This is a genomic window from Caulobacter sp. GW822-FHT07D08, assembly GCF_058798735.1.
In genome coordinates, this window is the sequence record NZ_JBXAKU010000001.1 from 110550 (window position 1) to 338680 (window position 228131).

The 228131-nt window shown below is 67.5% G+C and carries 197 protein-coding genes, 4 tRNA genes and 2 pseudogenes (1 of these 203 only partly in view); 119 read left to right on the top strand and 84 right to left on the bottom strand.

Annotation, left to right across the window (positions count from 1 at the left end):
- Positions 1 to 153 precede the first annotated feature (153 nt).
- The 4 genes from AC1RJ9_RS00510 to AC1RJ9_RS00525 all read left to right on the top strand — a co-directional run bounded on the left by AC1RJ9_RS00510 (position 154) and on the right by AC1RJ9_RS00525 (position 3488).
- Positions 154 to 1215, top strand: a complete 1062-nt coding sequence (locus AC1RJ9_RS00510; RefSeq protein WP_492835721.1) for a helix-turn-helix domain-containing protein — start codon at positions 154 to 156, stop codon at positions 1213 to 1215.
- A gap of 207 nt (positions 1216 to 1422) precedes the next feature.
- Complete coding sequence (gene ispG / locus AC1RJ9_RS00515; RefSeq protein ID WP_492835719.1) at positions 1423 to 2562, top strand: flavodoxin-dependent (E)-4-hydroxy-3-methylbut-2-enyl-diphosphate synthase; 1140 nt, start codon at positions 1423 to 1425, stop codon at positions 2560 to 2562.
- Positions 2563 to 2573: 11 nt separating this feature from the next.
- Complete coding sequence (locus tag AC1RJ9_RS00520) at positions 2574 to 2981, top strand: hypothetical protein (protein ID WP_492835717.1); 408 nt, start codon at positions 2574 to 2576, stop codon at positions 2979 to 2981.
- Between the two features lie 54 nt (positions 2982 to 3035).
- A complete protein-coding gene (locus AC1RJ9_RS00525) occupies positions 3036 to 3488 on the top strand; it encodes a MaoC family dehydratase (protein WP_492835715.1) in 453 nt (150 codons plus the stop codon).
- 70 nt (positions 3489 to 3558) lie between these two features.
- Here AC1RJ9_RS00525 and AC1RJ9_RS00530 read toward each other — a convergent pair whose 3' ends face one another.
- Both AC1RJ9_RS00530 and prfA read right to left on the bottom strand, forming a co-directional pair.
- The gene (locus AC1RJ9_RS00530) at positions 3559 to 4323 is read right to left on the bottom strand and encodes a pseudouridine synthase (protein WP_492835713.1); all 765 of its coding nucleotides are present in this window, start codon (positions 4321 to 4323) and stop codon (positions 3559 to 3561) included.
- Between the two features lie 58 nt (positions 4324 to 4381).
- Positions 4382 to 5452 (bottom strand): peptide chain release factor 1, encoded by a 1071-nt coding sequence (gene prfA, locus AC1RJ9_RS00535; protein ID WP_492835711.1) that lies wholly within the window; start codon positions 5450 to 5452, stop codon positions 4382 to 4384.
- A gap of 212 nt (positions 5453 to 5664) precedes the next feature.
- On the opposite strand from prfA, the gene AC1RJ9_RS00540 reads away from it, so the two are divergent.
- Positions 5665 to 6192: a DUF1993 domain-containing protein gene (locus AC1RJ9_RS00540; protein WP_492835709.1), complete on the top strand. Its 528-nt coding sequence runs from the start codon at positions 5665 to 5667 to the stop codon at positions 6190 to 6192.
- 38 nt (positions 6193 to 6230) lie between these two features.
- Here AC1RJ9_RS00540 and AC1RJ9_RS00545 read toward each other — a convergent pair whose 3' ends face one another.
- Positions 6231 to 6704, bottom strand: coding sequence for a molybdopterin-binding protein (locus AC1RJ9_RS00545; RefSeq protein WP_492835707.1), 474 nt, complete (start codon positions 6702 to 6704; stop codon positions 6231 to 6233).
- A 117-nt stretch (positions 6705 to 6821) separates the two neighbouring features.
- Positions 6822 to 7505 (bottom strand): LysE family translocator, encoded by a 684-nt coding sequence (locus AC1RJ9_RS00550; RefSeq protein WP_492835705.1) that lies wholly within the window; start codon positions 7503 to 7505, stop codon positions 6822 to 6824.
- Between the two features lie 123 nt (positions 7506 to 7628).
- Between AC1RJ9_RS00550 and AC1RJ9_RS00555 the strand changes: the two genes are divergently transcribed.
- Positions 7629 to 9005, top strand: a complete 1377-nt coding sequence (locus tag AC1RJ9_RS00555; RefSeq protein WP_492835703.1) for an aminotransferase-like domain-containing protein — start codon at positions 7629 to 7631, stop codon at positions 9003 to 9005.
- 151 nt (positions 9006 to 9156) lie between these two features.
- On the opposite strand, the gene AC1RJ9_RS00560 is transcribed toward AC1RJ9_RS00555, so the two are convergent.
- The 3 genes from AC1RJ9_RS00560 to AC1RJ9_RS00570 form a co-directional block, all read right to left on the bottom strand.
- The gene (locus tag AC1RJ9_RS00560; protein ID WP_492835701.1) at positions 9157 to 9927 is read right to left on the bottom strand and encodes a DUF3108 domain-containing protein; all 771 of its coding nucleotides are present in this window, start codon (positions 9925 to 9927) and stop codon (positions 9157 to 9159) included.
- Between the two features lie 89 nt (positions 9928 to 10016).
- A complete protein-coding gene (locus AC1RJ9_RS00565; protein WP_492835699.1) occupies positions 10017 to 10544 on the bottom strand; it encodes a GNAT family N-acetyltransferase in 528 nt (175 codons plus the stop codon).
- A gap of 37 nt (positions 10545 to 10581) precedes the next feature.
- Positions 10582 to 11796, bottom strand: coding sequence for a YihY/virulence factor BrkB family protein (locus tag AC1RJ9_RS00570; protein ID WP_492835697.1), 1215 nt, complete (start codon positions 11794 to 11796; stop codon positions 10582 to 10584).
- Positions 11797 to 11900: 104 nt separating this feature from the next.
- Here AC1RJ9_RS00570 and AC1RJ9_RS00575 point away from each other — a divergent pair, with 104 nt between their 5' ends.
- Positions 11901 to 12662, top strand: coding sequence for an MOSC domain-containing protein (locus tag AC1RJ9_RS00575; RefSeq protein ID WP_492835695.1), 762 nt, complete (start codon positions 11901 to 11903; stop codon positions 12660 to 12662).
- On the opposite strand, the gene AC1RJ9_RS00580 is transcribed toward AC1RJ9_RS00575, so the two are convergent.
- Together AC1RJ9_RS00580 and AC1RJ9_RS00585 are read right to left on the bottom strand one after the other, a co-directional pair.
- Positions 12663 to 12953: a type II toxin-antitoxin system RelE/ParE family toxin gene (locus AC1RJ9_RS00580; RefSeq protein ID WP_492835693.1), complete on the bottom strand. Its 291-nt coding sequence runs from the start codon at positions 12951 to 12953 to the stop codon at positions 12663 to 12665.
- Positions 12950 to 13219: a type II toxin-antitoxin system ParD family antitoxin gene (locus tag AC1RJ9_RS00585; RefSeq protein ID WP_492835691.1), complete on the bottom strand. Its 270-nt coding sequence runs from the start codon at positions 13217 to 13219 to the stop codon at positions 12950 to 12952. Before AC1RJ9_RS00585 ends, AC1RJ9_RS00580 begins: the two co-directional genes overlap by 4 nt.
- Positions 13220 to 13291: 72 nt before the next feature.
- On the opposite strand from AC1RJ9_RS00585, the gene prmC reads away from it, so the two are divergent.
- The 8 genes and pseudogenes from prmC to AC1RJ9_RS00625 all read left to right on the top strand — a co-directional run bounded on the left by prmC (position 13292) and on the right by AC1RJ9_RS00625 (position 21183).
- Positions 13292 to 14161 carry a peptide chain release factor N(5)-glutamine methyltransferase gene (gene prmC, locus AC1RJ9_RS00590; protein WP_492835689.1) on the top strand — a complete coding sequence of 290 codons (870 nt, stop codon included), beginning with the start codon at positions 13292 to 13294 and terminating at the stop codon, positions 14159 to 14161.
- Positions 14162 to 14234: 73 nt separating this feature from the next.
- Positions 14235 to 14424 (top strand): annotated as a pseudogene (locus AC1RJ9_RS00595) (hypothetical protein).
- Entirely contained in the window at positions 14421 to 15611 is a 1191-nt protein-coding gene (locus tag AC1RJ9_RS00600; RefSeq protein WP_492835687.1) for a DUF4167 domain-containing protein, read from the top strand. The pseudogene AC1RJ9_RS00595 and the gene AC1RJ9_RS00600 overlap by 4 nt, the downstream one beginning before the upstream one ends.
- A 216-nt stretch (positions 15612 to 15827) precedes the next feature.
- Positions 15828 to 16877, top strand: coding sequence for a sensor histidine kinase (locus AC1RJ9_RS00605; protein ID WP_492835685.1), 1050 nt, complete (start codon positions 15828 to 15830; stop codon positions 16875 to 16877).
- Positions 16878 to 16890: 13 nt separating this feature from the next.
- A complete protein-coding gene (locus AC1RJ9_RS00610; RefSeq protein WP_492836095.1) occupies positions 16891 to 17229 on the top strand; it encodes a response regulator in 339 nt (112 codons plus the stop codon).
- Positions 17230 to 17343: 114 nt separating this feature from the next.
- Positions 17344 to 18108: a M48 family metallopeptidase gene (locus AC1RJ9_RS00615; RefSeq protein WP_492836093.1), complete on the top strand. Its 765-nt coding sequence runs from the start codon at positions 17344 to 17346 to the stop codon at positions 18106 to 18108.
- A gap of 97 nt (positions 18109 to 18205) precedes the next feature.
- A complete protein-coding gene (clpB, locus tag AC1RJ9_RS00620) occupies positions 18206 to 20785 on the top strand; it encodes an ATP-dependent chaperone ClpB (protein ID WP_492835683.1) in 2580 nt (859 codons plus the stop codon).
- 65 nt (positions 20786 to 20850) lie between these two features.
- The gene (locus tag AC1RJ9_RS00625; protein ID WP_492835682.1) at positions 20851 to 21183 is read left to right on the top strand and encodes a hypothetical protein; all 333 of its coding nucleotides are present in this window, start codon (positions 20851 to 20853) and stop codon (positions 21181 to 21183) included.
- Positions 21184 to 21328: 145 nt separating this feature from the next.
- Here AC1RJ9_RS00625 and AC1RJ9_RS00630 read toward each other — a convergent pair whose 3' ends face one another.
- Positions 21329 to 21919, bottom strand: a complete 591-nt coding sequence (locus AC1RJ9_RS00630) for a TetR/AcrR family transcriptional regulator (protein WP_492835680.1) — start codon at positions 21917 to 21919, stop codon at positions 21329 to 21331.
- Between the two features lie 106 nt (positions 21920 to 22025).
- On the opposite strand from AC1RJ9_RS00630, the gene AC1RJ9_RS00635 reads away from it, so the two are divergent.
- Positions 22026 to 22994 carry an SDR family NAD(P)-dependent oxidoreductase gene (locus AC1RJ9_RS00635; RefSeq protein WP_492835678.1) on the top strand — a complete coding sequence of 323 codons (969 nt, stop codon included), beginning with the start codon at positions 22026 to 22028 and terminating at the stop codon, positions 22992 to 22994.
- A 47-nt stretch (positions 22995 to 23041) separates the two neighbouring features.
- Here the strand turns inward: AC1RJ9_RS00635 and AC1RJ9_RS00640 are convergent, their stop codons facing one another.
- Together AC1RJ9_RS00640 and bla are read right to left on the bottom strand one after the other, a co-directional pair.
- On the bottom strand, positions 23042 to 23407 hold the full coding sequence (locus AC1RJ9_RS00640; protein ID WP_492835676.1) for a hypothetical protein: 366 nt from the start codon (positions 23405 to 23407) through the stop codon (positions 23042 to 23044).
- A 291-nt stretch (positions 23408 to 23698) separates the two neighbouring features.
- The gene (gene bla / locus AC1RJ9_RS00645) at positions 23699 to 24589 is read right to left on the bottom strand and encodes a class A beta-lactamase (RefSeq protein WP_492835674.1); all 891 of its coding nucleotides are present in this window, start codon (positions 24587 to 24589) and stop codon (positions 23699 to 23701) included.
- 98 nt (positions 24590 to 24687) lie between these two features.
- Here bla and AC1RJ9_RS00650 point away from each other — a divergent pair, with 98 nt between their 5' ends.
- The gene (locus AC1RJ9_RS00650) at positions 24688 to 25557 is read left to right on the top strand and encodes a LysR family transcriptional regulator (protein WP_492835672.1); all 870 of its coding nucleotides are present in this window, start codon (positions 24688 to 24690) and stop codon (positions 25555 to 25557) included.
- Positions 25558 to 25756: 199 nt separating this feature from the next.
- Complete coding sequence (locus AC1RJ9_RS00655; protein ID WP_492835670.1) at positions 25757 to 26326, top strand: OmpA family protein; 570 nt, start codon at positions 25757 to 25759, stop codon at positions 26324 to 26326.
- Positions 26327 to 26547: 221 nt separating this feature from the next.
- On the opposite strand, the gene AC1RJ9_RS00660 is transcribed toward AC1RJ9_RS00655, so the two are convergent.
- Positions 26548 to 27348, bottom strand: coding sequence for an SDR family NAD(P)-dependent oxidoreductase (locus tag AC1RJ9_RS00660; RefSeq protein ID WP_492835668.1), 801 nt, complete (start codon positions 27346 to 27348; stop codon positions 26548 to 26550).
- Positions 27349 to 27450: 102 nt separating this feature from the next.
- Between AC1RJ9_RS00660 and AC1RJ9_RS00665 the strand changes: the two genes are divergently transcribed.
- Positions 27451 to 27951 carry a winged helix-turn-helix transcriptional regulator gene (locus tag AC1RJ9_RS00665; protein ID WP_492835666.1) on the top strand — a complete coding sequence of 167 codons (501 nt, stop codon included), beginning with the start codon at positions 27451 to 27453 and terminating at the stop codon, positions 27949 to 27951.
- Positions 27952 to 28022: 71 nt separating this feature from the next.
- Positions 28023 to 29402 carry a M20/M25/M40 family metallo-hydrolase gene (locus AC1RJ9_RS00670; protein ID WP_492835664.1) on the top strand — a complete coding sequence of 460 codons (1380 nt, stop codon included), beginning with the start codon at positions 28023 to 28025 and terminating at the stop codon, positions 29400 to 29402.
- Here the strand turns inward: AC1RJ9_RS00670 and AC1RJ9_RS00675 are convergent.
- Positions 29399 to 29668: a GNAT family N-acetyltransferase gene (locus tag AC1RJ9_RS00675; RefSeq protein WP_492835662.1), complete on the bottom strand. Its 270-nt coding sequence runs from the start codon at positions 29666 to 29668 to the stop codon at positions 29399 to 29401. The genes AC1RJ9_RS00670 and AC1RJ9_RS00675 overlap by 4 nt on opposite strands.
- A 66-nt stretch (positions 29669 to 29734) precedes the next feature.
- Entirely contained in the window at positions 29735 to 30922 is a 1188-nt protein-coding gene (locus AC1RJ9_RS00680) for an acetyl-CoA C-acyltransferase (protein ID WP_492835660.1), read from the bottom strand.
- A 234-nt stretch (positions 30923 to 31156) separates the two neighbouring features.
- Here AC1RJ9_RS00680 and AC1RJ9_RS00685 point away from each other — a divergent pair, with 234 nt between their 5' ends.
- The 3 genes from AC1RJ9_RS00685 to AC1RJ9_RS00695 all read left to right on the top strand — a co-directional run bounded on the left by AC1RJ9_RS00685 (position 31157) and on the right by AC1RJ9_RS00695 (position 32336).
- On the top strand, positions 31157 to 31657 hold the full coding sequence (locus tag AC1RJ9_RS00685; protein ID WP_492835658.1) for a winged helix-turn-helix transcriptional regulator: 501 nt from the start codon (positions 31157 to 31159) through the stop codon (positions 31655 to 31657).
- Positions 31654 to 31869, top strand: a complete 216-nt coding sequence (locus tag AC1RJ9_RS00690; RefSeq protein WP_492835656.1) for a hypothetical protein — start codon at positions 31654 to 31656, stop codon at positions 31867 to 31869. The genes AC1RJ9_RS00685 and AC1RJ9_RS00690 overlap by 4 nt, the downstream gene beginning before the upstream one ends.
- Before the next feature lie 155 nt (positions 31870 to 32024).
- A complete protein-coding gene (locus AC1RJ9_RS00695) occupies positions 32025 to 32336 on the top strand; it encodes a hypothetical protein (protein ID WP_099580748.1) in 312 nt (103 codons plus the stop codon).
- 132 nt (positions 32337 to 32468) lie between these two features.
- Here AC1RJ9_RS00695 and mnmA read toward each other — a convergent pair whose 3' ends face one another.
- The 3 genes from mnmA to flgK all read right to left on the bottom strand — a co-directional run bounded on the left by mnmA (position 32469) and on the right by flgK (position 36803).
- Positions 32469 to 33689 (bottom strand): tRNA 2-thiouridine(34) synthase MnmA, encoded by a 1221-nt coding sequence (gene mnmA, locus AC1RJ9_RS00700; RefSeq protein WP_492836091.1) that lies wholly within the window; start codon positions 33687 to 33689, stop codon positions 32469 to 32471.
- 66 nt (positions 33690 to 33755) lie between these two features.
- A complete protein-coding gene (locus AC1RJ9_RS00705; RefSeq protein ID WP_492835654.1) occupies positions 33756 to 34679 on the bottom strand; it encodes a flagellin in 924 nt (307 codons plus the stop codon).
- A gap of 3 nt (positions 34680 to 34682) precedes the next feature.
- On the bottom strand, positions 34683 to 36803 hold the full coding sequence (gene flgK / locus AC1RJ9_RS00710) for a flagellar hook-associated protein FlgK (protein WP_492835652.1): 2121 nt from the start codon (positions 36801 to 36803) through the stop codon (positions 34683 to 34685).
- A 509-nt stretch (positions 36804 to 37312) separates the two neighbouring features.
- On the opposite strand from flgK, the gene AC1RJ9_RS00715 reads away from it, so the two are divergent.
- The 10 genes from AC1RJ9_RS00715 (at position 37313) to flhA (ending at position 49978) form a co-directional block, all read left to right on the top strand.
- Positions 37313 to 39130 (top strand): flagellar hook-length control protein FliK, encoded by a 1818-nt coding sequence (locus AC1RJ9_RS00715; RefSeq protein WP_492835650.1) that lies wholly within the window; start codon positions 37313 to 37315, stop codon positions 39128 to 39130.
- Positions 39131 to 39144: 14 nt separating this feature from the next.
- Positions 39145 to 39897, top strand: a complete 753-nt coding sequence (locus AC1RJ9_RS00720; RefSeq protein ID WP_492835648.1) for a flagellar hook assembly protein FlgD — start codon at positions 39145 to 39147, stop codon at positions 39895 to 39897.
- A gap of 131 nt (positions 39898 to 40028) precedes the next feature.
- Complete coding sequence (flgE, locus tag AC1RJ9_RS00725) at positions 40029 to 41795, top strand: flagellar hook protein FlgE (protein ID WP_492835646.1); 1767 nt, start codon at positions 40029 to 40031, stop codon at positions 41793 to 41795.
- Between the two features lie 168 nt (positions 41796 to 41963).
- Entirely contained in the window at positions 41964 to 42245 is a 282-nt protein-coding gene (sciP, locus tag AC1RJ9_RS00730) for a CtrA inhibitor SciP (protein ID WP_047410412.1), read from the top strand.
- A 277-nt stretch (positions 42246 to 42522) separates the two neighbouring features.
- On the top strand, positions 42523 to 44178 hold the full coding sequence (gene fliF / locus AC1RJ9_RS00735) for a flagellar basal-body MS-ring/collar protein FliF (protein WP_492835644.1): 1656 nt from the start codon (positions 42523 to 42525) through the stop codon (positions 44176 to 44178).
- Complete coding sequence (gene fliG, locus AC1RJ9_RS00740) at positions 44178 to 45200, top strand: flagellar motor switch protein FliG (protein WP_492835642.1); 1023 nt, start codon at positions 44178 to 44180, stop codon at positions 45198 to 45200. Before fliF ends, fliG begins: the two co-directional genes overlap by 1 nt.
- A gap of 10 nt (positions 45201 to 45210) precedes the next feature.
- Complete coding sequence (locus tag AC1RJ9_RS00745; protein WP_492835640.1) at positions 45211 to 45849, top strand: FliH/SctL family protein; 639 nt, start codon at positions 45211 to 45213, stop codon at positions 45847 to 45849.
- 15 nt (positions 45850 to 45864) lie between these two features.
- On the top strand, positions 45865 to 46197 hold the full coding sequence (gene fliN, locus AC1RJ9_RS00750) for a flagellar motor switch protein FliN (RefSeq protein ID WP_492835638.1): 333 nt from the start codon (positions 45865 to 45867) through the stop codon (positions 46195 to 46197).
- 30 nt (positions 46198 to 46227) lie between these two features.
- Complete coding sequence (gene flbD / locus AC1RJ9_RS00755; RefSeq protein ID WP_492835636.1) at positions 46228 to 47595, top strand: sigma-54-dependent transcriptional regulator FlbD; 1368 nt, start codon at positions 46228 to 46230, stop codon at positions 47593 to 47595.
- Positions 47596 to 47872: 277 nt separating this feature from the next.
- Positions 47873 to 49978, top strand: a complete 2106-nt coding sequence (flhA, locus tag AC1RJ9_RS00760; RefSeq protein ID WP_492835634.1) for a flagellar biosynthesis protein FlhA — start codon at positions 47873 to 47875, stop codon at positions 49976 to 49978.
- Here the strand turns inward: flhA and AC1RJ9_RS00765 are convergent.
- A complete protein-coding gene (locus tag AC1RJ9_RS00765; RefSeq protein ID WP_492835632.1) occupies positions 49975 to 51294 on the bottom strand; it encodes an oxygenase MpaB family protein in 1320 nt (439 codons plus the stop codon). The genes flhA and AC1RJ9_RS00765 overlap by 4 nt on opposite strands.
- Positions 51295 to 51406: 112 nt before the next feature.
- Here AC1RJ9_RS00765 and AC1RJ9_RS00770 point away from each other — a divergent pair, with 112 nt between their 5' ends.
- The 3 genes from AC1RJ9_RS00770 (at position 51407) to AC1RJ9_RS00780 (ending at position 53129) form a co-directional block, all read left to right on the top strand.
- Complete coding sequence (locus AC1RJ9_RS00770; protein WP_492835630.1) at positions 51407 to 52027, top strand: TetR/AcrR family transcriptional regulator; 621 nt, start codon at positions 51407 to 51409, stop codon at positions 52025 to 52027.
- Between the two features lie 88 nt (positions 52028 to 52115).
- Positions 52116 to 52622: a hypothetical protein gene (locus tag AC1RJ9_RS00775; RefSeq protein ID WP_492835629.1), complete on the top strand. Its 507-nt coding sequence runs from the start codon at positions 52116 to 52118 to the stop codon at positions 52620 to 52622.
- Positions 52623 to 52724: 102 nt separating this feature from the next.
- Positions 52725 to 53129: a DUF4282 domain-containing protein gene (locus AC1RJ9_RS00780; RefSeq protein WP_492835627.1), complete on the top strand. Its 405-nt coding sequence runs from the start codon at positions 52725 to 52727 to the stop codon at positions 53127 to 53129.
- Positions 53130 to 53170: 41 nt separating this feature from the next.
- Here the strand turns inward: AC1RJ9_RS00780 and AC1RJ9_RS00785 are convergent, their stop codons facing one another.
- The 3 genes from AC1RJ9_RS00785 to AC1RJ9_RS00795 all read right to left on the bottom strand — a co-directional run bounded on the left by AC1RJ9_RS00785 (position 53171) and on the right by AC1RJ9_RS00795 (position 55002).
- On the bottom strand, positions 53171 to 53620 hold the full coding sequence (locus tag AC1RJ9_RS00785) for a MarR family winged helix-turn-helix transcriptional regulator (protein WP_492835625.1): 450 nt from the start codon (positions 53618 to 53620) through the stop codon (positions 53171 to 53173).
- An 11-nt stretch (positions 53621 to 53631) separates the two neighbouring features.
- Complete coding sequence (locus tag AC1RJ9_RS00790) at positions 53632 to 54048, bottom strand: organic hydroperoxide resistance protein (protein ID WP_047410442.1); 417 nt, start codon at positions 54046 to 54048, stop codon at positions 53632 to 53634.
- Positions 54049 to 54303: 255 nt separating this feature from the next.
- Positions 54304 to 55002 (bottom strand): DnaJ domain-containing protein, encoded by a 699-nt coding sequence (locus AC1RJ9_RS00795; protein ID WP_492835622.1) that lies wholly within the window; start codon positions 55000 to 55002, stop codon positions 54304 to 54306.
- Between the two features lie 118 nt (positions 55003 to 55120).
- Between AC1RJ9_RS00795 and pdxH the strand changes: the two genes are divergently transcribed.
- Positions 55121 to 55789, top strand: coding sequence for a pyridoxamine 5'-phosphate oxidase (gene pdxH, locus AC1RJ9_RS00800; RefSeq protein ID WP_492835620.1), 669 nt, complete (start codon positions 55121 to 55123; stop codon positions 55787 to 55789).
- 18 nt (positions 55790 to 55807) lie between these two features.
- Here pdxH and AC1RJ9_RS00805 read toward each other — a convergent pair whose 3' ends face one another.
- The gene (locus tag AC1RJ9_RS00805; RefSeq protein ID WP_492835618.1) at positions 55808 to 56428 is read right to left on the bottom strand and encodes a TetR/AcrR family transcriptional regulator; all 621 of its coding nucleotides are present in this window, start codon (positions 56426 to 56428) and stop codon (positions 55808 to 55810) included.
- A 144-nt stretch (positions 56429 to 56572) separates the two neighbouring features.
- Between AC1RJ9_RS00805 and AC1RJ9_RS00810 the strand changes: the two genes are divergently transcribed.
- The gene (locus AC1RJ9_RS00810) at positions 56573 to 58072 is read left to right on the top strand and encodes a bifunctional aminoglycoside phosphotransferase/ATP-binding protein (RefSeq protein WP_492835616.1); all 1500 of its coding nucleotides are present in this window, start codon (positions 56573 to 56575) and stop codon (positions 58070 to 58072) included.
- Positions 58073 to 58075: 3 nt separating this feature from the next.
- Here AC1RJ9_RS00810 and AC1RJ9_RS00815 read toward each other — a convergent pair whose 3' ends face one another.
- Positions 58076 to 59851 (bottom strand): ATP-binding protein, encoded by a 1776-nt coding sequence (locus AC1RJ9_RS00815; protein WP_492835614.1) that lies wholly within the window; start codon positions 59849 to 59851, stop codon positions 58076 to 58078.
- A gap of 188 nt (positions 59852 to 60039) precedes the next feature.
- Here AC1RJ9_RS00815 and AC1RJ9_RS00820 point away from each other — a divergent pair, with 188 nt between their 5' ends.
- Entirely contained in the window at positions 60040 to 63006 is a 2967-nt protein-coding gene (locus AC1RJ9_RS00820) for a long-chain-fatty-acid--CoA ligase (protein WP_492835612.1), read from the top strand.
- Positions 63007 to 63013: 7 nt separating this feature from the next.
- On the opposite strand, the gene AC1RJ9_RS00825 is transcribed toward AC1RJ9_RS00820, so the two are convergent.
- Positions 63014 to 63907 (bottom strand): MBL fold metallo-hydrolase, encoded by an 894-nt coding sequence (locus AC1RJ9_RS00825; protein WP_492835610.1) that lies wholly within the window; start codon positions 63905 to 63907, stop codon positions 63014 to 63016.
- Between the two features lie 74 nt (positions 63908 to 63981).
- Between AC1RJ9_RS00825 and AC1RJ9_RS00830 the strand changes: the two genes are divergently transcribed.
- Positions 63982 to 64128: a hypothetical protein gene (locus AC1RJ9_RS00830; RefSeq protein WP_492835608.1), complete on the top strand. Its 147-nt coding sequence runs from the start codon at positions 63982 to 63984 to the stop codon at positions 64126 to 64128.
- Positions 64129 to 64134: 6 nt separating this feature from the next.
- On the opposite strand, the gene AC1RJ9_RS00835 is transcribed toward AC1RJ9_RS00830, so the two are convergent.
- A complete protein-coding gene (locus AC1RJ9_RS00835) occupies positions 64135 to 64542 on the bottom strand; it encodes a TIGR01244 family sulfur transferase (RefSeq protein ID WP_492835606.1) in 408 nt (135 codons plus the stop codon).
- Positions 64543 to 65147: 605 nt separating this feature from the next.
- Between AC1RJ9_RS00835 and AC1RJ9_RS00840 the strand changes: the two genes are divergently transcribed.
- Positions 65148 to 68279, top strand: coding sequence for a TonB-dependent receptor (locus tag AC1RJ9_RS00840; protein ID WP_492835604.1), 3132 nt, complete (start codon positions 65148 to 65150; stop codon positions 68277 to 68279).
- Between the two features lie 325 nt (positions 68280 to 68604).
- On the opposite strand, the gene sppA is transcribed toward AC1RJ9_RS00840, so the two are convergent.
- On the bottom strand, positions 68605 to 70389 hold the full coding sequence (sppA, locus tag AC1RJ9_RS00845) for a signal peptide peptidase SppA (protein WP_492835602.1): 1785 nt from the start codon (positions 70387 to 70389) through the stop codon (positions 68605 to 68607).
- Positions 70390 to 70563: 174 nt separating this feature from the next.
- Positions 70564 to 70640 (bottom strand) — tRNA-Pro (locus AC1RJ9_RS00850).
- Between the two features lie 165 nt (positions 70641 to 70805).
- On the opposite strand from AC1RJ9_RS00850, the gene AC1RJ9_RS00855 reads away from it, so the two are divergent.
- Together AC1RJ9_RS00855 and AC1RJ9_RS00860 are read left to right on the top strand one after the other, a co-directional pair.
- Positions 70806 to 70879, top strand: a tRNA-Gln gene (locus tag AC1RJ9_RS00855).
- A gap of 589 nt (positions 70880 to 71468) precedes the next feature.
- On the top strand, positions 71469 to 71897 hold the full coding sequence (locus tag AC1RJ9_RS00860) for a Ros/MucR family transcriptional regulator (RefSeq protein WP_125156069.1): 429 nt from the start codon (positions 71469 to 71471) through the stop codon (positions 71895 to 71897).
- A gap of 75 nt (positions 71898 to 71972) precedes the next feature.
- On the opposite strand, the gene AC1RJ9_RS00865 is transcribed toward AC1RJ9_RS00860, so the two are convergent.
- The 3 genes from AC1RJ9_RS00865 to AC1RJ9_RS00875 form a co-directional block, all read right to left on the bottom strand.
- Complete coding sequence (locus tag AC1RJ9_RS00865) at positions 71973 to 73760, bottom strand: ATP-binding protein (protein ID WP_492835600.1); 1788 nt, start codon at positions 73758 to 73760, stop codon at positions 71973 to 71975.
- An 85-nt stretch (positions 73761 to 73845) separates the two neighbouring features.
- Complete coding sequence (locus AC1RJ9_RS00870; protein ID WP_492835598.1) at positions 73846 to 74397, bottom strand: GNAT family N-acetyltransferase; 552 nt, start codon at positions 74395 to 74397, stop codon at positions 73846 to 73848.
- Positions 74394 to 76583 (bottom strand): S9 family peptidase, encoded by a 2190-nt coding sequence (locus AC1RJ9_RS00875; protein ID WP_492835596.1) that lies wholly within the window; start codon positions 76581 to 76583, stop codon positions 74394 to 74396. The genes AC1RJ9_RS00870 and AC1RJ9_RS00875 overlap by 4 nt, the downstream gene beginning before the upstream one ends.
- A gap of 132 nt (positions 76584 to 76715) precedes the next feature.
- Between AC1RJ9_RS00875 and AC1RJ9_RS00880 the strand changes: the two genes are divergently transcribed.
- Both AC1RJ9_RS00880 and AC1RJ9_RS00885 read left to right on the top strand, forming a co-directional pair.
- Positions 76716 to 77564, top strand: a complete 849-nt coding sequence (locus AC1RJ9_RS00880; protein ID WP_492835594.1) for a trypsin-like serine peptidase — start codon at positions 76716 to 76718, stop codon at positions 77562 to 77564.
- 179 nt (positions 77565 to 77743) lie between these two features.
- A pseudogene (locus AC1RJ9_RS00885) lies at positions 77744 to 77940 on the top strand (CsbD family protein).
- A gap of 61 nt (positions 77941 to 78001) precedes the next feature.
- Here the strand turns inward: AC1RJ9_RS00885 and AC1RJ9_RS00890 are convergent.
- The 5 genes from AC1RJ9_RS00890 to AC1RJ9_RS00910 form a co-directional block, all read right to left on the bottom strand.
- Positions 78002 to 78478, bottom strand: a complete 477-nt coding sequence (locus AC1RJ9_RS00890; protein WP_492835592.1) for an OsmC family protein — start codon at positions 78476 to 78478, stop codon at positions 78002 to 78004.
- A 61-nt stretch (positions 78479 to 78539) separates the two neighbouring features.
- A complete protein-coding gene (locus tag AC1RJ9_RS00895; RefSeq protein ID WP_125156076.1) occupies positions 78540 to 78989 on the bottom strand; it encodes a MaoC family dehydratase in 450 nt (149 codons plus the stop codon).
- A gap of 211 nt (positions 78990 to 79200) precedes the next feature.
- Positions 79201 to 80532, bottom strand: a complete 1332-nt coding sequence (locus AC1RJ9_RS00900; RefSeq protein ID WP_492835590.1) for an Nramp family divalent metal transporter — start codon at positions 80530 to 80532, stop codon at positions 79201 to 79203.
- Between the two features lie 50 nt (positions 80533 to 80582).
- Positions 80583 to 81599: a nucleotidyltransferase family protein gene (locus tag AC1RJ9_RS00905; RefSeq protein ID WP_492835588.1), complete on the bottom strand. Its 1017-nt coding sequence runs from the start codon at positions 81597 to 81599 to the stop codon at positions 80583 to 80585.
- 50 nt (positions 81600 to 81649) lie between these two features.
- Positions 81650 to 83188, bottom strand: a complete 1539-nt coding sequence (locus AC1RJ9_RS00910; protein ID WP_492835586.1) for an acyl-CoA synthetase — start codon at positions 83186 to 83188, stop codon at positions 81650 to 81652.
- Positions 83189 to 83255: 67 nt separating this feature from the next.
- Here AC1RJ9_RS00910 and AC1RJ9_RS00915 point away from each other — a divergent pair, with 67 nt between their 5' ends.
- Both AC1RJ9_RS00915 and AC1RJ9_RS00920 read left to right on the top strand, forming a co-directional pair.
- Positions 83256 to 83564, top strand: coding sequence for a type II toxin-antitoxin system VapB family antitoxin (locus AC1RJ9_RS00915; protein WP_492835584.1), 309 nt, complete (start codon positions 83256 to 83258; stop codon positions 83562 to 83564).
- A complete protein-coding gene (locus AC1RJ9_RS00920; RefSeq protein ID WP_492835582.1) occupies positions 83561 to 83950 on the top strand; it encodes a type II toxin-antitoxin system VapC family toxin in 390 nt (129 codons plus the stop codon). Before AC1RJ9_RS00915 ends, AC1RJ9_RS00920 begins: the two co-directional genes overlap by 4 nt.
- Here AC1RJ9_RS00920 and AC1RJ9_RS00925 read toward each other — a convergent pair.
- Complete coding sequence (locus AC1RJ9_RS00925) at positions 83947 to 85614, bottom strand: GMC family oxidoreductase (protein ID WP_492835580.1); 1668 nt, start codon at positions 85612 to 85614, stop codon at positions 83947 to 83949. The genes AC1RJ9_RS00920 and AC1RJ9_RS00925 overlap by 4 nt on opposite strands.
- A gap of 178 nt (positions 85615 to 85792) precedes the next feature.
- Here AC1RJ9_RS00925 and AC1RJ9_RS00930 point away from each other — a divergent pair, with 178 nt between their 5' ends.
- The 5 genes from AC1RJ9_RS00930 (at position 85793) to mopJ (ending at position 90855) form a co-directional block, all read left to right on the top strand.
- Entirely contained in the window at positions 85793 to 87127 is a 1335-nt protein-coding gene (locus tag AC1RJ9_RS00930; protein ID WP_492835578.1) for a cytochrome P450, read from the top strand.
- A 210-nt stretch (positions 87128 to 87337) separates the two neighbouring features.
- Complete coding sequence (locus AC1RJ9_RS00935; RefSeq protein WP_492835576.1) at positions 87338 to 88222, top strand: crotonase/enoyl-CoA hydratase family protein; 885 nt, start codon at positions 87338 to 87340, stop codon at positions 88220 to 88222.
- Between the two features lie 70 nt (positions 88223 to 88292).
- On the top strand, positions 88293 to 89513 hold the full coding sequence (locus AC1RJ9_RS00940) for a DUF2336 domain-containing protein (RefSeq protein ID WP_492835574.1): 1221 nt from the start codon (positions 88293 to 88295) through the stop codon (positions 89511 to 89513).
- Between the two features lie 230 nt (positions 89514 to 89743).
- A complete protein-coding gene (locus AC1RJ9_RS00945) occupies positions 89744 to 90163 on the top strand; it encodes a Ros/MucR family transcriptional regulator (protein ID WP_492835572.1) in 420 nt (139 codons plus the stop codon).
- A 197-nt stretch (positions 90164 to 90360) separates the two neighbouring features.
- The gene (mopJ, locus tag AC1RJ9_RS00950; RefSeq protein WP_492836089.1) at positions 90361 to 90855 is read left to right on the top strand and encodes a motility/cell cycle regulatory protein MopJ; all 495 of its coding nucleotides are present in this window, start codon (positions 90361 to 90363) and stop codon (positions 90853 to 90855) included.
- Positions 90856 to 91051: 196 nt separating this feature from the next.
- Here the strand turns inward: mopJ and AC1RJ9_RS00955 are convergent, their stop codons facing one another.
- Genes AC1RJ9_RS00955 through AC1RJ9_RS00965 form a run of 3 tightly spaced genes read right to left on the bottom strand, consistent with a single transcriptional unit; the run spans position 91052 to position 93101 of the window.
- Entirely contained in the window at positions 91052 to 91963 is a 912-nt protein-coding gene (locus AC1RJ9_RS00955) for a ribokinase (RefSeq protein ID WP_492835570.1), read from the bottom strand.
- 26 nt (positions 91964 to 91989) lie between these two features.
- A complete protein-coding gene (fliP, locus tag AC1RJ9_RS00960) occupies positions 91990 to 92793 on the bottom strand; it encodes a flagellar type III secretion system pore protein FliP (RefSeq protein WP_492835568.1) in 804 nt (267 codons plus the stop codon).
- On the bottom strand, positions 92793 to 93101 hold the full coding sequence (locus AC1RJ9_RS00965; protein WP_492836087.1) for a FliO/MopB family protein: 309 nt from the start codon (positions 93099 to 93101) through the stop codon (positions 92793 to 92795). The genes fliP and AC1RJ9_RS00965 overlap by 1 nt, the downstream gene beginning before the upstream one ends.
- A 111-nt stretch (positions 93102 to 93212) precedes the next feature.
- Here AC1RJ9_RS00965 and flgB point away from each other — a divergent pair, with 111 nt between their 5' ends.
- Genes flgB through fliE form a run of 3 tightly spaced genes read left to right on the top strand, consistent with a single transcriptional unit; the run spans position 93213 to position 94410 of the window.
- A complete protein-coding gene (gene flgB, locus AC1RJ9_RS00970; RefSeq protein WP_492836085.1) occupies positions 93213 to 93656 on the top strand; it encodes a flagellar basal body rod protein FlgB in 444 nt (147 codons plus the stop codon).
- A gap of 11 nt (positions 93657 to 93667) precedes the next feature.
- On the top strand, positions 93668 to 94087 hold the full coding sequence (gene flgC / locus AC1RJ9_RS00975) for a flagellar basal body rod protein FlgC (protein WP_492835566.1): 420 nt from the start codon (positions 93668 to 93670) through the stop codon (positions 94085 to 94087).
- 11 nt (positions 94088 to 94098) lie between these two features.
- The gene (gene fliE, locus AC1RJ9_RS00980) at positions 94099 to 94410 is read left to right on the top strand and encodes a flagellar hook-basal body complex protein FliE (RefSeq protein WP_492835564.1); all 312 of its coding nucleotides are present in this window, start codon (positions 94099 to 94101) and stop codon (positions 94408 to 94410) included.
- Positions 94411 to 94447: 37 nt separating this feature from the next.
- Here fliE and AC1RJ9_RS00985 read toward each other — a convergent pair whose 3' ends face one another.
- Together AC1RJ9_RS00985 and AC1RJ9_RS00990 are read right to left on the bottom strand one after the other, a co-directional pair.
- The gene (locus AC1RJ9_RS00985) at positions 94448 to 95083 is read right to left on the bottom strand and encodes a hypothetical protein (RefSeq protein ID WP_492835562.1); all 636 of its coding nucleotides are present in this window, start codon (positions 95081 to 95083) and stop codon (positions 94448 to 94450) included.
- A 158-nt stretch (positions 95084 to 95241) separates the two neighbouring features.
- The gene (locus AC1RJ9_RS00990) at positions 95242 to 95412 is read right to left on the bottom strand and encodes a hypothetical protein (RefSeq protein WP_492835560.1); all 171 of its coding nucleotides are present in this window, start codon (positions 95410 to 95412) and stop codon (positions 95242 to 95244) included.
- A gap of 153 nt (positions 95413 to 95565) precedes the next feature.
- Here AC1RJ9_RS00990 and AC1RJ9_RS00995 point away from each other — a divergent pair, with 153 nt between their 5' ends.
- Entirely contained in the window at positions 95566 to 96327 is a 762-nt protein-coding gene (locus tag AC1RJ9_RS00995) for an ATP-binding cassette domain-containing protein (RefSeq protein ID WP_492835558.1), read from the top strand.
- Positions 96320 to 97867, top strand: a complete 1548-nt coding sequence (locus tag AC1RJ9_RS01000) for a glycine betaine ABC transporter substrate-binding protein (protein WP_492835556.1) — start codon at positions 96320 to 96322, stop codon at positions 97865 to 97867. The genes AC1RJ9_RS00995 and AC1RJ9_RS01000 overlap by 8 nt, the downstream gene beginning before the upstream one ends.
- On the opposite strand, the gene hutU is transcribed toward AC1RJ9_RS01000, so the two are convergent.
- From hutU to hutI, 4 genes are all read right to left on the bottom strand, one after another.
- Entirely contained in the window at positions 97864 to 99528 is a 1665-nt protein-coding gene (gene hutU, locus AC1RJ9_RS01005; RefSeq protein ID WP_492835554.1) for a urocanate hydratase, read from the bottom strand. The two genes, AC1RJ9_RS01000 and hutU, sit on opposite strands and share 4 nt — an antisense overlap.
- A 123-nt stretch (positions 99529 to 99651) precedes the next feature.
- Positions 99652 to 100467: an N-formylglutamate deformylase gene (hutG, locus tag AC1RJ9_RS01010; protein ID WP_492835552.1), complete on the bottom strand. Its 816-nt coding sequence runs from the start codon at positions 100465 to 100467 to the stop codon at positions 99652 to 99654.
- Positions 100468 to 100621: 154 nt separating this feature from the next.
- Positions 100622 to 102160, bottom strand: coding sequence for a histidine ammonia-lyase (hutH, locus tag AC1RJ9_RS01015; protein ID WP_492835550.1), 1539 nt, complete (start codon positions 102158 to 102160; stop codon positions 100622 to 100624).
- On the bottom strand, positions 102145 to 103350 hold the full coding sequence (gene hutI / locus AC1RJ9_RS01020; RefSeq protein ID WP_492835548.1) for an imidazolonepropionase: 1206 nt from the start codon (positions 103348 to 103350) through the stop codon (positions 102145 to 102147). The genes hutH and hutI overlap by 16 nt, the downstream gene beginning before the upstream one ends.
- Positions 103351 to 103435: 85 nt before the next feature.
- On the opposite strand from hutI, the gene AC1RJ9_RS01025 reads away from it, so the two are divergent.
- From AC1RJ9_RS01025 to AC1RJ9_RS01040, 4 genes are all read left to right on the top strand, one after another.
- Entirely contained in the window at positions 103436 to 104839 is a 1404-nt protein-coding gene (locus AC1RJ9_RS01025) for a formimidoylglutamate deiminase (protein ID WP_492835546.1), read from the top strand.
- On the top strand, positions 104836 to 105543 hold the full coding sequence (gene hutC / locus AC1RJ9_RS01030; RefSeq protein ID WP_492835544.1) for a histidine utilization transcriptional repressor HutC: 708 nt from the start codon (positions 104836 to 104838) through the stop codon (positions 105541 to 105543). Before AC1RJ9_RS01025 ends, hutC begins: the two co-directional genes overlap by 4 nt.
- Positions 105544 to 105585: 42 nt before the next feature.
- Positions 105586 to 106125 carry a DUF1993 domain-containing protein gene (locus AC1RJ9_RS01035; protein WP_492835542.1) on the top strand — a complete coding sequence of 180 codons (540 nt, stop codon included), beginning with the start codon at positions 105586 to 105588 and terminating at the stop codon, positions 106123 to 106125.
- Positions 106126 to 106242: 117 nt separating this feature from the next.
- Positions 106243 to 107352: a hypothetical protein gene (locus tag AC1RJ9_RS01040; RefSeq protein WP_492835540.1), complete on the top strand. Its 1110-nt coding sequence runs from the start codon at positions 106243 to 106245 to the stop codon at positions 107350 to 107352.
- A 10-nt stretch (positions 107353 to 107362) separates the two neighbouring features.
- Here AC1RJ9_RS01040 and AC1RJ9_RS01045 read toward each other — a convergent pair whose 3' ends face one another.
- The 4 genes from AC1RJ9_RS01045 to AC1RJ9_RS01060 all read right to left on the bottom strand — a co-directional run bounded on the left by AC1RJ9_RS01045 (position 107363) and on the right by AC1RJ9_RS01060 (position 112890).
- A complete protein-coding gene (locus AC1RJ9_RS01045; RefSeq protein WP_492835538.1) occupies positions 107363 to 107773 on the bottom strand; it encodes a GFA family protein in 411 nt (136 codons plus the stop codon).
- A complete protein-coding gene (locus AC1RJ9_RS01050) occupies positions 107770 to 108057 on the bottom strand; it encodes a hypothetical protein (RefSeq protein ID WP_492835536.1) in 288 nt (95 codons plus the stop codon). Before AC1RJ9_RS01050 ends, AC1RJ9_RS01045 begins: the two co-directional genes overlap by 4 nt.
- Positions 108058 to 108121: 64 nt before the next feature.
- Positions 108122 to 110041: a M61 family metallopeptidase gene (locus tag AC1RJ9_RS01055; protein ID WP_492835534.1), complete on the bottom strand. Its 1920-nt coding sequence runs from the start codon at positions 110039 to 110041 to the stop codon at positions 108122 to 108124.
- 59 nt (positions 110042 to 110100) lie between these two features.
- Positions 110101 to 112890 carry a TonB-dependent receptor plug domain-containing protein gene (locus AC1RJ9_RS01060; protein ID WP_492835532.1) on the bottom strand — a complete coding sequence of 930 codons (2790 nt, stop codon included), beginning with the start codon at positions 112888 to 112890 and terminating at the stop codon, positions 110101 to 110103.
- A gap of 304 nt (positions 112891 to 113194) precedes the next feature.
- On the opposite strand from AC1RJ9_RS01060, the gene AC1RJ9_RS01065 reads away from it, so the two are divergent.
- The 6 genes from AC1RJ9_RS01065 to AC1RJ9_RS01090 all read left to right on the top strand — a co-directional run bounded on the left by AC1RJ9_RS01065 (position 113195) and on the right by AC1RJ9_RS01090 (position 118230).
- Positions 113195 to 114178: a cyanophycinase gene (locus AC1RJ9_RS01065; protein WP_492835530.1), complete on the top strand. Its 984-nt coding sequence runs from the start codon at positions 113195 to 113197 to the stop codon at positions 114176 to 114178.
- A 30-nt stretch (positions 114179 to 114208) separates the two neighbouring features.
- Positions 114209 to 115243: an isoaspartyl peptidase/L-asparaginase family protein gene (locus AC1RJ9_RS01070; RefSeq protein WP_492835528.1), complete on the top strand. Its 1035-nt coding sequence runs from the start codon at positions 114209 to 114211 to the stop codon at positions 115241 to 115243.
- A 25-nt stretch (positions 115244 to 115268) separates the two neighbouring features.
- On the top strand, positions 115269 to 115718 hold the full coding sequence (locus AC1RJ9_RS01075) for an Lrp/AsnC family transcriptional regulator (protein ID WP_492835526.1): 450 nt from the start codon (positions 115269 to 115271) through the stop codon (positions 115716 to 115718).
- Positions 115719 to 115820: 102 nt separating this feature from the next.
- Positions 115821 to 116153, top strand: a complete 333-nt coding sequence (locus tag AC1RJ9_RS01080) for an Lrp/AsnC ligand binding domain-containing protein (RefSeq protein WP_492835524.1) — start codon at positions 115821 to 115823, stop codon at positions 116151 to 116153.
- Positions 116154 to 116218: 65 nt separating this feature from the next.
- Complete coding sequence (locus AC1RJ9_RS01085; RefSeq protein WP_492835521.1) at positions 116219 to 117244, top strand: N-acetyltransferase DgcN family protein; 1026 nt, start codon at positions 116219 to 116221, stop codon at positions 117242 to 117244.
- A complete protein-coding gene (locus tag AC1RJ9_RS01090; protein ID WP_492835519.1) occupies positions 117244 to 118230 on the top strand; it encodes a dipeptide epimerase in 987 nt (328 codons plus the stop codon). Before AC1RJ9_RS01085 ends, AC1RJ9_RS01090 begins: the two co-directional genes overlap by 1 nt.
- A 3-nt stretch (positions 118231 to 118233) precedes the next feature.
- On the opposite strand, the gene AC1RJ9_RS01095 is transcribed toward AC1RJ9_RS01090, so the two are convergent.
- Positions 118234 to 118743, bottom strand: a complete 510-nt coding sequence (locus AC1RJ9_RS01095) for an Lrp/AsnC family transcriptional regulator (protein ID WP_492835517.1) — start codon at positions 118741 to 118743, stop codon at positions 118234 to 118236.
- 164 nt (positions 118744 to 118907) lie between these two features.
- Between AC1RJ9_RS01095 and AC1RJ9_RS01100 the strand changes: the two genes are divergently transcribed.
- Entirely contained in the window at positions 118908 to 120446 is a 1539-nt protein-coding gene (locus tag AC1RJ9_RS01100; protein WP_492835515.1) for an N-acyl-D-amino-acid deacylase family protein, read from the top strand.
- Here AC1RJ9_RS01100 and AC1RJ9_RS01105 read toward each other — a convergent pair.
- Genes AC1RJ9_RS01105 through AC1RJ9_RS01120 form a run of 4 tightly spaced genes read right to left on the bottom strand, consistent with a single transcriptional unit; the run spans position 120443 to position 125521 of the window.
- Positions 120443 to 121459, bottom strand: a complete 1017-nt coding sequence (locus AC1RJ9_RS01105) for a 2-oxoadipate dioxygenase/decarboxylase family protein (RefSeq protein ID WP_492835513.1) — start codon at positions 121457 to 121459, stop codon at positions 120443 to 120445. The two genes, AC1RJ9_RS01100 and AC1RJ9_RS01105, sit on opposite strands and share 4 nt — an antisense overlap.
- A gap of 12 nt (positions 121460 to 121471) precedes the next feature.
- A complete protein-coding gene (amaB, locus tag AC1RJ9_RS01110; RefSeq protein WP_492835511.1) occupies positions 121472 to 122995 on the bottom strand; it encodes an L-piperidine-6-carboxylate dehydrogenase in 1524 nt (507 codons plus the stop codon).
- Positions 122992 to 124419, bottom strand: coding sequence for an FAD-binding oxidoreductase (locus AC1RJ9_RS01115; RefSeq protein WP_492835509.1), 1428 nt, complete (start codon positions 124417 to 124419; stop codon positions 122992 to 122994). Before AC1RJ9_RS01115 ends, amaB begins: the two co-directional genes overlap by 4 nt.
- A gap of 1 nt (position 124420) precedes the next feature.
- Positions 124421 to 125521, bottom strand: a complete 1101-nt coding sequence (locus AC1RJ9_RS01120) for a saccharopine dehydrogenase family protein (RefSeq protein WP_492835507.1) — start codon at positions 125519 to 125521, stop codon at positions 124421 to 124423.
- A 121-nt stretch (positions 125522 to 125642) separates the two neighbouring features.
- On the opposite strand from AC1RJ9_RS01120, the gene AC1RJ9_RS01125 reads away from it, so the two are divergent.
- The 8 genes from AC1RJ9_RS01125 to cobA all read left to right on the top strand — a co-directional run bounded on the left by AC1RJ9_RS01125 (position 125643) and on the right by cobA (position 135829).
- Entirely contained in the window at positions 125643 to 126074 is a 432-nt protein-coding gene (locus AC1RJ9_RS01125) for an Lrp/AsnC family transcriptional regulator (RefSeq protein ID WP_492835505.1), read from the top strand.
- Between the two features lie 312 nt (positions 126075 to 126386).
- The gene (locus AC1RJ9_RS01130) at positions 126387 to 126965 is read left to right on the top strand and encodes an ANTAR domain-containing response regulator (RefSeq protein ID WP_492835503.1); all 579 of its coding nucleotides are present in this window, start codon (positions 126387 to 126389) and stop codon (positions 126963 to 126965) included.
- Positions 126962 to 128068: an ABC transporter substrate-binding protein gene (locus AC1RJ9_RS01135; RefSeq protein WP_492835501.1), complete on the top strand. Its 1107-nt coding sequence runs from the start codon at positions 126962 to 126964 to the stop codon at positions 128066 to 128068. The genes AC1RJ9_RS01130 and AC1RJ9_RS01135 overlap by 4 nt, the downstream gene beginning before the upstream one ends.
- A gap of 243 nt (positions 128069 to 128311) precedes the next feature.
- Entirely contained in the window at positions 128312 to 129532 is a 1221-nt protein-coding gene (locus tag AC1RJ9_RS01140) for a nitrate/nitrite transporter (RefSeq protein ID WP_492835499.1), read from the top strand.
- 56 nt (positions 129533 to 129588) lie between these two features.
- A complete protein-coding gene (gene nirB, locus AC1RJ9_RS01145; RefSeq protein WP_492835497.1) occupies positions 129589 to 132045 on the top strand; it encodes a nitrite reductase large subunit NirB in 2457 nt (818 codons plus the stop codon).
- Positions 132042 to 132395 (top strand): nitrite reductase small subunit NirD, encoded by a 354-nt coding sequence (gene nirD, locus AC1RJ9_RS01150; protein ID WP_492835495.1) that lies wholly within the window; start codon positions 132042 to 132044, stop codon positions 132393 to 132395. Before nirB ends, nirD begins: the two co-directional genes overlap by 4 nt.
- Positions 132388 to 135072 carry a molybdopterin-dependent oxidoreductase gene (locus AC1RJ9_RS01155; RefSeq protein ID WP_492835493.1) on the top strand — a complete coding sequence of 895 codons (2685 nt, stop codon included), beginning with the start codon at positions 132388 to 132390 and terminating at the stop codon, positions 135070 to 135072. Before nirD ends, AC1RJ9_RS01155 begins: the two co-directional genes overlap by 8 nt.
- Complete coding sequence (gene cobA / locus AC1RJ9_RS01160; protein ID WP_492835491.1) at positions 135065 to 135829, top strand: uroporphyrinogen-III C-methyltransferase; 765 nt, start codon at positions 135065 to 135067, stop codon at positions 135827 to 135829. The genes AC1RJ9_RS01155 and cobA overlap by 8 nt, the downstream gene beginning before the upstream one ends.
- Before the next feature lie 128 nt (positions 135830 to 135957).
- On the opposite strand, the gene AC1RJ9_RS01165 is transcribed toward cobA, so the two are convergent.
- Positions 135958 to 136034: transfer RNA gene (locus tag AC1RJ9_RS01165), tRNA-Met, on the bottom strand.
- Positions 136035 to 136084: 50 nt separating this feature from the next.
- Entirely contained in the window at positions 136085 to 136561 is a 477-nt protein-coding gene (gene ybaK / locus AC1RJ9_RS01170) for a Cys-tRNA(Pro) deacylase (RefSeq protein ID WP_492835489.1), read from the bottom strand.
- Between the two features lie 63 nt (positions 136562 to 136624).
- On the opposite strand from ybaK, the gene AC1RJ9_RS01175 reads away from it, so the two are divergent.
- The 3 genes from AC1RJ9_RS01175 (at position 136625) to AC1RJ9_RS01185 (ending at position 140748) form a co-directional block, all read left to right on the top strand.
- The gene (locus AC1RJ9_RS01175; RefSeq protein ID WP_492835487.1) at positions 136625 to 138295 is read left to right on the top strand and encodes a copper resistance system multicopper oxidase; all 1671 of its coding nucleotides are present in this window, start codon (positions 136625 to 136627) and stop codon (positions 138293 to 138295) included.
- Complete coding sequence (locus tag AC1RJ9_RS01180) at positions 138292 to 139062, top strand: copper resistance protein B (RefSeq protein ID WP_492835485.1); 771 nt, start codon at positions 138292 to 138294, stop codon at positions 139060 to 139062. The genes AC1RJ9_RS01175 and AC1RJ9_RS01180 overlap by 4 nt, the downstream gene beginning before the upstream one ends.
- A gap of 93 nt (positions 139063 to 139155) precedes the next feature.
- Complete coding sequence (locus tag AC1RJ9_RS01185) at positions 139156 to 140748, top strand: fatty acid--CoA ligase (RefSeq protein ID WP_492835483.1); 1593 nt, start codon at positions 139156 to 139158, stop codon at positions 140746 to 140748.
- An 80-nt stretch (positions 140749 to 140828) separates the two neighbouring features.
- On the opposite strand, the gene AC1RJ9_RS01190 is transcribed toward AC1RJ9_RS01185, so the two are convergent.
- Both AC1RJ9_RS01190 and AC1RJ9_RS01195 read right to left on the bottom strand, forming a co-directional pair.
- Positions 140829 to 143111, bottom strand: coding sequence for a beta-glucosidase family protein (locus AC1RJ9_RS01190; RefSeq protein ID WP_492835481.1), 2283 nt, complete (start codon positions 143109 to 143111; stop codon positions 140829 to 140831).
- Between the two features lie 62 nt (positions 143112 to 143173).
- Positions 143174 to 144217, bottom strand: a complete 1044-nt coding sequence (locus tag AC1RJ9_RS01195) for a LacI family DNA-binding transcriptional regulator (RefSeq protein WP_492835479.1) — start codon at positions 144215 to 144217, stop codon at positions 143174 to 143176.
- A gap of 648 nt (positions 144218 to 144865) precedes the next feature.
- On the opposite strand from AC1RJ9_RS01195, the gene AC1RJ9_RS01200 reads away from it, so the two are divergent.
- From AC1RJ9_RS01200 to AC1RJ9_RS01210, 3 genes are all read left to right on the top strand, one after another.
- On the top strand, positions 144866 to 148012 hold the full coding sequence (locus AC1RJ9_RS01200) for a TonB-dependent receptor (protein WP_492835477.1): 3147 nt from the start codon (positions 144866 to 144868) through the stop codon (positions 148010 to 148012).
- A gap of 165 nt (positions 148013 to 148177) precedes the next feature.
- Positions 148178 to 149698, top strand: a complete 1521-nt coding sequence (locus AC1RJ9_RS01205) for a tryptophan halogenase family protein (RefSeq protein ID WP_492835475.1) — start codon at positions 148178 to 148180, stop codon at positions 149696 to 149698.
- Between the two features lie 10 nt (positions 149699 to 149708).
- Positions 149709 to 151274 carry a tryptophan halogenase family protein gene (locus AC1RJ9_RS01210; RefSeq protein WP_492835473.1) on the top strand — a complete coding sequence of 522 codons (1566 nt, stop codon included), beginning with the start codon at positions 149709 to 149711 and terminating at the stop codon, positions 151272 to 151274.
- Here AC1RJ9_RS01210 and AC1RJ9_RS01215 read toward each other — a convergent pair.
- Positions 151271 to 151888: a peptidylprolyl isomerase gene (locus AC1RJ9_RS01215; RefSeq protein ID WP_492835471.1), complete on the bottom strand. Its 618-nt coding sequence runs from the start codon at positions 151886 to 151888 to the stop codon at positions 151271 to 151273. The two genes, AC1RJ9_RS01210 and AC1RJ9_RS01215, sit on opposite strands and share 4 nt — an antisense overlap.
- Before the next feature lie 204 nt (positions 151889 to 152092).
- Here AC1RJ9_RS01215 and AC1RJ9_RS01220 point away from each other — a divergent pair, with 204 nt between their 5' ends.
- The 5 genes from AC1RJ9_RS01220 (at position 152093) to ggt (ending at position 160630) form a co-directional block, all read left to right on the top strand.
- Positions 152093 to 153757 carry an MFS transporter gene (locus AC1RJ9_RS01220; RefSeq protein ID WP_492835469.1) on the top strand — a complete coding sequence of 555 codons (1665 nt, stop codon included), beginning with the start codon at positions 152093 to 152095 and terminating at the stop codon, positions 153755 to 153757.
- Between the two features lie 89 nt (positions 153758 to 153846).
- On the top strand, positions 153847 to 154437 hold the full coding sequence (locus tag AC1RJ9_RS01225) for an RNA polymerase sigma factor (RefSeq protein ID WP_492835467.1): 591 nt from the start codon (positions 153847 to 153849) through the stop codon (positions 154435 to 154437).
- On the top strand, positions 154401 to 155426 hold the full coding sequence (locus AC1RJ9_RS01230) for a FecR family protein (protein ID WP_492835465.1): 1026 nt from the start codon (positions 154401 to 154403) through the stop codon (positions 155424 to 155426). Before AC1RJ9_RS01225 ends, AC1RJ9_RS01230 begins: the two co-directional genes overlap by 37 nt.
- Before the next feature lie 120 nt (positions 155427 to 155546).
- Positions 155547 to 158819 carry a TonB-dependent receptor gene (locus AC1RJ9_RS01235; RefSeq protein WP_492835463.1) on the top strand — a complete coding sequence of 1091 codons (3273 nt, stop codon included), beginning with the start codon at positions 155547 to 155549 and terminating at the stop codon, positions 158817 to 158819.
- Between the two features lie 50 nt (positions 158820 to 158869).
- A complete protein-coding gene (ggt, locus tag AC1RJ9_RS01240) occupies positions 158870 to 160630 on the top strand; it encodes a gamma-glutamyltransferase (RefSeq protein ID WP_492835461.1) in 1761 nt (586 codons plus the stop codon).
- A 331-nt stretch (positions 160631 to 160961) separates the two neighbouring features.
- Here the strand turns inward: ggt and AC1RJ9_RS01245 are convergent, their stop codons facing one another.
- The 3 genes from AC1RJ9_RS01245 to AC1RJ9_RS01255 form a co-directional block, all read right to left on the bottom strand.
- Positions 160962 to 163715, bottom strand: coding sequence for a M14 family metallopeptidase (locus tag AC1RJ9_RS01245; RefSeq protein WP_492835459.1), 2754 nt, complete (start codon positions 163713 to 163715; stop codon positions 160962 to 160964).
- A gap of 218 nt (positions 163716 to 163933) precedes the next feature.
- Entirely contained in the window at positions 163934 to 166780 is a 2847-nt protein-coding gene (locus AC1RJ9_RS01250) for a TonB-dependent receptor (protein WP_492835457.1), read from the bottom strand.
- A 449-nt stretch (positions 166781 to 167229) separates the two neighbouring features.
- Positions 167230 to 168405, bottom strand: a complete 1176-nt coding sequence (locus tag AC1RJ9_RS01255; RefSeq protein WP_492835455.1) for a glycoside hydrolase family 88/105 protein — start codon at positions 168403 to 168405, stop codon at positions 167230 to 167232.
- A 252-nt stretch (positions 168406 to 168657) separates the two neighbouring features.
- Here AC1RJ9_RS01255 and AC1RJ9_RS01260 point away from each other — a divergent pair, with 252 nt between their 5' ends.
- Entirely contained in the window at positions 168658 to 169944 is a 1287-nt protein-coding gene (locus AC1RJ9_RS01260) for an alginate lyase family protein (protein ID WP_492835453.1), read from the top strand.
- Positions 169945 to 169950: 6 nt separating this feature from the next.
- Here the strand turns inward: AC1RJ9_RS01260 and AC1RJ9_RS01265 are convergent, their stop codons facing one another.
- Positions 169951 to 170715 carry a FadR/GntR family transcriptional regulator gene (locus AC1RJ9_RS01265; RefSeq protein ID WP_492835451.1) on the bottom strand — a complete coding sequence of 255 codons (765 nt, stop codon included), beginning with the start codon at positions 170713 to 170715 and terminating at the stop codon, positions 169951 to 169953.
- A gap of 175 nt (positions 170716 to 170890) precedes the next feature.
- Between AC1RJ9_RS01265 and manD the strand changes: the two genes are divergently transcribed.
- The 6 genes from manD to AC1RJ9_RS01295 all read left to right on the top strand — a co-directional run bounded on the left by manD (position 170891) and on the right by AC1RJ9_RS01295 (position 177692).
- Entirely contained in the window at positions 170891 to 172102 is a 1212-nt protein-coding gene (gene manD, locus AC1RJ9_RS01270; protein WP_492835449.1) for a D-mannonate dehydratase ManD, read from the top strand.
- A gap of 609 nt (positions 172103 to 172711) precedes the next feature.
- Complete coding sequence (locus AC1RJ9_RS01275) at positions 172712 to 172963, top strand: hypothetical protein (protein WP_492835447.1); 252 nt, start codon at positions 172712 to 172714, stop codon at positions 172961 to 172963.
- A gap of 86 nt (positions 172964 to 173049) precedes the next feature.
- The gene (locus AC1RJ9_RS01280) at positions 173050 to 173574 is read left to right on the top strand and encodes a low affinity iron permease family protein (protein ID WP_492835445.1); all 525 of its coding nucleotides are present in this window, start codon (positions 173050 to 173052) and stop codon (positions 173572 to 173574) included.
- A 139-nt stretch (positions 173575 to 173713) separates the two neighbouring features.
- Positions 173714 to 174943 carry an MFS transporter gene (locus AC1RJ9_RS01285; RefSeq protein ID WP_492836083.1) on the top strand — a complete coding sequence of 410 codons (1230 nt, stop codon included), beginning with the start codon at positions 173714 to 173716 and terminating at the stop codon, positions 174941 to 174943.
- Complete coding sequence (locus AC1RJ9_RS01290) at positions 174940 to 176577, top strand: glycoside hydrolase family 43 protein (RefSeq protein ID WP_492835442.1); 1638 nt, start codon at positions 174940 to 174942, stop codon at positions 176575 to 176577. The genes AC1RJ9_RS01285 and AC1RJ9_RS01290 overlap by 4 nt, the downstream gene beginning before the upstream one ends.
- 227 nt (positions 176578 to 176804) lie before the next feature.
- Positions 176805 to 177692 (top strand): TauD/TfdA dioxygenase family protein, encoded by an 888-nt coding sequence (locus AC1RJ9_RS01295; protein WP_492835440.1) that lies wholly within the window; start codon positions 176805 to 176807, stop codon positions 177690 to 177692.
- Here AC1RJ9_RS01295 and AC1RJ9_RS01300 read toward each other — a convergent pair whose 3' ends face one another.
- Both AC1RJ9_RS01300 and AC1RJ9_RS01305 read right to left on the bottom strand, forming a co-directional pair.
- A complete protein-coding gene (locus tag AC1RJ9_RS01300; RefSeq protein ID WP_492835438.1) occupies positions 177693 to 178061 on the bottom strand; it encodes a response regulator in 369 nt (122 codons plus the stop codon).
- A 119-nt stretch (positions 178062 to 178180) separates the two neighbouring features.
- Positions 178181 to 178804: a response regulator transcription factor gene (locus AC1RJ9_RS01305; RefSeq protein ID WP_492835436.1), complete on the bottom strand. Its 624-nt coding sequence runs from the start codon at positions 178802 to 178804 to the stop codon at positions 178181 to 178183.
- A gap of 63 nt (positions 178805 to 178867) precedes the next feature.
- On the opposite strand from AC1RJ9_RS01305, the gene AC1RJ9_RS01310 reads away from it, so the two are divergent.
- Positions 178868 to 180475: a sensor histidine kinase gene (locus AC1RJ9_RS01310; RefSeq protein ID WP_492835434.1), complete on the top strand. Its 1608-nt coding sequence runs from the start codon at positions 178868 to 178870 to the stop codon at positions 180473 to 180475.
- Between the two features lie 272 nt (positions 180476 to 180747).
- Here AC1RJ9_RS01310 and AC1RJ9_RS01315 read toward each other — a convergent pair whose 3' ends face one another.
- The 3 genes from AC1RJ9_RS01315 to AC1RJ9_RS01325 all read right to left on the bottom strand — a co-directional run bounded on the left by AC1RJ9_RS01315 (position 180748) and on the right by AC1RJ9_RS01325 (position 186004).
- A complete protein-coding gene (locus AC1RJ9_RS01315; protein ID WP_492835432.1) occupies positions 180748 to 181326 on the bottom strand; it encodes a helix-turn-helix domain-containing protein in 579 nt (192 codons plus the stop codon).
- 160 nt (positions 181327 to 181486) lie between these two features.
- Positions 181487 to 183358 (bottom strand): glycoside hydrolase family 2 protein, encoded by a 1872-nt coding sequence (locus AC1RJ9_RS01320; protein WP_492835430.1) that lies wholly within the window; start codon positions 183356 to 183358, stop codon positions 181487 to 181489.
- 144 nt (positions 183359 to 183502) lie between these two features.
- Positions 183503 to 186004 (bottom strand): TonB-dependent receptor, encoded by a 2502-nt coding sequence (locus tag AC1RJ9_RS01325; protein WP_492835428.1) that lies wholly within the window; start codon positions 186002 to 186004, stop codon positions 183503 to 183505.
- A 368-nt stretch (positions 186005 to 186372) separates the two neighbouring features.
- Here AC1RJ9_RS01325 and AC1RJ9_RS01330 point away from each other — a divergent pair, with 368 nt between their 5' ends.
- On the top strand, positions 186373 to 187047 hold the full coding sequence (locus AC1RJ9_RS01330; protein ID WP_492835426.1) for a TetR/AcrR family transcriptional regulator: 675 nt from the start codon (positions 186373 to 186375) through the stop codon (positions 187045 to 187047).
- Here AC1RJ9_RS01330 and AC1RJ9_RS01335 read toward each other — a convergent pair.
- Together AC1RJ9_RS01335 and msrA are read right to left on the bottom strand one after the other, a co-directional pair.
- The gene (locus AC1RJ9_RS01335) at positions 187013 to 187363 is read right to left on the bottom strand and encodes an MmcQ/YjbR family DNA-binding protein (RefSeq protein WP_492835424.1); all 351 of its coding nucleotides are present in this window, start codon (positions 187361 to 187363) and stop codon (positions 187013 to 187015) included. The two genes, AC1RJ9_RS01330 and AC1RJ9_RS01335, sit on opposite strands and share 35 nt — an antisense overlap.
- Positions 187363 to 188016, bottom strand: coding sequence for a peptide-methionine (S)-S-oxide reductase MsrA (msrA, locus tag AC1RJ9_RS01340; RefSeq protein ID WP_492835422.1), 654 nt, complete (start codon positions 188014 to 188016; stop codon positions 187363 to 187365). Before msrA ends, AC1RJ9_RS01335 begins: the two co-directional genes overlap by 1 nt.
- Positions 188017 to 188169: 153 nt before the next feature.
- On the opposite strand from msrA, the gene AC1RJ9_RS01345 reads away from it, so the two are divergent.
- Together AC1RJ9_RS01345 and AC1RJ9_RS01350 are read left to right on the top strand one after the other, a co-directional pair.
- Positions 188170 to 188259, top strand: a tRNA-Ser gene (locus AC1RJ9_RS01345).
- A 338-nt stretch (positions 188260 to 188597) separates the two neighbouring features.
- Positions 188598 to 191435, top strand: a complete 2838-nt coding sequence (locus AC1RJ9_RS01350) for a class I SAM-dependent DNA methyltransferase (protein WP_492835420.1) — start codon at positions 188598 to 188600, stop codon at positions 191433 to 191435.
- Here AC1RJ9_RS01350 and AC1RJ9_RS01355 read toward each other — a convergent pair.
- Entirely contained in the window at positions 191432 to 192109 is a 678-nt protein-coding gene (locus tag AC1RJ9_RS01355) for a DUF6118 family protein (RefSeq protein ID WP_492835419.1), read from the bottom strand. The genes AC1RJ9_RS01350 and AC1RJ9_RS01355 overlap by 4 nt on opposite strands.
- Before the next feature lie 6 nt (positions 192110 to 192115).
- The gene (traA, locus tag AC1RJ9_RS01360) at positions 192116 to 194986 is read right to left on the bottom strand and encodes a Ti-type conjugative transfer relaxase TraA (protein WP_492835418.1); all 2871 of its coding nucleotides are present in this window, start codon (positions 194984 to 194986) and stop codon (positions 192116 to 192118) included.
- Between the two features lie 171 nt (positions 194987 to 195157).
- Between traA and AC1RJ9_RS01365 the strand changes: the two genes are divergently transcribed.
- Both AC1RJ9_RS01365 and AC1RJ9_RS01370 read left to right on the top strand, forming a co-directional pair.
- Positions 195158 to 195424: a conjugal transfer protein TraD gene (locus AC1RJ9_RS01365; protein WP_492835417.1), complete on the top strand. Its 267-nt coding sequence runs from the start codon at positions 195158 to 195160 to the stop codon at positions 195422 to 195424.
- 55 nt (positions 195425 to 195479) lie between these two features.
- The gene (locus AC1RJ9_RS01370) at positions 195480 to 195728 is read left to right on the top strand and encodes a conjugal transfer protein TraD (protein ID WP_492835416.1); all 249 of its coding nucleotides are present in this window, start codon (positions 195480 to 195482) and stop codon (positions 195726 to 195728) included.
- Between the two features lie 6 nt (positions 195729 to 195734).
- On the opposite strand, the gene AC1RJ9_RS01375 is transcribed toward AC1RJ9_RS01370, so the two are convergent.
- Entirely contained in the window at positions 195735 to 196163 is a 429-nt protein-coding gene (locus AC1RJ9_RS01375) for a helix-turn-helix domain-containing protein (protein WP_492835414.1), read from the bottom strand.
- A gap of 156 nt (positions 196164 to 196319) precedes the next feature.
- On the opposite strand from AC1RJ9_RS01375, the gene AC1RJ9_RS01380 reads away from it, so the two are divergent.
- A complete protein-coding gene (locus AC1RJ9_RS01380; protein ID WP_492835412.1) occupies positions 196320 to 196568 on the top strand; it encodes a DUF7662 domain-containing protein in 249 nt (82 codons plus the stop codon).
- A 289-nt stretch (positions 196569 to 196857) separates the two neighbouring features.
- On the opposite strand, the gene AC1RJ9_RS01385 is transcribed toward AC1RJ9_RS01380, so the two are convergent.
- The 4 genes from AC1RJ9_RS01385 to AC1RJ9_RS01400 all read right to left on the bottom strand — a co-directional run bounded on the left by AC1RJ9_RS01385 (position 196858) and on the right by AC1RJ9_RS01400 (position 198629).
- Complete coding sequence (locus AC1RJ9_RS01385; protein ID WP_492835410.1) at positions 196858 to 197352, bottom strand: hypothetical protein; 495 nt, start codon at positions 197350 to 197352, stop codon at positions 196858 to 196860.
- Complete coding sequence (locus tag AC1RJ9_RS01390; protein ID WP_492835408.1) at positions 197345 to 197683, bottom strand: sigma factor-like helix-turn-helix DNA-binding protein; 339 nt, start codon at positions 197681 to 197683, stop codon at positions 197345 to 197347. The genes AC1RJ9_RS01385 and AC1RJ9_RS01390 overlap by 8 nt, the downstream gene beginning before the upstream one ends.
- Positions 197683 to 198036, bottom strand: coding sequence for a HEPN domain-containing protein (locus AC1RJ9_RS01395; RefSeq protein WP_492835406.1), 354 nt, complete (start codon positions 198034 to 198036; stop codon positions 197683 to 197685). The genes AC1RJ9_RS01390 and AC1RJ9_RS01395 overlap by 1 nt, the downstream gene beginning before the upstream one ends.
- Positions 198037 to 198137: 101 nt before the next feature.
- Positions 198138 to 198629 (bottom strand): hypothetical protein, encoded by a 492-nt coding sequence (locus tag AC1RJ9_RS01400; protein ID WP_492835404.1) that lies wholly within the window; start codon positions 198627 to 198629, stop codon positions 198138 to 198140.
- Between the two features lie 544 nt (positions 198630 to 199173).
- On the opposite strand from AC1RJ9_RS01400, the gene AC1RJ9_RS01405 reads away from it, so the two are divergent.
- From AC1RJ9_RS01405 to AC1RJ9_RS01415, 3 genes are all read left to right on the top strand, one after another.
- A complete protein-coding gene (locus tag AC1RJ9_RS01405; RefSeq protein ID WP_492835402.1) occupies positions 199174 to 199374 on the top strand; it encodes a helix-turn-helix transcriptional regulator in 201 nt (66 codons plus the stop codon).
- Between the two features lie 118 nt (positions 199375 to 199492).
- Positions 199493 to 199939: a hypothetical protein gene (locus tag AC1RJ9_RS01410; RefSeq protein WP_492835400.1), complete on the top strand. Its 447-nt coding sequence runs from the start codon at positions 199493 to 199495 to the stop codon at positions 199937 to 199939.
- A complete protein-coding gene (locus tag AC1RJ9_RS01415; protein ID WP_492835398.1) occupies positions 199936 to 200769 on the top strand; it encodes a hypothetical protein in 834 nt (277 codons plus the stop codon). The genes AC1RJ9_RS01410 and AC1RJ9_RS01415 overlap by 4 nt, the downstream gene beginning before the upstream one ends.
- Positions 200770 to 201138: 369 nt before the next feature.
- Here AC1RJ9_RS01415 and AC1RJ9_RS01420 read toward each other — a convergent pair whose 3' ends face one another.
- On the bottom strand, positions 201139 to 202332 hold the full coding sequence (locus tag AC1RJ9_RS01420) for a tyrosine-type recombinase/integrase (protein WP_492835396.1): 1194 nt from the start codon (positions 202330 to 202332) through the stop codon (positions 201139 to 201141).
- 811 nt (positions 202333 to 203143) lie between these two features.
- On the opposite strand from AC1RJ9_RS01420, the gene AC1RJ9_RS01425 reads away from it, so the two are divergent.
- The 14 genes from AC1RJ9_RS01425 to gspN all read left to right on the top strand — a co-directional run bounded on the left by AC1RJ9_RS01425 (position 203144) and on the right by gspN (position 217928).
- On the top strand, positions 203144 to 204688 hold the full coding sequence (locus tag AC1RJ9_RS01425; protein WP_492835394.1) for a beta-helix domain-containing protein: 1545 nt from the start codon (positions 203144 to 203146) through the stop codon (positions 204686 to 204688).
- Between the two features lie 83 nt (positions 204689 to 204771).
- Complete coding sequence (locus AC1RJ9_RS01430; protein ID WP_492835392.1) at positions 204772 to 207408, top strand: TonB-dependent receptor domain-containing protein; 2637 nt, start codon at positions 204772 to 204774, stop codon at positions 207406 to 207408.
- A 232-nt stretch (positions 207409 to 207640) separates the two neighbouring features.
- Positions 207641 to 208015, top strand: a complete 375-nt coding sequence (locus tag AC1RJ9_RS01435) for a type II secretion system protein N (RefSeq protein WP_492835390.1) — start codon at positions 207641 to 207643, stop codon at positions 208013 to 208015.
- Positions 208012 to 210093: a type II secretion system secretin GspD gene (gene gspD / locus AC1RJ9_RS01440; protein WP_492835388.1), complete on the top strand. Its 2082-nt coding sequence runs from the start codon at positions 208012 to 208014 to the stop codon at positions 210091 to 210093. The genes AC1RJ9_RS01435 and gspD overlap by 4 nt, the downstream gene beginning before the upstream one ends.
- A complete protein-coding gene (gene gspE / locus AC1RJ9_RS01445; protein WP_492835386.1) occupies positions 210090 to 211562 on the top strand; it encodes a type II secretion system ATPase GspE in 1473 nt (490 codons plus the stop codon). Before gspD ends, gspE begins: the two co-directional genes overlap by 4 nt.
- Positions 211549 to 212760 carry a type II secretion system inner membrane protein GspF gene (gspF, locus tag AC1RJ9_RS01450; protein WP_492835384.1) on the top strand — a complete coding sequence of 404 codons (1212 nt, stop codon included), beginning with the start codon at positions 211549 to 211551 and terminating at the stop codon, positions 212758 to 212760. Before gspE ends, gspF begins: the two co-directional genes overlap by 14 nt.
- 11 nt (positions 212761 to 212771) lie before the next feature.
- Positions 212772 to 213224, top strand: a complete 453-nt coding sequence (gspG, locus tag AC1RJ9_RS01455) for a type II secretion system major pseudopilin GspG (RefSeq protein WP_492835382.1) — start codon at positions 212772 to 212774, stop codon at positions 213222 to 213224.
- Positions 213208 to 213699 (top strand): GspH/FimT family pseudopilin, encoded by a 492-nt coding sequence (locus tag AC1RJ9_RS01460; protein WP_492835380.1) that lies wholly within the window; start codon positions 213208 to 213210, stop codon positions 213697 to 213699. The genes gspG and AC1RJ9_RS01460 overlap by 17 nt, the downstream gene beginning before the upstream one ends.
- Positions 213668 to 214051 (top strand): type II secretion system minor pseudopilin GspI, encoded by a 384-nt coding sequence (gspI, locus tag AC1RJ9_RS01465; RefSeq protein ID WP_492835378.1) that lies wholly within the window; start codon positions 213668 to 213670, stop codon positions 214049 to 214051. The genes AC1RJ9_RS01460 and gspI overlap by 32 nt, the downstream gene beginning before the upstream one ends.
- On the top strand, positions 214048 to 214644 hold the full coding sequence (gene gspJ, locus AC1RJ9_RS01470) for a type II secretion system minor pseudopilin GspJ (RefSeq protein WP_492835376.1): 597 nt from the start codon (positions 214048 to 214050) through the stop codon (positions 214642 to 214644). The genes gspI and gspJ overlap by 4 nt, the downstream gene beginning before the upstream one ends.
- Entirely contained in the window at positions 214641 to 215615 is a 975-nt protein-coding gene (gene gspK, locus AC1RJ9_RS01475) for a type II secretion system minor pseudopilin GspK (protein WP_492835374.1), read from the top strand. The genes gspJ and gspK overlap by 4 nt, the downstream gene beginning before the upstream one ends.
- The gene (gspL, locus tag AC1RJ9_RS01480; RefSeq protein ID WP_492835372.1) at positions 215612 to 216697 is read left to right on the top strand and encodes a type II secretion system protein GspL; all 1086 of its coding nucleotides are present in this window, start codon (positions 215612 to 215614) and stop codon (positions 216695 to 216697) included. The genes gspK and gspL overlap by 4 nt, the downstream gene beginning before the upstream one ends.
- Positions 216694 to 217176 carry a type II secretion system protein M gene (locus AC1RJ9_RS01485; RefSeq protein ID WP_492835370.1) on the top strand — a complete coding sequence of 161 codons (483 nt, stop codon included), beginning with the start codon at positions 216694 to 216696 and terminating at the stop codon, positions 217174 to 217176. The genes gspL and AC1RJ9_RS01485 overlap by 4 nt, the downstream gene beginning before the upstream one ends.
- The gene (gene gspN / locus AC1RJ9_RS01490; RefSeq protein WP_492835368.1) at positions 217173 to 217928 is read left to right on the top strand and encodes a type II secretion system protein N; all 756 of its coding nucleotides are present in this window, start codon (positions 217173 to 217175) and stop codon (positions 217926 to 217928) included. The genes AC1RJ9_RS01485 and gspN overlap by 4 nt, the downstream gene beginning before the upstream one ends.
- On the opposite strand, the gene AC1RJ9_RS01495 is transcribed toward gspN, so the two are convergent.
- The 3 genes from AC1RJ9_RS01495 to mprF form a co-directional block, all read right to left on the bottom strand.
- Positions 217896 to 218657, bottom strand: a complete 762-nt coding sequence (locus AC1RJ9_RS01495) for a prepilin peptidase (protein ID WP_492881536.1) — start codon at positions 218655 to 218657, stop codon at positions 217896 to 217898. The two genes, gspN and AC1RJ9_RS01495, sit on opposite strands and share 33 nt — an antisense overlap.
- A gap of 357 nt (positions 218658 to 219014) precedes the next feature.
- Positions 219015 to 219578 (bottom strand): HdeD family acid-resistance protein, encoded by a 564-nt coding sequence (locus AC1RJ9_RS01500; RefSeq protein WP_492835364.1) that lies wholly within the window; start codon positions 219576 to 219578, stop codon positions 219015 to 219017.
- 200 nt (positions 219579 to 219778) lie between these two features.
- Positions 219779 to 222385: a bifunctional lysylphosphatidylglycerol flippase/synthetase MprF gene (mprF, locus tag AC1RJ9_RS01505; RefSeq protein WP_492835362.1), complete on the bottom strand. Its 2607-nt coding sequence runs from the start codon at positions 222383 to 222385 to the stop codon at positions 219779 to 219781.
- Between the two features lie 208 nt (positions 222386 to 222593).
- On the opposite strand from mprF, the gene AC1RJ9_RS01510 reads away from it, so the two are divergent.
- Positions 222594 to 224222: an ABC-F family ATP-binding cassette domain-containing protein gene (locus AC1RJ9_RS01510; RefSeq protein WP_492835360.1), complete on the top strand. Its 1629-nt coding sequence runs from the start codon at positions 222594 to 222596 to the stop codon at positions 224220 to 224222.
- 60 nt (positions 224223 to 224282) lie between these two features.
- Here the strand turns inward: AC1RJ9_RS01510 and AC1RJ9_RS01515 are convergent, their stop codons facing one another.
- Together AC1RJ9_RS01515 and AC1RJ9_RS01520 are read right to left on the bottom strand one after the other, a co-directional pair.
- Positions 224283 to 226073 (bottom strand): alkaline phosphatase D family protein, encoded by a 1791-nt coding sequence (locus tag AC1RJ9_RS01515; protein ID WP_492835358.1) that lies wholly within the window; start codon positions 226071 to 226073, stop codon positions 224283 to 224285.
- 62 nt (positions 226074 to 226135) lie between these two features.
- Positions 226136 to 228131 carry the 3' portion of a TonB-dependent receptor gene (locus tag AC1RJ9_RS01520; protein WP_492835356.1) on the bottom strand. Its footprint extends 215 nt past the window's final position, so only the last 1996 of its 2211 coding nucleotides appear in the window; its start codon lies beyond the right edge, outside the window; the stop codon is at positions 226136 to 226138.

The following is a 228131-nucleotide window of genomic DNA, read 5'->3' on the forward strand; positions in this document are numbered from 1 at the left end:
GCTTGGCCGTTAACCAAGCGTCACCGTTTAGTACATTGAATCCCGCTACTTAGTTTGATATCCACAAACAGTTGTTAAGAATTCCGTGAGATACGGAGTTGGGGGGCTCCGCGCTTTCGCGCGCGGCGCGATATTGGGGGCGTTTAGTCGGTCATGCCGCTGGATACGGGCAACGTGAGGCGTTTGCATCTCGTCACGGACGCTGATGTGGACGATACGCCGATCGCGGTCGCGCAACCTTCGCTGGACGAGGGGGCCGATATCGGCCTGGCCCTGAAGGCGGCCCGCGAGTTCCGCGGCCTGACCACCCAGGACGTCGCCGACGCCACCCGCATCCGCCAGAGCTATATCGAGGCGATCGAGGACATGCGTCTCGACGACCTGCCGTCGCGCCCGTTCACCATCGGCTATGTCCGCGCCTATGCCGGCCTGCTGGGCCTGGACGCCGAGGCGGCCGTGGCCCGCTTCAAGACCGACAGTCCCGACGAGGGCGCCGAGCTGCGCGCCCCGATCGGCGTGCGCCGCGAGCGCGACCCGCGCCTGGCCCTGATCTTCGCCGGCGGCCTGCTGGTGGTGGGCGCCATCTTGCTGTGGAACGTCGCCCAGCGCGCCATCACCAAGGAAGAGCCGCCGCCGCAGGTGGCCTCCGCCGCCGTCTCGACCCAGGTCCAGTCGCACGCCAGCAACAACCAGGTCGCCCTGGGCTCGCCGCTGCCGGCTCCGGTCGAGTCGACCACGCCCGATCCCTACAAGACCCCCGGCCTCGACGACGCCGCCGCCAACGGCGGTTCGGTCGACGCCGCCAACGCCGCCTCCAAGGCGCGCGCCGTGGCCGACGCCAAGGCCGGCGTCGTCGATCCGGCCAGCCAGTTCGTGGTGGGTTCGCCGTTCAAGCTCAAGGGCCAGGTCCTGGGCGCGACGCCGGCCGAAGCTTCTGGCGTGCTGATCCAGGCCCGCAAGGCCGGCTCCCTGACCGTGCGCCGCGCGGACGGCACGATCCACATGACCCGCTGGCTCTCGGCCGGCGACGCCTATCGCGCGCCGCGCACGCCGGGCCTGATCCTCGACGTGGTCGAGCCGTCGCTGTTCGAGGTCTATTACAACGGCCGCCTGACGGGACATCTGACGTCGAACCAGACCGCGGTGGCCAAGCTGATCCCGGCGGCGGCGGCGGCGGTGGCGGCTCCGGCGGCGGCTGCGGCTCCGAAGCCCTAACCAAAAACCGATCTCCCCGGCGAAAGCCGGGGCCCAGATCGAACCCACAAGCGTTCACGGGGCCATCCCTGGCCCAGGGCGCGAGCACTCCAGATGCTCCGGATGAATCTGGGCCCCGGCCTTCGCCGGGGAAACGGGTGTAGGGAAATCGAGGGCAGGGCGGGGGAAGCCCTTCAGTTCCTGCCCAACACCCTCTAAATTAGCCCCATGGCCGCAGACCACACGCACGTCCGTCCCTGGCGCATGATCACGCGTCGGCAATCGCGCAAGATCCGCGTCGGCGATGTCGAGGTGGGCGGCGACGCGCCGATCACCGTTCAGTCGATGACCAACACCCTGACCAGCGACGCCGCCGCGACGCTGGAGCAGATCCGTCAGCTGGAGGAGGCCGGCGCCGACATCGTCCGCGTCAGCTGCCCCGACGTCGAGAGCACGGCGGCCTTCAAGACCATCGCCCGCGAGGCCAAGGTCCCGCTCGTGGCCGACATCCACTTTCACTACAAGCGCGGCATCGAGGCGGCCCAGGCCGGCGCGGCCTGCCTGCGGATCAACCCGGGCAATATCGGCAGCCCCGACCGCGTGCGCGACGTCATCCAGGCCGCTCGCGATCACGGCTGCTCGATGCGGATCGGCGTCAACGCCGGCTCGCTGGAGCGCGAGCTGCTGGAAAAGTACGGCGAGCCGTGCCCCGAGGCGATGGTCGAGAGCGCCCTCAACCACGCCCGCATCCTGCAGGACCACGACTTCCACGAGTTCAAGATCTCGGTGAAGGCGTCCGATCCGTTCATGACCGTGGCCGCCTACTACCAGCTGGCCGAGGCCATCGACTGCCCGCTGCACCTGGGCGTCACCGAGGCCGGGGCCTTGCGCACCGGCACGGTGAAGTCGTCGATCGGCATCGGCTCGATGCTGTGGGCCGGCATCGGCGACACCATCCGCGTCAGCCTGGCCGCCGATCCCGTCGAGGAGATCAAGGTCGGCTTCGACATCCTCAAGTCGCTGGGTCTGCGCCACCGGGGCGTCAACATCATCGCCTGCCCGTCGTGCGCCCGTCAGGGCTATGACGTCATCAAGACGGTGGAAGCGCTCGAGGCCCGGCTGGCGCACATCTCGACGCCGATGTCGCTGTCGATCATCGGCTGCGTCGTCAACGGTCCGGGCGAGGCGCTGATGACCGACATCGGCTTCACCGGCGGCGGGGCCGGGGCGGGCATGGTCTACATGGCCGGCAAGCCCGACCACAAACAATCCAACGACGGGATGATCGATCACATCGTCGAACTCGTTGAGAAGAAGGCGGCCGAGATCCAGGCCGCGGCCGCCGCGGAGACTCTCGCGGCCGAATAGGAGTGAGCGTCATGCGTGCGATGGTTCGCGGTCTGACTATGGTCCTGGCTCTGGCGGCGGCGTCCGGCGCCCTGGCCGCCGAACGCCCCAATCCGGCGGGAGAGGCCAAGCTGGCCAAGCGCCTCGAGGGTCGCGTGGCCGGCAAGCCCGTCCACTGCATCAGCCTGCGCCCCACGGAAAGCAGCGAGATCATCGAGGGCACGGCGATCCTCTACAACGGTCTCGGCGGCCGCATCTACGTCAACCGCCCGCGTAGCGGCGCGGATTCGCTGCGCAGAGACGACATCATCGTCACGCGGACCATCACCGACCAGTTGTGCAACACCGACATCGTCACCCTGGTCGAACCGATGTCGCATTTCTCCAGGGGCTTCGTGAACCTTGGCGACTTCGTGCCCTACGCAAAACCCAAGCCCTGAAGCCGTGGTCAGTTTTCGCTGGTCACGGCGCCTCATGACCGCTAACGGCGTGGGATGATCGGACCTCACCCCTCGGGCGGCTATATCCTGGACGAACTGTCCGTCGGGATGACCGCCGAAAAGCACGTCCCCGTCTCCGAAGCGCGGATCGGCCTGTTCGCCGAGGCCTCGGACGACTTCAATCCCGTGCACATGGACGAGGCGTTCGCCGCCAAGACCGCCTATCGCGGGCGGATCGCCCACGGCCTGCTGTCGGCTTCGTTCGGCTCGGCGGTGGTCGGCACCATCCTGCCCGGGGCCGGGGCGATCTATCTGTCCCAGACCCTGGCCTTTCACCGTCCGGTGCGGGTCGGCGACGTGGTCATCGCCCGCATCACCGTCGCGGCCATCGACGCCGAGAGCGCCCGCGTCACCCTGCGCTGCGCCGGCTATGTCGGCGAGGACCTGATCATGGACGGCGAGGCCGTGGTCCGCGTGCCGCGTCGGCGCAAGCCGGCCAGGGCATAAGCACGCTTCGCCGCCTCCGCCTCGACGGTTGAGGCGGCGAGGGCGAGCCGCGCTTCTTGACGCGTCGGCCTCAGCCCGCGATCAACGCCGCCCGTTCTTCGCCGGTCAGCGGACGCCACCGCCCCTCCGGCATCTCGCCCAGGGTCAGCGGACCGATCCTGACGCGGAACAGGTCGACGACCTTCAGCTCGACCAGCTCGCACATGCGGCGGATCTGGCGGTTGCGGCCTTCGCGCAGGACGATGCGCAGGCGCTGGTCCGAAATGACCTCGACCTCGGCGGGGCGCAGCTCGCGGCCGTCCAGCTCCAGGCCGAAGCGGAGCAGCTCCAGCTTCTCCTCGGTCAGCTCGCCCATGACCGCGACCCGGTATTCCTTTTCCAGGTCCGACTGCGGGCCGATCACGGCCTTGGCCACGACACCGTCCTGGGACAGTAGCAAGAGGCCGCGCGAGTCCTTGTCCAGCCGCCCGATCGGCGGCAGCAGGTCGCCCGACTGCGGGATCGGCGCGGGCACGCCGCCCCAGATGTTCTGCCGGGTCAGCAGGCGGGCGGCCGGAACCTGGCCGGGATCCGGCTGGGACGAGACCACGCCGACCGGCTTGTGGATCATGTAGGTAAAGGTCGAGTCGAGCTTGGCCGTCGCCCGGTCGGCCAGGGTCAGGGTCTGGCCGGGCAGGATCTTGCGGCCGACGTCTTCCACGACCTCGCCGTCGATCGACACCAGACCCTCGGAGATCAGAGCTTCGGCCTCGCGGCGCGAGCACACGCCGCTCTGGGCCAGCCACTTGTTGACCCGCTGGGGCTCGTCCTCGTCGTAGGTCCGGGTCCAGGACATCAGAGCATGATCCCGAAAAGTGGGAACCGGTTTTCGGACAAGATCATGCGCCAACCCATCAGCCGAAGCTCTCTTCGAGGCTGGCCAGGCGCTCGGCCTGGTCCTCGGCGATCAGCGGATTGATCACGTCGTCCAGGGCGTCGCCCTCGATGATCCGCGACAGGTTGTAGAGGGTCAGGTTGATCCGGTGGTCGGTCACCCGGCCCTGCGGGAAGTTGTAGGTGCGGATGCGTTCCGAGCGGTCGCCGCTGCCGACCTGGCTCTTGCGGGCCTCGGAGCGGGCGCTGTCCAGGGCCTGGCGCTGCATGTCGTAGAGGCGCGCCTTCAGGTTCTTCATCGCCTTGGCGCGGTTCTGGTGCTGGCTCTTTTCCGAGCTGGTCACCACCACGCCGGTGGGCAAGTGGGTGATGCGCACGGCCGAGTCGGTCTTGTTGACGTGCTGGCCGCCCGCGCCCGACGAGCGATAGGTGTCGATCCGCAGGTCGCTTTCCTTGATGTCGATCTCGACGTCCTCGGCTTCCGGCAGCACCGCGACGGTGGCGGCCGAGGTGTGGATGCGGCCCTGCGCCTCGGTGGCCGGCACGCGCTGCACGCGGTGGACGCCGCTCTCGAACTTCAGCCGTCCGAACACGCCGTCGCCGGTGATCGAGGCGACGATTTCCTTGAACCCGCCCATCTCGCCTTCCGAGATGCTGTCGACCTCGACCTTCCAGCCCCGCAGCTGGGCGTAGCGCTGGTACATGCGGAAGAGGTCGCCGGCGAACAGCGCCGCCTCGTCGCCGCCGGTGCCGGCCCGTACTTCCAGGATGGCCGAGGCGTTCTCGTCCTTGTCCTTGGGGGCCAGCATCAAGGCCAGGTCGTGCTCGAGGGCCGGCAGCTTGTCGTCCAGGGCCTGGATCTCGTCCTTGACCATGTCGGCCATCTCGGGATCGGCGGCCATGACGTCCAGCTCGGCGCGCTCGGCCGACAGCTTGGCCAGGCGCTCGACGGCCTCGGCGACCGGGCGCAGTTCGGCGTGCTCCTTGGAGAGCTTGACGATCTCGGTTCCGTCGGTGGCCGCGCCCATGCGGGCCTCCACTTCGCGGAAGCGGTCGAGAACCTGGTCGAGGCGGGCCTGGGGCAGTCGCAAGGGAGATGTCGCAATGGCTAAGGGATAGGGTCGGTCTTCCTAGTGCTTTTCCCCGCCGAAGGGAATGTTTCCCGCGCCCGAGCCAGGCGGACGCCAAGGCGCGCTGCTGACGCTCATTGTCATGCGTCGCGATTGAAAACCTACCCGGACGTGCTTAGGTCGCGGTGCAGCGCGACCGGGGAGGTCCGGCGGGCTTTGCGAGGGAAATTTCCATGTCCGTCACCATCCAGACCGTCACCGTGACGTCGCTCACGCGCGGCCTCAAGACGCTGTCGTCGCTGCTCGAAAAGGCCAAGGCCCACGCCGAGGCCGCCGGGACCAGCCCGGACGCCTATGTCGAGGCGCGCCTGTTCGACGACATGCTGCCCCTGTCCGGCCAGATCCAGCGCGCCTCCGACGCGGCCAAGGGCGCGGTGTCGCGGCTGACCGGCCTCGACGCCCCCGCCATGGCCGACGAGGAAAAGACCTTCGCCGAGCTGCAGGCGCGCGTCGCCAGGACCCTGGCCTATGTCGAGAGCGTCCCGGCCTCGGCCTTCGACGGCGCCGAGACGCGCGAGGTCACCGTGCCGGCCGGCACGTTCACCCTGCAGTTCACCGGCCAGGACTACCTGCTGGAGTTCGTGATCCCGAACTTCCTGTTCCACGTCGTCACCGCCTACGACATCCTGCGCCACAAGGGCGTGCCGCTGGGCAAGCGCGACTTCCTGGGCATCGGCCCGGAGCGCCTGAAGACGGCTTAGGACGCTGACCTGATCCTCCCCCGCGTCGCGGGGGAGGATCAGAACGCCGGCTTCACCTCGATGGACACCAGCTGGCGCGGCGCCCGCGAGGGCCGCAGGTCGCCGTCCACGACCAGGCGATAGGGGCCTTCGCGGGCGTCCAGCTTGTGGCCGTTGACCGTGTCGGCGACCACCACCGGATTGGCGCGATAGACCGGGTCGGTCTCGGCCAGGGACAGCACGCTGAAGAAGCCGTCGGCGGCGCGGGCGATGATCACCTGGTTCAGATAGCGCCCCATCAGCCGCTCGCCGTGCACGACCCCGGCCTGGGCCAGCACGGCGTCGAGGCGGGCGCCCTCGTAGGTGACGGCCGCGCCCTTGACCGTGATCGTGGCCTTGGCGCGGGGCAGGGCGGCCAGGTCCTTCGGGCTCAGGGTGACGGTGTCCCGGCCGGCGACGGTGACCTTGAGGTCCTGGGCGGCCGCGGTCGTGGCGAGCAGGGCCGTGATGGCGAGGGCGAGCAGCAGGCGCATGGGGAGTCTCCGTGGGGGCTGTCCTCGCCCTTCGACAGGCTCAGGGTGAGGACTATTGAGCGGCCACACCAGTAGAAACCTCATCCTGAGCTTGTCGAAGGACGAGGTTTCGGGCCCTCACCCGTGCGACCGCATGGGCGGCGGCGGGGCCACGTCCGCCAGGGCCTCCAGGCTCACCGGCTTGGCCTCATGGCTGACGAACAGCGGGTACAGCGACGCCACCAGCAGCGCCGCCATCACGATATTGAACGTCCGCAACACCGCCGGCTTGTTCAGGAACGGCCGCAGCCCCTGGCCGAATCCCGCCCAGGCCGCGCTGCACGGCGCGCCGATCAGCATGAAGGTCCCGGCCAGCAGCGGCACGAGGGTCCAACCGCCGCCCTCGGGGGCGTAGGTCGTGACCGCGCCGAGCGCCATGGCCCAGGCCTTGGGATTGACCCACTGGAACGCCGCCGCCTGCAGGAAGGTCATCGGCCTGGCGAGGTCCTTGTCGCTGATCGCGCTGGCCGTTCCGATCTTCCAGGCCAGCCACAGCATGTAGCCGGCCCCGACCCAGCGCAGGATCTCATGCAGCACCGGATAGGCCCGGAACACGCCGCCCAGGCCGAAACCCATGGCCAGCACCATGAAGCCCAGGCCGCAGCTGATCCCCAGGATGTGCAGCACCGTCCGGCGGAAGCCGAAGTTCGCCCCGGACGCCAGCAGCATCATGTTGTTCGGCCCCGGCGTCCCCGCCGTGGCGAAGCAGAACAGGACATAGGCAAGAAAAAGATCGGGGGCGAGCAGCAGTTCGGGGGTCATCTCCGGTCTCCCTGACAAGTGTCTCGGTACGAGTAACCGAGGTGTCACGGTGATGATTTCCATTGTATCGCGAGTCAAATTGCATATTGTCATGATGACAATAAACGAGACGCGCGACGCCCTGTGGCCTGGACACCGACAATTCCCGAGAGTGACGCCCCGCTCTACGAGCGGCTGGTGGCTGTGCTGCGCGCCGACATCGTCTCGGGCGTCCTGGCCCCCGGCGTGCGCCTGCCGCCGCAGCGGGAACTGGCCTATCGCCTCGGCGTGGGCCTGGGCACCGTCACCCGCGCCTATGTCGAGGCCGAGCGGGCGGGGCTGGTCAGCGCCCATGTCGGCCGGGGCAGCTTCGTCAACGCGCCGGCCGAGCACCGGCCCTATGAGCGCGACGGCCCGATCAACCTGGCCCAGAACATCGCCGCCCAGGCCCCCGCCGGGGCGCGCCTGCCCGAGGCCCTGGCCCGGCTGCGGCGACGTCCGGATCTCCTGGAGCACCTGGCCTACGCCCCGCCGGCGGGTCACGAGACCCAGCGGCGGGCCGGGGCGGTCTGGCTGGCGCGGACCAGCAGCTACGAGGCGGTCGACTGGCGGCGGCTGATCTGCTGCGCCGGCGCCCAGCAGGGCCTGGCCCTGGCGCTGGGCGCGGTGCTGGCCCCGGGCGACGTGGTGCTGACCGAATGCCTGGCCTATCACGGCCTCAAGACCCTGGCCCTGCACAGCGGCTGGCGTGTCCGAGGCCTGGCGATGGACGCCGAGGGCCTGCGCCCCGACGCCCTGGAAGAGGCGATCCTCACGACCGGCGCGCGGGTGCTGGCCGTACTGCCGACCCTGCAGAACCCGACGGGCCGGATCATGAGCCGCGCGCGCCGCGACGCCATCGTCGCCCTCGCCCGCAAGCACGACCTGACCCTGGTCGAGGACGACATCTACGGGGCCTATGCCGACGGCGCGCCGCCGCCGTTCGCCATGCTGGCGCCGGAGCGGACCTTCCACGTCTCGGGCGTCTCCAAGACCCTGGCCCCGGGCCTGCGCGCCGGCTTCCTGGTCGTGCCGGCGGCCGAGACCTTCGAGCGGGTGCTGGACGCGGTGCGGGTGTCGGTCTACGCGCCGCCGGCTTTCGGCGGGCTGATCGCCACCCAGTGGATCGAGGACGGCTCGGCCGACGCCATCCTGGCCGAGACCCGCGACGAGGCCCGCGTCCGCATGGCCATGGCGCGGGAGCTCCTGGGGCCGGCCATGGAGACCGTCTATGCCGAGACCGCCCCGCACATCTGGTTGCCGATGAGCGAACTGGAGGCCGAGCGCCTGGCCGGCCGCGCCCTGCGCGGCGGGGCCGAGGTCACCCCGCCCTCGGCGCCGGTCGTCGAGGCCGGCCACGAGAGCGGCGTCCGCGTCTGCCTGGGCGCGGTCCCGGACCGCGAGGTCCTGCGCCGAGGCCTGGAGATCGTCGCCGGGGCGCTGTCGAGCGAGGTCTCGGAGCGGTCTAGGGCGGTGATTTAGCCACCTACCCCGCCCCGTCTCCCCGGCGAAAGCCGGGGCCCAGATTCATCCGGAGTGGCTGGGGTGTTCGCGCCTATCGACCTGTCAGGATAATATGCGCTCGTGGGTTCGATCTGGGCCCCGGCCTTCGCCGGGGAAACGGAATTTTTGGCTACCACAGCAGCGTCTTCACCCACGTCGAGCCGTCCGGCGCGATCGAGGCGTTCTTGATCACCACCTGGCTGTCCTTGGCCAGCCAGAAGGTCGTCGGCTTCATTTCGGGGCGGTTGTAGTCGGTGGTCACCACCCAGCAGTCGACCTTGCCGCCGGCCGAGCTGGTCAGGACTTCGCTGCCCGTGACCTTGAAGACGTAGGGCGCCGGCGCGCCGCCGCCCGGATGGTGGAAGACGATGGAGGCCTCGTAGCCCTTGGCCAGCGGCAGGGCCTGGAGGAACTCCATGTCGGTTTCGAAATTGAAGGTCGGCTGGGGCGAGGCCACGTCGTAGTCGGCCGTCGTATTGCCCTCCAGATCCTTCAGCCCGACGATCCGGTCGGGCTTGAAGTCGAAGCCTTCGATCTTGGTCTGGCCGTCCTTGCCGGTGGTGCGGCGCTCGTGGCTGTAGGGCCGGAAGGTCCCCAACTCGAACCAGCTGTCGAGCTTTTTCACCACGCCCGGCGTCGAGCCGTCCCAGTGCTGGACGATGTGCAGGCGCTTGACCCCGGCCTTGTCGGGCTCGATGCGGATTTCGCGGGTCCAGACGTCCAGCGGCGTGATGGTCTCGCCCATCTGACGGTAGCGCAGATAGCGGTGGGTGGCCGGCTGCAGCTTGTCGAACCGCGCCAGCGGCTGGCCGACGGGAACCGGGGTGACGGCGGCCTGCGCGGAAGCCGTGACGGCGAACGCGAGCGCGGCGCCGACGGCGATGCGGGAAATGAACGACATGAAAAGCCCCTGAGCCAACAACGCTGGCATGTGAGAGCAGGTGTGGGGCGAGGGCTACTTAAGCTTCGGTAATGCGCTGGTTGAGCGCCCTACAGCGCCTTTTCCAGGATCACGAAATGCAGGTCGTCGCGCTGCGGCACGCCGAAGCGCTCGTCGCCATAGGGAAAGGGTTCGGTCCTGCCGGTCAGGCGGTAGCCGCGCCGCTCGTACCAGGCGATCAGGGTGTCGCGCACCGAGATGACGGTCATCTCCATGGTCTTGCCGCCTTGGGCGCGGGCATGGGCCTCGGCGGCCTCCAGCATCGTGCGGCCGATGCCGTTGGCCTGGCGCAGCGGCGAGACGGTGACCATGCCGACATACCAGGCGTCGTTGTCCGAGGGCTGGATCCACACCGAGGCATGGGGTTTGTCGCCCTCGGCGTCGCGCAGGGTCAGGATGGTCGCGCCCGGCGTGGCGGCGAGGTCGGCGCGCAGGCTCTCTTCATCGGTGCGCTGGCCGCCCAGCAGATAGCTCTCGCTGGTCCAGCCCTTGGCCGCCAGTTCGCCGCGATAGGCCGAGTTCACCAGGGCGGCGATGTCGGCCAGTTCGTCTTCGCGGTAGGGCAGGAGCAGGGTCATGCCGGTTCCTTAGGCGGCGAGCGCGGCCATGGGAAGCCTAACGGCCGCGCACCTTGTTCCAGGCCCCGCCGGTCACCCGGCGGACCATGCCGGCCTCGCGCTTGATCATCTCCCAGGGATGGAAGGCCAGGCCCACCGTGTCGGCCATGGCCGCCCCCCGCGCGCCCATCGGCTGTTCGGGGCCGATGGTGGAGTCGACGGCGGTCTGGTGCTCGATCTCGGCGTTCAGCTCGGCCCCGACCAGGATGGCCATGATCGAGAACCACACCCAGACCATGAAGGCGATCACCGCCCCCAGCGTACCGTAGGTGGCGTCATAGTGGGCGATGTTGGCCAGGTAGAACGAGAAGCCCAGCGAACCGAACAGCCATCCGGCCGAAGCCGCCGCCGCGCCGATCCACACCCACCGCCAGCGGGCCCGCGCCCGGCTGGGTCCGAAGCGATAGAGCACGGCGAAGGCGATGGCGGTCATGGCCAACACCAGCAACCAACGCAGCGGCGCGACGATCTCGTCCAGCGCCGAGAGGCGCGCGGCCTTCAAAAGCAGAGGCGTGACGATCAGCACGCCCGAGGCGATGGCCGCGTACAGCAGAGCGCAGAAGGTGAAGAGGTAGCTGAGCAGGGTGCGCGGTACGAGGTGGCGCTTCTCGTCCTCGTCATAGGCGATGTTCAGCCCGTCGAAGAGCGTGCGCATGGAGGCGTTGGCGCTCCAGATCGACAGCAGCAGGGAGAAGCCGAAGGCCACGCCCAGCTTGGCCTGGCCCTGGCTGGCCAGGCGCAGCATCTGCTCGCCGACGATCTGCACGACGCTGGCGGGGAAGACGCCGGCCATGTCGCGCAGCTGCGCCTCGACGGTCCGCACGTCGGCGAACAGGCCATACAGCGAGACGAAGGCGCCGATGGCCGGGAAGAGGGCCAGCAGGGTGTAGAAGGTCACGCCCCCGGCCACGGCCGGCAGGCGGTCGACGCCGATCTCCAGCCAGGTGCGCCAGACGATGTCGCGCCAGCCCAGCAGCGGGATATGGCCGGGATGGCGCGCGGCCCGGCCGCGCTGCGGCTCGGCCTCGTCGAACTGGGCCGGCGGCATGGCGCGATCCTCGGACAGGCCCGGCGGAGCGACGATCGGCTCTTCGATGGGCTTCTTGCGCGGCAGCACCAGCGGCGCGGCCGCCAGCAGCACGATCCATGGCGCCAGATGGTACGGACGCGATTTGAGCCATTTAAGGATCGGACGCGGCGAAGCGTCGGTCATGAAGCGCTCTCCAGGCCACCAGAACCCCGCGCGGCGAGTCGCGTTCCCGTCCAAGGGCCCCTCAAGCCTTGCCATGACTCGCGTCGTCCACGATTTTCGCGATCATGGACGCCCGCATCGCCTCGATCTATCGCCATCCCGTGAAGGGCTTCACGCCCGAGCGGCTGACCGCCGCCACGCTGGAGGCCGGGGCCTGCTTTCCGTGCGATCGGCTCTACGCGGTCGAGGACGGCCCCAGCGGCTTCGATCCCGCCGCGCCGGCCCACATCTCGAAGATGAAGTTCACGGTGCTGGCCAAGATCCCGGCCGTCGCCAAGGCCCGCACGGCCTATGACGAGACGACGGGCGTGTTCAGCGCCCGCGCGGAGGGCGCGCCCGACTTCGCCGGCGACCTGCGGACGGACGCGGGCCGCGCGGGTCTCGAGGCCTGGCTGACCACCCTGCTGGCCGGCGAGATCAAGGGGCCGCTGAAGGTGGTCGAGGGACCGGGCGCCTACCGGTTCATGGACAGCCGCTCGGGCTATGTCTCGATCGTCAACCTGGCCAGCGTGCGCGACCTCTCTCGACGGATCGGCCGCGACCTGGACCCGCTGCGGTTCCGCGCCAATCTCTATGTCGAGGGCTGGCCGGCCTGGGTCGAGAACGACTGGACCGGCAGGACCCTGACCCTCGGCGGCGCGACGGCCGAGGTCCTGAAACCCATCGTCCGCTGCGCCGCCACCCACGTGGACCCCACGACGGCCGAGCGGGATGTCGAGTTGGTGAAGGCCCTCTTCGACACCTACGGCCACATGTTCTGCGGCATCTACCTGAACGTGACGCGGGGCGGCGCGGTGGGCGAGGGGGATGGGGTGGCGGTCGGTTGATCAGCCCAGGTGAAACTTGGCGTCCATATTCTGATGGAGAATGCGGACGATCTCGACCATGCCGCTGACCCTATAGAAGATCACGTGGGAGCCAGCCGAGCGTCGGCGGTATCCGGGACGCAGATTGCTGTCAGACCAGCCAAGGTCTGGTCGTTCAGCAATCATGCCAATGGCCGTGTAGATTTGGCGATGATAGGCGGCGGCCTGCTGGTCGCCCCACCTATTTAGGGAATAGTCCCAGATCTCGTCGAGATCGGCTTTGGCACGGCGCGAAAGCCGATACCGTGTCATTCCTCGCGGAACCCTGGAGGTGCGGAGGAGGCTTTCAGCTTCTCTTCGATATAGGCGTCGAAATCGAAGTCATCGATGAAGCCGCTTTCTTCGCCTTCGATCAGTGCGGCCCGCAGGGCGGCCAGCTTCGTTTGCTGATCCTCGAGCAACCGCAGCCCCGCCCGCACGACTTCACTGGCCGAGCCGTAGCGGCCGTCGGCGACTTGGCTGTCGATGAAAGCCTGGAAATGCTCCCCTAGGCTCACGGAAGTGTTCTTGCTGGCCATGGCGCCACGATACCAAAAACTGGTACCGCTTTCAATCTCGCCTCCGCCCATCCAAAGCGCTAAATCCCCCTCATGACCCTGACCCTCGTCAAAGCCTGGACCGCCGCCAAGGATCGTCTGAAGGACGCCGGCATCGATCAGCCGTCGATCGACGCGCGCCTGATGCTGGAGGTGGCCGCCAACGTCACTCGCACCGAGATCGTCACCGATCCCTACCGCGAACTGACGACGGAGCAGCAGGCGACCCTGGAAGAGTATCTGTCCCGTCGCGCCCGCCGCGAGCCGGTCAGCCACATCATCGGCCGCAAGGGCTTCTGGAAGATCCTGCTGCAGGTGAACAAGAACGTGCTGACCCCGCGTCCCGAGACCGAGGTCATCGTCGACGAGGTGCTGAAGGCCTTCCCCGAGCAGATGCCGTTCTCGATGCTGGATCTGGGCGTCGGCTCGGGCACGATCCTGCTGGCGGTCCTGGCCGAGCGGCCGGCGGCCAAGGGGCTGGGCGTCGACGCCTCCGCCGAGGCCCTGGCCGTGGCTCGCGACAACGCCGCCAGTCTGGACCTCAACAATCGCGCGGCCCTGATGCACGGCGACTGGACGGCGGGCCTGGGCGATGGCGGTTTCGACGTCGTCGTCTCCAATCCGCCCTACATCCCGACGGCGGTGATCGACACCCTGGAGCCCGAGGTTCGCGACCACGAGCCGCGTCTCGCCCTGGACGGCGGCGACGACGGTCTGGACGCCTATCGCCTGCTGGCGCCGGAGATCCTGCGTGTGCTGAAGCCGGGCGGGATGTTCGCCGTGGAGATCGGCCACGACCAGTCCGAGGCGGTCGAAGCGCTGTTCAAGACAGCCGGCGCCCAGCAGGTCAAAACGATCAAGGACCTGTCGACGCACGACCGCGTTGTCACTGGGGTGAAAAATCCCTTGGAAACCGGGGCGTGAACCGTTAGACGAGTCTTGTCTCCTTCCAGATCGCCAGGTGACGGGAAAAGCAGACGTTCATGACGCCTAGGCGTTGAACGCATGCGACGCTCCCCTGGCAGGCGCGCCCGGTCCGCCGGTCGCCGCGCCCAAAGAGCAGGGCGGGGGCTCTACGGAAACCAGTGTCTCTGAAACTCACCAGGGTTAAACCCGCTCAGAGACCAGCAAGGCCGGACGCGTCCAGCGCAAGACTGACCTCCGGACAGGTTCAGAAGAGACCATGAGAGATTTCAAAGGCATGAAGCGCCAGCGCGGCCGCAACAATCGCGGTGGCAGCGGCGGCAAGCCTCAACAGCACAACGCCAACCGCGCTTTCGATTCGAACGGGCCCGAAGGGGTCAAGGTTCGCGGCGCGGCCCAGAGCGTCTACGAAAAGTACCAGCAGCTGGCTCGCGACGCGACCTCGTCCGGCGACCGGGTGCTGGCCGAGAACTATCTGCAGCACGCCGAGCACTATTTCCGCGTCCTGCGCGCCATCCAGCCGAATCGTCCGGTGTCCGACATCGTCGGCAAGGACGTCTACGCCGCCTACGAAATCGATTTCGAGGCCGAGCCGCCGGAAGAGCAGGAGGTCGCCGAGACCCCCGCCCAGCCGGAAGGCCAGGGCGAAGGCGGCGAGAACGGTGAGGGCGGCGAGCAACGCCGCGACCGCTTCGAGAACCGGGATCGTGACCGCAACCGCGATCGGGACCGCAACTTCGACAACAATCGCGACCGCAACCGCGACGATCGTCCCCGCGACAACAATCAGGGCGAAGGCCGCCGCGACCGCTGGCGTGACCGCGACGACCGTCCTCGGGATGACCGACCGCGTGATGACCGTCCTCGAGACGACAGGCCCCGAGATGACAGGCCCCGAGATGACAGGCCCCGAGACGACAGGCCGCGCGAGGACCGCTTCCGGGACCGCGACGACCGCCCCCGTGATGATCGGCCCCGTGATGATCGGCCCCGTGACGACCGCCCGCGCGACGATCGTCCGCGTGAGGACCGTCCGGTCGCCGCCGAGGGCGAGCAGCCGCAGGGCGGCGAAGGTCAGGGCGAATTCCGCGAGGGCCGCCGCCGTGGCCGCGACCGCAACCGCGATCGCGACTGGCAGCCGCGCGGTGACCGCGACCCGATGGCCGTGATCGAGCCGGAAGCCTCGCCGCTGCCGATCGCCAGCGCGCCCGCCAGCGAGAGCTCGCCGGTGCTGCGTGGCCAGGACGGCGCCGTCAGCGAGGCTCCGGCCTTCCTGGGGCGCAAGACGTCACGCACCGCCGCCGCGGCGGCGGTCGCCGAACCGGCCGTCGAGGCTCCGGCCTCGACCGTCGACGGCGAAGAGGTCAAGAAGCCCCGTCGTCGCCGCGCCCCGCGCAGCTTCGAAGCCGGTGAAGGCGCTCCGGCCAGCTCGGAGCCGGAAGAGGCCTGATCGGCCGCTTCACCGCTGAAGATCGAAAGGGAGCCGTGAAAGCGGCTCCCTTTTTTCTTGGGCCGCCGCCAGGCTCTGGACGCGGCTGGCCGAGGCCATGGACGGGCGGGGCCGCGACACGTCGCCGCGACCAATGCCCGGCGCGCGCGCGAGTCCCCTCTGGCGATGTCGCGACTTCACCGATAGGGTTGGCCTGCTACAGGGGCGGAGCCAGTTATGGCGAGTGCGCGTAAGCCTACCTCCGGCGGACAGAAGACGGCCAAGACGGCCGCCGTCGACGCGCGCTACAGGGCCATCGTGGACACGGCCGTCGACGCGATCGTCGTCATCGACGAACGCGGAAGGATCGAGGCCTTCAACCCCGCCGCCGAGCGTCTGTTCGGCTATAAGGCCGTCGAGATGGTCGGCCGCAACGTCCACATCCTCATGCCCGAACCCTATCACGGCGAGCACGACGGCTATCTGGCGCGGTATCGTGAAACGGGCGAGCGGCGGATCATCGGCATCGGTCGGGAGGTCAGCGGCCTGCGCAGCGATGGGACGACCTTTCCGCTGGAGCTCTCGATCGCCGAGTGGAACGACGGCGACAAGCGCTTCTTCACGGGCGTCATGCGCGACGTCACCGACCGTCGGCGCGCCGAGGAACTGCAGCGCCTGATGATCAACGAGCTGAACCACCGGGTGAAGAACACCCTGGCCACGGTGCAGTCGGTGGCCGGCCAGACCCTGCGCAACGCCGCGGACCTGGGCGACGCCCGGGACGCCCTGACGACCCGGCTGCTGGCGCTGGCGCGCGGCCACGACATCCTCACCCGGGAGAGCTGGGATGGGGCCGAGCTGGCCGATATCGTCGCCTCGGTGGTCGCCGCGCATGGCGAGACGGAACGTTTTTCCGTGGAGGGGCCTCCCGTCCGGCTGGCGCCCAAGGCGACCCTGGCGTTGTCGATGGCCCTGCACGAACTGATGACCAACGCGGCCAAGTACGGCTCGCTCTCCAACGAAAATGGCCAGGTGCGGTTGGTCTGGCGACGAAGCAAGGCGGACGCGGGCGAGCGGCTGCGCATGACGTGGGAAGAAATTCATGGGCCACCTGTTTCGCCTCCGACGCGCCAGGGCTTCGGCACCCGTCTCATCACCGGCGGCTTGGCCCGCGAGCTCGGGGGCGAGGTCCGCCTCGACTATCCGCCGAACGGCGTCATCTGCGAGATCGACGCCGAGCTCGGCCAGACCGGCCAGTCGAACCGTTTCATCCGCGGAGCGGCCTGATCCTCTAAGGGTCCTGATCGTCGAGGATGAGCTGTTCGTGGCCATGCTGGTCGAGGATCTGCTGACCGACCTGGGCCATAGCATCGTGGGTCCGGTGTCCTCGGCGCGCGAGGCGCTCCTGGCGGCCGAGCGCGAGACGTTCGATTTCGCGTTGCTGGACGTGAACCTGGGCGACGGCGAGACCTCGTTCGAGACCGCCGAGATCCTTCGCGCGCGCGGCGTGCCCTTCGCGTTCGTGACCGGCTACGGCGAGCAGGGCGTGCGCGCGGATCTGCGCGACGCGCCGGTGCTCGCCAAGCCTATCGACCCTCGCCATCTGGCCCGGGTGATCGAGCGGTTGAGCGGCGCATAGGGGGCGCGCGTCCCGCATGACAAATCGGCAAGGCCAAGCGCTACCGGTTGCGCCCTTGTCGTCCGGCGGGGATAAACGTGCGCCGACTTCGAAACACGGTTCGCCGCGCCCATGATCACCCTTCGCCGCCTGACCCTGGCGCTCCTGATGGCCGCCGCCTGCGCGGTGTCGGGCTGCGCCTACAACGCCGATCTCGGGCGCGACCAGCTGTTGATCGTCAATGACGACAATCTGGCCGCCGACGGCGAGAAGGCCTGGGCCGACACGCTGCGCACGACCTACATCTCCAAGGAGCCGCGCAAGAACGCGCGCGTCCAGGCCGTGGGTCAGCGGGTGATCGCCGCCGCGGGCCTGGCGGGCCGGCCGTGGGACTACGCGGTGTTCCTGGACGAGGCCCCGAACGCCTTCGTGCTGCCGGGCGGCCATGTCGGCGTGACGGTCGGCCTGCTGTCCATGGCCCAGAACGACGACCAGCTGGCCGCCGTGATCGGCCACGAGGCCGGCCACGTCGTCGCCCATCACGCCGCCGAGCGGGTCTCGCAGGAGCGGACCTCCAAGATCCTGCTGGGCATCGCCGGCGCGGCGGCCGGCGGCACCGACTTCGGCAAGCTGCTCAAGGATCACGGCGGCGACGCGGCCAAGTACGGGGTGCTGCTGCCGTTCTCGCGCAAGCAGGAGCTGGAGGCCGATCGCCTGGGCGTCGATTTCATGCAGCGCGCCGGCTACCGGCCGCGCGAGGCGGTGGTCCTGTGGCGCAACATGCAGGCCCAGGACGCGGCTTCGGGCCAGGCCTCGGGCGGCGAATTGAGCTCGACCCACCCCTCTGACGCCGTACGAATTTTGGAACTGGAACGTTATCTCGCCAGCAAGGGGTGGTAGGTCTTGTGTGGCGGATCCGCCACACCTAAATGCCCCATCGGAGCGTGTTGTGCTTAGTCAAGGCGGCGCGCCCCGATCCGCCTAGGAAGGGGACATCATGAATATCGATCTCTACTCGGACCGCGCCAAACAGGCCGTCCAATCCGCCCAGAGCCTGGCCCTCGCGCGAGGCCACCAGCAGTTCGCGCCCGAACACATCCTCAAGGTCCTGCTCGAGGAGAAGGACGGCCTCGGCCGCGCCCTGATCCAGAGCGCCGGCGGCCGCCCCGACCAGCTGGACGGCGGCGTCGAGACCCTGCTGAACAAGACCCCGCGCGTCGACGGCGCCGGCGGCCAGCTCTATATGAAGCCGGACACGGCCCGCGTCTTCGCCGAGGCCGAAAAGGGCGCCAAGGCGGCGGGCGACGCCTTCGTCACCACCGAGCGCCTGCTGATCGCCATCGCCAAGGAAGGCGCGGACGCGGCCAAGCTCTTCAAGGAGGCCGGCGTTTCGGCCCAGGCCCTGGAGACCGCCGCCAACGCCATCCGCAAGGGCCGCACCGCCGACAGCGCCAATGCCGAGGAAGGCTATGAGGCCCTCAAGCGCTACGCTCGCGACCTGACCGCCGCCGCTCGCGACGGCAAGCTGGACCCCGTGATCGGCCGCGACGAGGAAATCCGCCGCACGATCCAGGTCCTGTCGCGCCGCACCAAGAACAACCCCGTCCTGATCGGCGAGCCCGGCGTCGGCAAGACCGCCATCGTTGAGGGCCTGGCCCTGCGCATCGTCAATGGCGACGTGCCCGAAAGCCTGAAGGACAAGAAGCTGCTGTCGCTGGACATGGGCAGCCTGATCGCCGGCGCGAAGTATCGCGGCGAGTTCGAGGAGCGCCTGAAGGCCGTGCTGGCCGAGACCACGGCGGCCGAAGGCTCGATCATCCTGTTCATCGACGAGATGCACACGCTTGTCGGCGCGGGCAAGGGCGACGGGGCGATGGACGCCTCCAACCTGCTCAAGCCCGCCCTGGCGCGCGGCGAGCTGCACTGCGTCGGCGCGACCACGCTGGACGAGTACCGCAAGCACGTCGAGAAGGACGCGGCCCTGGCCCGTCGCTTCCAGCCGGTGTTCGTTGGCGAGCCCACGGTCGAGGACACCATCTCGATCCTGCGCGGCCTGAAGGAGAAGTACGAGGTCCACCACGGGGTGCGCATCAGCGACAGCGCCATCGTGGCCGCGGCCATGCTCAGCAACCGCTACATCGCCGACCGCTTCCTGCCGGACAAGGCGATCGACCTGATGGACGAGGCGTCCAGCCGCGTGCGCATGGCGATCGACAGCAAGCCGGAAGAGCTGGACGAGATCGACCGCCGCCTGGTGCAGCTGAAGATCGAGCGCGAGGCCCTGTCGAAGGAAACCGACGCCGCGTCCAAGCACCGCCTGGATAACCTGGAGGTCGAGATCGACGACCTGCAGTTCCGGTCGGACGAGATGACCGCCAAGTGGAAGGCCGAGAAGGACAAGGCCGGGGGCGCCGCGCAAGCGCGTGAAGCCCTCGATCGCCTGCGCGCCGACCTGGCCAACGCCCAGCGCGCCGGCGACTTCGCCCGCGCCGGCCAGATCCAGTACGGCGAGATCCCGGCCCTGGAGCGCCGCCTGGCCGAGGCCGAGCAGGGCGACACCCAGGCCCTGACGCCGGAAGTCGTCGACGCCGAGCAGATCGCCGCCGTCGTCAGCCGCTGGACCGGGGTGCCGGTCGAGAAGATGCTGGAAGGCGAGCGCGAGAAGCTGCTGAAGATGGAGGACGAACTGCGTGGACGCGTGGTCGGTCAGGACGAGGCCCTGGCGGCCGTGTCCGACGCCGTCCGCCGCGCGCGGGCCGGCCTGCACGACCCGACCAAGCCGATCGGTTCGTTCCTGTTCCTGGGCCCGACGGGCGTGGGCAAGACCGAGCTGACCAAGAGCCTGGCCGAGTTCCTGTTCGCCGACGAGCACGCCATCACCCGGATGGACATGTCCGAGTACATGGAAAAGCACTCGGTCAGCCGCCTGATCGGCGCGCCTCCCGGCTATGTCGGCTACGACGAGGGCGGCGCCCTGACCGAGGCCGTCCGCCGGCGTCCGTACCAGGTGGTGCTGTTCGACGAGATCGAGAAGGCCCACCCGGACGTCTTCAACGTGCTGCTGCAGGTGCTGGACGATGGTCGCCTGACCGACGGCCAGGGCCGCACGGTCGACTTCCGCAACACGCTGATCATCATGACCAGCAACCTCGGCGCCGAATTCCTGGCCAACCAGGAAGAAGGCGAAGACGTGGAAGCCGTCCGGCCGATGGTGATGAACATGGTGCGCGGCCACTTCCGCCCCGAGTTCCTCAACCGGATCGACGAGATCATCCTGTTCAAGCGCCTGTCGCGCGCGCACATGAGCGATATCGTCACGATCCAGCTGAAGCGGGTCGAGAAGCTGCTGGCCGACCGTCGCATGAGCCTGGCGATCGACGCCGAGGCCCTGAACTGGATCGCCGACAAGGGCTACGACCCGGTCTACGGCGCGCGCCCCCTCAAGCGCGTGATCCAGAAGGAGCTGATCGACCCGATCGCCCGCAAGCTGCTGGCCGGCGAGATCGAGGACGGCGGCGTCATCGCCGTCGGGGTCCAGGATGGCCAGCTGTCGTTCGGCAAGGCGACGCTGCAGTAAAAGAGAAGGGCCGCTCCGGAAGGGGCGGCCCTTTTTCTTGAGGCCACATCGGGGTATTCCCCCGCATGGCCAAAACCACCAAGCTCACCGTCGAGTTCGACATCGAGGTCGACGCGGACCCCTATGTCTGGCGTCTGCACCGCCTCCCGCAATGGAACTACGACCCGTCGGAGCGGCACGGCAAGGTGCTGGCCGTCCGTCACAAGGAAGGCCAGCGCGAGGCGCTGATCGAGTTCCCGCCCGGCCCCAAGCCCAAGTTCAGCGCCCCGCCGCTGAAGCCCTCGCAGATTCCTGAGCGCATCGTGGCCAAGGCGATCGCCTCGGCCATCGAGGCCGGCTGGGAACCGCTGTCGCGCGGCAAGCCGGTGGTGATCTATGTGGACGAGGAGGGGGCCTAGGGGGCGGGCTTCAAAACAAAAAGGCCAGTCCGAAGACTGGCCCTTGATTTGGCCCCGTCACCGAGGCGTGGATCTCGCGACCCGGCGGCCGAAGCCGTGAGAATAACATAGCGACGGACCTTGAATTTTCAAGCCCCTCAGCGAGCTATCGCGCCCGCAGCCCCGCCATCATCACGCTGAGCAGCCGCCGCGCGCCGGCGTCCCAGCCCGGCTGCTCGTAGCCGAGGCTCAGGCCGCTCATCATGCGCAGGATGTCCTCGAAGCCGATGTCCGCGCGGATGTCGCCAGCGGCGAGGGCGGTTTCGGTCAACCGCTGCAGCGCCGGCAGGATGGTCGCCCCCGAGTTGGCGTAGAGCCGCGAGCCCTCGCCCGGATCGGCGCGCAAGGCCGGGGCCACCACGCGCTTGGTGGCCATGTAGTCGATCAGCAGGCTCAGCCAGGCTTCCAGCGCCTCACCCGCCGGGCGCCGCGCCAGCAGGTCGTCGGCGGCCTTGGCCAACTGGTCCAGCTCCCGCGAATAGACCGCCGCCACCAGGGCCTCGCGGGTGGGGAAGTGGCGGTAGAGCGTGCCGATGCCGACGCCGGCCCGTCGCGCGATGTCTTCCAGCGGCGCCTCGGCCCCGACCTCGCCGAAGGCCGTCTTGGCCGCCGTCAGCAGCAGGTCGCGGTTGCGCAGGCTGTCGGCGCGCGGCTTGCGCGGGGCCTTCTCCACGGCGGTTTCGGAATCTTCGGACATCGACCTTGAAAAGCGGAGGCTGCCTCCGAATATGTATCCGGAGCCTTCCTCCATTTAATCCTCCGGATCGGCTCGGACAACAACCCTGCAAGGGATCGAGAGAGTCATGAGCACTTCCTTCGGCGCCAAATCCACCACCGACGACGTCCTGGCCGGCGTCGACCTCAAGGGCAAGCGCGTGCTGGTCACCGGCGTCTCGGCCGGCCTGGGCGTCGAGACTGCCCGCGCCCTGGCCGCCCACGGCGCCGATGTCGTCGGCGCGGCCCGCGACCTCAAGAAGGCCGAGGGCGCGACCGCCGTCGTCCGCGAGGCGGCGGCCAAGAGTGGCGGCTCGCTGCAATTGATCGAACTGGACCTGGCCGATCTCGCCAGCGTCCGCGCCGCCGCCGACGCCCTGGTGGCCGACGGCCGCGCCTTCGACCTGGTCATCGCCAACGCCGGGGTCATGGCCCCGCCGTTCGGCAAGACCGTCGACGGCTTCGAGACCCAGTTCGGCACCAACCACCTGGGCCACTTCGTGTTCGTCAACCGCATCGCCAGCCTGCTGAAGGCCGGGGCGCGTGTGGTGTCCCTGGCCTCGGCGGGGCACCGCTTCTCGGACGTCAATCTCGAAGACCCGAACTTCGAGACCACCGACTACGTGCCGTTCGAGGCCTATGGCCGCTCCAAGACCGCCAACATCCTGTTCGCCGTCGAGTTCGATCGTCGCCACAAGGATCGCGGCGTGCGGGCCGTGGCCGTGCATCCGGGCGGCATCCAGACTGAGCTGGCCCGCCACCTCGACCCGGCCTTCATCCAAGGCTGGATCGAGCAGCTGAACGCCCAGGCCGCGGCCGAGGGCCAGCCGCCCATCGAGTGGAAGACCATTCCGCAGGGCGCGGCCACCAGCGTCTGGGCCGGGGTCGTCGCCCCGGTCGAGACGGTCGGCGGCCTCTATTGCGAAGACTGCCACGTCGCGGAACTGGCCGAGGACGCCTCGCAGATCCGCGCCGGCGTCCGGAGCTACGCCCTCGACCCGGCCCATGCCCAGGCCTTGTGGGCGCTGAGCGAGAAGCTGGTCGGCGAGACGTTCTAGGATCGCGGGATAGCGCCCGGGGCCTCGGCGCCTCGGGCGCGCCCGCGCTATCGTCGCTTCAGTTTCTTCAGCGCCGCCTGCATCGCCAGGGCCTGGGCGGCGGGCGGCTTGCCCGCGTCGCGCGCTTCCTGGCGCGCGACCTCGGCGACCAGCGGCGCGGTGGCCGCGTCCAGCCGGTCGAACGCCTCGTGAATCATGGCCGGCAATTGGCGTGGCTTGGGCTGGGGAACCAGCGCGGCGACCTTGCGGGCCTCGGCGGCCAGCTGGCCGCAGAGTCTGGCCTTGTCGCGAGCCTTGGCGATGACGGCCGGGTCGTCGCTGGCCTCGGCCAGGGCCCAGGCCGCGTCGATGGCGGCCATCAGCTTGGCTTGCAGGTCGGCGCACCAGGCGCTGGGGGCGGGGGACGGGCTCATGGCGAAGAGCATGAGGGCGCCGCGACAGGCGGGGATAAGAAACGGGTGTTTTTGTGTAAGGCGCTGTGAAGACTGGGAAAGTGTGGCGACGGAGCGGGGACAGGAGCGGGCGCAGCGCTCCTTTTCTCCTCCCCCTCTTGGGGGAGGGGGACCGCCGAACGGCGGTGGAGGGGGTCTGCGCCGCGCCAATTGGGTCCGCGCTGTCCCCCTCCGTCACGGCGCGTATTCGCGCCGCGCCACCTCCCCCAGCAGGGGAGGAGAGCCGCAGGTCGCCCCGCCCCTGTGGATAACTTAAGCCCCGAGCCCCGCGCCCACGACCGCCCGCGCCACGTCGGCCAGCACCGCGCTGCGCACGTCGTCATCCGCCGAGCCCTGGTCGTGGAAGGCGGCGACGAACAGCGGCTTGCGCCCCGGCGGCCAGATCACGGCGATGTCGTTGGTCTGGTCCTGGCCGTTGTTGCCGGTCTTGTCGCCGACGGTCCAGCCGCGCGGTAGGCCGGCGCGCAGGCGCTTGTCGCCAGTGCGGTTGGCCACGACCCAGGCGGTCAGTTGCTTGCGCGAGGCGGCCGACAGGGCGTCGGTGGTCAGCAGGGTCTTCCAGGTCTCGGCGATGGCCGCCGGCGTGGTGGTGTCGCGCGGATCGTCGGGGGCGCCGGTGTTGAGCTCGGGCTCGCGGCGGTCGCAGCGGGTGGTCTGGTCGCCCAGCGCCCGCAGGAAGCGGGTCAGGTCGGTCGGGGCGCCCAGGGCGTCCAGCAGCAGGTTGGCGGCGGCGTTGTCGCTGAGGGTGATGGTCGCCGCGCAGAGCTCGCCGATGGTCATGCCCCGGGCCAGGTGCTTCTCGACCGCCGGCGAATTGCCCATCAGCACCTCGCGGCCATAGGTCACCCGGCGGTCCAGGCGCTCGCGGCCCTGGTCGACGCGGCGCAGGATGGCCGCCGCCAGCGGCATCTTGAAGGTGCTGCACATGCGGAAGCGTTCATCGCCGCGCCAGGCGAACCGACGGCCATCCTGGGTGTCCAGCACCGCCACCCCGAGGCGGCCGCCGCTGCGTCGCTCCAATTCGTTAATACGTGAGCTAAGGGCGGAGGGCGGCGGACTGGCGAAGATGGCGGCCCGGGACGGTACGGGCGTGAGGAAGGGCGCGGCCGCCAGGGCCGTCAGGAACATGCGACGATCGAGCATTGGTGGGTCTCCTTGCCCGCCGAACCTGCCCGGGGCTGGCGTTCCCCGCAAACGACGATAGCTTGGTAGAGATCTTAGATAAATTTGGGTCATCCTGAATGAGCCGCGCCCAACTGCCGCTGAACGCCCTGCGCGCCTTCGAGGCCTCGGCCCGGCATCTGTCGTTCACCCGGGCGGCGATCGAGCTGTGCGTGACCCAGGCCGCCGTCAGCCACCAGGTGAAAGGCTTGGAAGCCAGGCTGGGCGCGGCGCTGTTCCGTCGTCTGCCGCGTGGCCTGGCCCTGACCGACGAGGGCCTGGCCCTGCTGCCCAGCGTGCGGGACTCGTTCGACAAGCTGGGCGACGTGCTGGCGCGCTTCGAGGGCGGCCGGGTGCTGGAGGTCTTGAGCGTCGGGGTGGTCGGCACCTTCGCGGTCGGCTGGCTGCTGCCGCGCCTGCCGAGCTTCCGCGAGGCGCATCCGTTCGTCGACCTGCGGCTGTTCACCAACAACAACCGCACCGACCTGGCGGGCGAAGGGCTGGACTGCGCGGTGCGGTTCGGCGACGGGGCCTGGCACGGCACGGAGGCCGCGCCGCTGTTCGAGGCCCCGATGAGCCCGCTGTGCGCCCCGGCGGTGGCCGAGCGACTTTCCGATCCGACCGACCTGTTCGGCGAGACCCTGCTCCGCAGCTACCGCGCCGCCGACTGGCCGGACTGGTTCGCCACCGCTGGCTTGTCGCCGCCGCCGATCCGTGGTCCGGTGTTCGACAGCTCCTGGGTGATGGTCGAGGCGGCGCTGCAGGGCGCCGGCGTGGCCCTGGCCCCGCCGATGATGTTCGAGCGTCATCTGCAGGAAGGACGCCTGATCCGGCCCTTCGAGACTCAGGTCAGCGCCGGCCGCTACTGGCTGACCTGGCTGAAGTCCAGGGGGCAGACTCCGGCTCTGCGGGCCTTCCAGGCGTGGCTTTCGAGCTTCCGCGAAAACTAAAAATCTTCGGAACCAATCTTCGTCCGCGGCGCTTGCGCGCGGTATAGAAGTCAATGAAACTATCTTGATTATCAATGGTCTAGCTTGACCTTGAAGCGCCGGAATCGCGCCCATCTTTGGTCAAGTTCTGCTGTCCGATTTGTCACCGCGAGCGTTGCAGGACGTCTCGCGCCCCCATTTTACGGACGAGACCCAAACAATGATAGCTAGCACGAAGACCATGATGGTCGCCGCCGCCCTGGTGATGGGCGGCCTGTCGGTCAGCGGCTGTGCGACCAAGAAATTCGTCAACCAGCAGGTCGGCCAGGTCGAGACGCGGGTCAGCGCTCACGACACCCAGATCGGCGAACTCGACAAGACCTCCAAGGACGCCCTGGATCGCGCCATCGCCGCCGGCAAGCTGGCCGAGGGCAAGTTCCAGTACGCCCTGGTGCTCAGCGACGACTCCGTGAAGTTCCCGGTCAACGCCGCGAACCTCTCGCCGGAAGCCGAGCAGCGCCTGTCGGAGTTCACCGAGAAGCTGAAGACCGACAACAAGAACGTGTACCTGGAAATCCAGGGCCACACCGACAATTCGGGCTCGAAGGAATACAACGACGAGCTCGGCGAAAAGCGCGCGGAAACCGTGCGCAAGTTCCTCAGCCAGCACGGCGTCGCCCTGAACCGCATGGCGACGATCTCGTACGGCCAGGACGCCCCGGTCGCCCCCAACGAAACGCGTGAGGGCCGGGCCCAGAACCGCCGCGTCGTGGTGATGGTGCTCAGCTAGTTTCCCGAGTTCCGGATGGGCTTTTCAGGTCGGCATCAAACCTGAAAAGCCCGTCAGGGCGGACTCGCCGGCGCGGGAGTGAGCGCCGCGCCGGCGAGCTTTCGGCCATGAAACTGTCATCCCGGCCAAGCGCTTAGCGCGCCGAGCCGGGACCGCGGGAAGCTCCGAGCCTCCGTCGGTCCCGGCTCTCCGCTTCGCTGCGGCCGGGATGACAATTCAGTCTAGGCCGTCTGGAGGCGAGCCGCCGGTTCGCGACGCGACAGGTTCGGATAGAGCTTGGCCTTGGCGGCCAGGGCGCCCTCCCAGTCGGCGGCGTCCGGCAGCGACGGGATCGTCACCAGCTCGCCCTGGTCGAAGCCGGCCAGCGCCGCGTCGACCATGTCGTCGACGTCCATGATCGTGTTCGGATCCATCGCGTCGATGTCCGAGCCCGAGCGCTCCCAGATCTCGGTGCGCGTGGCGCCGGGCAGCACCGCCTGCAGGCGCACGGCCGAATGGGCGAACTGCACGCGCAGGCCCTGGGTCAGATAGGTCACGAAGGCCTTGGTCGCGCCATAGACCGGCATGCCCAGTTCCGGGATCAGCCCGACCACCGAGGCCAGGTTGACGATCGTCCCCTTGTCGCGCGGCACGAAGTTGCGCGCCGCCGCCGCCGCCAGGCGGGTCACGGCCGTGACGTTCAGCTGGATCATCTTCTCGAACGCGTCGGGATCGGAAGCGACGAAATCGTTGGAGCCGGCGACGCCCGCGTTGTTGATCAGCGCCGTGATGGCCGCGTCGGTCGCCAGGCGCTGCTCGATCTTCAGCAGGTCGGCCTTGTTCGTCAGGTCGGCCTTGATGACCTCGACCTTGACGCCGGTCTGGCCGCGCAGACGCTCGGCCAGGGCGTTCAGGCGGGCCTCGTCGCGGGCGACCAGGATCAGGTCGTAGCCGCGCTTGGCCAGGCGGTCGGCATAGACCGCGCCGATGCCGGTGGACGCGCCGGTGATCAGGGCCGCGCCCTTGGTGTTGGTGTCGCTCATCGTGATAGTCCTCAGTGTCTCGCCAAGGCCCTGGTGGTCCGGCTTCCAGCTCTAGCTATGGGGTAACTTGCTTTTCGCAAGTGAGTGGCCAAATCTTTCGTCATGAGCAAATCTGAACGCCCTCCCACCCAATGTCCGGTCGGCCGCACGCTGGAGCGCGTGGGCGATGGCTGGACCCTGCTGATCCTGCGCGACGCGGCCCAGGGCCTGACCCGCTTCGACCAGTTCGAGAAGAGCCTGGGTGTCGCCCCCAACATTCTGACGAAGCGGCTGGCGGGGCTTGTCGAAAACGGACTTCTCGAGAAGCGCGCCTACAATGAGCGGCCGCCGCGCTATGAATATCTGCTGACGGACCTGGGCCGCGACTTCGCGCCGGTGCTGACGGCGATGCTGGCCTTCGGCAACCGCCACTTCGCCGTCGAGGGCGTGGCTGGCCAGCTGATCGACCGCGAGACGGGCCTGGCCGCCGAGCCGATCATGGTCGACAGGATCAGCGGCAAGCCGATCACCAACGAGCACTTCACCTACGCCCCCGGACCGGCGGCCGGACCCGAGGTGCTGAACCGGGTGGCCTTCATGGCGGAGCGACGCGCCAAGGGGTGAAAAGGGCTTGCGCCGGACGAACTTGGCCGGAAACGTGCGCGCCTCGAAGTCGCGCTGTCCCCGGAGCTCCGATGCGCCTGTCTCTTGCTCTCGCCGCCGCCCTGATGGCCGCCGGGGTCGCCCAAGCCGAAACGCCGGCGCCCTCCACGGACCAGCCGCTGCTGCGAACCATCGCCAGCGACGTCGATCCCAAGGCGCTGGAGAGCACGATCCGGTCGCTGGTCGGCTTCGGCACCCGCCACACCTTGTCGGACACCAAGTCGGACAAGCGCGGCATCGGCGCGGCCCGCCGCTGGACCAAGGCCCGCTTCGAGGCGATCTCCAAGGACTGCGGCGGCTGCCTGACGATCGAGACGCCCTCGCAGACCTTCACCGGCAAGCGCGCGCCGAATGGCGTCGTGGTGGAGGACGTCCTGGCCATCCAGAAGGGGACCAGCGATCCGAACCGGGTGATCATCATCGCCGGCCACATCGACAGCCGCGTCACCGACGTGATGGACTTCACCAGCGACGCGCCGGGGGCCAATGACGACGGCTCGGGCACGGCGGCGGTGATCGAGGCGGCGCGCGTGCTCAGCAAGCACAGGTTCCCGGCCACCCTGGTGTTCGCGGTGCTGTCGGGCGAGGAGCAGGGCCTCTACGGCGGCAAGGTGCTGGCCGACTACGCGCGCGCTCAGGGCTGGAAGGTCGAGGCCGACCTCAACAACGACATCGTCGGCAACAGTCGCGGCCAGAGCGGGGTGATCGACAACACCCACGTCCGCGTCTTCTCCGAAGGCACCAAGGCCGTCGAGACGCCGGAGCAGGCCAACGGCCGCCGCTACAACGGCGGCGAGGTCGACAGCCCGTCGCGCAACCTCGCCCGGTTCCTGGACGGCCTGGCCGACCGTTATCTCACGAACTTCGACGTGATGATGGTCTATCGCACCGACCGCTACGGCCGGGGCGGCGACCAGGTTCCGCTGCTGGAGGCCGGCTATCCGGCCGTGCGCGTCACCGAGGCGGTCGAGAATTATGACCGTCAGCACCAGAACCTGCGCGCCGAGAACGGCAAGCCCTATGGCGACGTGATCGAGGGCGTGGACTTCAATTATCTGGTCCAGGTCACGCGGCTGAACACCATCGCCATGGCCAGCCTGGCCTCGGCCCCGACGCCGCCGGCGGACGTCAAGATCGCCGGCGCGGTCAGCCCGGACACCAAGGTCTCGTGGGCGCCGACGCCGGGCGCGGCCGGCCATCGGGTGTGGTGGCGCGGCACGACCGATCCGACCTGGCGCTTCAGCCGCTGGGTTCCGGACGCGGCGACGACCACAACGTTGAAGGACGTGGTGATCGACGACTTCTTCTTCGGGGTCTCGTCGGTCAGCGCCGACGGCTGGGAGAGCCCGGTCGTGTTCCCAGGGCCGGCGGGCAGCTTCGAGAGCGCGCCGCCCGCGCCCAAGACGCCTTAGGCGATCAGGTCCGGATCGTTCCGCTTCAGCCAGGCGGCGGCGTAGGAGCACAGCGGGGTGATCCGCATGCCTTCCGCGCGCGCCGTCTCGGCGACCTTGGTCATCAGCCGTCCGGCCGCGCCCGTGCCGCGCAGGGCCATGTCGGCCTCGACGTGCGGGATCACCAGCCGGTGTCCGGCGCGCTGATAGTCGGCCACGGCCATGAGGCCGTCGACCTCCAGCTCGTAGCGGCTGAGTTCGGGGTTGTGGCGGAAGGTGTCGGTCATGGAGTTTCCAACGCGAGTGAGGCCGAGGCGTTGCGATCCTCCCCCTGGCGGGGGAGGGTTTAAGCCTCAGACCAGCTCGATCGCCATCGCCGTGGCTTCGCCGCCGCCGATGCACAAGGACGCCAGGCCCTTGGTCTTGCCGCGCGCCTGCAGCGCCGAGATCAGGGTGCACAGGATCCGCGCGCCCGAGGCGCCGATCGGGTGGCCCAGGGCGCAGGCGCCGCCGTTGACGTTCAGCTTGTCCGGATCGAAGCCCAGTTCCTGCTGGGCGACCATCGGCACCACGGCGAAGGCTTCGTTGATCTCGAACAGGTCGACATCCTCGACCGACCAGCCGGCCTTCTTCAGCGCCTTTCGCATGGCCGGGACCGGGGCGGTGGCGAACAGGGACGGCTCGTGGGCGTGGGCGGCGTGGCTGACCACCCGGGCCAGGATCGGCAGGCCCAGGGCCTTGGCGACGCTCTCGCGGGTCATGACCAGGGCGGCCGCGCCGTCGCTGATCGAGGAACTGTTGGCCGCCGTGACGCCCCCGTCGCGGCTGAAGGCCGGGCGCAGGGTCGGGATCTTGGCCGGATCGGCCTTGACCGGCTGCTCGTCGGTGTCGACCACCTCGGTTCCCTTGCGGCTGACGACGGTGACCGGGGTGATCTCGGCCTTGAAGGCGCCGGTCTCGACGGCGGCCTTGGCCTTCATCAGGCCCTTGGTCGCGTAGTCGTCCATGGCCTCGCGGGTGAACTGGTACTGGGCGGCGGTGTCCTCGGCGAAGGCGCCCATCAGCTTGCCGGGGGTGTAGGCGTCCTCCAGCCCGTCCAGGTACATGCTGTCCCACAGCTGGTCGTGGCCGATGCGGGCCCCGCCGCGGTGCTTGGACATCAGGTAGGGCGCGCCGGTCATGCTCTCCATGCCGCCGGCCACCACGACATCGACCGAACCGGCCTTGAGGGCGTCGTGGGCCAGGATCGCGGCCTGCATGCCGCTGCCGCACATCTTGTTGACGGTGGTGGCTTCGACCGAAAGCGGCAGGCCCGCGCCCAGCGCCGCCTGGCGGGCCGGCGCCTGGCCAAGGCCCGCCGGCAGCACGCAGCCCATGAAGATCTGCTCGACCTTGTCGCCCGCCACGCCAGCCCGCGCGATGGCGGCCTTGACCGCCGTCGCGCCCAGCTCGGTGGCCTTCACCCCGCCCAGAGCGCCCTGGAAGCCGCCCATCGGCGTGCGGGCGTAGGAGACGATGACGACGGGATCGGACGCGGACATGGTTTAGCTCCCTGAAGACGTATTCGAGGCGAGATAGGCCTTCATCCGCCCGCACAGGGCAAGAGGCTTGCGATGCCGTGATGAGAAGGGGCGAGGCGTCATCAGAGAGAAACTCGAGTGACGCCTCGCCAGGTGGCAACCGAGAGAGTCAATTGCGATAAAAAACCTACTTCGGTTCATCTTCAAACGCAACGCTCTCTTGCTTTCCCTCGCGGAACGTCTCAACCTCACGAAATGGGCCGCACTGCTGACTATACGAACGAACGTTGCTCGGTCGCCGCCACGCTGGAAGTCGTGGGCGATCCGTGGACCCTGCTGATCCTGCGCGACGCCTTCGCCGGGGTGAAACGCTTCGAGCAGTGGCAGGAACGGCTGGGTGTCGCCCGCAACGTCCTGGCCGCTCGCCTGAAGACCCTGGTCGCCCACGGCGTGATGGAAACCCGCCGCTATTCCGAGCGTCCGCCGCGCCACGAATACTGGCTGACCGAGAAGGGCCTGGCCCTGTCGCCGGTGCTGCTGACCATGTCCGAGTGGGGCGACCGCTACGTCTATGGCCGCGACAAGTCGCCGGTGCTGTTCACCCACAAGGGCTGCGGTTGCGCCTTCCACCCGGTCCTGGCCTGCGAGCAATGCGGCGAGGTCGTTCAACGCGGCGACCTGGAGCGCGGCGCGCCGCTCCAACGGGGGCTGACCGTGGGCGAGGCGCTGGAAGCCACCAAGATCGCGGCGGAATGAGCCGCTACAGGTTCCACGTTCACCTTACCAAGCCGGAATACCGCCTGGTCACCGCCGACGGCGCGCCGTTTCCGGCGGCAGGACGCGAGCAAGACTGGCGTTTCACCCGCGCCCGCGAGCGCGCGGACACCAATCCCGATGTGGCGCGGCTGGTCGACGAAACCGGCTACTGCCTGTTCCGGATCGGCCTGACGTTCGACGCGATCGACTGAGCTCGGCCGTCCCCGCGCGCGCCGCACCGGCTTTTCATCCGCCTGCGGTCATTCACCATTTTTGGAAATGATTAACCGCGAACCTTAGCCATTCTTTGGCTTCTGCCTGCGAAAACAGTCTCATCAGATTTGAACGCCGCAAGGGGCAGCTAACCATGAAATTCTCGATCGCGATCGCCGCGGGTATCGCCGGCAGCTTCTTCGTCGCTCAGGCCGCTTCGGCCGCCGGTGGCTTCGAAGACCAAATGGGCCGTTGCCTGCAGCAGTTCGCGAACACCCGCGACGCCGCTCAGGTGATGCTGGAATGCACCGCCGACGCCGGCAAGCTGTCGGACTGCAAGGTCGTCGACAACAGCGCCGCTGGTAAAGGTTTCGACAAGGCCGCCATGTGCATCGCCGAGAAGCTGCCGATGGGCGCCAAGACCGGTTCGGTGAAGGTTCCCTTCCGCTTCCCGGGCGGCGCGTAAGCATCGCTTCGTCAGCTTGACGCAGAAAGCCCCCGTCGGTTCGCCGGCGGGGGCTTTTCGTATTTCGGCCAAGCTGTCCGAGCCAGGCTCTAGGGTCGCTGGCTATCCCCGATCCAGCGATCGGGACGCCCGTCAGGCCTCCTGGAGATCCATCGTCCGCGTCGTGGCGGCGATGAAACCGCCGCCCAGCACACGCTCGGGATCGGCCGGATCGTAGAGCACGCAGGCCTGGCCGGGCGCCACGCCTTCCTCGGCGCCGTCGAACATAACGCAGACCTCGCCGTCGCGGATCGCCAGGCGGCCGGCGACGGGCTCACGGGTCGAGCGGACGCGAGCCAGCACGGGCTGGCCGTCCCGCGCCGCCGCTTCCAGGCTGTCCTGGCCGCCCAGCCAGCTGCCTTCCTTGAGGGTGAGGGCGGCGGTCAGCAGCGCCTCGCGCGGACCGACGATGACCTGGCGCTTGTCGGCGTCGATCTTCACCACGAACAGGGGGTCGCCGACGGCGATGTTCAGGCCCCGGCGCTGACCGATGGTGTAGCGGGTCACGCCTTCGTGGCGGCCCAGCACGCGGCCGTCCAGGTGCACGACATCGCCCGCTTCCGCGCCTTGCGGGCGGATGCGGTCGATCACCGTGGTGTACTTGCCCTCGGGCACGAAGCAGATGTCCTGGCTGTCGGGCTTGTCGGCGATGGCCAGGCCAAGCCCCGCGGCGACGGCGCGCACGGTGGGCTTGTCCATGCCGCCCAGCGGGAAGCGCAGGAAGTCCAGCTGGTCGCGCGTGGTGGCGAACAGGAAATAGCTCTGGTCCTTGGCCGGGTCGGCGGCGCGACGCAGCTGCGGACGGTTGCCGCCCCCCGCGAACGCGCGTTGAACATAGTGGCCCGTCGCCATGGCCTCGGCGCCCAGGTCGCGGGCCACGTCCAGCAGGTCGCGGAACTTGACCGTCTGGTTGCAGCGCACGCACGGGATCGGCGTCTCGCCGCGCAGATAGGCGTCGGCGAAGTCCTCGATGACCTGCTCGCGGAAGCGGCTCTCGTAGTCGAGCACATAGTGCGGGATGCCGATGCGCTCGGCGGCCTGGCGGGCGTCCAGGATGTCCTGGCCGGCGCAGCAGGCGCCCTTCTTGGTGATCGCCGCGCCGTGGTCGTAGAGCTGCAGGGTGACGCCGACGACGTCATAGCCGGCCTTGGCCAGCAGGGCGGCGGTGACGGTGGAATCCACGCCGCCGGACATGGCCGCGACGATCCGCGTCCCCTCCGGCAGGCTGACGGCCGCGCGCACCTGTTCGACCGCGCGCGCGATGAGCGAGTCGGCGTCGTTCGTGGCGGCGGGGGTCAGCAGGTCGGCGTCCATCGCCGCCATATAGCGGTTGATGGCTGGTTTTGCGAGGTTGGGGGAGGGCGGCTTGTCGCCGCTCCCCTACTTCAGCACGTTCAGCAGCGACGAGGCCTGCAGGCTGGTGAACACCTGGGCCGAGGCCTGGACGGCCAGCTTGGCGGCTTCCAGGCGGGTCACGGCGTCGGCCATGTCGACATCGGTGATGCCGCCGACCATGCCGGTCAGGGTGTCGGCCTGGTTCGACAGGTCGGCGGTCGCGGCCTCGAAGCGCTTCTGGGTCACGCCGTTCTTGCCCTGCAGGTCGACTACGCCCTTCTGGGCGGTGTCGAACGTGGACAGCAGGCCGGTCAGGAACTGGACCTGGGCGTCGTCCAGCTTGCCGGTGAAGTCGCCATTGGCGTCGACATAGGCCTGCACCTGCTTGAAGGCGTCGAATACGTTCGTGCCAATCGCGTCGCCCAGCACGCCGGTCTTGGCGTTGGTCTGCTCGTCGATGCGGTTGGTGGTGATGTACTGGTCGTTGTGGAACAGGTCGGCGGTGGTCGGCGCGGTGGTCAGGTCGGCCATGGTGGTCGCCGAGGTCGTGGCCGTATCGGTCTTGGCGCCGGAGAACACGTAGAGTCCGTTCGACTTGGTGTTCAGCCCCTGGATCACGTCGCCGAAGCTGGCCTGCATCTGCTGCATCAGCGTGGTGGCGTTGCCGGCGGCCAGGGCGTTGGCGATGGCCTCGCGGGCCTTCTGGGTTCCGTCGGCCACGCGGCCCAGGCCGGTGTCCTGCATCTCCAACCGGTTTCCGACCTGCTTCGACTGGTCGAGCAAGCCGTTGATCCGGTTCTGGGTGCCGCGCATGGCGGTCAGGATCTCGGCGTTCTTGGCGTAGCCTTTCAGGTCGTTGGCGACCTTCTGGCTGGACACCTGGGCGCCCACGTCATTCTGGCGGATCTGCGCCTTCATGAGGTTGGACGTCATGATGTTGTAGTTCTGAATGGTCGAGACGCGGGTCATGGCTTACCTCACAAGTCCGGTGAGCACGTCGAACATGTCCTTGGTCGCCTGGATCAGGCGGGCCGAGGCGTTGAAGGCTTGCTGGTAGGTGGTCAGGTTGATCAGTTCTTCGTCGAGGTTCACGCCCTCTTCCGACTGCCGCTGGCTGTCGACCTCGCTGGACACCGCGTCGGCGGCGTCCTTGCGGTTGGCGGCGGTGGCGGACTTGCGGGCGATCGAGCCGCTGAAGTCCGAGGCGTAGCGGTTGACGCTCATATTGACGGCCGAGGCGTCGCCGGCGGCCGAGAAGCCGGCGGCATTGTCGCCGGACTTTGCCAGGGCCAGGGCTCCGCGTCCGTCGCCGACGGCCAGGGCCGGGTTGCCGCCGACGGCCTGGCTCAGGTCCAGCTGGGCCAGGGGCAGCAGCTTCGGGTTCTCGTTCATCGCCTTACTGACGAAGAATTTCTCGCCCCGGGTGCTGCGTTCGGCCGGGCCCAGGCCGAAGAGCTGGCTGACGGACGGGCCGCCGACGCCGCGTTCAGTGGTGTCGGCCTGGATCGACATCGACACCGGCGTCGTCCCGTTCGAGGTGAAGCCGATCTGGCCCTTGGCGTTCAGCGAGAACTGGCCGTAGAGGCCCACGCCCGAGGCGCGCGAGTTCAGCGCATCCAGCATGTCCTGCATCGTGCCGCTCGCGGGGGGGAGGGGGGGGGCGACGACGATGTCGCGGATGCGGCCGCCTTCGACGTCGGTCAGGCGGATGGTCATCGAGCCGGAAGTGAAGCCGTGCGGATCGGCCGACGTCAGGCCCGTCTCGTACGGCGAGTAGCCGTTGGTGCGGATGATGTCGTTCAGGCCGAAATAGTGGCTGAAACCCTTGCCGGCCTTGCTCGACGGGCTGGTCGCGTCGTCCTGGATGGCCACGCCCAGGCCGCCGCTTCCGGTCAGGGTCAAGGCCCCGCCCGAGAAGCCGGCCGCGCCCATGCCGCCCATGGCGGTGTTCAGCTGGGCCATGAAGTCGGACGGGGTGAAGCTGGGCCCGGCCGCGCCGTCGATGCTCATCGTGCCGGCGTCGAAGTCGATGTCGATCCGGCGCTGGATGACGCCGCTGCTGTCGGTCAGGGCGATCGTGGTCTTGCCGGTGAAGCCGGTCATGGCCGCGGTTTCGTCCAGACCGGTGTTGCGGCCGGTCATGCTGGTCGGGGCGGGCACCGACGAGGCGGCGTTGGCGGCGCGGTTGATCTCCTCGGCCGCGCGCGAAGTGAACTCGCCCAGCTGGTCGGACAGGTTGACCAGCTCGGTGTTGCGCACGTCCAGCAGACCCTTGATCTCGCCGCTGGAGATGTTCAACGGCGTGGGCTGCACCGAGCCGTTGGCCAGTTGCACGGTCAGGTAGCCCGTGGCGGTGGCCGAGGTCTGGTAGGTCATCTTGGCCGCGCCGTCGCCGGCCAGGGGCAGGCCTTCGGTCGAGCGGACATAGATCCCGCCCAGCTGCCGGGGCGTGACCTGGACGTTCATCAGCTTGGACAGTTCGTCGACCAGGCTGCTCTGGACGTTCTCGGCGCCGGTGGCGTCGGCCCCGGCCACCTTGGCGCGGGTGATGTCGGTGTTGAGGCCGTCGATCTGGCTCAGCAGGTCGTTGACGCGGTCGACATCGGCCGAGATGCGGGTGTCGGCGTCCTTGCCCAGCTTGGACAGCGACGAGGTGATACGGCTGGATTCACTGAGGAAGTCGTCCACCCGCGTCAGCGCCTGGGTGCGCAGCAGGGACGAGGACGGATCGTCCTGGGCCGACGAGAAGGCCGAGAAGATGTCGTCCAGGGTCGAGAAGAAGCTGCTGTCGCCGCTGGGATCGCCGAACAGCTGCTGGGCGCGGTTGAGGGTGTCGGCCACCACGGAGGTGCGGCCGCTGTCCGAGGCGGCGTTGAGGCTGGCCGACTGCAGGAAGCGGTCGGTCGCGCGCTTGATGGCGTCGATGCTGACGCCCACCCCCATGCCGTTGGACAGCAGGTTCGACTGGCTGATCGTCTTGCGGACGTAGCCGGTGGTGTTGACGTTGGCGATGTTGTCCGAGGTGACGCGCAGACCCGTCTGCGCGGCCATCATGCCGGACGTCGCCGTGTTCATGATCGCATTCAGCGACATGCGGCAGCTCCCCTAGAAGTGGGCGTCGAGGGCGACACCGCCCCCAAAGCCCACTTCGAATTTGTGTAGATCGAGCCTGCTCATCGAAACCGGACGGAAAGGTCCGGCTTCGACAGGCTCGTGCTGGGCAAACCGCGCAACGCAGGGCGCGTCGTTGCCCGGCCAAACTTGCCGGGTTACGCAGGGAATGGAGTTCCCAGTATTTGCCAAGCTATTGAAATTCATTGCGAAAAGTTCCGGCGGTCGGAAGTTCGACGAGGGATCATGCGCAAGGACGGCGCCAACTGGCCCCGCGACCGGGCGACGCGGCAACTCCCGTCCCTTTCGACCGGGCGGGCCCGGCAAAAAGCGCCGCACGGAGAGCGATTTTGCTTCGTAAACAAGCCATTAAGATGAGCGGAAACAAAGGCTTGAGACCATTTCGGCGAGTTGGCCCGACCGTTGCGTAAGGAGGCCGGACAAAGGCGCGTTCGTCATGGACCGCCGTCTCAACCGAGCAACGACTGCGAATGACCGCGATCGCCGCACCCACCGCCGCTCTTCCCGCCGCGCCGCCGCCGGCCGCGAACGGCAAGTCGTCGGGCGACGGCTTCGACGCCCTGCTGGCCATCGCCGGCAAGAGCGATGAGGCCCCCGCGCCCCGCGCCCCGTCGCGTACGGAGTCGAAGAGCGACGCTCGCGATGACGACCGTGACACCAGGGCGGCCGACAAGCCGACCAGGACGGACGGCAAGACCGACGCCAAGCGCGCCGATCGCGCCGACAGGGCCGATGACGCTCAGGACGCTAAGGCCGCTCAGGACTCCAAGAAGGCCGACGCCGCCGACGCCAAGGCCTCGGACAAGGCCGACGCTGGCAAGGACGGCAAGAGCGACGCCGCGGACAACAAGGCCTCGGACAAGGACGCCGACCAGAAGGATGACGCGGCGAACGCCGCCGACGCCGCGGCCCAGGCCGCCGCCACCCTGATCGCCGCCATGACCGCGCCGGTCCAGGCTCCGGTCCCCGTTGAAGCCGCCGCCGACGCTCAGCCGGCCGCGGACGCGACGGCCGCCGTCGCCAATCAGGCCGTCGATTTCGCCGCCGCCGTGCAAACGGCTCAGACCCAGGCCCAGGTGACCGCGCCGGTCGCCGCCGAAGCCGCTCAGCCCGCCTCGCCCCAGCAGCAGACCGCCGCCGTTCAGGCTCCGGTCCAGACGGCCACGCCGGCCACGCCGGCCGCCGCCGCGCCGGAAGGTCAGGCCGTCGACGCCGCCGCGCTCGAGGCTCTGGCCGCCCTCGCCAGCGGCGAAGCGACCCCGGTCTCGACCGACGACCTGACCGCGCCCAAGGCTGTCGACGCCAAGGCCGGCGACGCCAAGACCGCCGACGCGGCCAAGACCGCCGACGCGGCCAAGACCGCCGCCCCCCAGCCGGCCGCCCCGCAAGCGCCCGTGGCCCCGGTCGCCGCGCCGGCCGTCCAGGTCGCCGCGGAGGTGATCGAGGCGCCGGTGGTCGAGGTCGCTCCGGTCGTCGCCGAGACCGTTGCCGCCGCCGAGGCCGCCGAGCCGGAAACCGCCCAGACCACGACCAAGACCGCCGAGGCTCCCAAGGCCGCGCCGTCGCCGCTGGCCGCCCAGGCCAAGGCCGCCGACGCGGTGGCCGTCGAGACCGCCCAGGCCGTCACCGCCGTCGCCGCGGACAAGGGGGAAACGACCACCGACGCCAAAGGCTCGGACAAGGCCGCCGCGACGATCGCTTCGGTCGAAGCGCCGGTCGCCGCCGCGGCCGCCGTCGACACCAACGCCATGGCCGTCCCGGCTCCGGTCGCCCAGGCTCAGGCCGCCAGAGCCGCCGCGCCGGCCGCGGCGCCCGCCCCAGTGCGCGGTTCGCCCGAGACCGTCGCGGCCCTGTCGGCCGAGATCCTCAAGCGCGCGGACAAGGCCACCCGCTTCGACGTGACCCTGACCCCGGATAACCTGGGCAAGGTCGACGTGCGCATCGAGATCGGCCGCGACGGCGCGATGACCGCCTCGATGAGGTTCGACACCGTCCACGCCGCTCAGGAACTGCGCAGCAAGGCGGGCGAACTGCGCCAGGCCCTGAACGACGCCGGCTTCAGCGTCGCCGACAATGGCCTGTCGTTCGACGTCTCCAGCCAGAACAACGGCCAGAATTCCAACCCCTTCCTCGCTTTCCAGGACTTCGGCGACCAGGGACGGCGCGCCTTCTCGGGCCGCGCCTTCCAGGCCTCGCTGACCGGCGAGGAAGACATCGCCATCGCCCCCGCTGACCTGCTGCCCGGCCTGAAGACGGTCGCCGACAGCGGTCTCGACATCCGCATCTAAGGAAGGACCGAGTCATGGCCTCCGCCGTCTCGTCTCAGAACACCTCTTCGGTCCTCGACAAGATCAACAACTCGCGCACGTCGCTCGCCAACAACGAGCAGACGTTCCTGAAGCTGCTGACCGTCCAGTTGAAGAACCAGGACCCGCTTTCGCCCACCGACACGACCCAGATGACCAGCCAGATCACCCAGATGACGGGCGTCGAGCAGCAACTGGTCACCAACGATCTGCTGGCCGCCCTGGTCGGGATGAACACCGGCACGGGCCTGTCGGAAGGCGTCAACATGATCGGCAAGCAGGTCACCGCGACCACCGACAACTCGACCCTGAAGGACGGCAAGGCGGTCTTCTCGTGGAGCCAGCCGGGCGGTTCGACCTCGCTGACCGTCGAAGTGAAGAACGCCGCCGGCAAGGTGGTCCGCACGCTGAAGCCGGACGACCAGAAGAGCGGCGACCACACCATCACCTGGGACGGCAAGGACGACAGCGGCGCCCAGCTGGAAAACGGCGGCGTCTACACCATCGCCGTCACCGCCAAGGGCGCGGACGGCAAGGAAATCAAGGCGACGAACATCAAGGGCCGCACCGAAGGCGTGGTCACGGCGGTCGACAACTCCACAGGCTCGCCGCAGGTCATCATCAACGGCAAGCCGGTCCCCATCGACAACGTCATCGGCGTCACCGCCGTGGCCGCCAACTCCGACACCAAGACGGACGACAAAACGGACACCAAGACGGAAGACAAGACGGAAGACAAAGCCGCCTAGATCTCGCCGCCACCCTATCGAACGGGCGTCAGAATGACGCCGACGCGGTCCCCGGAAGACGGTCTTCCCCCGGACCCAAACGCAAACAGCGCTGAACCCTTCGAACCCCATTTAGAAGCAGGAATTCAGTCATGAGCATCAACAGCGCCATGCTCGCCGGCGTCTCCGGCCTGATCGCCAACTCGTCGGCCCTGGCCGCGATCTCGGACAACATCGCCAACGTCAACACCGTCGGCTACAAGCGCTCCAGCGCCAACTTCTCGACCCTGGTGACCTCGGGCTCGAAGAACCAGGCCTACAGCGCCGGCGGCGTGAAGGCTCAGACGCACCAGTACGTCAGCCAGCAGGGCCTGACCCAGTCGACCACCTCGAACCTCGACCTGTCGATCTCGGGTTCGGGCTTCTTCGTCACCACCGAGAAGCCGGAAAACCTGACGGCGACCGACACCCGCTCGTTCACCCGGGCCGGTTCGTTCCAGCTGGACAACCTGGGCTACCTGCGCAACGACGCTGGCCTCTACCTGCAAGGCTGGCTGGCCGATCCGGTCAGCGGCATGATCACGCCCGACCCGTCGGACCTGATGCAACTGTCGTCGATCAACGTCGGCAGCGTCGGCGGCACGGCCGAGAAGACGACCCGCGTCGGCGTCAACGCCAACCTGCGTTCCGAACAGCCGGTCGCCGCCGCCGTCTCGTACAAGGTCGGCACCGCAGGCTCGCCCTCGAAGACCAACGTCCAGGACTCCAACCTCGTCAACCACAACCTCGACGTCGTCTACAGCTCGACGGGCGCGGCCAATCCGGCTGCCTCGGGCGAAAACGAATACCTGGTCGACATCAAGGAAAACGGCGTGATCGTCGCCAGCGGCAAGGTCGGCTACAACGCGACGACGGGCGCGCTGGCCAGCTCGACCATCGACTACAAGGGCGCCACCACCCCGGTCGGCAACGTCAACAACACGGCGATCAACGCCGCGGGCGACACGGTCGATCTGGTCGACCTGGGCATCTCCACCGACGCGGACGCCAAGCTGGGCAAGCTTTACGATCCCTCGACCTGGTCGATGTCGGACTACGCCCTCGACAACACCAAGGGCGTGAAGCCGGACTTCGAGATCCAGGTCCCGCTGTCGGATTCCAAGGGCGGTCAGCGCACGGTCACCCTGTCGCTGCTGAAGGGCCCCGGCCCGAACCAGTGGTACGCCGAACTGCGCGCCAAGCCGGGCGACCTGGCCAACAACGCCAACGGCCTGATCAGCACGGGCGTCATCGAATTCACCACCGACGGCAAGCTCAAGGACACGGGCAACCTGTTCGGCGGCACCAGCCCGACCTCGATCTCCATCCAGGCTTCGGGCACCCCGCTGGTGGTCCAGCCGGCCCCGCCAGCCGCGCAACTGCCGCAACCGCCGATCTGGGCCGACGCGCTGGGCATTGACACTCAGGACGTCCAGATCGACCTGGCTAACGCCGCCGGCGGCCTGACCCAGTACAACAGCCAGTCGGTCGTCCAGTCGGTGAACACCAACGGCACCGCCTTCGGCAACCTGACCAATATCGAAGTGGATGACGACGGCTATGTCTCGGCCATCTTCGACAACGGCGTCACCCGCCGGATCGCCCAGGTCGCCGTCGCCACCTTCTCGAACCCGAACGGCCTGAAGGGCGTCAACGGCAACGCCTATCGCGTCACCAACGAAAGCGGCACCTACAGTCTGAAGGCTCCGGGCCAGGGCGGGGCCGGCGGTCTGGCGCCCTCGACGCTGGAAGCTTCGACGGTCGATCTGTCTACTGAGTTTACGGGCCTGATCACCACGCAACGCGCCTACTCGGCGTCGTCGAAGATCATCACGACCGCCGATCAGATGCTTGAAGAGCTTCTGAATATTAAGCGCTGATCATAGGGATTAACGCTCTTTAATTCTTGTGTTTCACATCGAGACACTACGGACTGCTAAAGGAGCCACTCTGTTCAGGCCTTCTTTACTATTGGGATTAAGCCGCTGTTATTAGGCGGCGCCTATAGTGGCCTTCAACAGTGATGGTTGTGGGAAAGGCGTAAAGCCATGTTGCAACAGCAGCGCACGAACAGCCGGGGTGAAAAGTACGTTATCGGTCCGACCGGTGCGCCTCTTACCCTGTCCGATCTGCCGCCGCCGGAGACCCAACGTTGGGTTATCCGTCGTAAAGCCGAGGTCGTGGCCGCCGTCCGCGGGGGCCTGCTCTCGCTCGACGAGGCTTGCGATCGTTATAAGCTGACCAACGAGGAGTTCCTCGCGTGGCAGCAGTCGATCGACCGGCACGGCCTGGCGGGCCTGCGGACCACCCGGATCCAGCAGTACCGTTAAGAGCCGTTCGTCAGGCCATTGGGGGTGCGATATTGTGACCGCCCCTTGCTACTCCTGAGAACCCGCGGGCCTTGCGCCACAAGGGTTTGAAGACGTTCAGCGGCCGCTCCCGAAGGGGGCGGCCGCGACGTTTTGGCGCCGTCCCGGCAGCCTTCCCGACCCAGATATAAACGCCTCGTTTACCTTGTACTGGGTAAATCCTGCCTACCGGCGGGCGGTTCTCGTTCGCCTGCCGGTTCCTCCTCGCGGAGGGGCGTGGGATCAAGGGTGAGGCTTCGTGGAAAGCTTTCTGGGTTCGATCAAGCAGTTTGGCGTCGGCCGTCTGGCCGCGATGCTCGGCGTTGGCGCCGGCGTCGTCGCGGTCCTGGTGGCCCTCGTCATGTTCATGGGCAAGGAGCCCAATGAGCTGCTGTATTCGAACCTGGACCTGAAGGAAGCCTCGCAGGTCACCCAGGCGCTGGACCAGGCGGGCATCAAGTACGAGACCAAGGGCGACGGCTCGACGATCATGGTGGCGCGCGACAAGGTCGCCAGCGCCCGCCTGATGGTCGCCGGCAAGGGCCTCGTGAGCTCCGGCTCCATCGGCTACGAAATCTTCGACGGCAACAACGCGCTGGGCCAGACCGACTTCGTCCAGCAGCTGAACCGTCAGCGCGCCCTGCAGGGCGAGCTGGAACGCACGATCAAGGCCATGCAGGGCGTCAACAGCGTCCGCGTCCACCTGGTGCTGCCCAAGCGCCAGCTGTTCGAGGAAGACGCCGAGCAACCGTCCGCCGCCGTGACCATCGGCGTCGGCTCGCGCGAGCCCTCGTCGGAAATGGTCCGCGCCATCCAGAACCTGGTCTCGTCGTCGGTCCCGAACATGAAGGCCGAGAAGGTCGCGGTCATCGACCAGCACGGCAAGACCCTGTCGGCGCCCAGCGACGACAGCCTGGCCGGCAAGATGGCCGAGGATCGCCGCACCGAAGCCGAGGCCCGCATCGCCAAGACCGTCAAGGACATGATCGAAGGCGTGCTCGGCCCGGGCAAGGCCCGCGTCAACGTCACCGCCGACCTCGACCTGAACCGCGTCACCACCCAGGAAGAGAAGTTCGATCCGGACGGTCAGGTCGTCCGCTCGGAAAGCACCAACGAACAGGGCAACAGCGAGACCAAGAACGACGACACCTCGGGCGTCACCGCGACCGCGAACGTCCCGGGTCAGGGCGGCGCCAACGGCTTCCAGCAGCTGGGCTCGCGCTCGAACGCCAACGAGAGCGTCACCAACTACGAGATCTCCAAGTCGGTCACCACGACCGTCCGCGAGCCGGGCGCGATCCGCAAGGTCGCCGTGGCCGTGGCCATCGACGGCGTCACCGCCCCTCCGGGCAAGGACGGCAAGCCGGGCGCCTATACCCCGCGCACGGCTCAGGAGATCGCGCAGATCGAAGAGCTGGTGAAGACCGCCGTGGGCTTCGACGCCCAGCGCGGCGATCAGGTGAAGGTCACCAACATCAAGTTCCCGCAGCCCGAGGACCAGGGCCTGGAGAAGCAAGGCCTGCTGGCCGGCTTCGACAAGAACGACATCATGCGCTTCGCAGAACTGGGCATCCTGGGCATCGTCGCCCTGCTGGTCCTGCTGTTCGCGGTCCGCCCGTTCATCAAGAACCTGTCAACGCCGGCGCCGGGCCCGATGGCCCTGGCGGGTCCCGGCGGCCAGGTGACCCGCTTGGTCACCCTGTCGGACGGCACTCAGCAGCAGGTCGTGGTCGACCAGTCGGGCGAGCCGATCGCCATCGCCGGTCCGGTCTCCGACATCGACTCGCGCATCGATATCGCCAAGATCGAGGGCCAGGTTAAGGCTTCGTCGATCAAGCGGGTGTCAGAGTTCGTCGAAAAGCATCCGGAGGAATCGGTCGCGATCCTCCGTAACTGGCTGCACGAGTCGACCTGATGGCCATGAAAGTCGCCGTCAACGATATCAAGAACCTCTCGGGGCCGGAAAAGGCCGCGATCGTTCTGCTCGCCCTCGGTGAAGATCACACCAAGATCTGGGAAGCCCTGGACGACGAGGAGATCAAGGAAGTCTCCCAGGCCATGGCCGGCCTCGGCACGGTGTCGGCCAGCGTCGTCGAGGATCTGCTGGTCGAGTTCGTCTCCGGCATGAGCGCGACCGGCGCGATCATGGGTTCGTACGAGCAGACCCAGCGCCTGCTGGCCTCTTTCATGCCTCAGGAGAAGGTCGACGCCCTGATGGAAGAGATCCGCGGTCCGGCGGGTCGAACCATGTGGGACAAGCTGGGCAACGTGAACGAGGCGGTGCTCGCCAACTACCTGAAGAACGAATACCCGCAGACCGTCGCGGTGGTGCTGTCGAAGGTGAAGAGCGATCACGCCGCCCGCGTGCTGGCCTGCCTGCCGGAAGACTTCGCCCTGGAATGCGTCACCCGCATGTTGCGGATGGAGCCGGTGCAGCGCGAGATCCTCGACAAGATCGAGATGACCCTGCGCACCGAATTCATGTCGAACCTGGCGCGCACGTCCAAGCGCGACAGCCACGAGATGATGGCCGAGATCTTCAACAACTTCGACCGCCAGACCGAAGCCCGCTTCATCGCGGCCCTGGAAGAGCGAAACCGCGAGGCGGCCGAGCGCATCCGGGCCCTGATGTTCGTGTTCGAGGACCTGTCGAAGCTGGACCCGGGCGGCATCCAGACCCTGCTGCGCGGCACGCCGAAGGAGCAGCTGGGCCTGGCCCTGAAGGGCGCCTCGGACAAGCTGCGCGACATGTTCTTCTCCAACATGTCGGAGCGCGCCGCCAAGATCATGCGCGAGGACATGGAGAGCATGGGCCCGGTGCGCCTGAAGGACGTCGACGCCGCTCAGGTGGGCATGGTGCAGGTCGCCAAGGATCTGGCCGCCAAGGGCGAGATCATGCTGGCCGGCTCCGGCGGCGACGACGAGCTGATCTACTGAGGCGGATGGCATGACCGACACCCCTCACCGCAGATTTGGCTTCGACACGGTCTTCGACGACCGTGGCGGCGTCGCCTACACCCCGCCGAAGGTGAAGAAGAGCTTCACCCTCGAGGAGGTCGAGGCGGCCAAGGCCCAGGCCTATCAGGAGGGCGAGCGCTCGTCCGTGGCCCGCGCCGAGCAGGAGGCCGCCCAAGCCCTGAACGAGGTGGCTCACGCCATCCGCGAGGCGTTCGGGTCGCTGACCCACGTGGCGCACGAGCACCGTGAAGGCGCGGCCCTGCTGGCCCTGGCCTGCGCCCGCAAGATCGCCGACGCGGCCCTGCAACATTTCCCCGAGGCCCCGGTCTCCGCGGCCCTCGAAGCCCTGGCCCGCGAGGTCGAGGCCCAGCCGCGCATCTTCGTCCGGGTGTCGCCCGAGCTGGAGGAGCGCACCCAACAGGCTCTGGAGCAGGTGGCGACCCAGATTGGCTTCCAAGGCCAGATCGTCGCCCGCGCCGACGGCGCCATGGCCCCGGCGGCCTTCACTTTCGACTGGGGGGAGGGCCGCGCGGCCTTCGATCCAGACGGCGCCGCCCAACGCGTCGCCGAAGCGCTGGAAGCGGCCATCGCCGCCGAAGGCCTCCACGCCGAACCCCTGTTCTCCTGAAAAGGCTGATCCAAGATGGCCGAAGACAATCTCCCGCTCGACGAATTCGGAGGCTCGATGCTCGCCTCCGAAATGCCGGTCGAGCTCAGCGACAAGACGGCGTCGGATCTGGCGCCGGTCTTCGACGTACCGGTCAACATCTCGGCGGTGCTGGGACGCGCGCACATGTCCGTGGCGCAGCTGCTTCAGCTGAGTCAGGGCTCGATCCTGGAGCTGGACCGCAAGGTCGGCGAGGCGATCGACATCTACGTCAACAACCGTCTGGTCGCTCGTGGCGAGGTCGTCGTCGTCGACGAACGCCTGGGCGTGACCATGACGGAAATCATCAAGGACGGCGACCAGGGCTAACGCCCTGCCGTCCGTGAGGGAGAGTAGAAAATGCGGCTTCTGGTCGTCGGAAAACTGAACGGGCAGCTCTCGGTCGCCGTGAAGATGGCGATGAACGCGGGCGCGAAGGTGTCGCACGTCGAAACGACGGAGCAGGCGACCAATGCCCTGAGGGCAGGGCAGGGCGCCGACCTGCTGATGGTCGAGTACTCGCTCGACATCGCCGGCCTGATCGCGGCCAACGAGGCCGAGCGGATGCGGGTGCCGGTGGTGGCCTGCGGCGTCGACGCCGACCCCGCCCGCGCGGCCGCCGCCATCAAGGCCGGGGCCAAGGAATTCATCCCGCTGCCGCCGGACGCCGAGCTGATCGCCGCCGTCCTGGCCGCCGTCACCGACGATGAAAAGCCGATGGTCGTCCGCGACCCGGCCATGGAGTCGGTGATCAAGCTGGCCGACCAGGTCGCCGCGTCCGAAGCCTCGATCCTGATCACCGGCGAAAGCGGTTCGGGTAAGGAGGTCATGGCCCGCTACGTCCACGGCAAGTCGCGCCGGGCTAAGGCCCCGTTCATCTCGGTCAACTGCGCCGCCATCCCCGAGAACCTGCTGGAAAGCGAGCTGTTCGGCCACGAGAAGGGCGCCTTCACCGGCGCCATGGCCCGCCGCATCGGCAAGTTCGAGGAAGCCGACGGCGGCACCCTGCTGCTGGACGAAATCTCGGAAATGGACGTGCGCCTGCAGGCCAAGCTGCTGCGCGCCATCCAGGAACGCGAGATCGACCGCGTCGGCGGCTCCAAGCCGGTCAAGGTCAATATCCGCATCCTGGCCACCAGCAACCGCGACCTCGTCCAGGCCGTGAAGGACGGCATCTTCCGCGAAGACCTGCTCTATCGCCTGAACGTCGTGAACCTGCGCCTGCCGCCGCTGCGCGAGCGCCCGGGCGATGTGATCAGTCTGTGCGAGTTTTTCGTGAAGAAGTACTCGGCCGCCAATGGCGTGCCGGAAAAGCCGATTTCGGCCGAGGCCCGCCGTCGCCTGATCGCCCACCGCTGGCCGGGCAACGTCCGCGAGCTGGAAAACGCCATGCACCGCGCGGTGCTGCTGTCGACCGGTCCGGAGATCGAGGAGTTCGCCATCCGCCTGCCGGACGGTCAGCAACTGGCCCCCGCGCCGGATGTCGCCGTCGCCCGCGGCGCCCAGATGGCCGCGGACGCCGTCTCGCGCGCCTTCGTCGGCTCGACCGTCGCCGAGGTCGAGCAGAAGCTGATCATCGACACGCTGGAGCACTGCCTGGGCAACCGCACCCACGCGGCCAACATCCTGGGCATCTCGATCCGCACGCTGCGCAACAAGCTGAAGGAATACAGCGACGCCGGCGTTCCGGTGCCGCCGCCGCAAGGGGGCGTGGGCGCGGCCGCCTAGTGATTTTCGTTGGCGTCGCGGAGCCGAAAACCCCGTCCTTCGACAAGCTCAGGATGAGGTTTTCTACTGAAGCGGCGCCGACCATCGTCCTCATCCTGAGCTCGTCGAAGGACGAGGACGACGCAAGGAAGAAGACGGCCCTAGGGCCAACATGTCGCGGCGCCGCGACCATCCGTCCGGCGCCGAACATGGCTAATTCTCGTTAAGGAGATGGCGGCGGACCGCAAATCGCTTCAAGCGCTGGTCTAGCTTACCCATCAACGGTTCAAGGTTCAGCATGGCCGACGCCGCCGCCCCGACCGCCCGATCCGTCCCCAGCGCCCGGTCGCTGCTGGATGGCTTTCTGCGCGGCGAAATGGGCCTGGCCCTGGGCGTCGTGGGCATCATCGTCCTGCTGATCCTGCCGGTCCCGCCGATGCTGCTGGACATGCTGCTGGCCATCTCGGTGACCGGATCCGTGCTGATCCTGATGACGGCGATCCTGATCAAGCGGCCGCTGGAATTCACCTCGTTCCCGACCGTCCTGCTGGTCTCGACCCTGTATCGCCTGGGTCTGAACGTCGCCTCGACCCGCCTGATCCTGGGCCACGGCCAGGAAGGCACAGGCGGGGCCGGCGCGGTCATCGAGGCCTTCGGTCACCTGATGATGCAGGGCAACTTCGTCATCGGCGTGATCGTGTTCATCATCCTGGTGGTGGTGAACTTCATGGTCGTCACCAAGGGTTCGGGCCGGATCGCCGAAGTCGCGGCCCGCTTCACCCTGGACTCCATGCCCGGCAAACAGATGGCGATCGACGCCGACCTGTCGACCGGCCTGATCGACCAGGAAGGCGCCAAGCTGCGCCGCAAGGAACTGGAACAGGAAAGCACGTTCTTCGGGGCCATGGACGGCGCCAGCAAGTTCGTGAAGGGCGACGCGATCGCCGGCCTGATCATCACCGGCATCAATGTCGTCGGCGGCATCATCATCGGCGTCGTGCAGCACAAGCTGCCGATCGGCCAGGCCGCCTCGACCTACACCATCATGACCATCGGCGACGGCCTGGTCAGCCAGATCCCGGCCCTGATCATCTCGATCGCCGCCGGCATGGTCGTTTCGAAGGCCGGCGTCGAAGGCTCGGCCGACAAGGCCCTGACGACCCAGCTGGCCATGAACCCGGCGGGCCTGGGCATGGTCTCGGCCTCGTCCGGCATCATCGCCCTGATCCCGGGCATGCCGATCATCCCGTTCGCGGTGCTGTCGCTGGCCGCGGGAGCCCTGGCCTACAAGCGCATCCAGGACGCCAAGAAGCCCAAGCCCATCGATCCATCCCTGCTCGAGGCCGCCTCCGCCCCCGCCGAGTCGGAAGAGGAGCCGATCAGCGCCTCGCTGGCCATCGACGACGTCAAGATCGAACTGGGCTACGGCCTGCTGACCCTGATCAACGACCTGGACGGCCGCAAGCTGACCGACCAGATCCGCGCCCTGCGCAAGACCCTGGCCGGCGAGTTCGGCTTCGTCATGCCGCCCGTCCGGATCCTCGACAACATGCGCCTGGCCAACCAGGGCTACGCCATCCGCATCAAGGAGATGGAAGCCGGCGCCGGCGAAGTGCGCCTGGGCAGTCTGATGGCCATGGACCCGCGCGGCGGCCAGGTCGAGCTGCCTGGCGAGCACGTGCGCGAACCCGCCTTCGGCCTGCCGGCCACCTGGATCGCCGACGACCTGCGCGAGGAAGCCACCTTCCGCGGCTACACGGTCGTCGACCCGGCCACGGTGCTGACCACGCACCTGACCGAGATCCTCAAGGAGAACATGGCCGACCTGCTGTCCTACGCCGAGGTGCAGAAGCTCCTGAAGGAGCTGCCCGAGTCGCAGAAGAAGCTGGTCGACGACCTGATCCCGGGCACGGCCACCGCCGCCACGGTGCAGCGCGTGCTGCAGTCGCTGCTGCGGGAGCGCGTCTCGATCCGCGACCTGCCGCAGATCCTGGAAGGCATCGGCGAGGCCGCGCCGCACACCGCCTCGGTCACCCTGCTGGTCGAGCAGGTGCGCGCCCGCCTGTCGCGCCAGCTGTGCTGGGCCAATCGTGGCGACGACGGCGCCCTGCCGATCATCACCCTCTCGGCCGACTGGGAGCAGGCCTTCGCCGAAGCCCTGATCGGTCCCGGCGACGACAAGCAGCTGGCCCTGCCGCCTTCGCGCCTGCAGGACTTCATCCGCGGCGTCCGCGACGCCTTCGAGCGCGCCGCCCTGGCCGGCGAGCACGCCGTGCTGCTGACCAGCCCGGGCGTCCGCCCCTATGTCCGCTCGATCATCGAACGCTTCCGCGGCCAGACCGTGGTGATGAGCCAGAACGAGATCCACCCCCGCGCCCGCCTGAAGACGGTGGGGATGGTCTAGGCGGTCGCCGGCTTCGCGCCGGCCGCCGGTCGGTATTTCTCGGCGTCCGACGTGAACTCGGCATGGCCATAGCGCGCCAGCTGGCGCTTGAGCTTGCCGACCAGCCGGGCGTCGGCCAGGTCCGAGACGCCCGGGACGTTGCGCGCCAGGCGGTAGGCCAGCAGCTGGCTGGTCACCAGCAGCGCCACGACGCCGAACATCATGAAGTCGCGGGGACCGATCCCGACGCCCATGCGCCTGGCGGCCGCGACGTCGCCGTTCATGAAGTTGCGCAGGAAGAACACCTTGGAGAAGCGGCGCTCGACCTTGTCGAACAGGCGGTTCTCCGGGCGCTCGTCCGGCGGCAGGTAGGCGTTCAGCGTGGCCCGGACCAGCTCGCCGCAGGTGGCGTCGTCGAAGCCGGCGCGCAGGGTGCCGCTGCGGGCGTTCATGGTGTCCACCACCCCTTGCGGCGTGTCGGCCAGCAGGTCCTCGGGCAGGCCCAGCAGGAAGCAGCGGTAGCGGGCCAGCTCGACCCGGGCGCGCTCGTCTGCGGTGAAGGTCTTCCGGCCCTGGCCGACGATCTTGTAGCTCATCAGGAAGATCGGGATCAGGCCGGCGGGCATCTGGTCGACCTGCGGAATTGGGATGCCATAGACGCCGACGTCCCAGCGGTCCGAGCGCTTCAGGGCGTTGAACCGCACCATCGAGTGCATCAGTCGCACCATGGCGGCGGCCTTGAAGCCCGCCCCGTGGCGCTCCAGCGAGCCCGGCAGCAGTGTGGTGGTGAAGAAGGTCGCCGTCTCGTTGACCCGGCGGGCGGCCGTGTCGTTCGACAGGGTCCCGGTCAGGGCCATCGGCAGGGCGGCGTATTTGTTCATGAAGGTGGCGATGAACGCGCCTCGGATCGCGAACGGCCCCAGATTGGCGGCGGCGTTGCGGTCCAGCCGCTGGCCCTCGCGCACCAGGTCCATATCGACCCAGGCCGGCGTGGCCTCCATGTCGGCGATGAAGGCGGCCAGTTCCGGCGGCGCGTCCGGCACGGCCGCGACGCCCGCGTCGCAGGCCTGGGTCAGCATCTGGATCAGCGGACGGAAGCCATATTGGGGCATCAGCGCGGCATAGGCGTCTGCGACCACGTCGCCCAGCAGGGTGTAGGCCTTGATCAGGGCGACCTTGTCCGGATCGAGTTTACGCAGGCGCGGCGCGACGCTGGCTTTCGGATCGTCGGTGAAGCGCTCCGGCGTGGCGTCGAAATCGACCTCGCCATAGAGCGCGGGCAGGGCGGTCTTCTGGGACGCGACCTTGGCCCGGACCTTTTCGAGGGCGGCGTTCATGGGAACTCCTGGCGTAGCGGAACCGAGACGGATCCAACTGTTCGGCGCTAGGTTAGGCCCACAGAACCCAGACGCTACTCGCCTTGCCCGCATCTCGGAGGCCAAGCCACAAGTGACTGAAAAGACGAGGCGAACGCCGCGCCAGTCGCGCTCCGAGGCGACGGTGGACGCAATTCTGGAAGCGGCCTTTCAACTTCTCGAGGCCGATGGCGTCGAAGCCTTGACCACCAACCACATCGCCGAGCGGGCCGGGGTCAGCGTCGGCACGCTCTACCAGTACTTCGCCGGCAAGCAGGCGATTCTGGCGGCCCTGGCTCAGCGGCGGGCCGCCGCCGCCCGCGACCGCATCGCCGAGATCGTCATCGCGGGACCTGAACTGGGGGCGGTGCGCCTGATCGTCCGCACCCTGGCCACGGCCTTCGAGGGCTTGCCCGCCACCCGCCGCGCGCTGCTGGACGCCCTGACCCTGGCGGGCGGCGACGACGTGGTCATGCGTCACCACCTGACGTTCTTCGACACGATCGCCGGCAAGACCGCCTTCGGCTTTCCGTTGTCGCCCGAGGCTGGCTTCGTCCTGACCCACGCGGTGGTCGGATTGCTGCGCGCGGCGACCGCCGAGACCGAGCTGGCGCTGGACCCGGCGCGGCTGGAGGACGAGCTGGTGCGGCTGATGGAGGCCTATATCGGGGCCCTGGTCATGGCCCCTCGTGGCGACGGCGGCTCGCCCCGGTAGAACGTGGCGTCGACTCGCCGACGGAACCGTGTCCGCAAGGTCACGTTGTTTCCGGCAAGGGAGGGGCCCCTTTCGACGGAGAGTGACCATGACCAACAAGATCGCCCTGCTCGCCGCCGCCGCGTCCCTGACGTTCGCCGGCGCGGCTTTTGCCCAGAGCACGACCACCACGACGACCCCGGCCGCGCCGACCACCGGCGCCATGCCGCCGGCCTCGACCACCATGCCGGCGCCCACTCAGTCCATGACCACGACGATGCCGACCCAGAGCACGACCACCACGACCACGCCGTCGGCCTCGACGACGACTCAGACCACCACCCCGTCCGCCGACGCCGCGGGCGCGCCGACCTCGGCCAGCGTCGCCAGCTTCAAGGTCGGTTCGGCCGTGAAGGACGTCGGCGGCGTCTCGGTCGGCCAGATCACCGGCACCAGCACCGGCGCCGACGGCTCGACCAACGTCATCGTCACCAATGGCGGCGTGAAGTTCGCCCTGCCGGCCAACAGCCTGAGCGCGGCCGCCGACGGCAGTGTATCGACCACGGCCACCAAGGCTCAGATCGACGCCACGGTCGCGGGCGCCAAGCCGCAGTAAGCGACCCGTATCCGCACGGATGCGACAGCGAGCCCGCTCGGCATTGCCGAGCGGGCTCGTCACTGATAGCGATGACCATCAAGAGGGGCGGTCATCGCCGACTTGGGGTTCAGTATGCCTCCGGCCAATAAGACTAAGCGTGGGTCCAACTCACTGCTGTGGGACTTGCTCACGTTCGATCGCCTGGTCACCGGGCCGGTGATTCACTTCATCTATTGGGCTGGCCTCGGGGTCGTGGCCCTGTTCGGCTTTTCGGTCGTCGGCGCCGCCGTGGGCCTGGCGCTGAAGGAGCCGGGCGTCGGCTCGCTGCTGCTGGCCTTCCCGGTGCTGGTCGCCGGCCTGCTGGTCGCGGGCGCGCTGGTGCTGCTTTGGCGCGCCTTCTGCGAGTTCTACGTCGCCATCTTCCGGATCAGCGAGGACCTGCGGGCCCTGCGCCAGACCAGCGACGCCGACCACGCCGCCATCCGGGCTCGCCAGGCGGCGCAGCCGCCGCGCTCTCAGGTTTAAGGTCAAGCGGCCCAGCCGCCGCGTACTCAGGTTTAAGGCCGCTACTTCGCGACGGTCTTCAGCTGATCGCGCAGCGCGCTCATCGTCTCCAGCGGCATGTCGAGCGCGCAGAACAGCTTCTCGGGGATAGAGACGGCCTGATCGCGCAGGGCGCGGCCCTTATCGGTCAGCGCCACGATGACCCGCCGCTCGTCCTCCGGATCCCGGGTTCGCTGGACGAGACCGCCGGCTTCCAGACGCTTGAGCAGCGGGGTCAGGGTGCTGGAATCCAGGTCCAGGGCGTCGCCCAGGGCCCCGACGGTCCGGGGACTGGCCTCCCACAGCACCAGCAGGGCCAGATACTGCGGATAGGTCAGCCCCAGGGCGTCCAGCATGGGCCGGTAGAGCCGCGTCATCCGGTTGGCCGCGCCGTAGAGGGCGAAGCACAGCTGGTTGTCGAGGCGCAGGACCTCGATCGGAGCATCGGACGGCGCGGACTTCTTCTGGGTCATGACATTACGGCTTAGGCGGCCTTCACGGTGATGGCCACGTCGACATTGCCACGGGTGGCGTTCGAATAGGGGCAGACTTGGTGGGCGGTCGCAACCAGCGCCTCGGCGTCGGCCTGGCTCAGGCCCTGGGTTTCGACCTCCAGCGCGACTTCCAGCTTGAAGCCGACCTCTTGCGTGGCGAGCCCGACCTGGCCGGTCACGGTCGAGCCGGTCAGAGCGATCTTCTGGGTGCGAGCGACGTGGGCCATGGCGCTCTGGAAGCAGGCGGCGTAGCCGGCGGCGAACAGCTGCTCGGGATTGGTGCCGGTCTCCTTGCCGCCCAGGGCCTTGGGCATCGACAGCTGGACGTCCAGCAGGCCGTCCTCGCTGCGGGCGTGGCCGTCACGGCCGCCGACGACGGTGGCGCGGGTGGTGTAGAGGGTAGTCATGGGAGCCTCCTTGGCTTGAAGTGATGTGAGCGATTTAATCGCGCACGATATAATTGCAAGGACTGGGCGGTGAAAAAGATCGCGTGCGATTTAATCGGGCTTGCGTAACCCCCTCAGTCGGCTGAGTTTATCCTCGGGCCGGCGAAGCCGGACCCGTGGGCCGACAGCTCCCCCATAAAGGGGAAGCAGGATCCGAGGTTCTCCTCCCCCTTTATGGGAGAGGTGGCCCGAAGGGCCGGAGGGGGCTGCGCGGGCCTAAGCCGCCCAGGCCGCCGCGAAGCGCCTGAGCAGCGAGCGCGCCGGGCTCTCGACGCTGGCTTCGGCGGCTTCCAGGCGCAGAAACAGGTCCCCGGCCTTGTGCGCCGCGCGGGCGGGAAGGCCCTGGCCGGGCAGGCGGACCAGGCCGCGGGCGGCGGCCTTGGTCGAGATCCAGGCCGGGCGCGGGCCCAGCGGGGTGTCGGCGTCGACGCGGCCGCCTTCGGCCAGCACGCGCGGATCGACCTTGCCGGTCAGCCAGATGTCGTCGCCACGCACCAGGGCGCCGTCCTGAGCCCGCAGGCGGACCTCGAACAGCACGCCCTCGACCCGGACCTTGTCGCCTTCGCGCAGGCCGGCGGGCAGCTTCAGCCTCAGGCGGCGGCCGTCGATGGCCAGCTCCTCGGCGCCGCCGGCGACGGCCGTGGCGATGTCGATTTCGAGAAAGACGCGGTCGGCGATCGGGACGGCCTGCACCGTCGGCGGGAAGTTGTGCTGAACGACCGGCGTGTCCTGCAGCAGGCGGTAGGCGGCCAGCACGTCGCGGAACAGGGCTGCATCGCCGGTCGGACGGTCGGGGTGGGCTCGCTTGGCGGCCTCGCGATAGGCCATGCGCAGCTCGCGCTCGTCGGCGGTGGACGCAACACCCAGGAGGGCGCGAGCAGCCGAAAGCGTCAGGGCGGGCGTACGGGTCGTCATGGTTCGACCGTGGCGCCGGATGGTCAACGGCGGGTTAAGTTAAGACTTTAGAGGCCAGGTCCTCAAAGGGTTCGCCCTGATGTGGCTCTCGACCGCGCCAGGCTCTATATCGAAGGGCATGAGCGCTGACCCGACCCTGATCCCCGCCTCGCCCAGCGAGGACGAGTATGTCCGTCAAGTCACCGAGGCGGTCCCGCCGGCCCTGCTGTCGGAGGAGGATCCCTTCGCCCTGTTCGCCGAGTGGCTGGAGGAGGCGGGCAAGAAGGAGCTCAACGACCCCAACGCCATGACCGTCTCGACCGTCGACGCCGACGGCATGCCGGACTCGCGCATGGTGCTGCTGAAGGGCGTCGATCCGCGCGGCTTCGTCTTCTACACCAACACCCAGAGCGCCAAGGGGCGCGAGCTGAACGGCCAGCCCAAGGCCGCCTTGCTGTTTCACTGGAAGTCCTTGCGCCGCCAGGTGCGGATCCGCGGCGTGGTCGAGCCGGTCAGCGACGCCGAGGCCGACGCCTATTTCGCCAGCCGCGCCCGTCCCAGCCAGCTGGGCGCCTGGGCCAGCGACCAGTCGCGTCCGCTGCCCGACCGCCTGGCCCTGGAAAAGCGGGTCGCCGAGATGGGCCTGAAGTTCGGCCTCTCCAAGGTTCCGCGCCCGCCGCACTGGTCAGGCTACCGCATCATCCCCGTCACCATCGAGTTCTGGCGCGACCGGCCGTTCCGCCTGCATGAACGGCTGGTGTTCGACCGCGCGGACGGGGGCTGGACCACGAAGCGGCTGTTTCCCTAGGCCCGCGCCCGTTCCCGGTCACCTTACCCCATAGCGCGCCAGGAACGTCTCGACCGCGTCCTCGGCGATGTCCTTGATCGGACGGCGGGGCAGGACGTCGTCGCCGGCCGTGATGCCCAGGACCAGGGTGACGTGGTCGAGCAGGCCCAGCAGCTGGCCGGCGGCCCAGGAGGCCTTCTCGACCCTGATCTCGCCGGTCCTGGCCAGGTCGTTGATCACCGAGATCGCCGCGCCGCCCAGTTCGTCGCGGGCGCTCTGCAGGAAATATTCGGCGACATCCTCGAAGCGGCGGCGCTCGGCCGTGACCATCCGGAACATGGCCCGGGTGTCGGCCCGCGACAGGAAGGTCGCGTAGGCGACGGCCAGGGCGGCCAGGCGCGTACGGGCGTCGCCCTTCACCCGAACGGCTTCGCGCACCGGCGCGCCGACGCTGCTGACCGTCTCCAGCACGATCGCCTTGAACAGGTCGGCCTTGCTGGGGAAATAGGCATAGAGCGTGGCGGTCGAGACCCCGGCGGCGCGGGCGACCACCTCCATGCCGGTGTCGGCGTAGCCTTCCTTCAGGAATAGGGATCGGGCCGAGGCGAGGATTTCCTCGCGCTTGTGTCCAGACCGCTTCAGACCCGCACCGACAAGCATGTGACACTCGCACTCAATGGCTCTCATGCAATCTAACCGCGAAATTCACGACTCGGCAAGGCTTGCGCGAGAGGACGCGGGCGCACGTTTCGGCTATGCAGCCCCGGCGCCGATTTTCGGGCGCGACGAGATGGGACGCTGGGCGTGATCAAGGACGCGGAAGCCGCGCGCGAGCAGGAAGTCGCCGCTTGGTTTGGCGAGCGGGCGGAAAGCACGATCGAGACCTCGTGCGCCCGGGTGTTCCTGATCGACGGTTCGGCCTTCAAGGTGAAGCGCCCGGTCGATTTCGGCTTTCTGGATTACTCGACCCTGGAGTTGCGGCGCTGGGCGCTGGAGCGCGAACTGACCTTCAACCGCGCGGCCGCGCCAGACATCTATCGCGAGGTCCGCCAGCTGAACCGCACCGCCGACGGCGGCCTGGAGATCGACGGCGAGGGCGAGATCGTCGAGCACCTGCTGGAGATGCGCCGCTTCGACCAGAACGGCGTGCTGGCCACCCAGCCCTGGGCGATCGACGATGCGCTGGAGGATTCGCTGGGCCGCACGGTGGCCCGTTTCCACGCCGGCGCGTCGCTGCGTCCGCAAGGCGGCGGCGTCTCGGCCCTGGGCTACACGATCCGCTCGAACGCCAACCTGCTGCGCGGCCTGTCCGCGCGCCTGGGCAAGCAGGCGGTCGAGCGCCTGGTTCACGAGACCGACATCGCGCTTGAGCGCCTGGGTCCCCTGCTGGACGGTCGCGCCAAGGACGGCTTCGCCCGCCACTGCCACGGCGACTTGCACCTCGGAAATATCCTGATCGAGAACGGCCAGCCGATCCTGTTCGACTGCATCGAGTTCAACGACACCCTGTCCGACATCGACGTGCAGTACGATCTGGCCTTCCTGCTGATGGACCTGGATTTCCGCCGTCGCCGCGACGCCGCCGGCCGGGTGCTGAACGCCTATCTGGACGAGGCCGCCCGCACGTTCGGCGAGGGGCTGTGGACGGGCCTGGCCGCCCTGCCGCTGATGCTGAGCGTCCGCGCCGCCGTGCGCACCCACGTCTGGGCCTATACCGGCGATGACGAGGCCGCCCGGGCCTATCTCAACACCGCTCTGGAGCATCTGGCCCCCAAGCCGGTCAGCCTGGTGGCGGCCGGCGGCCTGTCGGGTTCGGGCAAGTCGACCTTCTCGCGCGTCTGCGCCCCGGGCCTGGGTTCAGCGCCCGGCGCGGTCGTTTTGCGCACCGACGAGATCCGCAAGCGCCTGTGGGGCGCGCCGTCCCTCCAGCGCCTGCCGCGCGAGGCCTATACGCCGGAGATGAGCGCCAAGGTCTACGACCAATTGTTCCATGACGCCGAGCTGTGCCTGAAGGCCGGACGCTCGGTGGTGCTGGACGCGGTGTTCCTCAAGCCCGAGGAGCGGGCCCGCGCCGAGGCCCTGGCCAAGCGCAGCGACGTCGGCTTCCTGGGCGTCTGGCTGGAGGCGCCGCCCGAGGTGCTGCGCGCGCGGGTGGCGGCCCGGGTCAACGACGCGTCGGACGCCGACGTGGCGGTGCTGGAGAACCAGCTGACCCGCGAGACCGGCGAGATCGCCTGGCGCAAGGTCGATACGGTCAATGCGTTCGAGGACGAGGCCCGGGCGCTGGCGGAGACCATGGGCTAAGGCTCACGCGGCCTGCCGACCTTCGTCCGGCGGCTGCGGGTTCACCGCCCGGATGATCGCGGTGATCAGGTCCATCGGCTTGACCGGCTTGCCCAGATGGTCGTCGAAGCCCATGCCGAGGAACCGCTCGCGATCGCCGGCCATGGCCGAGGCGGTCAGGGCGATGACGGGCAGGGCGGGATCGCCGGCCCGGCCCTGGCGGATCGCCTCCAGCGCGGTGATGCCGTCCATCACCGGCATGTTGATGTCCATCAGCACGCAGTCGTATTGGCCCGAGGCCATGGCCTTCAGCGCCTCCTCGCCGTTCTCGACGATGGTCAGGGCCACGCCGGTCGGCTCCAGCATGGTGCGCACGACCAGTTGGTTGACGGCGTTGTCCTCGGCCATCAGCACGCGGATCTGGTCGAGGGTCTCGTCGTCCCTGGTTTCGAGCTCCGGCGCCGGTTCGGCCGCTTCGGATTCCTCGGCGCGGATGCTGAGGACGAAACAGGCGCCGACCGGGGTCGGGCGCAGTTCCAGGTCGCCGCCCAGCTGGCGGGCCAGGGCGCGCGAGATGGTCAGGCCCAGGCCCGCGCCGCCGTGGCTGCGCGAGATGGTCTCGTCGGCCTGGGTGAAGCTGTCGAACACCCGGTCGGCCGCCGCCGCCGGCACGCCGGGGCCGGTGTCGCTGACCGCGAAGCGCAGCATCCACGCGTCGCCCGCGCGCTCGGCCTCGACGCTGACCCGGACGTGGCCGTGGGTCGTGAACTTGACGGCGTTGGAAACCAGGTTGGTCAGGATCTGTCGGATGCGCAGCGGATCAGCGACGATCCAGGCTGGCGTGCCGGCGCCGAAATCGGCGAACAGCGACAGGTTCTTGAACACCGCCGCGTCGCGCCAGGCGTCGACCACGTCGGCGACCATGGCGCGTGGATCGACCGCCTCGGGAGCCAGCTCGATGCGGCCGGCCTCGATCCGCGACATGTCCAGCACGTCGTTGAGCAGTTGCATCAGGCTGTCGCCCGACTTGAGCATCAGGGCGACCTGTTCACGCTGGGCCGGGTTCAGGGGCGAGCGCTGCAGGGCATGGGCCATGCCCAAGAGGCCGTTCATCGGCGTGCGTAGCTCGTGGCTGGTGACGGCGATGAAAGTCGACTTGGCGCGAGCGGCCTCCAGGGCGCGCTCGCGTTCCTCGCGCAGGCCCCGGGTCAGCGCGTCCATGCGGCGGGCGGCGGCGCGATTGCGCAGGGCGACGTTGATCGTGACCGCGATCAGCAGCGCCAGCGACCAGCGCATCGACTGGGTGCTCATGTCGGCGCCGGGCATGAAGAAGAACGGGAAGATGATCAGGCTGGCCACGGGGAGCAGTCCGCTGATGATCAGCAGGGCCAGCGGCTGGTGACGATACTGCTGGGCGAAGACCAGCTGGCCGCACCAGATGGCGACGGCGGCGATCTTCAGCTTGTCGGAGCCCTGCAGCCAGAGCAGGCTGGCCAGCGCGGCCCAACTGGCGTTGACCGGGATCGCGGCCAGGATGAAGACGGCGCGGTCGCCGCGCGACACCGGACGGCCTCGGCCGAAGTTGCGGGTCGCCAGGGTCGCCAGGCCTTCGGCGAGCAGGAAGCCGACCAGCCACGCGAAGGCGGTGGCCACGCCCAGACCCAGGCTGACGGCCACGGCGGCCAGACAGCCGGAGATGAGACGCGAGACGCCGAGCCGCCGAATGTCGGCGCCCACTTCGTCCAGTCTTTCATCCGCCAGAGTGTCGGCCAGCCAGCCCACGCCGCGTCCCCCGCCCACGAACCGCGTTCGCCTAGGGGGAATTATCCGCCCACGGCAACGAAGAGTCTTTAAACGCGCCCTGCGGCCGATTGGCGCGGCGTGCGAGCGCTGTCTTTTCTCCCGAAGGGCGCGGCGCGTTGCGTGTTGCGCCGCACAACGATAGCCTTGCGTGAACAATGATAAGCGGCCGGGAGCGTAGCGTTCAGATGCAGGGATTGATGCAGCACGGGGCCCTGACCCTGGACAAGATTATCGATCACGCCGCCAAGTGGCACGGCGGGCGTGAAGTGGTCAGCCGTTCGGTCGAGGGGCCGATCGTGCGCACGACCTATCGCGAGATTCGCGACCGCGCCAAGCGGGTGTCGAACGCGCTGCTGGCCCTGGGGGTCAAGCCCGGCGACCGCGTCGGCACCCTGGCCTGGAACACCGGCCGCCACATGGAAGCCTGGTATGGCGTCATGGGCATCGGGGCGGTCTGCCACACCCTGAACCCGCGCCTGTTCCCCGAGCAGATCGCCTGGATCGCCGACCACGCCGGCGACCGGCTGATCTTCACCGACCTGACCTTCCTGCCGATCATCGCCGCGATCCTGCCGCGCCTGCCGCATGTCGAGCACGTGGTGGTGTTCACCGATCGCGGCCACATGCCGGCCGACTTCCCGCTGGCCGGCGAGGCGCCCCATTTCAAGGGCCTGATCGCGTACGAAGACCTGATGGAGCAGCACGGCGCCGAATGCGCCTGGGGCGGCTTCGACGAGGGTACGGCGGCGGGGCTCTGCTACACCTCGGGCACGACGGGCGACCCCAAGGGGGTGATGTACTCTCACCGTTCGAACTTCTTGCACACCTTCATCACCATGCAGCCCGATGTGATGGGCGTGTCGCAGCGCGACGTGATCCTGCCGGTGGTGCCGATGTTCCACGCCAACGCCTGGGGCGTGGCGTTCTCGGGCCCCGGCGCCGGGGCCAAGATCGTGATGCCGGGCGCCAAGATGGACGGCGCCTCGATCTTCGAGCTCCTGGACACCGAGGGCGTGACCTTCTCGGCCGCCGTGCCGACGGTCTGGCAGATGCTGCTGCAGCACCTGGAGGCCACCGGCGCCAAGCTGCCGGTGCTGAAGAAGGTGGTGATCGGCGGGGCGGCCTGTCCAGAGACCATCATCCGCGCCTTCCAGGAGACTTACGACGTCGAGGTCGTCCACGCCTGGGGCATGACCGAGACCTCGCCGGTCGGGACCCTGTCGGTGATGACCGACGAACTGGAAAAGCTGCCCTACGACCAGCAGATGCCCTACCGCCTGAAGCAGGGCCGGCCGCCGCTGGGCGTGGAACTGTGCCTGACCGACGACGACGGCAAGATCCTGCCGCACGACGGCAAGGCCTTCGGCCACCTGAAGATCCGCGGCCCGATCATCGCCGCGGAATACTTCCGGGGCGCCGGCGGCAAGATCCTGGACGAGGACGGCTTCTTCGACACCGGCGACATCGCCACGATCGACGAGCACGGCTTCATGCAGATCACCGATCGCGCCAAGGACGTCGTGAAGTCCGGCGGCGAGTGGATCAGCACGATCGAGATCGAGAACATCGCCGTGGGCCACCCCAAGGCCGCCCTGGCCGCGGTGGTCGGCATGCCGCATTCCAAGTGGGACGAGCGGCCGGTGCTGCTGGTCAAGCTGAAGCCGGGAGAGACGGCGACCAAGGCGGAGTTCATCGACTACCTCCAGGGCAAGATCGCCAAGTGGTGGATGCCGGACGACGTGCTGTTCGTCGACGACATCCCGCTGGGCGCGACCGGCAAGATCGACAAGAAGGTGATCCGCAAGCGTCTGCAGGACGAAGGCTACGCGCTGCCGGAGACCCCAGTGCAGCCGTCGCCCGCGCCGCCTCCGCCCCCGCCTGAACCGGAGCCCGCGCCGACCCCGACCCCGACCCTGGCCGCCGCCGATGGCGGCCACGCGGCGGTGATCTATGCGCCCGAGCCCGTGGAGGAGGTCGAGGCCGAAGCGGCGCTGCGCGCGCCCGAGCCGGAGCCGGAGCCCGAGGTCGTCGCCGATCCGACGCCGGAGCCGGAAGTCCAGCAGGTCTCGGCGACTGACGCGATCATCGCCGAGGCCGCCGCCATCGCCGCCGTCGCCCCGGTCGAAAAGCCCGCCGAGCCGGCGCCCGCGGCCGTCGCCGACATCGTGACGCAGGAGCCCGAGCCGGGCGGGGTCGGGATCGCGCCGGAACCGCCTCTGCGCCTGCGGGATCCGGATCAGGCGGAGGCGCCCACGCCCGTCCTCGCCGACGCCGGCGAGGCCCTGCCGTTCGCCATGCCGATCACGCCGGGCAAGCGCGGCAAGGGCAAGAAGAAGACCGACAACGTCGCGACCACGGACAAGGCTTCGGGCAAGTCGCCTCGCTGGGCGTCGCTGTATCTGGACCTGGCCCTGCTGATCGCCCTGGCCCCGGCCATCCTGGCCGCCGGCGGCGCCCTGGGCGTCAAGCTGGGCATGATTCCCCTGCCGCTGGGCTATACGTCCATGACCCTGGACTGGGCGCCGCGCATGGCCTTCATCAGCGTCGCCACCGGTCTGATCGGCCTGGTCATCGCGCTGAGCGCCGGCTTCGCGCGCCTGTGGAAGGGCGCGGTGCTGGCCCTGGTGATCACGGCGGCCACCTTCGGGGTGATGTTCGCGGCCAAGGCGCTGGGCGGCCAGTCGCCGCCGATCCATGACGTGGCCACCGACTGGAAGACGCCGCTGGGCTTCTCCGACGCGGCCATGGCCGCCCGCGGCGGCTCGGCGGAGATCGTCGTCGATGATCCCAGCCTGCCGGTGGGTTCGGCCGCCTATGCCGGTCGCCGCCTGGCCGAGATCAACGCCGAGACCTGCCCGGCGGCCCGACCGCTGGTCAGCGAGCGCGCGCCGGGCGACGTCTACGAGTCGGTCAAGGCCGCCGTCCTGGCCTCCGGCATGACCCTGGTCACCGACGATCCGATGGATGGCCGCCTGGAGGCCACCGGCAGCAGCTTCTGGTACGGCCTGACCGACGACCTGGTGGTGCGGGTGCGTCCGGACGCCAGGGGCTCGCGCCTCGACATGCGTTCGATCGGTCGCGACGCGGGGCCGGACCAAGGCCGCAACTGCGCGCGGATCGGCGCGCTGACGGCGGCGGTGCGGGCGCAGTAGGAAGCCTTCAAGCCAACCGATACTCCGCATCCAATCCCGGCTCGCCCGGCGTTGTCACCCGCCCCTCGCGGACCAGCTGAATCATGTGCGCGAAAACCGAGTGGGCCGCCGCCGGGTGCAGCCTGGGGTCCACGGTCGCGTAGAGGCTGGGCACCATCGCCTTGATGGTCGTGAAACCCGCGCCCAGGGCCTCGAGGATCTGGGCCTCGCGGGCGCGGCGGTGGGCGACATAGGCGTCGATGAACGGGCCGACCGCGCGAACCGGCGCGCCGTGGGTGGGCCACAGGATCTCGAAGCCGCGCGATCGCACCTTTTCCAGGCTGGCGAAGTAGTCGCCCATGTCGCCGTCGGGCGGGGTGATCACCGTGGTCGACCAGCCCATGATGTGATCGCCGCTGAACAGGGCGTTCTCTTCCTTCAGGGCGAAGCAGACGTGGTTGGACGTGTGGCCCGGCGTCATGATGGCCTCCAGCGTCCAGCCAGGGCCCGAAAGCAGGTCGCCGTCGGCCAGGGCGACGTCGGGCCTGAACCGGCCGTCGGCGCCTTCCTCGAGTCCCGGGGACGCCGCCTCGCCGTGGTCGGCGGGGGCGGGCAGGCCGTAGACCTTCGCGCCGAACGCCCGGGCCAGAGGATGGGCGAGGGGAGAGTGGTCCAGGTGGTGATGGGTGACCAGCACATGGGTCACCCGCTCGCCCGCCAGAGCGGCCCTGAGGGCGTCGAAGTGCTCTGCCAGGTCCGGGCCGGGGTCGATCACCGCCACCTCGCCCCGTCCGACGATGTAGACGCCGGTGCCGGTATAGGTGAACGGCCCGGGATTGCGGGCGATCACCCGCCGGATCAGCGGCGAGACCGGGTCGCAGCGGCCGTATTCGAATTCCAGCTCGCGGACGAAGGGGATCATCGGTTCGCTCCTGGGACACGGCGGCGGCGCCGGTCTTGCGCTTTAAGCTTCCAGTAACCCTGGAGGGATCGGCCATGACGGCGGACGCGGCGATTTTTGTCTCAAAACGGCTCCAGCGCGTGGCCTTCGCCATCCTGTGTATCATCATGGCGCAGTTCGTTCTGGCCAGCTGCCACCCCGAACCGACGCCGATGGCGGCCCGCGAGTCGGCCGCTTTCTAGTCAGGCTTAAGCGGGTAACACGCCCGACAGGTCATAGCCCGCTTCACGGCCCTGGTTGACCAGGGTCTCGCGGTCCTCGCCGTCCTGCGCCCGGCCGATCGACCAGGTGACGATCGAGCGCGTGCCGGAGCGGCAGAAGGCCAGAACCGGTCCGCCGGCGCCTTCCATCGCCGCGCGAACGGCGTCCACCTGTTCCTGGGTCGGGCCGCCCCGCACCGGCACGTGCAGATAGTTCATCCCCGCCGCCCGCGCCGCCGCCTCGATCGTCGCGCTCGACGGCTGGCTGGGGTCCTCGCCGTCGGGGCGGTTGTTGATCACCAGGACGAATCCCTGGGCCGCGGCGCGGGCCATGTCGGCCTCGGTCACCTGCGGGCTGACCGAAAGGGAGTCGGTGACGCGTCGAAATTCACTCATCGGTTCTTTGGGCTCATGTCGCGCGGCGTGCTCCGCCGCGTCGGCATCTTCATGGGCGACGGGCGCCTAGGCAATGGTCAGCGCTGCCGGTCAAGGTGCGCGCTGGGACGGCATTTGTGAAGAGAATGTGTCGCCCTTTACCCTGCTCTCAAAAGAGATTTGTGTCGAACCGCGTTATTCCGGGCATGATTTTCTGTCTGTCAACTATGGCCGGTAATTTTCTCGCTGGATTTTCTTCGAAACGATAACGGCTTGAACGGCGTTCCTCGAGGTCAGAATAACCTCGATAAAACAAAAGCCTGACGAAGATTTTGCGCGGGCTCCCGAGCCTTGGGTATCCCAGCCGAGCAACGGTCTCCGGAAAAGCGGCGGCCCTGTGGCGATTTTGCGACAGAGAGGCGTGATGTGAATTACAATTTTGCAATGACAATTGACCCTCGGCGGCGCGCGCCCCTAACGTCCGCACAACCGGAGAAATGTTTTCCGGGACACCAGTGATCTCGTGGCGCCGTTTGGCGGTTTTTCCGCTCCAGGTCGGACAAAGTTTCTCGAGGGGTTCTGTCCGACTTGCCGCCCGCGCCACGCTCAGAGGGGATTTGAAGAGCATGGAATTCAACAAAGGTAGCGCACGCGCGCGCCTACTGGCGACGACGTTGCTCGCGGGCTTGGCCGCCGTCGCGGCGCCGCTAGCGGTCACGGTGGTCGCCACCGCGATCCCGACCTTGGCCTCGGCGCAGGACTATACCAGCGGTACGCTGAACGGTCGCGTTCTGACCACCGCCGGCGCGCCCGTCGCGGGCGCTTCGGTGGTCGTGAAGTCGCAGTCCACCGGCGTCACGCAGAACTCGACGACTGACGGCAATGGCGTGTTCCGCGCCGCGCTGATTCCGACCGGCGCCTATACGGTGACGATCTCGAAGGATGGCTATCAGCAAGCCGACAACGCCGGCCTGGCGGTTCGCGCCGGCGGTGAGTCGAACTACAGCTTCACGCTGGTCGCGAGCGGCGAAGTCTCGGAAGTGGTGATCACCGCTTCGGCGCGTCCGGAGCTGGACTTCTCCCAGACCACGACCGGCCTGGCCGTGGACGTCGAACAACTCGTGAAATCGGTCCCCGTGGTCCGCAGCGCTCAGGGTCTGGCCCTGCTCGCGCCGGGCGCCATCCAGGGCGCCGCCGGCAACTACGCCGGCCAGACGGCCATCGGCGGCGCTTCCGTCTCGGAAAACGCCTTCTACGTCAACGGCCTGAACATCACGAACTTCAACACGTACCTCGGCGGCGGCACCGTGCCGTTCGACTTCTACAAGACGTTTGAAGTGAAGACCGGCGGCTATCCCGCCGAGTTCGGCCGCGCGACCGGCGGCATCATCAATGCCGTGACCAAGTCCGGCACCAACGACTTCATGTTCGCCGTCCACGGCAACTACGAGCCGAACAAGTGGCGGTCCGATCAGAAGGACACCTACCTCAGCGCCGGCAATCACGCGAACCGCAGCTCCAAGGACATGGTCTTCGAAGCCGGCGGTCCGATCATCAAGGATCACGTCTTCCTGTACGCCCTGGCGCAGATCCGCGAATTGGAAACGAGCACGGCTTCGCGCTCGACCGCCGCTACCCTGGCCAACCAGACGGCGGTCGGCGCTCAGAACCTGACCATCAACCGTTCGGGTCAGCCCTTCTACGGCGCCAAGCTCGACGCCTACCTGACGTCGCGCCAGCACTTCGAAGCCACCTACTTCCGGACCAACGACGTCCTGAAGACCCGCACCTACGGCTACAACCAGTTCACCGATGCGGTCGGCGGCTTCAAGTCGGGTTCGAACTCCCCGACCGGCGGCGAGAACTTCGTGTTCAAGTACACGGGCTCGTTCACCGACTGGCTCACCCTGTCGGGCGCCTATGGCCGTAGTACCGACAACCAGGCGACCCTGCCGCTGAACACCACCGATCCGCTGGTGCAAGACGCCCGCGCGGGCACGGCGGCGACGATCAGCCAGCAGACCTCGGGCGCGATCGGCTTCCCCTACAACACCAAGCGCAACTTCTGGCGCGCCGACGCCGACCTGTACTTCAATCTCGCAGGCAAGCACCACATCCGTGGCGGCTACGACCACGAAGACAACTATCTGAAGCACCAGTCGGTCTATCCCGGCAACGCGGCCTACACCTACCGTGTCGCGAACTCGACCAACGCCCTGGGCCTGGCCGCCGGCACGCAGTACATCGAAGCCCGTACGTTCATCGGCGGCGGCTCGTTCGACGGAATGAACAAGGCCTGGTACGTGCAGGATTCCTGGACGCCCGTGAGCGGCCTGACGCTGAACCTCGGCGTCCGTAGCGACACCTTCCAGTTGGCCGGCTCGAATGGCGTCGTCTTCGCCGACCTGAAGAACAACATCGGTCCGCGTATCGGCGTCACCTGGGATCCCACCGGTGAAGGTCGTGACAAGCTGTTCGCGAACTACGGCAAGTACTTCCTGCCGATCGCCAGCAACACGGCCTATCGCCAGGCGGCGGGCATCCTCGACTTCACCGCGCGTTACTACAACGCGGCCGGCTACACGCCGAACCCGACCACCGGTCTGCCGACCGGCGGCCTCGGCACCCAGATCATCGGCTACACGGGCGCTCGCGCCTGCGTCGCCGGCGGCGCTTCGGCCGCGGGCGTGATCGGTTGTACCTATCAGAACGACGGTACGTTCTTCGCGGCTGATCAACAGCACAGCAAGGAACTGAAGGCCACCGAGGAAGACGAATACCTGATCGGCTACAGCCACAAGTTCGACAACCTGTGGACTGTCGGCGTGACCCTGACCTACCGCAACCTGGTCGAAGGCGCCGACGACGTCGCCATCGACTACGCCGTTCGTGCGTACTGCAAGGAAAAGGGCCTGAACTGCGACAACTACGACGGCACGCTGCAGGACTACGCGATCATCAACCCGGGTTCGCCCGCGACGGTGCGCCTGCAGTTCCCGCTGCGGGCCGGTGGCACGGACCTGCCGACGATCACCTTCACGGAAGCTCAACTGGGCTATCCGAAGCCGAAGCGGACCTACACCGCTCTGGATCTGTCGTTCGACCGCGCCTTCGACGGCAAGTGGAGCTTCCACGGCACCTACACCCTGTCGTCGGCGAAGGGTAACTACGAAGGCTCGTCGTACAGCGACTACGCCAGCGGCCAGACGGACTCGGGCGTCACCCTGCAGTTCGACACGCCGACCCTGGTGGAAGGCGCCTACGGCCCGCTGCCGAACCACCACGCCCACGTCTTCAAGGGCTATGGTTCGTATCAGCTGACGGACAGCCTGATGATCGGCGGTAACGGCACGATCATCTCGCCGCGCCGCATCGGCTGCATCGGCTACGACCCGAACGACCCGGTCTTGGAAAACAACTACGGCCCGTCTTACACCCACTACTGCGGTGGCAAGCTGGTGCCGCAGGGCACGGGCGCCAGCACGCCGTGGACGACCTCGTTCGACGCCTCGGTGCGCTATACGGTGCCGAAGTTCTTCCCGTATCAGGGCGACCTCGTCCTGCGCGCGGATGTCTTCAACATCTTCAACTCGCGCAAGCCGGTGAACCTGCAGAACGTCGCCGAAAACGGCACCGTGCTGTACACCGCTCCGCTCTCGGGCAGCCCGCTGTCGGCCGGTCGCCAGCCGGTGTTCGGCCAGCCGATCACCTATCAGACGCCGCGCTACCTGCGCGTCGGCTTCGACCTGACCTTCTAAGGTCGAGCCTTACGGCTCTAGGAATGGCGGCGGGCTCCGAAAGGAGCCCGCCGTTTTTCTTTGGGCGCTGGCATGCGAAGGGATCGGCTCTCGTTCTCATCCCTGGAACGTCCTCAGGGCTTGTCCATGCCCCAAGCGAGCATCGCGCTGCGCCGGCTCAGGGGGAGGGGCGACTCTTCCGCTTCGCCACGGCCGGAATGACACGTGGGGGTGCGGACGCCGCCCCGTCGCCGTCGGGAGGCGTCAGCCGCGCCATCCGCACCGCGCAAGAAAAAGCCGCCTGGCGCGAACCAGGCGGCTTCTCTCCGAGCCTTATGGGAAAGCCCTACCGCACCGGCGTGTCCGCCAGCACCGACGCCCCGCCCGGCGCGGCCCGCAGGCGCGCCTTGGCCATCTCGTCCAGGATCGCCTGGGAGCGCGGATCGCCCAGCACCCAGGCGGCGGCCGCCAGGGTCTTGGCCGAGGTCTCGCTGACGCCCAGGAAGCGCTCGAAGGCCTCGAACGGCGACTTGCCGCCATCCATGCGCTTGAGGCGCACATCGTCCTTCAGCTTGGCCAGGGCCTTGGCCTTGTCGACCGCGTCGTAGAAGCCGCCCAGCTCGTCGACCAGGCCCAGTTGCTTGGCCTGCTCGCCGGTCCAGACGCGGCCCTTGGCGATCTCGCGCACGCGCTCGGGCGGCAGGTGACGGCCCTCGGCCACGCGGGCGACGAAGCCGGCATAGATGCGGTCCATCCAGCCGGAGAACTTGGCGCGCTGCTCGGGCGTGAAGCCCTCGCCCGCGCCGAAGGCCTGCGAATAGTCGCCGCCGACATGCAGGGGCTTGGTGTCGACGCCGAAGCGGGCCAGAGCGTCGCCCACGGCGAACTTGCCGCCATAGACGCCGATCGAGCCGGTCAGGGTCGAGGGCTGGGCGATGATCGAATTGGCCTGGCTGGAGATCCAGTAGCCGCCCGAGGCCGCATAGGTCCCCATGCTGATCACCACCGGCTTGCCGGCCGCCTTGGCGGCCCTCACGGAGGCCAGGATCTGCTCCGAGGCGGTGTCCGAACCCCCTGGCGAGGAAACGCGGAACACGATCGCCTTGACGTCCTTGTCATCGATCGCCGTCTTGAAGGCCTGGGCCACGTTGTCGGAATAGACGTTGCCGTCGCCGCTGAACGGCGAGCCGCCGCCGTCGGAGCCCGTGACGATGGCGCCCTCGGCCCCGATCACGGCGATGGCCGGGCCCGTCTTGACGGTCGGCGGCTTGGAACGGGCGGCGTAGTCGTCGAAGTCGACCAGCTTGGCCCCCTTGCCGGCCTTGTCGAGGGCGAAGGCCTGGATGTCGCTGACCTGGCCGACCTTGTCGATCAGCCCTTTGCCTTGCGCTTCCTGGGCGCTGTACGGGCCCGCCTCGAGGGTCTTGGTCAGGGCGACCGGATCCCGCTTGCGGTCGATCGCCGCGCTGGTCAGGGCCGTGCGATAGACCGAGCCCATCCACGACAGCGTCGATTCCCGGTGAGCCGGCGTGTAGTCGCTGTAGAGGTAGGGATTGACCGCGTTCTTGTACTCGTAGCGCTGCTCATACTCGGCCTTGACGCCGTACTTGTCGAAGAAGCGCTTGAAGAACATCGCCTCCGACGAAACGCCGACCGCCTGGAAGCTCGAGTCGGGCTGCATCCAGAGCTCGCTGGAGGCCGCGCCAAGCATGTAGGTCGAGGTGACCATGCCGGACGGATAGAGCCCCTGGCTGTGGGCGTAGATCGGCTTCTTGCCGGTCTCGCGGAAGTGCTTGAACGCCAGGCGCAGCTCGTCGGCCGCGGCCGGGGCCATGCCGCCCTCGGGCAGGCGCACCAGAACAGCCTGGACCTTGTCGTCCTTCTCGGCGCGCCGCAGCGTCTCGATGATCGACATCACCGAACTCCCGCCGCCGCCGAACGCGGCGAAGGGGTTCTGAGGCGCCTGGTCCGACAGGCCGCCCCGCAGGTCCAGCTGCAGCACGGTGTGGGTGGGAACGGGCGCGGGCCGCGCCGCGCCGGCGGCCATCACGATGAGCAGAAAGGGTACGCCGACCACGAACAGCAGAAGACCGACGAAGACGCCGGCGACGGTCAGAAAGAACTGCTTCATCGGAGGTCCTGTGAGCGAAACCGGCGACAAGCTAACCGCTGTTCGGGTTGCGACCAAATGAACAGCGCGCAACGCGCCCAAGTTCCGGCGAGTCGCAAGTCAGGCGTCGCTTTCGCGACGCCTAAACTTATGAATTTTGGGCTGTTTTCCCGCCTCTGGTTGGCGGGGAGGAAATGGTCGGAGTGGCAGGATTTGAACCTGCGACCCCTGCGTCCCGAACGCAGTGCTCTACCAGACTGAGCCACACTCCGACTTGGAGGCCGGCCTTATAGGGGGCGGTTTCGGAGGGCGCAAGCGCCTTTTTCGAGGTTCGTGTGACAGCCCGAAAAAAGTTCTGAAATGGGATGTTGCATCCATCCGAGTCGTGAGCTATTTCCACCGCCTCGCCGAGCCCTGAGGGGTTTCGCCGTTCCTGCTGGGGAATGGTGTAATGGTAACACTGCGGTTTTTGGTACCGTCATTCTAGGTTCGAGTCCTAGTTCCCCAGCCAATCAATTCAATCACTTACGGCCGACGCGGCCCGGCTAGAAATCGGGTTTTTGCAGGCCTTTTGCAGATGCCGCTCTGGCTTTGTTCTCTTTCATGCGTCGAACGATCGCTAAGCCGATTTCCTAGCCTGACACATAGCGCCGGCGGTTCTCCGAAGTTCGCGATACCGCGGCCTCGTCGCCGAGGTCCCAAAAGGTCAAGCGCGGCGAGGATACAATCGATTGGCAAGTCCAGCCGCGCAATGATCTTGTCGGCGAAAGCCTACTCCTGGGCGGCGAGGGGCAATCGGCGCCGCTTCGAGCGTTGAGCACGCGCATGTCGCGGTATTGGCCCCTGGGATGTCAGAACTCATCCAAGTCGAGTTCGCAGTTGCGAGATAGAGGGACTCACGTTGGGGTTTAGCTGCCGAATCGATGCCTGATAACAGCGTTGTCATCGTTATAGTTGGCGAAAATTAGCGCTGCTGAGCGCGCTCAACGACAGTCAATTGTTACGGTACTTCACGAATTGGCTGACAAATCGTGGGTAAACTACTTGTCTTTCTCAGGCGGCCGTGTAATTGCGGATCAAAGGGGAATGGAGTTGTGATCGTGGAAGATAAAGCGACCTTAATCGAGCTAACCGCCGAAATCGTGGCCAACTATGTGGCCAATAACGTTACGCCGGTTTCGGAACTTCCTGCGTTGATCCGCGCTACGCACGACGCTCTGGCCGGTATTGGCGCGCCGCCGGCGCCCACGGTCGAGGCCGTGACCAAGGCGACGCCGGCTCAGATCCGTAAGAGCATTACGCCGGAAGCTCTGATCAGCTTCGAAGACGGCAAGCCCTACAAGACTCTGAAGCGCCACCTCACGACCCACGGTATGACCGTGGCCGAGTACAAGGCCAAGTGGGGTCTGCCGAACGACTATCCGACCACGGCGCCCGCCTATAGCGAAGCCCGTTCGGCGATGGCCAAGGCCCTTGGCCTGGGCCAGGGCGGCCGCAAGGGCAAGGCTACGCGCTCGCGCAAGGGCTGATCGCTCACCAGCCTTTAGAACGACGAAGGGGACGCCGGCGAGCGTCCCCTTTTTCGTATCCGCCCTCTGGCGGGCTCAGGCGGCGCCGCGTCCCTCGGTCTCATCGACCTCCGTGATCGACAGCGCCTGGGCCAGGGCCTCGACCAGGCGCGGAACCTCGACGGGTTTGGGCACCATGGCGTCCATGCCGGCGTCGGCATAGAGCGTCCGCTCATGGGTCAGCACGCTGGCGGTCACGGCGATGATCGGGGTGCGGGGCCGGCCTGTCCGGCGCTCGCCCTCACGGATGGCCTTGCTGGCCTCTACCCCGTCCATGACCGGCATGTGCACGTCCATCAGGATCGCGTCCCAGCGGTCCCTCTCCCACATCGCCACCGCGTCGCGACCATCAACGGCGAAGTGGCCGTCGACGCCCAGATGACTCAGCAGGGTCAGCAGCACGGCGCGATTGGTCTGGTTGTCATCGACGACCAGGATCCGCGGCGCGCCGGCCTTGTCCTCGAGCTCGGGCGCGGCGATGTTCAGGGTCGGAGCGGGCGCGGTCTTGGCCATCGGCAGGACAACGGTGAAGCAGGCGCCGCCCTCGGCCGGGGCCGAGAAGGTGATCGCGCCGCCCATCAGCTCGATCAGGGTCTTGCAGATCGCCAGGCCCAGGCCTGAGCCGCCGGCCTGGCGGGTGCTGGAGCTGTCCAACTGGGCGAACTTGGTGAACAGCCGTTCGCGCTGGTCCCCGGGGATGCCGACACCGGTGTCGATGACGCGCGCGGTCAGCGTCGTGGCGTCGCCCTCGACGATCACCCGCACCGCGCCGGCCTCGGTGAACTTCACGGCGTTGGAGATCAGGTTCGACAGCACCTGGCGCAGGCGCTCGGCGTCGCCCAGTCGCCAGCCGCCGGCGTCGGGCGCGACCTCCAGACTGAACGCCAGGTCCTTGTCGCGCGCCAGGCCGCCATAGAGCTGGCGCAGCGTATTGAGTTGGGCGCAGAGATCGAACGGGGCGGGCAGGATGTCCATCTTGCCGGCCTCGATCTTGGAGATGTCGAGAATGGCGTTGATCACGCCCAGCAGCGACTGGCCCGAGGCGGCGATGGTTTCCAGGCGCTGACGCTGGTCGGGCGAGAGCTCGCCGGTCCCCATGATCTGGGCCATGCCCAGCACGCCGTTCAACGGGGTGCGGATCTCGTGGCTCATGGTGGCCAGGAATTCGGTCTTGGCGCGGTTGGCGGTCTCGGCGGCCAAGGCCAGCGCCTGGGCCTCGGTCTTCAGACGGCGGTTCTCGATCAGCTCGCGCTGCAGCTCGGCGTTCAGCGTCTCGCTGGCCAGGCGCGCGCGCACCTCGCGGCCGACGACGCCACGCATCAGGGTCGACATGCCGACAGCCGAGAAGGCGCCGGCCAGGCCGACGAAGATGAATTGGTCTATCATCTCCTTCGAGGCGTGGCGGATCATCCAGGTCAGGCTGGCGATGGCGGCGGCCACGCTGATCAGCGCCACGCGGCGGCTGGGGGCCGAGGTGGCGAAAACCAGGGCCATCAGCACGAAATAAACCAGCTTCTGGGCTTCGAAATGCAGGGTCTGGTAGGCCAGGGTGTTGGCCAGGAACAGGGCGTTCATGCCCAAGCTGACGGCTTCCAGCGACAGGCCCATGATCCTGCCGCGGCTAAGGGCGACCCAACTCCACAAGGCATAGAGCGCGGAGCTTACGGCCAGGCCTTCCAGCACCAGAAGCTCGCCGCCCTTCTCGTAGAAGGGGTGGGATAGGCTGATCAAAGCATAGTAAACGGCCGCCGCGATCAGGTAGCCGCGTACGATTGGCACGTAAGCCCGCATCAGCGCGGTCGTCGTCCGCCGCTTTTCGTCCATTTCAGAAGTTCTCCCGAACCTTCCCAAGCAGGAAAGCTATGGGGGGACTGGTTAAACTTCGTTCTGGCGTAACAATATTTTACAATTACACGCCGCTGAGGGCCATGCCGGGCGCGTCCGGCGGAGTCTCGCCGCCGCCGTTGAGAGGGCGCTGCATCCACACCAGGTCGACCCAGCGGCCGAACTTGTGGCCCATGTCCGGGAAAACACCTTTCTTTTCAAAGCCAAGCGCCGCATGCAGGCCGATCGAGGCGGTGTTGCCGCTGTCGCCGATCACCGCGCACATTTGCCGCAGGCCCAAGGCTTCACAATGGGAGATCAGCGCCTCCAGCAGCGCCCGGCCGACGCCCTTGCCGACCGCCTTGGGCGAGACATAGACGCTGTCCTCGACCGTGTAGCGATAGGCCGCGCGCAGGCGGAACGGGCCGGCGTAGCAGTAGCCGACAACCTCGCCGTCCAGCTCGGCGACCAGATAGGGCAGGCCGCGATCGAGGAAGGCCTGCCGGCGGCGGCCCATCTCGGCCTCGTCCGGCGGGATCTCCTCGAAGGTGCCCAGACCGTTCAGGACGTTCCAGGCATAGATGCCGGTAATGGCCGGCAGGTCGGCGTCGGTCGACGGTCTGATCAGCACGCTCACGCCTTGGTCCAGCCCTTCTCGACCGCCCAGACGGCGAAGGCGTAGTCGAGCGCGATCTCCTTGAGGAAATCGAAGCGTCCCGAGGCCCCGCCGTGGCCGGCGTCCATATTGATTTTCAGCAGAACGGGATTGCTGCTGGTCGTGAAGTCGCGGAGCTTGGCGACCCACTTCTCGGGCTCCCAGTAGGTGACGCGCGGGTCGGAGAGGCCGCCGGTGGCCAGCACGGCCGGATAGGGCTTGGCCGAGACGTTGTCGTACGGCGAGTAGCTGGCGATGTAGTCGTAGGCGTCCTTATCCTCCAGCGGATTGCCCCACTCGGGCCATTCCGGCGGGGTCAGGGGCAGGGACGTGTCGCTCATGGTGTTGACCACGTCGACGAACGGCACGGCGGCGATGATCCCGGCGAACAGGTCCGGCCGCATGTTGGTGATGGCGCCCATCAGCAGGCCGCCGGCCGAGCCGCCATAGGCCACGGTGTTGGCCGGCTTGCCGTAGCCGGCCGCGTGCAGGTGCTCGGCGCAGGCGATGAAGTCGGTGAAGGTGTTCTTCTTCTTGAACTTCTTGCCGTCCAGGAACCAGCCCCAGCCCTTTTCCGAGCCGCCGCGCGGGCAGGCCGTGGCCCAGATCCAGCCGCGGTCGACCAGGCTGAGGTTCCGGATCGAGAAGCTGGGCTCCATGGCGATGCCGTAGCTGCCATAGCCGTACAGCAGCAGCGGGGCCGAGCCGTCCAGCGGGGTTCCCTTCTTCATCAGGATGAACACCGGCACGTCGGTCCCGTCGCTGGCCTTGGCGTTCAGGCGGCGGGTCTCGTACTGGGCTGGGTCATGGCCCGACGGGATTTCCTGCGTCTTGCGCAGGGTGCGCTGGCGCGAGGCCATGTCGTAGTCGAACCACTGCCGGGGCGTGGTCATCGAGTTGTAGACGAAGCGCAGGCTGGCGGTGTCGTACTCGTAGCCGCCTTCGAGGCTGAGCGCATAGGCGGCCTCGTCGAAGCCGATGGTGTGCTCATCACCGTTCACGGTGGTGACCACGACCTGGTTCAGCGCGTCGACCTTCTCCAGCCGCACGAACCAGGCCTTGAAGGCCATGGTCCCGGAGATCAGGCGGCCCGGCTGGTGGGCGATCCAGTCCTTCCAGTTCGCCTTGCCGGTGGCGCTCTCCGGCGCGGTGACCAGCTTCCAGTCGACCGCGCCGTCGGCGTTGGTGCGGATCACCCAGTGGTCGTTCCAGTGCTCGACCTCGTAGCGGACGCCGACCTCGCGTGGGTGGAAGACGACCGGCGTCGCGGTGGGCGTCGCGGCGGGGATCAGCAGGTTCTCGCTGGTCTCCTGGTTGCCGCAGGAGATGACGACATATTTCTCGGAACTGGTGACGCCGACGCCGATGAAGAACCCCTCGTCGGGCTCGTCATAGATCAGCACGTCGTCCTGGGCCGCTCCCCTGGCCGGCCGACGATAGATCTTGGCCGGCCGGCCGTTGTCGTCCCGGAACGTCCAGTACAGCCACTGGCTGTCGGGCGAGAAACAGAAGTCGCCGGTGGTGCTCTCGACGGGACTTTCCAGGACCTCGCCGGTCGCCAGGTCCTTCACATGGACGCGGTAGACCTCCGAACCCTGCTCGTCGACGGCGAAGGCGTAGAGCTTGTGGTCCGGCGAATGGCTGGCCGCGCCGACCTGGTAGAAGGCCTTGCCCTTCGACTCGGTCTCCTCGTCGAGCAGGATCTCCTCGGCGCCGCCGCCAGCCGCCTTGCGGGCGTGGATCGGATGCTGCGCGCCCTTCTCGAAGCGGGTGTAGTACTCGAACGGACCGTCCTTGGCGGGGACGCTGGCGTCGTCCTCCTTGATGCGACCTTTCATCTCGTCGAACATCGCCGTCTGCAGCGCCTCGGTCGAGGCGAGCATGGCCTTGGCGTAGGCGTTCTCCTCGGTCAGGTGCGCCTTGACGTCGGCCTTGATCAGGGCCGGGTCGCGCAGAACCTTCTGCCAGTTGTCGTCCTTCATCCAGGCATAGTCGTCGACGCGGGTGCGCCCCAGCTGCTCGATCGTCTTGGGGATCTTGCGCGCGACCGGGGGAACGGGGCGGACTGCGTCTGAGGACATGGCGGATCCGAAAGCTATTCCAGGGAGGACTGTGGGGGATGACGTAAGCGTCGCGGCCGCGCTCGTCATCATCTGTCGCCGGTTCATGGCCAGAATTTTCCCCAACCGGCTCTAACGCGCGACTGCGGCAGAACGACAACTTGCGGCGCGAGAATCCTGTGGTCAAACTCACTCGGTAGTCGGGCGAGTAGTCGAGTTAAGCGTAACCAAGGGGGCGATATGGCCTGGGATCTCTCCGTCGACCTGATCAAGGCGACGGTTCAGATTGAGCAGCCACTGGGTGACGGTACGCGGACGGTCGGCACCGGCTTTCTGATCTCCGACCCGACCCCGGACGGCAAGCCGCGGACCATCCTGGTCACCGCCGCCCATGTGTTCGACAAGATGCCTTCCGTCTCGGCCAAGATCGGCTACCGCATCGAAGGCGGCGACGGCGTCTGGCGCTTCGATCCCGAGACCCTGAAGATCCGCGACGGCGACCACCCGCTGTGGGTCAAGCACCCGACCCGCGACATCGCGGTCATGGTGGTCGAGGCGCCGCCCGAGTTCGTCAAGGCCGCTATCCCGATCAACTACCTGGCCCAGGACGACACCTTCAACAAGTTCAACCTCGGCCCCGGCGATGAGATGATGGCGCTGGGCTTCCCGCGCGGTCTCTCCGCCAATCCGGCCGGCTTCCCGATCCTGCGCTCGGGCCGGGTGGCGTCGTACCCGCTGGCGCCGGCCGCCAACTTCCCGACCTTCCTGATGGACTTCTCGGTGTTCCCCGGCAATTCGGGCGGACCGGTGTTCATGGCCGAGGGCGCGCGTCGCCGGCCGGGCGCCAGCGAAAGCCAGGAAGTCCAGTTCGTGGCCGGCCTCCTGACCCAGCAGGTCGAGCTTTCGGGCGAGCGCCTGGAGATCGGCATCGTCACCCACGCCAAGTTCATCCGCGAGACCCTGGCCCTGTTGGACAAGGTCCCCGGCTCGCCGGTCACCCAGGCCCGGCTGACCAAGCCCGAGCCGGCCATCCCTGGCGCGGTCGCGGCGGTGGCGATCTCGGCCAATGCGATGGGGGCTTCGCACTAGAGCCTGTCCGTTTCTGATGGAAGCATCAGAAACGGACAGGCTCTATCTCTAACACCTTGAGCGTGGCGGGCGCCGAAACCGCTCACACTTTCCGCTGCCACGCTTTAACGACTATTTCGGAACGCGATGCGCGCGAGGCCCGTTCTTGTGGGGAGTCCAACACCACACAGGAGTGAGCCATGAGCACCAATCGTGTCGAAGGCGCCATCGACAAGGGCGTGGGCGCCGTCAAGGAAGCCGCTGGCAAGGCCACCGGCAACGAACGCCTGGAAGCCGAAGGCATGGCCCAAAAGGCCAAGGGCGACGTGCAGAACAAGGTCGGCCAGGTTCAGGACAAGATCGGCGACGCCATCAAGAAGTGACCACCCGCCTATGACTGACCGAAGCGGCCGCCGGAGCGATCCGGCGGCCGCTTTGCGTTTGGGCTGAGCTCCCTGTCAGGCGGCCGCTTCCTCGTAGGTCGCGGCATAGGCCACCGGGAAGTTCACCGACCTGGCGATGAAGCAGACCTTGTGGATCTCATGATGGATGGCGTCGGCCTTGGCGAGATCCGCGCCGCGCTCGACCCGGATATGGGGCTTCAGCGTCGCGCTCAGGAAGCGGCCAGCGCCGTCGGGCGTGCTCTCGCCGACGCCGATCGGCTGGTCCCGGTAGCCGCGCACCACGATCCCCGCGACCGAGGCCAGGTGCAGGTACCACAGCATGTGGCAGGCGCTCAGCGAGGACAGCAGCAGGTCTTCGGGATTGTGCAGCGTCGGGTCGCCGCCCAGCAGCGGATCGTTGGAGCAGGGGACGGGCGGCTTGCCGGGCGTGGCGATGGTCCAGGTGCGGTCGTAGCCACGATAGGTGCGCGTGCCCTGGCCCCGGTCGCCGGTCCATTCGATCAGGCTGGTATAGTCGTGCTGCTTGGCCATCAGACGCTCCTCGGACCGCTGGACGCTAGCGCGATTCCGGCGGCCCGAGGATCGTGGACGACTATGCCCCGTAGATCACCGAGATCGTCTCGGCCACGCAGGCCGGGCGTTCTTCGCCCTCGATCTCGATGGTGCACTCGTTCTTCATCTGCAGGCCGCCCGACTTGGGCTCGGCCGACAGCAGCTTCTGGCGCATGCGCACGCGCTTGCCGACCCGGACCATGCCGGTGAAGCGGACCTTGTCGCAGCCATAGTTGATGCCGCGGGTGACGCCGGTGACGCGCAGGATGTCCGCGCCCAGCATCGGGATCAGCGACAGGGTCAGGTAGCCGTGGGCGATCGGGCCGCCGATCTCGCGGGTGGCGCGCTCGACGTCGACGTGGATCCACTGGTGGTCGCCGGTGGCCTCGGCGAACAGGTTGACGCGCTCCTGGGTGACCTCGACCCAGTCGGACACGCCGATCTCCTGGCCGACCAGGCTGGCGACGTCGGCGTAGGCGACTTCCTTCATGGTGTTTTCTCCCTCGAACAGTTGTTTGGATAGGTGGCATGGGCGGTGATTAAGGGCAAGCGGTAGCCGCTATTCCAACCGATCTCCCCGGCGAACGCCGAGGCCCAGATTCATCCGAAGAGGTTTGAGTGTTCGCGCCCAGGGCCGTGTCAGGCTGGCAAGGCTCGTGGCTCGATCTGGGCCCCGGCGTTCGCCGGGGAAATCGGTGATTTTAGGAGAATGTGCTGACCACCAGCCAGACGTTCGCCGCCGAGATCACCACGAACAGGAACCACGCCACCGTCTTGGTCAGCCAGCCATTGGCGAAAACGCCCATCAGCGCCTTGTCGTCGGTGAAGCGCAGCAGCGGCCAGATGGCGAACGGCAGCTGGGCCGAGAGGACCACCTGGGTCAGCACCAGCAGCTTGCCGACCGAGTGTTCGCCCATCGTCAGCACCCCGATAAGGGCCGGGACGATGGCCAGGCCCCGGGTGATCAGCCGTCGCTGCCAGCAGGGGATCTTCAGGTCCAGGAACCCCTCCAGGATCACCTGGCCGGCGATGGTGCCGGTGAAGGTCGAACTCTGGCCCGAGGCGAACAGGGCGATGGCGAACAGCACGCCGGCCAGCGCGCCGCCGGTGACCGGGGCCAGCAGCTGATGCGCCTCCTCGATGCTGGCCACTTCGGTCAGGCCCGAGCCGTGAAAGGCCGACGCCGCCAGGATCAGGATGGCGGCGTTGATGAACAGGGCCAGCAACAGCGACACCACGGTGTCGATGGTCGACAGGCGGATGGCGGCGCGCTTGCCCGGCGCGTCGGCCGGCGCTGCCCGCGTCTGCACGATCGCCGAGTGCAGGTAGAGGTTATGCGGCATGATCGTCGCGCCCAGGATGCCGATCGCCAGGTAGAGGGCGTTGCCCTGCTTCAGCGCGTCCAGCGATGGAATGAGGCCGCGTGCGACGTCGCTGGCGTTGGGCGGGGCCAGGATCAGCTGGACCGCGAAGCAGATCCCGATCGTCGAGATCAGGCCCAGGATGATCGCCTCCAGCTGCCGGAAACCCTTGCCCTTGAGACCCAGCACGATGACCGTGTCCAAGGCGGTCAGCAGCACGCCGCCCCACAGCGGTATGCCCAGCAGCAGCTTGAAGGCCAGGGCGCTGCCCAGCACCTCGGCGATGTCGCAGGCGATGATGGCCAGTTCGGCCAGCAGCCACTGGACCTTGACCGTGCGCGGCCCGAACCGCTCGCGCGACATCCGCGCCAGGTCCTTGCCGGTGACCAGGCCCAGCCGCATCGACAGGGTCTGCAGCACGATCGCCGCCAGGCTCGACAGCACCACCACGAACAGCAGGGACGTGCCGTAGCGCGACCCGGCCTCGATGTCGGTCGCCCAGTTGCCGGGGTCCATGTAGCCGACGCTGACCAGCAGGCCGGGCCCGGCGACCCGCAGCATCCGCTTCCAGGCTGGCAGGCCATCGGGCACGGCGACCGCGCCCCGAACCTCCGCCGGACAGAACGGGGCGGTGGCGGTCTTGGGAAGGCGGTCGAGCAGGGCGGCGAGCATGGCCAAGCGTTAGCGTGGATTCGCCGCACGTATAGAACCAAAGGCGCGGCTTAGCGCTCCAACGCCGCGCGTGCGGCCTCGGGCAGCAGGCTGACGGCCTCGTCCAGCAGGGTCCGCCACGTCTCGCCGCGCTCGCGGGCCTCGGCATAGGCGTCACGGAGGGCGAAGGGGTCGTCCTCCGTCAGGATCTCGATCAGCTGCGCGGCCTGCAGCCGGTCCTTGAGGCCCTTCTCCGGATTGACCTTGCGATCACGGCTGACGATCAGCTTGTGCACGGCATAGCGAGCGGGGGCGGGGACGTTCACCAGCACGCCGGCGCCATGCAGCATCGCCGTCTCGACCGGCTCGCGCAGCAGATAGTCCATGAAGGGGAGGGGCACGGCGTCGCTTCCCAAGGTCGGCAGGAAAGAGGGCTTGTCGCGCGGCGCGCCGCGATTGGTGGTCAGCACGTCGACCCGATAGCGCTCGCCCAAGGCGTAGCTGGTCGTACGGGCGGCGTCGAAGGCGTAGCTGACAGGGCGGAAGCGCGGATCCAGGCCGCGCAGGATATCGAGCACGGGGCGCTCCAGCTTGTCGTCGACATGCGTGGCGATCCCGAAGTCCTGGGCGATGTCGAGGTCCAGGGTCGCCAGGCTGGTGATCGGCAGGCGGACGGCCAGGTGCGCCGCATAGGTCTGATAGGCGGTGGTGCCGATGACCAGGGCCCGCAGCCGGAACGCGCCGGCCTCGGCCAGGACGGCGGCGATCTCGCCGCTGGTGCGATCGGGCCGGGGCGCGCCCGAGGCGACGATGGCCGCCACCAGTCGGCGACGATCCTCGACGTCGGCGCGATGTTCACCGTGGCGGGCGATCCGCTCGCGCAGGTCTTCGCTGTCGGGGCCGACATAGACCTGCTTGCGGCTGCTCACGCCGCCAGTCGGCATCTGGACGTACCAGTAGATCCGGCCCTTCACCGTCTTGGAGACGAAGCTCGACCCAGCCGGAAACTCGCCCAGACGCGCGAGGCGCAGGCGTTCCATCAGTTCCGCGTAGCTGGTGCTGGCCGAAAGCGGCAGGCGCTGGATCATACAAGCAAGTTATACGCAAATCTGAAATCTGCGTATAACTTTCCCGAGAGCTAGACGATCCGGCTCTCGCTCTTGCCCCAGTAGGCGTCGCGGATCAGTCGCTTGTACAGCTTGCCGGTCGGGTGCCGGGGCAGTTCGGCCATGAAGTCGATCCGCCTGGGCGACTTCACGTGGCTGAGATTGGCGCGGGCGAAGGCCATCAGTTCGGCGGCCAGGGCGGCCTGATCCTCGGCGTGGTCCATGGGTTGGATGACCGCCACGACCTGCTCGCCCATCTCCTCGCAGGGCGCGCCGACCACGGCGGCGTCGGCGACCTTGGGGTGGGTGATCAGCAGGTTCTCGATCTCCTGCGGATAGATGTTCACCCCGCCCGAGATGATCATGAAGCTCTTGCGGTCGGTCAGGTAGAGGAAGCCTTCCTCGTCCGCCCAACCGACGTCGCCCAGCGTCGTCCAGCCGTGCTTGTTGTAGCTCTCGGCGGTCTTCTCCGGGGCGTTGTGGTAGTTCACCGCCGGGCCGTTGGCGAAGTAGACCGCGCCCTCGGTGCGGGGCGGGACCGGGTCTCCGGCGTCGTCGCAGATCCGCAGTTCGCCCAGCACCGCCTGGCCGACGCTGCCCTTGTGGGCCAGCCAGTTGTCGGAGTTGATCCAGCAGAAGCCGTTGCCCTCGGTGCCGGCGTAGTACTCGTAGATCACCGGACCCCACCAGGCGATCATCTGCTCCTTGACCGGGATGGGGCAGGGGGCGGCCGCGTGGACCGCCGACCTCATCGACGACACGTCATACTTGGCGCGGACCTCTTCCGGTAGCTTCAGCATCCGCACGAAGTGGGTCGGGACGAACTGGCCGCAATTGATCTTGTGCCGCTCGATCAGGGCCAGGGCCGTCTCGGGGTCGAACTTCTCCAGCACGATCACCGTGCCGCCCAGCTTGTGGACGGTCATGCACCAGCGCAGCGGGGCGGCGTGGTAGAGCGGGGCAGGCGAGATGTAGACGCTGTCGCCCGAGAAGCCGAACAGGCCCTGGGCCATCATCTGCAAGGCGTTGGGCGCGTCGATGGGGCCGCCGTTCAGCGCCGGCTTCACGCCCTTGGGCCGACCCGTGGTGCCGGACGAGTAGAGCATGTCCGAGCCGGCGCTTTCGTCGGCGATCGGCGTGGTCGGCTCGTCGGCGCGGGCCTGCTCGAAGTCGGCATAGGCGCCGTACGTTCCGCCGACCGCGAACAGGGTCAGGTCCGGGACCAGCCGGGCCACCTCGTCGATCAGCGGACCCATGGCGGTGGAGGTGATGAACACCTTCGCCCCGCAGTCCTTGAGAATGTATTCGACCTCGGCCGCGGTTAGCTTGGTCGAGACGCAGACGAAGTACAGCCCCGCCCGCTGCGCCGCCCAGGCGACCTCGAAGAAGCGGGCGTTGTTCTCCATCAGGATGGCGATGACGTCGCCTTGCGTCAGGCCGAGCGACCGGAACAGGTGCGCCCCCTGGTTCGAGCGCTGGTCCAGCTGGGCGTAGGTCACCACCTCGCCAGAGCCGGCCATGATGTAGGCGGGCTTGTCGCCTTGGGTCCGGGCGTGGAGGTAGGGGTGCATCGCTGGACTCCTGGGTGACCGGTGGCCACTTCTGATCTAGATTGAAGAGCGTGAGGCGGAGCCCGTGATGATTTTCAGCGTCGACACTGAAGACGTGGATCGCTTGGCCCAGGACCTTGCCGACCTGACGGGCGAGACGGTGGAAGAGGCGTTGATCAAGGCGTTGAACGAGCGGCTGGATCGTCTGCGCGCCAGCGGCATGTCCGACGACGCCCGTGATCGGTTCGAACATGCGAACAGCGTTTTTGCCGAGCGCGTGCTGGATCGTGTGCGCAGCTGGGACATCGACCGTACGCCCGTTACGGCGCGCGAATGGATCGAAGCGGGCGGCGATGCCGTTGATTCGGCTCGACTTGGCGCTGAGCAGGCCGAATGATCATCGACTCTTCGGCGATCGTCGCGATCGCCTTGCTTGAGCCGGCCGCTCCGAGCTTGCTGGACCGGATCGAGAAAGCAGCTTTCCGCCGGCTTTCGGTCGCGAACTATGTCGAAACAGCCTCGGTTCTGGCATCGCGCAGAGTGATGGCAAGCATGCTCGATGACCTGTTGGCTGACCTTGGCGTAGAGCTCTATCCGTTCGACGAAAAGCAAGCGCGGGAAGCGGTTCGCGCACGCGTCGCATACGGCAAAGGAACTGGCTATCGGGCGCAGTTGAATTTTGGCGACACCTTCGCCTACGCCCTGGCCAAGGTGTCCCAGGAGCCCTTGTTGTTCATAGGCGACGACTTCACTCATACCGACATCGCGCTCGTCGAACTCTAGGCCGCCACGGGCTGCTGGGCCGCTTCGCGGATCATGTCGCTGGCCTTTTCGGCGATCATGATCGTGGGAGCGTTGGTGTTGCCGGAGACGAGGCGCGGCATGACCGAGGCGTCGACGACCCGCAGGCCCTCGACCCCGCGCACGCGCAGTTGGGCGTCGACCACGGCCATCACGCCCTGGCCCATCTGGCAGGTGCCGACCGGGTGATAGATCGTCGAACCGGACAGGCGGGCATAGGCCAGCAGCTGCTCGTCGGTGGCGAACTCGCCGCCCGGATTGATCTCGCTTTCGACATAGGGCGACAGCGCGGCGGCCTGGCCGATCTTGCGCGCCCACTTCAGGCCGGCGACGGCGACTTCCTGGTCCAGCGGATCGGCCAGGTAGTTGGCGAAGATGGTCGGGTAGACGCTGGGATCGGCCGACTTGATCCGCACGTGGCCGCGGCTCTCGGGGCGCAGCTGGCAGGGGGCGATGGTCAGGCCGGGGGCGTTCTCCAGCTCCATCTTCTGTTCGTTGACCAGCTTGTCCAGGTCCATGGTCGCCGGAAGGATGTGGAACTGGATGTCCGGTCCGGCGAGGTCCGGCCGCGACTTGCAGAAGGCGGCGATGTGGGCGGCCGACAGCGTCAGCAGACCCTTGCGCTGGAAGAGATAGCGCAAGGCCTCGCCGGCCAGCCGGCCGCCCTTGGACTGCTCGTTGACCGAGACGACGCCGGCCTTCAGCCGATAGCGCACGCTCATCACATAATGGTCCTGCAGGTTCTCGCCGACACCGGGCAGGTCGGCGACGACCTTGATCCCGTTGCGGATCAGCAGTTCGGCCGGGCCGACGCCCGACAATTGCAGCAGCTGCGGCGAGTTGATCGCCCCGCCGGCCAGGATGACCTCGGCCCGGGCCTTGGCCACGCGCTGGACGCCGTTCTGGGTGAACTCGACGCCGACCGCGCGCTTGCCCTCGAACAGCACCTTGCCGGCCAGGGCGTTGGTCTCGACCCGCAGGTTGGGACGGTTCATGGCCGGGTGCAGATAGGCCACCGCCGCCGAGCAGCGCTGGCCGTTCTTGACGGTCAGCTGGTAGTAGGTCGCGCCCTCCTGGGAGACGCCGTTGACGTCGTCGTTGCGCGGGATGCCGGCCTGTTCGCAGGCCTCGATCACCGCGTTCGAGATCGGGTTCTTCTCGGTGACGTCCGAGACGTTCAGCGGTCCGCCCGTGGCGTGCCACTCGCAGTCGCCGCGCTCCTGGTGCTCGGCGCGGCGGAAATAGGGGGCGACGTCGTCCCAGCCCCAGCCCTCGCAACCCAGCTGCCGCCAGCCGTCATAGTCGGCGTGCTGGCCGCGGATATAGAGCAGGCCGTTGATCGAGGACGAGCCGCCCAGCACCTTGCCGCGCGGCCAGACGTGGGTGCGGCCGCCGGTGCCGGGGTCGGGCTCGGTCTGGTAGAGCCAGTTGACCTTGGGATCCTTCAGCGTCGACGAGTAGCCGACTGGGATGTGGATCATCAGGTTCGAGGCGAACTGGGAGAGGTTCTTGGTTGGGCGGTCGTCGCCGCCGGCCTCCAGCAGCACGACCTTGAACCGGCCGCCCTCGGACAGCCTCGCCGCCAGCACGCAGCCGGCCGAGCCCGCGCCCACGACGACGTAGTCGGCCTCGATGATCCCGGTCATCGTCTCTCTCCCTGTCGCCGTCTGCTTGTCTGCGCATGATCGGCGTTCAGTTGGCAGGATGCGCCCAGGATCCGCGATCACGCAAGTTGCCGTCGCGGCGCCGTTGGTTCGACCTGTTTCCGGGCTATCGTCCGCCGAAAGAACGGCGTTCACATGGGCGCCATCCGGGAGGCGTGCGATGGACCTGATCAGCCAGACAGTGGTGGACGGCGTGGCGGGGCCCGGCGCGCCGCCGACCTATCCGACGCTTGCCGGCGTGGACCTCGCCGACATCTTCCGCTTCACCAAGGGCCAGCCCTGGGCCGACTTCGCGCGGATGCGGGCCGAGGCGCCGGTGATGTGGCATCCGGAGCCGTTCGATGGTCCGGGCTTCTGGGCCCTGACGCGATACGACGACGTCCAGCGGGTCAATGGCGATCCGGAGACCTTCTCGTCCCAGCGCGGCGGCATCCTGATGTCGATGGGTTCGCCCGAGAAGCGCCACGCGCTGCTGTTCCGGGCGTCGATGGACACCATGATCAATCTCGACGCGCCGCATCACCTGCAGCTGCGCCGCGAGCACATGCCTTACTTCACCCCGGCTTATCTGCGCGGCCTCACCGAGCGGGTGCGGGCCGAGGTGACGCGGCTTCTGGACGCCATGGAGCCGCTGCTGGCGGACGGCGCCGAGATCGACATGGTCGAACACTTCTCATCGCACCTGCCGCTGTTCACCCTGTGCGAGATCCTGGGCGTGCCGCCCGAGGATCGGCCCCGGTTCCTAAAGTGGATGCACTATCTCGAGCGCGCCCAGGACCTGGCCGTCCAGAACGCCGCCGCCCCCGTCGCCCCGACGCTGGAGCTGATGCAGTTCGTCCAGGACTTCAACACCGGCGTCGAGGAGATGTTCGACTACGGCCGCATGATGCTGAAGCGGCGTCGCGAAGACCCGCAGGAAGACCTGATGACCGCCATCGCGCGGGCCCAGGTCGACGGAGCCCTGCTGGCCGACGAATATCTGGACGGCTCGTGGCTGCTGATCGTGTTCGCCGGCAACGACACCACCCGCAACACCCTGTCGGGCGCGATGAAGCTGCTGACCGAGTTCCCGGACCAGAAGCGGAAGCTGATCGAAGATCCGTCGCTGCTGCCCGGCGCGGTCGACGAGTTCATCCGCATGGTCAGTCCGGTGATCTACATGCGCCGCACGGCCACCCGCGATGTCGAGGTCGACGGCCAGCTGATCCGCGAGGGCGAGAAGGTGGTCATGTACTACGGCGCCGCCAACCGCGACCCGGCGATGTTCCCCGAGCCCGACACGCTGGACGTCACGCGGCCCAACGCCAGCAAGCACATCGCCTTCGGCTATGGCCCCCACACCTGCATCGGCAAGCGCGTCGCCCAGATCCAGCTGGAGGAAGCCTACCGCCAGATCCTGACCCGCTTCCCGGATCTGAAGTGGACCGGAAACATCGAGATCGCGCCCAACAACTTCGTGCACGCGATCAGCAAGCTGGGCGTGAAGCGGGGGTAGCTAAAACGTCCGTCTCCCCGGCGAAAGCCGGGGCCCAGATCGAACCCATGAGCGTCTGCCAAGCTGACGCGGCGTATCTCGGATCATCCTCAGCCGCTCAGGCTGAATCTGGGCCCCGGCTTTCGCCGGGGAGATCGGATTTTAGTTAGGGCTTCCTCGTTGCTCTGAGTTCATACGCATGTTTGACTGCCCCAAAAGCGGAGAGCCTGCATGTCGCAACCCACCTTCGAGACCCTGCTGTACGACGTCGAGGACGGGATCGCGACGATCACCCTGAACCGTCCGGAGCGGATGAACGCCTTCACCGCCCGGATGATGAAGGATCTGCTGGAGGTGCTGGACGTCACCGACGCCGACGATACGGTGAAGGTGGTGATCATCACCGGCGCGGGCCGGGCGTTCTGCGCCGGGGCCGATCTTGGCGCCGGCGGGGCCACCTTCGATCGCACCTCGCCCCAGGCGCTGGAGCGGGAAGAGGGCAAGGTCGGCGACATCTATCGCGACGGCGGCGGCCGCGTGACCCTGCGGATGTACGACAGCCTGAAGCCGATCATCGGCGCGATCAACGGCGCGGCGGTCGGGGTGGGCGTGACCATGCAGCTGCCGATGGACATCCGCCTGGCCTCGACCGAGGCCAAGTTCGGCTTCGTCTTCGCCCGTCGCGGCATCAACCCGGAGGCCGCGTCCAGCTGGTTCCTGCCTCGGCTGGTGGGCCTGCAGACGGCGCTGGAGTGGTGCTACACGGGTCGTGTGTTCCCAGCGCCGGAGGCGCTGGAGAAGGGGCTCGTCCGCTCGCTGCACGCGCCCGAGGATCTGCTGCCCGCCGCCCGCGCCCTGGCGCGCGAGATCGCCGACAACACGGCCCCCGTCTCGGTCGCCCTGACCCGGCAGCTGCTGTGGCGCATGGCCGGCGCGGCGCACCCCATGGAGGCTCACAAGGCCGACAGCCGGGCCATCCAGTCGCGCGGCGCCTCTGGCGACGCCAAGGAGGGCGTGACCTCGTTCCTGGAAAGGCGCGCGCCGGTCTATCCCAACAAGGTCTCGACCGACCTGCCGGACATCTGGCCGGAATGGGAGGAGCCCCAGTTCCGCTAAGCGACTTTCGGTGAGTTTGTCGCGGCTCTCGCTCACGACCCGTTAAGCACGATCTGATCTTGTCGATGCGATGAGCGAGCCCGCGTCCCTGTCGTTTCCCGAGCCGGAGGCCCCGAGGGCCGCGCCGCGCTCGCGCTCGGCGCTGTTGAAGCGGCTGGCCGACGTCGTCTGCCTGCCGACCAGCCGGATCAACGCCTTCGAACGCTCGATGACCGCCGACCTGCTGGTCGAGATGCTGCGCGACGCCAATGTTGGCGAGCGCGAGAGGGTCGCCCGCCGCCTGGCTACGCTAGTCGAGATCCCAGGCGTGCTGGCGCGCCTGCTGATGCGCGACGAGCTGCCGGTGGCCCGCGCCCTGCTGGTCGAGGCCGAGCGGCTGTCGGACGCCGACCTGATCGCCTGCCTCTACCAGTCGACCACCGATCACCGCCGCCTGATCGCCAAGCGGCGCGGGGTCAACGAAGTGGTGGCCGACGCGCTGATCGACATGGGCGAGACCGCCGTCATCGAAACCCTGCTGCGCAACGAACTGGTCAAGTTCAGCCACCAGGGCGTTGAGAACATCGTCGCCATCACGCGCGACGCCCAGTACCTGATCCCGCTGCTGCTGCGCCGGCCCGAACTGCGGCCCAGCCATGCCTATGTGATGTTCTGGTGGGCTGACGCCGAGGCGCGCAAGACGATCCTCCAGCGCTTCGCGGTGTCGCGCGAGATCCTGCAGGACGCGGTCGGCGACGTCTTCGCCCTGGCCTCGGCCGAGGGGTGGCAGGACCCGCTGTCGCGCAAGGCGCTGCAGTTCATCGAGCGCCGCCAGCGCAACCGCGCCGCCATCGCCAAGAGCCCCTATGGCAGCCTGGACGAGGCGGTGGCGGCCGGCGAGACCGGCATCACCCGCGAGATCGCCGAGGAGATCTCTTATCTTTCGGGCCTGAAGCCGATGACCGGCGCCAAGATCTTCACCGATCCGGGCGGCGAGCCGCTGGCGATCCTTTGCAAGGCCACCGGCCTGCCGCGCGCTTGCGTGCGCCAGTTGTGGCGTGGGCTGCGCCGCCAGGAAGTCGACGACAGCGGCCAGACCGATCAAGCCCTGGAGCGGGTGCTGACCGTCTATGACACCATCGCCGTCGATCGCGCCCAGACGGTGCTGCGCTACTGGAACTGGTCGCTGACCTCGGCCCTGACGCCGGCCCTGCTGAAGGCTATCCGCGAGGGCGACGAAGCCGCCGTGGACGAATACTCGGCGCCGCAGCGCGCGGCGATGCTGGCCCTGTCCCGCGACTTCGGTCGTTAGTTTCGGGATATCTTCGGTATCTCAATATGTTCGCTGGACGTCGTTCAGGAACTCAAAATGCGGGACACAACCTCTAGCCGGTTATGTCCATCTCACGAACACTGGAAGACTACGTGCGATCTCTTTGTAGAGACCGTATTGCCGGGCGTCTGCAATCTTTGTATGCAGCCCTCGACTGATCTTGGAATCAGAGACATCAACAAAAAGATTTGTCGACTGGCGAGGCTATGATGGAAGATCAATCCGACCTGATCGAGATGACCGCGGGCATTGTTTCGGCCTATGTCGGCAACAATGTGGTCGCCACGGCCGACCTTCCCGCGCTGATCCAGCAGGTTCACGGCGCCCTCGCCACCGTCGGTTCGCCGGCGGCCGAGCCCGCCCCCGCTCCGAAAGAGCCCGCGGTCGCCGTCAGGAAGTCGATCACGCCCGACTTCCTGATCTGCCTGGAAGACGGCCGGAAGTTCAAATCGCTGAAGCGCCACCTGCGCACCAAGTACGACATGACGCCGGAAGAGTACCGGGCGAAGTGGAACCTGCCCAAGGATTACCCGATGGTGGCGCCGAACTACGCCGAGGCGCGTTCGAACCTGGCCAAGCAGATGGGCCTGGGCCAGGGCGGCCGCAAGCCGGCCCGCAAGACGAAATAGCCGAGTCGGAACAAAAGCTTGGCCTTGAGGCCAAACTGAAGATCATCACGCCCGTCGTCCGAACCCGGACGGCGGGCGTGTTCGTTGGTGATTGACTCTCCGCGGGAATCTTGTCGCGCGACATGTTTTTCGCTTGCCGCCGATTCGTTCCTTAAGCGATAGTGAATCGAAGTGATTCCAACGACTTGTTAAGGACTCTGAAGATGTCCGCGCAACTGAGCGCATCCGCCACGGCGGCCCGCGCTCACCAGGAGATGTTCGCCTACTGGGCGTCCCTCCGTCGGGGGGCGAGGCTCCCCGCGCGCGTCGACCTGCATCCCACGAGCATGAAGCGGCTGCTGCCGACGGTGTCGTTGATCGACGTGGTCAACCAGCCCCGCGACTACCGCCTGCGCCTGGCCGGCACCGGCCTCTATGGCGTCTATGGCCGCGAGATCACCGGCCGGATGATCGGCGACGTCTACAACAAGGACGCCTTCGACTACTGGCGCAAGGAACTGGACAAGGTGGTCGACGAGCGCCGCCCCGGCGTCGGCGTCCACAGCCTGGCCTGGCGCGGCGCGCCGCACATGTCGATCCTGTGGCTGCGCCTGCCGCTGGCCAGCAACGGCAAGGATGTCGACATGATCCTCGGCTACGACGCCGTGGTCGGCTCCCAGTCCGAGGGCTTCTCGGGCATCCGGGCGGCTTAAGGGGCGCAAAGCGCCTAAACGTGCGAACAACCCCAAACCCGACTTCCCCGGCGAAAGCCGGGGCCCAGATTCATCTGGAGACTCCGGGGATGACGCGCCATGCGCCCGCTCCGGAACAACACGCGATCGTGGGTTCGATCTGGGCCCCGGCTTTCGCCGGGGAGATCGGGGGAGGGAGAGCGAGTTCGAAGAGCCCTCACCCCTCCAAAAACGCCTCGACCTCGCGCCGGGACGGCATCGACGGCGCGGCGCCCGCTTTCTGCACCGACAAAGCCGCGGCGGCGTTGGCCAGCTCGACGGCCTCGCGCAGGTCCATGCCCGAAGCCAGGGCCGCGCACAGGCTGCCGCAGAAGCAGTCGCCAGCCCCGACGGTGTCGACGGCCTTGACCTTCTTGCCCTCGACCAGGAAGGCCTCGTCGCGGCGCACGGCGGCGACGCCGGCGGATCCCAGGGTGACGATGATCGTCTGGTCCGGGCGGCTCATCAGCTTGCGGGCCGCCACCGACACCTCCTCCAGGCGCATCGGCTCGCGATCCAGCTTGGCGTAGCTGGCCAGCTCGGTCTGGTTGACGATCAGGATGTCGGTCAGCGGGAACAGGGCCGCGCCCTGCGGCAGGGCCGGGGCGGCGTTCAGCACCCGCAGCGCGCCCTTGGCCGCGCCGAGGCGGAACAGGGCCTCGATGGCCACGGGCGGGGTCTCCAGCTGGCAGAGCAGCACCCGCTGGCCCTCGATCGCCGTGGCGGCTACCTGCTGGGCCGTGACCATGGCGTTGGCGCCGGCGGTGACGACGATCATGTTCTCGGCGTTGTTGGCGACCCAGACGTGGGCCTGGCCGGTCGGCACGCCCTCCAGCTCCATGACGTCGGCGACCTGCACGCCATAGCCGGCCAGCTTGGCCTTGAGGCTGAGGCCGCTGTCGTCGCCGCCCACGGCGCCCATCAGCCGGGTTGGCACGCCCATGCGCGCGGCGGCGACCGCCTGGTTGGCGCCCTTGCCGCCCAGGAACAGTTGAAGAGAGGTGCCCGCCACGGTCTCGCCGGGTCTGGGCAGGTCGTCGACCCGCGCCACGGCGTCCAGATTGATCGAGCCCAGGACAAAAACAGTCATGTCGTACGTCTTCTAGTTAAACGCGCCTAACCGCCGCCGCCGCCGCGCTGGAAGCTTTCCACCAGGCTGCCCGCGACGAGTCGCCAGCCGTCCACTAGCACGAAGAAGATCAGTTTGAAGGGCAGGCTGATGGTCGCGGGCGGCAACATCATCATGCCCATGCTCATCAGCACGCTGGCCACGACCAGATCGATGACCAGAAACGGGATGAACAGCAGGAAGCCGATCTCGAACGCGCGCTTCAGTTCGGAGATCATGAAGGCCGGCGTCACCACCTTCATCGGCAGTTCCTGGACGTTCTTGGTCTGCGGAACCTTGGACAGGCGGACGAACAGGGCCAGGTCCTCGCGGCCGACCTGTTTCAGCATGAACTGCTTCACCGGCCCGCTGGCCTGGTCGAAGGCCTCGGGCAGCTCGATCTGGTGGTCCAGCAGCGGCTTGATGCCGGCGTCGTAGGACTTCTCGAAGGTCGGGCCCATGACGATGGCGGTCAGGAACAGGGCCAGGCTGATGATCACCGGGTTGGGCGGGCTCTGCTGAATGCCGATGGCCGTGCGCAGCAGGCCCAGCACCACCACGATCCGCACGAACGAGGTGGTCATGATCACGATCGACGGGGCCAGGGACAGCACCGTCATCAGGCCGACCAACTGGACGACCCGGTCGGTCAGGCCCGCGCCGGTGCCCAGGTTGATGTTCACGGCCGACTGAGCCATGGCCGCGGCCGGCATGACACCGAAGGCGATGGCCGCCAGCACCGAGATGATGGCGGCGCGGCGGAGATCCTCCGGCCGGGCGCCCGTCACGGTCTTGATCAGGTCGCGGATCATCAGGCCACGGGCTCCGAGGCGGGGGCGGGGACTTCGACGACGGGACGCGGTTGCGGAATCCAGTCCAGCAGCTTGCCGTCGCCCAGCAGCACCATGCGCTCCTCGCCGTCCAGGCTGACCACCACCAGACGGCGGGTCGGGTCGAGGGCCAGGCTCTCGACGATCCTCAGGCGGCGGTCCTGGCGCGCGGCGATCACGCGGCCGATGGCGTCGGGGCCGTACTTGCGCATCGCCCAGGCGGCCAGGCCGATCAGGCCCAGGGTCACGGCCAGGGCGGCGAGGGCGCGGATGAACTCGATGATGTCGATCATGACCGCCCAAAAGCGAGACAACTTGGCGCAGGCGGAACAGGCCCACGACACTGGTGTGCCTGAGGGTTCTTAATGCCGAATTAACCCTGTTTCTTCACCATGATCGTCATGGGTCCGGACGACATTCCTCTTTTCGGCATGCTCAAGAGCCGCCTCGGTTATCTGACCGAGCGCCAGAAGCTTGTCGCCCAGAACGTCGCCAACGCCGACACGCCCGGCTACCGCCCGCGCGATCTCAAGGCCTACAGCTTTCAGGCCTCGCTGATGAACCAGGGTTCGGGCTCGGTCTATCGCGGCGGGCGCGCCGCGCCGACCTCGGGCGTCCAGATGATGGAGACCTCGGCCGCCCATATGGCCCCGTCGAACGCGCCCAGCGCCTGGCGGTCGACGGCGGGCGTCGATTCGGAAGTCACCCTCGACGGCAACGCCGTGTCGCTCGAGGACCAGATGCTCAAGATGACCGACGCGCGGATGAACTACGACGCGGCGATCAGCTTCTACCAGAAGTCCATGAACATGCTGCGCCAGGCCGCGCGCAAGCCGAACGGCTAGGGGACTAAGCGATGCCCGAGATCAAATCCAATTCGCTGGCGACCATGGCCGTGGCCTCCTCGGCGCTTCGCGCCCAGCAGGGGCGCATGCGGGTCATCGCCGAGAACATCGCCAACGCCAACTCCACCGCGCGCACCGCCGGCGGCGATCCCTACCGCCGCCAGGTCCCGGTGTTCAAGCCGACCAAGGTCCAGGGCGCCGAGGGCGTGCAGATGCTGCGCGTCGACCCGGACCAGAGCGACTTCAAGACCGAATACGAACCCGGCAACCCGGCCGCCGACGCCAAGGGCTATGTCAAGCTGCCCAACGTCAATACGCTGGTCGAGGCGCTGGATATGAAGGAAGCGCAGCGCGCCTACGAAGCCAACCTCAACGTGATCGAGACCGCGCGGGCGATGGAATCGCGCACCCTCGACATCCTCAAGAAGTAAGGGGCTAGGCCATGATCACCGCGCTCGCCGCCGCCAAGGCCTATGCTTCGCAAAGCGCGATGGGCGTCGGCTCGATCGGATCGATCGGCGGCTCCGACAAGAAGGGCATGGACTTCGGCGACATGCTGAAGTCGGCCATGGAAGGCGCGGCCAAGACCTCCAAGGTCGCCGAAACCAAGATCGCCGACCAGGTCGCCGGCAAGGCCGAACTGGTCGACGTCGTCACCGCCATCAGCTCGGCCGAGGCCAGCCTGGAGACGGTGATGGCCGTGCGCGACCAGGTGATCTCAGCGTATCAGGAGATCATGCGGATGCCGATCTGACGGTAACCGCTAGAGGCTTGGCCGCGATGCCTCAAGCTTATGGCGCATCGCCGAACCTTGCCATGCATTGATCTGCGATCTCGACGTCTGGGGCCGCGCGTAGCATGATGCCGATGCGTTGTTCGACGCGCCGCTGTTCCCATCGGGAAATAGGGTGTCGCTCTTTCTTGAGGTCGTCGATCAGCTTCCTTCCGAAGGCTTCGTAATGCTGGCCTAGGAAAGCCTCGGACGGGAACATGGGGACTGAGCTCTCGAGCAGGCCGGCCACGAACTGGCACGCCCCGTTGTCTACAACTCTATCGCCGCTTAGCAGGTCGCGACCAGCGCCTTCGGCTGGGAGCCGCCCATGACAGCGGTCTAGGTCTTCTTCCGTGGTCTTGGCCTTCGCGGCCTCGGCGAGAGCGAGTTTGAGAAGCGGCACCCGACCCTCTTCATAGCGGCCGTGGGGGATCAGGATCTCGTTCGCGAAGTAACGGTAGGCCCAGGTTCCCCTGAAAGACCATGCCTCGCCGCCGTTCGCCCGCGCTTCCCGGAACATCGCGGCGGCGCATACGCCAGATGCGCGCACGTCGTCGTCAAGTGGCTCGGACGCGCGCGGGAGAGCGAGGCCCGGCGTCGCGACGGCGAACAGAAGGGCCGCCGAAACCCAGCCGGTGATAAGCGTCCGAAACATGAAGCCGCCTGCTCGTTAGAGTCGAGCGTAGGCATCGCAGCCGCGCATGAGAGCGTCAACGGAAACGGCTTGTTGAAAAAGAAGGGCCGCGTCCGGGGAGGACGCGGCCCAGTTTGTTTCGGGGGAGAAGATGGAAACGCTACGCTTACTGAACAAACTCAGAGGTGCAGGAACGCCTTGGCCACCGTGAACAGGCCGCCCCAGACGATGGCGTTCAACACCGAGGCCAGCAGAACCGCGAAACCCAGCGGCCACTGGCGGCCAGACCCCTTGGCGGGCCGACGGACAGGACGCGGATCGAACGGACGGGCTTGCGACGCAACGGTCATGAGGGGCTCCTTAACCATGACCCCATGGTCGAGATTGACTCGGCCTCCGCGAACCCGGCGACCTGTCGCGCGCCGCCTTGTCGCACCCGGGGCTTTGGGACAACGCTTGAGAGCGGTGAACCGTTGATTCTGCACCCGCCGTCCGGAGCCCGCATGACCGCCATCGTCCTCGACCAGGTCAGCAAGACGTACAGCGGCCAGATGGTGCTGGCGCCGACCTCGCTGAGCGTCGCCAAGGGCCGTTTCGTCGCCCTGGTCGGCGGCTCGGGCGCGGGCAAGACGACATTGCTGAAGCTGGTGAACGGTCTCTCGACGCCGTCGAGCGGCCGGGTGCTGCTGGACGGCGCGGACATCGCCGGCCGGCCGGGGCCGGAACTGCGGCGGGGCATCGGCTATGTCTTCCAGGAGATCGGCCTCTTTCCCCACATGACCGTGGGCCAGAACATCGGCGTCACGCCCGAGCTGCTGGGCTGGCCGGCCGACGAGATCGCCGCGCGGACCGACGAACTCCTCGACCTCGTGGCGCTGCCGCGCGAGATCGCTGGCCGCGCGCCGTCGCGGCTGTCGGGCGGCCAGCGCCAGCGGGTCGGCGTGGCGCGGGCGCTCGCCGCGCGCCCCTCGATCCTGCTGATGGACGAACCGTTCGGGGCGCTGGACCCGGTGACCCGCGCGGCCCTGGCCGACGACGTCAGGGCGCTGCACGCACGGCTGGGGCTGACCACGGTGATGGTCACCCACGACGTCGGCGAGGCCCTGCTGCTGGCCGACGAGGTGGTGGTGATGGCCGCCGGCAAGGTGCTGGCCCAGGCGCCGCCGCGCGCGCTGCTGGCGGGCCATCCCGATCCCGTTGTCGCCGAGCTGATCGCCGCGCCGAGACGGCAGGCCGAACGTCTCGCGGAGCTTGCCCGTGGCTGATCGTCTTTCGTCGGCTCTCGCCGTCCTGCCCGAGCGCCTGGGCTGGCATGTCACGCTCTCGGCCTCGGCTCTGGCTTTGGGTCTGGCCATCGCCTTGCCGCTGGGGATCGCCGCCGCGCGCAGTCCGCGCCTGAAGTGGATCGCGCTGGCGACCGCCGGCCTGGTCCAGACCATCCCCAGCCTGGCCCTGCTGGCGCTGTTCTACCCCGTCCTGCTGCTGCTCTCGGGCCTGGCGACGAAGGTGCTGGGCCATGGCTTTCCAGCCCTGGGCTTCCTGCCCTCGCTGCTGGCCCTCACCCTCTATTCGATGCTGCCGATCCTGCGGAACGCGGCGGCGGGCGTCTCCGGCGTCGACCCGGCCGTGGTCGAGGCCGCGCGCGGCGTCGGCATGACCGACCGCCAGAGGCTGTGGCGTGTCGAGCTGCCCCTGGCCGCGCCGGTGATCATGGCCGGGGTGCGCACCGCCGCCGTCTGGACGATCGGCGCGGCGACGCTCTCGACCCCGGTCGGCCAGACCTCTTTGGGCGACTACATCTTCTCGGGCCTGCAGACCGAGGACTGGGTGGCGGTGCTGGTCGGCTGCGCGGCCTCGGCGGGGCTGGCGCTGATCGTGGACGGCTTGCTGGGCTTGATCGAAGGCGGCGTGGCGCGGCGTGACGCCAAGCGCCTGTGGGCGGGCGGCGTGGGCTTGGGCGTCGGCCTACTGACGGCGATCGCGCCGCTGGCCGGCGCGGCGCTGTCGCAAGGCCGTCCCGCCTATGTGATCGGGGCCAAGAACTTCTCCGAGCAGTACATCCTGGCCGAGCTGATGGCTGGCAGGCTGGAGGCTCGGGGCGCCAGCGTGCAGCGCCGCGTCAACCTGGGTTCGGCCGTCGCCTACCGCGCCCTCGCCAGCGGCGAGATCGACGCCTATGTCGACTATTCCGGCACGCTGTGGGCCAACGTCCTGAACCGCACGGACAATCCCGGCCGCCAGGCGGTGCTGGACGGCCTGAGGACCCAGCTGAAGGCCCGCGACGGCGTCGTGCTGCTCAGCGCCCTGGGCTTCGAGAACGCCTACGCCCTGGCCATGCGCCGCGACCGCGCCGAGGCGCTGGGCGTGAAGACCCTGGCCGATCTGGCGACCAAGGCCCCCCAGCTGACCATGGGCGGCGACCTGGAGTTCTTCTCGCGGCCGGAGTGGGCGGCGGTGGTCAAGGCCTATGGTCTGAGCTTCAAGGCCAAGCGCCAGTTCCAGCCGACCTTCATGTATCGGGCGCTGGAGAGCCGCGAGGCCGACGTCATCTCGGCCTTCTCGTCGGACGGCCGGATCGCGGCCGACGACCTGGTGCTGCTCGGCGATCCGAAGGGCGCTCTGCCGCCCTACGATGCGGTGATCCTGGTCTCGCCGAAGCGGGCGGGGGATCCGCGGCTGCTAGAGGCCTTGGAGCCCCTTGGCGGCAGTATCGACGTCAAGGCGATGCAGGCGGCCAACTACGCGGTCGATCGGGACACCGGCAAGAAGAGCCCCGCCGAGGCGGCGGGGATGCTGGCGCGCTAGAGAATCCCCGGCAGGTCGAGCCCCTTCTCCCGCGCGCAGTCGAGGGCGATGTCGTAGCCCGCATCGGCGTGGCGCATGACGCCCGACGCGGGGTCGTTCCACAGCACCCGCGCGATCCGCTTGGCCGCGGCCTCGGTGCCATCGGCGACGATGACCATCCCCGCGTGCTGCGAGAAACCCATGCCAACCCCGCCGCCGTGGTGCAGCGACACCCAGGTCGCGCCCGAGGCGGTGTTGAGCAGGGCGTTCAGCAGCGGCCAATCCGACACCGCGTCCGAGCCGTCCTTCATCGCCTCGGTCTCGCGGTTGGGCGAGGCGACCGAGCCTGAGTCCAGATGGTCGCGGCCGATGACGATCGGGGCCTTCAGCTCGCCGCTCGCGACCATTTCGTTGAAGGCCAGGCCCAGGCGATGACGATCGCCGAGGCCCACCCAGCAGATGCGCGCCGGCAGACCCTGGAACTTGATCTTCTCGGCGGCCATGTCGAGCCAGTTGTGCAGGTGCGGATTGTCCGGGATCAGTTCCTTGACCTTGGCGTCGGTCCTGGCGATGTCCTGCGGATCGCCCGACAGCGCCGCCCAGCGGAACGGGCCGATCCCCCGGCAGAATAGCGGCCGGATATAGGCCGGCACGAAACCGGGGAAGTCGAAGGCGTTCTTGACGCCCTCTTCCAGCGCCATCTGGCGGATGTTGTTGCCGTAGTCGACGGTCGGGACGCCGGCGGCCTGGAAGTCCAGCATCGCCCGGACGTGGATGGCCATCGAGGCGCGGGCGGCCTTGTCGACGCTGGCCGGATCGCGTTCGCGGGCGTCGTGCCACTGGTCCAGGCTCCAGCCGGCCGGAATGTAGCCATTGACCGGGTCGTGGGCGCTGGTCTGGTCGGTCAGCAGGTCGGGGCGTACGCCGCGCTTGAACAGCACCGGCAGCAGCTCGGCGGCGTTGCCCAGCAGGCCGACCGAGATCGGAGATTTCGCGGCGCAGGACTCTTCGATCCAGGCGAGGGCCTGGTCGACGCTGTCGGTGGACTTGTCGAGATAGCCGGTGCGCAGCCGCATCTCGATCCGCGAGGGCTGGCGCTCGATGGCCAGGCACGAAGCGCCGGCCATCACCGCCGCCAGCGGCTGGGCCCCGCCCATGCCGCCCAGGCCCGCCGTCAGCAGCCACTTGCCCGACAGGTCGCCGGCATGGTGCTGGCGGCCCATCTCGACGAAGGTTTCGTAGGTGCCCTGCACGATGCCCTGGGCGCCGATATAGATCCACGAGCCGGCGGTCATCTGGCCGTACATGGCCAGACCCCGCTTATCGAGTTCGTTGAAGTGCTCCCAGGTGGCCCAGCGCGGCACCAGGTTGGAGTTGGCGATCAGCACCCGCGGCGCGTCGGCATGGGTGCGGAAGACGCCGACCGGCTTGCCGGACTGGACCAGCAGGGTTTCGTCGTCCTCGAGCCGGCGCAGGGTCTCGACGATCTTGTCGAAGCTCTCCCAGTCGCGGGCCGCGCGGCCGATGCCGCCATAGACCACCAGTTCCTCCGGCCGCTCGGCGACGTCGGGGTGCAGGTTGTTCATCAGCATCCGCAGCGGGGCTTCGGTCAGCCAGGACTTGGCGGAAAGTTCGGTCCCCGTGGCGGGGCGGATGACGCGGGTGTTGTCGCGGCGGGTCATGGGGATCCTCGGCGGGGCCGTCCTCGTCCTTCGACAGGCTCAGGATGAGGACGAATTCAGGCTCGGAGCGATCATTCGAAACCTCATCCTGAGCCTGTCGAAGGACGAGGTTTCGCCGCGCGATCAGGTCGTGTTCGCGAAATCCAGGCAGGCCGTCAGCACGTCTTCCAGCACCGCGCGCAGCGGCTCGGCGCGGTCGGCGTGGAAGGGCGCGGGCCAGGTGTCGGGCGTCGGCGGTTCGACCGGGTCGTCCATGTAGCCCCGACAGGCCAGTTCCATCTGGATGGCGTGGACGCCCGCGCCGGGCTGGCCGTAGTGGCGCGTGGTCCAGCCGCCCCTGAAACGGCCGTTGGTGACGCGGGATCGGTCCGAAGCGTCGCAGGCGGCCTCGACGGCGGCGGTCAGGACGGGGGCGCAGCTGGCGCCGCCGTTGGTCCCAAGATTGAACTGCGGCAGCTCGCCATCGAACAGGCGCGGGACGTGCGAGCGGATCGAGTGAGCCTCGTACAGCACCACGGTCGGATGGACCGCGCGCAGGCGGTCGATCTCGGCGCGCAGGGCGGCGTGATAAGGTTCGAAGTAGGTGGTGCGGCGACGGTCGATCTCGGCCGCGTCGGGGCCGCCGTCGCGATAGAGCGGCTCACCGTCGAAGGTGGTGGTGGGGCACAGTTCCGTGGTCGCCTGGCCCGGATAGAGCGAGGCGCCGGACGGGTCGCGATTGACGTCGATGACGGTGCGCGAGATCGCCGTCCGCACGATCGTCGCGCCCATCCCCTCGGCGAAGGCGTACAGCCGATCGACCCACCAGTCGGCGTCCTTGCGGGCCAGCCAGGGGGAGACGAGATCGGCCTCGATGTCCGGCGGGATCTCGGTCCCGGTATGGGGGAGGGAAACGATCAGGGGGGCGGGGCCCTGTGTGACTTGAAGCCAATCCGTCATCCCCAAAAACCCGATCTCCCCGGCGAATGCCGGGGCCCAGATTCAGCCTGAGCGGTTGGGGATGACCCGGGAAGCGCCCTGTCAGCCTGTCGAGCGCGCGTGGGTTCGATCTGGGCCCCGGCATTCGCCGGGGAGAGCGGAGGAGGGGAGGGCATCAAGACACCCCCGGCAGGTCGCCCGCCGCCGCGATCACCGCGCCGCTCCGCACCAAGGCGTTCGCCGCTTCCAGGTCCGGGTGGAAATGGCGGTCGTCGTCCAGGTGGGGGACCTGGCTGCGCGTCAGCTTGCGCACGGCCTCCAGGGCCTTGCTCGACCGCAGCGGGGCGTGGAAGTCGCAGCCCTGCGCCGCCGCCAGCAGTTCGATGCCCAGCACCGCCGTGGCGTTCTCGACCATGCCCATCAGGCGCCGCGCGCCGTGCGCCGCCATCGAGACGTGGTCCTCCTGGTTGGCCGAGGTCGGGATCGAGTCGACGCTGGCCGGATAGGCCTTCTGCTTGTTCTCCGAGACCAGGGCGGCGGCCGTGACCTGCGGGATCATGAAGCCCGAGTTCAGGCCGGGCTTGGGCGTCAGGAACGCCGGCAGGCCCGACAGCGCCGGGTCGACCAGCATGGCGATGCGGCGCTCGGCGATCGAGCCGATCTCGCAGACCGCCAGGGCGATGATGTCGGCGGCGAAGGCCACCGGCTCGGCGTGGAAATTGCCGCCGGAGAGGGCCTCATCGGCTTCCGGGAAGATCAGCGGATTGTCCGAGACCCCGTTGGCCTCGGTCTCCAGCGTCGCCGCCGCCTGGCGCAGGACATCCAGCGCCGCGCCCATCACCTGCGGCTGGCAGCGCAGGCAATAGGGGTCCTGGACGCGCTCGTCCGCCTTCAGGTGCGACGCGCGGATTTCCGAGGTCGCCATCAGGTCGCGCAGGGCGGCGGCGGTCTCGATCTGGCCGGCGTGGCGGCGCAGGGCGTGGATGCGCGGATCGAACGGGGTGTCCGAGCCCTTGGCGGCTTCCGTCGACAGGGCGCCGGTGACCAGGGCCGACTGGAACAGCAGCTCGGCCTCGAACAGGCCAGCCAGGGCGTTGGCGGTCGAGAACTGGGTGCCGTTGAGCAGGGCCAGGCCTTCCTTGGGGCCGAGCGTCAGAGGCGAGAGGCCGGCCTTCTTCAGCGCCCTGGCGGCCGGCTTGCGTTCGCCATCGACGAAGATCTCGCCGACGCCGATCATGGTCGCGGCCATATGCGCCAGCGGCGCCAGGTCGCCCGAGGCGCCGACCGAGCCCTGGCACGGGATCACCGGCGTCAGGCCCTGGGCCAGCATCACCTCCAGCATGCGCACGGTCTCGACCCGCACGCCCGAGGCGCCCTGCGCCAGGCTGGCCAGTTTCAGGGCCATCATCAGGCGGATGACCGGGACCGGCGAGGGCTCGCCGACACCGGCCGCGTGCGACAGGACGATGTTGCGCTGCAGGGTCTCCAGGTCCGCGTCGCCGATGCGGACGCTGGCCAGTTTCCCAAAGCCGGTATTGATGCCGTAGACCGGCTCGCCCCTGGCCAGGATGCGTTCGACCGCCGCCGCGCTTTCCGCGATCAACGGCCAGGCCGTCTCCGCCAACCGCGCCGAGGCCCCGCGATAGATCGCCTTCCAATCGGCCAGCGGCACGTCGCCGGGGTTCAGAACAAGTTTGGTCACTGGCCTCTCCACACGCGCGCATGGAGCGGATTGAAGCCCATGCGATAGACAAGTTCGGCGGGACGCTCGATGTCCCAGATCGCGAGGTCGCAGGCCTTGTCGGCCTCCAGCGTCCCGCGGTCGTGCAGCAGGCCCAGCGCCCGCGCGGCATCGCGCGTGACGCCGGCCAGGCACTCCTCGACGGTCATCCGGAAGAGCGTGGCGGCCATGTTCATGACCAGCAGCGGCGAGGTGAGCGGCGAGGTGCCGGGATTGCAGTCGGTGGCCAGGGCCATGGGCACGCCCGCTTCCCGAAGGGCCGCGATCGGCGGGGTCTTGGTCTCGCGGGTGAAGTAGTAGGCGCCGGGCAGCAGGGTCGCCACCGATCCCGAGGCGGCCATGGCGGCGACCCCGGCGGCGTCCAGGTGCTCCAGGTGATCGGCCGACAGCGCCCCGAACTCGGCGGCCAGGGCCGCGCCATTGAGGTTCGACAGTTGCTCGGCGTGCAGCTTGACCGGCAGGCCGTGGGCCTTGGCCGCTTCGAACACGCGGCGGATCTGGTCGGGCGAAAAGCCGATTCCCTCGCAGAAGCCGTCGACCGCGTCGGCCAGGCCGCGCGCGGCGATGGCGGGAATCATCTTCTCGCAGACCAGGGCGATGTAGCCGTCCTTGTCGTCGCGGTATTCCGGCGGCAGGGCGTGGGCGCCGAGGAAGGTGGTGCTGACCCCGACACGGCGGATGTCGGCCAGGGTCCGGGCGGCGCGCAGGCTCTTGATCTCGTCGTCGAGGGAGAGGCCATAGCCGGACTTGATCTCGACCGTGGTGACGCCCTCGGCGATCAGGGCGTCGAGGCGGGGCAGGGCGACCTGGACCAGCTCCTGTTCCGAGGCCGCGCGGGTGGCCCGCATGGTCGAGACGATGCCGCCGCCGGCCCGGGCGATCTCTTCGTACGAGGCCCCGGCCAGGCGCAGCTCGAACTCGTGGGCGCGGTCGCCGGCGAAGACCAGGTGGGTATGCGGGTCGATCAGGCCGGGGGTGATCCAGCGCTCTTCGACATCGATGGTTTCGGCCGTTTCGAAGGTCGGCGCGCCCTCCGCCGGACCGGCATAGGCGATGCGCCCGTCCCGGCTGGCGACGACGCCGTCCTCGACGATCCCCAGGCCTTCGCGATACGGGGCCAGGGTCGCGAGACGGGCGTTGATCCACACCCGATCACAGCGCATGAGCCTGCCTCCCGCCAACGCGGACCGTCTCTTGCGGGCCGCTTCAATATGTATAGACATATTTGCGAACGATGAGGCTTGTCCAGTGACCGACGCGCAGAATTCCCCGGAGAAGTCGCTGGAATCCTCGACGGTGGTCTGGTGCGAGAGCGCCCTGCTGGCGGACGGCTGGGCGCGGGGCGTGAAGTTCACCATCACCGACGGCCGCATCGCCCGTATCGACACCGACACTAGCGCGGGCGACGCGGTCCGCCTCGGTCCCGCCCTGCCGGGCCTGGCCAACGTCCACAGCCACGCCTTCCAACGCGCGATGGCGGGACTGGCCGAAACGCGCGGCGAGACCGGAGATAACTTCTGGACCTGGCGCGAGGTCATGTACCGCTTCCTGGAACGGCTGGACCCGGACGTGGCCCAGGCCATCGCCGCCATGGGCCAGATCGAGATGCTGGAGGGCGGCTTCACGCGGGTGGGCGAGTTCCACTACCTGCACCACGCGCCCGATGGCGGCGCGTACGACAACCCGGCCGAGATGGCCGCGCGGATGGCGGCGGCGGCCGAGGAGACCGGGATCGGCCTGACCCTGCTGCCGGTGTTCTACGCGCACAGCAACTTCGGCGGCCTGCCGCCGACCGACGGCCAGAAGCGCTTCATCCACGACGTCGACGGCTTCGCGCGCTTGGTCGAGGCCTGCCGCGCGATCGTCGCCGACCTGCCCGAGGCGGTGGTCGGCGTCGCCCCGCACAGCCTGCGCGCGGTGACGGCCGAGGAACTGGACGCCATCGTCCCGCTGGCCGCTGGCGGGCCGATCCACATGCACGTGGCCGAGCAGACCAAGGAGGTCGACGACTGTCTGGCCGCCACCGGCCAGCGTCCGGTCCGCTGGCTGATGAACCACACCGAGGTCGACAAGCGGTGGTGCCTGATCCACGCCACTCACATCAACGCCACCGAGACCGAGCGCCTGGCCAAGAGCGGCGCGACGGCCGGCCTGTGCCCGGTGACCGAGGCCAATCTCGGCGACGGGATCTTTCCGACGCCGGACTACCTGGCCGCTGGCGGAAGCTTCGGAATCGGGACGGACTCCAACGTCGTGATCGACGCCGCCCAGGAGTTGCGGACCTTGGAGTACGCCCAGCGCCTGACCCGCCGGGCCCGCAACGTCTTGGCGGGCGGCCCGCGCCGTTCGACCGGCGGCGACCTGTGGCGCGCGGCGACGCTGGGCGGGGCCCAAGCCCTGGGCGTCGCCAATGGGACGACAAGGGGCGGCCTGCGGCGCGGCGCGGCGGCCGATTTCATCACCCTCGACACAAGCCATCCGAACATCGTCGGCCGTTCCGGCGATGCGCTGATCGACAGCCTGGTCTTCGCTGGCGGCGGGATCGACACCGTCTGGCGGCACGGCAAGCAGCTGGTCTCGGGCGGCCGCCACCACGCCCGCGAGCCGATCAGCGCGCGCTACGTCCAGACCCTGAAGGCCCTGCTGGCGTGACGGGACCGCTGCACCAGCGCATCCGCTCGGACATCGAGGCCCGCATCCGCTCCGGCGAGTGGGCGCCCGGCCACCGCGCGCCGATCGAGGCCGAGCTGATGGGCCAGTACGGCTGCTCGCGGATGACGGTGAACAAGGCCATGACCGCCTTGGTCGAGGCCGGGCTGATCGTGCGCCGCAAGCGCGCCGGCTCGTTCGTGGCCCGGCCCAAGGTTCACGCGCCGGTGCTGAACATCCCCGACATCCAGTCCGAGATCGTCGCGCGCGGCGAGACCTACGCCTTTCGCCTGCTGGCGCGGGCGGTGCGGTCGGCCGACCGTGACAGCCCGGGCGAGGTCGAGCTGGCGGCGGGCGGCAAGCTGCTCGCGCTGGACGGCGTCCACGACGCCGGCGGCCGGCCGTTCGCCCTGGAGCGGCGCCTCGTCGCCCTGAAGGCCGCGCCCGGGATGGAAGCCGCCGACTTCAACCATGTCCCGCCCGGCGCCTGGCTGCTGGAGCACGTCGCCTGGACCGAGGCCGAGAGCCGCATCAGCGCTGTCAACGCCGACGCCGACGACGCCCGCCTGCTGGCCCTCGACGAAGGCGCCGCCTGCCTGGTCGTCGACCGCCGCACCTGGCGCGAGGGCCAGCACGTCACGAGGGTCCGCCAGGTGTTCCCAGGCGAGGCCTACGACCTGGTGGCGCGGTTCGGGCCTGGCGCCTGACGCCGAGTCCGGCTTACCTCCTCGCCAAACCGGAGGACGCCCATGGACCTGCACGCGATCGCCATCCCGACCTACGCCCACATGCTGAAAGGCCTGTCGGCCCAGCTGTCCAAGGGCGAGGCCCATGCCGCCGAGCACGGCCTGGCGCCGGAGAGCCTGATCGGGGCGCGGCTGGCGGCGGACATGTTCCCGCTGTCGACCCAGGTGCGGTTCGTCTGCGTCCAGGCCAGCGACCTGCTGCGCTACCTGACGGGCGCGGAGTCGTTCGCCCCGGCCGAGGACGCGACCGACTTCGCCGGCCTGCGGGCCCAACTCGCCGACGCCGCGGCGCGGATCGAGGCGACGCCGGCCTCGGCCTTCGACGGCGCGGCCGAAAAGCCGATCGAGCTGAAGTTGCCCAACGGCATCGTCTTCGACCTGACCGGCGAGCAGTTCCTGCGCGACTGGGCCCTGGCCCAGTTCTATTTCCATGTCACGACCGCCTACGCGATCCTGCGCAACCAGGGCGTCCCGCTGGGCAAGCCCGACTGGGTCCCGCACATGTTCGCCTATATCCGTCCCGGCACGCTGCCCGGAGGTTGAGTCCTTCTGGCTACCCCCCGTTCGGGGGATGTCGGTCCCGGGCGCCGGAAACGTAGAACGGCGTTCGGGGGCCAGGTGTGACGCGTGGTGCGGCGAGGGTCCCGGAGGGATCCCGTCATGGCCGAGCCGACACTTCGCGATTTCCAGTTCCTGGTCCAGCTGATGGATGCGGGCCTCATCCAGGCCAGCTTCCGGTTTGCCGACCTGCGTGTTCTTCTGAAGAGCATTGGCGTGCTGACGCCCGAAGTCGACACCGCGCTGGCCATCGTCGAGGCCAATCCGGCGCTGATCGATCTCGGCATCCAGACGTTCAAGGAGGCCCTGAGCAAGTATCCGCTGGATACGCCGATCAGCGCGGCTTTCGGCGGGACGGGCGGCGGGACGGGCGGAGGGGGCGCGGTCGCCAATCCGATCACCCTGACCATGGATCAGATCCAGGACGCCTACAAAGCCCTGGCCGGCATCTCGGCCAACTCGTCCAAGGCGCTGTCGGAATATCTGAGCGGACCGAACGGCGAGAAGGTGGCCAACGCCTTCTACAACGAGATGAAGGAGCTGGCGCAGCTGCAGGCCGACGTCATCGCCAGCAAGATCACCAAGGCGGTCTTCATCGACAAGCTGGTCGGCTACTCGGTCGACACCTCGGCGCTAGCGCTGCAGGCGATGAACTTCTTCACCGGCAAGACGCCCAGCCAGGCGGCCCTGAACGACCTGATCGACAGCGCCACCAACACCACCGACCTGACCGACTACGCCTATGCGATCTACAACACCTCCAACAAATACATCGAGTTCGCGGTCAACCAGGCCATGAGCGGCGCGGGCGCGGCGTCGTTCAAGACCGCCTATGACGGCCTGTCGTTCCGCGACGCGGTGGTGAAGGCCTATGACGCCATCATCGGCAACGCCAAGGCCGCGGCGGCGGGGATCAATGTCAACGCGGCGATCGACTACATCGTCTCGCAGCAGAGCTACTTCACCGCCTACGGCCACGACGCCCTGGGGGCCAAGGCCGCCATGGCCGGCTTCGTCATGTACGCCGGCATGAACGCCGGGGTCGGAGCCTATGCCGAGTCGACCAAGGCCTTCCTGACCGACGCCTATGACGGCAAGGCCAGCTACGGCGGCGCCCTCGTGGCGGCCAAGGCGAGCATCCCGGCCTCGGCCGACGCGGTGGCCCTGGTCGCCCAGCCAGCCGACCACCACGACGCCGGCGCCTTCGTCTAGGAGGCCTCCTCTAGTCGGGCATCGTCTCGAACACCGCCAGGCCGTCCGGCAGGATCACCCAGTCCGGACGGTCGCGGTCGAACAGGGCCATGGACGGCTTGAACAGGGTCGGGTCGTCCAGGCTGCCGGCGTAGATCGTGTGGCTGTCGTGCAGCCCATGCTCGCCGCCGAAGACGAGGCCTCCGCAGGTGGGACACGAATTGCGGGTGGCCTCGCCCCCTCGGAAGGCCCGGCTGCGGTACTGCCGCGCCGGGCCTTTTATGGTCAGGGCCGACGCTGGAAATCCCATGAACGGAATGAAGCCCCCGCCCGACGCCTTGCGGCAGTCGGCGCAGCAGCACAGGCCCATGAAGTCCGGCGCGCGATCGGCCTCCCAGCGCAGAGCGCCGCACAGGCAGCCGCCCTTGAAGGACGCCGTCATCGGCGCGACGCGGTTCTGTTCTCGTCGCCCCCGGAAATCGGGTCCGCGAGCGGTTGGCGCCAGCGATGGAACAGCAGGCCGCCCAGCAGGATTGTCAGGCCCAGCAGGAGGGCGCCGCCACCGAGGCCGGTTTCCTGAAAGCGGATGTCGATCGGAACGGGATGGACATGGACCGGGCCGACTTTGAACGACCAAGGCTCGATCCGGACGGCGCGAGCCATCTCGCCGACCCCCGCCCACAGGGCGAAGATCAAGAGGCCATGGCGTTTCCAGATGTCCTGCATCACAACCTCCGGCGTCGAAGCAGAGTTTGGGTCGGCGCTGGGCGGGCGTCAAGAAAGCTTGAAATCAGCGGGGCGAGAGGATCTGCTCCAGCCTGTCTGGCGTCTGTGTCAGACGCTTCAGGCGCGGATACTTCAGGCCTCCGTGATAGGGGACCCGAACGACGCGAACGCGGTCGTCGGCCTTCACGCTGAGAGCGATCGGGGGCGAGCCCGACTCGGCGGCCGCGGCGATCGCGGCTCGCAGCGCCTCCGGGGTGTAGGGCCTGCCGGCGACCTTGACGATCCGGGTCCCGGCGATGACGCCGGCCCGGAAGAGCGGTCCGTCCCAGAGCGTTTCCTTGACCGCGCCGTCCGAGCCGATCTCCGCGCCCAGCGAGAATGTCAGCAGGCTGGCCTCGACGCTCTTCTCATAGGCGGTGACATAGGCGGACGGCCGCGTCTCGAAGACCAGGCGCCAACCCGAACGGGTCAGGCCGTCGAGCGGCGCGCGATCGTGGGCGTCGAGGCGGGCGTCAAGGAAGCCCGCCCAGTCGTAGGGCGCGACCGCGTTCAAGGCGTCGACGACATCCTCGACGTCATAGGTCGAAACGTTCATGTCGCCGTCGTCCACGCCGAAGAAGGCGCCGGCGAAATCGTCCAGCGACTTGGCGCCGTTGGTGCGCTCGCGGATCAGGGTGTCGACGTCCAGCCAGAGCAACTGGCCTTCCTCGTAGTAGTCGAGCGCGCGTAGCCAACTGGTGGAGCCCGTGCCGCCCGCGGAGTTCATGATGTAGGCGTTCGTCGTGTCCCGCAGGTCGCGCCAGCCGCGCCCTGGGGTGGCCTGGGCGTTGGCAGCGATCAGGGCCAGACGCTGGCGCATCTGCTCGGACGAATAGAGGCCCGACCGCGTGGCCAGCGTGTCGCCATAGTACTCGGTCAGGCCTTCATAGACCCAGAGCAGGCTGTTGCGCATCGGCGTCGTATAGTCCGGCGTCCAGAGGTCGGCCGGACGGCGGTGCTTGCCGTTCCAGGCGTGCACATACTCGTGGGCCAGGATGTCCCGGCCGCTGAACGCCGTGTCCCAGGCCGTGAAATAGCCCGCCGAGCTGTAGCCGTTCTCGCTGGACCTCTGATGCTCGGCGCCCAGATAGCCGACCGTGGGATTCAGGCTGAGCAGAAAGTCGTAGTGATCGAAATTGCGCGCGCCGCCGAACAGCTTGTCGGCCTGCTGGACGAGGCGGCGATGGATCGCGACCTGGGCCGGGGTCGCCTTCAGATCCTTGGGCGCGTCGGCGAACACGTTCAGCCGGACCGGGCGCGGCGATCCGGGATCGAGGTCGAAGACCGCCTTGTGGCGCCCGGCATAGACTGGCGAGTCCATCAGGGTTTCGAAGCTCGTGATCGCGAACCGCGTGGTCGCGCCGGAGGTCTCCGCGCCATCCAGAGCGGTGGCGAGGCTCCAGCCGGCGGGGACGGTCAGGGTGGGGCGGACGCGAATACGGCCGACCTCATAGCCGGCGGGATAGAGCGCGACGGCGGTCCACTTCAGCAGAACCAGGTTCGGCGTCACCGCGATCCGCACGGGACCGCCGGGCTGGGCCGTGGGCTGTTCCAGGCGGATGGTCAGGGATTGGACGCCGGGCGGGACGTCCACGTGGAAGGCCGTCATCTCGACCGGGTCGCGCCGCCAGGCCAGCCGCCGCCCGTCATCGGCGGTGATCGAGAAGCCGCTCATCAGCACGATCTGGGCGCTGGGCGAATGTTCTCCCGGGATCCACTTGGGCAGGGAGAGCACCAGGGGGCCTGGTGTCACCGGAAGGGTCTCGGTGACGCGGAACACCTTCCGCGTCGTGTCGCTGACATCGACCTTCAGGTCGATGACGCCCGGATAGTCCACCGCGCGCGCCGCGGGGATCGGCGGCGAGGGCGGAGCGGGCCTGGGACCGGCCAGCGCCGGGACGGCCGCCAGGGCCAGGCACGCGGCCAATACGAGCTTGGGCGTCATGCGGTTTCCTCGCGCGAAGTGGCGGAGCGGTCGCGGATGCGACCGCTCCGGGCCTGGCGTCACAGGCCGCTGGCGCCGCCGAACTTGTGGGTCAGCTGCAGGTAGTAGCTGCGTCCCGTCGAGGAGAACCATGAGGTGTCGTAGTACGGATACCCCGAATAGGTCGGGTCGCGGGGCGGGTCCTTGTCCAGCAGGTTGTCGACGGCCAGGCTCAGGCGGGTGCGGTCGTTGATCTCGTATTGGACCGTGGCGTTGACCATGTAGGTCGCCTTGGTCCAGCCGTCCTCGGCGTAGTTGGGCACCCGGTCGAGGCGCTGGCCGTGCAGGCCGACGCTGAGGCCGTCGAGCGTCCAGTTGATCGTCGCGCTGCTCTTGGTGCGCGGGATGTCATAGCCGCTGTCGAAGGCCAGTTGGTTCTCGATGGGATCGCCCGGGTACTGGCGGCTGGTGTGGTTGTGCACCCAGGTGTGCGCGAGGCTGAAGTTGAACGTCCCCAGGCTGCTGGTCGGCAAGCGATAGTGGACGGCGACATCGACGCCGGTGGTCCGCTCGGTGGCCACGTTGATGGGGTTGATCGTCACGGTGCTGATCGCGCCCGGCTTGATGGCGGCGGTCAGCGGGTTGCGCTTCACGCGCGCCAGGGCGTCGACGCAGGTCGGCGAGGCGATGCTGACGGCGGTTCCCGCCGACGTCTTGCCGATCCGGCAGTCGGCTTCCTGGCGCAGGACGCTGTCCAGGCTCATGTCCAGCACGGCGTTGTCCAGCTGGACGCGGAAGTAGTCGACCGAGATGTCGAAGTTGCGAACCGGCGACCAGACCGCGCCATAGTTGAACGACTTGGAGGTCTCCGGCTTCAGCTTGGCGTTGCCCAGGCGCACCTTGACCAGGCCTTCGTCGGCGTAGCTGCAATCGCCGACGTCCTCGTCCGGCTCCTCGGCGCGGCAGCGGAAGTAGTCGGTGCCCGAGGGGTGGCTGATGCCTTCCTTGGCGAACACGTAGTGCAGGTCCGGCGCGCGGAAGCCGGTGCCGTAGGCGGCGCGCAGCAGCAGGGCCTTCACGGGCCGCCATTCGACGCCGCCGTTGTAGGTGAACTTGTCGATCGTATTGCCGCCGTACTTGTAGCTGTCGTAGCGGCCGGCGGTGGACAGTTCGAGGCTGCTCAGCAGCGGGGCGCGGAACTCGTAGCCGGCGCCCCAGTGGTCGCGCGAGCCCGAGCCATCGGCGTCGCGGAGATTGTAGTAGTAGTTCACCGTGGCCAGCGGATCGAGGCCCAGCTTGTAGGACTGGTGGCCGTATTCGGCGACCGCCGCGAAGCCGACCGGGCCGGCGGGCAAGTGGAACAGTTCCGCCTGGTTGATCTGGAACGACACGCCCTGCTGGCGCGCGACCGGCTTGTAGGTCGTGCGGGCGGTGATCGAGTCGAACTCGGCCGTGGTCAGGGGCTTGTAGAGGCGCGCCGGATCGGCGTTGAAGATCGGATAGCCGCTGTCGGCGTCCACGCCCAGTTGGGAGCCCAGGAAAAGAGCGGTGGCCTTGGAGGTCACCACCTTGGGCCAGCTGATCGAGGAACGGTGCTGGCTGAAGTTGTAGAAGGCCTCGTAGTCCCAGCCGCCGCCCAGCGAGCCCTTCACGCCCGGCGTGATGCTGAAGGTCTTGGAGACGTTCTTGATGAAGCCCTTGTTCAGCCCGCCCATCTCCTCGGGCGTGAACTGGCGATGCCAGAGATCCAGCGCGCCGATGAACTGGTTGTAGAAGATGCCGTCCTCGCTGCCGTTGGCGTCCTGGTACTCCCAGCTCAGGACGTCCTGGAACTGCCGGGTGCGGCTGTAGCCCGCCGAGATGTCGGCGAAGAACGAGAGGGTGTCGCGGGGGGCGTAGTTGAGCGAGGCGACGACGTTGGCGCTCTTGCGCTCGCTGACGATCGTGCCGTAGCCGATCGAGCTGTAGCTGCCGCAGTAGAAGCCGGGATCGCCGTCGGGACCCCAGCCAGGGCGGCTGACATATTCGATCGACCCGTCATTGAGCTTCGAGAGCGCCTTGCAGGTGTTCGCGCCCGGATCGATGTAGACCTCTTCGGTCGGCTCCATCCGCATGAAGTCGCGCCGCGCGATCGCCGTGCGCTTGGTCGGGCTGTCCTTGGTGCTGTCCTGAATGTCGCGGTCATAGGCCCAGACCGGACGCTGATTGACGAACTCGCCGCCGATCACCAGGTCGAAGTTGTCCTTGGAATAGCCGCTCGAGATGTTGACGCGCTGGCTGGCGCCGCCGCCGTGCTCGTAGCCGCCGAAGGTCACGTCGACCGTCGTGCCGTCGACCTTCTTCTTCAGATTGAAGTTCACCACGCCCGAGATGGCGTCCGAGCCGTAGACGGCCGAGGCGCTGCCGCTCAGCACCTCGATGCGGTCGATCATGCCCAGCGGGATCGACGAGGTGTCGGTGAAGGCGCTCTTGCCGTTGTAGGGCAGCGGGAAATCGGCGATGCGGCGGCCGTTGACCAGCACCAGCGTATGGTTGGGGCCCAGGCCGCGCAGGTCGACCTGCTGGGCGCCGGGTGTCCAGTCCATGCCGCTGGACGATTGCTGGGTCTGGGTTTCGCCGCCGTTCTGGGTCAGGGCGCGCATGACGTCCGGGACGCTGTTGAAGCCCGCGGCCTTGATGTTGTCGCTGGTGATGACCGTGACGGGGGCGGGGCCTTCGGTCGCGATGCGAGGGATGCGCGAGCCGGTGATCACCAGCGTCTCGACGGCGTCGTCGCTGGTGGTCGACGTCGTCTGCGCGGCCGCCTGGCCGACGATCAGAAGGCCGGCCGCGCCAGCCAATGCGCTGGCGCGAAGAAGATGCGTCTTCATGGATATCCCCCTTTTTGTTGCGCCGACGGTCCTGTCCTGGGTGCTCAGCACCTCGGCGTTGCTCCGAGATTGCATCCATTTGGATCGCGGCTTTCGCAGATTGAAAGCTGGAAATGACAGATTGTCAAAATTTATGGACATATTGCTCGCAACATGCAGCAATTTGGTCATCGCGCCTCGATACTGGGCGCTATGGCGATCCTGGCGCCGAAACGCGCCAAGACGGATCGAGAAAACGCGCCGAGCGGTTAGGCTCGGTCTGAACGGAGGAAGCCGGATGGTTCGATTTGCGTCCGCGATGGCCATGGCCGCGCTGCTCATGGGCGCGAGCGTCGCGCGCGCGGCGACGCCGGCGGGGCCTGACGCCGTCGGGCCGGGCTATGAGTACTATATGATCGGCGACGTGAACGCGCCCACGCCGGGAAAGACCGGGCCGCTGTTGGGATTGTTCGGCGGCGGCGACTGGCCGGTCGACGCCTTCCGGACCTTCGTCAAGCAGTCTGGCGGCGGCCATATCGTCGTGTTGCGCGCCCGCGGGGGCCGCGAGTTGCAGGACGAGATTTATAACGACGTCGGCGGCGTGGTCTCGGTCGAGACCCTGGTGATCCACGACGAAGACGCTGGCGAAGATCCCAAGCTGCTGGCCATTATCGCGCGCGCCGACGGCATCTTCTTCGGCGGCGGCGATCAGAGCAACTATGTGCGCGCCTGGAAGGGCACGGCGCTGAACAAGGCGCTGGACGCCCACGTCAAGGCCGGCAAGCCGATCGGCGGCACCAGCGCGGGGCTGGCGGTGTTGGGCGGCTATGTCTATGGCTGCCTGGACTCGATCAGCCTGACCTCGCCGGAGGCGCTGAAGAACCCGACCGGGGCCAGCGTCACGCTGGTGCGCGACTTCCTGCACCTGCCGTATCTCTCCAAGGTCGTCACCGACACCCACTTCGACAAGCGCGATCGCCAAGGGCGTCTGGTGACCTTCGTCGGGCGGCTGATCCAGGAAGAGAACGACACGACGATCACCGGCCTGGGCGTCGACGAGGCCGGCGCGATGCTGGTCGACGGAGACGGGGTCGGTCGTTACTACGGCCCCGGTCACGCTTGGCTGGTGCGTCCGCTGAAGAAACCCGCCACCATCATCGCCGGACAGCCGCTGACCTATGCGTCGTTCCCGATTGTCGGGCTGGGACCCAACAGCACGCTCGACTTCAAGACATTCGAGGTCACCAAGCCGGACTTCACCATCACCGCTCGCGTCGACAAGGGAACGCTTGTCCGCAGTGACCGATAAGATCCGACCGAACGCCAGACCGAGATCAAGATGACGCTTCAGACTCTTCGCCGTTTCGCCTGTTTCGCTCTCTGCGGCCTCGCCCTCTCCGCGTCGGCGCTGGCCGCTCCCGCGGTGGCGGCCGACAACGCGCCCAGATGGTCGCTGGCCGTGCACGGCGGCGCGGGCGTGCTGGAGCGCGGGGAACTGACGCCCGAGAAGGACAAGGCCTTCCGCGCCGGACTGGACGCCGCGCTCGAGGCGGGCGCCAAGGTCCTGAGGGCGGGCGGCTCCAGCCTCGACGCCGTCGAGGCCGCCGTGCGGGTGCTGGAAGACAATCCTCTGTTCAACGCCGGCAAGGGCGCGGTCTTCACCGCCGAAGGGCGCAATGAACTGGACGCGGCGATCATGGACGGCGCCACCTTGAAGGCCGGGGCGGTCGCCGGCGTGACGCGCACGCGCAACCCCATCAGCCTGGCCCGCGCGGTCATGGAGAAGTCGCCGCACGTCCTGCTGGCCCGCGAGGGCGCGGATCAGTTCTCCAAGGAGAAGGGCCTGGAGCAGGCGCCTCCCGAGTACTTCTATACCGAGGAGCGCTGGAAGCAGCTGCTGGCCTGGCGCAAGGATCACCAGGCCATGCTGGATCCCACCCACCTGTTCGGCACGGTCGGCGCGGTCGCCCTGGACCAGGCCGGCCACGTCGCCGCCGCCACCTCGACCGGCGGCATGACCGGCAAGCGCTGGGGCCGGATCGGCGACAGCCCGATCATCGGCGCGGGGACCTACGCGCGTGACGGGGTCTGCGCGGTGTCGGCCACGGGCTCGGGCGAATATTTCATTCGGGAAAGCGCCGCGCGTCAGGTCTGCGACCGGCTGGCCTGGAAGGGTGAAACCGTCCAGCAGGCCGCGGACGGGACCATGGCCTCGATCACCAAGATCGGCGGCGACGGCGGCCTGATCGCCATTGACGGCCAGGGCCGGGCGGCGTTCGGCATGAACGATCTGGGCATGTATCGTGGGGCGATCTCCGCGGCGGCGCCGACGCCGCGCACGGCGATCTACGCCGACGAGCCTTCGCCGCGCTGATGCGAACGCCAACAGGGGGACGGGCGTGACCAAATCGGATGACAAGGGCCTGAGCGACGTCGACCGGCGCCTTCTGGCCATGTTGCGGGCGGATTCGCGCCAGCCGGTGACCAAGCTGGCCAGTGACCTGGGCCTGTCGCGCGCCAACGTCTACGCCCGCCTCAGCCGCTTGGAGGAGGAGGGGATCATCGGCGGCTACACGGTGCGGCTCGGCGATTCCTACGACCGGCGCCTGATCCGCGCTCAGGTGATGATCAAGGCCCTGCTCAAGCACGCCAAGGCCATCGAGGAGGCTCTGGCCGCCATACCGGAGCTTTCGGCGCTACATGCGATCAGCGGCGAATACGACCTGATCGCGGTGGTCGAGGCCGAGACCGTGGGCGAACTGAACGCGCTGATCGACCGCATCGGGGAAATCGAGGGAATCGAACGGACGACCTCGTCGATCCTGCTGGCGACGAAGGTCCTGCGCTGACGCGTATCGGCGACGATTTCTCTCGCCGAACCCCGGCAAGTCGTCCGTTTCCTGGGGTCTCGCCAGCATAACCTCTCCACCAAGCCTCAGTGGAGAGAGACCTTGAGCCTCGAGCAGATCCATACCGGACCAGGCTTCCTCGGCGCGGCCGCCGACGCCGGAGACGCCGCCGCCCATCGCGCGCACGTCATGCTGCGGCTGGCGCGGCGCGACATGGACGCGGTGGAGCGACTCTTGGCGGAGGTCGCCGGACTGACCGCCCTGCACCAGATCACCGGCGAGTACGACCTCGTCGCGATCGTCGAGGCCGCCCATGCCGAGGCGCTGGACGACCTGATCGACAGGATCAGCGGGCTGAGCGGCGTTCGCGCGGCCATGGCCTCGCGTCTTCTGCCGGCGCTCCGGTCATCCAACGCCCGATCGTTCGCCGCCTAACCGGCCGTCGCGCCGCCCTTCATGCGCCTGTGTCACTTCACAACGCGCCAAAACGAGAGCCTGCCGTGGACTTTCCCTATCCCAGCCTGATGTTTCTGGCCGACGTCGATCGCGTCAGCGCCAAGACCGCCCTGGGCGTCGCCTACTGGCGGCCCGACGCCTGCGTCGCCCAGCTTCGGCTCGAAGGCTGCGAGGTGGACCTCGGCCTGCCCGACATGAGCCCTAGCGCGGCCAAGGCGGCCGGCGCGCGCTCGTTGCTGATCGGCGTGGCCAATGCCGGCGGCTATATTCCCCCGCGCTGGGAAGCCGTGCTGATCGAGGCGCTGGAGGCCGGATTGGACCTGATCTCCGGGCTTCATACCCGCCTGGCCAGCCTGCCGCGCGTTCGGGAGGCGGCCGAGCGGCTGGGGCGGCGCCTGCTGGAAGCGCGCGAGCCCGATCCACGCTTCAATGTGGTCGGCGAAGGCGTCAAACGCGGCGGCCAGCGCTTGCTCACGGTCGGCACGGACTGCGCCGTGGGCAAGATGTACGCGGCCCTGGCCATCGCCAAGGAACTGAAGGCGCGCGGCGCGAGCGCCGATTTCCGCGCCACGGGCCAGACCGGCATCTTCATCGCCGGATCCGGCGCGCCGATCGACGCCATCGTCTCGGACTTCGTGGCCGGCGCGGCCGAGGTCCTCAGCCCGGCGGCGAGCGAGGATCATTGGGATATCGTCGAGGGGCAGGGATCGCTGTTCCACCCGGCCTATGCGGGGGTCTCTCTGGGACTGCTCCATGGCAGCCAGCCGGACGCCCTGGTGGTCTGCCACGACGCCACGCGCACGGCGATCGACGGTCTGGAGGCCTTCCCCACGCCCAGCCTCGCCGAGGCGATCGAGCTGAACCTGCGGCTCGCCCGGCTGACCAATCCGGCCGTCCGCGTCGCGGGCGTCTGCATCAATACCTCGCGCCTGTCGCCCGAGGCCGCCGCGGCGTATCTGAGCGAAGCGGCCGCCGAGTTGGGCGTTCCCTGCTGCGACCCTGTGCGGACGGGCGTGGCGTTGATCGTCGACGCGCTCCTGGCGGGATCGGTTCGCCGGGGCGCGGCCTGATGCGCCTGACCGCGAGGTCGCGGGTTCACGCGCTGATCGAGCCCTTTGTCATCGCGCGGAAGACCTACACCGAGGCGCTGGTTGTCGAGGTCGAGATCGAGGCGGACGGCGTGATCGGGCGCGGCGAGGCGGCGGGGGTCGACTATCGCGGCGATACGCCCGACCGGATGCTGATCCAGTTGCGGGAGCTGGCGGAAGGATTGGAGGCCGGCGAACGCCTGGACCGTGACGTCCTGACCCGGCGCCTGCCGCCCGGAGGCGCCCGCAACGCGGTCGACTGCGCGCTGTGGGATCTGGAGGCCAAGCAATCGGGCGTGTCGGCCGCCGCGCGCGCGGGCCTGGCGCCGCCGCGCGCCATCGAGACCTTCGTCACGCTGGGCATGGACTCGCCCGCGGCCATGGGGGCCAAGGCCGCGCGCTGGGCCGAGCGCTATCCGGCGCTGAAGGTCAAGCTGGGCGACGCCGACGACATGGCGCGGCTGGAGGCGATCCGCGCCGCCGCGCCGCGGGCTCGCCTGATCGCCGACGCCAATCAGGGCTGGACGCTGGCGCAGCTCAACGATCGCGCGCCGCGCATGGCGCGTCTGGGCGTGGAACTGCTGGAACAGCCGCTCCCGGTCGGACGTGACGACGAGCTTCTCGACTATCGCGGCGCCGTGCCCCTGTGCGCCGACGAGTCGTTCGACGATCGAGCCGACCTCGACCGCATCGTGGGCCGCTACGCGTTCTGCAATATCAAGCTGGACAAGGCGGGCGGGCTGACCGAGGCGCTGGCCGTCGCGACAGCGGCGCGCGAACGCGGCCTGCGGCTCATGGTCGGCTGCATGGAGGGCAGCTCGCTGGGCGTCGCTCCGGCGCTGCTGCTGGCGCAAGGCTGCGAGATCGTCGACCTGGATTGCCCGATGCAACTGGTCCGCGATATCGCTGGCGGCTTCGGCTACCAGGACGGCTGGCTCAGGCCCAATGGGCCGGAGCTTTGGGGCTAGGGCTCAGGTCTCGAGATCCTCGGCCGTCGCCAGCAGCGCCGTCAGGTCAAGGCTGGCTTCGCCCTTCAGCTTCTTGGTGACCGGCAGGGTCACGTAGTCGAACGAGACGTTCAGGGTGTCGAGCATGTGCTCCATGATAGTCTGATAGTGCTCGATGCCGAAGGCGGCGACCGTGATCAGATAGTCGACCCCGCCCAGCACGGCCTGGCAGCTGATGACATTGGGCAGGCCGGCGATCCCGGCCTCGAAGACCTTGGCCTTGGCGTACGAATAGTCGGTCAGCTTGATCTGCACGACGAAGGTCGAGAGCTTGGCCAGGCGGCCCAGATCGACCTCGGCGTGGTAGCCGCGGATGATCTTGGACTTCTCCAGCCTTTTCATGCGCTCCCAGCAGCGCGACGCCGACAGCCCGACCAGCTCGCCCATCGCGGCCTTGGTGACTCGCCCCTGGCGTTGCAGCAGCGCCAGGATCTTGATGTCGATCCGGTCCAGGTCCTTGCGCTGATCGTTCATGAGCCGTCCTTGATGATCGTCGTTCCAGGCTTAGCGCAACGGCGGCGGTAAAGGTAAGCGCCAGCGCCGGGGGGCGGGAGAGCTCCTCGCGTCCCGGGTGGCGGAAACGACGGAAACCTTCGCTGGCGCACGCTAGACTCGCGCAGGCAACAGAGCATGGGCGCATGAGATTTCACCTGTTCGGTTCGGCCCTGGGTCTGGGGATCGCGTGTCTGCTGGCGTCGAGCGCCCTGGCCTCGACGCTGATCGTCCACGCCAGGGTGATCGATGGGTCTGGAGAGCCGGCTCGCGACGCCAGCGTCCGGATCGACAAGGACCGCATCGTCGCCGTCGGGCAGCTTAAGCCCGCGCCGGGAGAGGCTGTCGTCGACGCCAAGGGCCTGACCCTGGCGCCCGGCTTCATCGACGCCCACAGCCATCACGATCGGCTGGCGGACAAGACGCCGGACATGGCGATGCTGACCGCCCAGGGCGTCACCACCATCGTGGTCGGGCAGGACGGTGAGTCCGCCCTGCCGCTGAAGGCCTATTTCGAGCAGCTGGCGCGCTCGCCCCTGGCCGTCAATGTCGCCTCATACACCGGTCACGGCAGCTTGCGCGCCCGCGTCATGGGCCAGGACTACAAGCGTCCGGCCACCTCGGCCGAGATCGCGAGCATGAGCGCCGACCTGGCCGAGGACCTGCGCGCGGGCTCGTTGGGCCTGTCCACCGGGCTGGAATACGACCCGGGGATCTACGGAACGCCGGAAGAGGTGGTGGCCCTGGCCAAGACGGCGGCGGCCGGCGGCGGACGCTATATCAGCCATATGCGCAGCGAGGACGTGAAGCTGGACGCGGCGATCGACGAGATCATCGCCATCGGCCGCGAGGCCAAGCTGCCCGTTCAGATCTCGCACCTGAAGATCGGCATCGTCGACCGCTGGGGCGACGCGCCCGCGATTCTCGCCAAGCTGGACGCCGCCCGCGCCCAGGGCGTGAACATCACCGCCGACGTCTATCCCTACGGCTACTGGCAGAGCAATCTGTCGGTGCTGCTGCCGGAGCGGAACTTCGAGGACCGGGCCGCCGCGCGGTTCGCCCTGACCAAGCTGACCACGCCCGAGGGCCTGCGGATCGCCGTGTTCGCGCCGGATCCCTCCCTTGTCGGCAAGTCGATCGCCCAGATCGCGGCTGAGCGCCACGCGGATCCCATCGAGACCTATCTGGCGCTGACGCGGCAGTCGGAGGCCTATCGCGCCGCCCATCCGGAGGTCGAGCGCGTGGACGCCGTGATCGGCTCGGCCATGGCCGAGCCCGACATCGCCGCCTTCATCGCCTGGAAGCACTCGGTGATCTGCTCCGATGGCATGACGCACGGCCTGCATCCCCGGGGCTTCGGGGCCTTCGCCAAGATCCTGCGTGTCTATGTCCGGGAGAAGCATCTGCTGACCCTGGAGCAGGCCGTGCACAAGATGTCGGCTCAGACCGCCGCCCAGCTCGGCCTGGCCGACCGAGGGACGATCGCGCCAGGTCTTCAGGCCGACCTGGTGCTGTTCGATCCCGCGCGGATCACGGACCGTTCGGATCTGGACCACCCCAACGCCGTGGCGACCGGCGTCCGCACGGTCTGGGTCAACGGCGTCGTCGTGCTCGACAAGGGGGTTCCGACCTCGGCGCGGCCCGGGCAGGTGGTGCGCCGGGCCGGCTGGCGACCGGGCGGCTAGGCCGCCTCTGTCATCTTGAAAATGCCCTGGGCGTTGCCGCTGTCGAACCTCAGGTCCAGCCGCTCGACGCCATCCTCGTCGACGAAGCGGTCGCGGCTGATGAACTCGTGGAACGAGCCGGGGACGGTCCGGGCTTCCTCGCCGGCGTCGGTGACGAACGTGCGCGTGACCGGCTGGGCCTTGAAGGCGGTCTGGCGCACGCGGCCCGAGCCTGAGATCTCGACGGCGTCCTTGATCGGACGACCCAAAGCCTTCTGGGCGTCGGACACGGCGTCGACGTCGGGAACGCGGTCGGTGGCGTGGTTGAAGGCCTGGCCCTCGGTGGCGATCCAGGCGGCCTCGGCCGATTCCGCCTTCAGCGCCTCGTAGTGCTCCAGGCGCAGCGGGCCGTGGGTGCGGGCGAAGGCGGCGATCACCTCCGGCAGGGCCGCGCGCGCCTGATCCAGATCACAGACGCCCTCGGCGGCGAAGGTCTCCAGGGCGGTCCTGGCCGCCTTGCCCAGAGCGTCGGCCGAGGAGTCGAACACCGCGTGGGCGATGACCTGGAAGGCGGGCGAGAAGCGCTGAACATGCAGTTCGCTGACGAAGAACTGCGGGATCGCCTCGGGCAGGTCGCGGTGGGCGTAGGCCCGGCCGGTCATCTTCAGACGGTCCAGCGGGTAGAGGTCGGCCACCCCATAGCCCAGCGGCTCGAGGATGCGGGCGAACGCCTGGTGACCGGCTGGCAGGGCGCCGGTCGGGCCGTCTCCGAAGTCGATCGTGCGCAGGGCGCCGTGGTCGAACAGGATCCGATGTCCCTCGGCCCGGCGCTCGGTCACATAGGTCGCGCCCAGGGGCACGCGGTTCATGACGTCGTGAAACAGCACCGCGTTCAGGGCCATGGCGAAGACCGCGCGCGAGACCGGTCCGTCAGTCTCCCCGGCCAGGGCGGGGGCGATCTCCAGGACGTCCAGGATCGCGGCGGCCGCCTTCTGGCCCAGGGCCGAGACGACGAGGGAGGAAAGGTGCGACATGGTTCGAGGGCCTCAGACGTCGAAGGTCACGCCCTGCGCCAGCGGCAGGGTGGTTCCATAGTTGATGGTGTTGGTGGCGCGGCGCATGTAGGCCTTCCAACTGTCGGAGCCGGCCTCGCGCCCGCCGCCGGTCTCCTTCTCGCCGCCGAACGCACCGCCGATCTCGGCGCCGGAGGGGCCGATATTGACGTTGGCGATGCCGCAGTCGCTGCCTTCGGTCGATACGAACAGCTCGGCCTCGCGGACGTTCAGGGTGAAGATCGACGACGACAGGCCCTGGGCCACGTCGTTCTGGGAAGCGATGGCGTCGGCCAGGTCGGCGTAGCGCATGACGTAGAGGATCGGCGCGAAGGTCTCATGCCGGACGATATCGGCCTGGTGGTCGATCTCGACCAGGGCGGGGGCGACGTAGAACGCGTCCGGTCCGGCGATCTCGACGCGGGCTCCCCCGGTCACCTTGCCGCCGGCCGCGCGAGCCTGCTCCAGGGCGTCCCGCATGGCGTCGAAAGCGGCCTTGTCGACCAGGGGGCCGACCAGCACGCCGCTCGTCCGCGGATCGCCGACGGGAACGGTGGGATAGGCGGCCTTCAGGCGGGGGACGAAGGCGTCATAGACGCTGTCATGCACGAACAGGCGACGCAGCGTGGTGCAGCGCTGGCCCGCCGTGCCCATGGCGGCGAAGGCCACGCCCCGCAGGGTCAGGTCCAGGTCGGCCGACGGCGCGACAATGGCGGCGTTGTTGCCGCCCAGCTCCAGCAGGGCGCGGGCGAAACGGGCGGCCAGGCGCGGGGCCACCTGCCGGCCCATGGCCGTCGAGCCGGTGGCCGAGACCAGCGGGATCCTGGGATGGTCGACCAGGGCCTCGCCCACCGCGCGGCCGCCGATCAGCAGCGTGGACAGGCCGTCAGGGGCGTCCGAGCCGAACTTGGCGCGGGCCTTCTCGAACAGGGCCTGGACGGCCAGGGCCGTCAGCGGGGTCTTTTCCGAGGGCTTCCAGACCACGGCGTCGCCGCAGACCAAGGCCAGGGCCGCGTTCCACGACCAGACCGCGACCGGGAAGTTGAAGGCGCTGATGACGCCGACCACGCCCAGCGGGTGCCAGGTCTCCATCATCCGGTGCGACGGGCGCTCGGTGGCGAGGGTCAGGCCGAACAGCTGACGCGACAGGCCCGTGGCGTAGTCGCAGATGTCGATCATCTCCTGCACCTCGCCCAGGCCCTCGGAGGTGACCTTGCCGGCCTCCAGGGTGACCAGGGCGGCCAGGTCGGCCTTGGCGGCGCGCAGTTCCTCGCCCAGCAGGCGGACCAGCTCGCCCCGACGCGGGCCGGGGATCTTGCGCCAGGCGAGATAGGCCTGGTGGGCCCTCTCGATCGCCAAGGCGGCTTCGTCGGCGGTGTGCTCGCGCAAGCGGGCCAGGACCTCGCCGGTGACCGGCGAACGGGCGGCCAGGGCGCCGCCGTCGAGAACGGCGGGGTCGACGCCCAGACGCGCCAGCAGGGCGCGCGCGTCGGCGATAGCGGAGGGCAGGGTGGTCATCGGGAGTCCTGGCAAGAGAGAGGGCGGAAGGGGGCGGGCGCCAGCCGGATGCTGGCCGATCCCCGCCCGAACACGGCCGCTACCGCGGCAGCGTAGTCCTGTATGGCGCGCGGCGTGAAGCGGTCGTAGGCGTCCTGCACGGCGCGGCCCAGGCCATGCTCGCCGCTGAAGCTGGCGGAAAAGCCGTCGACGGCCAGGGTCAGCACCGCCTCGCGCAGGGCCGCGCGGCGGATCGGATCGGCTGGTCCCACCAGGTTGAAGTGGATCCCGCCGTCGGCCACGTGGCCGAAGTCGCACAGCGCGTAGTCGGGAAAGTCGGCGGCCAGCATCGCCGTGGCCTCGGCCCGGAAACGCGCCAGGTCGCGGCGGCGGAAGCTGAGATCGAAGCCGATCACCGCGCCGCTGGCCCGCAGGCCTTCCGAAAGAGAATGGCGCAGCGCCCACATCTTCGGCGGCGGGCCGAACAGGGCGTCGGCCAGCGGGGCGTCGTCGCGTTCCAGCAACGGAACGGCGATCTGCTGGAGCGTCTCGTCCAGGCTGGGCTCGCCGTCGCGGGGCGACCACGAGCGGGTCAGCTCGACCAGCACCGCGTAGTCGGGGATCCCGCCAACGAACGGGTTGGCGAGAGACGGAACGTGGGCGATGGCGCGCTCCATCGCCGCCTGGGACATGCCCTCGAACGCGGTCAGCATCGTCCCGGCCTCGGCCTCGAAGGCGCACAGCAGCGGCGGCACCGCGTCCATATCGCGCGGAATCAGCAGGGCCGCGGCCGTCTGGCGCGGGCGGTGGTGGACCTCGACCGTGATCTTGGTGATCACCCCGAACGCCCCGCAGCCGCCGACGAACAGCTGGCGCAGCGCGATCGCGGCGTTGTCCTTGCGCAGGCCGTGCGACAGCGTCAGCACCGTGCCCGCCGCGTCGGGCAGCACGACTTCCAGACCCAGCACGTGGCGGCGCATGTCGCCATAGCGCAGGAACCGCGCGCCGCCGGTGTTGGTGGCCGCCATGCCGCCCAGGCTGGGATCCGCGCCCAGGTCGATGGGCAGGAACAGCCCGTACGGCTCCAGGGCCGCGTTGAGGGTCGACAGACGCACGCCGGCGCTCACCGTGGCCGTGCGATCGGCGGCGTCGATTGCGAGCGTGGTGGTCAGGCGATCGAGCGACACGACCAGCTGTTGGCCGCTGGCGTCCGGCGTCGATCCCTCGGCCAAGCCGGTATTGGCGCCTTGCGGCACGAAGGCCAGGCCCTCGCGCACGCAGTAGCCGATGACGGCCGAGACCTCGGCGGTGGTGGCCGGCCGCACGACCGCCGCCGCCAGGCCCTTGGCGTAACGGGCCGGCGTTTCGTAGGCGGCGGGATCCGACGCCAAGCCGGAGGGGCCGACGAGGGCTTCGAGCGCGGCCAGATGGCGAGAGCTCAGCACGTCAGGCGGCGAGGTCTTCGGCCTGGCTCGGGGCGTAGCGACGCCCGAAGCGATTGGCCAGGAAGTCGGCCAGGGCCACGTCCTCCTGGCGCACGAACCCGGCGGACGGCAGCTTGCCTTCGGCCAGCAGGTCCAGCACCGCGCAGATGCCCGCCGCCGTGGTGATCTGGATGGCGCTGCGGGGACGGCCGCCGATCTGGGCGCCGTAGATCTTCTGGGCGTAGGTCTCCTGCATCAGCCGGCCGCCGCGCAGGCCGCTGACGCTGGCGAAGACGATGACCACGTCCTGCAGGGTCGCGGGCAGGGCGTTCTCCAGGATGTCCTTGAGCACGTCGCGCCGCTCGCGCAGGCGCAGGTCGTGCAGCAGCGCCTTCATCAGGGCCGCGTGGCCCGGATAGCGGATCGTGCGGTACGACAGGTTGCGCACCTTGCCGTCCAGGGTCTCGCAAAGGCCGCCCAGCCCGCCCGAGGTGTTGAAGGCTTCGTACAGCACGCCGTCCAGGGCGAACTCCTCGAGGTCCTCCAGTGGCTGGGTCTCGCGGCGCACGCCGCCGACGATGGCCTCGCACGGCTCGCAATACTCGTTGATCAGGCCGTCCGTCGACCAGGTCAGATTGTAGTTGAGGGCGTTGGAGGGAAACTTCGGCAGGGCGCCCACGCCCATCCGCACGTCGTGTAGTTCGTCGAACCGCCGGGCCAGATCGTAGGCCGCGATGGTGATGAAGCCTGGCGCCAGGCCGCACTGCGGCGCGAAGGCGCTGCGGGCGTCCTTGGCCAAGGCCTTGACCGCGCGCGTGCTGGCCACGTCCTCGGTGAGATCCAGATAGTGGGCGCCGGCGGCTTTCGCCGCGCGGGCGATGGTGACGGTCAGGCTGAAGGGGGCGGCGCTCAGCACCGCGAACTTGCCGGCCAGCAGACGGTCGAGGGCCGCCTCGTCGGTGATGTCGACCCTGACCTTGTTCACCGCGGCGGTGGTTTCCAGGCGCTCCAACGCCTGGGCCGAGGCGTCGGCCACGGTCACGGCGTAGTCGCCGCACCCGGCCAGCATTTCGGCGATCATCGACCCGATCTTGCCGCCTCCAACAACCACGACCTCTTTCATGTGTCCCATTCTCCCCGCGACAGACGCGGACACATGATGCGAGGCGCATAAGCGATTCATAGTGGCGCTATCGTCGAGATGCCGTGAAGATATCGGCGAAATGCAGGGGGATATAGGCGAAGTGACGATCGACGCCATCGACCAGAAACTGCTCGCCGCGCTGCGCGAGAACGGCCGGACCGCCACCGCCGACCTCGCCCGCCGGGTGGGGCGGTCCCGCACGACGGTCCAGAGCCGGATCGAGCGCCTGGAGCGCGAGGGGATCATCGTCGGCTATGCCGTTCGCCTGGCGCCCGACCACGAGCATGGCGCCGTGCGCGCTCAGGTCATGATCAAGGTCGCGCCCAAGGAGAGCCGCGCCGTGGAAGCGGCGCTGCGGGCCATTCCCGAGGTGCGGGTCCTGCATTCGGTCAGCGGCGACTTCGACATGATCGCCGTGGCGGCCACCACCAGCGTCGCGCGGATGGACGAGGTGATCGATAGCATCGGCCATCTGCCGGGCGTCGAGCGCACGACCTCCTCGATAATCCTGTCGACCAAGTTCGACCGTTAGAACTGGGCGGCCTGTTCACGCCGTAAGCCGCGCTCGCGAGAAACCAGACTGTTACGGAGAACCGTCCTGGTGGCTGTTGGGGGGCAGATGGGCAACGACGGCGGCGTTCGGTCGACCGGTCTAAGTCCTGGCGGATCGGCGGCCGGCGCGAAGTGCGAGATTGCGTTGCTGATGAAAGCGTCGCCGAGCGCAATGAGGACGGCGCCCACGATCGATCCTTGCCTGTTCAAAATGTAGGCGCCAGGCTCGTTGTGCGGCCTGGGGCGTCAAGGCTGGTTCCTGTGCGAGCGTTCTGGGTCCTAGGCAGGTGGCATGCGCGTGCTTGTCATTGATCCCGACCCTGCCCGAGCCGCTCTTGTCGCCGAGGGTTTACAGGGTGTGGATCCCCTGGAGGTCAAGCAGGCCGCGGCCTTCGACGAGCGCGAGGTGCAGGCCTTCGCGCCAGACGTCGTCGTGATCGCGTCGGATAGCCCGGATCGTGACACCCTCGAAAGCCTGCGCGAGGCGTCACAGACCAATCCCCGCCCGGTGGTGATGTTCGTCGACCGCTCGGAGCCGGGCCTGGCCGAACAGGCGGTGCGGGCCGGTGTGGCGGCCTATGTCGTTGACGGCCTCGCGCCGGCCCGGGTGCGCCCCATCCTCGATGTCGCCATGAGCCGCTTCGCCCTGACCCAGCAGCTGCGGGGCGACCTCGCCAAGGCCAAGGCGGACCTGGAGTCGCGCAGGACCGTCGAGAAGGCCAAGGGCCTTCTGATGAAGGAGCGCGGCCTGGACGAGGACGGCGCCTATCGCCTGCTGCGCAAGCTGGCGATGGACAAGGGGCGGCCGATCGGATCGGTGGCCGCCGACCTGCTGGCCTTCGCCAATATCCTGAAGGGCGACGCGTCGTGAGCGGGTTGGCCGATCTGCGCCTGGGGTTCATTCCCCTGACCGACTGCGCGCCGCTGATCGTGGCCCGGACGCTTGGCCTGTTCGCCGAGGAGGGGCTGCGGGTCGAGCTCAACCGCGAAGCCGCCTGGGCGACGATCCGCGACAAGGTGGCGGTTGGAGCCCTGGACGGCGCCCATATGCTGGCGCCGATGACCCTGGCGGCCGGCGTCTCGCCCGACATCGCCAAGCCGATGATCGCCCCGATGGCCCTCAACGCCAACGGCAGCGCCATCACCGTCTCGACCGCCCTGGCCCGGGCGCTGGAAGAGATCGATCCCGTCGCCCTGGCCGCGCGGCCGGTCACCGCCGCGCCGCTGAAGGCGCTGATCGACCAGCGTCGGCGGACGGGCGCGCGGCTGCTGACCTTCGCCGTGGTCTTCCCCTATTCGATGCACAACTACGCCCTGCGCTACTGGCTGGCCCAGGCGGGCGTCGATCCCGATCGCGATGTACGCCTCGTGGTCACCCCGCCGCCGCGCATGGTCGAGCAACTGGCGTCCGGGGCGATCGACGGCTTCTGCGTCGGCGCGCCCTGGAACGCCGTCGCCGCGGCGCGGGGCGTGGGCGAGATTCTGATGAAGGCCTCGCAGTTCTGGCCCGGCGGACCTGACAAGGTGTTCGGCGTCACCGCCGACTGGGCCGCGGGCCACGCCGACGAGCTCCGGGCGGCGCTGCGCGCCCTGATCCGCGCCGCCGCCTGGGCCGACGACCGCGCCAATCGCGACGAACTCGTCGCCCTGTTGGCGCGACCCGAACATGTCGGGGTCGATCCCGCCGCGATCGCGCGGGCGCTGGAGGGCGAGATCGTCTTCCACCGCGGCGCCGCTGGCCTGCCGCGCCGCGACCACGCCCTGTGGTTCCTGTCGCAGATGGCCCGCTGGGGTCAGGTCGCGCGGGACCTCGACGCGGAAGCTGTCGCCGACCGGGTCTACCGGCCCGACCTGTTCCGCGCGGCGGCTTTGTCTCTGGGGCCGGTGCTGGACCCGACCCTGGTGTTCGCCGACGCCGCGCCGGCGCCCTCGGCCCTGTTCGACGGCGCGGCGCCGACGTCTCCGACGGCCTGATCGACGCCACCCGCCCAAGGTTCGCGCAAGGCGACCGCCTTTTTGCCGCGCAATCATACAAGTGGGCGCGTGCTGACGCCGGGGCGCGACGCGGCGGGTGACTACGCCGGCCATCCGACCCTTCACTCGCTCAGGCCTTCGGACAACGGCGTTCGTGGCTGCCAGAGACGACCGCTCGGATGCGGTCATTCGCCCGAGGCGTTCACGCCTCGCTCTCGCAGACACGCACATCCGAGGCAGATCATGCTCTCCCGAGACTTTCTCAAGGCTGGCCACGCGCCGACCCTGTTCGCCGCGTTCCTGTATTTCGACCTCAGCTTCATGGTCTGGGTGATCCTGGGTCCGCTGGGCGTGGCCATCGCCAAGGACTTCCATCTCGACCCCGCGCAGAAGGGCCTGATGGTCGCCATCCCGGTCCTGGCCGGGGCCCTGCTGCGCCTGGTCAATGGCGTGCTGGTCGACCGCATCGGCCCCAAGCGCACCGGGATGATCAGCCAACTGATCGTGCTGACCGGCTTGGCCATGGCCTGGTCGCTGGGTGTCCACAGCTATCATCAGGTGCTGGCCCTGGGTCTGGTGCTGGGCGTGGCGGGCGCCTCGTTCGCGGTCGCCCTGCCGCTGGCTTCGCGATGGTATCCGCAGGAGCATCAGGGCCTGGCCCTGGGCATCGCTGGCGCCGGCAACTCGGGCACCGCCCTGGCGGCCCTGTTCGCGCCGATCCTGGCCAAGCATTTCGGCTGGCAGAACGTCATCGGCCTGGCCGCCCTGCCGCTGGCCGTGGCCTTCGTCGTCTACATGCTGCTGGCCAAGGACGCTCCCGAGCAGCCCGCGCCCAAGAAGCTGGCCGAGTATATGGACGTTCTGAAGACGCCGGACGCCTGGTGGCTGATGTTGCTTTACGGCGTCACCTTCGGCGGCTTTGTCGGCCTGGCCTCGTCCCTGACCATCTACTTCAATTCGGAATATGGCCTGGATCCGGTGATCGCCGGCTTCTTCACCGCCGCCTGCGTGTTCGCCGGCTCGTTCATCCGTCCAGTCGGCGGAGCCCTGGCCGACCGCTTCGGCGGCGTGCGGACCCTGACGGTGGTCTTCGCCCTGGCCGCCCTGGGCCTGGCTGTCGCCAGCTTCCACGCGCCCTCGGCGTGGCTGGCCCTGGCGGTGCTGATGTTCTCGATGCTGGCCTTGGGCGCCGGCAATGGCGCGGTGTTTCAGCTGGCGCCCCAGCGCTTCCGCAAGGAGATCGGGGTGATGACCGGGCTGATCGGCATGACCGGCGGCATCGGCGGCTTCTACCTGGCCTCGACCCTGGGCATGGCCAAGAAGCTGACCGGCGCCTACCAGATCGGCTTCCTCGGCTTTTCGCTTCTGGCGCTAGTCGCCCTGGTCGCCCTGCACGGCCTGAAGGCCCGCTGGCGCGCGGTCTGGCCGACGCTGAACGGCGACGCCGCGCCCGTCCGCGTCTAGCCCCCGCCCCCTTCCTTTCAGTCGAAGAGCACAATCATGACCAAGGGAAAACTGGCATGACCAAGGAAAAACTGGTCGTCATCGGCAACGGCATGGCCGGCTGCCGGGCGGTCGAGGAGATCCTCAAGCGCGATCCTGGCCGCTACGAGATCGCGATCTTCGGGACAGAGCCCCGCGTCAACTACAACCGCATCATGCTCTCGCCGGTGCTGGCGGGCGAGAAGACCTTCGAAGACATCGTCATCAATGACGAGGCCTGGTACCGCGACAACGGCATCGCTCTGCATGCTGGCCGCGCGGTCGTCGAGGTCGATATCGAAGGCAGGACGGTGCGGGCCGAAGGGGGGCTTTCGCTTGCCTACGACAAGCTGATCCTGGCCACGGGCTCCGATCCCTTCCGTCTGCCCTTGCCAGGTTCCGACCTGAAAGGCGTGGTGACCTTCCGCGACCTGGACGATGTCGAGGCCATGGTCGCGGCCTCAGCCAAGCCCGGCGCCCGCGCCGTGGTGATCGGCGGCGGCCTGCTGGGGCTGGAGGCCGCCTACGGCCTGGCCAGGCGCGGCATGGCCGCCACGGTCGTCCACCTGATGGACGTGCTGATGGAGCGTCAGCTGGACGAGAGCGCCGGCTTTCTGCTGCGCGAGGCCCTGCTGGACCGGGGCGTCGAGACGGTGCTGGGCGCCCATTCCGAGGAGATCGTCGGTCAGGACGGTCGGGTCGCGGGCCTCAAGCTGAAAGACGGTCGTGTGCTGCCTTGCGATCTCTTGATCATGGCGGTGGGGATCCGTCCGAACGCGTCTCTGGCGCGTGAGGCTGGCCTGGCGGTCAATCGCGGCGTGGTCGTCGACGACGCCATGCGCACCTCTGATCCGGCGGTGTTCGCCGTCGGCGAATGCGCCGAGCACCGGGGCGCCTGCTATGGCCTGGTCGCGCCCATCTGGGACATGTGCCGGGCTCTGGCCCAAAGCCTGACGGACGGTGAGGGCGCCTATGAAGGCTCGGTGCTGTCGACCCGGTTGAAGGTCTCGGGCGTCGACGTGTTCTCTGCCGGCAAGTTCGCCGGCGGCGAGGGCTGCGAGGACATCGTGTTCCGCGACGCCGGGCGCGGCGTCTACAAGCGCGTGGTCATCGAGGACGGCAAGCTCGTCGGTTCCGTCCTGTTCGGCGACGCCGCCGACGGCGGCTGGTACTTCGACCTGATGCGGGCCGGGACCGCCGTCGCCGACATCCGCGACACCCTGATCTTCGGCCAGGCCATCACGGAAGGGCTGTCCGGCCTGGACCCTAACGCCGCCGTTGCGGCCATGCCCGACACGCAGGAAATCTGCGGCTGCAACGGTGTCTGCAAGGGTGCGATCGTCACGGCCATCACCGGCCAGGGCCTGACGACGCTGGACGACGTCAAGGCGGTGACCAAGGCCTCGGCCTCGTGCGGTTCGTGTACGCCGCTGGTCGAGCAAGTGCTGAAACTGACCCTGGGCGACGATTTCAAGGCGCAGGTCGGTCCCAAGCCGATGTGCAAATGCACCCGCCACCCGCACGCGGCGGTGCGCGAGGCGATCCTGGCGCAGGATCTCAGGTCCATGCCGGCGGTGATGCAGGCCATGGAATGGACCACGCCCGATGGCTGCGCCTCGTGCCGGCCGGCCCTGAACTACTACCTGCTGTGCGCCTGGCCGGCCGAGTACCGCGACGACAAGCAGTCGCGCTACATCAACGAACGGGTCCACGCCAACATCCAGAAGGACGGGACCTATAGCGTCGTGCCGCGCATGTGGGGCGGCATGACCACCCCCGACGAGCTGCGGGCCATCGCCGACGTCGCCGACAAGTTCGCCATCCCGGCCGTCAAGGTCACCGGCGGCCAGCGCATCGACCTGCTGGGCGTCAGGAAGGACGACCTGCCGGCGGTGTGGGCCGACCTCAACGCCGCCGGCATGGTCAGCGGTCACGCCTACGCCAAGGGGCTGCGCACGGTGAAGACCTGTGTCGGCAGCGACTGGTGCCGGTTCGGCACCCAGGACTCCACGGGCCTGGGCATCCGCCTGGAGAAGTTCCTGTGGGGCTCGTGGGCCCCGGCCAAGGTCAAGCTGGCCGTGTCGGGCTGCCCCCGCAACTGCGCCGAGGCCACCTGCAAGGACTTCGGCGTGATCTGTGTCGACAGCGGCTACGAGATCCACATCGGCGGCGCGGCCGGCCTCCACATCCAGGGAACCAAGGTGCTGACCCATGTCGGCTCCGAGGACGAGGTCCTCTGGGTGATCGCGGCGGTCATGCAGCTCTACCGCGAGGAGGGCTGGTACCTGGAGCGGGTCTATAAGTGGATGGCGCGCGTCGGGCTGGAGAGCATCCAGGCCCAGGTCACCGATCCGGACCAGCGCAAGGCGCTCTACGACCGCTTCGTGTTCTCGCAGCGCTTCGCCCGCATCGACCCGTGGGCCGAGCGCGTGGCCGGTCGCCACAACGAGGAATTCACGCCCATGAGCCGCCGGATGGAGTTCGCCCCCGCATGAACGCCCCTCTGAAACCGCCTGTCTGGATCGACGTCGGCGCCGTCACCGACATCCCGCGTCGCGGGGCCCGTCGGGTCACCAGCCCGCGTGGCGACATCGCCATCTTCCGCACCGGCGACGGCGAGGTGTTCGCTCTGATCGACGCCTGTCCGCACAAGGGCGGGCCGCTCAGCCAGGGCATCGTCCACGGCCGCGCCGTGGCTTGCCCGCTGCACAACTGGTCCATCGACCTGGCTTCCGGCGAGGCCATGGGCGCGGATCGGGGCAAGGGCTGCACGCCGGTGGTGCCCCTGGAGGTCCGCGACGGCCGACTGCTGCTAAGCCTGACGATGGCCGCCGTCGATGGCTGACGGCGCCGCCCCGATGCCGGTCAAGACCGCCTGTCCCTATTGCGGGGTCGGTTGCGGCGTGACCGGCGCTGTCGGCGAGGGGCGCATGCTCTCGGTGAAGGGCGACGTCGCCCACCCCGCCAACCTCGGCCGCCTGTGCTCCAAGGGCGCGGCGCTGGGGGCGACGGTGGGGCTGGAGGGCCGGCTGCTGGAGCCGACTGTCGGCGGCAAGGTCGCCAGCTGGACCGACGCCACCGCCCTGGTCGCCAAGCGCTTCAAGGACACCATCGCCAAGCATGGCCCCGACAGCGTCGCCTTCTATGTCTCCGGCCAGCTCCTCACCGAGGACTACTACGTCGCCAACAAGCTGATGAAGGGCTTCATCGGCTCGGGAAACATCGACACCAACAGCCGGCTCTGCATGGCCTCGGCGGTGGCGGCCCACAAGCAGGCGTTCGGCGCGGATCTGGTGCCCGGCTGCTATGAGGACCTGGACCTGGCGGAGCTCGTGGTGTTCAGCGGCCACAACGCCGCCTGGACCCATCCGGTGCTGTTCCGGCGCATGGAAGCGGCCAAGGCGCGGGGCCAGAGGCACGTGGTCATCGACCCGCGCCGCACCGACACCGCCGAGGGCGCGGACCTGCATCTGGCCATCGCCCCGCAGAGCGATGTGCGGCTGTGGAACGGCCTGCTGGCGGACCTCATCCGGCGCGAGGCCATCGACCGCGACTACATCGCCGCCCATGTGAACGGGTTCGCCGACGTGGAGGCGGCCCTGGCGGACTCGGACCAGTCGCCCCCCGCCGTGGCCGCCGACTGCGGCGTGGCGGTCGAAGACCTGATCGCGTTCTACGACCTGTTCGCCGCCAACCCGAAGACTGTCAGCCTGTTCTCGATGGGCGCCAACCAGTCGGCGCAGGGCACGGCCAAGGGTCTGTCGATCCTCAACGTCCACCTGGCCACGGGCCGGATCGGCAAGCCGGGCGCCTGTCCGTTCTCGATCACCGGCCAGCCCAACGCCATGGGCGGACGCGAGACCGGCGGCATGGCCAACACCCTGGCCGGCCACATGGACTTCGCCCCGGCCGACCGCGACCGCGTCGCCCGCTTCTGGGGCGCGCCCGACACCGCCCGCGCGCCGGGGCTCAAGGCCGTCGACATGTTCGACGCCGTCCACGCCGGCAAGATCAAGGCGGTCTGGGTGATGGCCACTAACCCGGCCGTCTCGATGCCCGACGCGACCCGGGTTCGCGAGGCGCTGGAACGCTGCCCGTTCGTGGTGGTGTCCGACTGCGTAGAGACCGACACCACGGCCTTCGCCGACGTCAAGCTGCCGGCCCTGGCCTGGGGCGAGAAGGACGGGACGGTGACCAATTCCGAGCGCCGGATCTCACGCCAGCGGGCGTTGTTTTCCGCGCCAGGTCAGGCGCGCGCCGACTGGCGGATCGTCGCCGACGTGGCCAAGGCCATGGGGTTCGACGGCTTTGGTTGGAGCTCGCAGGCCAGCGTGTTCCGCGAATGGGCGCGACTGACGGCCTATGAGAACGAAGGCCGGCTGCTGAACCTCGCCGGCCTTTCGACCCTGGCGCCCGACGACTACGCCGCCCTTTCGCCCGTGCAGTGGCCAATCATGGCCGACGGCCAGGGCGCGCCGCGCCTGTTCGTCAACGGCCGCTTCCAGACCCCCGACGGCCGCGCCCGTATGGTCCCGACCCGGCCCAAGGGTCCGGCCGACGCCGTCGATGCGGCCTTCCCGATGTCGCTCAATACCGGCCGCATCCGCGACCAGTGGCACACCATGACCCGCACGGGCCTGGCGCCCGACCTGTGCCGTCACGCGCCCGAGCCGTTCGTCGACGTCCACCCGGCCGACGCCGAAGCGGCCGGCTTGAAGGACGGCGCCCTGGCCCGGGTGATCACCGCGCGCGGCGAGGCCGTGGCCCTGGCCAAGGTCACCGACCGTCAGCGGCCGGGCGGGCTGTTCATGCCCATGCACTGGACCGACGCCTTCGCGCCGTCGGGGCGATCCAATCCCCTGATCGCGCCCAATCTCGACCCCATCTCCGGCCAGCCGGAGTTCAAGCACACCCCCGCCCGGATCCGCGCCTATCGCGAAACCTGGAAGGGCTTCTTCCTCACGCGCAACAGCCTTGGACCCCCTCCGGGGCTGGACCTCGTCTGGCGGCGCATCCCACGGGACGCCTGCCAGCAACACGAGTTCGCCGGCCGGGGCGACGACGCCGAGCGCGCCGCCCTGCGCAAGGCCCTGACACGGTCCGTGGTCGGCGAACGCGTGACCTATGACGACGCCGCCACCGGCGCGCGGCGCGACGCCTGGCTCGACGCCAACGGCCGACTGGTCGCGGTGCTGTACGTGACCCTGACCGGCCGCCTGCCGCCGCGCGACTGGCTGGCCGAGCTGTTCGCCGAACCCGCCCTGACCGCCGAAGCCCGCTCGGCCCTGCTGCTTGGCCGTCCGCCCGGCGCGCCGGTCGACAAGGGGCCGCTGGTCTGCGCCTGCCTGAAGGTCGGCGCCAGGGCCGTGCAGGCCGCCATCGCCGCCGGGGCCGCCAATCCCGACGCGGTCGGCGCCGCCACGGGGGCGGGGACCAACTGCGGTTCGTGCCGTCCCGAGATCGCCCGGATGATCGCCGCGATCGCGGCTTCCGTTCCGACCAAGGAGCCCGCCCATGTCTGACGCCCAAGTCCTGCTCGTCGGGGCCGGCCCCGGTCCCGTTGACCTGATGACGCTACGCGCCGCCCGCGCCGTCGAAAGCGCCCAGGCCCTGCTCTATGACGCCCTGATCAGCGAGGATGTCATCGCACTGGCCCCGCCCGGCTGCGTGCGTATCCAGACCGGCAAGCGGGCTGGCCAGCCTTCCATGCGCCAGGACCAGATCAACCGGCTTATGCTGTTGCTGGCCCGCAAGGGTCTGCGGGTGGTGCGGCTGAAGGGCGGCGATCCGTCGATCTTCGGCCGGGTGGGCGAGGAAGCCGAGTTCCTGCGGGGCCACGGCGTGCCGGTCGAGGTGGTGCCTGGCGTCACCGCCGCCTGCGCCGCCGCCGCGCAGTTCAACTTCCCCCTGACCCATCGCGGCCAAGCCCGGCGGGTGGTGTTTACGACCGCGCGTCTGGAGGCCGGCGCCCTGAGCGGCGACTGGAGCGCGGCGGGCGATCCGGAGGCGACCATCGCGATTTACATGGGCCGCGAGGTCGTCGAGGTCCTGAGCGCCCGGATGATCGCCGCAGGCCGCGCCCCCGATACGCCCGCCGTGGCCGTCGAGCAGGCCGGCGGGCCGGCGGCCCGGCTGGTTCGCGGCACCTTGGCGAGCTTGCCCAGCCGAATGGCCGAGCTGAAGAGCGGTCCGGTGCTGATCGTGGTCGGCGAAGTCGCCGCCCAGGCGTGGGAGGCCCGCCCGGCTCTCAACGCCGATCTTTCCCGCGTTGCTAGCTAGTGGCGGCCGGTACTTAGCGGGAATAAAAGTCTAGCGGGCCAGGCGAACGGGAGTCTAACGGCCCGGCTTTGTTCTTCTGTGTTCCCAGGAGAAGCGCAGGAAAACCAGGCGGTTACGGAAATCCGTCCTGGTGGCGGGGGGCGGGATCGAACCGCCGACCTGTGGGTTATGAATCCACCGCTCTAACCATCTGAGCTACCCAGCCCCAGGAGGCGGGGCTTATAGGCGAGAACCGCGCGGCATTTCAAGCGGCGGCTATTCCGAGACGATCGCCGCCGTCACCGCACCAAGCGCCTTGACCGCGTCGGCGGGCGCCAGCTTGACCTGCAGGCCTCGCTGGCCGCCGTTGATGAAGACGTAGGCCTCGGCCAGGGCGGCTTCCTCCATCACCGTCGGCAGGCGCTTCTTCTGGCCGAAGGGGCTGACGCCGCCGACCTTATAGCCGGTGATCCGCTCGGCGTCGGGGACCGGGGCCATGGCGGCCGATTTGCCCTTGAGGGCGGCGGCCAGCTTCTTCATGCTGACCTCCTTGTCCGAGGGCAGGATCGCGCAGGCGGGCTTGCCGTCCAGCATGACGATCAGGGTCTTGAGAACGCGGCGAGGGTCCTCGCCCAGCGCTTCGGCGGCCTGCAGGCCCACACGCTCCGACCCCGGATCGTAGTCATACGTATGCAGGTCGAACGCGACGCCGGCCTTGGTCAGTGCGATCGTGGCGGGGGTGCTCTTGGACATGGCTCGCGTCATAGCCAACTGTGCAAGGCCTTGGAATATGGGCGGCTGGAATATGGATCGCGGATGACCGCTTTTGATCGACGGACCCTGCTGCGCGGCGCCCTGGCGCTGGGCGCCGCGGGCCTGCTGCCCAGCTGGGCGCGCGCCGGCGAGAGCGGTCGCTCGCCCGCCGCGCTATCGGGCGATGAGATCAAGCTCACCGTCGGCCACGCCATGGCGACGATCGACGGTCGCTCGGGCCACGCCGTCACCGTCAATGGCTCGATCCCCGGCCCGCTGATCCGGCTGAAGGAAGGCCAGCGCGTCCGTATCGCGGTGACCAACACGCTCGACGAAGACACCTCGATCCATTGGCACGGGCTGCTGGTGCCGTTCCAGATGGACGGCGTGCCGGGCGTCAGCTTCCCGGGGATCAAGCCGGGCGAGACCTTCACCTACGACTTCCCGGTGCGGCAGGCCGGGACCTACTGGTGGCACAGCCATTCGGGCCTGCAGGAGCAGGTCGGCCACTACGGCCCGATGATCATCGATCCGGCGGGCGAGGACCCGATCGCCTATGACCGCGAGCATGTGGTCGTACTGTCGGACTGGAGTTTCCTGCATCCGCACGAGCTGTTCCGGAAGCTGAAGGTCAACGCCGGCCATTTCAACATGCAGAAGCAGACGGTGGCGGGCCTGTTGGCCGGCCGAGATCAGTCGCTGAAGGACCGCGTCGACTGGGCCAAGATGCGGATGGACCCCACCGACATCGCCGACGTCACGGGCTCGGTCTACACCTATCTCGTCAACGGCCACGGTCCGGGCGACAACTGGACGGGCCTGTTTTCGCCAGGCGAGCGGGTGCGGCTGCGCTTCGTCAACGCCGCCGCCATGACGATCTTCAACGTCCGGATCCCGGGCCTTGGCCTGGAGGTCGTGGCGGCTGACGGCCAACCGGTGTCGCCGGTCGGCGTCGACGAATTCCAGATCGCCCCGGCCGAGACCTTCGACGTCATCGTCCGGCCGGTCGAGGACAAGGCCTTCACCCTGGTCGCGGAAGCTTCGGATCGCTCGGGTCTGGCGCGTGGAACCCTGGCGCCGCGCCTGGGGGTGTCCGCCGCCGTTCCGCCGCTTCGCACGCGGCCCCTGGCGACCATGAAGGACATGGGCATGGGGAACATGCGTCACGGGATGGACATGCCCGGCATGGACATGTCGATGCGCTCCCAGGCCAACGCGCCGAGCGTGCCGCTGACGCCAGGCGTCCAGACCATAGCGCCGATGCCGATGGACCGCATGGCCGAGCCGCCGCAGGGTCTGGAGGACGTCGGCCACAAGGTGCTACGCTACGCCGAGTTGGCCAGCCTGCATCCGCCGACCGATGCGCGTCCGCCCGGGCGGGAGATCGAGATCCACCTGACCGGCAACATGGAGCGCTTCATGTGGGCGTTCGACGGCGAGGCGTTCGGGCCGATCAAGAAGCCGATCGCCTTCGAGAGGGGCGAACGGGTCCGCGTGGTGCTGATCAACGACACCATGATGGCCCACCCGATCCACCTGCACGGCCACTTCTTCGAACTGGTCAACGGCCAGGATCGCCAGCCGCTGAAGCACACGGTCAATGTCGCGCCGGGCGGCAAGGTCGCCTTCGACCTGACGGCCAGCGAGCCCGGCGACTGGGCCTTCCACTGTCACCTGCTGCTGCACATGCACGCGGGCATGTTCAATGTCGTGACCGTGCGGCCGCTCGCATGATCTTCCTCCAGCATGAGCATCATCAGCAGGCTCCGCACGCCGGCCACGCCATGGAGGCGATGAAGCCGGCCGCCGAGGCCAAGCCGCCGGCGATCCCCACGGATCATGCCGCCGAGCGCTTCTACAGCCCGGAAGCCATGGCCGCCGCCCGCGCCCAGCTGATGAAGGAGCATGGCGGGGCGACGGCGTGGACCGTCCGCGCCGACCAGCTGGAATACCGCTCGCGCGACGGCGCCGACGCCCAGGCCTTCGAGGGCGAAGCCTGGTGGGGCGGCGACGCGTCGAAGTGGGTCGTCAAGGCGCGCGGCGAGCGCACCGACGGCGAAGGCTGGGAAAAGGGCGAGGCCGAGGTGCTGAAGGCCTGGCCGGTCGGACCCTATTTCGATCTCCAGGCCGGCGTTCGCTACGATCTGGCGCCCAAAGGGCGATCCTACGCGGCCGTCGGCTTCGAGGGCCTGGCGCCCTATTGGTTCGAGTTGCAGGGGACGGCCTACCTGTCCGATCAGGGCAAGGTCTCCGCCCGTGGCGAGGCGTCCTACGACCTGCGCCTGACCCAGAAGCTGATCCTGCAGCCGCGCGTGGAGGCGGACCTCGCCGAAGCCGGCGCCGCCACGCTCGAGGGCGGTCTGCGCCTGCGCTACGAGATCACGCGGGCGTTCGCCCCCTATGTCGGCGTGGTGCGCGAGCGGGCGTTCGGACCTGCCGTGGTCGCCGGCGAGCGGGCCGGAAGCACGGCGGTGGTGATCGGCGTCCGCGCCTGGCGCTGATCCTATCGTTACAGACAGCTTGCCGCGACCGTAACCCTGGCCCAACATCCGTTTGACCGGACGCAGATCCGGACAACCAGGGAGTCAGGCGCCATGGCGGAAGCGATCGATTTCGACCGCATGCGGACACTGGGCGACATCGCCCGCTATCATGCGGAGGCGCGGCCAGACGCCGTGGCGTTCAGCTTCGAGGGGCGGGACACGTCCTTCGCCGATTTCGACCGTCATTCGAACCAGGTCGCCAACGCCCTGATCGCGGCGGGGCTCTCGACGGGCGATCGGATCGCCTATGTCGGCAAGAACAGCGACCACTATTTCGAGTTGCTGATCGGAGCCGCCAAGGCCGGGGTGGTGACCACGCCGATCGGCTGGCGCCTGGCGGCGGCCGAGATCGCCTATATCGTCGGCGACAGCGAGGCGAAGATCGTCTTCGTCGGCCCGGAGTTGATCGGCCACATCGAGAGCGTCGCCGCCGAGCTGACCCATCGTCCGGTCGTCATCGCCATGGAGGCGGAAGGCGCGGGGGAGCAACAGACCTTCACCGCCTGGCGCGACGCCCAGCCGGACACCGACGTCCACAAGCCGATCTCGACTTCCGACATCGCCATCCAGCTCTACACCTCGGGCACCACCGGGCGGCCCAAAGGCGCGATGCTGACCCACGACAACCTGCTGGCCATGCGGCGCGCGGCGGCCAAGGATCCGCTGGCCTGGAACCAGTGGGGGCCGGACGACGTCAGCCTGGTGGCGATGCCGGTGGCCCATATCGGCGGCACGGGCTGGGGCCTCGTGGGCCTGCTGAACGGCGCCAAGGGCGTGGTGGCGCGCGAGTTCGATCCGTTCAAGGTGCTGGACTATATCGAAAAGGACCACGTCTCGAAGATGTTCATGGTGCCGGCGGCGCTGCAGATCGTCGTGCGCCAGCCCCGGGCCCGCGAGGTCGACTATTCGCGCCTGACCCACATCCTCTACGGCGCCGCGCCCATCCCGCTGGATCTGCTGCGCGAGTGCATGGAGGTGTTCGGCTGCGGCTTCGTCCAGCAGTACGGCATGACCGAGACCACGGGCACGGTGGTCTATCTGCCGCCCGAGGACCACGATCCGGCGGGGAACAAGCGCATGCGGGCGGCGGGCCTGCCGATGCCCGGCGTCGAGATCAAGGTGATCGACGAGGCGGGAAACAGCGTTCCGACCGGCGCGGTGGGCGAGGTCGCCGTCCGCTCCCCGGCCAACATGGCCGGCTACTGGAAGCTGGCCGACGCCACCGCCAAGACCATCGACACCGACGGCTGGCTGCGCACCGGCGACGCCGGCTACCTCGACGAGGACGGCTATCTGTTCATCCACGACCGGGTGAAGGACATGATCATCTCGGGCGGCGAGAACATCTATCCGGCCGAGGTCGAAAGCGCCGTCTACGGCCACCCACATGTGGCCGAGGTGGCGGTGATCGGCGTGCCGGACGAGAAATGGGGCGAGGCGGTCAAGGCGGTGGTCGCCGCCAAGCCGGGCGTGACGCCGGACGCGGCGGACATCATCGCGTTCGCCCGGACCAGGATCGCCGGCTTCAAGGCGCCCAGGAGCGTGGACTTCGTGGCCGCCCTGCCGCGCAACGCCTCGGGCAAGATCCTGCGCCGGGAGCTGCGAGCCCCGTACTGGGAAGGGCGCGAGCGGCAGGTGAATTAAAAAAAGGGGCGTCGCGAACGACGCCCCGAGAAGGGAAGAGACTGACGAATGCGGGGCAGGGGTAGAAAGCCCCGCATCCCTCACTTGCCTGCCGGTGAAACCGGCAGGCTCCGGGCCGCCAGGGTGACCTGGACGGTGGAGGAGAGAGCCCGGGACGAAGCGCCCAGGGCGATGTCGTACTGGCCGGCCGCGATCGACCAGCCGTGGGCCTTGCCATCCCAGACGGCCAGCAGGCGCGGGTCGACCGTCAGGGTCACGCGCTGCGTCGCGCCGGGGGCGAGGGAAACCTTCTTGAAGCCGGCCAGGCGCTTGGGCGCTTCCCAGCCACCAGCCTGGGGCGCGACATAGACCTGCGGCACGTCCTTGCCGGCGCGGGCCCCGACGTTCCTGACGTCGAAACTGACCGTCACCTTGTCGCCCGCCGCCGTGGCGGTCAGGCCCGAATAGGCGAACCTCGTGTAGGACAGGCCGTGGCCGAACGGGAACAGCGGCTCGATCTTCTTGAGGTCGTACCACTTGTAGCCGACGGCGGCGCCTTCGACGTTGTAGTCGACATCGAACATCTCGCCCTCGGCCTTGCCGACGCCGTCCAGCTTCGGGCGCGGCAGGTCGACCACGCTCTTGGGGAAGCTGACGGGCAGGCGGCCGGTCGCGTCGACCTCGCCGGTCAGGACGCGGGCGATGGCCTCGCCGCCGGCGGTGCCCGGGAACCAGGCCTCGAGCACGGCGCCGACCTTGTCGAGCCAGGGCATGACCACCGGACCGCCGGTGATCAGCACGACCACCGTCTTCTGGTTGGCCGAGGCCACGGCGTCGATCGTGGCGTCCTGGTTGCGCGGCAGGTTGAGGTCGGAGACGTCCCGCGACTCGGTGGTCCACTGGTCGGCGAAGACCACGGCCAGGTCGCTGTCGGCGGCCAGCTTGGCGGCGCGGGCGGCGTCCGTACCGTCGTCATAGACGACCTTGGCGGCGGGATAGCGGGCCTGCAGCGCCTTCAGCGGCGAGGACGGATAGTAGATCACCGGGCCCGGCCAGGTGGCGGGCTCAAGACCTTTTACGGCCCGGCCGCCGACCGGATAGACCTGCGAGGAGCCGCCGCCCGACAGCACGCCGACGTCCGCATGGGCGCCGATCACGGCGATGGTCTTGGCGGTCTTGGCCAGGGGCAGCAAGTCGCCGTCGTTCTTCAAGAGGACGATGCCTTCCTCGGCGTCGGCCTGGGTGACCTTGGCGTGGGCGGCCAGGGTGGCGGCCGGCAGGTCGACCGGGGCCGGGTTGACCACCGGATGGTCGACGAGGCCGCTGGCGAACATGGCGCGCAGCACGCGGCGGGCCATGTCGTCGATGCGGGCCTGGCTGACCTTGCCGGCGGCCAGGTCGGCCTTCAGCGGCGCGCCGAAGAAGGGTTCCTTGTCGAAGGCCTCGCCGGCCGATTCCTGGTCGAGGCCAGCATTGGCCGCCTTGGCCGACGAGTGGTCGGCGCCCCAGTCCGACATGACGTAGCCCTTGTAACCCCAGTCCTTCTTCAGGACGGTGTTCAGCAGCCAGTCGTTCTCGCAGGCATAGTCGCCGTTGACGCGGTTGTAGGCGCACATCACCGAGTGCGGGTCCGATTGCTCGATGGCGAACTGGAAGGCCAGCAGGTCCGAGGTGCGGGCGGCCGCATCGTCGATGTTGCTGCTGACCACGAAGCGGCCGGTTTCCTGGCCGTTCAGGGCGTAGTGCTTGATCGTCGAGATGATGTGGTTGGACTGGATGCCCTTGATCTGGGCGGCGACCATCGCGCCGGCCAGCCAGGGATCCTCGCCGACATATTCGAAGTTCCGGCCGTTGCGCGGCTCGCGCATCAGATTCACGCCGCCGGCCAGCTGGACATTGAAGCCCGAGTCGCGGGCCTCCTTGCCGATCATCGCGCCGCCCTTGAAGGCCAGCTCGGGGTTCCAGGTCGCGGCGGTGGCCAGGCCCGAGGGCAGGGCGGTGCGGGCGCGCAGGTCCTGGTGGCTGCCCTGGGTGGCGACGCCGACGCCGGCGTCGGTCTGCCACTGGCCGGGGATGCCCAGGCGCGGCACGCCGGCGACATAGCCGGCCGAGGCGTCATGCGAGTCCTCGTGGCGCGTGTACTTCGGCTTCATGTCCGAGCCGAAGTAGCCAAAGATGACCGTGAACTTCTCGTCGTTGGTCATCGCCTTCAGCGCCAGGTCGGCGCGGGCGTCGGGGTTGAGCTTGGCGTTCAGCCAGGGATGGGCCGGGGCGGCCGCCGGTTTCTTGGCGGTGTCGGCCAAGGCCGGAGCGGCGGTGAGCACCGAGGCGGAAGCGCCGATCAGCAGGGCGAGCCGCAGGCCCCGCCAGGTCGTCCGAGTCATGTTTCCTCCGTCGTGTTCTTCTTGGCGCCCCGCGCGGCTCTCGGACCGGGTCGGGGAGGGGTTCAAGTCTTTCGCCGGGGCGGTGGGCCGCTCCGGGCGGGACCGGTGGATTCGCGCACCACCAGGCTGTGCTGCGCGAGGAAGGGCGTGTTGGTCTTGCCGGCGCCTTCGTTGGCGTTCCACGCCGCGAAGGTGTGCATGGCGCGCAGAGCCATCTGGTCGAACGGCTGACGGATCGTGGTCAGGGTCGGCCAGATCACGCCGGCGATCGGGGCGTCGTCGAAGCCGACCACCGAGACATCGTCCGGAATCCGCAGGCCCCGGCGCTGGACTTCCATGCAGGTGGCGGCGGCCATGTCGTCATTGGCGGCGAAGATCGCGGTCGGCGGCTCGTCGATGTCCAGCAACTGGCGGGCCGCGTCGAGACCGGTCTTGAAGGTGAACTCACCGCCGACGATCAGCTCGGGCGGCGGGCGCGGCAGGCCTCGCGCGGCATAGGCCTCGAAGAAGCCGTTGCGGCGGTGGGTGCTGGCGGCGTGGTCCGGGTGGCCGGCGATGTGGCCGATCCGGGTATGGCCCAGCGAGAACAGGTGCTCGACCACCTCGCGCGCGGCGGCCCGGTCGTCCATGCCGATGGCCGGAAACTGCGGGTCGGGCGTGGTCGGCGTGATCAGCACGCAGCGCACGTCCAGTTCGCGCATCAGGTCCTTCATCGGGCCGAAGTCGCATTCCGGCGGCAGCAGGATCATCTCGCGGATGCCGCCGTCGCGGACGAAGGCGCGGACGCGGTCGGCCCAGCCGGGGATCGGGCCCTCGGACAGGTCGACCGACAGGTGGCGGCCGGTCTCGACGCAGGCCACCAGCAGGGCATGGTGGACGCGGGTGTGGTAGCCGCCGGACGGATCGCCCATCAGCACCCCGACCGAACCGGACCCCTGCGAGCGCAGGCTGCGGGCCACGGCGCTGGGCTGATAGTCCAGCTCGGTCATGGCCGCGCGGACACGGTCGCGCGTCTTGGCGCTGACACTGTCGTGATCGTTGAGAACGCGGGAGACGGTCTTGGGCGAAACGCCCGCCCGTTCGGCCACGTCGGTGATCGTCGTCATGGGTCCCCGTATCCCCAACCGCCAAGCTTGTCGGCGCCACCCCAGCAGTGAAAGGCGGCGTCCACAAGGCGGTGAACTGTCAGAGCCATAGTTCATGTTGTCTTGGATGTCATGTCTGTGGGACAAAAATGGGTCAAAAAACACTGTCGAACGGGACATTTTCAGGACATTTCGGCCGGCCGAAGCTCTGCTTCCGGGGTGTCTAGCAAGGCGTTCTGGGCGAGTCGGTCGTATTGTGACGTTGGTGCAAAGTTGGATGTGTCGTCGCCGTTGTCTTCAGGAAAAGTCTAGTTAAAACAGGGAATTTATGTCCGATGTCGCGAGTCTCTGGGCGCTGAACGGCTCCGCGACAGGGGTTCCCGCTTGTGGCGACGCCCAGTTAAAACCCTTGTCTCGCGGGAATGACAACGTTGACATTGTTGTTGACTTGCCTGGGACATTTGGAGAATGTGGCGACGTTCGATGAAGGCGCGGGGCCGGAGTCGAGCGTCCGGCGCCGGGGTCGCCGAGGATCTTGTCCGATCGCAAGACATGCGACGGACGGGTTCCCAAAAGCCTCAAACGCTTCTCGAAAGCCGCCGACAAGAGCGGCGGCGCGAGCAGCGGGCGGGCGGCCAATAAGAACGACTTATTTTGGGGAGCGAGGAATTGTCACAGGAAGCAAGGAAAGCCGTGCTCAGGCGCGGCCTGACGCTGGCGCTGGTCGCCGGCGCGTCGCAATTGGCTCTGGTCACCGGGGCTTTCGCCCAGGACACCGGTCAGACCCAGGTCGAGGAAATCGTCGTCACCGGCGTCCGCGGCTCGCAGATCAAGTCGGTGGACGTGAAGCGCCGCGAGGTCTCCATCGTCGACGCCATCTCGGCGGAAGACATCGGCAAGCTGCCGGATGTCACCATCGCCGACTCGCTGCAGCGCATCTCGGGCATCCAGATTCAACGCAACGCCGGTGAAGGCGCCACGGTCAACATCCGGGGGCTGGCCCAGGTCATCACCCTGTTGAACGGCGAACAGTATCTTAGCGCCGGCAACCTGGGCTCGGCCCAGCCGAACCTGCTGGACGTGCCCTCGCAGCTGATGAACCAGGTGCTGGTCTACAAGTCGACCAATTCGAAGAACGCCCTGTCGGGCGTGTCGGGCACGATCGACCTGCGCACCCGCCGCCCGTTCCAGTTCAGCAACGGCCTGACCATGACCGGCGCGGCCGAGGCCCAGCGCGGCGAGCGCACCAAGAAGGACGACTACCTGATCAACGGCGTCGTCAACTGGCGCAACGACAATGTCGGCCTGATGATCTCGGCCGCCAACAGCAAGTCGAACCTGGGTAACAACTCCTCGGGCGTCGTCGGTCTGTCCGGCAACAACGACTGGGGTGGCTCGGCGGCGAACAACTGGGTTTCGCCGCACGGCTACGAAAGCTTCAACCGCGTGGTCGAGCGCAAGCGCCTCGGCGTGAACGCGGCGTTCGAAGCGCACCTGGGCGAAGGCTTCACGCTGATCGCCGAAGGTTTCTACGCCAAGCTGGACGAGTACAATCGCGGCGCCGGCATCAACATCTCGAACCGCTGGGACGGCGGCGCCTTCGGCGTCTGGAACCAGCCGACCATCTTCGACAAGGGCATCACCAGCCCGTCCAACGGCCGCCCGTGGCTGGCCGTCGACGAGTACAATATCGACGCTTGGTGGGTGAACTCGTTCACCGTCAACCGGGTCACCAAGTCGACCTCGAAGAACTACAACCTCGAGCTCAACTACGACAACGGCGGCCCCTTCACGTTCGAAACGCGCGCCATCCGCGCCGACGGCCACCGCCTCAGCATGAACGGCCAGGCCCAGGGCGACCTCAGCAACTGGCAGTACGGCCCGAACCGCTTCAACCTGTTCCGCGACGCCAACGACCGCACGCGTGGTCCGTTCTATCCGAAGGCGATCTGCGACCAGTATCCGGCCACCCAGCGCAGCAACGCGATCTCCGGCAGCGCCGGCGGCTGCTATCTGAACCCGAACCCGCAGGGCTACGGCCAGAACCCGCAGCTGACCTACAACATCGGCGGCGATCATCCGGTGTGGGGCGGCTTCGACCGTCCGATCACCGGCGGCCTGGGCGCGGGCAAGTCGCTCAAGGACTACATGGCGAACAAGGACAGCTACGCCATCGGCGCCTTCTCGTCGGAAGGCAATAACGAAGTCGACTCGGACATGAACGTGTTCCGCGCCGACGGCCACTACAAGTTCGACGACAAGCTGCTGGGCTTCATCACCAAGGTCGACGCCGGCGTCCGCTTCAGCGACCGCTCGGTCAGCGTCGAGCAGTTCCACCTGTTCTCGGGCTTCTACGGCGGCGTTCCCGGCGCGGTGCAGGCCAACGGCACGCCCGTGCCGGCCGGCGGCTGCGAGGCCCAGTGGAAGGCCATCGACGTCGTCATGAACCAGAACCAGTGCCAGGCGGGCGAGTTCGTGCCCGATCCGGTCACGGGCCTGCCGGTGTTCCAGGGCTATACGGTCAACAAGCCGACCAAGCTCTCGACCTACAACAACGTGATCTGGGTCGATGACCTGGGTGGGATCACGTCCGGTATCCCGGGCTTCTGGACGATCGACCCGCACGATTTCGACAACGTGAAGGCCTTCCACGACAAGGTCTTCGGCGGTTCGATCCGCGTCCAGGTCCCCGGCCAGACCTACGATGTCACGCTGAAGGAGCAGAACGCGTATGGCGCGGCTGACTTCGAGATTGGCAAGCTGCACGGCAACGTCGGTGTGCACGTGATCGAGACCCAGCTGACCGTGAAGCAGAACCTGACCGGCGACACCCGCAACTACGGCGACACCAACGCCGACGCGGGCGACAACGTCACCAAGCGCAAGTACACCGACTGGCTGCCGTCGGTGAACGCGGTCTACGACGTCAACGACCACATCAAGCTTCGCGCGGCCTACGCCAAGACCATGCAACCGCTGGATCTGGGCAGCTACGGCGGTGGTCTGAAGATCAACACCGCCGACTGCGGCGCGGCCCTGCCGAACGTGCGTTGCGTCACCAGCGCCAACGCCGACGGCAACCCGATGTTGAACCCCTGGCGCTCGCAGAACTTCGACGGCGCCGTCGAGTACTACTTCGGCCGCGCCTCGATGCTGAACATCTCGGCCTTCAAGCTGAAGATCGACAGCTTCGTGACGGGCGGCCAGACGACCGGTCGCTTCCCCGACCAGGACGGCGTCATCCGTCGCACCGTCAATGTCACCCTGCCCATCCAGGGATCGGGCGGCTCGGTCAAGGGCTTGGAAGTCGGCGCCAAGCTGGCCTTCAGCGACATCATCCCGGACATGGGCCTGCTGTCGAACTTCGGCGTGGACAGCAACTACACCTACTCGCCCAGCCACGAGAGCCGTCTGGATCTGGAGAAGAAGGAGATCCCGTTCTTCGACAACTCCAAGCACCAGTTCAACCTGGTCGGCTGGTACCAGGACGACAAGCTGCAGGCTCGCGTCGCCTACAACTACCGGACGGCGCGGTTGTCCGGCACGATGGGCGGCGGTGATGATCCCAGCAATCCGACCAAGCCGCCGGAGCAGCGCATCTCCTACGTGATCCCGATCATGCAGAAGGCCACCGGTTACGTGGATGTGAACGTCAGCTACAACGTTCGCGACAACGTCACGGTCTACTTCAACGGGTCGAACGTCACCGGCGAGATCGAGGACTACTACCTCCGCTTCGCCAAGGGCCAGACCCAGTACGCCAACCAGAACGAGTTCGAGCCCCGCTACACGCTGGGCGTCCGGGCTCGCTGGTAATCTAGATCCCTCTCACCTCCTGCGGCCGCCGTGGAACCCCCACGGCGGCTTTCTTTTTTTGAGAGCCCCATTCTTTTGGGAGGGCTTGGGCCTGTCCGGCCCACGCGCGAGCCGATAGCCTGGAGCCTAACCGGACGAAGACGCCGGGAAGTCGGGAGCAAGCCCATGCAGGACAATCGAATCCGCAAGCTGGTGATCGTCGGCGGGGGCACGGCCGGCTGGATGGCGGCGGCCGCGCTGCGCCGGCACTTCCAGGGCGGTCCGCTCGAGATCACCCTGGTCGAAAGCTCAGAGATCGGCACGATCGGGGTGGGCGAGGCGACCATCCCCACCATCCGCGCCTTCTACAACCAGCTGGGTCTGACCGACATCGAAGTGATGCGGGCCACCCAGGCGACCTGCAAGCTGGGCATCCGCTTCAACGGCTGGGTCCGCGAGGGCCAGTCGTTCATCCATCCGTTTGGCCACTTCGGCCAGGACCTGCGCGGCGTGCCGTTCCACCACTATTGGCGCAAGCTGGGGGAGGCCGGCGAGCCGACCAACATCGCCGACTATTCGCTGGGCGCGTCCCTGGCCGATGCCGGCAAGTTCATGGCCCCCAGCCGCAACCCGGCCTCGACCCTGTCGGTCTTCGACTGGGCCCTGCACTTCGACGCCGGCCTGTTCGCCCAGCTGATGCGCCGGGTGGCCGAGGAGAATGGCGTCCGCCGCATCGACGCCAAGGTCACCAAGGTCAACCTCCGCCCCGAGGACGGCTTCATCGCCTCGCTGGACCTGCACACCGGCCAGACCATCGAGGGCGACCTCTTCATCGACTGTTCGGGTTTCCGGGGCCTGCTGATCGAGGAAGCCCTCCAGACCGGCTACGAGCACTGGAACGACATGCTGTTCTGCGACCGCGCCTATGCGGTGCAGAGCGAGGGTGTCGGGGATCCCATGCCGTACACCGACGTCACCGCCCACAGCGCCGGCTGGCGCTGGCGCATTCCGCTGCAGCATCGCTACGGCAATGGCTACGTCTATTCCTCGCGCCACATCAGCGACGAGAACGCTCTGGCCGAGCTGAAGGCGGCGATCCCCGATCCGCTGCTGCACGAACCGCGCCTGATCCGCTTCAACCCCGGCCGCCGCAAGCAGGTCTGGAACAAGAACGTCATCGCCCTGGGCCTGGCTTCGGGCTTCCTGGAGCCGCTGGAAAGCACCTCGATCGCCCTGATCGAGACGGGCATCGAGAAGATCAAGGCGCTGTTCCCGGACAAGGATTTCGCGCCCGAGGTCGTCGACGAGTTTAACGACTGGTCGCGTCGCGAGATGGAGCGCGTGCGCGACTTCATCATCCTGCACTACTGGGCCAACAAGCGTGGCGACACCGCGTTCTGGCGCGACTGCAACAAGGTCGTGCTGCCTGAGGCCCTGCGGCGCAAGGTCGACCTCTTCACCCAGCGCGGCCACTTCGTGCGCTACCGCTGGGAGATGTTCGCCCCGCCCAGCTGGATGGCGATCTATGCCGGCTTCGAGCTGCTGCCAGAGACCGTGGATCCGTCGCTGGACGGCATAGATCCTAAGACTCTCAGCGCGCCGCTCGCCGAGATGCGCAAGGCCATCCGCGACGTCGTGGCCAATGCCCCGCCGCACGAAGCCTTCCTCGACCAATACTGCCGCCCAGCGCCGATAGCGGCTGAGTAGGACCATGCCGATGACCAACACCAATCCCAACGCCATCAGGAAGATCGTCATCGTCGGCGGCGGCTCGGCCGGCTGGATCTCGGCGGCGATGCTGGCCCACTATTTCGAGAAGGGGGCTGCCCAAGAGGCAAGGTGTGAAGTCGAGCTGATCGAGTCCGAGGAGATCGGCACGATCGGGGTGGGGGAGTCGACCATCCCGCCGTTCCTGCAACTGATCGCCAGCCTTGGCATCGACGAGCGCGAATTCATCCAGGCCACCCAGGCCAGCTTCAAGCTGGGCATCCGGTTCGAGGACTGGAAGCAGAAGGGCCAGCACTACTACCACCCGTTCGGCGCCATCGGCGGCCCGATCGGTCCGCACGAGTTTTATCAGTGCTGGCTGCGGGCCAAGGCCAACGGCCATCCGTCGGAACTGCAGGACTTCGCGCCCGGAACGGTGATGGCCGACCAGGGAAAGTTCATGCTGCCGTTCAAGGCCCAGCGGTCGCTGATCGCCGGGGCCAGCTACGCCCTGCATATCGACGCGCGCCTGATCGCCAAGGTCCTGCGCGGCTTCGCCGAGGCGCGCGGCGTCAAGCGCACCGAAGGCATCGTCACCGACGTGGTCACGCACCCGGACGGCTCGGTCGCCAAGGTCGTCATGAAGAACGGTCAGGAAGTCGAGGGCGACCTCTTCATCGACTGCTCGGGCTTCCGCGCCCTGCTGATCGGCAAGACCCTGGACGTGCCGTTCAACGACTGGTCCGACATGCTGCTGTGCGACCGCGCGGTGGTGGTGCAGACGGAGAACATCGGCGAACCGCACCCCTACACCCTGTCCAAGGCCGAGGACGCCGGCTGGCGCTGGCGCATCCCGCTGCAGCACCGGGCCGGCAACGGTTATGTGTTCAGCTCCAGGCATCTCAGCGACGACGAGGCGCGCGCCACCCTGGTGCGCAACGTCCAGGGTCCGATGCTGATGGAGCCGATGTTCATCCCCTTCAAGACCGGCATGCGCCAGCGCCTGTGGGAGAAGAACGTGGTCGCCGTGGGCCTGGCCGGCGGCTTCATCGAGCCGCTGGAGTCGACGGCCCTGCACCTGATCTATCGCGGCATGGACTTCCTGCTGCGGTTCTTCCCCGACCGCGACTGCAGCCCGGCCCTGGCGGCCGAGTACAACCGGCGCATGACCGCCGACTATGAGGAGATCCGCGACTTCATCGTGCTGCACTACTGCACGACCCAGCGCGACGACATGCCGTTCTGGCGTGATGTCCGCCAGGCGCCGGTCCCCGACAGCCTCAAGGCCCGCATGGAGCTCTTCAAGGCCCACGGCGTGCTGCGCGAGGGCGTCGACGAGATGTTCCGCAATCCGTCCTGGCAGTCGGTGATGGAGGGCATGGGCGTGCGGCCGCGGCGCTACCAGCAACTGGTCGACACCGCGCCCTACGAAGTCATTTCGCAGACCCTGGACCAGTCCAAACCGATGCTGGCCGCCCAGGTCGCGGGCCTGCCCAGCCACGGCGAATTCCTGGCCCAGAACTGCCCCGCGCCGCCGCCGGAATCGGTGGCCGCGCCGTTCAAGACGGTGGCTTAGACCCGCTTCATCGAAATGATCTTCACCGGCGGGTTCAGGATCTGGCCCTTCATCGACGGCACGTTGGTCTCGCCGTCGGTGCGGCCGGCCAGGATCTTCTTCACGACGTCCATGCCCTGCACGACCTTGCCGAACACAGCGTAGCCGGCGGCGGCGTCGCTCTTGCCCGGCTTGGCGTCGAGATAGGGCTGGGCGCTGGCGCAGATGAAGAAGTCGGCGGTGGCCGAGCCGGGCGCGTCGCGGCCCATCGAGATGGCGCCGGCCGTGTGCCTCAGGCCGGTTTTCAGCGTGCTCTCGTGGGCGATCGGCGGGGCGCGGCGGGAATAGGGCTTGGGCTGGCCCTGGATCGAGCCGGCGCCCGGCGCGCCCTTGGCCCGGTTGGCGCGGAAGAACTGGCCGCCGTCGAAGCGGTGGCGATCGACATAGGTCAGGAAGTTGGCGGCCGTGATCGGGGCCTTCTTGTCTTCCAGCTCGACGACGATGGTCCCCTTGTCGGTCTCGATCGCCACGCGCGGCTTGCCGGCGGCGCCCCAAGCAGACGTAACAAGTCCCGAGGTCGAGGCCAGCAGGGCGAGGGCGGCGCCGATCACGGCGCGGCGGACGATCTGGTTCATCGGAATCCTACCAAAGGTTCGCGCGGACCCTAGCCGATGGCGTGCGCCGAAGTCGACCGGGGGACCGACCTTGGCAAATTGATGGTAGCGCTACCGAAAAAGCTTGATCTAAGAATCCCGTTCTCTGAGCTAGGCTCTCCTGGAGTTAGGTTTTGGGGCGACCGCGGGAGACACGCGGCGTGATCGAGGGAAGGGACAAGCGTAATGGGGGCTGACAGCCAAGCCGCGCCCGCGTCGAAGCCGGGCAAGGGGCGCGACGTGCTGGTGATCGGGGCGTCCTCGCTCGGCACCGTGTTCGAGTGGTACGACTTCTATCTCTACGGTTCGCTGGCGGTGATCATCACCAGCCACTTCTTCTCGGGCGTCAACGAGACCACCGGCTTCATCCTGGCCCTGCTGGCCTTCGCCGCCGGCTTCGCGATCCGGCCGCTGGGGGCGGTGATCTTCGGACGGCTGGGCGACATCTGGGGCCGCAAGAACACCTTCCTGATCACCATGCTGCTGATGGGGGTCTCGACCTTCGTGGTCGGGCTGCTGCCGTCATACGAGCAGATCGGCATCGCCGCGCCGATCGCCCTGGTCGTCATGCGCCTGGTTCAGGGCCTGGCCCTGGGCGGCGAATACGGCGGCGCCGCGACCTATGTCGCCGAGCACGCGCCCGAGGGCCGGCGCGGCTTCTACACCAGCTGGATCCAGACCACGGCGACCGTGGGTCTGTTCCTGTCGCTGCTGGTCATCCTGCTCGTCCGCACCCAGTTGGGCGAGGACGCCTTCAAGGCCTGGGGCTGGCGCGTGCCATTCCTGGTCTCGCTGCTGCTGCTGGGCGTGTCGCTGTGGATCCGCCTGAAGCTGCACGAGAGCCCGACCTTCCAGCGCATGATCGCCGAGGGGAAGGGGACCAAGAAGCCGCTGGCCGAGGCCTTCGGCCAGTGGAAGAACCTCAAGGTCGTGCTGCTGGCGCTGTTCGGCCTGACCATGGGCCAGGCGGTGGTCTGGTACTGCGGCCAGTTCTACGCCCAGTTCTTCCTGGAAAAGACCCTGAAGGTCGACGGCGCCCTGGCCAACCTGCTGATCGCCAGCGGCCTGCTGATCGGCACGCCGTTCTTCGTGTTCTTCGGCTGGCTGTCGGACAAGATCGGCCGCAAGTGGATCATCATCGCCGGCTGCGTGCTGGCGGCGGCGACCTATTTCCCGATCTTCAAGGCCATCACCACCTACGCCAACCCGCTGCTGGCCCGGGCGGAAGCCTCGGCGCCGGTGACGGTCTCGGCCGATCCGGCCACCTGCGCCTTCCAGTTCGACCCGGTCGGCAAGGCCAAGTTCAACACCGCCTGCGACGTGGCCAAGGCCTATCTGGCCAAGGCCGGCGTCACCTATTCGGTGCGTGAGGCCAGCCCGGGCGCGCCGACCATCGTGCAGGTCGGCGGCGTGACGCTGTCGGGCTTCGACGCAAGAGGCGCGACCGGGCTGGCCTTCGCCGCCGAGCGCAAGGCTTGGGAGGCCGATCTCGGCGACCAGCTGAAGGTCGCCGGCTATCCGGCCAAGGCCGACAGCCAGCTGGTCGACAAGCCCAAGGTCATCGGCCTGCTGTTCCTGCTCGTCCTGTATGTGACCATGGTCTACGGCCCGATCGCGGCCATGCTGGTCGAGCTGTTTCCGACCCGGATCCGCTATACGGCCATGTCGCTGCCCTACCACCTGGGCAACGGGTGGTTCGGCGGCTTCCTGCCCACGACCTCGTTCGCGATCGTGGCGGCGACGGGCGATGTCTATTCGGGCCTCTGGTACCCGGTGATCATCGCCTCGGTGACCGCCGTTATCGGCGGTCTGTTCCTGAAGGACACGCGCCACAACGTGATCGACGACTAGGCAGCCGCCTCCCGCAACCCGGCCGCCGCGCCGGCGCCGGGTTGCCATCGGCGTCCTATTCCGCTTGGTTGGGGTCGAGGGGAGCGTCGATGGCGCAAGATGATGACGACCGGCGCGCCTGGTTCAGGCGTGAGATCCTGCCGCTGGAGCCGGATCTGCTGGCCTATGCGCGGCAGTTCTGTCGCGACGGCCAGACCGATCCCGAGGATCTGGTCCACGAGACCTTCGCTCGCGCGATCGCCTGCAAGACCTGGCGCGAGATCGGCAATCCGGGCGCTTTCGCCACCCGCATCCTGCGCAACTGCGCGCTCGACGCGCTGCGCCGCCGCAAGGTGCTGACCATCACCGCCGTCGCCGACTTCGACCGCATCGAGCCGATCGACGAGGCGCCGACCGCGCAGAGGGTGCTCGAATCACGCGAGGAGCTGCGGCTGCTGGCCGACGCGATCGCCGAACTTCCGACTCAATGCCGACGCGTCTTTACGTTGAGAAAAGTTTATAGCCTCTCGCCCGAGGACATAGCGGTTCGGCTCGGACTATCCGTCTCTACTGTTGAGAAGCATCTGGTGAAGGGCCTTCGGTACTGTTCCGACAAGTTGGGACGTCGTATCGGACGCAAGAATAAGGTCGACGAAGGACGCTCATGGAGCGCGAGACGGGATCACGACGCGAAGCGGTAAGGCAGGCGGCCGCCCTCTGGGTGGTCCGGCTTGACGATCCTTCGTGCTCGGCCGCCGATCGCGCCGCCTTCGAGGCCTGGCGCGACGACAGCCACGAGCATGAGGCCGCCTACGAGCGCGAAGCCGCCGCCTGGGCGCGGCTTGAGCGTCTGCGCGCCCTGCGTCCGGGCGTGGAGCGTCCGGATCGCGACCTGCTGGCCGAGCGCCGCCCGAGCGTGGCCCGCGCGCCTTGGGCTCGCGGCATGGCCGCCGCGGCCGCCATCGCCCTGGTCGTGGCCGGCACGATGACGTTCGACGGCGGCACGGCCTACGCCACCGCCATCGGCGAGCGCCGCGTGGTGGTCCTTAGCGACAACAGCCGTATCGAGCTCAATACCGACAGCAAGGTCGTCGTTCGCTACCGCAAGGGCGTGCGCGAGGTGAAGCTCATCAAGGGCGAGGCGGTGTTCGAAGCCGCCAAGGACGTCCGCCCGTTCGTGATCAAGGCCGCGGACGCGGTCATGCAGGCCGACAGCTCCACCGAGATGGCCGTGCGTCTGCGCTCGGACGGCGCGGCCGTGACCGTCAAGCGCGGCGCGGTCGACCTCGACGCGACCCCGGGCGAGCACAAGGGCGAGCGCAAGGACGAGCGCAAGGACGACCTGCGTCTGACGGCCGGCGTCACCGCCATCTACAGCTCGGCCGGCAGCCGTTCGCGCGCGGTATCCGACAGCGAGATCGACCGGGCCCTGGCCTGGCGACAGGGCGCGATCGCCCTGAACGGTCAGTCGCTGGAGCAGGCGGTCGCCGAGTTCAACCGCTACAACCGGCAGCAGATTCGCATCGCCGATCCGTCGATCTCGGGCCTGCGCCTGGCCGGTTATTTTCAGACCACCGAACCCAACAGCTTCGTCAGCGCGGTGACCAGCGCCTTCCCCGTGCGCGCCGCCGCGGGCTCGGATGGGGCCATCCGCCTGTCGCGTCGCGCGGTCCCCGAAAAGATCGGCTGAGAAAAAGTGGGCTGAAAAATTTTCCGGCCGAGTGGCGGAAATGGAGAGCCCTCGCGTCGGTAGGGCTGAAGGCGTCTTCCCATGGGGATGGATGACGCCCCCGAGGGGTTACCAAGAAAAATGTCGATCGACACTCGCCGCCGCACGGTCCGCGGCTTCCTGATGGCGTCCGCCGCCGTGCTCGTCCTGGCCGGTCCGGCCCTGGCGCAAGAGGCCCGGCATAGCTTCAACATTCCGGCCGGCGACGCGGTCAATGCGCTGCAGACCTTCGCCAAGCAATCGGGCAAGCAGGTGCTGTTCCCGTTCGAGGCCGCCTCGGGCAAGACCACGCCGGCGGTGACCGGCGACGTGGCCGACGCCGACGCCCTGGCCCGCCTGACTAAGGCCGCGGGCCTGGTCGTGGCCTCCGACGACGGCAAGACGATCACGCTGCGCCAGGCATCGGCCGTCTCCCCCCAGTCCCAAGCCCCCCAGTCTCCCGGCGCGGGGGCCGGCGCGACGAGTGAAGAGGCCCAGACGGTCGAAGCGATCGTGGTCGTCGGCTCGCAGATCGAAGGCGCCCGCACCACCGAAGCCCTGCCGGTGACGGTGGTCAGCGAGAACGACATCATCGCCACGGGCGCGGTGTCGGGCGACGAACTGTTCCGCGCCATCCCGCAAGCCGGCGACGTGCAGTTCCAGGAAGCCCGCACCACGGGCAACCTGAACGACGCGCGCGGTGACGTGTCCTCGCTGAACCTGCGCAGCCTCGGCACCGGCAACACCCTGGCCCTGCTGAACGGCCGCCGCGCCGTGCTCGCGCCGGGCACGCAGACCGAGAACCTGGTGCCGGTCCAGACCGTCAACACCAACTCGTTCCCGGTCGCGGGCGTCAAGCGGGTGGAAGTCCTGCGCGACGGCGCGGCCGCCATCTACGGCACCGACGCCGTGGCCGGCGTGGTCAACACCGTGCTCGACACCAAGTTCCGCGGCCTGAAGATGGAAGCCCAGTACGGCGGCTCGGAAGGCACCAGCTACCGCGAAGGCTCGTTCAACGTGAAGGCTGGCACGCGCCTGGAAGACGGCACGCGCCTGACCTTCTTCGGCAACTACACCGGCCGTAGCCGTCTGAACGCCAGCGAGCGCGACTATTCCGCCAGCGAGGATCACCGCGCGCAGGTCGCCAACACCCCGTGGGCGGACAACACCACGTTCGACAGCCGCTCGACCTCCAGCCCGTGGGGGTCGTTCACCCTGATCCCGGCGACCACGGCGGTGCGCCAGGGGACGAGCGCCCTGACGACCTCGGGCGTCTTCCACATCGAGCCTGTCAGCAACACGGCGGCCGGCTGCTCCAGCACCGTGCTGACCGGCGGCATCTGCATCAAGTCGGGCACCATCACGGGCGCCAACGACCGCGTGCTGCGCTATGACGAGAACCCCGACCGCACCCTGAAGGGCGGCGTCGAGCGCACCAACCTGTTCTCGACCGTCGAGCACGACTTCGGCGACATCACGGCCTATGGCGAGGCGGGCTACTATCACGCCCTGTTCACCGGCAGCCGCGAGCAGTCCGCGCCGCTGAGCACCGCGCCCATCACCATCGCGGCCAACGCCTACTGGAACCCCTTCGGCCCCGTGGGCAGCGTCAACCGCCTGGCCAACCTGACCGGCGTGCCGACCGGCGGCGCCGCGATGAACATCACCACCTATCGCGTGGTCGACACCGGCCCGCGCACCTACACGGTGACCGACGACAGCTACCGCCTGCTGGGCGGGCTGAAGGGCTCGTGGAACGGCTGGAAGTGGGATTCGGCGGCGCTGTATTCCAAGGCCCGCACCAAGGACATGACGCACAACGCGATCAGCAACACGCTGTTCCAGCAGGCGCTGAACCGCACCGACGCGTCGGCCTACAACCCGTTCAACGGCGGCAACCTGGACAACTACGCGCTGGGCGACACCTCGCCCAACAGCCGCGACACGATCAACTCGTTCCTCATCAACGTCTATCGGATCAGCGAAACCTCGCTGGCCCTGGCCGACTTCAAGGTCTCCAAGAAGGACCTGTTCCGCCTGCCCGGCGGCGACGTCGGCTTCGCGGCCGGCGTCGAGTGGCGCCGCGAGACCTATGACGACAACCGCGACGACCGTCTGGACGGCAAGATCAAGTACACCAACAGCGTCACCGGCGTGACCTACAACACCGACGTCCTGGGCGCCTCGGGTTCGCCAGACGTGCACGGCAGCCGTTCGGTGAAGTCGGCCTTCTTCGAACTGGCGGTGCCGGTCATCTCGCCCGAGATGAACATCCCGTTCGTCGAGGAGATCAGCCTGCAGATCGCCGCCCGCGGCGAGGACTACTCGGATTTCGGCAGCGTCTATAAGCCCAAGGGCGCGATCTACTGGAAGGTGGGCCACGGCCTGGCCTTCCGCGGTTCGGTCTCGCAGAGCTTCCGCGCGCCGAACCTGCCGCAGTTCTACAGCGACGGCGCGACGGTCTCGAACAACCGCATCGACTACGGCGCCTGCCGCCTCAACGGCACGACCTGCGCGACCGCCAGCACGATCGAGTCGCGCAGCGGCAACAAGAACCTGAAGCCGGAAGAGGCCGACAACGCCACGGTCGGCTTCGTCTATCAGCCGACCTTCATTCCGGCCCAGTACGGCAAGCTGACTCTGACGACCGACTTCTGGTCGATCCGCGAGAAGGGCGTTATCGGCGTCGTGGGCGGCTATAACGCCATCGCCTACGACTACTATCTGCGCCTGCACGGCTCGTCGAACCCGAACGTCGTCCGTGATGCGCCGGTGGGCTCGGCCACGGTCGGCAACATCGCCTATATCAACGACACCTATCAGAACCTGCAGCCGCGCATGGTCCAGGGCGCCGACTTCAGCGTCGACTACGACCTGGACGACACCGCCTGGGGCGACTTTGGCCTGTCGGTCAATGTCGCCAAGCTGCTGAAGTACGACCAGTCGGCCAGCCCGCTGGAGTCGCTGCTGCAGAGCGCCGTCGCCGCTGGCGAACTGCCGGGCCTGACGATCTCGTCGGCCGGCAACCAGATCAAGATGGACGGCTACCCCGAGTTCCGCGGCACCGCCAGCTTCACCTGGCGCTACAACGGCTGGGGCGCGGGCGCGTTCGTGCAGTATGTCGGCGATGCCTACGACACCGGCCCGGCCCAGGTGAATGGCGAGTACTTCCCGATCAAGGACTGGACCACGCTCAGCCTCTACGGCCAGTACGCGTTCAAGGACGGCATGTTCGGCGGTTCGACGGTCCGCATCGGCGCGCGCAACGTGTTCGACAAGGATCCGCCGATCTCGGCGTCCAACTTCGGCTACTCGGGCGCCCTGCACAACGCCACGGGCCGCTACTGGTACATGAACCTGTCCAAGAAGTTCTAGTTCACTAACCCGTTTTCCCCGGCGAACGCCGGGGAAAACGGAGTGAAGATTTGCGTTTATTGAACGAGGCCGCCGTGAAGTTCATTCGTCTCGTCTCGGTCAGCCTGGCCGCTATTTCCCTGGCCTTCACGCCGATCGCCTCGAGCGGCGCCCTGGCCCAGAAGAAGCAGCTGCTGGAATATCCCAGCATCCACTCGCCGGTCGTGGGCGAGAAGGGGATGGTGGTCAGCCAGAACGCCATCGCCACCAAGGTCGGCGTCGAGATTCTGCGCCAGGGCGGCAACGCCGTGGACGCCGCGGTCGCCACCGCCTTCGCCCTGGCCGTGACCCTGCCGCGCGCCGGCAATATCGGCGGCGACGGCTTCATGATGGTCTATATGGCCAAGACCCAGGAAACGGTCTTCATCGACTATCGGGGCATCGCCCCCAAGGCCGCCAAGCTCGAGACCTTCGTCGACGAGAACGGCAAGGAGATGGACGACGTCGCCTCGCGCGGCTATCGCGCGCCGACCGTGCCGGGCACCGTGGCGGGCCTCTATCTCGCCCACCAGAAGTACGGCCGTCTGCCATGGAAGCAGGTCGTCGAGCCGGCCTTCAGGCTGGCCAGCGACGGCGTGGCCCTGTCGCCGGACGAGGCCTTCGTGTTCAGCTGGGGCAAGCAGCGCCTGTCCGAGAGCGCGGCCGGCAAGGCGGCTTTCTACAAGGCCGGCGGCGAGCTCTACCGCGCCGGCGAGACCCTGAAGCAGCCGGACCTGGCCTGGTCGCTGCGCCAGATCGCCGACAAGGGCGCGGACGCTTTTTACAAGGGCGAGATCGCCCAGCGCTTCGCCGCCGACATGAAGGCTCACGGCGGCCTGATCACCGCCGAGGACCTGGCGTCCTACAAGGCCGTGGTCCGCCAGCCGCTGGAGGGGACCTATCGCGGCCTCACGGTCAAGACCTCGCCGCCCGCCAGCGCCGGCGGCGCGACCTTGCTCGAGATGCTGAACATTCTCGAGCAGTTCGACCTGAAGGCCTCGGGGCCTGGCTCGGCCAAGTCGCTGCACCTGATGGCCGAGGCCATGAAGCTGGGCTACGCCGACCGTTCGCGGTTCTTAGGGGACACCGACTTCGTCAAGGTGCCGCTGACCGGTTTTACCTCGAAAGCCTATGGTATTGAGCGCGCCAAGCTGATCGACCCGGACAAGGCCAAGAGCGCCAAGGACCTGGGCGTCGGCGACCCCTGGGCGTTCGAGAGCCACAACACCACCCACTTCTCGGTGGCCGACGCCGACGGCAACGCCGTCTCCAACACCTTCACCCTGGGCGCGGACTTCGGCTCGGGCGTGATGGTGGCCGGGGCGGGCTTCGTGCTGAACAACCAGATGAACAACTATTCGCACGCCGCGGCGTGGCGGGCCCGGAAGAGTGGAAAGCCCTTGCCGCCCAACGCCCTGCAGCCGGGCAAGCGCGTGCTGTCGACCATGATGCCGACCATGATCTTCAAGGACGGCAAGCCATGGCTGATCACCGGCACGCCAGGCGGCAGCACGATCATCGACACGGTGCTGCAGGTCATCGTCAACATCGTCGACTTCAAGCTGAACGTGGCCGAGGCAACCCACCAGCCGCGCATCTTCCAGGACGCCAGCGACAATCTGCGCGTCGAGCCGAACTTCAATCCCGACACGGTGGCCGCCCTCAAGGCTATGGGCCACCCCCTGTCCTCGGACGAGACCATGGGCTCCGCCCAGTCGATCATGATCGACAAGGGTCTCTTCCTGGGCGGCGCCGACCCGCGTCGTCCCGGAGCCGAGGCGATCGCGCCCTAGGGGTCAACCTCCCCCCACCTGAGAGACCTCTTGGGACGCGATTCATCGGCGCCGGGACTGCCCTCCCGGCGCCGATTTCATTTCCGTTTGCGGTAAATCAACGTCGCCGCTCCGGACGTGGCGCAAGCTTCATCTTGAGATCGGCGAGGGGCTGCGGTCCGGTTTCTCGTCCGGTTCTCACGGTCCGACGCGGTCGCCAGTTCGCGTCGGACAGTTGCTGCTCTCGGGGCGACTCCCCCTGTAGTCCCGAGCGAGATCGGCGCCGGATTCCCCTCCGGCGCCGATTTTGTTTCTCGGCTCCAGCTTCAAACGCCAGAAGCCGTGCTCCGATCTACTTCCCGCTGACCGCCGGCCCGTACAGCAGGCCGTTGAACAGGAACTTGAACGTTCCGTACGACTGCGCCCGCTGGGTGATCTCGGGGCCAAAGGCGAAGACCTTGCCCTTGCCGACATCGATGTCGAGCATGGCGGTCGAGCCCTTCAGCTTTTCCTGACCCACGGCCCAGCCGCTGCGCAGCGGCTTGTCGGCGTCGAACCAGGCCACGCGCGACACGCCCTTGGCGTCGGCCTTCACGGTGAAGGCCGGGCTGCGGTCGAAGAACACGTCGACCTGGTCCGAAGCCCCATAGGCCAGGGGCTGCTTGGGATCGACCTTGGCGCGCAGCACCGAGCCCGGAATGTAGAGTTCGCGGTTGGTGAAGGCCTTCAGCTGTCCGTTCTCCATCTTGGCGGTGGCGACCTCGACCGGCGCGCCCAGGGCCGTGGCCAGGCGCGTCGAGGCGCCGATGGCGACGACCGAGCCGCCGCCCTTCACGAAGGCGGCGATCTGGGGCAGCGTCTTGTCGTCGCTCACCCGGCCCAGCCACGGGCGGTACTCGGCGGGGATGTCCTCGGGCTTGGGCTGCTGGCCACCGCGGCCGGTCTTGAAGGGGCCGTCGGCCGGCGCGGGGACCACGCCGTCCGGGAAGACCAGCACGTCGTAGTCCTTGGCGATGTCGCCGGCGTCCAGGCGTTGCGGATAGACGACCTGGAAGGGCGCCTCGAACTTCTCGAACATCCAGCGGTTCCAGCCCGAGGGCATCGAGCCGCCATAGACGTCGACCAGGCCGACGCGGATCGGCTTCAGGGCGATGGTCGCGCCCGACGGCTTGCCGCCGATGGCGTAGGCGTCGATGCCCAGGTCCTTGACGCCCTTGTCGATCACCGCCTTGGCGGCGGGCGAGGCGGGGACGAAGATCGCGCCGGGACCGAAGGCGGTCTTGCCGGCCTTGGCGCCGTCCTTGACCCAATAGACCTTGGCGCCGGCCTTGAGCAGACGGTTGGTCAGGGTGAAGCTGGCGTTGGTCTCGTGGCTGACCAGCCAGCCCGCGCCGCCCGAACCCTTCACCGCGCCCGGCGTCACCGAAATCAGGTCCGGCACGCGCGCCGTCGGGGCCTCGAAGCCCTCCAGGATGCGGTCGAACTTGATGCCCATCTGGTAGGCCAGGGTGTAGCCGGTGACGTCGTACGGGGCCTTGGGCGGGCCGCCCGGATATTCCAGGTCGTGCGGGTGATCCTGCGGCTCGAACATGTCCATGATGTGCGGGCGATAGGCCTGGGCCGCGCGCACGACGTAGGAGCCGGCCGGATAGGTCTTGGCCCCGATCGTGAAGGGCTTGGTCGCCTTGTCCACGTCGACGCCGGTCTTGATCAGGGCGTTCAGGAACGCGACCACCGTGGGCATGTCGGCCTGGTCGGCCGGAATGACATAGCCGCGGGCGTCACGCTCTTCCGGGGTCTGGAGGACCGACTTGTAGAGCTTGGGGTCGACCGCCTGGCCGTACGGGCCCGGCTTGTCCTTGCCAGCCGCTTGCAGCGCCTCCACCCGGGTCGGGGTGATCGTCCAGCTGTCCTTGCCGCCGCGCTTGATGCTGTTGTCGCCCATCTTCCAGATGTTGAAGAGCAGGCGTTCCTTGTTGCGGGCGGCGTAGTCGATCACCGCCCTGTTCATGGTCCACTGATAGTCCAGCGAGTCCTGCAGACGCCATTCGCGCGGCGCGATCGGCGCGGGGCGGTCGTTGCCCGGCAGTTGCAGTTCCGGCACCAGATTGACCGTCGTCGGGGTCGGGCCGCCGATGATCTCGGTCAGAAGGCCGATCGAATTGTGGAAGTAGGCGACCGACCGCTCCATGCCGTTGTGCCAGGTGGAGTAGGGCGCGGCGCTGCGGGCGCCCGAACCCGGCTTGTCCTCGGCCACCAGGCGGCTGTGCATGGCCATGCCGACTTCCTGCAGCTCGGTCATGACCAGCGGGTCGTAGTTGAAGTTGAACGGGTCGCGGAACGGCGGGACGAACACCACCATGCCGTTCGGGCCGGTCTGGTGCTGGTTGTAGATGATCTGCGGATACCACTCGCGGAACAGCTGCTTGTTGACGTTGGTCGTCTCGGCCATGGCCGACATGAAGCTGTCGCGGTTGTTATCGTGGCCGACGTACTTCTGATAGAGGCGCGGCAGCGAGCCGAACTCGCGCTTCTTCGGATCCTGGTTGCGCATGTACCAGTCCGAGACCATTTCCATCCCGTCCGGATTGTCCTGGCCGAACAGGATGACGGTGTCGTCCAGCAGGCGCAGCGTCTCGGGATCGGTCTGGGTCAGCATCCGGTACAGCACCTGGATCTGGCCCTGCGAGGTGATCGTCTCGCTGGCGTGCAGGCCGGCGTCGATCCACACGATCGCCTTGCCCTCGGCGGCCAGCTTGCGGGCCTCGTCTTCGTTGACGCCCTCGGCCTTCGCCAGCTTGTGGGCGATCTCCTTGTAGCGGTCCAGCTTGGCCAGGTTGGCTGGCGAGGAGACGATCGCCACCCACATGGTGCGACCTTCCTCGGTCTTGCCGATGTCGACCAGCTTCATCCGGTCCGACTGGCCGGCCAGGGTCTTCAGATAGGCCTCGTAGGCCGTGTAGTCGGCCAGGAAGTAGTCGCTGCCGACCGGCTGAGCGAAGGCCTTGTCCGGCGGGGTGATGTCGGCGGCGATCGCGCCGCTGATCCCCGTGAAAGCCAGCACCATGCCGAGGGCCGCCCCGGCCATTGCTCTGCTTCGCGTCATTTCCAACCCCGTTGCCCATGGCGAACGCAACGGTGCGTCGGCCCTTCTTTAGACTGACGTAAGTGGAGAGCGTTTCCGCACCCGCGGCAACGGCGGGCCCAGCCCATTTTTTCACCCGCACAAGGACAAGGCAAAAGGAAAGGGGCCGCCCTCGCGGACGACCCCCTCCATCTCATCGGACCATACTCACGCGGTCCGTACGCGAGATCAGCTAACGACTAGTACTTCAGGCGCATGCCGACGCGGAAGTAACGGCCCACGATGCCCGACTGCGAGTAGGTCGGGTTCCAGTTCACGCCGGCGTAGTTGGCCGGGTTGAACATCGGGCCGGTGTCGAACAGGTTCATGACGTCGGCATAGACCGTCGCCTTTTCGGTGACGTCGTAGGCGCCCGTCAGGTCGACGGTCGTGAACGACTTCACGCGGCAGTTGAAGCTGGAGTCGCCGTAGAGGCAGCCCTCGGTGTAGCTGTCGTCCTCTTCACGCATGCCCGAGACGTAGCTCATGGTGCCCGTCACGTGGATGGGGCCGCGCTCGAAGGTGTTCATCCACGACAGGCGGTTCTTCGGCGTACCCGCGCCCGACGACAGCACGTACGGGGCTTCCTTGCCCACGTAGTTATAGGTCGTGCCGCCTTGGGTGTACTTGTAGTCGAAGATGGTCGTGGCATCGAGGTTGCTCGTCCACTTCACGTCGGCTGGCAGGTAGAACGTGGCCTGGACGTTGAGGTCCAGACCGCTGGTCACCAGCGAGTCGGCGTTGATGTAGGGCGAGGCGACCGACAGCACGCGCGGCAGGGCCGTCGGGTGTTCGGGGTCGATCGCGTCGGCGACCACGGTGTAGCCGCCCGGAATGGCCTGGCCCGAATAGTAGGCGGCCAGGGCCGTGCCCGCGCTGGCTTGCGCGATCACGTCGTTCTTCTTGATGTGATAGTAGTCCAGCGAGACGCTGAAGCTGCGCGTGGGGGCCCACACGGCGCCGAAGGTGTAGCTGGTCGACTTCTCCGGCTTCAGGTCCGGATTGGCCGTGGTGATCGACGAGAGCGAATAGGCCTTGGTGTACTCGTTGTTGCCGTGGGCGTCGCGGAACGCGGCGTAGGTGTCGCCCTTGAACGAGAACGTCGTGAAGCCCTGGCTGGCCGAGTTGCCGGCTTCCGAGAATGACGGCGCGCGGAAGCCCTTCGAGATCGTGCCGCGCAGGGCGACCGTCTTGATGGGCGTGAACTTGACGCCGATCTTCGGCGAGAAGTTGCCGCCGAAGTCCGAGTAGTGGTCGTAGCGGCCCGACAGGTTGACTTCGATCTGGGTGGTGACCGGCAGGCCGACTTCGGCGAAGGCCGAGGCGACGGTGCGGTTGCCCTCGGTGCGGGCGTTGCCCAGACCTTGCGCGTCGTTGACCGGGTTGAGGGCCGGGTCGTTGGTGGCCTCGTAGCGGAACTCGCCGCCGATACCCAGCTGGGCGTCGCCGCCCGGCAGGCTGAACAGGGCGTGCGAGGCCTGGAAGTTCACCGAGTCCATGTCGGTGGTCGAGGTCTTGGCCAGGACCGGCGACAGGGCGTTCCGGACGGCCTGGCTGTTCTTCGACGGATCGACGAAGTTGTAGGCGCCCGTGTTGATGTCGCTCATCAGCTGCTTGTAGCTGAGGAAGCCGGTCTGGGCGCTTTCCAGGGTGTCGTGCGCGATGACGACATTGGCCTGGTAGTCCCAATCCCGGGCGTTGCCCTTCACGCCGCCGACCAGACGGAACATCCGGTTGGTGTAGCGGGCCGTGGCCGGCAGGTCGCTGAAGCGGTACTTGATCAGCGCGTAGTCGCCGGTCGAGGCGAACGGGTTGTTCGGGTTCAGCTGGCGGTCGACGGCGGTGGCGCACGAGACGCCGGCCGAGCAGATGTAGACCGGCAGGACCAGGTTGGTCAGGTTGTTCGGCGTGCTCGACGAGACGCTGACCGGGGTGCCGTTCACCGAGGTCTTCGACTGGATGAAGCTGCCCGAGATGTAGGCCTCGAAGTTATCGTTCGGCTTGATCGTGAAGCGACCATAGGTGCCAACGCGCGACTGCTTGGGCTGAATGTCGCCGAAGTTGGCGACGTTCTGGGCGCAGTACGTGCCCATCAGGACGCCGTCATCATCGTACTGCGAGGTCAGCGGAGCGTCGGCGGCGCAGGTGCGCAGCGGCTGCCAGACGTTGGTCGGGCTGGCGATGGCCACGCCGGTGGCCAGGTTGCCCGGCGTGCCCAGGGTGGCGCGCTTGACGTTGCCGTAGAAGGTGCTGCCACCGGTCTGGGGGTTGTCGTTCGAGCCGCCCGGGATCGAGCTGAGGTCGGCGGTGTTGTACGGGAAGCCGCGCTGGTTGCCGCGGATGCGCTTGTCCAGCTGGTACTCGACGTCGAAATAGACGTTGTACTTGTCGGTATCCAGGTCGCCGTAGCCGACGTCGCCGTTGAAGCGGTACTGGTCGCCGCCACCGTGTTCAGACGTGCCGTACGAGGCGTCGGCGCTCATGCCCTGGTAGTTCGACTTCATGATGATGTTGACGACGCCGCCGATGGCGTCGGCGCCGTACAGCGACGAGGCGCCGTCCTTCAGGGTCTCGATGCGCTCGACCGCGTTGAACGGGATCGAGTTCAGGTCGACGAACGCCTTCTGGCCGTCATCGGCCAGCGGGTAGTTGGCGTTACGCAGGCCGTCGATCATGACCAGGGTCGAGTTGACCGACAGGCCGCGCAGGGACACGCCGGTCGAGCCGGCGGCGAAGCCGTTGCCGAAGGCGGCGGGGATCGAGCCCGAGTTGTCGGCCGACAGGCTGCGGATGGCGTCCGACACCGTCGTGATGCCCTGGGCCTTCAGCTGTTCGGTCGTCTGGACCGTGACGGGCGAGGGGGTGGCGGTGTCGGTGCGGCGCAACAGCGAACCCGTGACGACGACGGCCTCGACCTCGTTGTCCTGGGCGGCCGGCTGAGCGGCCGGGGCGGCGGTTTGAGCGTTCGCGGCGAAGCCGGCCAGCGTGGCCACGCCCACGATCATCGAGGTCGCGAGCAAACGACCCCGGGTAAACTGATAGTTCATGTCTTTATCCTTCCGGGCCGCCCTCGTCGGCGCGAGCGCCGCCGTCCTTACAGCCCGATGCAAGATGTGTTTCCCGCCGCGATCCGGCGGTTGTCGGCGCCTTAGGCGCTTCCGAAGCAAGTGGTCAATCGTGAGGCAATTCGTGTAATCGAATTGTCGTGAAGCTGTATCTTTAAGGCCACGACTTTGGCCAATTGGGGCGGGAATGAGACAAGGCCATATCGTCGGCGAAACATTACGGAAATTTATATATCCACTCGGGGAACAATGTGGAAATCACACCGTTCGCAGAACGTTGAACTCTATGTAGCGTTTTTAGTGTAGGTAATAATCGAGGTGTTCGTTGAATATCGATATTCAGAACCGCGCGTTGTCGCGTGGGGCTGCGCGCGGGCGCATGCCCGCGAGATCGCCGGGATAGGGCTGAATTCGAAAGGGTGGAGTGGGCGCTAGAGGCGACCGCGCGAGACTTCCGAAGCCGCCAGCAGGAACGCCCCCGCGCCGTAGAGCTGGGTGTCGCCCGCCTCGACGTGGTCGGGCGCATAGCCGACCTGCTGCACCCAGCCCAGCTTGCCGTCCGGCTGCACGGCCTGGGCCAGGGCGCTCCACCCCCGGCGCGCGGCGGCTTCGTATTTCGGGTCTTTCAGCAGTCCGTTGTTCACGCCCCAGGCCAGGCCATAGACGAAGAAGCCGGTCCCGCTGCTTTCCGGCGGGCCCTGCTCCGGCGCCAGCAGCGACACCGGCCAGTAGCCGTCGGGCTTCTGCAGGGTCGCCAGCCTGGCGGACATCCGCTTGAACAGCGCCACGTAGCGCGGGCGCGACGGGTGGCTGGCCGGCAAGGTCTTCAGGATGTTGACGACGCCCGCATAGGCCCAGCCGTTGCCGCGGGCCCAGAAGATCTTGCGGCCCTGGTCATCCTTGCGGTCGAAGTAGCGGCTGTCGCGGAAATAGAGGCCTTCCTGCTTGTCCAGCAGCCAGTCGGTGGCGGCCCAGAACTCCCGGTCGCCATGGGCGGCGTAGCGCGGGTCCTGGGTGGCGGCCGACAGGGCGGTCCAGGTCGGCGGGGCCATGAACAGGGCGTCGCTCCAGCACCAGCGAGCCTGGCAGGGCTGATCCTCCGTGCCGTCGATGAAGGTCAGGTCCGCCTTGGGCGGATCGGCCAGGATGGCGTCGAAGCGGGCTCTCACCGGCGCGATCTGAGCGGGCTCGTGGTCGCGGCCGTAAACCCAGATCCAGGACTGGGCGATGACGTGGTCGTCGGCGTGCAGCGGACGCTGGCCCAGACCCCAGCCTTCCCGGGCGCCGTGCGTCCGTAGGGCCTGGGCGTAGCCCTGGTCGCCTGTCCGCTCGGCGAAGGCGGTCAGGCCGGCATAGAAGGCGCCCTGGATCCAGCCGCGCGGGTTCTGGGTCTTGGCGTGCTGGGTCTTCACATAATCGAACCGGCCGTCCATGTGGCGCAGCTGCCAGTCGGCGACGGCGCGGCCCAGGGTCAGGGCGGCGGCGGAGAGATCGGCGGAAGCCTTGGCCGGGATGGCGGGTTGGGATGTCCGCGCGGCGGCGGAGAAGGGGGCGGTAACGGCGCTCAAGGCCAGGCAGATCACAGCCGTCGCGAACCGCACGCGCATCGAAACCTCCCGTGGGGCGCGCCTCTGCCGGACGTCGCGTCGCGTCGCCTGGCGGCTCCGCTGAAAGTTGTCTTACCTGAACCGATCGCTCTTGGGCAAATCGCGCCCGCGAAATGGAATTTTGGTCATGCCAGTTAACTTGTCTGGTAGCCCAATTTCGGTGTAGCCGGTTTGGCGCCGGTTTCCTGGATGGCGCCAGCGCGGGCTCGCGGCCTCGACGCGGCGGGCGACACGAGGAGGAGGGAACACCCGATGATCCGCTCGACGATCCGAACCCTGGCCCTTTGCGCCGTCGCCGTCGGCGCGCTCTCGACCGCCGCGCCGGCCCTGGCCGCCCCTCAAAGTAAAACGGGTCCGGTCTGCAAGGCCGAGGACGGCTACGCCGCCGACTTCGACGGTCGCCGCACCTTCCGCTGGAAGCCGCAATGGCTGAAGGCCGCCAAGACCCATCTCGCCGCCCCGTCCGTGGCGCCGGCCTACAAGGCCCTGCTGGCCCGCGCCGACAAGGCGCTGGACGGTCCATCCTACGCCGTCACCGAGAAGACCCGCGTCCCGCCCAGCGGCGACAAGCACGACTACATCTCGATGGGCCCGTACTGGTGGCCGGATCCGGCCCAGCCGACCGGCGAGCCCTATATCCGCAAGGACGGCGAGGTGAATCCGGAAAGGAACACCAACGCCTTCGACGCCGTGCGCATGGACAGCATGGCCAGCGCCGTCGAGGCCCTGTCCCTGGCCTACTATCTCACCGACGACGCCAGGTACGCGACCAAGGCCGCCCAGCTGCTGCGCGCGTGGTTTCTGGATCCGGCCACGCGCATGAACCCGTCCATGAGCTACGCCCAGGGCGTGCCCGGCCGCACCCTGGGCCGCGCCGAGGGCGTGCTCGACACCTTCCGCCTGCTGCGCGTGGTCGAGTCGATCGGCCTCCTGGCTCCGTCGGGCGCGATCAGGCCGGCCGAGCAGAAGGCGCTCGAGCACTGGTTCGAGGCCTATGTCCAGTGGCTCCAGAACGGCGCGACGGCCAAGGAGGAGCAGGCGGCCCAGAACAACCACGGCATCTGGTACGACTACCAGCTGGCGACCTTCTCGCTGTTCGCCCGCCGGCCGGACCTGGCCAAGGCGACGATCGCTGGGGCGGGCAAGACCCGCATCGATCCGCAGATCGACCCCGACGGCAAGATGCCCAAGGAGCTCGCCCGCACCCGAGGCCTGCACTACAGCTACTTCGCGCTTGAACCCTTGGTCGGCATGGCCGAACTGGGCCCCTGCGTCGGCGTCGATCTGTGGGGCTACAAGGGGCCGAAGGGGCAGGGCATCCGCGCCGCCCTCGACTATCTGGCGCCCTATGTCGGCGAGGAGGCGGCGTTTCCGTACAAGGAACTGAAGCCGCGCGAGGCGACCGAAGAGGCGCTGCCGCTGTACGATCTGGCGGCGGCGGCCTACGGCGACGCGAGCTTCGCGGCCAAGGCCGACTTCATCGCCAAGAAGGACCCGGCGGCGCAAAGCCGGCTGACAATCGGGGCGTATCGAAAGTAGGTCGCTTTAGATCGCCGACCGGCGCGCCAGCTCGATCCGCCGGGCGGCGACCTCGTTCCGCGCCCGTTCCAGCGCGTCGATCTCGGTCGCGGTCAGCAGGTTGTCGATCACCCGGCCCAGGTGCTCGCGCATGGCGTTGCGGGCGGCGGTAGGGTCACGTTGCTTCAGGGCCCGCAGGATCTCCTGGTGGTCGTCGATCAACGGGCGAACGCCGACCTGGCGGGCGCGCTCCAGCATGGCGCGGCACAGGGGCGACTTGTAGCGCAGGTCCCAGAGGTTCTCGACGACGGTGACGAAGGCGCTGTTGCGGCTGGCCTGGGCGATGGTGACGTGGAAACGGCGGTCGGCGCGCTCGCCGCCGCGCGGGTGGCTGTCATTCTCCACGACCATGTCGTCCATGATCGTCGCCAGATCGGCCAGTTCCTCGTCGGTGATGGTGGCGGCGGCCAGGGCCGCGACCTCGCCCTCGATCAGACGGCGGGCCTCGGTCAGCTCGAAAGCGCCGATGTCCAGTTCGGGGGCGGTGACCTCGGCGCGCGGGGCTTCGGTGACATAGACGCCCGAGCCGTGACGGGCCTCGACCAGACCGCGGATTTCCAGGGCGATCATCGCCTCGCGCACGGTCGGGCGGCTGACCTTGTAGTCTTCCGCCAGATCCCGCTCGGACGGCAGGCGCTGGCCAGGGCGGTGCGTGCCGTCGCGAATCGAATCCGCGATCGAATTCGCCACCTGTTGGTAGAGCTTGCGGGTTTCGGCCGTCGAAGTGGTCATGTGTTTTCGCTGATCGAGCCGACGCTGCGTCGGCGCGAGCCTAGACTATTGTATGGCCGATGTTCGCGCTACGGGGCTTGAGGCCGATGGAGTGGCAACGCCACTAGCTTCTTGTCGGATAAGTCGCTAGAAGTGGTCAGGCCACTTTACGGTCTCGCTTAGCTACTCCAGGTCCATGCTGAAGATCATCGACGCCAAGGTCATCGTCACCTGTCCCGGCCGCAACTTCGTGACGCTGAAGATCACGACCGAGGACGGAGTCACCGGGGTCGGCGACGCCACCCTGAACGGGCGCGAACTGTCGGTGGTCAGCTTCCTGCGGGATCACATGGTCCCCAGCCTGATCGGCCGTGACGCCCATCAGATCGAGGACATCTGGCAGTTCTTCTATCGCGGCTCGTACTGGCGCGGCGGTCCGGTGGCCATGACCGCCCTGGCGGCCGTCGACATGGCGCTGTGGGACATCAAGGGCAAGGTCGCGGGCCTGCCGGTCTATCAACTGCTGGGCGGCGCCTGCCGAACGGGCGTCACCGTCTACGGTCACGCCAACGGCGAGACCATCGACGACACCATCGCCGAGGCGGTGAAGTACAAGGCCATGGGCTACAAGGCCATTCGCCTGCAGACCGGCGTGCCGGGCCTGCCCAGCACCTACGGCGTCTCCGGCGACAAGATGTTCTACGAGCCGGCCGACGGAAACCTTCCGACCGAGAACCTGTGGTCGACCGCCAAGTACCTGAACCACGTGCCGAAACTGTTCGAGAAGGCGCGGGAAGTCCTGGGCTGGGACGTGCACCTGCTGCACGACGTCCACCATCGCCTGACCCCGATCGAGGCCGCCCGCCTGGGCAAGGACCTGGAGCCCTACCGCCTGTTCTGGCTGGAGGACTCGGTCCCGGCCGAGAACCAGGCCGGCTTCCGCCTGATCCGTCAGCACACCACCACGCCGCTGGCCGTCGGCGAGATCTTCGCCCACGTCTGGGACTGCAAGCAGCTGATCGAGGAGCAGTTGATCGACTATCTGCGGGCCACCGTGCTGCACGCGGGCGGGATCAGCAACCTCAAGAAGATCGCCGCCTTCGCCGACCTGCACCATGTCAGGACCGGCTGCCACGGCGCTACCGATCTGTCGCCGATCACCATGGCCGCGGCCCTGCATTTCGACATGTCGATCCCGAACTTCGGCCTGCAGGAATACATGCGCCACACGCCGGAGACGGACGCGGTGTTCCCGCACGCCTACACCTTCGACGACGGCATGCTTCACCCGGGCGACAAGCCGGGCCTGGGCGTCGACATCGACGAGGAACTGGCCGGCAAGTACGAATACAAGCGCGCCTACCTGCCGGTGAACCGTCTTCAGGACGGGACCATGTTCAACTGGTAAGGCCACTGCGTGCGTGAGCTGCTCCTGCTGACGGCGGCGGCCTTCGGGGGCGCCGCGGCTGCGCTATCGCCTGGGCTGGGAGGACGCCTCGGCCAGCGAGGCCCTGCTGGGTAAGACGCTGAGCTGGGCTTCAAGGTCGAGGGCCTTGCCTGCTCGACCCGCGCCCTGGTCGACGAGAAGGCCTATCGCGGCCCGACCGGCGCGATGACGGCCTTGACCAGCTGCGCCGGCGCCGCCGGTTTGAATGGGCCGATCAAGGTCAGCTGGACGATCCGCTACAGATAAGTTGATCTCCCCCGGGCTTTCGCTGGTGGGAATCCGGAGCATTGTTTCTCGAGCCTCGATCGCAGATCAAAGGTCAATCATGCCGTTGACCACGGATCGAGAGTACTTCCTATTCATCATGTATTTCGGTGGTTTATAGCAATCACGCGCGCGTGAATGTCGGGTTTACGACTAACATTTATTTTTCGACTTGGCTGTATTTGCTCGATATCCCCAAATCGGGGTGTTAAGCTCTGGCTATCATCGGCACGGCCTTCTCGAGCGCCGATGACTGAGAGACGAAGCCCCGGCTTCACTCCCGCTCGAAAGGCAGGAGTTCACATCATGCCCACCTACCTTTTCTACCCGCGACGGGCCGACGGCGTGTCGCTGACGTTCATCGCCAACGCCGCCGAGGATGATGTCGACGCCCTGGAACTGGCGGTCGAGGTCGCGGCGGCGCACGACTGCGTCGGCGTCTTCGTCTGGGAGCCTGCCGCCGACGGCAAGGACCGCTTCGTCGGCGAGGTCGAGCGCCAGGGCGCCCGGGTTCCGCACCAACCGAGGCCACAGCGCGGAGCTTCAGCGCCCGTCTAGGCGTTACCGGGGCGATCCCGAGCGCGTAGCGCGCTCGAACCCCAAGAAGATGGCGCCTTTCCGCGGAAAGGCTCCGGAGGTCGCTCGTGGACAAGCTGTTCGCCAAATTCGCCAACGTCACGGCCCGCGCCACGGGCAGTCCGCCCGCGTTCCTGATCTGCGTTGGCCTTGTGGTGCTATGGGCGGTGACGGGGCCGATCTTCAAGTTCTCCGAGACCTGGCAGCTGGTGATCAACACCGGCACGACGATCATCACCTTCCTGATGGTGTTCCTGATCCAGAACACCCAGAACCGCGACGGCTTGGCCTTGCAGACCAAGCTGGACGAGCTGATCCGCGCCACCACCGAGGCCGAGGACGAATTCATCGGCATCGAGAAGCTGACCGACAAGGAACTCGAGGTCATGCACGCCCACTGCAAGCAGCGGGCGGACAGGCATATGCAAGCCTTCCAGAAGGTGGCCGCCGAGAAGGACGCCCGTCTCAAGGCCGGAGCCAAGGGCAAGGCTTCCGCCAAATCCGCCAAGACGGCGTCGTCCGTCTCGACCCGCGCCGCCAGCCGCGCCAAGGCCCTGACGGCCGGTCATCCGCCGTCCAAGAAGGCCGGATGATATCAGACCACGACAGGGTGGACGTCAGATCTTATCGGCGATAGCGGTACCATCCAATGGGCCGGCTTGAGCGCGCCCGACGGGGAGAGCCGCCTTGCCGAAATTGAAAGCCCTGCGCTGGTGGATCATCGGCCTGGTCATGCTGGGCGCGATCGTCAACTACCTGACCCGCTCGACCATGGGCATCGCCGCCCCGACGGTGATGAAGGACCTGGATATCTCCGTGAAGGAGTATTCCTGGATCACCGGCGCCTTCCAGCTGGGGATCATGCTGCAGCCATTCTGCGGCTATGTGCTCGACACCCTGGGTCTGCGCACCGGCTTCGCGGTCTTCGCCGCCGCCTGGTCGCTGATCGCCATGGCCCACGGGCTGGTCCACAATTGGCAGGGTTTCGCCTTCCTTCGCGCCTTCCTGGGCCTGGCCGAGGGCTCGGCCCAGCCGGCCGGCATGAAGACGGTGGCGACTTGGTTCCCGGCCAAGGAGCGGGGCTTCGCCGGCGGGGTGTTCAACATCGGCGCCTCGATCGGTTCCGTGCTGGCGCCGCCGCTGGTGGTGTGGGCCGTGCTGGCCTGGAACTGGCGAGCGGCCTTCGTGCTGACCGGCGCCTTCGGCCTGGTCTGGGTGGTGCTGTGGCTCTTCTTCTACCGCTCGCCCGAGCGGCACCCGTCGATGACCGACGAGGAGCGCGCGCTGATCGCCGCGGGCCAGGAGGCGCACCTGACCGCCACTGGAGCCAAGCCGTCGATCGTCTCGATCCTCAAGCAGGGCCAGTTCTGGGGCATCGCCTTGCCGCGCTTCCTGGCCGACCCGACCTGGGGGACGCTGTCGTTCTGGGTGCCCCTCTATCTGTCGCAGACACGCGGCTTCGACCTCAAGCAGATCGCCCTGTTCGCCTGGATGCCGTTCGTGGCCGCCGACCTGGGCTGCCTGGCCGGGCCGGTGATCGCCCATTTCCTGCAGAAGCGCGGTGTTTCGCTGATCAACGCTCGCCGCATCGCCTTTACCCTGGGCGCGGTCCTGATGACGGGCATGGTGTTCGTCGGCAAGGTCGAGAGCGCCTACGCGGCCATCGCGCTGCTCTGCCTGGGCGGCTTCGCGCACCAGACCCTGTCGGTGACCGTCATCACCATGGCCTCGGACCTGTTCCGCCGCGACGAGGTCGCCACGGTGGCGGGCCTGGCCGGCATGATGGGCAATCTCGGCCTGCTGATCTTCTCGCTGCTGATCGGCGGGCTGGTGACGACGATCGGCTATGACCCGTTCTTCGTGGCCCTGGGCGTTCTGGACATCGCCGGGGCGGTCTTGCTGTGGACGCTGGTCAAGGACCGCGCCGCGCCAGACGGGGCTTCCAGGACGATAAAGGCATGAGCGTGATCCAGAACCCTATCCTGCGCGGCTTCAATCCCGACCCGTCGATCGTGCGGGTGGGGCAGGACTATTATATCGCGACCTCGACCTTCGAATGGTTTCCCGGCGTCCAGATCCATCACTCGAAGGATCTGAAGAACTGGCGGCTGCTGAGCCGTCCGCTAACCCGTCCGAGCCAGCTGGACATGCGCGGCGACCCCGATAGCTGCGGCGTCTGGGCCCCGTGCCTGACCCATGCCGACGGCAAGTTCTGGCTGATCTTCACCGACGTGAAGCGCTATGGCCGCACCACGGTCGGCGGGGCCTCGGGCGCGTCCTTGCGAGACTTTCACAACTACCTGGTCGCGGCCGAGACGATCGACGGCCCGTGGTCGGACCCGATCTATCTGAACAGCTCGGGCTTCGACCCGTCGCTGTTCCATGACGACGACGGCCGCAAGTGGCTGGTCAATCAGCTGTGGGATCACCGGCCGGGCAAGAGCCGCTTCGCCGGCATCGTGCTGCAGGAATATTCGGTCGCCGAGCGGAAGCTGGTCGGCGAGCGGAAGGTGATCTTCGAGGGCACGCCGATCGGCCTGACCGAGGCGCCGCACCTCTACAAGCGCGATGGCTGGTACTATCTGGTCACCGCCGAGGGCGGCACCGGCTGGGGCCACACCATGACCATGGCAAGGTCGCGCGGCCTCGACGGCCCCTACGAACTGCACCCCGAGACCTACGTCCTGACATCCCGCGACCGGCCGCACGTGGCGCTGCAACGGGCCGGCCACGGCGACCTGGTCGAGACCGCCGACGGCGAGACCTACGCGGTCTATCTGGCCGGTCGTCCGCTCCCCAATCGTGGCCGCTGCCCCCTGGGGCGCGAAACGGCGATCCAGAAGCTGGTCTGGGGCGAGGACGGCTGGCCGCGCACCCTGGACGGTTCCGGCGACCCGACGCTGGAGACGCCCGCGCCGGACCTGCCCGAGCACCCCTGGCCCACGGCGCCGGCGCGCGCGGATTTCGACGGTCCGGACCTGCCGATCGACTTCCAATGGCTGCGCACACCGTATCCGGACGAGATCTTCAGCCTGACCGCCAGGCCCGGCTTCCTGCGCCTCTACGGCCGCGAGAGCGTGGGCAGCGTCTTCCGCCAAGCCCTGGTCGCCCGACGCCAGCAGGCCCACTGCTACTCGGCCGCCACGGTGCTGGACTTCGAGCCCGAGCATTTCCAGCAGGCCGCGGGGCTGATCTGCTACTACAACGGCTCCAAGCTGCACTATCTGCACGTTGGCCACGACGACGCGATCGGCAAGCATCTGCGGGTGATGAGCTGCAGCCCCGACAGCCCACAGTCCGACAGCTTCACCGCGCCCATCCCGCTGGCCGCTGGCCCCGTCGAGCTGCGAGTCGAGGTCGACTTCGAGCGCCTGCGCTTCGGCTTCCGGCAGGGCGAGGGCGCCTGGACCTGGCTGCCGGAGGTGTTCGACGCCTCGATCCTGTCGGATGAAGCCACCGCCCCCGGCGCGCCCAACTTCACCGGCGCCTTCGTCGGCATGGCCTGTCAGGACACCGCCGGAACGGCCGCGCCGGCCGACTTCGACTGGTTCGACTATGAGGAACGGGCGTACCGGGCCGTGCTCGAAAATCCCTAAATCCCGACCTCCCCGGCGAATGCCTGGGCCCAGATCGAACCCACGAACGGCCGAAAGGTCGCGAGGCTCATGGCGCGAGGACTCAAACCTCTCCGGATGAATCTGGGCCCCGGCATTCGCCGGGGAGATCGGGTGTAGGGGAGATCAGAAATTGTGAGTTGAGTGAACCCTGTTCGCTCGTAAGGTCGCTCCCACGGGGCCGCACCAGACGGCCCAGGGAGGACGCCATGAACGCTCCGGTCTCGATCTCCGAACACGACGCCGCCCTCTATGCCGGCCTGACGGTCACGCCCGCCGGCACGGTGCTGGGGGCCGAGATCTCCGGTCTCGACCTGACCCAGCCGCTCACGCCCGAGATCGTCGCGGCGATCCGCGCGGCCCTGTTGCGCCACAAGGTGGTGTTCTTCCGCGACCAGGACATTTCCTACGAGGATCATGTCCGTTTCGGTCGCTATTTCGGCGAACTGGAAGGTCATCCGGTGACCGCCCACGTGCCGGGCTTCCCCGAGATCCTGCATATCGAGGCCGCCGACGGCATGAAGCTGCGCGAGGAGATCGTCCCGCTCGTCCGCGCCGCCAACAAGTGGCACACCGATGTCACCTTCCGCGAGGCGCCGTCGATGGGCGGGGTTCTGCGGATGCGCCACATGCCGCCGCTGGGCGGCGACACCCTGTTCGCCGACACCGCCGCGATCTATGCCGACCTGCCGCAGGCTCTGAAGGACCAACTGGCGACCCTGACCGCGGAGCACGACATCATCCAAAGCTACGGCTATCGCGTCGACGAGGCCAAGCGCCAGGCGCTGCGCGCGGAGTATCCGCCGATGATCCACCCGGTGGTCCGCACCCATCCGGAGACCGGTGAAAAGCACCTGTTCGTCAACAAGGTCTTCACCACCCGGATCCTGGGCCTGCCCGAGGACGAGGCCAAGGCGCTACTGGCCGACCTGCTGGACCGGGTGAAGGCGCCCGAATACCAGGTCCGCTTCCGCTGGACCCCGAACGCCATCGTCTTCTGGGACAACCGCGCGACGCAGCACTACGCGATCCTCGACTACTGGCCCCAGGAGCGGATCGTCGAGCGCGTGACGATCAAGGGCGACAAGCCGTTTTAGTCAGCCGATCAGAGCGCGGTTCAGGCAGTCGATCAGCGCCTCGCCGGTGAACGGCTTGGGCAGGAAGCAGGTCACGCCCGCCTTCTCGGCGCGGAGCCTCTGGGTCTCGTCGGCGAAGGCGGTAATCAGGATCACCGGGGTGTTCTCGCCCGCGGCGATCATGGCCTCCTTCATCTCGACGCCGGTCATGCCCGGCATCTGCAGGTCGCTGATCACGCAGTCGGCCTGACCGCGCGCCGCCGAGGCCATGAACGCCGTGGCGCTGTCGAACGCCTGGACGCGATGACCCAGGGATCGCAGCAGCCCCTCCAGCGAGACGCGGACCGAGTCGTCGTCATCGACGACACAGATGAGGGGGGAGGGGGACAAGCGGGCTTCCTCGAACGCGCGACGGCGGGTCGCGTCATGATCAGTGCCCGATAACCGCGGTCGCGGAAATTATACGGAGGTTTGTGTGGCCTTGCGTAAGGATCGTTCAAGACGGCCCGTCACGATGGGTCTTCGGGCCGCAGCTTGAGCGTCTCGGCCATGCGGACCAGGTCAGCCAGGCTCCGGGCCTCCATTTTGCGCATCAGGTTGCCGCGATGGATCTTCACGGTGATCTCGGAGAGGCCCAACTGGTGGGCGGCCTGCTTGTTCATCAAGCCGCTGGCGACCAGGGCCATGACCTGCTTCTCGCGCCCGCTCAGCGTCTCGTAGAGGGCGCGCAGGTCGTCGAGGCCGCCCTGCTGGGCGCGGGACGCGGCGTCGCGCTCCAGGGCCGCGGCGACCGCGTCCAGCATGTCCTGATCACGGAAGGGCTTGGTCAGGAAGTCGACGGCCCCGGCCTTCATGCCGCGCACGCTCATCGGGATGTCGCCATGACCGGTCATCAGCACGATCGGCATGCGGATGTCGGCGGCGGCCAGCTTTTCCTGGAAGTCCAGACCGGAGAGGCCGGGCAGGCGCACGTCCAAAACCAGGCAGCCGGCGTCGTGGGCGTGGCCTGACTGCAGGAACTCCTGGGCGTTGCCGAACGCCTTGGTCTCCAGCCCCACGGACCGGAACAGGCTGCCCAGCGCTTCACGCAGGGCGCCGTCGTCATCGACGATATGGACTGTTTGGGAGGCCATCGTGTTCGTTAGCTGGACCAGCCGCGCCGCCTCGTCAATAAAGGCGTTTGGAGATGGGGCCGTATGATCGACAGTTCGTCCGCGATGTTCGCCCTGGCTGCGTCCGAAGACGTAGAGCGTCGCCGCCAGGAACTGGCCGAGATGCTGGACGCGGCGCACGACGCCATCTTCGTCAGCGATCTTGAGGGCCGGATCACTTTCTGGAATCGCGGGGCGTCGGCGCTGTACGGCCATGCGCGCGAGGACGCCGTGGGTCGTGATCCCGACGTCCTGCTGGCGACGCGCTATCCGGCCGAGATCGCGGCGATCAAGGCCCAGCTGATCGAGACCGGTCACTGGGAGGGCGAGCTGACGCGGACCACGGCCGCCGGCGAGACCGTGGTCGTCGACGGTCGCTGGACTCTGCGCCGAGACGCGGATGGCGCGCCCGCGGAAGTTCTGGAGACCGGCCGCGACGTCACCGCCGCCCGCGAGGCGGCGCGGGCCCTGAAATACAGCGAATATCGCTATAGCAACGTCTTTCGGGCCATGGCCGTGTCGTTCTGGGAGCTGGACTTCAACGGCCTGAGCCAGATGCTGGCCGAACTGCAAGGGCAAGGCATGACCGATGTCCGCGCCCACGTCGCCGCCCGTCCGGAGGTCGTCCGCCGGATGATCGAGGTCTCGAATGTGGTCGACGTCAACGACAAGTCCGTCGCCCTGTTCGGCGCGCCCCGCGAAGAGCTTCTGGGTTCGGTGTCGCGGTTCTGGCCCCGGTCCAGCGAAGGCGTGTTCGCCGAGAGCGTCTTCGCGGCGCTGGAGCGGCGGCATAGCTACGAGGCCGAGGCGCGGTTCTACAAGGCCGACGGGACCGAGTTCGACGCCCTGTTCACCACCTGCTACCCCCGCGACGGGGTCAAGCGGGGCACGGTGCTGATCGGCATTGTCGACATCAGCGATCGGCTGGCGGCGCAGGACGCCTTGCGCAAGGCCGAGGCGGATCTCGCCCACGCCGCCCGCGTCTCGACCCTGGGCGAACTGACCGCCTCGATCGCCCACGAGGTCAACCAGCCCCTGGCCGCCATCGTCACCAACGGGGAGGCCGGACTGCGCTGGATCAACCGCGCCGAGCCCGACCTGGAAGAGGCCCGCGCGGCGATGGGGCGGATGATCGTCGAGGGCCAACGGGCCTCGGACATCATCAGCCGCATCCGCGCTCTGGCCTCGAACAAGGATCCGCAGCGCGCGCCGGTGGCGCTGAACGCGGCGATCGAGGACGCCGCCCTGCTGCTGAAGCGTGAACTGGCGGCGCATGATGTCCGACTGATCATGGCCTTGTCGCCGGACGTCGGCGAGGTCCGGGGCGACCGGGTGCAGTTGCAGCAGGTGGTCATCAATCTGGCCATGAACGGCATCCAGGCGATGGCGGGACGCGACGGTGTGCGCGATCTGACTCTCTGCACCCGGCGCGCGGACGATCGTGTGGTGCTGGAGGTGGCCGACACGGGTCCGGGCGTGGCGGCGCAGGACGCGCAAGTCCTGTTCAAGGCCTTCCATTCGACCAAGGCGACGGGGATGGGCATGGGCCTGTCGATCAGCAAGTCGATCGTCGAGGCGCATGGCGGCGGCATCGCCATGGAGACCGCGCCGGGCGGCGGGGCCCTGTTCCAGGTGGTCCTGCCGACGGCCTAGAAGCGTCGAGATCGCCTTAGATGATCGCCACCCCAAAGGCCCGGCGTGATCGCCACGGGCGCGAGCCGGCGCGGGACCAAGAACTGGCCTAGCGCGGGACCCATAAATGAAGCCGGCTGGTCTCGCGCGAGGCGTGGCCAGCCGGCTTTAAAAGGTGTCGGACGCGGTGGGGTGCGCCGAGTCCGAAGACTCTCGTCGAGTCCCGAGCGAATGGCAACGGTCTAGCTTGCCGAATGTGTGCGACAAACGCGCGCAGTCGATTGCATAGGGGGTCAGGCGTTTGCGTGGGCTCGGCGCCAGGCCAGGGGCGTCGCGCCGGCCAGTTTCCGGAAGGTCCGCGAGAAGTGGGCCTGATCGGCGAAGCCGCACAGATAGGCGATCTGGCTGAGCGGTTCGGCGCTCTTCAGCATCATGGCCTTGGCCGTCTCGACCCGCCGGCGCATGACGTGACCGTGCGGGGTGTCGCCGAAGGTCCGCTTGAAAGCGCGGCTGAAGTGACCGGCGCTCAGCGTGACCAGCTGGGCCAGGTGCGAGACCGGGATCGTGTCGCCGAGGTGGGCGTCGATATGGGCGCTGACCCGCTTGGCCTGCCAGGGGGCGAGACCGCCCAGGCTGATCTCGCGGGCGCCGCCTTGCGTCTCGGCCGCCTCGGCGACCAGGGCGCTGGCCTTGGCCAGCAGGGCGCGGGTTGCGTCCAGATCGCCGCCGATCGAGCGTTCGGCGCGGGCCAGGATGTCCTTCAGGTTCGGCGCGAACGCGCGAACCTCGTCGTCCAGGATCTGGCCGGCGACGACGCCGTCGAAGGGATTTGAGGCGGTGTCGAAGCTGCGGGCGGCGGGTTGATAGGACATGGCGTCGATCTCCGTTGCGCCCCTTGGGGGAGAGGGGCTCCGTGTTTCGACGATCAGTGTTCTTCATCCCCGCTTCGGGGACCATTCAACGAAGGCTTGGCCGGGACCTGCGTTGGTCTGTCGCACCTATACCTGAGTATGGCCGTCCGCCCGTCTGGCTCTACCTCTCTGCTTCCTTCTGCCTGTAGAAGTCCCGCAGTACGAAGAACGCCGGCTTGCGCCGCCCGGTCGGCGAGACCAGGCCCTTGCGGTTCCAGCCCTGCTGGTAGATCGGATGCTGGCGCCTGGGGCTGCGGAAGTCCTTGAGAATCCAGGGCGACATGCCGGCCAGGGTCGGGACCTTGGCGGCCATGGCCAGGGTCTTCTCGTAGTACGTCTTCTGGAAGTCCTCGGAGAACTTGCGCATCAGCGCGGGATCGCTGAACCCCGAGAGCGCGTCGGCGCCGAATTCGGAGAACACCATCGGCTTGTCGGTGGCCTTCCAGGTCATGGCGGGCAGGCTGTCGAGCGTGTCGTCGCTGTACCAGCCATTGTAGGTGTTGGCGGCCAGCACATCGAGCTTGTCGGCCAGCGGGTCGTTGAGGCCCATCTCGATTTGTTTGCCATTTGGGCCGTCGTTGGTCTTGCGCGCCGTCAGCAGGGCGGCGGTGACCAGGCGGCTGTCGTCCAGCGTTCGAACGTCGTCGACCAGCTGGTAGAGGAAGGCGTTGCGCGGTTCGGTGATCGGCGTCTCGTTGGCCACGCTCCACATGATGATCGAGGCGCGGTTGCGGTCGCGGCGGATGTTGTCGGCCAGCATCCCTCTGGCCAGCGCCAGGGTGCGCGGATTGCCGAAGTCGACCAGCCAATAGACGGGGATCTCGCTCCACACCAGCAGGCCCATCTCGTCGGCGACGCGAGTGGTGATCTCGCTGTGCGGATAGTGGGCCAGGCGGACGAAGTTGCCGTGCAGGCCCTCCTTGACCTCGGCCAGCAGGGCGCGGGCGCCGGCCTCGGTGATGGTGCGGGCGGGGTTGTCGCCGAACTCCTCCTCGTGGACCGAGATACCGCGCAGGAAGATCGGCTTGCCGTTGAGCAGGATCTGGCCGCCCTTGGTTTCGATGGTGCGCAGGCCGACCCGGTCGGTCAGTCGGTCCTCGCCGGCCTGGACGACGACGTCGTACAGCTTGGGCTTCTCGGGCGACCAGCGGACCAGGCTCTTGGGCGCGGCGGACGAGGCGTTGAGGACGCCGCCGGCGTCGGTCTTGCCGGAAATATCCAGGCCCAACTCGGCGATGCGGACATGGACCTCCTGGTTGGCTGACTGGGCGCCGTCCAACTTCACGGTGGTGGCGATCCTGCCGTCCCTGGTCAGGCGCACCCAGGCTTCGTCGACGAAGGTGCCCGGGGTGATCACCAGGCGCATCGGTCTGGTGATGCCGCCGTAGTTCTCCCAGTCGGTGACCGGTGGCGGCACGCCGTCGGCCTGGGGCGTGGAATCGACGCCGACCGTCAGCTGGTTGTTGCTGGCGCGCAGGGTCTCGGTGACCTCCAGCGAGAACGGCGTGAAGCCGCCTTCGTGTTCGCCGACGCTCTTGCCGTTCAGGAACACCTTGGCGGTGTAGTTGACCGCCTCGAAGCGCAGGAAGGCGCGCTGGCCGGGTTTCAGGACCGGGGCGTCGAAGCGCCGCTCGTACCACATCAGGCCCTGGTAGTAGCGCAGGCTCGGATCGTGCCCGATCCAGCCCTGGGGCAGGGTGGCCGTTGGCGAGCGGTCCATGTCGTATTCGTAGAGGGCGTTGGGCCTGGCCTTGGTCACGGCGTCGACATCGACGTCGTCATAACGGCGATGGCCCTCGCCGGGCGCGCCGCGGTGGAAGCCGGCCAGGCCGTCGCGATAGGGATCGACCGAGTAATGCCAGGTCCCCGAGAGATCCTGGCCGTCGCGGTTGTCGGCCCGGGTCAGGGTGGGGGAGGAGGCCGATGCGCCCAGCGGGGCCAGCAGGGCCAGGGCGCACGCCGCGCCGATCATGGCCTTCAATCCCATTCCCATCGCGCGTCCTCCAGCAGCCGTTCGGCTTTGTCGCAGAGGTTGAAGCATGCCCCGTGGCCAGGGCGCAAGGAAAAGTGGTCAGGCCACTTTGTATGGGAAAAGGGCGGCCCAGCCGTGAGGCCGGGCCGCCCTCGTCAGATCGGCTTAGAAGCTCTTGCGAACCGTCAGGCCGTAGGTGCGCGGCGCGTTCGGATAGCCGCTGTAGCTGCCGTCCTGAGCCACCGTCGGGAAGGCCGAGATCAGGCTTTCGTCGTTGGTCAGGTTGCGGGCCCACAGGCCGATTTCCAGTTGGCCGGCGGTTTGGACGACGCCGACGCTGGCGTTGACGACGTCGGTGCCGTAGCTGGCCAGGGTCGGCGACACGGTTTCCGTCAGCTGGACCTTGCTGCTGTGGTCGTATTCCACGCGCGCATAGCCCTGCCAGTTCTCGGTGATGTCGTGGTTGATCGTCGCCGAGGTCGAGAACGACCACTTCGAGATGCCCGCAGGGGTGTCGCCCGTCAGGTTGCGGAAGTTCGGACGACGGCCGGTGGCCGGGTCGACCGGGCAGCGAACGGTGTCGAAGGTCACGCAGGCCGCGCCGGAGAAGCTGTCGTACTTCGGATCGAGATAGGTGACCGAAGCGGCCAGGTTCAGCCATTGGACCGGACGCCAGGCGCTGTCGACCTCGAAGCCCTTCACCGACTCCTCACCGGCGTTGACCAGGCTGTAGCCGAGGCCGGTGAAGGCGTTCGACTGGAAGCCTTTGATCGACTGCTTGAAGGCCGCGATGTTGGCGTAGCCGCCCGGGAAGCTGGCCTTCACGCCCAGTTCGTAGACGTCGACGTTTTCCGGCTGGGCGGTGCGGCCCACGCCGTTGGCGTTCGGCGGACGGCTGTCCGACGACAGGTTGAAGGCGCCGGCCTTCCAGCCCGTGGAATAGCTGGCATAGGCGTTGATCGCGCCGAAGTCATAGGCCGCGCGGACGGCGTAGGTGACCTTGTCGCCCTTCAATTGGCCGGACTCGGTGGCGTTCGGATAGTTGACCGGGGCGTGGGTCGGGTCGTTGCCGTAGAAGAACTGCAGACCGCCCAGGGCGCTATACAGGTTGCCCGGCAGGCCCAGGGCGGGGAACTGCGGCACGGCGCCCAGGTTCAGCGCCGAGAAGGGGTCGTTCATGACGACGTTCGAACGGGCCTTCTTGGTGTCGTTCATGTAGGCGAGGCCGCCGGTCAGGGTCAGCTTCTCGGTGACCTTGTAGTCGAACTGGCTGAACAGCGAGTACGACTCCTGCTTCATCTTGTAATAGTCGTCGAGGCCTTGGCCGGCCTGGAAGTAGGTCGAGCCGGGGCGAACCAGGGTCGGCGTGGCCAGGCTCTGCAGGAACTCCAGGGCGTAGATGTTCGACTTGCCGGTCAGGGCCGGGCGGAGGGTGGCCGGCAGGGCGGCCAGCAGCGTAGCCGGGACGGCGCCGCCCAGAGCGTCGGCGAACGCGCGAACGTCGCTGCCGTAGGTGATGGTGCGGCCGGTATCCAGCTTCTCATTCTGGTAGAAGCCGCCGATCAGCCAGTTGAACGGGCCGTCGCTGTTCGACGCCAGGCGCAGTTCCTGGGTGAAGGTCTTGATGGTGTTGGCCGTGCGGTTGTTGGAGATGTCCGCGCCGGTGAAGTCGATGTCCTGGAACGAGGCGTTCTTCTGGTTCCGATAGGCCGTGATCGCGGTCAGCTTGGCGAAGCCGAGGTCATGGTCGAGTTGGCCCGAGACGCCCTTGCCCGAAAGCTTGTTCGCCGGGTCGGTGTTGAAGATGACGTCGCGATCGAAGATCTTGGTGGTGTCGCTGATCGGCTTCTTCAGGATGCCGCCGATGGCCAGGGTGGCCGGGCCGTTGAAGATCGAGGTCACGCCGCAGCAGGTCTCGTTGATCTTGTTGTAGTCGGCGATGACCCGGAACGAGGTCTTGTCGGTCGGTTCCCACAGCAGGTCGCCGCGGATCGACCAGCGGTCGCGGTCGTTGACGTCGCTGCCGGTGGTCAGGTTGGTGAAATAGCCGTCGCGCTTGTTCAGGCTGCCCGACAGGCGGACCGCCACGGTCTCGCTGAGCGGGCCGGTGACCGTGCCCTTGATCTGGCGGGTGTTGTAGTTGCCATAGGTGCCCTCGACCTTAGCGCCGAAGTCGAACTGCGGCTTCTTGGTCACGATGCTGATCGCGCCGGCCGAGACGTTCTTGCCGAACAGCGTCGATTGCGGGCCGCGCAGAACTTCAACGCGCTCGATCTCGGGCAGGTCGTCCAGGGCGGCGGCGGAGCGGCTGCGATAGACGCCGTCGATGAAGATGCCGACCGAGCTTTCGATGCCGTCGTTGCCGTTGCCGTTGCCGAAGCCGCGGATGACGAAGTTGGTCTGGCCCGCGGCGTTGAATTGCTGGACCTTCAGTGACGGAACGACCGACTGCAGGTCGATCAGGTCACGCACCTGGGCGCGTTCGATGGTTTGCTGACCCGTGACGGCGACCGAGATGGGCACGTCCTGCAGGGTTTGTTCCCGCTTGGTGGCGGTGACGACGATTTCCGAAATCGAGTTGCTGTCAGCTTGGGTGGTTTGCGCGTAGGCGGGCGCGGCGATGGCGAGCGCGAGGGCCGAGACCCCCAGCAAATGGACGTTTCTCATAACGAACTCCCTGTTTTTCTTTATTATCGGCCGCGTCTCTTCCCATCCCGCCTCGAGCAATCGCGGGTTTATTTTGGGGAAGGGCGGGCGTGTTGACGTGAGGGAAGGGCGATCCTGGCCGACCGCGCGAACCGCAGAGAGCGGTCACGAGCCCTTGGCCTAGGATGAAGACGCTTTGCGTCATGTTTCCGCCCCAGCGCGAACGGCTTGCATCCGTCCGCAACTGACGCTGATTTTAATATGACCTCGATATTCTAGCGCAAGTTAGAATTTTCGGTTTGCAGCAGAACGCGTTCGGGTGATGCTCAGCGGCATCGGTAATCGCGCGACGGAAGAATCGCGCCCGCCGAACGGAGGAGAGACAGCGGTTGGCTAAGGGCGGAGACCCTCTGGTCCTGACGCCCCGGAGTCATGGGGACGATGTCAGGCCGATGGCGCAGAGCCAGAAGTCAGTGAAGAAGCGCGAGGCGATCCTTCGCGCGGCCATCGAGATCATCAACGCCAAGGGCTTCGCGGCGGCCACGATGACCGACATCGCCGCCGCCCTCGATCTCAAGGACGCGGCGCTCTACTACTACTTCCCCAACAAGCAGGCCCTGGCCTATGCCGGCCACCAGCGGTCGCTGGAACGGTTCGAGACCATCCTGGTCAAGGTCGACGCCGACGGCGGCACGGGCCTGTGCAAGCTGCGGCGTTTTCTGAGCGCCTTGCTGGACGACGCCGTCGACAACGGGCCGCAGCTCTATTTCGGCGACAGCTCCTATCTGGACCAGGACCAGCGCCAGGCGATCGAGGCCTGGACCGGGCGGCTGTCCCGGCGGCTGGAGCGTTTCCTGGAGGAGGGTATGGTCGACGGCACCATCGCGCCGTGCGAGCCGGCCCTCGTGGTGCAGTTGATGGTGGGCATGCTGATCTGGCTGACCAAGTGGGCTCCGGAGACGCCGGGCCTGACCAACCAGCGCCTGCTGGAGGCCATCGAGGTCTTGGCCATGAAGGGCCTGGCCGGTCCTAAAGCCCCAGCTCCGCCCGAAGCTTGCGGGTGAGCCTGGCGGCGATCAGGCCGTGGGCGGTCCTGAGCCAGTCGGCCACCTCGTCGGCGTCCAGCGCGGGCAACTCCGGAAAGTGCACCCACCGCGCGCGGGCCAGGTAAGGCGCGGGTCTCGCGCGGCCGGTCTCGGTCAACACCTCGAACGCCACGTCCGAGGCCTTGAAGGATATACCGCCGCCCAGGGTGACGCCCTCGCCGCGGACGGCGAACATCTTGCCGCCCACCTTGAAGACGTGGTCGCTCCCCCACTGGATCGAGACCGTCGCGCCCCGCAGCGCCAGGCACGCCTTGTCGAACGCTTCCGGGGTCATCAGGCCGAAACGCCCACGCCGATCGGGCAGACCACGCCCGTGCCGCCGATGCCGCAATAGCCGTCCGGGTTCTTGGCCAGGTACTGCTGGTGATAGTCCTCGGCGAAATAGAACGGGCCAGCGACGGCGATCTCGGTCGTGATGTCGCCCAGGCCCTTGGCCGACAGGGCCTGCTGATAGGCCTCCTTCGACGCCGCGGCCGCGGCGGCCTGGGCGTCGTTGGTGACATAGAGGCCGGAGCGGTACTGCGTGCCGATGTCGCCGCCCTGGCGCATGCCCTGAGTCGGGTCGTGATTCTCCCAGAAGGTCTTCAGCAGCGCCTCATAGGTGACGACCCTCGGGTCGAACACCACCAGGACGACCTCGGTGTGCCCGGTGCGGCCGGTGCAGACCTCCTCATAGGTCGGGTTCGGCGTGATCCCGGCCGCATAGCCGGCGGCGGTCACATAGACGCCCGGGATCCCCCAGAACACCCGCTCGACGCCCCAGAAGCAGCCCATGGCCAGAACCGTCGTCTCCAGGCCGTCCGGATAGGGACCCTTCAGCGGATGGCCGTTGATGAAGTGCGTCTCCGCCGTCGGGATCGGCTCCGGGCGCCCCGGCAGGGCCGTGTCGGCGGAGGGCATATCGAGGGTCTTGGCGGACGACAGCATGGCGGCCTTTCGGGGCGGGAATTCCTGCGCCTCGATATAAACGCTCGTGTCGCCGGTTTCATCCGGGAACGCGCTTGCTACCTGTCGGTCCCTGAGTATATTGCGCGCCTTCCCGCGCCGGGGGTCTCAACCACCCCCGACTCGTCGTGCGCTGGTGAGGTGGCCGAGTGGTTGAAGGCGCACGCCTGGAACGCGTGTATAGGGGAAACTCTATCGAGGGTTCGAATCCCTCTCTCACCGCCACCGCCTTGCGTAAGATATTGGCATATCTTACTAATTTCTCTCCCCAGGATTTCGGCCCCACTCCCGGCCCTACTTGCCGACGGCTGTGGCGGATACAGGATCAGCAAATCTTTCCTGTGGATTTTTGCCGCCCATCCAAAAAGGGGCCGAGCTGTTTGCTCTTGTGTACGGTCGGGCGAGCCATCGCTGTCATGTTGCATTCAGCTCTTTTCGGCACGTCGCAGCGAAGAAGCGCATGGAGGACTGTGCCCTCGACCTTAACCATAGACGCCGCTAAGGCTGAGTCCCCTTTCTTTTACACGTCTCGATTCTGCGCCCTTTGGGCCACAGGAATGTAAATGCGACTGTCATGGAATGAGATACGCGCCCGCGCGGCGATTTTCGCGCGCGACTGGCAGGGGCATGGCTACGAAAAGGGACAGACGCAGCTCTTTTACAGAGATTTCTTCGAGGTTTTTGGCGTGCCTGTACGGCGCGTTGCCAGCTTCGAAGAGCCAGTAAAGAACCTCGGTGAAAAGCGGGGTTTCATCGACCTTTTTTGGAAGGGCGTGCTGCTGGTTGAGCAGAAGAGTGCCGGGCGAGACTTGAAGAAGGCCAAGACTCAAGCGCTTGGTTACTTCCCTGGGCTAAAAGATTCTGAACTGCCTCGATATATTCTGCTAAGCGATTTTCAGTCATTTGAGCTGTATGACCTCGAGAGTGACGAGTTTCTTAAATTCTCTCTCACTGACTTACCAAAGCATGTAGATAAGTTCGGCTTCATAACTGGGGTTCAGCGACGAGCGTTCAAAGACCAGGACCCGGTCAACATAAAAGCTTCCGAGCTAGTTGGCTTTCTGCATGATGCTCTAGAGGATTCAGGATACAAGGGGCATGATCTCGAGCGCTTCCTTGTTCGCATAGTGTTTTGTCTATTTGCAGACGATACTGGTATATTCGAGCCAAGGGGAATTTTCGAAGAATTTATCGAAAATCGTACGAGCGAGGATGGGTCTGATCTTGCAGGCTGGATTGCTCAACTATTTCAGACGCTCGATACCCATAAAGATAGTCGCCCTAAAACCCAGGACGAGGACCTGGGTGCGTTTCCTTACATCAACGGCGATCTCTTCTCAGAGACGCTTCGGCTCCCCGCTTTCAATTCGGAAATGCGGCAGCGTTTGCTGGACGCGTGTCGGTTCGATTGGTCTGAAATCTCGCCGGCAATCTTCGGTTCGCTCTTTCAGTCGGTGATGAACGCAGAAGAGCGACGCAATCAAGGCGCTCACTATACAAACGAAACCAACATCCTGAAGGTTATTCATACTCTTTTCCTCGACGATTTGCGCGAAGAGTTTGTGAGGTTGAAGTCTCGTAAGGACAGTCGCCGCCGAGTGGAGCTTCAACGATTTCAGTCCCGGTTGTCAGGGTTGAAGTTCTTTGACCCGGCTTGCGGATGTGGAAATTTCCTTATCATCGCATACCGTGAAATTCGGCGCTTAGAGCTTGAGGTTATTCGCGAGCTTGTTGACTATCAGCGCGACGAGCTTGGGGAGTTCCAGTCTCACCTTGATGTAACTGAGCTGTCGGTCGTCAACGTAGATCAGTTTTTCGGTATTGAGATCGACGAATTCCCGGCCCGTATTGCGGAGTCGGCGATGTGGATGATGGACCACATCATGAACAATTATCTCAGCACTGAATTTGGTCAAAGCTACGCCCGCATACCTCTGCGGCGATCGCCTCACATCAAAGTGGGGAATGCGCTCGATTTGGACTGGTCAGATGTTCTTTCACCAGCAGAGGCGACTTTCGTTTTCGGGAACCCGCCCTTCCGAGGTCACCAATATCGGACCCCAAGCCAGCAGCGCGATATGGCTCGCATTTGGGGTACTGATGGACAGTTTAACCGCCTAGATTACGTTACTTGCTGGTTCAAGAAAGCTGCTGATTATGCGGCGGAAAATAAGGATATAGACGTCGCCTTTGTTTCTACAAACTCTATTACTCAAGGAGAGCAGGCTGGGATTCTATGGCCGTTTATTTTCTCGACCGGAATGTCGATCCATTTTGCTCACCGCACCTTTCAATGGAACAATGAGGCGCGCGGCAAGGCCGCTGTCCACTGCGTGATCATCGGGCTGACTTACAGGGAATGCTCGAGCCGCATCATATTTGAATACGACCACGTTCGTGGGGACCCGCACGCCTCAACTGTTTCCAGGATCAATGGTTATCTTATCGATGGTCCGCAGTATTCCGTGCCGGCTCGATCGAGTCCCCCGGCAGGCCGCCTTAAAATGCACAAGGGGAGCCAGCCAACGGATGGTGCCCGCTTAAAAAAGCCCGGCGGTGGTTACATCACCACGAGCAACCTCATCCTTGAGGCAGAAGATCGGAAGGCGCTGTTGGCCGCAGATCCCTCGGCGAAAAAGTGGCTGCGCCCATTCGTCGGTGGGGAGGAGATGATATCAGGCCAATGGCGTTGGTGCCTCTGGCTCAAAGATGCCGATCCAACAGAAATACGGCAGTCCAAGCCTATTCAAGAGCGCCTTGAACGCGTGCGAAAAGGAAGACTGCAAAGTCCAACCTTGAGTGTGCAGGCATACGCAAAGTATCCTACACTGTTCACGCAAGATCGGCAGCCGAGCGTTGATTATTTGGGAGTGCCAGAGGTATCTTCCGAAAATCGTGAATACATTCCCATGATGGTTATTGGGCCAAAGGTAATTGCCTCTAACAAGCTGCAAATCATCCCTGGGGCACCGTTATTGTATTTCGGCATCCTGACGTCTGCAATGCACATGGCTTGGATGCGCACCGTCGCTGGTAGACTTGAGAGCCGCTACAGCTATGCGCCGGCTGTATACAATTCCTTCCCCTGGCCAGAAATGACTGATGCCCAAGCAGCGAAGATCGAGGAGTTGGCGCAAGGCGTCCTCGACGCGCGAGCATCGTATCCGGACAAAAATCTAGACGATTTGTACGATCCCGACAGCATGCCTCCGTCTCTCCGGAAAGCTCACGACAATTTGGATAAGGCCGTTGATCGACTGTATCGACGCTCCGGCTTCCGCTTTGAGCGAGAGCGTGTCGAATTGTTATTCGAGCTCTTTGAGCACAGCGCTGCTCCCCTTGATACAACACGTGCGAATGCCAAGACCGCGACGTCCAGGCGACGGAAAGCACATGGTTAGGGGCGCGTAGGTCGGTGACGCTCGCACGGTTGTGGGACCTGAGAACACTGGGCCCGTGCGTTGCGGTTCTGGACAACGAACGCCTCAGCATCGAGGCGACTTTGCCACCTTCGAACGTCGGCCGTCTCTAGTAGCCGGTCGCCAGCGGCCCAAAGGTCGCGTCGTAGGACATGCGCGGCCAATCGTTCAGGCCAAGCCCACTTCTCTGGTGCCGACCGGGCCACAGCGCCAGGAAGCAGAACGCCCAGAAGTACCCCCGCAAATGCCCCGGCGCTTGCTGCCTGAACCAGCCGCCAGTTCCGCAAGCTGGCCAGCCGCGCCCGATCAATCCACCCATCGAGATCGCGAGCGGAGCGCTGAAGCGCTTCCTGAGCCTGATGAATCGCCGCGCGGTCCTGCCGGCGCGCCTCGTCGCCCGCCGCCGCGATCTGCCGCGCCAGGTCTGCCGGGCTCAGGGCAAAGGAGTGACTGGTCATCACCTTGCCAAGCCGCCCGACCGCGACCCTCACGCCTTGAGCGATCTCGCCCAGCGTCTCACTGTAGTCCGGCGCGGGCGTCCGCTCGGCCGCAAGCCCAGCCACGGCGACATTCAGCAACGCCACCTCCCGGCGTAGCGCCTCGAACGCCGCCGCCGCGTCGGGCGACTCCGCCGGTCCAACATCTTGCTCCATCATCTCCTCCTAGATGCCAAGCCCGCGCCCACGGCCGATGCCGAGGTATTCCGTCAGCCCTTGCCCGACGTTGCGCCCCAGGTCGGAAGGCAGCCCAAGCTCGGCCCGCCGGCCACGCAGCAGCGACTCCACCTGCGGATCGCGCTCCAAGCTCTTGGCCATGGCGCTCATGCGCTCCTTGACCTGTCGGGCGCCGGCCATGTCGCCCTCGCGGTGCAGAGCGGTGCGCTGCCGCTCCAGGCCCTGCCAACGCTGGACGAAGCGATCGGCCCGAAGGCTCGGATCGGCTCGAACCTCCGCCTCGAGCTGGAGGGCCCTGATCGCTCGCTGGGTACCGCCAGACCCCACCTCGTTGGCCAGACCCGGCTCGCGCAGGTACGCCCGCTCCAGATCCTTGGCCGCATGCGGGCCAACCTCAGCCAAGGCCTCGCGCGCTTCCACCAGCGCCCGCCGCTGATGAGCCAGCACCGGCAAGCTGCGGTCGTTCATCCGCATGACATCGGCCGCGGCGCGGGCGTGACGCTCAATCGTGCGATGCTGGTCGAACTGCCCAACCTCCCGCGCCGGCGCCATCGGCTGACGCGCCGGGCTGATCGGCTTGAACCCATCGAACATCCCGCGCTGGCGCTGCGGCGGGTCCTTCGACCGCATCGACGCCGGCACGTGAATGTCGCGTCGCTCGGCGAAGTCGCTGGCCATGTCCTTGGCTCGCTCGCGCGACAGCACGCGAGTCAGGTTGCCGAGATCCTCGAACTCATCGCGACCGTAGTGGATCTGGACGCTGTCGCGGTGCCGCGACAGGGCGACGTAAGCGCCGTGGCGGTCCAAGCCGGGTGTCGCCAGCACATGGGCGCGATCGACCGTGACGCCCTGGCTCTTGTGGATGGTCGCCGCATAGCCGTGGTCGACCTGGGCGTAGTCCTTCAGGTCGAAGGAGACGGATCGCCCGGCGTCGAGCCGCACGGTCATCTGTGTCGGCGAGACCTGCTCGATCTCGCCGAGCATGCCGTTCTTCACGCCCCCGGCGCCCCCCAGCCTACGATCGTTTTTCAGGAACATCAGCCGATCGCCGGCCGCGAACACGCGCTCGCCGCGCTCGGCCCTGACCGTCACGTCTTCGCCCAACGCGCCGGCCTGCCGGAGCCGCTCCCGCGCTGTCAGATTGAGATCACGCACCTCGTCGTTGGTGTGGGTAAGGATGATCCGGCTCTTGCCTGGCTCGGCCACGCGCTCACGGTCCCAGCGCTCGACCAGATCCTCGCGCGCCTGGTCTCGAGTCTCGGCCGCGTGGACCATGCCGTGCGTCTCATACGCGGCCAGCGCCTCGCCCGTGCGTCCGGTGGCCAGATGCCGGGTGGCGTCGCGCTGCCAGCCCTCGTGCTGACGGCGAACCTGAGTGATCTCGACGTGGCTATGACGCTCGGCGATCGACCGGAAGGCCGCGCCGGCCTCGATCGCCTGGAGCTGCTCGGGATCGCCGACCAGCACCACCTTGGCCCCGGCCTTCTCGGCGGCCGACAACAGCCGCTTCATCTGCCGAGAGCCAATCATGCCGGCCTCGTCGATCACCAGCACGTCGCGGGCGTCCAGCAGCTCGCGGCCTTGCGCCCACTGATGCTCCAGGCTGGCGATGGTGCGCGAGCCGATGCCCGATCCGCCCTCCAGATTCTCGGCGGCGATGCCCGACAAGGCCAGGCCCTGAACGCGATAGCCGGCGTCTTCCCAGGCTTCCCGCGCCACGCCCAGCAGCGCCGACTTGCCCGCGCCGGCATAGCCGACGATGACGCCGAGATCGCGGGTCGCGGTGACGTGCTCGAACGCCGTCTTCTGCTCCCCCGATAGAACGAGACCGCGCTGCTCGGCGCGGGCCAGGGCGCGGCGCTGATCCAGCTCGCTGACCCGATGCGCCCGGCGCTCCGCCATCAAAGCCGAAGCCCGATGCAGGCGATCTTCGACCGCGATCATCTCGAGGCTGGTGAACCGGTCCTGGCCGCGTCCGTCCTGGCCCAGGGTGACGAGTTCGGGCGAGGCCTGCACCGCGCCCATGGCGCGATCGAACTGGTCCTTCCCGTCCGAATGGCGGTGAATGAACATCGCCAGATCGCGGCGGGTGAAGGTGGCCTGCTGCTTGGTGATGGCGTCTAGGGCGATGCGCGGATCGGCGATGATCCGCTCGCCATTGGCCCGCGCGATTTCGTGGTGCTCGTCGAGCCGCTCAGCCTCCAGGCCCTCATCGGCCCTGCGTCCGGCGGCCGGACCGATCTTGTGCTGTGGCTCAAGGTCGATGCCCTGGGCGTCCAGGCTGCGGTGATCGATCCGCGCGTCGATGTCGAGCTGTGCCAGCCGCTCATTGGCGTGATCGGCCCAGGCCTCGCGCCAATGCTCGACCAATTCGGTGCGGTTCCAATCCCGCACCTTGGCGCCGAAGCCGTCTTCGCCCACTTCGCGCATCGACAGCATGACGTGGGCGTGGGGCTTGGCCAGGCCGTCAGGGCCGATGTCCCAATGCACATTGAGATCGGCGACCATGCCGCGATCGACCATCTCGCGCTGGACGAAGTCGCGGGCCAGTTCGATCCCCTGGGCCTGGTCCATCTCGCGGGGGATGGCGAACTCGACCTCGCGGGACATCTGGGCGTCCTTGCGCTTTTCGCCCGCCTCGACCGCGTTCCACAGCGTGGCGCGGTCGGCCAGGTGCTCGGGCGCGCCGTCCGGCAGCATGACCTCGGAATGGACGACGCCGCTCTTGTTGGTGAAGTCGTGGTCGCGATCCAGCCGCTCGTCGCGCAGCCGCGAGGCCGAGCGATAGGCGGCCGAGGCCACGGCGCTGGCCCCGGTAGCGCGGCTTATGACTTTGACGCTGAAGTGGTAGATCGCCATGGCGACAGACCACTTACTATCCTGAGCGCACGTCGGCACGACGTATAAGCGCGCCCTCCCAAGAAAGAATCTCGGGAGGGACGAGGCCGTCCCAGTGTGTTCCGGCGACCTTACAGCCTTCCCGGACGGCCTGTTTTACGATCAGCGCATCATCCGAACCGGAGACTTGAGATGCGCAAACCACGTGACTTCGACGCCGAACTGAAGAGCCTCGAAGACAGGGCCAAGACCCTGAAGGATCGTAAGGTTCGGCAGCTTGGCGAGCTGGTGATCGCCACCGGCGCCGACGCTCTCGACATCGACACTCTGGCCGGCGGGCTGTTGGATCTGGCCGACGCCGGAAACGCCGCGCGCAAGGAAGGCTGGAGGAAGCGCGGCGCCGGGTTCTTTCGCGGTGGGTCGAACGCCCCTGCGCCTGGCGCTGGTGGTGAGCAATGACGCAGAACGCCGGGCCAAGGCTGCGCGCCATCGCCTGGAAGCCCGCCGAGCCCGCATGGACACGCGGGTCTGGGTGGTGAAACGGCGCGAGCGCACCCGCCACCTGATCGAGCTAGGTGGCCTGGTGCAAAAGGCTGGCCTCGTCGAGCTGACCCACGATGATCGTGCCGCGCTCTACGGCGCCTTCACGTTCCTGGCGACCATGCTCAAAGCCGACGACGCTGAGCACACCCTGGCGCTCTGGCGACGCGGCGGAAAGCGGGCATTCGAGGCTGAATCCCGCTCGGCGTCGGAGATCCGCTAAGAGCTGTCAGGTCTTGTCCCGGCTTTCGTCGTCGGCCATGGCGCGCACGAGATCGAGAACCTGGCGACGGACGCGACCCCGGCCGATCTTCGGGAACATCTCAGCCAGTTCCAGGCCTTCGGGCGTGTTGAGGAACTCGGTGACGACACGCTCGGCAGCGGCGCCAACTTCGTCGACCTCGTTGGTCGTCGGGTCAGCGAGGCCTTCGAAGAAGAACGACACCGGGACCTGAAGCGTCTTTGCGATGTCGTAGAGCTTGCTGGCGCTGACGCGGTTGGCGCCGCGCTCATACTTCTGCACCTGCTGGAAGGTGAGCTTCAGCGCGTCAGCCAGCGCCTCCTGACTGACGCCCAACATCTTACGGCGCATGCGCACGCGGCCTCCGACGTGGATATCGACGACGTTGGGCGTGCGGGCTTCAGGCGTATCGGTCACGAAAATCTCCATGGTCGGTTCGCCGGCAACGCCACCGATCCGAGAAAGTGCTTGCGGCGCAAAAACGCCCCGAAGCGTGGCTTTTCAAGGTCGTTCTCCACTCGCGCTAGTCGCGTGTCGATTCGACGTGTCCGGACCAATCGGCGATGCTGGGGAATGTCCAAGTACGATCCCCTGTCGGGTCATCTGCGTCGCCAACGTCAAGACGAACTCGAACTGACCTTCGCCGAGATCGAACTCATCCTTGGCGCCATGCTGCCGAAGAGCGCGGCCCGTCAGCAATGGTGGGCCAACACCACCGATCCCTACACGAGCCAAGTGCAGCGGAAGGCCTGGCGCGACGCCGGCTATGACGCCTTTCTCATCGCGGGCAAGGACCGTGTCCGCTTCAAGCGCGTGCGCTGACTGGGCCGCTTGGCTGGGCCTGGCCGGCCGGCCATCGGACTTGCTGCCGTCGCCGACCTTCGCTCGGAGACAAGACGCCCTGGATCGCTTGGTGGAACAAGGGCCGGACGGGCTGGTGCGCGTCAAGGGGACGCCCTACGGGCGTCTCGCGGAGCGACGGCGAAGCCGCCCTTGACCCGCACCATCCCGCCCGGCAGAGGCTCTCCAAGCGCTCCAGGGCGAGCACCGACCGTTCCTGTCCTGGCTCCCGCAGGGTGGGGTGGGCAAGGCGGTTGCCGGAGGGGCGTGGCTAGCGCTTGCAAACGGGCGCCCCACAGTTCGGACAGCGGGCGGTGCGCAGCTCTTCCATCGTCGCCTTGAAGAGGTCGTAGCCGTCGCCCTGCTGGTGAACCATGACCCTCAGCGCCACTTCCAGCTTGGCGACGACGCCGTGGATGTCGGTGGCGCGCACAGTGGGAAGAACCTCCAGCCACGCCTCCCGCTGCTCGAACAGCGGTTCCATCTGTTTGTCGATGGCGTCCATCTCCTCGGAAGGCAGTAGCTCCCCGCGCTCTTCGGGCGTCATGCGCTCCCAGCGCTTCTGCCGCACCAAGATGTTCTCCAGCTCCGACCAGCGCAGACCCAGGCGGTCGATCTCCGCGTCGAGCGCCGTCCACTCGGCGCAGCGCGCCACGACGGGGTCGGCCGGTGCGACGCCGCCGGCGCTACTGACTACGGGCGCCGCGCTGGCGGCGCCGATCACGACACGCCGCGATACGGCGAATGGCCCCTTGTCGTCAGACATCGGGATGCTCCGCTTTGGACAGTTTGGATGCAGGACGGGCGCGCTCGATCAGATCGATCGTGCGCGAGATCTCATAGAGCGCGTCGGCTAAGTGCGCCTGGACGCCGGTAATGGAGAGATCGAGGTGACGGGCGATCAGCGCGTAGTCGAGCGCCTTGATGTGATTGAGCAGGAAAACGTCTCGCATCTCCTGGCGAAGCCGCAAGACCGCGTAGGACATGACCTGCTGAGTGTTGTCCGGATCGAAGGCCCGGCCTCGCCAGAGACTAGGATGTCGCCAGCGCCACCACTGGCTGACGACAAGCGGCCAAGGCAAGCGAAGGCGGGCCATCACGCTGCGCCTTCTCGACAACCATCCGCCCCGGCAGCCTCAACGACGGCGCCGATGAGCGCGCCGACAGTTTCGCAAGCCTCCACCCAGCAGACCGATCCGATGACTTGCGGCGACATCTCTGAGATGGCGTGGACGCTATAGTAAGGGCTGAGGAGCGCGGCGAGTTCGGGGAGCGTGGCGGGAGCGCCGGTGAAGCCCGCGCGCCTCGCGTACCGGAGCGCTTTGACGAGATCGTGCCGGATATAGACACGGTTCCAGTCGTCGCTGATCCCTCGGTCTAGCAGGTATGCCTTCAGCGCCAGTTCGATGGCGATGGCCAGGAAGTAGCGGGCGCCTTCGTGGTGTCGCATCAGCACCGCCTCGGCGCCTCGGTGGAAGCCAGCGGCGTTACGGCGAAACGTTACCGCCAGTGGGCGGTTGGCGCCGTCCCGTCGTCGCGGGACGCGGCGGGTCACTTTCCACCGGAGAAGGCGGTGAGATCGCGGACGGCGCGCGTGATCAGGCCGTGCGCCTCGGGGTGGTCCTCCACGAAGATCAGGTGCGCCGCCACCGACAGGTTGGCGATGACTGCCTCGATGCTTCTCGCTGGCTTCGGCCGCATGGCTTTGAGGAGGGCGTGTCCCTCTACCTCCAGCACATCAAGCCGCGCATCAATCTCGGCGAGCCTGGCACCCTCGGGGATTTCGGCCTGCTTGGCGGGGGTGAGTTTGTACCAACTGCGGTTGGTAATCAGCCAGCCTTCCAGCGTGCCCCATTCAAGTTGCAGGCGGCGCTGTTCAGCGTCGATAGCAAGCCAGCGAGCGCATCTCGCGACCGCCGGGTCGGTACTACCGGCGGCGGCACCTGTGACAAAGGGTGCTGCGGAGCCGCCAGCGAGCACGAAGCGCCGGGATGGTTGGCGCGCGCGCACGTCCGCACTCTCCGCCTTGGGGCGCGAGTCCATGACATCTAGTCCTGAATGTGCATTACTCCTTTAGTATCACCAACGACGCTATTCGACAAGCGAAAAATATCATGGGCTTTACTAATAATAAAACGGCATGCTGACGGCCGCTCAAATTCGGGCCGCGCGAGCCCTCGTGGACTGGAGTGGGCCAAAGCTTGCGGAGGCCGCAGGCCTATCGCTGCCGACAATCCGGCGAATGGAAAGTGCGGTCGGGCCTGGTCGCAGTTCTGTCGATAACGTCGAGGCTGTGCGTAGCGCACTTGAGGCGGCGGGCGTCATTTTCCAGATGGCTGATGAAACTGCAGGCCCTGGTGTTCGGCTTAAGAAATAGTACGGAAGCGCCGCAGCAAACCCCGCCCAGCCCCATTGAGTACCCGCCCGCCGTCATGAAGGTACGGTTTTACCTTCGCTAGAGGCGCCTAGGGCCTGTCTTTGTTTCCTGGAGTACGATCTGACCCCGCGAGGCCTTGCCGCCAGCGGCGAGCGATCCAATTCTGGCCCACCGATTGCCTTCAGATCCCAATCTGTGGAGCTTAAAACGATGGCCGACCTCGACCGCATCGTCCGCCTCAAGACCGTTCTGGCGCGCACGGGCCTCAGCCGATCGACCCTTTACCGGAAGATCGGGGAGGGCACCTTTCCCCGCCAGGTCCCGATCAGCGTCCACGGTGCGGGATGGCATGAGTCTGCGATCAATCGCTGGATCGCTGATCCTGCCGGATATCGGCCCGAGGCGGGCTGACGCCCTAACGGGTGATGAACCAGCATGGCGTCGCCAGCGAAGCTCTTCCTAGCAGGGGCCTTGCAGACCGGGCATTGTGATGACATGCGTTCGTTCTGATGAAGCAGGAAGGGTGACGATGGCCATACAGACCAGAGAGGAATTCATCCGCTTCATCGAAGATCGAGCGATCGAAAAATGGCCAGATGGCCCGTACATGCTGAGCGCGATCGGTACGGAGCTCGCCGTTTCGGGTGACGATTACCGCCCCCTAATCAAGCCGCTAAAGCTTCGCCAGTTCGTGCTCGCCACGGAATTCGAACGCATTAAAGCCGTTCCACACCCTCACCATCATGCTGCTGTGGCGCTTGTCCCGAAGGCCGAGGATTTCTCGTTTCAGGAAGCTGAGGTGGGGGCTTCAAGCGAAGCTGGTGGCAATGATGAGCGGCAGCCTACACCTAGTCGGGCCTCAGCCTTCTCACCTGCGGCACGGCTTCTTGGCATCCTCAGCCGGCTGCCGGAGGATGATCTAGCAAGGGTGGACATTCCTGTGGATCTCCTGGTGAAGCTCCACAATTTGAAATGAAGATTGCAGCGCTTTTCGTCTGCGCCAACGATCATCTGTATGACGCAGTAAATACAAATCGGGAGCGCCTAATCCCCGAAGCCCTACGCAAACGCTGGGAGGGATTCGCATACTCTGTAATCCCGCTAAAGCCGCAGTTAGGGGCGGACGAAACCGAGATTATAAATACGATAGAAAACATCGCGGACAATTTTGACGGCATTATACTACTTGTTCCGCCAAGTTTTGCGGATCTGCTTGCTCGATTTCGGCACGCGTTATTTGTTGTCGATTACAGTCCACCAAAACCGCTAACAAACTTGCAAAACCAAATGTCCGCGCTCCTGCAAAGAGCGTTCCGTGATTTTAGTATTTTGGTGAATAAAGTTTCCGATATGAAATACAAGCGGTCACTGTTATTGCCGCTCAATGATTTTAAAGCGCCGGTAATGGATTCTACGCGCGGTCTTTTCTCTGATATCGCGGGCGAGAATCAATTCTCGCGAGCGCTTGATGCGATTTTGAGGGATTTTCGGAAGCTCCAGGTGCCGACAAGAGTCTCAAAGGATGAGGTTCATCCTGTGTATGTCGATGAAGAGGGGAAGCGCTTTGATCGGGGGCGCGAGAAGCATGCCAGAGCCGGCACAGCTAGCCCGCCCCATGACGGGATGTGCGGATTGAGCAAGGCGTTTCGATTTGGGTTCGTCTATCCCGACGACCTGCATTTCAATGTCGAAACGGTAGGTGACATACGCAAGTACGCCTTCTATGGCTGCCACCCGCCCCATGGAAGCGTATATGTAAAGCGTGCTTCACATGCGAACGTCTTTCCCAATGGGGACGTGACCTAGCTGATGGAACGAGGGATCGCCCTGTTGGGCAATCCCTTCGTCTTGGCCTAGCGAGTCACTTGCGCAGGAAGCGGTTTGGTCGGATCGCAGAGTAATTCCAACTCTGGTTTTCGGACCAGCCGAGCAATCTCAAAGGCACCCCAACTCCAAAATCTGGTCTATCAGGATGCACGAAGGATCTACGTAGGCGGAGGCACAATCGCAAAATCCGCGATTTTGTCAAGTCGGGCTCGTTGACGGACGGACTGGGCGCTGCGCTGCGTTAGCCGCTAGGCCCAACGATCTCAAGGAAATGATCTGCCAAGCCGTCTTTGCCCGTCGGTCTCGTCAGTGTGGCGAATGGCTCAGTTCCAGCGCTAGCGGGGCCGGCTAGGCTCGGAGCAACGCGACAACCTTTTGTCTCGGACCGCCTGAACAAAAACCAGCCCAAGCCTCCATAAGCTTTCTGCGCTTGTCGAACAGGTCGCCACGCCTGTAGGCAGCCTCAGCCTTGTTGGCGATTGTATGAGCCAATGCCATTTCACAGACCTCATGTGAGAAGCCCGTCGTTTCCGATGCCCAATCGCGGAACGTGGACCGGAAGCCGTGCACGGTGATGTCGCTTTTCATTCTCCGCAGCAGCATCGCCATGGCCATTGAGGACAGTGCCGACGCCGCCGTCGCGCCTGGGAACACATGACCGACCGACCCAACCTCCAGCCGCTCGGCGATGATCTTCATCGCGCGCCCTGAGAGGGGAACGCGATGTTCGCGGCCGGCCTTCATGCGATCGGCTGGCACCGTCCAGATCTCCTTTTGGAGATCGATCTCATCCCAAGTCGCGCCCAGCACTTCACCCGATCTCGCGCCGGTTAGGATCAAGAACTCCAAGGCGCGGGCTGCAACCGCGCTGCGTGTGCGGAGATTGGCCATAAACTCGGGCATGAGGTCGTAAGGCAATGCCGCATGGTGCCCGCGCTTCAAGCGCTGCCGCTTGGGCAGGAGCTGGTTCAAATGGCCTCGCCACCGCGCCGGGTTCTCGCCAGTGCGTAACCCTTTGGCCTTCGCCGCGTCCAAGACGTTCTCGATCCGCCCCCGCAGGCGCTCGGCCGTCTCGGGCGTGCGTGTCCACAGCGGTTGAAGGACGTCCAGGACGTCCTGCGTGGTGATGTCGTTGACCGGGCGCTCGCGGATCGGCGCAGCGTACTTGGTGAGCGTCATCTTCCATTGCGCGGCGTGCTTAGCGTTGCGCCACGAAGGCTGCATGGCTTCCACATACGCGTCGGCACAGGCTCCAAAGGTCTGGACCTTGTCATCCCTGGCGCGTTCGACCTTGGGATCGGCGCCCGCCGCCAGCATTGCACGTAAAGTTGCCGCTTCAGCGCGCGCGTCTGCCAGGGACAGGTCGCGGCGGCCTCCAAGCCCGAGTTCAACGCGCTTACCGGTTCGTGTGTACATGAAGACCCACCGCCGACGACCGCTTTCATCGATCGACAAATAGAGGCCGCCGCCGTCGGAGTGGCGGCCTGGCTTGCTGAGCTTCGCGGCTTGAATCGCGGTCAGTTTGTGAAGTGAACGTCCCATGCCAAGCCTCCAGCTTAGTTCGGCCCCACTTTTCAGAGGCCACTCGGTCCCACTTCCGGCAGCCCCGGCCTGTCCTTCCGGCGAAATTCGCCGACTCTCATTTTCGGCCCCACTTCGGGTCCCACTTTCGGTCCTATTTTGTACTCAGGATCGGGTGGGTAGCTGACGGACAGAGTGACACAGGCGCTAAAATAAATCTATTAGAATCAATGCGATAGTGGGTCGTTATGGGATGCTCTGATGCGGTATGGGAATACTGATTTGGCGGACTCTCTCACCGCCACCGACTCCAACTACAATATTGAATTTATTTAGCTATTTTAGTGCTGGGAATCGCGCCGTTCAATCTGCCGCGAACGCAGGGTCGTAGCCAGCGTCGGCGTGTTGCGCCGGCGGCTCTGCACTCCTCATCCAATCGTGCCAAATCTTCGCGATTAAGATGAATCGCACAGGCCCAATTCATCCACACGCGCCAGACCGCGTGAAGCGGCGGGGGGCGTGGAGGATTCGATCGCCTGTTCGACAAAAGCTCTAAGCATAGCCGAGCGCCCGCACCGCTGGGCGCCGTTCTTGATCTTGGACTCGCCCAGGTCCAGAGGCGCCGCCCCGATCGCGCTGTGGCCTGCCCGAGCGGCAACGATGGATCGCGCCCCTCCTGCCGGTCTCGCCTTCGGCTGGCGAACATGCGAGCGGCTGGCTGGATCAGCCACTGGCGGACCCGATTTGAAAAAGTGTCACAGTCGCCGCCTAGTAAGGTTTCCAAGGCGCGGGCGGCAGTGTTCGCGGCGACATGGAAATCAAGGGGACTCCCGTGAAGCTGTACAAGAACCTCTTTATCGTGAGCTGCAGCGCGCTCGCGCTCGCCGGCTGCGGTTCGGATGATATCTCTTCGCCCGGCACTGGCGGCAACGTCACGATCAACAACCCGTCCACCCCGACGACGCCGACCACTCCGACCGATCCGAACGCCGGCAAGGTGACCGCCGCGTCGGGCTGCCCGACCATCAACGATCCGCAGGGCCTCAAGGACGACGGCACCATCACGGGCCCGACGGGCACCTGGCGCGTGTGCACGCTGCCGGCGCGCATCAACAAGTCGGTCACCCTGCCGAAGATCTCGGGTCTGCTCTACCAACTGGGCGGTCGCGTCAACGTCGGCACTGACGGTGGCTTCACCAAGACCTCGGCGGACACCAACGTCACCCTGACGATCGAGCCGGGCGTCATCCTGTTCGGCGGTACGGGCGTGTCCTGGCTGGCCGTCAACCGCGGCAACAAGATCAACGCCGTCGGCACCGCCAGCAAGCCGATCATCTTCACCAGCCGCGACAACGTGCTGGGCCTGAACACCGAGACCTCGCAAGGCCAGTGGGGCGGCGTCGTGCTGATGGGGCGCGCCAAGGTCACCGACTGCACCACCGGCTCGACCGCCGCCAACACCTGCGAACGCCAAACCGAAGGCGCGGCCGACCCGGCCCTGTACGGCGGCAACGACAACGCCGACAACAGCGGGCAGATGTCTTACGTGCAGATCCGCTACTCGGGCTATGTCCTGGGCTCGGACAAGGAACTGCAATCCCTGACCACCGAAGGCGTCGGCAGCGGCACCGTGCTCGACCACATCATGAGCTACAACAGCTCGGATGACGGCGCCGAATTCTTCGGCGGCAACGTCAACATGAAGTACTATGTCGCCGTCGGCGCCGACGACGACAGCCTGGACGCCGACACCGGCATCACGGGCAACTTCCAGTACGGCCTGCTGATCCAGCGCGACGGCGCCGGCGACGCCCTGATGGAAATCGACAGCAACGGCTTCGAGTCCGATCTGCCGCGCCAGACGCTGAAGATCTCGAACTTCACCATGATCCAGCGCCAGGTTAGCAGCAACAGCGAAGCCAACGATCTGGCCTCGATCCTGATCCGCGGCAACTCGGACGTGACCCTGGCCAACAGCGTCATCTACACGCCGAACAACGAGTGCATCCGCCTGAACGGTTCGGGCGCGACGCCGACCACGCTGACCGCTCGCTCGGTCGTCATGAGCTGTAACGCGGCCAAGTACCTCGGCTCGGGCAGCTACAACGCCGCGGCCACCTCGACCCAGTTCGGCTCGGGCGCCAACAACAACAACGACGCTTTCACCTCGACGCTGAGCGCCTTCATCAACGGCGCCAGCGAGCTGGCCGTGACCGCGTTCGACGCGACGGGCCTGGGCGCCTTCTTCGCCAAGCCGAGCAACATCGGCGCGGTGAAGGACAGCAACGACACCTGGTACACCGGGTGGACCTGCAACAGCGGTGCGGCGAGCCTCGGTTCGTCGAACACGAGCTGCACCTCGCTGCCGACGACCTGATCGCGGTCTGATCGTGACGGAGGGGGCGGCCGGAAAGCGGCTGCCCCCTCTTTTCATAAACGAATTTCCGAGGGGATCGGATAATGATGACGCGGCGGCTTACGTCTCTGTTGCTGCTTTCGACTGCGCTCTCGATACCGTCGATGGTTCTGGCCCAAGCCGCGCCTTCGACGACTCCAAGCGAGACCCAGCAAGAGCAGCCTGAAGTATCCATCCCGGGGATGGTCGACTCGGTGGTGATCACCGCCAGCCGCACGGGCAACGTCGTGCGAACCGGTTCGCAGGTCGTCTCGGTCCTGTCGGCGGCTGAAATCGCCCGCACGGGCGAAGGCAACATCGCCGGCGCCCTGAGCCGCGTGACCGGTCTCAGCCTGGTCGGCAACGGCTATGTCTATGTCCGCGGTCTGGGCGACCGCTATTCGCTGGCGCTGCTGAACGGTTCGCAACTGCCCAGCCCGGAGCCCCTGAAGCGGGTGATTCCGATGGACCTGTTCCCGAGCCGGATCATCGCCTCGTCGATGGTCCAGAAGAGCTATTCGGTCAATTTCCCCGGTGAGTTCGGCGGCGGCGTGATCAACCTCACGACTAAGTCGATCCCGACGGAAGGCTTCGTCAGCATCGGCGGTTCGGTTTCGGCCGATACCGAAACCACCAATCAGCTCGGCTATTCGTACTACGGCAGCAAGACCGACTGGACGGGCTACGACAACGGCAATCGCGACACTCCGTCGGCTCTGGCGGCGTTCTTCAAGAGCGGCGAGCGCATCAGCTCCGGCAAGGTCGACACCAAGCCGATCGCCGGCCAGCTGGTGAACGGCCGCAATGCGGTGCTCCAGACCTGGAACCACCTGCCGGCCAACTTCACGGCCGACATCACGGCGGCCAAGCCGTTCGACCTGAATTCAATGGACCTGGGGCTGATCGCCACCGTCGGCTACAGCAACAAGTGGTCGTCACGCGACGCCATCAACCAGAACTCGCTGCAAGCCAATCTGCAGGACAAGGAAAGCGATTTCCGCCGGGTCACGACGGACAACCGCATCGTCGTCAACGGCCTGGTTGGCGTGGCCGCCAGCTTCGGCGACAACAAGGTTCGCTGGACCAATCTCTACGTCCACGACACCATAAAGAACGCTAGCCTGGGCGTCGGCAATCGTCACGGCACGACCGCCGACTTCATGCAGCAGAGGACCGCGTGGTTCGAACGCGAGCTGTTCAACACGCAGTTCGTCGGCGAATTCAAGGTGACGCCGAAGCTCGATGTTGACACGCGCCTGAGCTATGCGAACACCAAGCGCAAGGCGCCGAGCGAGCTGACCTTCGAATACGTGCGGACCAACGCCGCGGCCGATCCCTTCGGCCAGTACTATATCAACCGCCTGAACAACGGTAACGGCGGCGACGCCACGGTCGCCTATTCCGACCTCAACGAAAACCTGTGGTCGGGCGGCGTCGACGCCTCCTACAAGTTCGCTCCGGGTTTCAGCGGCACCGTCGGCTACGCCTATCTGCACACCGACCGTGACAGCTCGCGACGCGACTTCCAGTTCCAGGCGCCGAACGACCTGCCACGCGGCGTGGACATGCTGCGTCCCGACCTGCTGCTGGCGCCGGGCGTGATCAACGCCTTCAACATCAACCTCATCGAAAGCAACGAAGGCAACCCCGCCTTCCGCGCCCTGCTGCAGAACCACGCATTCTACGGCAAGCTGAACGGCACGCTGTTCAACGACTGGGAATTCGACGCCGGCGTTCGCTACGAAAAGGCTCGCGAAAAGGTCGCGCCGAGCCAGGTGTTCAATACGCCGGGCGCCTCGCTGGCGGCGACGAGCCTCGACGAAAACTACTGGCTGCCGGCGGCGACGGTCACCTGGCACGTCAAGCCGGACACCCAGATCCGCGCCAGCGCGTCGAAGACGATCGCCCGCCCGCAGTTCCGCGAGCTGATCTACCAGTTCTATTTCGACCCCGAGAACAACCGCACCTATCGCGGCAATCCGCTGCTGGTCGACAGTGAACTGACCAACTTCGAAGGCCGCTACGAGTGGTACTTCGCGGCTGACCAGCGCATTTCGGCCGCGGGCTTCTACAAGAAGATCAAGAAGCCGATCGAGACCTACGTCTCGGGCGACGACTTCACGACCAGCTTCGCGAACGCTCCGGAAGCCAGCCTCTACGGCGCCGAATTCGAGGCTCAGAAGTACTTCGACCTTTCGGAGTGGAAGGGTGGCTTCTGGGCCAGCCGCCGCCTCGTGACGATCGCCAACTACACCTACACCAAGTCCGAACTGAAGGTGGGCGCCAACGACGCCGTCGCGGCCTTCGCCTCGAGCTCGACCAAGGCCACGGACTTCTTCCGTGACGGCGCGCCGCTCACCGGTCAGTCCGACCACGTCGCCAACCTCCAGTTCGGGCTCGAGGACACCGGTCGCCTGTCGCAGCAGACCCTGCTGATCAACTACGCCAGCAAGCGGGTTGTCAGCCGCGGTCTCGTCAACAGCGGTCAACCGGACATCATCGAGTATCCCGGCGTGCGCGTCGATTTCATCGCGCGCCAGGGGCTGGAGCTGTTGGGCCGCGAGGTCGAACTGAAGTTCGAAGCGCGCAACCTGACTGGCGAAAAGCATGAAGAGTCGCAGAAGGCCGGCGGCAATCGCCTGGACGTGAACACCTACGACCTGGGTCGCACGTTCACGATCAGCGCTTCGGCCAAGTTCTAGTACGCTTAGGGGGAGAGGCCAGCCTCTCCCCCGTTTGCGACAGGTCTTTCACCTCCTCGAATAGTCCGCACGAGGAGCGTTTGTCACGAGACTGTCATTCAACTGTCGCAGATCTGCGGCGCAGCAGCGTTACTCCGCCTTGCTATAGAAGACCAGTTGGCGGGCTCCATTGAATCTCACTGAACTTGTCCGTTCGTCGGGACCCAGGATCATCCTGGCGCTGGAGATCGCGATGGTTCTTGGGCTGGCGGTCCAGTCCGCGCGGCTGGTGTGGACCGTGGCTGTCCCCAGCGGCGCCTTGAAGGCTCGCCCCGTCGTGTCGCGTCCGCCCACCGACCTCGGCGTCCTGGCCAGCTTCGACGCGTTCGGCGCGCAAGGCGCGCCCGGCGCTTCGCCGGCCCAGGCGAGCTTCCGCCTGTTCGGCGTGCGCGCCGGCGGCGTCGGCGGCGGCTCCGCCATCATCGCCGGACCCGACGGCGTCCAGAAATCGTATGCCGTGGGCGACCCCGTGGCCGACGGACTGACCCTGGCCGCGGTCGCCGCCGACCATATCGAACTGTCCCGTGGCGGGGCGCGCATCACCCTTTCGTTCCCGGGAAACCCATGACCAAGGTCCATCGCCAGCGAACCTCGCTTCTGGCCATCGCCGCCGCCTTGGCCCTGGGCTGCGCCGTCGCGCCGGCGACGCCCGTCCGCGCCCAGACCCAGGTGCTGAATGTCCAGGACGCCGACATCCGGGTGTTCATCCAGGACATCGCCAAGTCGACGGGGACGACGCTGCTGATCGATCCGCGCGTCAAGGGCACGGTGTCGGTCTCCAGCAACGGCGCCCTGAGCCGCCGCGAACTGTTCGAGGTGTTCCTGGCGACCTTGCGCGCCAACGGTCTGGTGGCGACGCCGGCCGGCGCGGGGACCTATCGGGTCGAGCCCGCCGAGAACGCCGCGCGCCAGCCCGCCGCCGCCGGCGGCCAGTTCGCGACCGAAGTCTTTCGTCTACGGACGATAGACGCGGCCAGCGCGGTCGAGATGCTCAAGCCTCTGGTCGGTCCGCAGGGACAGGTGGTGGCCAATCCGCGCGGCCAGGCCGTCGTGGTCGCCGACTATGCCGACAACGTCCGCCGGATTCGCGGGCTGCTGGCCCAGGTCGACCAGGACCGCGCGGCGGTCCACACCGTCACCCTGACCAACAGCTCGGCGCGCGAGATCGCCCAGGTGATCAACGAGGTGCTGGCGACGCCCGGCGCGGACGGCAAGGGCGGTCGCGGCGCGGTATCCGTGGTCCCGGTCGAGAGCAGCAACTCGGTGCTGCTGCGCGGCGACGCCGACGCGGTCCAGCGCCTGCTGCCGATCATCGCCGATCTGGACCGACGCGCGGAGTCCAGCGACGATGTACGCGTCGTCTTCCTGCGCCACGCCAACGCCGAACAGATGCTACCAGTGCTGCAGCAGTTGGTGGGCCAGACCAGCGGTGTCTCCCCCGGCATTTCCTCGCGCACCCTGGGCGCGTCGCGCGCCTCCGGATCGACCGGCGCGACGGGGAGTTCCAGCGCCTCCGCGCCCATCGTCGGCGCCGTCCCGGCGGCCAGCAGCGCGACCGGCAAGCAGGTCAGCGTCGCGCGCTATCCGGGCGCCAACGCCCTGATCATCAACGCCCCGCCCGAGACCCAGCGCACCCTGGCCGAGGTCATCCGCCAGCTCGACATCCGTCGCGAGCAGGTCCTGGTCGAGGCCATCGTCGTCGAGGTGTCGGACAACACCGCCAAGCAGCTGGGCGTCCAGTTCCTGCTGGGCGGAGCCAACGGCACCGTGCCCTTCGTGGCCACCAACTACACCAACGCCTCGCCCAGCCTGCTGCCGCTCGTGGCCGCCGGGGCGGGGGCAGGTTCCAAGGAGGGCGACTCGCAAGGCCTGACCTCGCTGCGCGATGCGGCGGTCAGCTCGCTGCTGACGGCCTCGGGCGTCACCTCGGGGATCTATGGCCGCAGCGGCGACCTGCTGTTCGCGGGGATCATCAACGCCGTGAAGAAGGACTCCGGCTCCAACGTCCTGTCGACGCCGTCGATCATGACGCTGGACAATGAGGAGGCCCGGATCCTGGTGGGTCAGGAAGTGCCGATCACTACCGGCGAGGTGCTGGGCGCCAACAACTCCAATCCCTTCCGCACGATCCAGCGCCAGAACGTCGGCGTTCAGCTGGAGGTCAAGCCGCAGATCAACGCGGGCGGCGGCATCACCCTGTTCCTGCGCCAGGAGGTCTCCAGTGTCGCGGGTCCCGTGTCCGTCGGCTCGACCGAGCTGGTGATCAACAAGCGCGAGATCGAGACCACGGCCCTGGTCGATGACGGTGATATCGTCGTCCTGGGCGGCCTGCTGGACCAGAAGGACACCTCATCGGTCCAGCGCACGCCGATCCTGGGCGACATCCCGGGTGTCGGCGCGCTGTTCCGCAGCACCGCCCGCGAGCGGGGCAAGACCAACCTGATGGTCTTCATCCGGCCGCGCATCATCCGCACCATCGACGACGCTCGCAACGTCACCGCGCCGCGCTACGACTACATGCGTTCCCTGCCGCCGATGACCGCGCCGGATGGCGACAATTCGCTGGACGCGGTCATGCGCGACTACCTCAACGCCGCGCGTCCGGTCGCGACGCCGCCGGCCTCGCCCGCGACGCCGCCGCGATGACGCCGATGCTCGCCTACGGCTTCGCCAAGCGCAATGGCGTGGTCTTGCTGTCGCTGGGCGAGCGGGCGCTCGTCGGCGTTCGGGCGGGCTATGACCCGACGGCGCTGATCGAGGTGCGCCGGTCGGTCGGCGTGCCGCTGTCCGTCGAGGTGATGGCGCCGCCCGCTTTCGACCGGAAATTCTCGGAGGTCTATGCCGGCGCGGGTCTGGCCTCGGCGTCCAGCGCCGACAGCCTGAACCTCGAGGGCGGGCTGAACTCGCTGCTCGAGGATATCCCGGCGGCGGCGGACCTTCTGGATCCGCAGGACGACGCGCCGATCATTCGGCTGATCAACGGCTTGATCGCCGAGGCGGTCCGACTGGGGGCCTCGGACATCCACATCGAGCCCTTCGAGCACGCCCTGATCGTGCGGCTGCGCATCGACGGCGTGCTGCGCGAGGTGCTCAGCCTGTCGCCGCGGATCGCCGCCATGCTGGTGTCGCGGGTCAAGGTCATGGCCAAGCTGGACATCGCCGAGAAGCGCCTGCCGCAGGACGGGCGGATCTCGCTCGCCTTGGGCGGCAAGAGCCTGGACGTCCGCGTCTCGACCCTGCCGGCCCGCATGGGTGAGCGGGTGGTCATGCGGATCCTGGACAAGGATCAGGCCGGCCTGCGTCTGACGGACCTGGGCATGTCGCCGGGGGTGCTCAGTGCGCTGAACGGCGCCGTGCGCGAGCCTCATGGCATCATCCTGGTCACGGGCCCGACGGGCTCGGGCAAGACCACCACGCTATATGCGGCCCTGGCGGTGCTGAACGACAACAGCCGCAACATCCTGACCATCGAGGACCCGGTCGAATATGCCGTGCACGGCATTGGCCAGACCCAGGTCAACACCAAGGTCGGCATGACCTTCGCCGCCGGCCTGCGCGCTATTCTCCGCCAGGACCCTGACGTGATCATGGTCGGCGAAATCCGCGATTCCGAGACCGCCCAAATCGCGGTCCAGGCTAGCCTCACCGGCCACCTGGTGCTGTCGACGGTCCACACCAACGACGCCGCCGGCGCGGTCGTTCGCTTGCGGGACATGGGCGTCGAACCGTTCCTGCTGGCCTCGACCCTGCGCCTGATCATCGCCCAGCGCCTGGTGCGCCGCCTCTGCGAGCATTGCCGCGCGCCGGAGCCCGCCGACCCGTCCGCCGCCGCCCTGGCCGGGATCGCGCTGGGCCAGATTCACTATCGAGCGGTCGGCTGCGCCCATTGCGGCCACACCGGCTATCAGGGGCGGCTCGGCCTCTACGAGGCCATCCGCGTCGATGATCGATTGCGCCGGCTGATCGGCCAGAACGCCAGCGAGCAGGAGATCACCGCCGCCGGGCTGGGCGCGACCCTGGGCGAGGAAGCCCGCCGCTACATCCTGGACGGCCTGACCACCGTCGAGGAGGCCTTGCGGATCACAGGGGCGGGGGCGCGCGATGGCGACGTTTGACTATGTCGCGATGGACCTGGCCGGACGCACCCGCGAAGGGCGGGTTCGCGCCAGCGACGAGGCCGAGGCGGTCGTCCAGCTGGAGCGGCGCCGTCTGGCGCTGGTCCGGATCGCGCGCGTCACCGCCAAGCCCGCGGATCGCCTGGCCGTGGGGTTCGGCGCGGGCCTGAGCGCCAAGGACCGCTCGATGTTCACGCGCCAGCTGGCGACGCTGACCACGGTCTCGACCCTGGAAGAGGCGCTACGGACCCTGGCCGCCCAGGCCGACAAGCCGAAGCTGCGGCAGATCATCGGCCAGGTGCATGGCGGCGTCCTGGAGGGCCACCGCCTGTCCGACGCCCTGTCGCGTCCCCCCAAGGCGTTCCCGCCGCTCTATCGGGCCATGGTCGCGGCCGGCGAGACTTCCGGCTCCCTGCCGACGATCCTGGAGCGTCTGGCCGACCTGCTCGAACAGCAACAGAAAGTGCAGTCCAAGGTCACGACGGCCCTGGTCTATCCCATCGTCCTGGCCGTGGTGGCCTGTCTGGTGGTCGCCGCCTTGATGATCTTCGTGATCCCCAAGGTGGTCGAGCAGTTCGACTCCATGGGCCAGACCCTGCCGCTGCTGACCCGCATCGTCATCGCCGTGTCGAACGGACTAGCACATTTCGGCTGGCTGATCGCGTTGCTCGCGATCGCCGCCGTGGCGGCCTTCCTGCGCGGCCTGCGTCATCGCCCCTTCAAGCTGGCGGTGGACCGGACCCTTCTGGCGACGCCACTGCTGGGCAAGCTGATCCGCGACGTGCACGCCGCGCGCCTGGCCCGCACTCTGGCCACCATGATCGCCAGCGGTCTGCCGCTGTTGGAAGGGCTGATGCTCACGGCCGGCACGGTGCGCAACGCCGTCCTGCGGGAAGCCATGGACGGCATGGTCGCGGCGATCCGTGAGGGTGGGGCCCTGTCAACGTCCATGCGCCGCGCCGAGGTCTTTCCGCCGGTGCTCGTCTACATGACCGCCAGCGGCGAGGCCAGCGGACGGGTGGAGGCCATGCTGATGCGGGCCGCCGACTATCTGGAGCGGGAGTTTGACACCTTCACCTCCACGCTCCTGAGCTTGCTGGAGCCGGCGATCATCGTCGTCCTGGGGGGCGTGGTGGCCACGATCGTGCTGTCGATCTTGCTCCCCATCCTCCAGATCAACACCCTGGCCTTGAAGTAGGAGGCGCAGCCATGCCGAACACCGATCAACAGAAGAACCGTCGCCGGGCGCGACAAGCCGGCTTCACCCTGGTGGAGATGATGGTCGTCATCGTCATCCTGGGCATCCTCGCCACCGTGGTCGCGATCAATGTGCTGCCCAGCCAGGACAAGGCCATGAAGGGCAAGGCGCGCGCCGACGTGGCGGTGCTGGAACAGGCGATGGAGGCCTATCGCCTCGACAACTTCGCCTTCCCGACCAACGAGCAGGGTCTGGAGTCGCTGGTCACGCCGCCGCCCGGCCTGAACCAGGTCGACCGCTATCGCGAGGGCGGCTACATCCGCCGCCTGCCCAAGGACCCGTGGGGCAACCCCTACCAGTACCGCGCGCCGGGCGCGCACGGGGCGATCGATGTGTTCTCGTTCGGCGCGGACGGCCGCGAGGGCGGGGAAGGCAAGGACGCCGACATTGGCAATTGGAGCTAGCCCCGCGCGAGCCCTGACGCCGCGCGCCGCGCGGTCCGGCTTCACCCTGGTCGAGATGATGGTCGTCCTGGTCATCGTGGGGCTGCTGGCCACCGCGGTGATCCTGACCCTTCCGAACGGCCAGCTGTCGCTGGCGCGGGAGAGCGAACGCTTCGCCGCCCGTCTGCTGCGGGCGCGCGAGGAGTCGCTGCTGGTCAATCGTCAGGTCCGCGTGAGCGTATCCTCCACCGAGTACCGCTTCGACATCCGCGACGGGCGCGACTGGCGCGCGCTGGACAAGGCGCCGTTCTCGCCGATGGTCTGGGAGCCCGACACCCATGTGGCGGCAAGCGCTGGCGAACCCGTCGTGGTCTTCGAACCGACCGGCCAGGCCAGCGGCGCGGAATTCACCCTGGGGCGCGGCGGCGCGGACGACTATGTGGTCAGCGTCGACATCGCCGGAAATGTTGCCGTCAATGCCGCGCGCGCGCTCTGAGGCGGGGTTCACCCTGATCGAGCTGCTGGTCGCCCTGGCGATCTTCGGCATCGCCGTATTGGCCCTGCTGAACCTGGCGGGGGAGAACACCCGCGCCGGTCAGCAACTGGAGGACCGGATCGTGGCCGAGGTCGTGCTGGACAACCGGGCGATCGAGGCGGTGACCAGCGCCACGCCCCCGGCGTTGGGCCGCACGGCCGGGGCCGAGCAGACCGCCGGACGGACCTGGCTGTGGACGCGCGGCGTCAGCCGCACGGCCGATCCCAAGATCCTCAGGGTCGACATCCTGGTCACCACGCCGCGCTCGCGCCGGCCCGCGGCGGCCGCGACCGTGTTCAGGGCCCTGCCATGAAGGCCAATGGCTTCACCCTGATCGAGATGATGGTGGCGCTGTTCATCTTCGCGCTGATCACGGCCGCGGGCGTGGCCGTGATGAGTTCGACCCTGACGAACCAGACGCGGGTGCGAAACCACGTCGAACGCTACGCCGAACTGCAGCGGACACGGGCCATCCTCAAGGCCGATCTGTCCCAGGCCGCCACGCGCCGGACGCGCGGCGAGGACGGGCAGCCGGCCCTGACCGCCTTCGCCGGCGTCAACCCCTATGTCGTGGACGGGCCCCTGCTGGCGCTCACGCGCCGCGGCTACGAGAACCCCGATCTCGCGCCGCGCGCGTCGATGCAATATGTCGAATATCGGCTGGTCGAAGGGCGGCTGGAGCGCCGCGCGCGGCCGGCCCTGGACGGCGCCCGCCTGGGCCCGGCGCAGGTGATGCTGACGGGCGTCGAGAGCATCCGCTCGTCTTACCTCCTGGATGGCGTCTGGCGTGACGGCTGGCGCGGCGATCCCACCGGCGACATCCCGGTCGCCGTGCGTCTGGACATGAAGCTGGAGGACCTGGGCGAGATCGACCAGCTGTTCCTGACCTCGGGGGAAGGGCGATGAAGCGCGCGCACGAAGAGGGCGCGGCGCTCCTGACCGTGTTGCTGCTGGTGGCGGTCATCGCGGTCATCGCCGTCGGCGTGCTCGACGATATCCGGTTCGGGACGCGACGCGCCTTCAACGCCCGTATCTCCGACCAGGCCCACTGGTACGCCATCGGGTCCGAGCAACTGGCGCGCGCGCGTATTCGTCAACTGCTGGACCGCGACCAGAACAAGACCACGCTGGAAGGCGGCTGGAACGGGCGAGCGATCTCGTTCCCGATCGAGCAGGGCCAGATGCAGGCCCGGCTCACCGACGCCACGGGGTGCTTCAACCTCAACAGCGTGGTGGTGGCCAATCAGGGCGAGCCGTTCCGCCGCCGCGAGCTGGGCGTGCGACAATTCTCGACCCTGCTGACCCAGCTGGGGGTCGGCGGCGGTCAGCAACTGGCCGAGGGCCTGGCCGAGTGGATGGACAGCAACGACGTCGGCGACGCCGACGCCGAGGATCCCGGCTACGCCAGGCTGCCCCAGCCCTATCGAACCGCTGGCGGACCTCTGGCCGAGGTCAGCGAGCTGCGCGCCATCCGTGGCTTCACCCCGGCGGTCTACGCCGCCATCCGGCCCTATGTCTGCGCGCTGCCGACGACCGACCTTTCGCCGATCAACCTCAACACCCTGTCGCCCGAGCGCGCGGTGTTGCTGACGGCCCTCACCGAAGGGCGCATCGACCGTGGCGCGGCGCGTCAGGTGCTGGACGCGCGCCCCTCGAACGGCTGGGCCGACGCCCAGGCCTTCTGGGGGCAGCAGGCCCTGCTGGCCAATCCGCCCGGTGACGAGGTGCGCAACCAGGTGCGCTTCCGCACCCTCTTCTTCGCCTTGGACAGCCAGGTCGTCTTCGCGGACATGCCGGTGTTCATGACCTCCCTCTTCGAAGCCCGCGCCACCAAGGATGTCGTCCTGGTCGCGCGACGTTGGACCGCCGACGAATGACCTCAACGCGACTTCTGTTCATGCCGCCCGAGCCGGACGCGCCGCTCGAAGTGCTAGACGTCACCGGCGGCGGCGTCAGCCGGTGGACGCTGGCGCCCGACGAAGGCCTCGACGGGCCGGTCACGCTGGTCGTGCCCGGCGCGGAGACGACGGCGCGGTGGATGGACCTGCCGACCGGAAGCCCCGCGCAGGCGCGGTCCGCCGTCGCCTTCCGCATCGAGGACGAGGTGGCGCTGGGCGGCGGCGACCTGCACATCGCCGTCGGCGACGTCGATGCGGACGGCCGCACGCTAGTGGTTTGGACGGCGCGCGAGAAATTGCAGGCCTGGCTCGAGCTGGCGGCGGCGCGGGGCGCCACGGCGGTGGCGGCCCTCCCCGACTATCTGCTGCTGCCCGACGGTCAGGACGGCGAGCTGGTGGTGGCCGAGCTGGGCGAGCGAACGGCGCTTCGCGAGCCGGGCGGCGCCATGACTGTGGAGCCCGACCTCGCCGCGCTGTTGATCGAGAACCGACCGCACCGGCTGATCCCGGCCGCGGACCTGGACCGATGGCTGGCGGCCGGGGCCCGAGCGCCGCGGATCAACTTGTTGCAAGGCCGGTTCGGTCGCCGCGATCAGGCCACGGCGCCGGGGCCGCGTCGTCTGGCGATCCTGGCGGCGGCGCTTGTGATCTCGCCGCTGATCGTGCTGGCGACCCAGATCATCCATGACGTGCTGACCGCTCAGGCGATGGAAAAGCGGGCCACGGCCCTGGCGGTGTCGCTAGTCCCGCAGGCGGCGCGCTACGAGAACGCGGCGGGTTATGCGCTGTCGCGCCTGGCGGCGGCGCGGGGCGGCCGTGGGTTCAGCGATCTCGTCGCGGTCTACTTCACCATGATCCAGTCGACGCCGGGCGTGCGGTTGGACAGCCTGGTCTACGGTGAGGAGGGCGCGATCCGCTCGACGATCGGCTACGTCAACGCCTCGGACATGGACCAGCTGCGCACCGCGGCCAAGCGCCTGCGCTTGGAGTTGACCGAGCAGAGCACCGTCGCCGAGGGCGGGCGGATCACCAGCGATCTGGTCATCAGGAGACAGCCATGAACGATCGCATGGAGGCCGCTGGTCAGTGGTGGCTGTCGCGCTCGCCGCGCGAACGGGTGATGCTCGGCCTCATGAGCGTCGTGCTGCTGGCCGTGATCGGTTGGTACGGCGTGGCCATGCCTCTCAAGAGCTTGTCGAAGTCGTCGCGCGAGCGGGTCGAACTGGCCTCGACCCGGCTGGGGGAGCTTCGCTCCTGGGCGTCGGCGCGTCCCACCGCGGCGACGACGTCTCGCGAGGGCACGGCGCAGAGCCTGGTCGAGGCCGCCGCCGGCAAGGTTGGGGTGTCGATCGCCCGCCGACGTCAGGACGCCAATGGCCGCTTCACCATCTGGGTCTCCACGATCGACGCCCGGGCGCTGCTGCCGTGGTTGGCGTCGCTGGAGCGCGACGGCGGGGTGGCGGTGACCGACTTCACCGCGTCGCGCCTCGACAACGGCGCGGTGGAAGCTGAAATCACCTTCGCGAAGGCGTCCCGATGAGCAACCGCGCCCTGATCGCCCTTCTGGTCGTTCTCACCCTGGTGATGACGGCGGTGCTGACGCCGATGCGGCTGCTGGTCTCCGATCTGGTCGGTTCGAGCCTGGCTGGTGTCTCGGCGGTTAGCGGCACGGTCTGGAGCGGACGGCTCCGGGACCTGACCGTGGTCGGCGCGCCGCTGGGCAGCTGGCGCGCGGGGCTGGACCCGCTGGCGTTGCTGGGCGGCGGTGTCAAGCTGGGCCTAAGGCAGGACAAGGCCGGGTCGGACCAGAAGGCCAAGCTCTTGTTGGCCGGACGCGACAGGGGCGTCGACCACTTGACCCTGCTGACGCCGATCGACCTGACCGCGATCGGCTTGCCGGTCGCCGGCGACATCGCCTTCCAGGACGCCGCCGCCGTGTTCCGCGAGGGACGCTGCGCCAAGGCCGGCGGCGAGGTCCGCGTGAGGCTGACAAGCGAGGGGCCATTGCGGGGAAGCGCGCTCAAAGGAACGCCCGTATGCCGGGGAGAAGCGTGGACGGCGGCCCTCGTCGGCCAGGCGCCGGGCTCGACGCTGAATCTGACCTCGCGCGTCAACGGCGCGGGCGGGTTTCAGCTGGAACTGGCGGTCGCCACCACCGATCCCGACATTCTCCAGGGATTGATGGCCACCGGCTTCACCCGCGACGCCTCGGGTGTCCGGCGCACGATCGACGGGTGGCTGTTTGGACCGCCCAAGAGCTCAGCGAAGCAAGGTGTGAAGCGGGCCCCATAACCAGGTCAACCAGGCGCCGATCGCCAGGAAGGTCCCGAACGGCAGCTTCTTGTCCTCCGCCAGTCGGCGTCGGGTGATCAGCATCGCCGCCGCCACGCTCAGTCCCGCCAGACTGGCCCAGACGAGGACAGAAGCCAGGCCCTGCCAGCCGACCCAGGCGCCGATCGCGCCCAGCAGGCGCGGATCGCCGCCGCCCAGGCCTTCACGCCCGCGCGTCCGCTTGTAGAGCCAGGCGATCAGACCGAGCACGCCATAGCCGACCGCCGCGCCCGCCAGCGGCGCCCAGTAGGGGGCGTCGGTCAGCCCGATCGTCACCGCGGCGCCGACCAGACCAAGCGGCAGGGTCAGGAGGTCCGGCAGCCAGAGGTGTTCGGCGTCGATCACCGCGATCAGCAGCAGCTGCCAGCCCAGCAGGGCCGTGGCGGGAATGAGCCAGCCGGTCTGGGTCGCGAAGCTCCAGGCCGCGATCAGCAGGCAGCCGACCTCGAACAACGGATAACGCACCGGTATGGCGGCTCCGCAGGTTCGACAACGGCCCCGGAGAGCAAGGTAGCTGAAGAGCGGCGCGAGGTCGGTTATTCCCAGGGGCCGATGGCAAGCGGAGCAGGCGGACCGCGAGGCGACCCAGGCTCGCCCCGCCGGAAGACGAAGGCTCAGCAGGCCGATGAAGCTGCCGAAGAAGGGGCCAAGAACCAAGGTCGCAACGCCCGGAAAGTCTTTTATGGTCAAGAGGTAAAAACTCGCGTTGGCCGCTAGACGCAGAGCATGAACTCAATGATCTAGCTTGCCTTGTACCTCATTTCGAGGGAGCGCCCGCAGCATTGCAAAATCTAAGAATTTTCTGAAAGGGGGCGTCTACTCTCTACCGGTGGCGCCTGATCGGCTTCGCGACCCCCGGACAAGGTAGTGTTCCATATCACCTCCAGAGCGCGGAGGTGACAGTAATCGCTCCACCGAGCGCTCCACAAAACGCTCCACGGTGCTCCCCCCCGAAAGCCCGGAACCGTCAATAAAATCAAGCTCGGACGCCTTCTCGGAGGCCACGGGAACCCCGCGTCGGCCCTCGAGTCAAACATCCAGAGGACTCTAGGCCTTGACCTCGTGCTTCACGGCCCCGCCGAGGAACATGTAGGCGATGCCCGTACTGATGAAGTTGAAGCCGATGATCACGCCCAGCGAGATCAGCGAGGTTCCAGGCAGGCCCGAGACGATGGCGAGCGACAGAAGGATGCTCGTCAGGGCCGACACCAGCATCCAGACCCAGCCCTTCGCGGGGCGCAGCTGGACCGCCAGCATCATCTCGAACGCGCCCTGGACCATGAACAGCGCGCCAAGGCAGATGGTGAGGCCAAGCGCGCCGACATCCGGGCGCATCAGGATGAAGACGCCGCCCGCGATCGACAGGAGCGAACTCAGGAGCGCGCCGAAGAACGGGCCGGCCGCGCGGATCGAGAAGGACGCGAACAGCGTCGTCAGGCCGAAGATCATGACCAGCCAGCCCACGAAGACGGTGGCCACCAGGGTCGAAAGGACGGGGAACACCAGCGCCGCGACGCCGACCGCCAGCAGCGCGCCGCCGAGCCACATCAGGTGGTTGGCCCCTTTTCGGATTTGAACACCGAAGGGACTCTCGAAATGCGGGGTCGTCATGACTTTGCTCCTCTTGATCATCCACTGCGGCCGCGGCGCCTAAAGCTTCCGAGCCGACGGAAGGGCCTACCCCGACCGGGATCCATCCGAGACCCCAGAGTGCGCGCCGCACGCGACCGTACATTGATCGCCGTCAAGCCTCCCCGCGGTGACTGGCATGCCGCGGGCGCCAAGGCGTGCGAGCCGCGCGGCGGGCGGCTTCATGGTTCAGCCCCGCCTTCCGGACGCGGCCTGTGCGCCAACCCTCGCGCCCCGCCGCTCGTCAGGAGCGCCACATCGGTGAGAAGAGCCAGCGGACGCAGGCCCGGCGGCGCGGCCAGGAAGATGGGCCGCCACTCGGGACCGAACTTGTCCTTGTAGGCCCGCAGGCCCTCGAAGCCGTAGAGCCCCTCGCCGGCATGGTAGATCCACCGCTCGACGCGCCGGGACCAGGAGTCCACGCCGCTCATCTCAAGCCCGGCCAGCGGCGCCATCCCGAGCTCAAAGCGTCCATAGCCCTGGTCGCGGCCCCAGGCGATCAGCTCTATGAACAGGGCGTCCATGGCGCTCGATGGCCCGTCCCGGCGCGCCCGCATCAGGTCCACGCCGAACTTCGAGCGATCCGGAGACGCCACGATATTGGCGAAAGCCACCACCTCGGCTCCCTGCCGCAGCACCGCGATCGGGAAGTTGTTGAGGTAGCCGAGATCGAAGGCCCCCAGGCTGAAGCCCTTTTCCGCGCCCGCGTGCGTCGAAAGCCACTCGTGCGAAACGTTCGCCAGCGCCGCCCACGGCGTCGCCGGATCGCCCAGCGCGAAGACCTCGAACACCAAGCCGTGGCGCAGGGCGCGGTTGCGAGCCAGGCGCAGGTCCTGCTTGTCATGACCCTTCAGGTCAAAGCGCGTGACATCGACGGAAGCGCTCTCACCAATTTTGACGGGCAGGAAGCCCGCGGCCACGAGGTCCGCCAGGCTCTCTTCCTCCACGGCGTAGAACACGGGATGCGCATCGTCTTCATCGGCCGCCGTGGCGAAGGCCTCGATCGCCGCGGGGCGGTCCTGGGCCGGTCCGACCGGGTCGCCCATGGCGATCCAACGCCCCGCGCGCGGCCGGTACATCACAAAGCTGCGGCCCGAAGGCGAGAAAGTCAGCGCCTTGTCGCCCATCAGGACCAGAAAGGCGTCACAGGAGACATGGCCCGCGTCAAGGATGATGGACTTGGCGCGCTCAAGCGCCTGGGGCTCCGGACGCGTGAAACCGGGCCGAGCCGCGCGGAGCAGACTCCAGACCGCCGCGATCAGCGCCATCGCCGCCAGGGCCGCGGCCAGGGCCAGCGCGCCGGAGCGCCCCGTCGTCACGGCCAGCGACCACCACGGACGACCCAGGGCCTGCGCGTCCGCCGCGACGATGCGGGCCAGGATCCAGGCCGCCGCGCCCGAAAGCGCGATCGCCGCCAACCACTCCGGCGAGGCCAGGTCGCGGGTCAAGACCGAGCGGCGATCGAAGGCGAAGCGACAGGGCGCCAGCAAGAGCGCCAGGGCCAGCAAGGGGCCGGCCGAGATCCAGCCAAACCCCCGCCAGAGTTCGCCGACGGCGCCGGCCAGCAGCAAGGCCAGGCTCGCATAATAGGCCGCCTCCCGCCGGCGCCAGAGCGCCTGGGCCAGAACCAGCAACAGCGCGCCGGTGACGCTCGACATCAGGGCCGAGCGTGGGAGTTCGGCGGCCATCTGGAGCGACGCCAGCCGAATGGGCGCGTTGGCGGCGGCGAGCAGCAGGGCCGCGCCGAGATAGAAGGTCAGGGCGGCGAAGACCGTCGGCGCGGAGATCGCCGCGACAACCTTCAGCTCGGCGCGCCGGGCGCCGCGCAACCCGCGGACCAACTGAGCCGCGCACAACCCCGCGGCGGTGATCATCAAGGGGCCGACCGCGTAGACCAGTCGGTAGACGATCAAGGCCGCGGCCGTCTCGTGGGCGACGGCGAAGCGGTGGCTCAAGCCCAGCACGATGGCGTCGAATACGCCCACCCCTCCGGGCACGCCCGAGACCGCGCTGACGACCGAGCCGAACACGAAGATCGCCAGAAAGGGCAGGAAATCGGAGGCGGCGGCGCCGGGCAGCAGGACGAACAGCGCCAGGCCCGAGAACACCCAGTCGGCGACGCCCCCGCCGAGCGCCAGCACGCCCAGCCTGCGCGGCGGGGTGAGCGGTCTCAAGCCCGGCAGAAACCATAGCCTGTCCGGCAGCCGCACGAACCACAGGGCGCCCAGCGAAACGAGCAAGACGCCCAGCGCGCGGTAAGCGAGCGGAAGGTCGCCGACAACCAGCAGGGCGATCCCGGCGGTCACCAGGCCGCTGAGCGTCACGGCAAGCCCAGCCAACACGCTCACCGCCGCCGCCTCAGCGGTGTTCAGTCCCCACGGGCGGTAGAAGCGGAGCCGGGCCGCCGCGCCTGTCGCCATGCTGAAGCCTAGGCCGTTGGACAGGGCGTACGCGACGAAGGTCACCAGCCCGATACGAGGCGCGGAAAGACGGCGCCCGACAGTGCGCAGCGCCCACCATTCCGAAACGGCCAGGCAGCCATAGCTCATCGCCGTGGCGACGATGGCCCAGAAGAACGCCGACGGTCTCGTCGCGCGGGCCGCGTCGACGACCGCCGTGAGGGACGATCCCCGAAGCTCCCGCCCGAGCAGCCATAGGGCCGCCAGGAACACGGACGCGGCGAACGCAATCTTGAAAACTCGGCCGCCGAGCATCGTCCGCGCGGCGCGGGCGACGATGGAAACCGCCGACCGACTTTTCGCCCTGGCGGCGCTCGCGCTTGCAGTCATGCGTCCATTTCCCTTGCCGATCGACTACGATCGCCCGACCTCCGCGCATTGACACACAACAACATGAACGGCGAAAGCGGCAGGCCGACGCCGTGACGGACGAGGTGGAACTCCGCGCCAATCGCCGCCTTTGGCGGATGCGCGAGGCGAGGAATTGGGAGGACTCTAAGGCTGGTGTTCTCCGCCCGCCCGCGTTAGCAGACCGCCCATGATCCGCCTCGACAACATCTCCAAGCAGAACGGCCACCAACTCCTGTTCATCGAAGCCTCGATGGGCGTCCAGAAGGGCGAGAAGGTCGGGCTTGTCGGCCCGAACGGCGCCGGCAAGACGACTCTGTTCCGCATGATCACCGGTCAGGAGCAGCCCGACGACGGCTTGGTCGTGATCGATCCCGGCATGAAGATCGGCTATTTCAGCCAGGACGTCGGCGAGATGTCGGGCCAGAGCGCGGTCGCCGCGGTGATGGATGGCGTCGGCCCCGTCAGCGCCCTGGCCGCCGAGATGGCGACGCTGGAAGCGGCCATGGTCGATCCCGATCAGGCCGACAAGCTGGACGCCATCATGGAACGCTATGGCGAGGTGCTGGAGCGCTTCCAGGAACTGGACGGCTATGCGCTGGAGGCGCGGGCGCGCGAGGTGCTGGCCGGCCTGAGCTTCAGCCAGGAACGCATGGACGGCGATGTCGGAATGCTGTCCGGCGGCTGGAAGATGCGTGTGGCGCTGGCTCGCATCCTCCTGATGCGGCCCGATGGCATGTTGCTGGACGAACCCAGCAACCACCTGGATTTGGAAAGCCTGATCTGGCTTGAGGCCTTCCTCAAGAACTATGAGGGCGCCCTGCTGATGACCTCGCACGACCGCGCCTTCATGAACCGCATCATCGGCAAGGTGGTGGAGATCGACGCGGGAACGTTGACGAGCTACTCCGGCGACCTTGATTTCTACGACCAGCAGCGCGCGCTGGGCGAGGCGCAACGCCAGGCGCAATACGAGCGCCAGCAGGCCATGCTGGCCAAGGAAATCAAGTTCATCGAGAAGTTCAAGGCGCGCGCCTCGCACGCCGCCCAAGTCCAGAGCCGGGTGAAGAAGCTCGACAAGATCGAACGCGTCGAGGCGCCGCGCCGTCGCCAGTCGGTGCAGTTCGAGTTCCAGAGCCCGCCGCGGTCGGGCGACGACGTGATCAGCCTGCGCAATGTCCACAAGGGCTACGGCGCCCAGCCGATCTACGAGGGCCTCGATTTCCTGGTGCGCCGCAAGGAACGCTGGTGCGTCCTTGGCGCCAACGGCGCCGGCAAATCGACTCTGCTGAAGCTGGTGGCCGGCGACACCAAGCCCGATCAGGGCGCGGTCAATATCGGCGCCAGCGTCAAGATGGGCTATTTCGCCCAGCACTCCATGGACCTGCTGGACGGCGAAGAGACGATCTTCGAGTCGCTGGAGCGCTCGTTCCCGCAGGCGGGGCAGGGGAGCTTGCGCACCCTGGCGGGGTGCTTCGGCTTCTCCGGCGACGATGTCGAAAAGCCCTGCCGGGTCCTGTCCGGCGGCGAGAAGGCGCGCCTGGTCATGGCCAAGATGCTGTTCGATCCGCCGAACCTGCTGGTGCTCGACGAACCGACCAACCACCTGGACATGGCGACCAAGGAGATGCTGGTCGCGGCCCTGGCGGACTTCGAGGGCACCATGCTGTTCGTCTCGCACGACCGCCACTTCCTGGGCGCCCTGTCGAACCGCGTGCTGGAACTGACGCCCGAGGGCGTCCACCAGTACGGCGGCGGCTATACCGAATATGTCGCCCGCACGGGCCAGGAAGCGCCGGGGCTGCATCCGGGCGGGTAGCGGCGAGGCCGTGCGGGGCGATCACATTCGTCCACGATCGATCGTGATCGCCCGCCCGGTTTAGATTTCCTCCATCGCTCCGACGCCGCCCGCCGGATTGGAGGGAACCCGGTAGGATTTCAGGACGAACCGCTCGTAGTTCCGCTCGAGAACCGTGGTTACGCCGATCAGGTCGATCCGGACGTCGTCGGCCCGCAAGGTGACCAGCCCGTATCCCTTGGTCAGATGCTGGCAGAAACGGACCTCCGGGCAGGCCTTTGAAAAGGCCGGCCCAAGCTCGACGTCGCCCAACATGTTGCCGAGACTGCTGCTGGTGATGGCGGTGACCCCGAGCTCGGCCGCCACGCGTCGATCTTGGGCGTCGTGCAGTTCATTGACCCAGAAGGCGTGGCTGTCGCCCGACAGCACCAGAGGTCGGCTCCCCGTCTCCACGAACATCCGGTTCATGCGATCACGCGCGGCGGGATAGGCGTCCCAGCCGTCGAATTCGAACGGAACATCGCTCGGCAGCGTCGCCAGTTGCTCGAGCCAGGGACGCAGGAGGGGCGTCACCTGCTCAAAGGCCCGCGCCCAGCCTTCCTTTCCCAGGAAGCCGGCGATGTCGGCGCCCGTCGTGTGCCCCATCACCACCTGATTGCCGACCACTTGCCAGCGCTTTCCAGCCTGGACCGACTCCGCCAGACGATCGCGCAGCCAGGCCTCCTGCGCGTGGCCATAGACGCTGCGGTCGGGTCGGGACATGGAGCGGCGGATGGAATCGGCGTCCATCCTGACGCCATAGGGCGCGGCCACGGGGCGACCCTGGGCGAACGCGGTCAGGATCTTCCGCTTGAGTTCGGGATCGGTGACCGGAACCGGCTGATCCGGAACGGTCAGGTCCACCGCGTTCCAGGTCACATCGTTGGGATCGCGCAGGTTGATCTGGCGATCGCGGCCGAGGAACCGGTTTTCAACCATGATCAGGGTCGCCAGATCGCCCAGTTCAAAGGTGCGATTGATCGCCAGCGGCGATGCGCCCGGTTCAGGCTCCCGAATGGGGATCCACTCATAGAAGGCCCGAACGGCGGCGTCGCGACGATCGCTCCAGACGCCTTCGTCGGGTTGATGGTTCTGCGCCCCGCCGCTCCAGGAGTCATTGGCGGTTTCATGGTCGTCCCAGACGCAGATCCAGGGCGCTCGCGCATGGGCCGCCTGCAGATCGGCGTCCAGCTTGTAGCAGGCGTGCCGCTCCCGGTAGTCGGCGAGGGTGCGGGCTTCGTGCGCGGGGGTGGGCGCGCGGCCGATTTTCTGCCCGATGCTCATGCCGAGTTGGTCGGGGCCGCCGCCGTATTCGTAGATGTAGTCCCCTAGATGCAGAACGACATCGACACGATCGAGGTTGGCGATGTCACGGTAAGCGTTGAAGAATCCGGTCGAATAGAGCGCGCAGGAGGCGACGGCGAGGACCATTTCCGACACAGAGCCGACCGGAAGGGTGCGCGTGACGCCGACGGGGGAGATCCGGTCGCCGACGCGGAAGCGATAACGATACTCGGTGTTCGGCCGCAGCCCCGCGACATCGACCTTGACGGTGAAGTCACGGGCGGCGGTGGTCGTCGCCGTGCCGCGTCGGACCACCTTCCGAAAATCGACGTCCGTCGAGACCTCCCAATCCACGGACACAGCCGCGGCGTCGGGGCGCGAAGGCGTGGCGCGGGTCCAGAGAATGACCCGATCGCGCAGGGGATCGCCGGAGGCGACGCCGTGCAGGAAATTCGCGGGCTCCTCTGAGCGCGCGGTGGCGTTTCCCGCGGTCGCCGCATAGGCGGCCGCGCCGACGAGGCCGAGGGCGGCGCGTCGATCAAGCTTCATGGTTCTGGTTCCCTAGGGGGGCGGTGACCGTCGCGCGCGACGCTCCGGTCACCACCGATGCGTCAGAAGTGAGCGCTGACTTCGAACCGCACGGTGCGGCGAGGTCCCGTGATGAAGGTCGGCATGCCGAAGGAGTCGCCCGTGTTCCCGCCGTCGACGATGTATTTCTCGTCCAGCAGGTTTTCGCCCATGACCGCGAACGACCAGGGGCCGGATGCGGGGGTCAGGCCGAGCCGGATGTTCAGGAGGCCGAAGGCGTCCTGGTATTCATCGACCGTCTTGTCCGAGAACACCGCGCGCGAGCGGACCTGAAGGTCGGAGCGATCGTTGTCGTCGGAGAAGAAGATCTTTGATTGCCAGCTGTAGACGGGGGTGAGCGACAGCTCGCCCAGGCGCGTCGAAACGGAGGCGTTGACGCCGAGCGCGAACTTGTTGTCCGGGCTGTTGCGGAAACTGTTGCCGTCATAGGCGCCGCCGTTGAAGCGCGCGTGATTGTAGGCGTAGCTTCCGAACACCGACAGACCGTCCGCCAGTCGCCAGGTCGCCTGGGTCTCGAAACCGGTCGCCTTGGCCTTGCCGGCGTTCACGGGCTCCAGGCGGTCGCCATTGCGCTGGAAGGTCTGAAAATTGGAGTAGTTGAAGTGGTAGATCGACGCGTCGCCGAACAGCGCGCCGTTGAAGAGGCGATATTTGATCCCCGTTTCGGCGGACGCCAGTTCTTCGGCGGGCAGTATGTTGACGGCCCCGGAGGCGGTCAGGTCGACGCTCTCCGGGCGTTTGCCGATCCCGTAGACCGCGTAGACATTCACGGTCGGCGTCACCTGATAGCGTAGCCCGGCCCGTCCCGTGGCCAGGCTGGAGGCATGGTCCCCCGTGACGATCCCGCCGGCCGGCGTCAGGGTCATCAGCAGCGCGCCCCCGGTCAGGCGGGATACGCCTTTGGGCGTCGTGACCTGCATGGACACGGCCTTGTCGTCCCAGGTCAGGCGTCCGCCGACAAAGGCCTGGAGCTTGTCGGTGAGATGGAACGTTCCATCCGCGAACAGGTCATAGGTTTCGATGTCCGCCGTCTGTCGCCGGCGATCCAGGTGGAAAGGCTTGTAGTTGGCCGCCGCTGAACCGAGAGCCGCGTTGATCTGGCTGTTCGTCAGGCCGTTGGGCGCATATCGGTGCAACGCACCCGACAGCAGCAGCGCCATGGCGCGCTCGTCGCCGCCGAGGTCCGTCTGCTGGGAATTGCTGGCGTTGAAATAGCTGGCGCCGACGAAACCTTCGAAGATCCCGTTACGTCGAATGTTGAGGCGCAATTCCTGGGAGAACTGTTCCCCGTCATTGCAGAGGTCGTAGGCGATGATGTTGGTGGGCGTACCGTCGATATCGCCCGCCTGACAGGCCTTGTACCAGCGATACCCGCTGATCGACGTCAGGTCGAAACGTTCGTTCAGAGTCAGGTCGGCGGTCCCGCTGAGGCCGACGATCTTCCGTTTGCTGTAGTCCGCCGCCATGTCGCCGAACGTACTAAGGTGGGTCGGCGTCCAGAAGCGCAGGTCGCCCTCGACCGCGCCGGTCTGTTGGTTGCGGGGAGCGAAGACGTTGGACTTGAAGGCGCCGCCGCTGTCGGTGTCGTCGCGATCGTATGTTCCCGAGAACCGGAATTTGAAGGCGTCGGTGGGCGCGTAGCGAGCCGTCAGTCGATAGGCCTGGCCGTCGACATTGTTGTAGGTTCCGCCCTGGGTGTTCTTCAGGAAGCCGTCCCGCTGGCGCTTCAGCGCCCCGATGCGAAGGCCGAACTTCTCGTTCACCGGAAGATTGGCCACGGCCTGGACCAGCCGCTGACCGTGGTCGCCCAGCCCGGCGCGAACTTCGAAACCGAGCGTGTCGGTCGGCATTTTCTGAAAGGTGGAAATCCCCCCGTTCAAGGCCGAGCGACCGTGCAGGGTCGATTGCGGGCCCTTTTCGACCTCGACGCGGTCAACATCGAACATCTCGCCATAGCCAGAAGCGATCTGCGTGATCGGCACGCCGTCCTGAAAAAGGGCGACCCGCGGCTCGGCCGCC

Coding starts and splice junctions, on each gene's coding strand:
- AC1RJ9_RS00510 (WP_492835721.1), top strand. CDS start 154: ATGCCGCTGGATACGGGCAACGTGAGGCGTTTGCATCTCGTCACGGAC.
- ispG (WP_492835719.1), top strand. CDS start 1,423: ATGGCCGCAGACCACACGCACGTCCGTCCCTGGCGCATGATCACGCGT.
- AC1RJ9_RS00520 (WP_492835717.1), top strand. CDS start 2,574: ATGCGTGCGATGGTTCGCGGTCTGACTATGGTCCTGGCTCTGGCGGCG.
- AC1RJ9_RS00525 (WP_492835715.1), top strand. CDS start 3,036: ATGATCGGACCTCACCCCTCGGGCGGCTATATCCTGGACGAACTGTCC.
- AC1RJ9_RS00530 (WP_492835713.1), bottom strand. CDS start 4,323: ATGTCCTGGACCCGGACCTACGACGAGGACGAGCCCCAGCGGGTCAAC.
- AC1RJ9_RS00540 (WP_492835709.1), top strand. CDS start 5,665: ATGTCCGTCACCATCCAGACCGTCACCGTGACGTCGCTCACGCGCGGC.
- AC1RJ9_RS00545 (WP_492835707.1), bottom strand. CDS start 6,704: ATGCGCCTGCTGCTCGCCCTCGCCATCACGGCCCTGCTCGCCACGACC.
- AC1RJ9_RS00550 (WP_492835705.1), bottom strand. CDS start 7,505: ATGACCCCCGAACTGCTGCTCGCCCCCGATCTTTTTCTTGCCTATGTC.
- AC1RJ9_RS00560 (WP_492835701.1), bottom strand. CDS start 9,927: ATGTCGTTCATTTCCCGCATCGCCGTCGGCGCCGCGCTCGCGTTCGCC.
- AC1RJ9_RS00565 (WP_492835699.1), bottom strand. CDS start 10,544: ATGACCCTGCTCCTGCCCTACCGCGAAGACGAACTGGCCGACATCGCC.
- AC1RJ9_RS00570 (WP_492835697.1), bottom strand. CDS start 11,796: ATGACCGACGCTTCGCCGCGTCCGATCCTTAAATGGCTCAAATCGCGT.
- AC1RJ9_RS00575 (WP_492835695.1), top strand. CDS start 11,901: ATGGACGCCCGCATCGCCTCGATCTATCGCCATCCCGTGAAGGGCTTC.
- AC1RJ9_RS00580 (WP_492835693.1), bottom strand. CDS start 12,953: ATGACACGGTATCGGCTTTCGCGCCGTGCCAAAGCCGATCTCGACGAG.
- AC1RJ9_RS00585 (WP_492835691.1), bottom strand. CDS start 13,219: ATGGCCAGCAAGAACACTTCCGTGAGCCTAGGGGAGCATTTCCAGGCT.
- prmC (WP_492835689.1), top strand. CDS start 13,292: ATGACCCTGACCCTCGTCAAAGCCTGGACCGCCGCCAAGGATCGTCTG.
- AC1RJ9_RS00600 (WP_492835687.1), top strand. CDS start 14,421: ATGAGAGATTTCAAAGGCATGAAGCGCCAGCGCGGCCGCAACAATCGC.
- AC1RJ9_RS00605 (WP_492835685.1), top strand. CDS start 15,828: ATGGCGAGTGCGCGTAAGCCTACCTCCGGCGGACAGAAGACGGCCAAG.
- clpB (WP_492835683.1), top strand. CDS start 18,206: ATGAATATCGATCTCTACTCGGACCGCGCCAAACAGGCCGTCCAATCC.
- AC1RJ9_RS00625 (WP_492835682.1), top strand. CDS start 20,851: ATGGCCAAAACCACCAAGCTCACCGTCGAGTTCGACATCGAGGTCGAC.
- AC1RJ9_RS00630 (WP_492835680.1), bottom strand. CDS start 21,919: ATGTCCGAAGATTCCGAAACCGCCGTGGAGAAGGCCCCGCGCAAGCCG.
- AC1RJ9_RS00635 (WP_492835678.1), top strand. CDS start 22,026: ATGAGCACTTCCTTCGGCGCCAAATCCACCACCGACGACGTCCTGGCC.
- AC1RJ9_RS00640 (WP_492835676.1), bottom strand. CDS start 23,407: ATGAGCCCGTCCCCCGCCCCCAGCGCCTGGTGCGCCGACCTGCAAGCC.
- bla (WP_492835674.1), bottom strand. CDS start 24,589: ATGCTCGATCGTCGCATGTTCCTGACGGCCCTGGCGGCCGCGCCCTTC.
- AC1RJ9_RS00650 (WP_492835672.1), top strand. CDS start 24,688: ATGAGCCGCGCCCAACTGCCGCTGAACGCCCTGCGCGCCTTCGAGGCC.
- AC1RJ9_RS00655 (WP_492835670.1), top strand. CDS start 25,757: ATGATAGCTAGCACGAAGACCATGATGGTCGCCGCCGCCCTGGTGATG.
- AC1RJ9_RS00660 (WP_492835668.1), bottom strand. CDS start 27,348: ATGAGCGACACCAACACCAAGGGCGCGGCCCTGATCACCGGCGCGTCC.
- AC1RJ9_RS00665 (WP_492835666.1), top strand. CDS start 27,451: ATGAGCAAATCTGAACGCCCTCCCACCCAATGTCCGGTCGGCCGCACG.
- AC1RJ9_RS00670 (WP_492835664.1), top strand. CDS start 28,023: ATGCGCCTGTCTCTTGCTCTCGCCGCCGCCCTGATGGCCGCCGGGGTC.
- AC1RJ9_RS00675 (WP_492835662.1), bottom strand. CDS start 29,668: ATGACCGACACCTTCCGCCACAACCCCGAACTCAGCCGCTACGAGCTG.
- AC1RJ9_RS00680 (WP_492835660.1), bottom strand. CDS start 30,922: ATGTCCGCGTCCGATCCCGTCGTCATCGTCTCCTACGCCCGCACGCCG.
- AC1RJ9_RS00685 (WP_492835658.1), top strand. CDS start 31,157: ATGGGCCGCACTGCTGACTATACGAACGAACGTTGCTCGGTCGCCGCC.
- AC1RJ9_RS00690 (WP_492835656.1), top strand. CDS start 31,654: ATGAGCCGCTACAGGTTCCACGTTCACCTTACCAAGCCGGAATACCGC.
- AC1RJ9_RS00695 (WP_099580748.1), top strand. CDS start 32,025: ATGAAATTCTCGATCGCGATCGCCGCGGGTATCGCCGGCAGCTTCTTC.
- mnmA (WP_492836091.1), bottom strand. CDS start 33,689: ATGGACGCCGACCTGCTGACCCCCGCCGCCACGAACGACGCCGACTCG.
- AC1RJ9_RS00705 (WP_492835654.1), bottom strand. CDS start 34,679: ATGACCCGCGTCTCGACCATTCAGAACTACAACATCATGACGTCCAAC.
- flgK (WP_492835652.1), bottom strand. CDS start 36,803: ATGTCGCTGAATGCGATCATGAACACGGCGACGTCCGGCATGATGGCC.
- AC1RJ9_RS00715 (WP_492835650.1), top strand. CDS start 37,313: ATGACCGCGATCGCCGCACCCACCGCCGCTCTTCCCGCCGCGCCGCCG.
- AC1RJ9_RS00720 (WP_492835648.1), top strand. CDS start 39,145: ATGGCCTCCGCCGTCTCGTCTCAGAACACCTCTTCGGTCCTCGACAAG.
- flgE (WP_492835646.1), top strand. CDS start 40,029: ATGAGCATCAACAGCGCCATGCTCGCCGGCGTCTCCGGCCTGATCGCC.
- sciP (WP_047410412.1), top strand. CDS start 41,964: ATGTTGCAACAGCAGCGCACGAACAGCCGGGGTGAAAAGTACGTTATC.
- fliG (WP_492835642.1), top strand. CDS start 44,178: ATGGCCATGAAAGTCGCCGTCAACGATATCAAGAACCTCTCGGGGCCG.
- AC1RJ9_RS00745 (WP_492835640.1), top strand. CDS start 45,211: ATGACCGACACCCCTCACCGCAGATTTGGCTTCGACACGGTCTTCGAC.
- fliN (WP_492835638.1), top strand. CDS start 45,865: ATGGCCGAAGACAATCTCCCGCTCGACGAATTCGGAGGCTCGATGCTC.
- flbD (WP_492835636.1), top strand. CDS start 46,228: ATGCGGCTTCTGGTCGTCGGAAAACTGAACGGGCAGCTCTCGGTCGCC.
- flhA (WP_492835634.1), top strand. CDS start 47,873: ATGGCCGACGCCGCCGCCCCGACCGCCCGATCCGTCCCCAGCGCCCGG.
- AC1RJ9_RS00765 (WP_492835632.1), bottom strand. CDS start 51,294: ATGAACGCCGCCCTCGAAAAGGTCCGGGCCAAGGTCGCGTCCCAGAAG.
- AC1RJ9_RS00775 (WP_492835629.1), top strand. CDS start 52,116: ATGACCAACAAGATCGCCCTGCTCGCCGCCGCCGCGTCCCTGACGTTC.
- AC1RJ9_RS00785 (WP_492835625.1), bottom strand. CDS start 53,620: ATGACCCAGAAGAAGTCCGCGCCGTCCGATGCTCCGATCGAGGTCCTG.
- AC1RJ9_RS00790 (WP_047410442.1), bottom strand. CDS start 54,048: ATGACTACCCTCTACACCACCCGCGCCACCGTCGTCGGCGGCCGTGAC.
- AC1RJ9_RS00795 (WP_492835622.1), bottom strand. CDS start 55,002: ATGACGACCCGTACGCCCGCCCTGACGCTTTCGGCTGCTCGCGCCCTC.
- pdxH (WP_492835620.1), top strand. CDS start 55,121: ATGAGCGCTGACCCGACCCTGATCCCCGCCTCGCCCAGCGAGGACGAG.
- AC1RJ9_RS00805 (WP_492835618.1), bottom strand. CDS start 56,428: ATGCTTGTCGGTGCGGGTCTGAAGCGGTCTGGACACAAGCGCGAGGAA.
- AC1RJ9_RS00820 (WP_492835612.1), top strand. CDS start 60,040: ATGCAGGGATTGATGCAGCACGGGGCCCTGACCCTGGACAAGATTATC.
- AC1RJ9_RS00825 (WP_492835610.1), bottom strand. CDS start 63,907: ATGATCCCCTTCGTCCGCGAGCTGGAATTCGAATACGGCCGCTGCGAC.
- AC1RJ9_RS00830 (WP_492835608.1), top strand. CDS start 63,982: ATGACGGCGGACGCGGCGATTTTTGTCTCAAAACGGCTCCAGCGCGTG.
- AC1RJ9_RS00835 (WP_492835606.1), bottom strand. CDS start 64,542: ATGAGTGAATTTCGACGCGTCACCGACTCCCTTTCGGTCAGCCCGCAG.
- AC1RJ9_RS00840 (WP_492835604.1), top strand. CDS start 65,148: ATGGAATTCAACAAAGGTAGCGCACGCGCGCGCCTACTGGCGACGACG.
- sppA (WP_492835602.1), bottom strand. CDS start 70,389: ATGAAGCAGTTCTTTCTGACCGTCGCCGGCGTCTTCGTCGGTCTTCTG.
- AC1RJ9_RS00865 (WP_492835600.1), bottom strand. CDS start 73,760: ATGGACGAAAAGCGGCGGACGACGACCGCGCTGATGCGGGCTTACGTG.
- AC1RJ9_RS00875 (WP_492835596.1), bottom strand. CDS start 76,583: ATGAACCGGCGACAGATGATGACGAGCGCGGCCGCGACGCTTACGTCA.
- AC1RJ9_RS00880 (WP_492835594.1), top strand. CDS start 76,716: ATGGCCTGGGATCTCTCCGTCGACCTGATCAAGGCGACGGTTCAGATT.
- AC1RJ9_RS00890 (WP_492835592.1), bottom strand. CDS start 78,478: ATGGCCAAGCAGCACGACTATACCAGCCTGATCGAATGGACCGGCGAC.
- AC1RJ9_RS00895 (WP_125156076.1), bottom strand. CDS start 78,989: ATGAAGGAAGTCGCCTACGCCGACGTCGCCAGCCTGGTCGGCCAGGAG.
- AC1RJ9_RS00900 (WP_492835590.1), bottom strand. CDS start 80,532: ATGCTCGCCGCCCTGCTCGACCGCCTTCCCAAGACCGCCACCGCCCCG.
- AC1RJ9_RS00905 (WP_492835588.1), bottom strand. CDS start 81,599: ATGATCCAGCGCCTGCCGCTTTCGGCCAGCACCAGCTACGCGGAACTG.
- AC1RJ9_RS00910 (WP_492835586.1), bottom strand. CDS start 83,188: ATGCACCCCTACCTCCACGCCCGGACCCAAGGCGACAAGCCCGCCTAC.
- AC1RJ9_RS00915 (WP_492835584.1), top strand. CDS start 83,256: ATGATTTTCAGCGTCGACACTGAAGACGTGGATCGCTTGGCCCAGGAC.
- AC1RJ9_RS00920 (WP_492835582.1), top strand. CDS start 83,561: ATGATCATCGACTCTTCGGCGATCGTCGCGATCGCCTTGCTTGAGCCG.
- AC1RJ9_RS00925 (WP_492835580.1), bottom strand. CDS start 85,614: ATGACCGGGATCATCGAGGCCGACTACGTCGTCGTGGGCGCGGGCTCG.
- AC1RJ9_RS00930 (WP_492835578.1), top strand. CDS start 85,793: ATGGACCTGATCAGCCAGACAGTGGTGGACGGCGTGGCGGGGCCCGGC.
- AC1RJ9_RS00935 (WP_492835576.1), top strand. CDS start 87,338: ATGTCGCAACCCACCTTCGAGACCCTGCTGTACGACGTCGAGGACGGG.
- AC1RJ9_RS00940 (WP_492835574.1), top strand. CDS start 88,293: ATGAGCGAGCCCGCGTCCCTGTCGTTTCCCGAGCCGGAGGCCCCGAGG.
- AC1RJ9_RS00945 (WP_492835572.1), top strand. CDS start 89,744: ATGGAAGATCAATCCGACCTGATCGAGATGACCGCGGGCATTGTTTCG.
- AC1RJ9_RS00955 (WP_492835570.1), bottom strand. CDS start 91,963: ATGACTGTTTTTGTCCTGGGCTCGATCAATCTGGACGCCGTGGCGCGG.
- fliP (WP_492835568.1), bottom strand. CDS start 92,793: ATGATCCGCGACCTGATCAAGACCGTGACGGGCGCCCGGCCGGAGGAT.
- flgB (WP_492836085.1), top strand. CDS start 93,213: ATGGGTCCGGACGACATTCCTCTTTTCGGCATGCTCAAGAGCCGCCTC.
- flgC (WP_492835566.1), top strand. CDS start 93,668: ATGCCCGAGATCAAATCCAATTCGCTGGCGACCATGGCCGTGGCCTCC.
- fliE (WP_492835564.1), top strand. CDS start 94,099: ATGATCACCGCGCTCGCCGCCGCCAAGGCCTATGCTTCGCAAAGCGCG.
- AC1RJ9_RS00985 (WP_492835562.1), bottom strand. CDS start 95,083: ATGTTTCGGACGCTTATCACCGGCTGGGTTTCGGCGGCCCTTCTGTTC.
- AC1RJ9_RS00990 (WP_492835560.1), bottom strand. CDS start 95,412: ATGACCGTTGCGTCGCAAGCCCGTCCGTTCGATCCGCGTCCTGTCCGT.
- AC1RJ9_RS00995 (WP_492835558.1), top strand. CDS start 95,566: ATGACCGCCATCGTCCTCGACCAGGTCAGCAAGACGTACAGCGGCCAG.
- hutU (WP_492835554.1), bottom strand. CDS start 99,528: ATGACCCGCCGCGACAACACCCGCGTCATCCGCCCCGCCACGGGGACC.
- hutG (WP_492835552.1), bottom strand. CDS start 100,467: ATGACGGATTGGCTTCAAGTCACACAGGGCCCCGCCCCCCTGATCGTT.
- hutI (WP_492835548.1), bottom strand. CDS start 103,350: ATGCGCTGTGATCGGGTGTGGATCAACGCCCGTCTCGCGACCCTGGCC.
- AC1RJ9_RS01035 (WP_492835542.1), top strand. CDS start 105,586: ATGGACCTGCACGCGATCGCCATCCCGACCTACGCCCACATGCTGAAA.
- AC1RJ9_RS01040 (WP_492835540.1), top strand. CDS start 106,243: ATGGCCGAGCCGACACTTCGCGATTTCCAGTTCCTGGTCCAGCTGATG.
- AC1RJ9_RS01045 (WP_492835538.1), bottom strand. CDS start 107,773: ATGACGGCGTCCTTCAAGGGCGGCTGCCTGTGCGGCGCTCTGCGCTGG.
- AC1RJ9_RS01050 (WP_492835536.1), bottom strand. CDS start 108,057: ATGCAGGACATCTGGAAACGCCATGGCCTCTTGATCTTCGCCCTGTGG.
- AC1RJ9_RS01055 (WP_492835534.1), bottom strand. CDS start 110,041: ATGACGCCCAAGCTCGTATTGGCCGCGTGCCTGGCCCTGGCGGCCGTC.
- AC1RJ9_RS01060 (WP_492835532.1), bottom strand. CDS start 112,890: ATGAAGACGCATCTTCTTCGCGCCAGCGCATTGGCTGGCGCGGCCGGC.
- AC1RJ9_RS01065 (WP_492835530.1), top strand. CDS start 113,195: ATGGCCGCGCTGCTCATGGGCGCGAGCGTCGCGCGCGCGGCGACGCCG.
- AC1RJ9_RS01070 (WP_492835528.1), top strand. CDS start 114,209: ATGACGCTTCAGACTCTTCGCCGTTTCGCCTGTTTCGCTCTCTGCGGC.
- AC1RJ9_RS01090 (WP_492835519.1), top strand. CDS start 117,244: ATGCGCCTGACCGCGAGGTCGCGGGTTCACGCGCTGATCGAGCCCTTT.
- AC1RJ9_RS01095 (WP_492835517.1), bottom strand. CDS start 118,743: ATGAACGATCAGCGCAAGGACCTGGACCGGATCGACATCAAGATCCTG.
- AC1RJ9_RS01100 (WP_492835515.1), top strand. CDS start 118,908: ATGAGATTTCACCTGTTCGGTTCGGCCCTGGGTCTGGGGATCGCGTGT.
- AC1RJ9_RS01105 (WP_492835513.1), bottom strand. CDS start 121,459: ATGTCGCACCTTTCCTCCCTCGTCGTCTCGGCCCTGGGCCAGAAGGCG.
- amaB (WP_492835511.1), bottom strand. CDS start 122,995: ATGACCACCCTGCCCTCCGCTATCGCCGACGCGCGCGCCCTGCTGGCG.
- AC1RJ9_RS01120 (WP_492835507.1), bottom strand. CDS start 125,521: ATGAAAGAGGTCGTGGTTGTTGGAGGCGGCAAGATCGGGTCGATGATC.
- AC1RJ9_RS01130 (WP_492835503.1), top strand. CDS start 126,387: ATGCGCGTGCTTGTCATTGATCCCGACCCTGCCCGAGCCGCTCTTGTC.
- AC1RJ9_RS01140 (WP_492835499.1), top strand. CDS start 128,312: ATGCTCTCCCGAGACTTTCTCAAGGCTGGCCACGCGCCGACCCTGTTC.
- nirB (WP_492835497.1), top strand. CDS start 129,589: ATGACCAAGGAAAAACTGGTCGTCATCGGCAACGGCATGGCCGGCTGC.
- nirD (WP_492835495.1), top strand. CDS start 132,042: ATGAACGCCCCTCTGAAACCGCCTGTCTGGATCGACGTCGGCGCCGTC.
- AC1RJ9_RS01155 (WP_492835493.1), top strand. CDS start 132,388: ATGGCTGACGGCGCCGCCCCGATGCCGGTCAAGACCGCCTGTCCCTAT.
- cobA (WP_492835491.1), top strand. CDS start 135,065: ATGTCTGACGCCCAAGTCCTGCTCGTCGGGGCCGGCCCCGGTCCCGTT.
- ybaK (WP_492835489.1), bottom strand. CDS start 136,561: ATGTCCAAGAGCACCCCCGCCACGATCGCACTGACCAAGGCCGGCGTC.
- AC1RJ9_RS01175 (WP_492835487.1), top strand. CDS start 136,625: ATGACCGCTTTTGATCGACGGACCCTGCTGCGCGGCGCCCTGGCGCTG.
- AC1RJ9_RS01180 (WP_492835485.1), top strand. CDS start 138,292: ATGATCTTCCTCCAGCATGAGCATCATCAGCAGGCTCCGCACGCCGGC.
- AC1RJ9_RS01185 (WP_492835483.1), top strand. CDS start 139,156: ATGGCGGAAGCGATCGATTTCGACCGCATGCGGACACTGGGCGACATC.
- AC1RJ9_RS01190 (WP_492835481.1), bottom strand. CDS start 143,111: ATGACTCGGACGACCTGGCGGGGCCTGCGGCTCGCCCTGCTGATCGGC.
- AC1RJ9_RS01195 (WP_492835479.1), bottom strand. CDS start 144,217: ATGACGACGATCACCGACGTGGCCGAACGGGCGGGCGTTTCGCCCAAG.
- AC1RJ9_RS01205 (WP_492835475.1), top strand. CDS start 148,178: ATGCAGGACAATCGAATCCGCAAGCTGGTGATCGTCGGCGGGGGCACG.
- AC1RJ9_RS01210 (WP_492835473.1), top strand. CDS start 149,709: ATGACCAACACCAATCCCAACGCCATCAGGAAGATCGTCATCGTCGGC.
- AC1RJ9_RS01215 (WP_492835471.1), bottom strand. CDS start 151,888: ATGAACCAGATCGTCCGCCGCGCCGTGATCGGCGCCGCCCTCGCCCTG.
- AC1RJ9_RS01220 (WP_492835469.1), top strand. CDS start 152,093: ATGGGGGCTGACAGCCAAGCCGCGCCCGCGTCGAAGCCGGGCAAGGGG.
- AC1RJ9_RS01225 (WP_492835467.1), top strand. CDS start 153,847: ATGGCGCAAGATGATGACGACCGGCGCGCCTGGTTCAGGCGTGAGATC.
- AC1RJ9_RS01230 (WP_492835465.1), top strand. CDS start 154,401: ATGGAGCGCGAGACGGGATCACGACGCGAAGCGGTAAGGCAGGCGGCC.
- AC1RJ9_RS01235 (WP_492835463.1), top strand. CDS start 155,547: ATGTCGATCGACACTCGCCGCCGCACGGTCCGCGGCTTCCTGATGGCG.
- AC1RJ9_RS01245 (WP_492835459.1), bottom strand. CDS start 163,715: ATGACGCGAAGCAGAGCAATGGCCGGGGCGGCCCTCGGCATGGTGCTG.
- AC1RJ9_RS01250 (WP_492835457.1), bottom strand. CDS start 166,780: ATGAACTATCAGTTTACCCGGGGTCGTTTGCTCGCGACCTCGATGATC.
- AC1RJ9_RS01255 (WP_492835455.1), bottom strand. CDS start 168,405: ATGCGCGTGCGGTTCGCGACGGCTGTGATCTGCCTGGCCTTGAGCGCC.
- AC1RJ9_RS01260 (WP_492835453.1), top strand. CDS start 168,658: ATGATCCGCTCGACGATCCGAACCCTGGCCCTTTGCGCCGTCGCCGTC.
- AC1RJ9_RS01265 (WP_492835451.1), bottom strand. CDS start 170,715: ATGACCACTTCGACGGCCGAAACCCGCAAGCTCTACCAACAGGTGGCG.
- manD (WP_492835449.1), top strand. CDS start 170,891: ATGCTGAAGATCATCGACGCCAAGGTCATCGTCACCTGTCCCGGCCGC.
- AC1RJ9_RS01275 (WP_492835447.1), top strand. CDS start 172,712: ATGCCCACCTACCTTTTCTACCCGCGACGGGCCGACGGCGTGTCGCTG.
- AC1RJ9_RS01285 (WP_492836083.1), top strand. CDS start 173,714: ATGCTGGGCGCGATCGTCAACTACCTGACCCGCTCGACCATGGGCATC.
- AC1RJ9_RS01290 (WP_492835442.1), top strand. CDS start 174,940: ATGAGCGTGATCCAGAACCCTATCCTGCGCGGCTTCAATCCCGACCCG.
- AC1RJ9_RS01295 (WP_492835440.1), top strand. CDS start 176,805: ATGAACGCTCCGGTCTCGATCTCCGAACACGACGCCGCCCTCTATGCC.
- AC1RJ9_RS01305 (WP_492835436.1), bottom strand. CDS start 178,804: ATGGCCTCCCAAACAGTCCATATCGTCGATGACGACGGCGCCCTGCGT.
- AC1RJ9_RS01310 (WP_492835434.1), top strand. CDS start 178,868: ATGATCGACAGTTCGTCCGCGATGTTCGCCCTGGCTGCGTCCGAAGAC.
- AC1RJ9_RS01315 (WP_492835432.1), bottom strand. CDS start 181,326: ATGTCCTATCAACCCGCCGCCCGCAGCTTCGACACCGCCTCAAATCCC.
- AC1RJ9_RS01320 (WP_492835430.1), bottom strand. CDS start 183,358: ATGGGAATGGGATTGAAGGCCATGATCGGCGCGGCGTGCGCCCTGGCC.
- AC1RJ9_RS01325 (WP_492835428.1), bottom strand. CDS start 186,004: ATGAGAAACGTCCATTTGCTGGGGGTCTCGGCCCTCGCGCTCGCCATC.
- AC1RJ9_RS01335 (WP_492835424.1), bottom strand. CDS start 187,363: ATGACCCCGGAAGCGTTCGACAAGGCGTGCCTGGCGCTGCGGGGCGCG.
- msrA (WP_492835422.1), bottom strand. CDS start 188,016: ATGCTGTCGTCCGCCAAGACCCTCGATATGCCCTCCGCCGACACGGCC.
- AC1RJ9_RS01350 (WP_492835420.1), top strand. CDS start 188,598: ATGCGACTGTCATGGAATGAGATACGCGCCCGCGCGGCGATTTTCGCG.
- AC1RJ9_RS01355 (WP_492835419.1), bottom strand. CDS start 192,109: ATGATGGAGCAAGATGTTGGACCGGCGGAGTCGCCCGACGCGGCGGCG.
- traA (WP_492835418.1), bottom strand. CDS start 194,986: ATGGCGATCTACCACTTCAGCGTCAAAGTCATAAGCCGCGCTACCGGG.
- AC1RJ9_RS01365 (WP_492835417.1), top strand. CDS start 195,158: ATGCGCAAACCACGTGACTTCGACGCCGAACTGAAGAGCCTCGAAGAC.
- AC1RJ9_RS01370 (WP_492835416.1), top strand. CDS start 195,480: ATGGACACGCGGGTCTGGGTGGTGAAACGGCGCGAGCGCACCCGCCAC.
- AC1RJ9_RS01380 (WP_492835412.1), top strand. CDS start 196,320: ATGTCCAAGTACGATCCCCTGTCGGGTCATCTGCGTCGCCAACGTCAA.
- AC1RJ9_RS01385 (WP_492835410.1), bottom strand. CDS start 197,352: ATGTCTGACGACAAGGGGCCATTCGCCGTATCGCGGCGTGTCGTGATC.
- AC1RJ9_RS01390 (WP_492835408.1), bottom strand. CDS start 197,683: ATGGCCCGCCTTCGCTTGCCTTGGCCGCTTGTCGTCAGCCAGTGGTGG.
- AC1RJ9_RS01395 (WP_492835406.1), bottom strand. CDS start 198,036: ATGCGACACCACGAAGGCGCCCGCTACTTCCTGGCCATCGCCATCGAA.
- AC1RJ9_RS01400 (WP_492835404.1), bottom strand. CDS start 198,629: ATGGACTCGCGCCCCAAGGCGGAGAGTGCGGACGTGCGCGCGCGCCAA.
- AC1RJ9_RS01405 (WP_492835402.1), top strand. CDS start 199,174: ATGGCCGACCTCGACCGCATCGTCCGCCTCAAGACCGTTCTGGCGCGC.
- AC1RJ9_RS01410 (WP_492835400.1), top strand. CDS start 199,493: ATGGCCATACAGACCAGAGAGGAATTCATCCGCTTCATCGAAGATCGA.
- AC1RJ9_RS01415 (WP_492835398.1), top strand. CDS start 199,936: ATGAAGATTGCAGCGCTTTTCGTCTGCGCCAACGATCATCTGTATGAC.
- AC1RJ9_RS01420 (WP_492835396.1), bottom strand. CDS start 202,332: ATGGGACGTTCACTTCACAAACTGACCGCGATTCAAGCCGCGAAGCTC.
- AC1RJ9_RS01430 (WP_492835392.1), top strand. CDS start 204,772: ATGATGACGCGGCGGCTTACGTCTCTGTTGCTGCTTTCGACTGCGCTC.
- AC1RJ9_RS01435 (WP_492835390.1), top strand. CDS start 207,641: ATGGTTCTTGGGCTGGCGGTCCAGTCCGCGCGGCTGGTGTGGACCGTG.
- gspD (WP_492835388.1), top strand. CDS start 208,012: ATGACCAAGGTCCATCGCCAGCGAACCTCGCTTCTGGCCATCGCCGCC.
- gspE (WP_492835386.1), top strand. CDS start 210,090: ATGACGCCGATGCTCGCCTACGGCTTCGCCAAGCGCAATGGCGTGGTC.
- gspF (WP_492835384.1), top strand. CDS start 211,549: ATGGCGACGTTTGACTATGTCGCGATGGACCTGGCCGGACGCACCCGC.
- gspG (WP_492835382.1), top strand. CDS start 212,772: ATGCCGAACACCGATCAACAGAAGAACCGTCGCCGGGCGCGACAAGCC.
- gspI (WP_492835378.1), top strand. CDS start 213,668: ATGTTGCCGTCAATGCCGCGCGCGCGCTCTGAGGCGGGGTTCACCCTG.
- gspJ (WP_492835376.1), top strand. CDS start 214,048: ATGAAGGCCAATGGCTTCACCCTGATCGAGATGATGGTGGCGCTGTTC.
- gspK (WP_492835374.1), top strand. CDS start 214,641: ATGAAGCGCGCGCACGAAGAGGGCGCGGCGCTCCTGACCGTGTTGCTG.
- gspL (WP_492835372.1), top strand. CDS start 215,612: ATGACCTCAACGCGACTTCTGTTCATGCCGCCCGAGCCGGACGCGCCG.
- AC1RJ9_RS01485 (WP_492835370.1), top strand. CDS start 216,694: ATGAACGATCGCATGGAGGCCGCTGGTCAGTGGTGGCTGTCGCGCTCG.
- gspN (WP_492835368.1), top strand. CDS start 217,173: ATGAGCAACCGCGCCCTGATCGCCCTTCTGGTCGTTCTCACCCTGGTG.
- AC1RJ9_RS01500 (WP_492835364.1), bottom strand. CDS start 219,578: ATGACGACCCCGCATTTCGAGAGTCCCTTCGGTGTTCAAATCCGAAAA.
- mprF (WP_492835362.1), bottom strand. CDS start 222,385: ATGACTGCAAGCGCGAGCGCCGCCAGGGCGAAAAGTCGGTCGGCGGTT.
- AC1RJ9_RS01510 (WP_492835360.1), top strand. CDS start 222,594: ATGATCCGCCTCGACAACATCTCCAAGCAGAACGGCCACCAACTCCTG.
- AC1RJ9_RS01515 (WP_492835358.1), bottom strand. CDS start 226,073: ATGAAGCTTGATCGACGCGCCGCCCTCGGCCTCGTCGGCGCGGCCGCC.